This is a genomic window from Streptomyces sp. NPDC028419 (assembly GCF_055565515.1).
Genome location: NZ_JBVHUE010000003.1, coordinates 125,096 through 355,781 on the forward strand (window position 1 = coordinate 125,096; position 230,686 = coordinate 355,781).

The window sequence follows — 230,686 nt, forward strand, 5'->3', positions numbered from 1 at the left end:
CGCGTCGAGGCCCCAGCCGATCAGCGTGGCCGGGAGCAGCGTGCGGTGGCGGAACTCGTCCAGGCTCGCGGCCGATCCGCGGGCCAGGGAGGGGAAGGCCCGCGGGACGTAGTCGGCGATGCCGCTGGTGTGGTTCATCAGCATGCGGACGGTGATCCGCCGGCCGCGCTCGCCCGGGACCAGGTCGGGGAGGTAGTCGCCGATCGGCGCGTCGAGCTCGATCCGGCCCGCCGCGCTCTGCTGGAGGACGGCGACCGCGGTGAAGGACTTGGTGACGCTGCCGACGCGGTGTTCCATGCCGGGACGGGTGGGGCGGCCCGTGTCGAGGTCGGCCACCCCGGTGGCCCCGTCCCATCCGGCGACTCCGTCCCGCACGGAGGCGTACGCCCCGTACATCCCCGCGTCGCGCACGGCATCGAGGCCCCGGGCGAGGGCGACGCGGTCCAGGCCCCGCGGGAGCGTGGTCGCCGGGGCCGCGGTCGCGGCCGTCACCACGGGCGCGGCTCCGGCCAGGGAGGCCAGGCACAGGGCCACCGCCGCCGCCGGGTTCCGTAGCCGCGCCAGGCGCGCGCGGCGCACCGCTGCCCCCACCGTTCCTCCCCCCGCCGCGCCGTACCCGGCCCGGCCCGTCCCGCGTACTGGTCCCTGCGCCCCGAGTATCGGCCACGCTTCCTCACAGGCCGTCATGCGCCGGACGTTTCAACCCCCTTCGAGTGGTCAGACGCATTGACGATCCGAACGGACCCGCGAGAGGGGAACTGTCATGTCCGACGTGTCGCTGCTGCCGGGACAAGCGCAATGCAACTGGGAGTGGCAGGACGACGCGGCCTGCCGCGATCTCGGCCCGAACCGCTTCTTCCATCCCGCCGGTGAGCGGGGCGACGAACGGGACGATCGGGACGAGGCCGCGAAGCGGGTGTGCGCGGTGTGTCCGGTGCGGCGCGCGTGCCTGGAGCACGCCCTGCGCACCCACGAGACCTTCGGGGTGTGGGGCGGACTGACCGAGGACGAGCGGCGCGAGCTGCGTTCCGCGAGGCTCTGAGACCGACTCGGCCGGGGGGCGGGGGCCAGGGAGGGGCCCGGTCGGCAAAGCCGGGGAAATATTCTGCGGGACGAGCTGCGGTTCCCGCATCCTCCGGAGGGCAGTATTCACGCGGTCTTAACGCCGAAACGGACAGCGGCGGCGCGTCGGAACGATGGATTCCGCAGGTAAACAGCTATTGACCAGCGGATCTCGCGGAGATTGCATAGCGGCCCGGGAGCACACGGAACCACTTGCTCACCAGCCGCCTCGGAGGCGATACCGCTCCCGCACTCATCACCCCGCATCTGCCGATCGGAACCCGCACTGATGTCCGACACGATCAGCGCTCCCCAGGCGCTCGCCCCCGCGACCGGCCCCGTCCCCCAGAAGCTGAAGCGCTCCATCGGCGTGGTGGGCGGGACCCTGCTCACCCTCTCGTGCGTGACGCCGGCTTCGACCCTCTTCGTGGTCGTGCCCGACCTGTTCTCGAGCCTCGGCACCTACGCCGCCCTCACCATCGCCATCGGCTCGCTGCTGTGCATCGGCGTCGCGTTCTGCTACTCCGAGCTGGGCACGCTGATCCCGAGCGCGGGCGGCGAGTACGCCATCGTGTCGACGCTGGCGGGCCGCCTCGCGGGTTGGTTGGTCTTCGTCCTGTCCCTGCTGGTGGTGATGATCGTGCCGCCCGTGATCGCCATGGGTACGGCCGACTACCTGGCGCCCATCGTCCACGTCCCGGCCCCGGTCGCGGGCGGCGCGGTCATGCTGCTCGCCACCCTCGCGGGCCTGCTGGACCTGCGCGCCAACGCCTGGATCACCGGCATCTTCCTGGTGCTGGAGGTCGTGGCCGCCGCCCTGGTCGCCGTCCTCGGCTTCGCCCACAGCGAGCGCGGCGCCTCGGCCCTGGTCCACGGCTCGGTGGCCGGTGAGAGCGGCGCCTCGACCTCCACGGTGACCGCGATGATGGTGGTCTCCGGCCTCGCCATCGCCCTGTTCATCACCCAGGGGTTCTCGACCGCCGTCTACCTGTCGGAGGAACTGGAGAACCCGCGGCGCAACGTCGCCCGCACCGTGCTGGCCACCCTGGCCATCTCCACCGCCGTCATCCTCGTCCCGGTCATCGCCATCACCGTCGGCGCCCCCGACCTCGCGGCCCTGACCAGCGGGGACATCGGCGCGATGGTCACCGCCTGGTCCAACTCGGCCGTCGGCACCTTCGTCAGCCTCTGCGTCGCCCTCGCCATCGTCAACGCGGGCATCGTCATGGTCATCCAGAACTCGCGGGTGCTCTTCGCCTCCGCCCGCGACAAGGCGTGGCCCGAGCCCGTCAACAACGCCCTGTCCCGGCTGGGCCGCACCGGCTCCCCCTGGGTCGCCACCCTGCTCGTCGGCGTCCCCGGCGCGGCCCTGTGCTTCGTCAATCTGGACACGCTCTACGGCGTGACCGGCGTCTCGGTGACGGGCATGTACCTGCTGGTGGCGGTGGCCGCGCTGTACAGCCGGCGCGGCGCGCACCGCACGGTGGCCGCCTGGCGGATGCCGCTGTGGCCCGCGGTGCCGGTCGCGCTGATCCTCGTACTCACCTACATCCTGACCCAGCAGGAGACCGAGTACCTGCTCTGGACGGGCGGCATCACCGGCATCGCCACCCTCTACTGGGCGCTCTACCTGCGCCCGCGCCAGGACTCCCGCTGGCTGGTCACCATCCCGGAGACGGAGGACGCCCCCGCGTCCTGACCCCGTTCCCGCTCCCCCTTCTCCTCCCCGCGCCACCCGTCCGAGTCATCGGCCGGGTGGCGCACCCGTGCGGCCGGCGCCGACACCTTTCGCCGCCGGGGAGGGTTGTACAGCGCGCTTCGTCCTTCCGGCGCCTCTTGGAGCGACCAATGACTTTCATGCCGAGTTCCGCCACGGTCCAGGGCCAGGGATCGTTCACGCACCGGGACCCGGCCGTCCCCCTGCCCGTCCCCGCTCAGGGCAGCGGCCCGGACGCCGTCGCCGCGAGAGTGGAGGAACGGGAACTGGTCTTCGACGGGCTCACCTACGTCTGCCGGACGGCCCGGGCGGGCGGCACGGGCACGCCGATCCTCATCCTCGGCGGCTCCGAGCAGAACCGGACCTCCTGGACCCGGCACGAGAAGCGGCTCGTCCAGGACGCTCCCGTGGTCACCGTCGACCTGCCCGGCTACGGCGGCGCCGACTTCCTCCCGGCCCGCTACGGGGTCGACCACCTCGCCGCCGCCACCCGGCACATGGTGGACGCGCTGGGGCTGGAGCGGATCGGACTGTTCGGCACCTGCTTCGGCGGGGCCATCGCGCTGCGCTTCGCCCAGCACTACCCGGCGTACGTCGAGCGGCTGCTGCTCAGCGGGATGACGACGGCCGTCACCGACGAGTACACGGCGGCGATGGAACGCTGGGACCGCATGATCGCGCGCGGTGACACCCTGGACATCGCCCGGGAGCTCACCGACCGCTTCATGTCGCCCCCCGGCACCGGCACCGTGCGCAAGCACGCGGCGGTCGCCCGGCTCGTCTACCAGCAGATCGCCGGTCAGAGCCCCGATTCCCTGCGCAAGTCGGCCGAGCACAACCGGCGGTTGCTGCGGCACGAGTGGTACCGCCCCGAGCCCTGTCCGGCGGTGCCCGCGCTGGTCGTCACCGGCGAGCACGACACGCTCACCACGCCCGACATGGGCCGCCGCGTGGCGTCTTCCCTGCCCGACGCGCAGTTCCTGACCGTGCTGGAGACCGACCACCTGGCGCCGCTGGAGCGCAGCGCGGACTTCGCCGACCTGATGGCCCGCTTCCTCGGCGGCCGGCCGGTGACCGGGCTGCCGTACGCCACGGACCCGGAGTCCTTCGTCGGCGGCGCGGCGGGGCACGGTCGGGGCGAGGCGTCCGCGGCGGGGGTCGGTGCGGGGTGGGGCGGGCACGACGAGTGGTGATGATCACCACGGCGGGCAGCGGCAGTGTGGCGGTGGGCGCCATGTCGGCCGGCGTCGGCGGTGCCTACTGTTGCGCGCCATGACGACCTTTCCTCCTCCCCCGGCGACCCGGCCCGCGGCCCCCTCCGACGGAGCCATCCTGACCGGGCGGGTCGCCCTGGTGACGGGCGCGGGCAGCGGCATCGGCCGGGCCTGCGCCATCGCCCTGGCCGCCGCCGGTGCCACGGTGCACGCGGTGGACATCGACGGGGAGTCGGCCGCGGCCACGGCCGCGGCGGTGGGCGGGCACGCGCACACCGCGGACCTGTCCGACCCCGCCGCCATCGAATCGCTGCCCGCCGCCGTGGACGTCCTGGTGAACAACGCCGGGCTCCAGCACGTGGCGCCGCTCACCGAGTTCCCGCCCGAACGGTTCACCCTGATCCAGCAGGTGATGGTGACCGCGCCGTTCCTGCTGCTGCGCCGCACCCTGCCGCACATGTACGCGCGCGGCTGGGGCCGGGTGGTCAATGTCTCCAGCGTCCACGGGCTGCGGGCCAGCGCCTACAAGTCCGCGTACGTCGCCGCCAAGCACGGCCTGGAGGGGTTGAACAAGGTCACGGCCATCGAGGCCGCGCCGTACGGCGTGACCAGCAACTGCGTCAATCCGGGGTACGTCCGCACCCCGCTGGTCGAGGACCAGATCCGGGCCCAGGCCACCGCGCACGGGATCAGCCCCGCGGACGTGGTGTCGGACGTGCTGTTGACCCGCTCGGCGATCAAGCGCCTGATCGAGCCGGAGGAGGTCGCGGCGGCCGTGCTCTGGCTGTGCGGACCGCACACCGGGTACCTCACCGGCGCCTCCCTCCCCCTGGACGGCGGCTGGGGCGCGCACTGAACGCCCCGCCCGCGCCGGGACCGGGGGCTCTGGCACCCTGGGGGCATGGACGCACCCACCCGCGGCGCGTGGCTGCGCGCCGGCATCAGCCGTGACGGTGGCCCGCTGCTGGAGACCGAGCACGTCGTGTGGCTCCAGACCGGCGCCCTGTACGCCGACAGCCGCGGTTTCGCCGGATGCACCTCCTACGACGGGGAACGGGTCACCTTCCACCACGAGGTCGGCGAGCCCGGCGTCGACGTCGGTGCCCTGCGCGCCGACGGCGCCGGCATGGTGGAGACGGGCACCAACCCCGACGGTTCGACCTTCCTGGAGGTGTGGACCCCGCTCCCCGGAGCCGACGGCCCCGAAGGCTGCTGGACCGCCGGCGGGACGATGACGGTCCGGGTGGGCCCCCACGTCGTCCACGTCGACGCGGCGGGCCGCGGCGCCCACGCCGTCCTCCCCGCGCACCCCGTCCGCCCCGTCCCCTCCGCCACGGGCGACTGACCCACGACGGCCGGCCACCGCGCGGGCGTGCTGCGCGCCGCGGGCCCGCTGACGTCAGGGGGTGCCGGATCCGCCGTCCGGCACGCCCTGACGCCCCCGGGGCGGCGTTCGCCGTCAGTCGCTGGAGAGGGCGCCCAGCAGGGCGCCGACCTCCGGGTGGGGCAGGGCGCGGGCGATGTCGGCCTGGGCGACCATGCCCACGAGGCGGTGGCCGTCGAGGACGGGGAGCCGGCGGACCTTGTGCGCGGCCATCGTCCGCAGGATCTTCTCGGCGTCGTCGTCCGGGCCGATCGTGACCGCGCCTCCGGCGAGTTCACCCGCGGGGGTCGTGGCGGGGTCCTTCCCGGGCACGAGCACGCGGACGACGATGTCGCGGTCGGTGATCATGCCGATGATGCGGTCGCCGCCGTCCCGGATCGGCAGGGCGCCCACCCCCAGCTCGGCCATCTGGTGGGCCGCCCGGAGCACCGGCTCGTCGTGGCCGACGCAGTGCGCGCCCGGTGTCATCAGGTCGCGGGCCGTCTTGACGCCCGGTTTGGGCAGGTGGGTGGCGTTGGGGCTCATCCCCGTCCCCCCGCGCCGACCGTGCGTGCCGTGCGTTCCGTGTGGTTCATGGGGTGCACCTCTCTCCGTACGGAATCCGCTGTTGCCCCGGCCGCCCGAGCGGACAGCCGGCACCCATCGGTTCCCCGTACGGAGGGGTCCTACTGCACGGTTGGGCCGTTCGGACCCGGCTCGCCCCGAACGGGGGCGGCGCCGCCCGTGGCCAGTCGGGAGCCTTCGATCTCCGCCCAGACGACCTTGCCGCTCGCGTGCGCGTCGGCGCCCCAGCGGTCGGAGAGCCGTTGGACGATAGCGAGCCCGTGGCCTCCGGGGGTGCCGCGCGGCGTGACCCGCGGAGCGGGCAGCTCCGTCTCGCCGTCGAGGACCTCGATGCGCAGGGCCCTGCCGTAGGTCAGGACGAGTTCGTCGCACCCGCCCGCGTGCAGGCTCGCGTTGGTCAGCAGCTCCGACACGACGAGCAGGGCGTCCTCGCTGGTCTGGTTGGAGGGCCAGCCCCAGTCCCGGATGGCTTCGCGGGTGAAGTCGCGGCCCTTCGCCACGTGTCCTCGGACACCGCGCAGGGCGAGGCGGCGACGCTGCCCCATGACCGGCGCTCGCGCGCCCAGTGGCTCGCCGGCGTCCGATCCGATGGCCGTCACTGTGACCTCACCTGACCCCCGTTGACACTGATCCTCGATGGCTGATCCTCAATGATGACAAACCCCTGCCTTCTTGGACCGGCCGAGTCACGACTTGGTTGTACGCGGTCGCCGAGCTCATCCGATCACCATGTGCAGGCGGAGGGTGAGCCCCGTGTCCAGGGCCCTGATCTCCACCAGGTCGCAGAGCTGGTGGATCATCCACAGTCCGCGGCCGCCGTCACCGGAGGCCACGGGCGGGCGGCGGCGCCCGGCCAGCGGGTCCATCAGCCGGCCGCCGTCGTGGACCTCCGCCACCACCGCGCCGGTCCCCGCGGCCCACAGTCTCAAGGTGCCGCTGCCACCGCCGTGGGCGAGGGAATTCGCGGCCGCTTCGCTGACGGCCAGGACGAGGTCGTCCCGGCGGGTCGGGTCGAGGGCGCTGCCGCGCACCCAGGCCTGGGCGTGTTCCCGTACCCGGGCCAACTCGCCCGCGGCGTACTCCAGTACCAGCGCCGCGGTGGCGGGCTCGGGCAGCGGGGTGTCGCAGTCGGCGCAGACCGTCGTGGCGTCCGCGTAGGCGGGGCTGTCGGCCGGGCGGCCGGCTTCGATCAGCGTGGGGTGCGTGCGCCGGGCGTCGGCGACGACCGCGGCCGGGAGTCCGGTCGTGTCGTACGGGCACAGGATGCTGGCGGCGCGCCCCGCGAAGGCGGTGTTGATGAGCGCCTCGTGCCGGGTCGCCTCGCGGACCTCGGCCGCGGATCGCCCGGGCCAGATCGGCTCGCCGACGATCCGGGCGGAGCGGCCCGGATGCCGGTCGGCGAACTCCTGCAGGGCGGCCAGGACGCGGCCGGGGTTGCGGCCCAGCCGCGCCATGTCCACGAACTCGATGTCCTGCGCCGCCGCCCCGGCCCCGTCCGCCGCGAGAGCGCGGCGGAGCGCCGCCAGGTGCGGGCCGGGAACGGCGACGAGGACCGGCTCGGCGGCGCGCAGCGCGTCCTGTAGGAAGCCGCGCACCCCGCTCACGTACTCCTGCGGGTTCCGGTAGAAGAGGGCCGGGTGGGCGAAGGCGCCGGGGTGCGCGCGCGCAGCGGTGGTGCGGTGGCTCATGCTGCACCCTCCTGCGCGGCGCGCTTCCAGGACGGCCGTGGCCCTCATCGACCCGTCGGCCCGTCCGCTCGTTCACTCGTCGCAGTGAGTATGACGGGCGCGGCGGCGGACGGCCCGGACCCGGCTGCGCGCCGACCCTATGCGGTGAGCATGCCGCTCCGCAGCCGCGCCAGCGTGCGGCTCAGCAGTCGGGACACCTGCATCTGGGAAATGCCCAGCTCGGCGCCGATCTCGGCCTGCGTCAGCTCCTGTCCGAAGCGCATCCGCAGGATGTGGCGGTCCCGCTCGGAGAGCTCCTCCAGCAGGGGCGCGAGGGTGTGGAAGTCCTCGAACAGCTCCATGGCCGCGTCCGGCTCGCCGACGCTCTCGGCCAGCGGGCGGGTTCTGCGGCCCGCGGGGGCCTGCTCGTCGGAGTCGCCGGTGGTGTCCAGGGAGCCGCTGGTGTAGCCGTTGGCGGCCACCAGGCCCTCGATGACCTCTTCCTCGGAGAGGTCGAGGTGTTCGGCGAGTTCCCGGACCGTGGGCGCCCGGCCGAGGAGGTTGTTGAGGGCCTCCTGGCTCTGGGCCAGCTCGGTCCGCAGTTCCTGCAGGCGCCGCGGGACGTGCACGGCCCAGGTGGTGTCCCGGAAGTACCGCTTGATCTCGCCGGTGATGTAGGGGAGGGCGAGGGTGGAGAACTCCACCTCGCGCGCCGGGTCGTACCGGTCGATGGCCTTGATCAGCCCGATGGTCCCCACCTGGAGGATGTCCTCCATGTCCACCCCGCCCGCGCCCGCGGCTCGGGAGCGGAAGCGCCGGGCGGCGAAGTGCACGAGTGAGACGTTCATCTCGATCAGGGTGTTGCGGACGTACTGGTACTCGCGCGTCCCTTCCTCCAGGGAACGCAGCCGGACCAGGAACACCCGTGACATCTCGCGCGCGTCGGCGGGCGCCACCTCGCGGGCGTTGTCCACCTGCGGCAGCTCCGCGACGGACTCCCCCGCAAGCGGCCCTGCGTCCGTGCGCGTTGCTCCCGCCTCAAGATCGCGGCTGACAAGTGTTTCCATCCCGGACATGTGGCCGTCCCTCCCTGTGGCGAATGGCTGCGCAACCGCTCGTGCCCACATTACGACCCCCTACACACATGCGGCCCGAGAAATTCCGGATGGACGTCGATCAGCACCCGGGCCGTCGCTCTCGCCGCCCGGAGCAGGCATACTCGCACTCTCGGAAACCACGCACACGACCACGGGGAGGCGGACACGTGCGGGAGACGGAAGCACACGACGCGGGAGTGGTCGCCAAGAGCTACCCCGCCGGTCCCGGCTGGGTGGTCGAGGCGCGCGGCGAGCTGGACCAGGACACGCTCGCGCCCTTGGAGAACGCTCTGACCCGGGCGGCCGGGACCCATCCGGTGGTGGTCCTGGACGCGGGAGCCATCACCTTCGGGGATTCCTCGTTCCTCAACATGCTGCTGCGCCTGCACCGGACCACCACGCTGCGCGTGGCCGCTCCCGGCGACCAGCTGACCCGCTTGTTCCAGCTGACCGGCGCGGACACGGTCCTCTCCCTCCACCCGGACGTCCGGGACGCGCTCGCCGCGCCGGCCTGAGTGGGGGCGCCGTACCGGTCCGGGTACCCCGCGACCCGCCCGGCATGCGCACCGGGGGACTGTCGTACCGTGGCGTGAGCGCAATGATCACCCCCGTCCGCCGTCCTCCACCATCCGGGATCGGGCGGCCGCAGGCGGGCGTGCCACGCGACGACGGTCGTCACTAGAGTGAGGTTGACGGATGGCTGAGCGCCCTGCCCCGGGGTCCGGGAGCGGCGATGCGGTGGTTCCGGGCGCGATCGGCGAGGCCGACCTGCGCCGCCTGCTGGCCGGACTGACGGCCGTGCGCGACGGGGACTTCCGCACCCGGCTGCCGCAGGAGGCCGAGGGACTGCTCGGTGAGATCGCGACGGTCTTCAACGGGATGGTCGACCAGCTGTCGCTCTTCACCTCCGAGGTGACGCGGGTGGCGCGGGAGGTCGGCACCGAGGGCACCCTCGGCGGTCAGGCCGAGGTGCCGGGCGTGGGCGGCGTCTGGCGGGACCTCACGGATTCGGTCAACTTCATGGCCGGAAACCTCACCGCACAGGTGCGCAACATCGCCCAGGTGGCGACCGCCGTGGCCGAGGGCGACCTCTCGCGGAAGATCACGGTGACGGCGCGCGGCGAGATCCTGGAGCTGAAGGAGACCATCAACACGATGGTCGACCAGCTGTCCGCCTACGCGGACGAGGTCACCCGGGTGGCCCGGGAGGTCGGCACCGAGGGGATCCTCGGCGGTCAGGCGCGCGTCCCGCACGTGGCGGGCACCTGGAAGAACCTCACCGACAACGTCAATTCCATGGCGAACAACCTCACGGGCCAGGTCCGCAACATCGCCCTGGTCACGACGGCCGTCGCCAACGGCGACCTGTCGAAGAAGATCGACGTCGACGCCCGGGGCGAGATCCTGGAGCTGAAGACGACGATCAACACGATGGTCGACCAGCTGTCCTCCTTCGCGGCCGAGGTCACCCGGGTCGCGCGCGAGGTGGGCAGTCAGGGGCGGCTCGGCGGCCAGGCCGAGGTCGAAGGAGTCTCCGGCACCTGGAAGCGGCTGACGGAGAACGTCAACGAGCTGGCCGGGAACCTGACCCGGCAGGTCCGGGCCATCGCCGAGGTCGCTAGTGCGGTCGCCGAGGGCGACCTGACCCGCTCGATCACGGTGGACGCCTCCGGCGAGGTCGCCGAGCTGAAGGACAACATCAACTCGATGGTCGGCTCGCTGCGCGAGACCACGCGGGCCAACCAGGAGCAGGACTGGCTCACGTCCAACCTGGCCCGCCTGTCGGGGCTCATGCAGGGCCACCGCGACCTCTCGGTCGTCGCCGCGCTCGTGATGGACGAGCTGACCCCGCTCGTCGCGGCGCAGTACGGCGCGTTCTACCTCGCCGAGGACTCCGCGGACACCACCGTGCTCACCCTGGTGGGCTCGTACGGGCGTCCCGCCTCCATGGTCGAGGGCGCCCGGTTCGCCCTCGGCGAGTCCCTCGTCGGGCAGGCGGCGCGCAGCCGCCGGACCATCGCCGCCGACCAGGTGCCCGGGACGTACTTCATCTCCTCGGGGCTCGGGCACACCACGCCCGGCAGCCTGATCGTCATGCCGATCGTGGTGGAGGACCAGGTCCTCGGCGTGATCGAACTGGCCTCCTTCGGTGCCTTCACCCCGGTGCACCGGGACTTCCTGGGCCAGCTGATGGAGACCATCGGCGTCAACGTCAACACCATCGTCGCCAATGCGCGCACCGACGAACTCCTCGACGAATCCCAGCGCCTCACCGGCGAGCTGCAGGCCCGCTCGGCGCAGCTCCAGGTCCAGCAGGACGAGTTGCAGCGCTCGAACGCGGAACTGGAGGAGAAGGCGGCGCTGCTCGCCAGCCAGAACCGCGACATCGAGGCGAAGAACCTGGAGATCGAGCAGGCGCGCCAGGAACTGGAGGACCGCGCCCAGCAGTTGTCCCTCGCCTCCACCTACAAGTCCGAGTTCCTGGCGAACATGAGCCACGAACTGCGCACCCCGCTCAACAGCCTGCTGATCCTCGCCCAGCTCCTCGCCCAGAACCCGCACCGCAACCTCACGCCGAAGCAGGTCGAGTACGCGGGCATCATCCACTCCGCCGGGTCCGACCTGCTCCAGCTGATCAACGACATCCTCGACCTGTCGAAGGTCGAGGCGGGCAAGATGGACGTCCACCCCGAGCGGGTGCGGTTGGCGCAGTTGCTGGAGTACGTCGAGGCCACCTTCCGCCCGATGACCACGCAGAAGGGCCTCGGCTTCACGGTCACCACGGCCGTCGATGCGCCCGTCGACCTGCTCACGGACGACTCGCGGCTGCGCCAGGTGCTGCGCAACCTGCTCTCCAACGCGGTCAAGTTCACCGAGCGCGGCAGCGTCGCGCTGCACGTCGAGCGCGCCCCCGACGCCTCGGTGCCCGCGGGGGTCCCCCGCCCGGGGGCGATGGTGGCCTTCCGGGTCCGCGACACCGGGATCGGCATTCCGCCGCAGCAACTGGGCTCGGTGTTCGGTGCCTTCCAGCAGGCCGACGGCACGACCAGCCGCAAGTACGGCGGTACCGGCCTCGGGCTGTCCATCAGCCGGGAGATCGCCCAGCTCCTCGGGGGGTCCGTGACCGCGCGGAGCACCCTCGGCCAGGGCAGCACCTTCACCCTCTACCTGCCCGTCACCCGACCCGACTACGAGGACCAGCCCGACCCGGCGGCGAGCGGGCGCGGGCCCTTCGTCGACGGGGCCCTCCCGCTGCCCGCCGCGCTGCCGGCCCAGCGACCCGATCCGCAGCGACCCGATCCGCAGCACGCCGTGCCGCGTCCACCGCGCCGGATCCTGGTCATCGAGGAGCGCCCGAACGGCCTGCTCGCCCTCGTCGCCGAGAGCGCCACCCGCGAGGTCGCCCCGGCCCTCGGGCCGGCCGGGGACCCGGGCGCCGCCCAGGTCGCGGACGGCGGCGTACAGGTCGTCCAGGCCGCGAACTCCAGGGAGGCGGCGGCGGCTCTGGCGGCCGGGCCCTTCCACTGCGTGGTCCTGGACCTCGACCTGCCCGGCGGCGAAGCGGACCGCTTCCTCGACGCGCTGGACGCGGACGCCGCGCCGGCCTCCCTGCCGGTCCTGGCCCATGACAACGGGGCCCTGGACCCCGGCCGGGAGAGGGAGCTGCGCACCCGCGCCACCTCCTCGCAGCTGGAGGTGCTGTCCGGTCTGGACGAGCTCCGCGGACGCGTCGCCGTGCACCTGGCCGCCCACGCGGACGCGCCGCGGGACGTACGGCCGTCCGCCCCGGTGCGGGAGATCCGGACGCACTCCGGCCGCCGGGGCGGGGAGGGGCTCACGGGACGCACGGTGCTCGTGGTGGACGACGACGCGCGCAACCTCTTCGCGCTGAGCGGGATCCTCGAACTGCACGGGGTCCGGGTCCTGCACGCGGAGGACGGCCGCAAGGGCATCGAGACCCTCGTCGCCCACTCCGAGATCGACCTGATCCTGATGGACGTGATGATGCCGGAGCTGGACGGTTACGCCGCGACCGCGGAGATCCGGCGCATGCCCCGGTACGCCGACCTGCCCATCATCGCGGTGACGGCCAAGGCGATGCCCGGCGACCGGGAGAAGAGCCTGGCGTCGGGGGCGAGCGACTACGTCACCAAGCCGGTCGACGCCGACGACCTGATCGGCCGCGTACGGCGCTGGATGCGGGCATGACACCCGCCGCCGAGGAGCCCCCGCCGGCCCTGGGACGGCTCGTCGCGACCGTCGAGCGGCTACGGGAAGAGGTACGGGCGGCGCACGCGGCGGCCGACGGCCGGGCGCTGATCGAGCTGGCCAAGGGCGTCCTCATCGGGCGCCTGCACTGCACCCCCGCGACCGCCGCCCGACAACTGGACGAGCTGTGCCGCCAGTCCGGCCTCTCCCCGCTGGAACTGGCCGCCGACATCGTGAACCAGGCGGCCCGCGACCACGTCGGTGACGTCGCCGCCGAGTTCCTGGAACGGATCGGCGCGCCGGGCTCCCTCCCGGCCGACCCGGGCGCCGAGGTGCGGCTGCGCACGGCCGAGAGCGGCGCACTGGCCGCCGCCGGGGACACGCAGGCGATCGCCCAATCCCTGCTGACCCACGCGCTCACCCCGCTCGGAGCCGTGGCCGTCGCCGTGTGGACGGCGGCGCCGGACGGCTCCCTCGGCCTCGCGGGGCACGCCGGTTTCGCCGCCGGGGAGGCCGCGCGCTGGCGTCACGTACCCCCGGGGGTCCGCACGGTCGCCCGGCTCGCCCTGCACGAGCGTGCTCTGGTGACCCTGGCCGGGCCCGACGAGGGCGGCCCGCCCTCGATCGGCCGCCTCCAGTGGCCGAGCGGGGGGCGCATCGCCGTACCGGCCGGGACCGGCGGACGCGTCCACGGCGTACTCGAAGTGTGTTGGCCGCAACCGCTGGCGCCGCAACCGCCGTCGGTCGAGCGGCAGATCGAGACCCTGGCCGAACTGTGCGCGCACACCATGGACGCGGGGCCCACGGCCGGCGCCGGACCCGCGCAGGGCCCGCCCGCGGACGTCAGGGAGCTGATCGACCTCGCCGAGGGGCTGCACGACCCGGCCGTGGTCCTCACTCCGGTGCTCGACCCCGCGGGGCGCCTCGACGACTTCCGCATCCGCCACGTCAGCGGCAAGTTCGTCGACCCGGCGGGCCGCCCGCGCGGCGACGTCGGCGGCTCCCTGCTGCTGGAGGCCTATCCGATGGCCGCGGGCGACAGCGGCCTGTTCGACGCCATCGAGCACGTCCACGCCACCGGCGAGCCCTTCCGCGCCCAGCGCATGCACCTCACCGCGCTCGTCGACCAGGTCCCCCTCACCTCGGTCGCCGACATCAGCATCAGCCGGCACGGGGTGGCGCTGCTGCTCATCTGGCGGGTGGAGGACGAGACGGCCCGGCTCGCCGGCCTGCTCCAGCACGCGCAGCGCCTCGGCCGGATCGGCGGCTTCGAGGAGAACCTGACCTCGGGCGAGATCACCTGGAACGCGCAGCTCTTCGACCTGCACGGGCTCCCGCCCGCCGCGGACCCCGTCCCGCTCCGGGACCTGCCGGGCCGCGCCCACCCCGACGACTCGGCCGGTCTGGGCCGCTTCCTGCGGGCGCTGCTCCACTACCGGCGGCCCGCCTCGGTCGACTTCCGGCTGCGGCGGCCGGACGGGATCACCCGGCACATCCGGGTCGTCGCCGAACCTGTCCTGGACGCCGACCGGCGCTTGTACGCCGTGCGCGGCGCCTACCAGGACATCTCCGCCCAGCACTGGACCGAGGTCGCGCTGGCCGCGACGCGCGACCAACTCGCCCACACCGCCGCCGAGTCGGCCGAGCACAGCCGGCTCGCCCTCCAGCTCCAGCACGCCATCATGCCGCCGACCCCGCCGGTCGTCGAGGCGCCCGGGCTGCGGGTCGCGGTGCGCTACCGGCCCGCCGCGTCCGAGTCCCTGGTGGGCGGGGACTGGTACGACACGGTGGTCCTGCCGTCGGGGCTGGTGCTGTTGTCCGTCGGCGACATCGCGGGGCACGGCATCGGGGCGGCGACCGCGATGGTGGTGCTGCGCAACGCGCTGCGCGGGCTCGCCGTCACGGGCGCCGGACCCGCGCAGCTCATGTCGTGGCTCAACACCGTCACCCACCACCTGACGGAACGGGTGACGGCCACGGCCGTGTGCGGCCTCTTCGACCCGCGCACGCGGATCCTGCGCTGGGCGCGGGCCGGCCACCTGCCTCCGGTCCTGTTGCGCGGGGACGGGGCCGGGGCCTTCCCCCTCATCGAGGGCCTGCTGCTCGGCGCGCTCCCGGAAGCCGAGTACGCCGAGCGGGAGGTGCAGTTGGCGCGGGGGGACACCCTGTTGATGTACACCGACGGGCTGGTGGAACGCCGCGACTCCTCGGTGCAGGACTCCCTCGGCCACCTGATGCGCACCGCGTCCGGCCGGGCGGCCGACCTCGACGCCCTGCTGGACAGACTGCTCACCGACAGCCGCTCCGACACGGACGACGACACCTGTCTCATCGGCGTACGCGTGAGCTGAACCCGCGCTGCGGTCCGCGGCGCGGGGGCGGCCTCAGACCTCGCGCCAGCGGGCCATCGCCCAGGAGAACACCCCGAACAGCATCAGGCCGATGGCGACCACCACGAGCAGCCAGGGGCCGGCCGGGGTGGCGGCGAAGGAGCGCAGGGTGTCGTCGACCCCCTTGGCGCGGGCGGGATCGTAGCGCAGGGCGGCGTGGCAGACGAAGCCGCCCGCGACGGCGAAGACCGCGCCGCGGGCGATCCCGCCGGTCACCCCGAGGAACTCGACGGCCCGCCGCCAGCCCTGCGACGCGCCGCCCATGCGCAGATGGTCGCGGAAGCGGCGCTGGGCCGCCCGCACCGCGATGCCGATGCCCGCGGCGGCGATCCCGACCCCGGCCGCGCCCACCAGCCATTGCCCGCCGGGCAGTTCGAACGCCCGCGCGGTCACGTCGCGCGACTGCTGGTCGCCGGAGCCGCCGCCACCGGACCCGGCGGCGAAGGACAGCACGGAGAAGGCGACGCCCGCGTAGAAGACAGCGCGGGCCGCCGAGGCCAGTCGCTTCCCGGCCCGGTCACCACGCGGCCCGGCCGCGCCGAACACCGCCTCCGAGAGGCGCCACAGCACCATGCACACGAGCCCGATCCCGACCGCCCACACCAGGACGCGGCCGAAGGGCTGCCCGGCCAGGGTGGCCAGGGCGCCCTGCCGGTCCGCCTCGCCGACGGGCTCACCGAAGGCGACCCGTACGGCCAGCAGTCCGGTCAGTACGTACAGCACTCCGCGCGCCACCAGTCCGCAGCGCGCGGTGACCGCCCGGCCCGTGCCGCCTCTGGACGCGGTCCGGACACCCTCCTTCGCGACGTCCTCGCTCACCGCGCTCACACCTCGCCGCGCCAGCCGCCGGTCTCCACCCCGCGCGCCTCGATGAACAGCTTGAACCGTTTGAGGTCACCGCTGACCTGGCGTTTGACGAAGCCGAGCTTGTCCGCGGCGCTCTCGGCGAGGCCCTCTGGGGCCCAGTTCAGGTGGAGTTCGATCCGGGTGGTGGTGGCGTCGACCGGCTGGAAGGTGACCAGCCCGGCCTGCCGGGCCTCGCCGCTCACGCTCATCCACGCGACGCGCCGGTCCGGGAGCTGCTCGGTGATCCGGGCCTCGAACTCGCGCTCCACGCCGTTGACGTTCGTCACCCAGTGCGTGAGGGTGTCGCCGCGCTGTTCCACCCGCTCGACCCCCTCCATGAAGGCGGGGAACTCCTCGAACTGGGTCCACTGGTTGTATGCCGTCCGGAGCGGCACGTTCACCTCGACGTGCTCTTCGACGTGCGACATCACGGGGTCCTTCCCTCGGCGCTGGACGTTGTGAGGACCGTGTGCCCCGTACTCACCGGTCCATGTGCCCGGGCGCCGGCCAAGGGCTCGGGCCGCCTGGCGGCCGCCCCGCGCGCATTCCACAATGGAACGGTGAACCGGTACGAGCTGGTGTTCAGGAGCGCCGGGTCCGCTGAGCCCGGCGAGGACACCGTCGTGGTCGCGCGCACCGCGCAGAAGGGCCCCGGAGGCCACCCCGTGTATGCGGACGAGTCCGGAATCCTGCGCGCGGAGATCAGCGACCAGGGCGAGGTGCGGATCCTCGCCACGGGCGGTCACCAGGACACCAGGACGCCGTTGCGGGCCCGCCCCCTGGAGTGATCCGGCCGCTGTGCGCGGGCCCCCGCCCGCTCCCCCGGTCCGTCAGCGCAGCCGCAGCCGGACCCGGACGCTCTTGCCGCCCGTCGGCAGGGGGGCCACCGACACCCGGTCCGCGAGGAGCCGGACCAGCGGCCACCCGAAGCCCCCCTCGATCGCGCCGGCGTTGGGCGCGCCGGGCCGGATCGGGCGCCCGGCCGCACCGTGCGGGACCTCGCAGCTGCGGTCGGTGACGGTGATCTCCAGGGCGTCGCCGTCCACCTCGGCTTCCAAGCCGGCGAGGCCGCCGCCGTGCCGGTAGGCGTTGGTGACCAGCTCGGACGTCACGAGGAGGGCATCGGCCCGGACCGCGCCGCTCACCACCGGCGCGCCCGCACCGGGCCCGCCGTCCAGCAGGGCGGCCACGCGGGCGCGGGCGTCGGCCGCATCCGACGGGGTCACCGGCCCGGTCGTACGCACCACACGCTCGCTCACAGCGATCACAGCCTTCGCACCCGTCCCTCTTCGCTCGTGCTCTCCCGTGCCGTCTGCCCTCCCGCGGCCCGGGTACACCCCTCCCCTGCCCGCCGTCTCGCGGCGCGCGCCCGTACGCGGCGAACGCACCCACCAGATAAACATGAGGATTGTTCACTTTCCATTGACAGGCCGGGCCCCTCGACCCGAGAGTTCCGTCAGCGAGCGCGCCCCGCGCAGCCCCTCCCCCGAGCGAAGCGAGTCCGCATGACTGCGTCCGTACCCGATTTCCCGGCCGGATTCCTCTGGGGCGTCTCCGCCTCCGCCTTCCAGATCGAGGGCTCCCTCACGGCCGACGGCCGGGGCCCCTCCTCCTGGGACGCCTTCACCCGGGAAGCGGGCCGCATCAAGGACGGTTCGCACGCGGACGTGGCCACCGACCACTACCGGCGCTACCGCGAGGACGTGGCGCTGATGGCCGAACTCGGCGTCGGCGCCTACCGGTTCTCGGTGTCCTGGTCCCGCGTCCTGCCCGAGGGCGGGGGCGAGGTCAACGGGAAGGGGCTGGACTTCTACGACCGGCTCGTGGACGAGCTGTGCGCCGCGGGGATCACCCCCGCGCCGACCCTCTTCCACTGGGACACCCCCCTCGCCCTGGAGGAGCGGGGCGGCTGGCTCGACCGGGACACCGCCGAGCGGTTCGCCGCGTACGCCTCGGTGGTCGCCGGGCGGCTCGCCGATCGCGTCCCGCTGTGGATCACCATCAACGAGCCCGCCGAGGTCACGCTCCTCGGCTACGGACTCGGCGAGCACGCCCCCGGCAGGCAACTCGTCTTCGACGCACTGCCCGTGGCCCACCACCAGCTCCTGGCCCACGGCCTCGGCGTACAGGCCCTGCGCGCCGCGGGCGCCCGCGGGATCGGCATCGCCGCCTCGCACAGCCCCGTCTGGACGGCCGGCGACGACGAGGCCGACCGCGCCGCGGCCGAGCTGTACGACACCCTCACCAACCGGCTCTTCGCGGACCCGATCCTGACCGGCGCCTACCCGGACGGCCTGGCCGACCTGCTGCCCGGGCCGGTCGCGGAGGACCTGAAGACGATCTCGGCGCCGCTGGACTGGTACGGGATCAACTACTACAACCCGATGCTCGTCGGCGCTCCCCGGCCCGCCTCGGAGGCGGGGGACTTCGGCGGCATCGAGATCCCGTCGGACCTGCCCTTCGCCATCCGCCCCATCGAAGGGCGCGAGCGGACCGACTTCGGCTGGCCGGTGGTCCCGGAAGGGCTGTACGAACTCCTCGGCGTCATGCGCGAGCGCTACGGCGACCGGCTGCCGCCGCTGTACGTCACCGAGAACGGCTGCTCGTACGGCGACGGGCCCGACCCCGTGACGGGCCGGATCGAGGACGCGCGCCGGATCGCCTACCACGACGGGCACCTGCGGGCCCTGCACCGGGCGATGGCCGAAGGGGCCGACGTGCGCGGCTACTTCATCTGGTCGATCCTCGACAACTTCGAGTGGGCCGAGGGGTACCGGCAGCGGTTCGGGCTCGTCCACGTCGACTACGAGACCCTGCGGCGCACGCCCAAGGAGTCCTACGCCTGGTACCGCGACCTGATCCGGCGCGGCCGGTGAGCGTCGGGCGGCCCGCCACGGAGGGCGGAGCCGCGGCGGACGGAGCCGCCAAGGGGGCGGCGGACGGTCGGTGGGTGGGGGCCCTCTCCCTCGCCAACCTCGGTGTCTGGGTCGGCTGGTTCGGCCCGCTGCAACTGCTGCTGGCGCGGCAGGCGGAGCAGCTCGCGCCCGACCACAAGGCCGCCACGCTCGCCCTGGTGACGGGTGTGGGCGCGGCCGTCTCGATGGTGGCCAACCCGGTCTTCGGGGCGCTGTCCGACCGCACCACGGCGCGGGTGGGGCGGCGCGTGCCCTGGGTGGTCGCCGGGACGGTGGGCGGCGCCGCGGGGCTGGCCGTCCTCGCCCTCGCGCGGAGCGTGCCCGCCGTCATCGCGGGCTGGTGCCTGGTCCAACTCGCCCTCAACGCCTCGTTCGCCGCGCTGACCGCGGCCGTACCCGACCAGGTGCCGCGGCGCCGGCGCGGGCTGGTCGGCGGCTGGCTCGGCGTCTCCCAGGTCGTCGGCATCCTGGTCGGCACGGCGCTGGCCACCGTCGCGGGCGGCACCGGCGCCGGGTACCTGGCCTGCGCGGCCTTCTCGGTGGTCGCGGCCCTGCCGTACGTCCTCATGCGGCGCGACACCGCGCTCTCGCCCGCCGCCCGGCCCGCGTTCCGCTGGCGGGCCTTCCTCGCCGGCTTCTGGATCGACCCGCGCCGCCATCCGGACTTCGCGTGGGCCTGGCTCACCCGGTTCCTGATGAACCTGTCGTACTCGATCAGCACGATGTACCTGCTGTACTACCTCACCGACGCCGTGCACTACGCCGGCGACGCGGACACCGGGGTGCTGGTCCTCACCGCGCTCAACGCGCTCACCATGCTCGCGACGGTGGTGATCAGTGGGGCCCGCTCGGACCGCAGCGGGCGCCGCAAGCCGTACGTGATCCGGTCGGGGCTGGTCATCTCCTCGGCCACCCTGCTGCTCGCCGTGTGGCAGACCTGGACGGGCGCGGTCGTCGCCTCGCTGGTCCTGGGCATCGGCTTCGGCGTGTACACCTCGGTGGACTTCGCCCTGCTCACGGACGTGCTGCCGACGGCGCGGGACCGGGGCCGCGACCTGGGCGTCATCAACATCGCCAACGCGATGCCGCAGGTCCTGGCCCCGGTGATCGCGGCCCCGGTGGTCACCCACCTCGGCGGATACACGGCCCTGTACGCCCTCGCGGGCGCGCTGGCCCTGGTGGGATCGGTACTGGTCCGCCGGATCCGCTCGGTGGCGTAGGGCGTGTCTACGGCGTGCGCTCCGGCTGCCGGGAACGGCGCCGCGCCTTCGTCGGGGGGTGCTCCGCGCCGGGGGACGGCCGCTCCGGGACCTCGTCCGGGCGGGGCGGCGGGGCGGGGAGGGCGAAGACGCGGAGGAAGATCTGGGAGAGCGGGCCGATGGCCAGCGCGTAGGCGACGGTGCCGATGCCGACGGTGCCGCCGAGCAGGAATCCGGCCGCCAGGACGGTGACCTCGATCGCGGTCCGCACCAGCCGCACCGACCTGCCGGTGCGGCGGTGCAGGCCGGTCATCAGGCCGTCACGGGGCCCCGGACCGAACCGGGCGGCGATGTAGAGGCCGGTGGCGACACCGTTGAGGACGATTCCCGCCACCAGCAGCGCGCCCTGCGCCACGGCGCCGCGCACGTCCGGGAGCACCGCCAGCGTGCCGTCCATGGACAGGCCGACCGCGAAGACGTTGGACACCGTGCCCAGCCCCGGGCGCTGCCTCAGCGGCACCCACAGCAGCAGGACGAGCGCGCCGACGACCACGGACACCGTGCCGATGGTCCACCCGGTGCGCTGCGCTATGCCCTGGTGGAAGACGTCCCAGGGATCCAGTCCGAGGCCCGCCCGGACCAGGAACGCCGAGCTCGCGCCGTAGAGGGCGAGCCCGACGTAGAGCTGGAGCAGCCGACGGGGGAGGCGGCCCGGGGATCGGGGTGCTGCGCTGGACACGGTGGAACCTTTCCTGGGGCCAAAGAGCGGATCGTGCCATCATGTGGCACCTCTCCAGGCACCACACAGGGCCAATTCGACCCAAGTGGCCTTGCTCCCGCCCCCGCGGTCAGGGCGGCGGACGCATCCGTCCATCATCGTGAGAATCTGCACACTTTGCCCCATTTGCCAGAAATTAGATCAGGCTGGGGCTGTACCGACACGTCCAGAAGCACTGGGAGAGAGATGCGACGCGCACACGGCCGGACGGACTCCAGGCGGATCACCCTGACCACGGCGGGCGCGGCGCTCGCGCTCGCCCTGACCGCCCTCCTCCCCGGCTCCGCCACGGCGGCCGAGCGCCCCGCGGGTCCGGACACGGGCACCGCCGCGGCCCCCGCCCCGGCCATGCGCCAACTCTCCTCCTTCACCGTCGACTTCCCCAGCGCGCCCTACCGCACCCACAACATCGCGCGGGCCGTGGCCCTGATCGACGGGGCCGTCGTCCGCCCCGGCGAGACGTGGAGCTTCAACGGAGCGGTCGGCGAGCGGACCGAGCGGAACGGTTTCGTCGACGGAATCATGATCAACGACGGCCGCTACGTGAAGGCGCCCGGCGGCGGCGTCTCGGCCGTCGCGACCACGATGTACAACGCCATGTTCTTCGCGGGCCTGGCGCCGGTCGAGCACGGGGCCCACTCCTTCTACATCGAGCGCTACCCCGAGGGCCGCGAGGCGACCGTCGCGTGGGGCACCCTCGACCTGCGCTGGAGGAACGATTCCGGCCACCCGGTCCGGATCCGCGCCACCTCTACCGACACCTCGGTGACCATCACCCTCCGCGGCACTCCGCGCTACGACGAGATACGCGCGACGCGGGGCCCGCGCACCCACGTCACGCCCCCGGCCAAGCGCACGGCCACCGGCCCCGACTGCGAGGCGCAGACCCCGGCCGAGGGCTTCGACGTGGCGGTCGACCGCGTCTTCGTGCGCGGTGGGCAGGAGGTCAAGCGCGAGACGTACCGGACCCATTACACTCCGCGCGACGAGGTCACCTGCCTCCCGGACCCCTCGGCCACCCCCACGCCCCCCACGACCACCGCGCCTCCCGGCGCCGCGTCGACGCCCACGACCACACTCCCGGCCACGCCTCCGGCCGCCCCCGCGCCCACCGCGACACCCACCCCCCGGGCCTGACCGCGGGACGTCGATCTTCGGCCACCGGACGGCTCCCCCTCGACCGTCCCTGGTCGAGCACGTGCGCGAGACCGCGCGTGCTGTGTGCATATTCGCGGTGATTATGCTTTCGACAACCGCGAAATGAATTCCAGGTACCCCCTCGTACCACATTGACAGTGCGCTCCGCCCTGAGAGTTAATTACTCTTTGGGTGGCCGGATGTGGTCGCACATGGCGGGATCAGGTCAGTCCATGACCGGTCCCTACCCTGCGGGTTGCAGTGAGCTGTCGTCACTGGCGGCGCAGGAGTAGGGGGGTGTGCAGCGTCGTGACGGCAATCGTGATCGTACATTGAGCGGGTATTGGCGAATCCGACTTTCCGTGGGGGGATCAATGACCCAGCTCGACTCATTCTCTGTTCCCGACTTTCACCTTCCGTTCGGGAACTCCAAGCATCCGCAGGCCGCCCGGGCGAATGCCGAGGCCACGGCCTGGGCCGTACAGCACGAGTTGGTCAGCAACGCGGTGGAACAGTTCGCGGGCATCGGCTTCGGCCACCTCGCGGGACGGGTCAGCGGTGAGGTCCCGTACGAGCGGGTCGTCCTGCTCGCCGAGTGGATGGCGTGGTCCTTCGTCCTCGACGACCAGCACGACCACCTCATCAGGACGGGTGAACTGGCGGCCTGGCGGCCCGTCACCGATGCGATCGCCGAGCACCTGGAGACCGGGCGCAGCGACACGGCGGCGGCCCTCGGCAATCCGTTGGTGAACGGCTTCATCGATCTGTGCGACCGCATCGTCGCCGGGATGGGCGAGGGGAACGCGGCGCGCTACCGCTCCCATGTCCCGCTCATGCTGCACTCGTTGGACCAGGAGGCCGGAAACCGCCGTACCGGCGGCCACCCTTCGGTCCAGGACTACATCCTGATGCGCCGTCACAGTTCGCAGATCCTGCCGATGATGGACATGGTCGAGGCCGGACTGGGCATCGACCTGCCCCAACACGTCCACGACCTGCCCGAGTTCCAGGACCTCACCGCCAGCGTCCTGGACATCATCTCCTGGGGCAACGACGTCTTCTCCCTGCCCAAGGAACACGCCTGCGGGGACAACAACAACCTCGTCGCCCTCATCGCGGCCCGCGAGGGCTGCTCGCTGCCGGCCGCCGTCCAGCTGGTGGAGGCTCGGATCCAGGCCCGCATCGAGGAGTACCTGGTCGCGGAGCGACGGCTGTTCCAGGTCATGGACGCCGACAGCGCCACCGATCCGTCCGTCCGCGCCGCGGTCGACCGGTACGTGCGCAGCTACGAAGACTGGATGATCGGCGCGGATCTGTGGCAGCGTTACGAGTGCACGCGGTACAGCGACGAACGGTTCGCGGCCGGGATGGAGTCTGCGTACACCCGCCCGGACCTGGTGTCCGTGGCATGACAGGGAGTGGGCCCATGACCCGGAACGAGCACGACGGCCCCGCATCCCAAGCACCCGTGGTCCCGGGGAGGTTGCCGCTCCTCGGCCACGCGCTCCAGCTGTGGCGGGAGCCGATCGCCTTCTTCGAATCCTTACGGGACCACGGCGACATCGTCCGGATCGACATCGGCACCTGGCCCGTCCACGTGCTGACCGACCCCGATCACGTCCATGCCGTACTGGTCCAGCAGGCCCAGCAGTTCGGGCGCGGCCGGATCTTCGACCGGCTCCGCCCGATGTTCGGCAACGGCATCGTGACGACCGACGGCGAGTTCCACCGCAAACAGCGCCGGATGATGCAGCCCGCCTTCCACCGCAACCACATCGCCGACTACGCGCAGGTGATGTGCCGTCAGGCCGAGGAGATGGCCACCTCGTGGACCGCGGGCCGGGAGGTCTCGATGGTCACCGAGGCCCGCCGCTACGCCCTCTCCTCGGTCGCGGAAATGATCTTCTCGGGGGAGATGAGCCGCCCCGCCGTCGCGGAGGTGCACCGCTCGCTGCCCATCGTCCTGGAGGGCATGCTCGTCCGCGCGGTCATGCCCAAGTTCCTCGACGGGCTGCCCATTCCGTACAACCGGAGGTTCGACGGCGCGGCCGCGCGCCTGCGCCGGATCATCGACGAGGTCATCGCGCGGTACGGCGACGAGCGGGGCGACCGGGAGGACCTCCTGTCCCTGCTGCTCTCCAGCGTGGACACGGAGACGGGCGAGGGGATGAGCGCCGAGCAGGTGCGGGACGAGGTGATCGCCATCATGTTCGCGGGCACGGAGACCTCGGCGACCACCCTGTCCTGGATCTTCCACGAACTGGGCCGGCACCCCGAGGTGGAGAAGCGCCTGCACGCCGAGGTCGACGCGGTCGTGGGCAACCGCCCGGTCCGCCCGGAGGACCTCCCCAGGCTGACCTACGCGCACAGCGTCTTCCAGGAGACGCTGCGCCTGCATTCGCCCCTGCTCTTCACCCGGCGTGCACTCGTCCCGCTGACCCTGGGCGGCGTCGCCATCCCCGAGGGGGCCGAACTGGCCTACAGCCCGCACGCGTTGCACCGGGATCCCGCGCTGTTCCGCGACGCCGCGCGCTTCGACCCGGACCGCTGGCACGAGGACACCGGCGAACGGCCGCGCGCCCACCGGTACCTCCCCTTCGGGGCCGGCCAGCACAAGTGCATCGGCGATTCGTTCGCGGTGGCGGAGATCCTGACCGCGGTGGCGAGCGTGGCGTCCCGGTGGCGCCTGGTCCCGGCGCCGGGAGTCACCGTCCGCGAGGTCCCCGCGGGGATCCCGCAGCCCAGCGAACTGCCCATGATCCCCGCGGCGCGACGCTGACGCCGCGGCCCGTGCGACAGCGGGCCCGGCGACAGCGGAGGGTACACGGTTGTTCTCGTACGGGTGGCGAGATACCGCAAGAATGTGCTTAAGCAGGAACAACTCACCCCATGGCCCGTACACTCGGGCGCACGCGCTGGAGGGGGCACGAGTGTCACATGTCACGGAACCACGAGGAGGGGCGGCCAAGCCCTTGCTCGAACGGGAATCCGAAGTCTTGGCGATCCACCGCGCGGTGGACGAGCTGTGCGGATCCTCGGGGCAGGGGTCGGGCCCGGCCGCCCGCCGCGGAGGCGTCCTGACCTTCGCCGGGTCGGCCGGCATAGGGAAGACCACCCTGCTGACGGAGGCCCGACGGCTGGCCTCCGAGCGCTCCTGCACCGTGCTCTTCGCACGCGGCGGCGAGCAGGAGCGGCAGGTGCCGTTCCACGTGATGCGCCAGCTCATCCAGCCGACGTTCGCCGCCATGAGCGAGGACGAACGGCGCGAGGCGCTCGGCAACTGGTACAGCATCGTCGCCCCGGCCCTCGGGCTCACCGCCGCGCCGAAGGGGCCGACGGCGCCCGACCCGCAGGGCGTGCGCGACGGCCTGGACTGGGTCGTCACGCATTTAGCGGTGCGCAGCGCCCCCGTCGTGCTGATCGTCGACGACGCGCACTGGGCGGACGCCGAGTCACTGGCGTGGCTGACCGCCTTCACGGCCCGGGCCGAGGAACTGGCCATGCTGATCATGGTGGCCTGCCGACCGGACGAGATCCCCGCCGACGCCGCGGCTTTACGCGCCCTCATGGGGCGCCAGGGCTCGCGTCCGCACGAGCTGGCGCCCCTGACCACGAGCGCGGTGGCGCGTATCGTCCGCGACGCCCTCGGTGAGGACGCGGACGACGTGTTCTGCCGCGAGTGCTGGGCGATCACGGGCGGAAACCCCTTCGAGGTCGTCGAGTTGGCCATGAAGGGCCGCGACCGCGGGCTCAAACCGCACCAGGACAGCATCCCGCAGCTGCGCGACCTGGCTTCCGCCGTCAAGGGCAGCGGCCTCATCGAACGCCTGGAACAGCTCGGGCCGTCCACCGTGCGGCTCGCCTGGGCGGCCGCCGTTCTGGGCACCGCCGTCCCGACCGACATCGTGGGTGGCGTCGCCGCGCTCGGCGAGGTGCAGGCCGCGGAGGCCATCGCCCAACTCCGCGACGCGCGCATCCTGACCGTGCTGACGAGCGTGCGGCGCAAGCAGGTGGTGGAGTTCTTCCACCCGCTCATCGCCACCGCCGTCTACCGCTCGATCCCGCCCGGTGTGCGCGTCGCCATGCACGGCATGGCCGCGACGGCCCTGGTCGACGACGGCCACGGCGCCGCTGCCGCCGCCCGTCACCTGCTGGAGATGCACCCCGAGGGCGACCCCTGGGTGGTGCAGCAGCTGCGGCAGGCCGCCCGCGACAGCTTCTCCGCGGGCGCTCCCGACGCCGCACGCCGTTACCTGGCCCGGGCACTGCGCGAACCTCCGGAGGTGGAGGACCGGGCCGAGGTGCTCTTCGAACTCGGCTCCGCGAACCTCCTGCACGACCCCGGCACCACGATCAATCAGCTCAGAGCCGCGCTGGAGGAGCCCAGGACCGAGCAGGGCCTGCGCGAGGCGATCACCTACCGGCTCGCCCAGGCGCTCGGCCACACCGGTCAGTTGGCCGAGGCGGCCGCGCTGCTCGCGGACGAGGCCCGGCGGGCCACCAGCTCGCGCACCCGGTTGCGCATGCAGGCGGAACAGTTCAAGTGGAACTCGGTCCGGGTCGACGAGGAGAACTCGCCCGCCCGTTCCCGGCTCCTCGCCCAGTTCGCCAAGCGACTCACCGGCCGCGGGCTGCCCGAGCGGCACATCCTGGGACTTCGGTCCTGGGACGCCGTCCTGCGCGGCGAGTCGGCCACCACCGCCCTGGAGTACGCCGAGCAGGCCCTCGACGGCGGTCTGAGCTGGACCGACCAGGACTTCGGTTTCGAGGTGCCGGCCGTCGTGGCGCTCACCTTGATGTACTGCGACCAGCCCGGCCGCGCCGAGGAGCTCTTCAACACCGGCATCGTCGAGTTCGAGGCGAAGGGCTGGCGCGGGGCGCACCTGTCGTTCGTCTACACGCTGCTCGGCTATGTCCACTACCGGCGCGGGCGGCTCGCCGAGGCCGAGGACTTCGTGCGCAACGGCCTGCAGATCGCCGATCGCGTCGGCCAGGGGATCCCGGCGCAGTGGTACGCGATCGGCACCCTGATCGAGACCCTGCTGGCCCGGGGGAACACCGCCGAGGCCCAGCGGGTAGCCGACGCCTACAAGCTGGCCGACGGCTGGCCTCCCGCGGTCGTCTATCCGGACCCGCAGGCCGTGTGGGGCAAGCTCCTGCTGGCCAGGGGCCGGATCGAGGAGGGCGAGCACCACCTCGTCTCGGCGGGCCGGCGGCTCGACCTGCGCGGGGCGCGCAATCCCTCGTGGAGTCCCTGGCAGCTCGACCTGGCCCTGGGGCAGGTCGCCCGCAAGCCCGAGCAGGCGCGGGCGACCGCGTCCGAGGCGCTGTCGCGCGCACGCGCCTTCGGGACCTCCAGCATGATCGGCCACGCGCTGCGGGTGGCCGCGGCGACCACCGTCGATCCCGCCCGGGCGGCCACGCTGCTCCAGGACTCGGTGGACCACCTCGAACAGTCCCCCGCGGCCTACGAACTCGCGTTCGCGCTGGTCGACCACGGCACCGCCCTGCACACGATCGGCAGCCGCCACCACGCGGCCCAGCAGCTCTACCGGGGCATGGAGACCGCCGCGGCGTGCGGGGCCGACGGGCTCGCGGCCCGGGCCCGCACGCAGCTCGCGTCGGCCGGTCTGCGGCCGCGCCGGCTGCACACCGCCGAGCAGGAGAACCTGACCGTCGCGGAGCACGCGGCGGCCCGGCACGCCGCGCACGGACTGGACAACGCCGCGATCGCCGCGGAGCTCAAGACGGACGCGCAGTCCGTCTCCGAGCTGCTCTGCGCGGCCTTCACCAAACTGGGCACCGACCGGTCGGGCCTGCGCCGCGCGCTGGGGGACTGAACCGGTCGACGGCCCCGGGGGGTGTCCGACCGATCTCCGCGGCGTAGCGGAATTCCGGTCGACACCCCCCGGGGTGTGTCCCGGGCGAACCCGTCAGAGCGGGCGGTCGGGCTGGGTCCGCCAGAAGGCGCACTGGTGGTCCGCCGCGAAGCCCGGGTCCGGCCGCGTCCCGGCCGGGCCGAGCGTCAGCACCGAGCCCGTGGGGCCGGCCGCCGGCCACGGCGTCTGGCCCCGCACCACGGGGCTCCCGTAGCGCGCGAAGGCACCCCAGTACCGCTTCATCCCGGTCGCCAGGGCGTTCTGGACCGCGGTCAGCGGCCGGTCCCCCATGGTGAAGTCGTACAGGTAGGCCAGCTCGGCGCTGTGCGCGTTCGACTCGTCCAGTCCCGGCACCTGGGCGCCCGCCAGGGTCGGGGAGTCGGGGTCGTCGAACTCGTAGGCGTAGGTGGGGACCTGACGGGCGAACAGGTCGGTGGTCCAGGCCGTCTGGCAGGCGAAGGTCGAATCCGTCTTCAGTGCCGACAGCGCCAGGTACGGGGATCCGTGGGCCGCCACCGGATAGCGGGCCAGTACCTCCGGTCCCGCCGCGCCGTAGGCGTCCAGCACCTGCCGCGCGTACTCCTGCTCCGTGAGCCGCGGCTGCGTCAGCGCCACGAAGAACCGGGCCTCCGAGCGGGTGCTGCCGATCAGCACCGGGACCTTGTTCCAGTCCCCGGCGGCGATCGCGGCGGCCGGGTCGCGCGGGAGCAGCCCGTCGCCCGATGCGGGGCCCGAGGTGGGCAGCGTACGGGCCGCGTCCACCAGCGCCGGGCCCGCGGCGGCCCGCAGGCAGGCGACGACCGCCCCGGGGTCGGCGCAGCCCGCCCGTGCGGCGAAGGCCCGCGCCTCGGAGGCGGCGCGCGCCGCGTCCGGCGTGCGCAGCAGCGTGCACGGCCCGCTCTGCAGCACGGCCCGGTGGAACAGTCCGGCCGCGGCGGGGGCGGCCAGCAGCGCGCACACCGAACCGCTGCCCGCCGACTGGCCCGAGACCGTCACGTTGCCCGGGTTCCCGCCGAACGCCGCGGCGTTCCGGCCGATCCAGCGCAGCGCCTCGATCTGGTCCATCAGGCCGAAGGAACCGGAGCGTCGCGGATCCTCCCCGGCCAGCTCGGGCAGGCCCAGGTAACCCAGCTGCCCGAGGCGGTAGTTGATGCTGATGACCACGCTGTTCGTGAGCGCGGCCATCGTGCGGCCGCCGAACTGCGTGCCGGTGCCCTGGCTGTACGCGCCCCCGTGCATCCAGAGGATCACCGGCAGCCGCTCCCCCGCCCGGGCTCCTTGCGGCCGGTACACGTCGAGGTAGAGGCAGTCCTCGCTCACGGCCAGCGGGTCCCGCAGGCCGAACGGCGAGAACTGGAGGCAGGCGGGTGCCTGCCGGTCGGCTTCGCGCACCCCGCGCCAGGGGCGCGGCCGCGCGGGAGCGCGCAGCCGGAAGTCGCCGACGGGCGCTCCGGCGTACGGCACGCCGAGGAACTCCTGCGCGCCGTCGTGCACCCGGCCGCGCAGCGCGCCCTGGGCCACGGCGACCACGGGGCGGTCCGGATCGCGCGGTGCGGCGGCGGCCGGGACCGCGAGGGCGAGCAGGGCGGCGAGGGCCGCGAGCGCGCTCAGCATCCGCGCCGTGCGGGGTAAGGGTCTTGGGGTGCTGGACCGGCTGGTCCGGGTCGCGGGATGTGGCATCCGTGCTCCTGGGTTCGAGGCCGTCCGGTGGGACGCGGGTCGCTCCCCGCGCCCCACCGGACACGGGTGGTGGGTGGCCCGGTGGGTGTTACGGGCGCAGCCCGGCCAGCAGGGACCGGGTGACGGCGAGGTCGAGGGGGCCGGTGTTCCAGTCGGCGTTGATCGGGCTGATGGCGATCCTCCCGGCGCTCACGGCTTCGACGTCGCCGCCGCGGGCCGGGGTGCGCAGGTCCACCTTCACGCCGACCTTCCAGGTGCCGTCGCCCGCATCGGTGAAGTCGGACTTCAACACCGGCTGCGGGTCCTGGAAGGTGGTCGCCACCCCGGCGGGCGTGCCCTTGCCGTCGGCGCCGATGACGGGGTGGTTGACGTTGAGGCCGACCCCCTCGGGCAGCAGGCGGCCGGAGCCGGCCCGCGCGCGCAGCCGGTCGATCAGTGCGACCGCGAAGTCGAGGGTCGGGCCCATCGCGTTGATCGTGGTCACGGGGTCGGGGGCCGCGACGCCACCGGTGCTCAGGGCGATGGCGGGTATGCCGGCCTCCAACCCGGCGACGGCGCCGCCGACCGTACCGGAGTGGGTGGCGAGGGCCGCCACGTTCGGGCCGTAGTTGGTGCCGGACACGACGAGGTCGGGGACCTTGCCCTCGAAGACTTCCGAGAGGCCGAAGGCCACCGAGTCACCGGGGGATCCGTCGACGGCCCACACCTTCGGCTCGGGGTGGCGCACCGTGATGGCCGGGGCGTTCGAGCCCTTCGTGCCGGCGCCGCTCTGGTTGGTGAGCGGCGCGACGATGGTGACGTCGTGTCCGGCGGCGGTCAGCCGCGCGAACGCCAGGCGGATGCCCGGGGCGTTGTAGCCGTCGTCATTGGTGAGCAGGATCCGCAGCGGGCGCGCGGGCCCGGCTGCCGGTCCTGCCTGTGACGCGGCGGCGGCGGGCACCGTACCGGCGAGGGCGGGTGCGCAGAGCAGCAGGGTGGCCAGCGGCAGAACACGCTTGCGTTGCACGGAACGCTCCTTGGAAGAGGGGGAGATGAGGGGATGAGGGGATGAGGGGATGAGGGGCGGGGGTCAGCGCACGCTGCGGATCGGGAGGATCGCGAGGGCGCCGATCAGCGAGAGGGCGCCGCCGACCAGGAACAGCGGGGTGTACCCGCCGAGTGCGGTGACCACGGCGGAGGCGACGAACGGGGCGATGATCTGCGGCCCGGCGTTCGCGATGTTCAGGACGCCCATGTCCCGGGCGGCGTCCTCGGCCCGCGGCAGGACCAGGGTGACGAGCGCGGTGTCGACGGCCATGAAGCAACCGAAGGCGAGCCCGTTGAGCGCGCTGAAGACGAGCATGCCGGTCCAGGTCGGGCTGACGACGGGAACGACCATCACCAGCCCGGCGAGGGCCGCCGACACCCCGACGAACACCTTTCGGCGGTTCCAGCGGTCGGAGAGCATCCCCCCGACCACCGTGGAAACGGCCATGGCGACCATGGAGACGGGGGTGAGCACGGCCATCGCGTCGGGCGGGGTCAACCCGTCGGGCAGCGCGATGTGATCGTCCAGGATGTACAGCTGGTAGCCGACGACCGAGAAGTAGCCGAGGACCATCAGGGCCCGGCCGATGAAGGCCCAGCGGAAGTCGTGGTGGCCGAGCGCGGAGAGGAACGCCCTGACCTGCGCCCCCTTGGGGGCGGGCGGGGCGTCGGCCGCGGGCGCGGCCGGGCTCGTGGTGCGCGGCAGGTCCCGGCAGAAGGCGGTGAGCAGCATCGCGGCCGCGGCGATCACCCCGCCGAAGACGAGGTACCCGGTGCGCAGGTGGTCCGCCGTCTGGGAGGCGATCAGTACGCCGGCCGTGCCGCCGATGGGCAGGCCCAGCCCCACCACGGCGGAGGCGGTGCCGCGCCGGGCGACCGCGACCCGGTCGGGGACGATCGCGGTGACGGCGGCCTGGTAGACGTTCATGGTCGCCTGGATCAGGCACCAGCCGATGCCCACGAGCAGCGCGGTGGTGACGCTGCCGAGGAAGGCCAGGCCCGCGAGCGAGCCTAGGGCGCCGCCCAGGATCCAGGGGCTACGGCGGCCGCTGCGGTCGGAGAGGGCGCCGGCGATGGGGTTGAAGGCGGTCGCGAAGATCGCGCTGATGCCGCCGACGAGGCCCAGGACGGCGACCTTGTCGTCGCCGGCGATCGCGGCGATCTGGGTGGGGAGCAGGACTGAGCCGACGCCCATGTAGACCGCCATCATGGCGGAGTTGGCGACCAGCAGGAGGAGCAGGAGTCCCCGTCTGTGGGGCGGTTCGTGATCCGCCGGTGCGGGCGGATCGATCAGCTCGTTCGTGACCATGACGACTCCTCGGGGACGGAGCGGGGAGGTGGCGTGGAGCGTGCGGAGCGCGCTCGGGGAGCGCGCTCGGGGAGCCCGCGGCGGGTGGCGCGGAGTGCCGGCGGGGTGCGTGGGGGTGCGGAGGTGCGTGGGGGTGCGGGGGTGCTGGCTCCGCGAGGGTGGGTGCGGGGCGGCGAGGCGCGGCGCGCTCGCGGTGGTCGACGCGGAGGGTCGACGCGGAGGGTTAACGCGGTGTTGTTACACGTGTCACTTCCGGCGTCTGGACACTGTGTAGCACTCCGTTCGGGGCCCCGCCAAGACCTGGTGCCGGGCAATGCGCAGATCGTGACCCGCGGCGGAAGTGCACGTGAGACACGTGTAACTGGCCGGTCACGGCCCCTGACCAGGCCGGTCGCGTCCTAAAACCCTCTTGCCCTTGTGGTGGCGGTCACGCATCCGCAATACTCCGTGCCGCAGCGCGACGCCCCGGCACGGGCCGGACCTGGACCGCCCCCTTCCGCTCCCCCGCCTCCGCTGCCCTCGACCGTCACCTCCCGCGGCTCATCCGCGACCCTGCCGCGGCCTGCCCGCGCCCGACGCCGCGCGTCCGCACGCCCGCTCACCGAGCACCCCCGCCCCCCCGCGAGTCGACCTCGAAAGGCCCGCCATGCCGCGCCCCGCCGTCCCCGTGTCACCGCCGCCCTCCCGCACCCCCGCTCCCACCCCGCCGCCCCGCCACCACCTGCCCGCGGAGCCACCCCGGCGCGCCCTCGTCGCGGGCGCGTCACTGCTCCTCGTCCCCCTGCTGACCGGATGGCTCCTGCGGGTGGACGAACGGCCTTTCTTCCAGGGCCTCGACGACGCCTGGGCCCGCGGCGCCGGGGGCTCGTCCGTAGGCGGCGCCACGGACTTCGCCCTCGCGCTCGACCGGCTCGGCGGACCGCTGGGGCTGATCCTGCCGCTGATGTTGACCGGCTGCCTGTGCGTGTACGGGCGTTGGCGCTCGGCGCTCTTCGTCCTCACCACGAACGCCCTGGCCAACGTCGCCGTCGTCATGCCCCTCAAGGCCCTCGCCGACCGCCCCCGCCCCCCGCACACCTGGGTCCTGGTGAACGACGGCTCGTACCCCTCCGGCCAGGTCTTCAGCGCGGTCGCCCTGGTCTTCGCGGTCGCGGTGGTGGCGGTCCCGCCGCGCGCGCGGCGCTGGTGGTGGCTATTCGGCACCGGGTACGCGGCGGCGATGATGTGGAGCCGCACCTGGCTGCACGCCCAATGGGCGAGCGACACCCTCGCCGGCGCCCTCGTGGGGGCGGGGTCGTGCCTGCTCCTGTGGTGCGCGTTCTCCCGTCTGCTGGCCACGGAGGCGGAGCGGACGGCGACCAACACCCTCTGGACGTGAGCACTGCGCACCGCGCCGCCCGACCCGCAGAGCGCAGAACGCATATCGCGAATGATTGACGATCGTTGATTTTCCGCCATACTCTCGACGGGTCGGTGCGCGCCCGGCGCATGGCCCAGGAAGGATCGGCTCATGGCTCACAACCCAGGCCCGGACCAGACGATGGTGGACCTGCCCGCCGGGAGGCTGCGCGGCGCGGTCGAGGACGGGCTCACCGTCTTCCGGGCCGTGCCCTACGCGGCCGCCCCGGTCGGCGAACTGCGCTGGCGGCCCGCCCGGCCGCACCCCGGGTGGAGCGGCACCCGGGACGCCACCGCGGACGGCCCCAGCGCTCCGCAGATGTACCGCGAGGGCGGCGACCCGGTCCTCGGCGGGCACGGCGCACCGCCCTTCGACGAGGACTGCCTGACCCTCAACGTCTGGACGCCCGCGGTCGACGACGCGCGCAGGCCGGTGCTCGTCTGGATCCACGGGGGCGGTTTCGTCTCCGGCTCCGGGTCGCTGCCCACCTACTCCGGCGCGACCTTCGCCCGCGACGGGGACCTCGTCGTGGTCGGCATCAACTACCGCATCGGACCGCTGGGTTACCTGCACCCCACCCCCGAGGACGGCGAGGAGTACGCGGACGGCGACGCCGGCGGCAACCACTGGCTCGGCGATCAGCTCGCCGCTCTGCGCTGGGTGCACGAGAACATCGCCTCCTTCGGCGGCGACCCGGACTCCATCACCGTCGCGGGCCAGTCGGGCGGCGCGGTGTCCACCGCCGCACTCGCCGGAGCACCCGGAGCAGCGGACCTGATCCGGCGGGTCATCCTGATGAGCCCGCCCTTCGGCCTCGACTTCCCGTCCCCCGAGGGCTCTCTGGAACGCACCGCCGCCTATCTGGAAATCGCCGGGGCCAAGAGCCTCGCCGAGGCGCGCTCGCAGGACTGGCCGGCCCTGATCACCGCAATGGGCGGGCTCTTCGCCCGGACATCGCGCTGGGGGTACTGGCCCACACCGTTCCTGCCCGTGATCGACGGGGTCACCCTCCACCGCCACCCGGCCGAGGCCCTGCTGCACGGGGCCGCGGCCGGGATCGAGGTACTGATCGGCTGGACGCGCGAGGAGGCCAACTTCGGGTTCGCCCTCGACCCGGGCCACGCGGGCGCCGACCGCGAGCAGGTGACCGCCAGGATCGCGGAGACCTTCGGTTCCGGGGCCGCCCCCGACGTGTACGCGGCGTACGAGCGCACCCGGCCCGGCGCCCGTCCCGCCGACGTCCTGATGGACCTCATCACCGACGAGCTGTTCCGGATGCCCGCCGTGCGGCTCGCCGAGGCGCGCGCCGCGGCGGGACGTCCGGTATGGGCCTACCAGTTCGACCTCCCCTCCCCCGCCCACGAAGGCCGGCTCGGCGCCGCGCACTGCCTCGAACTGCCCTTCGCCTTCGACAACTTCGAGCAGTGGGCCGGCGCCCCCTTCGTGGCCGGGCTGACTCCCGCCGTGCGCGACGGCCTCGCGCACACCATGCACCGGGCGTGGATCGCCTTCGTCCGCACCGGCGACCCGAACCACCCCGACATGCCGCACTGGAGCCCGTACGGGACGGACACCCGCACGACGATGCGCTTCGACTCGGTCGTCACCGCCCTCGACGATCTCGCCGGGGACTCCCGACGGCTGCACGAGGGCGCGCTGCGCAGGCTCACGTCGTAACGGGGCGGGCGGGCTGCCGGGGTCGGGCGGGCACGCGGCCCCCGCTCCGGTGATCTAACTCGTGTAACCTTCGAAGGGAGAGCACCGGATCGATCAAAAGGAGCGTCGAGGGACGCCATGGCCAAAGACCTTCCCGCCCCGGCCTCCCTGACCAGTGCCGACGTGGCCCGGCTCGCCGGGGTGTCGCGCGCCACCGTCTCCTTCGTGCTCAACGACACCCAGGGCCACCGCGTGAGCGCGGCCACCCGGGCGCGCGTCCTCGACGCCGCCCGACAGCTGGGTTACGTACCGCACGCCGCGGCCCGCTCGCTGCGCGCCGGGCGCAGCAACCTCGTGCTGATGCCCGCGTCGATCTCGGCCGTCGGTCGCCTGGTCAGCGACTGGGTGGACGATCTGCACAGCGAGCTCGACCGGCACGGTTACACCGCCGTCCTGCACGCGGGGCGCTTCACCGATCCCCTCGACGCCGCCCGCGCCTGGGCCGAGCTGCGCCCGGCCGCCGTCATCGCCATCGACGGGGACCGGCTGACCGCGCAGGCCGCCGACCTGCTGCACCGCGCGGGCGTGCGCGGGACGCTCGCCTTCGCCTCCCACCCCGTGCCCGGTGTGCACACCATCGGCTTCGACCACGCCCTCATCGGTGCCACCGCCGCCGAGCACCTGATCGCCCGCGGCCGGACCCGCATCGGCGTGGTCATGCCGCAGGAGCGCGGCCTCGGCACGCTCGCCGCACCTCGGCTGGCGGGCGCCGAGTCCGTCGCGGCCCGACACATGGCCACCGTGACGCCGGTCGAGCTGTCCTACACCCGCGAGTCCGCGACCGCCCTCGCCCGGCGCTGGGCCGACCTCGCGCTGGACGCCGTGTTCGCCTACAACGACGAGTACGCCGCGCTGCTGCTGCACGCGCTGCGGGCCGAGGGGATCGTCGTACCGGACGACGTGGCGGTCGTCGGCTCCGACGACCTGGTCCTCTCCTCGCTCCAGCAGCCCGCGCTGACGTCGATCCGGCTGGACCTCGTCTCGCCCGCGCGGGTCGCGGACGCCGTTCACGAGCTGATCACGACGGGGACGACGACCCCGCTACCGCCGATGAAGGCGGTACTGGTGCACCGTCAGACCTCGTAACAACCGCCGCGGGTCAGCCGGTTGCCGGTACGGGCTCGGGCTCGGGCAGCGGGTCGAGCGCGCCCGTGGCCGCCCCCCGGCGGTCCCGGACGCGGGCGGCCTCGCGCCCGAGCGCGGGGGCGCACAGCCACCAGGCCAGCAGCCCGGCCCCCGCCCCGGCGGCCGCGCCCGCGAAGGTGTCGCTGATCCAGTGGGCGTGCAGCCACGTACGGCTCCACATCATGGCCAGGGTGAAGAGCGCTCCGCCGATCCACCAGCCCCGGCGCCGCGCGGCGGGCACCAGCAGCACGCCGACGAGGACGACCAGCAGCGCGGCCCCCGCGGCGTGACCGGACGGGAAGGAGCCGTGGTCGACGCGGACCAGGGGATCGGTCGGTCGTGGCCGGTCCACCAGGTACTTGAGTCCCTGGACGACGACCATGTTGCCGAAGAGGTAGGCACCGAGCAGGAAACCCGCCGACACCCACCGTGCGCGCACGAGCAGGAGGACGAGCAGGGCGAGCGGCACGACGACGCCGGCCGGGCCGCCGAACCAGTTCAGGGCCGCCGCGGCCCAGGCGTACGGGCCCTCGTGCGGGCCGCCCATCCAGGACAGCCAGCGGTCGTCCGCGCCCTGGAAGGGCGGGGCCGCCGGATCCCGCCGGACGACGAGGCCGAGCCCCACGGGTAGGCCCAGCAGCAGGAATCCCGCGATCAGGACGCCGGGGCGGCGCCGGGAGGGTCTCCGCGGGGGCTCGGGGTCGGGAGCGGTGGCGGTGGTGGGGGCGGTGGCGGTGGCGGTGCGGGACTGACGGGTGACCGGGTTCTTGTTCATGGCTGCCTCGTTCGTCGTTCGTCGTTCGTGGTTCGTGGTTCGTCGTTCGTCGTTCGTCGTTCGTGGTTCGTCGTCGCTGTTCGTCGTTCGTGGTTCGTCGTCGCTGTTCGTCGTTCGTGCTCGTTCGCGCGTTGCTCATTGCGCGTTGCTCCGCCGAGCGGAGGGGGCGCGGCCGCTCCGGGCCGCGCCCCCTACTGCTGGGTGCTCGGTGGTGGCGGCCCGCTCAGGCGCCCGCGCCCAGGTGGCGGGCGAGGAACGCGACGCTGTCCGCGACGATCTGCGGGACGTCCGGCGAGCCCAGGAAGATGTGGTCGGCGTCTTCGACGGGCTCCAGGACGACCTCGCCCCCCACCCGCGTCAGGGCCTCGGCGAGCAACTCGCTCTGGCTGTAGGGGACCAGCCCGTCCTGCCGGCCGTGGACGAGCAGGAACGGCGGCGGGTTCGAGCCCGCGGTGACGTGCGTGACGGGGCTGGCGGCCCGCGCCAGATCCGGGCGCTCGGCGACGGGCGCACCGAGCAGGGCGACGTAGGGGTCGGGGAACTCCACCCCGGGCGCCGCCGGCAGCTCCGGCATCGGGTGCTCGGACAGGGAGACCAGGTCGGAGATGCCGTACCAGTCGACGACGGCGCGGACCGCGGTGTCCCCGGAGCCCACGCCGTGGGCGCCCTCCAGGGACTCGCCGTCCGTGCTCTGCGGGCCCACGAGGCCCGCGAGCGCGGCCAGGTGGCCGCCCGCGGACTCGCCCCAGACGCCGATCCGGTCGGGGTCGATGCCGAGGACTCCGGCGAACTTGCGGACGTAGCGGATCGCGGCCTTCACGTCGTGCAGTTGGGCCGGGAAGGGGGCCTCCAGGCTGTGCCGGTAGTCGATGGAGACCAGCGCGAGTCCGGCTCCCAGTACCGATCCGTGCAGCAGGGCGGCCGGCACGGTCGGCGGCGGGTAGCGGCGGTCGCCGTCCATCCAGCCGCCGCCGTGGATCCAGACGACCGCAGGGAAGGGACCCTCGCCCGCCGGCACCTGGACGTCGAGCAGGCGCGGGCGGTATCCGGGCGTGGTGGCGTAGGTGATCCCGTCGTGGCGGCGGATCCCGTGCTCGTCCGTGACGGGCGGGACGGGCGCCTGGTAGGGCGGGGGCGGCCAGGCCATGTCGGGCATGTCGGCTGCGGGGGGAGCTTGCGTCATTGCGGCCCTTCCAATTCTGCGCGGCCTCGGCACGGGCAAGGCTTCGTAACGTATGTCCGAATTGCTTGCGCGAGGTACCCGCGAGGCTTAACGTGTTACACGTGTAATCACGACTCTAGCGACGCATTTCCGCTGACCACAAGCCTTCGAGCCGGGTGACTTCCTCACCCGTTACACGAGCCGCAGCGCGGGCGGCGTCGCCTTCCCCTCCAGGGAGCACGCCATGCTCGCCGCCACCTCCCCCGCCCCGCCCCCCGCCACGACCGCGACCCCGAGCCCGAGCCCGAGCCCGACCGCGAGCGCGACCCGCCGGGTGCGCGCCTACGCCCGCTGGGCCGTCGAGCCGACCGCGGCGGTGGTCCCGCTGATCCGGTCGCGGGTCCGGGCCGTGCTCGACGGCTGGCCGGTCACCGCCGAGATCGCGGACGTCCTCCTGCTGGCGGTCAGCGAGCTCACCGGCAACGTCGTCCTGCACGCCGCCGCCACGCGCCGCATGCGGGTCGGGGTGACCCTGCGCGCGGGCTGGCTCCACCTGGAGGTCACCGACGGGGCTCCCGCGGCGCCCCGGCCACCACTGCCGCGCTCCGAGACGGATCCGGACGCGGAGTCGGGGCGGGGCCTGCTGATCGTCCAGCTCATGGCCGCCGAGGCGGGTGGCGAACTCAGCTTCACAGCAGGCGAGTTCGGCAACCGCGCCAAGGTCCGCGTACCGGCCCGCACGCCGGCCACCTGAGGTCGACCGGGGGGGGCCAGGACGGCGGCCTCGGCGAGGCGCTCGCGCATCGAAATATCGCGAACAATTGACGATCGCCAAAATATCGAGATACTTGCCCCATCTCCCCCGCTGCTCCCTGATTGAGGTGCCGCCCCATGGAGCTCTCCCCCTCGGCACATGCCGATTCCTTCTGTCGCGACCGGCTGCCACCCGCTGCCCTCTGGCCCCGACTCCACTTCGACCTCCCGGAGTTGAGCTATCCGGACCGACTCAACTGCGCCCACGCCCTGCTCGACGAAGCCGTCGAGCGCTGGGGCCCCGACCGCCCCTGCCTGCTCACCCCGACCGAGCGCTGGACCTACGGCGACCTCCTGCGCCGCGCCAACCAGGTCGCCCAGGTGCTCACCGAGGACCTGGGCCTGGTGCCCGGCAACCGCGTCCTGCTCCGCGGACCCAACAATCCGTGGCTCGTCGCCGCCTGGTTCGGCGTCCTGAAGGCGGGCGGGGTGGCCGTCACCACCGTGCCGCTGCTGCGCGCCGCCGAACTCACCGAGCTGTGCGGGATCAGCCGGCCCGCGATCGCCCTCTGCGACCACCGCCACCTCGAAGAACTCCGATCGGCCGCCGATCGCGCCACCCTCCGGGTGATCGCGTACGGCGGCTCCGGCGACGACGACCTCACGGCCCGCTGCGCCGCCAAGGACGGCGACTTCGACACCGTGCGGACGGCCGCGGACGACGTCGCCCTGATCGCCTTCACCTCCGGTACGACCGGGCGGCCCAAGGCCACCCTGCACTTCCACCGCGACGTCCTCGCCAACGCGGACACGTTCTCCCGGCACGTGCTGCGCCCCGAGCCCGAGGACGTGTTCACCGGCACGCCGCCCCTCGCCTTCACCTTCGGCCTCGGCGGACTGGTGGTCTTCCCGATGCGGGTCGGGGCCTCGACCCTGCTGATCGAGCGGGCGACGCCCGGGCAGCTGGCCGAGCTCGTCGCCGAGCACGGAGTCAGCGTCCTGTTCACCGCACCGACCGCCTACCGCGCGATCCTCACCGACGGCGCGGCCGACCGCCTGGCGGGGCTGCGCCGCTGCGTGTCGGCCGGCGAGCCGCTGCCCGCCGCCGTGTGGGAGGAGTTCCGCGCCGCCACCGGGCTGCGCATCATCGACGGCATCGGCGCCACCGAGATGCTGCACGTGTTCATCTCCGCCGCCGACGGGGACATCCGCCCCGGATCGACGGGCAGGCCCGTCCCCGGCTACCGCGCGGCCGTGGTCGACGAGAACGGCGACCCCGTCCCCGACGGGCAGCCCGGCCTGCTCGCCGTCACCGGCCCCACCGGCTGCCGCTACCTCGACGACCCGCGCCAGTCCACCTACGTCCGCGGCGGCTGGAACATCACCGGTGACACCTACACGCGCGACGCCGACGGCTACTTCTGGTACGTCGCCCGCAGCGACGACATGATCGTCTCCTCCGGCTACAACATCGCCGGGCCCGAGGTCGAGAAGGCCCTCGCCGACCATCCGTACGTCGCCGACTGCGGTGTGGTCGGGGCCCCCGACGAGCGGCGCGGGATGCTCGTCAAGGCGTACGTGGTGCTGCGCGCCGGGGTCGTGGCCGGTGACGCCACCGTCCGGGAACTCCAGGACCACGTCAAGGCGACCATCGCCCCCTTCAAGTACCCGCGCGCCGTGGAGTTCGTCGACGAGCTCCCGCGCACCGAGACCGGCAAGCTCCGGCGCGGCCAACTCAGGCTGCTGGCCCGGGAGTCGGTCGATCCCGCGCCCCCGACCCTGCCCAGCGTCGTCATCGAGCGACGCGTCGAGTGGCCCGACACCGACGCGGCCGGTCACTACCACCACTCCACCGTCGTGCGCTGGGTCGAGGCGGCCGAGGCGGTGCTGCTGCGGCGCCTGGGCCTGGCCCACCTGTTCGGGAGCACGCCCCGCGTCCGCTTCGAGGCCGACTACCGGGCCCGGCTCTGGTTCGGCGAGGCCGTGCGGACCGAGCTGCGCGTCACCGAGGTGGGCAACAGCTCCCTGCACTACGCCTTCACCGTCCACGGGGAGGAGGGCGCGCGGGCCGCGAGCGGCCGCATGGTCGTCGCCCACTCCGCCGCCCGGGCCACCGGGTCCACCCCCTGGCCCGCCGAGGTCCGCGCGGTCCTCACCACGGCGGGCCCGCAGGCCCCCGAACTGTTCGAGAACACCCGAGGAGGCGCCCCGTGCGCGTAGCCGTCATCGGAGGCGGGCCCGGCGGCCTGTACTTCGCCGCCCTGGCCAAGCAGTTGTCCCCCCAGTGGGAGATCACCGTCTGGGAGCGGGGCTCCCCCGAGGACACCTTCGGTTTCGGGGTCGTCTTCTCCGACGAGACCCTCGACGGCATCGCGCAGGCCGACCCGGTCGTGTACGCCGCGATGTCCGCCGAGTTCGCCCGCTGGAGCGACATCGACGTACGCCGCCGCGGCACGACCCTCACCTCCGGCGGCCACGGCTTCGCCGCCCTGGGCCGCCGCCGGCTGCTGGGCATCCTCCAGGACCGGTGCGCCGCCCTGGAGGTCGACGTCCGCTACCGCACACCGGCCCCGCCGCCGGAGCGACTGGCCGCCGCGTACGACCTGGTGGTCGCCTGCGACGGCGTACGGTCGGCCACGCGCGCCGCCTACGCCGACACCTTCGCCCCCGACCTCGACGAGCGCTCCGGCCGCTACATGTGGCTCGGTACCGACAAGGTCTTCGAGGCCTTCACCTTCATCGTCGAGGAGCGGGACTTCGGGACCCTGCAGGTGCACGCCTATCCGTACGACGACACCCGCTCCACCTTCATCGTCGAGATGGACGAGGCGGCGTGGCGGCGCGGCGGTTTCGACCGCTCCGACGGCCTCGACCTGCCGCCGGGCGCGAGCGACGAGGAGGGCATCCGCCGGTGCGAGGAGATCCTCGCCGCCCATCTGGACGGGCACCGGCTGCTGCCCAACAACTCCAAGTGGCTGCGCTTCACCACCGTGCGCAACCGCACCTGGCGGCACGGCAACACGGTGCTGCTCGGGGACGCCGCGCACACCGCGCACTTCTCGATCGGCTCGGGCACCAAGCTCGCCATGGAGGACGCGCTCGCCCTGGCCGCCTGTCTGCACGAACACCCGGACGTGCCGGGCGCGTTGGCGGCGTACGAGGAGGAGCGCAGGCCCGTCGTGGAGTCGACCCAGCGGGCGGCCCAGGCCAGCCTCGAATGGTTCGAGCACCTGGACCGGTACACCGACCAGGACCCGCACCAGTTCGCCTTCAACCTGCTGACCCGCAGCCGGCGCGTCACCTACGACGGCCTGCGCGCGCGGGACGAGGGCTTCACCACGGCCGTCAACGCCTCCGCCCCGGTGCCGCCGATGTTCCGACCGTTCGCGCTGGGCGGTCTGCGGCTGCGCAACCGGATCGTGGCGGCGCCCGTCGCACTGTCGACGGCCCGCGACGGGGTGCCGGGCGACTTCGACCTGGTCCACCTCGCCACGCAGGCCCTCGGCGGACCGGCCCTGGTGCTGGCCGGGATGACCGCGGTCAGCCCGGCGGGCCGCACCGACGCCGGCTGCCCCGGGCTGTGGACCGACGAGCAGGAGGCCGCCTGGCGGCGGATCACCGACTTCGTCCACGGCCAGTCGGACGCCTGCCTGGGCATCCAGCTCACCCACGCCGGCCGCCGCGCCGCCGACGGCTCACCGCTGGCGGCGTCCCCGCTGGCCTGGGACGAGCACGGTCCGGTGCCACGGGAGGCGACCCGGGCGGACATGGACCTGATCGTGCGGGACTTCGTGCGGGCGGCCGAGCGCGCCGACCGGGCCGGCTTCGACGCGTTGGAACTGCAATACGGCCACGGCCACTTGATGTCCGGTTTCCTGTCACCGCTGACCAACCGGCGCACCGACGCGTACGGCGCGGGTCCGGCCGGGCGACTGCGCTTCCCGCTCGAAGTGCTGGGCGCGGTACGGGCGGTGTGGCCCGCCGGGAAGGCGCTGCTGGTGCGGATCTCGGCGACCGACTGGGCGGCGGGCGGCCTCGACGAGGCCGGGGCCGTGGAGATCGCCCGGGCCCTCGGGGCGGCGGGCGCGGACGGGATCGACGTCTCGACCGGTGAGGTCGTGCCCCACGAGCGACCCCGCTTCGGCCGCAGCTACCAGACGCCGTACGCCGATCTGATCCGCAACGCCACCGGGCTGGCGACCATCGCCGTGGGCGCGATCTCCACCTACGACGACGTGAACTCGGTGATCCTGGCCGGTCGGGCCGACCTGTGCGCCCTCGGCCGCGCCCAGCTCCACGACCCGCTGTGGACCTTGCACGCCGCCGCGGCCCAGGGCTACCGCGGGTCCGCGGCGCCCTGGGCCCGGTCCTGGGCCGCCGGCAGCGGCCGGCCGCCCGCGGCCCGTACCGACAGGGTGCCGCCCCGCCTGGAACTGCTGCGGCGGGCCGCCGCGCCGGTGCACCAGCGCTGGCGCCCCCTCGTCCCCGCACCCGCCCGCTGACCGCCTGCCGACCGCCAGGAGATCCCGTGGAGACCCCACCCGCGTACGACCCGCCCGCGTACGACCCGCCGCCGTACGACCTGCCCCGCTTCACGGCGGCCGCCGTCCAGGCGTCCCCGGTCTACCTCGACCCCGGCGCCACCGTCGACAAGGCGGTCGCCCTGATCGCCGAGGCCGCCGGGAACGGCGCCACGCTCGTCGTCTTCCCCGAGGTGTTCGTCCCCGGATACCCGTACTGGAACTGGACCATGAACCCGGTACAGGGCTCGCCCTGGTTCGAGCGCCTGCACCGGGCCTCCGTGGACGTCCCCGGCCCCCACGTCGACACCCTGCGCGCGGCCGCCCGCCAGTACGGCGTCGTCCTGGTCATCGGGATCAACGAGCGCGGTCGAAACAGCCTCGGCGTCCTGTACAACACCCTGTTGACCATCGGGCCGGACGGCGAACTCCTGGGCGTGCACCGCAAGTTGGTGCCGACCTGGGCCGAGAAGCTCACCTGGACCGGGGGCGACGGCAGCTCGCTGCGCGTCCACCGGACCCCGGTGGGCCCGCTCGGCGCCCTCGCCTGCGGCGAGAACACCAACACGCTGGCCCGGTTCGCCCTCCTCGCGCAGGGCGAACTCGTCCACGCCTCCTGCTACATCGCCCTGCCCGTGGCGCCCGCCGACTACGACATGGCCGAGGCCATCGCCGTACGGACGGCCGCCCACAGCTTCGAGGGCAAGGTCTTCTCGGTCGTGGCCTGCTCCACCGTCTCCCCGGAGATCATCGATCTCCTCGCGGGGGACGACGAGGAGCTGCGGGCCCTTTTCGGCCGTCCGCGCAGCGCGCTGTCCGGCATCTTCGGCCCCGACGGGCGCCCGGTCACGCCGCCGTTGGTGGACGACGAGGGCATCGTCTACGCGGAGATCGACCTGGGCCGGTGCATCCAGCCCAAGCAGATGCACGACATCACCGGTCACTACAACCGCTTCGACGTATTCCACCTAGAGGTCGACAACCGCCCCCGCACGCCGGTGACCTTCGCCGCACCCCTTTCCGGTCCCCGGACGACGGCCCTTCCCGAGGAGGACGCATGACCCCCGAACAGGACGACACCGCGCTCGGCCGCGCACGGGTCCTCGACACCCCCGAACTCACCGCCTACTACGCCGAGCTCGCGGCGCGCGAGGCGGGCGCGCTGTGGACGGTCGCCAATGACATCGAACCCTGGTACCCGCAGCCCAAGTCCGTTCCGGTGCTGTGGCGTTACGAGGAGCTGCGCCCGCTCGTCCACAAGGCGCTCGCCCTGGTCGAGGCGGACGACGCGGGCCGCCGCGTGGTCATGCTGGTCAACCCCGGCCGCAGGGACGTCAGTGCGGCGGCCGGGCTGCTCTACACGGGCCTGCAGATCATGGGCCCGGGCGAGGCCATGACGGCCCACCGCCACCAAGCCGCCGCGCTGCGCTTCGTCCACGAGGGCACCGGCGCGTGGACGATCGTCGACGGGCAGAAGCTGAAGGTCGGGCCGCGCGACTTCGCGATCACCCCGAACGGCACCTGGCACGAGCACGGCAACGACGCGGACGACGCCCCGGTCATCTGGCAGGACGGGCTGGACATCCCGCTGGTCAACGCCCTCGACGCCGGTTTCTACGAGGTCCACCCCGAGCTGTACCAGAAGCCCGGGAAGGTGATCAACTCCTCCGTCCTGACCTACGCGGCGAACCTGCTCCCGCAGGGCGTCGAGCGCTGGACCCGGCCCTACTCCCCCCTGCTCGCCTACCCGTGGGAGGCGACGTACGAGGCGCTGCTCGGCCTGGCCCGGGCCACCGAGGGGTCCCCCTACGACGGGATCATCGCCGAGTACACCAACCCGGTCACCGGCGGATCGGTGATGCCCACCATGGGCGCGCACATGCAGCTGCTGCGGCCGGGCCAGGCCACGCTGGCCCACCGCCACACCGGATCGGTGATCTACACGGTGGCCAAGGGGCGCGGCGTCTCGGTGATCGCCGGGCAGCGCTTCGCCTGGCAGGAGGGCGACATCTTCTGCGTGCCGTCCTGGGCCTGGCACGAGCACCACAACCTCGACCCGGCCGAGGACGCGTGCCTCTTCTCCTTCAACGACTTCCCGGTCATGCGCTCACTCGGATTCCACCGCGAGGAGTCCTACACGGACCACGACGGCCACCAGCCGACCCCCTGACCGCGCACAGCGTCCCGCACCCCTGACCCTCCCCGACTTCTGGAGCCACCATGCGACTACTGACCTTCACCACCGGGTCCCCCGCCGGCGGGCCCGTCGACCCCGCGCCGCGCCTGGGCGCGGAGCGCGACGGCTTCGTGCACGACCTCGCCGCCCTGGCCGACCACGCGGGCGTCCGGATCCCGCCCGACCTGCTCTCGCTCGTCCAGGCCGGGCCCGCCGCCCTGGACGCCGTCCGCGCCCTCCTGGGCGGTGCGCTGCCCGGGCACGCCGTCCACCGGCTCGAAGACGTCCGGCTCCGCGCCCCGCACCGGCCCGGGAAGATCATCGGGGTCGGGCTCAACTACGTGGAACACGTGGCGGAATCCAGCCGCAGCCTGGACACGGACAAGGAACTCCCGCCGCGTCCGGTCCTGTTCAGCAAGCCCGCCACCGCCGTCACCGGGCCCGGAGCCCCGGTGCTGCACAACGGCGACCTCACCGCCCAGTTGGACTGGGAGTGCGAACTCGCCGTGGTCATCGGCCGCACCGCCTTCCGGGTGAGCGAGGAGGAGGCGTACGAGCACGTCTTCGGGTACAGCATCGTGAACGACATCAGCGCCCGCGACCAGCGCCGCTCGGGCCAGTGGTTCTTCTCCAAGGGCCAGGACTCCTACGCCCCCTTCGGACCGGTCGTGGTCACGGCCGACGAGATCCCCGACCCGATGTCGCTGGACCTCGGCCTGCGCGTCAACGGCGTCACCAAGCAGCGGTCCAACACCCGCCACATGCTGTTCCCGATCGCCCGGCTGATCGCCGACATCAGCTCCGGCGTGACCCTGGAGCCGGGCGACGTGATCGCCACCGGCTCCCCCTCGGGCGTCGGGGCCGGCATGGTCCCGCCCGAGTTCCTGGTGCCGGGCGACACCGTCGAGGCCACCGTCGAGCGCATCGGCACCCTCACCAACCCCGTCGTGGACGCCCGTTGACCTCCCCGCCGCGCACGCCCGCGGCGCCCGTCGCCCCACCGAACCGAGGAGCCCGCATGCCGCACCCGCCCACCTACCGCATCGGCCAGATCGTGCCGAGCTCGAACGTGACGATGGAGACGGAGGTGCCGGCCATCCTGCGCGCCCGGCAGCGCGTCGCGCCGGAGCGCTTCACCTTCCACTCCAGCCGCATGCGGATGACGCACGTGACGCCGGAGCAGCTCAGGGCCATGGACGCCGACTCCGACCGCTGCGCCGTCGAACTGTCCGACGCGCACGTCGACGTACTCGGGTACGCCTGTCTGGTGGCCATCATGAGCATGGGCCTGGGCTACCACCGCGAAGCGGAGCAGCGGCTGCACGCGCGGACCGTGCAGAACGGGGCGCCCGCGCCCGTGGTGACCAGCGCCGGGGCCCTGGTGCAGGGCCTGCACACCATGGGCGCGCGGAAGGTGGCGCTGCTCGCTCCGTACATGCGCCCCCTCACCCGGACCGTCGTCGACTACCTCACCCACGAGGGGATCGAGGTCCTGGACTACCGGGCGCTGGAGATACCGAACAACCTCGACGTGGCCGCGCACGATCCGGCCCGGCTGCCCGAGCTGGCCCGCGCCCTCGACCACGGCGACGCGGACGCGGTGGTCCTCTCCGCCTGCGTGCAGATGCCCTCGCTCGGGGCCATCGAGGAGGCGGAGCAGATCCTGGGCAAGCCGGTCGTCTCCGCGGCCGTATGCACCGCGCACCAGCTGCTGCGGGCCCTCGACCTGCCCGCCGTCGCCCCCGGGGCCGGGCACCTGCTGTCCGGTGCGTACGCCGAGTCGCCGCTGGTCCGGGGGTCCGCCTCGGCAGGGTGAGCCGGCAGGGACCTCGGTAGGATCGCCACCGCATCCAACGGAAGGCGATCATGTCGGACAGCCCCCTCAGGCCCAGCTCGTTGATCAACACGGTCTACGGGGCGTTTCTGCGCGGTATCGGCGGCTGGATCTCCATCGCCGACCTGATCACCCTCATGTCGGAGCTGGACGTGGAGAGCCAGGCCGTCCGCTCGGCGATCTCGCGGCTCAAGAAGAAGGGCGTCCTGGAACCGGAGCGGCGCGGCGCCACCGGCTACCGGCTCAGCCCGGCCGTGCACCCGGTCTTCGACGCGGGCGACCGGCGCATCTTCGCCAGCCTGGAGCCGGCGGACCTGGCGGACGGCTGGGCCCTCGCGGTGTTCTCCGTCCCGGAGTCCGAGCGCTCCCACCGCTACCAGCTGCGCACCCGGCTGACCTGGCTCGGCTTCGGCAACATCGCCTCCGGCGTGTGGCTGGCGCCGGGCCGGGTGCTCCCGGACGCCCACGCCGTGCTGGTCCGGCTCGGGCTGAGCGAGTACGTCCACCTGTTCGCCGCGGCCGACTACGCCGCCTTCAGCGACCTGCCCGCGGCGGTCAGCTCCTGGTGGGACTTCCCCGCGATCCAGGCGCAGTACGCGGAGTTCACCGACGCCTACGCTCCGGTCGCCGCCCGGCTCGCCGGGCAGCCCGCCATCGACCCGGCCGAGGCGTTCCGCCACTACGTCCCCATGCTCACGGCCTGGCGCCGCCTGCCGTACCTGGACCCCGGCCTGCCCGCCGAGCTGCTCCCCCCGGACTGGAACGCCATCGGAGCCCGGCAGGTCTTCCAACAACTGCACGAGGTACTGGCCACCCCAAGCCTGCACCACGTACAGAACGTCATCACCCCGCCCCAGTAACCCCCCGCACCCGGCCGGGGCCGGGGCCGGGGACGGGCAGGAGTGTCCCCGCAGGACGAGCGGTCCCCACCGCCCCCCTCCTCCGACCACCCCGCAGCCGCGAGCCGAGGAGACACTCGTGCCCGTCCCCGGCCCCGGCCCCCACCCGACCCGCCCGCCCCCCGCGCCCCCACGTCACCACGCACCCCCCTCGGCCGCCCGGAGCAGCGGCCCGTCCTGGGCCCGGACGGGGGCGTGCAGGGCGGTGCGACCGGTCAGGTAGCGGTCGGCGGCCGCCGCCGCGGAGCGCCCCTCCGCGATCGCCCACACCACCAGCGACTGACCGCGCCCGGCGTCGCCCGCCACGAACACCCCCTCCGGAGCCCGCCCCGCAGGCCCGAGCGCCGCGAAGTCCGCGGACCGGGCGAAGTCGCCCCGTTCGTCGCGGACGAGCCCGAGCTGTTCACCCAGGGGACAGCCCCGCTCGGGACCCGTGAATCCCAGCGCCAACAGCACCAGCCCGGCCTCGATCACCCGCTCGGTGCCGGGAAGGGAGCGCCGCTCCACCCGCTCCACCGCGGTCAAGCGCACGGCACGCACCCGCCCCCCGGCGTCGCCCAAGAAGTGCAAGGTCGCACTGGAGAAGGCCCGCGGGTCGACCCCGTCGCGGCCCCGCGCCTCCTCATGGGCGTGGGAGACCCGGTAGACCTTCGGATACAGCGGCCAGGGCTGGCCGGCGGAGCGGGTGGGACCCGGTTCCGGGTTGATGTCGAGCTGGACCACCGAGCGGGCACGTTGGCGCAGCGCGGTGCCCAGGCAGTCGGAGCCGGTGTCACCGCCCCCGACGATCACCACGTGGTGTCCCTCGGCATTCACCCCGGGCACCGCGATGTCGCCCTGCGCGACCCGGTTGGCTTCGGTCAGGTAGTCCATCGCCTGGTGGATGCCCCGTAGCCCGCGGCCGGGCACCGGCAGGTCCCGGCGCTCCGTCGCGCCGACCGCGACGATCACCGCGTCGTGGGTGGCCCGGAGCCCGGCCGCGTCGATCCGGCCCCCGACGTCCGCGTCCGTGCGGAAGACGGTCCCCTCGTCCCGCAGCTGCTGGACGCGGCGGTCCAGGTGGGACTTCTCCATCTTGAAGGCCGGTATGCCGTAGCGGAGCAGTCCGCCGATCCGGTCGGCCCGCTCGAAGACCACGACGTCGTGCCCGGCGCGTCGGAGCTGCTGGGCGGCGGCGAGACCGGCCGGACCGGAGCCGATGACGGCGACGGTCTTCCCGCTGGGACGGGCGGGCGGCGCGGGAGCGGTGTACCCGTGCGCCCAGGCCTGGTCGGCGATGGCCTGTTCGACGTTCTTGATGGTCACCGGCTCGGCGTTGATCGCCAGGACGCAGGCGTCCTCGCAGGGCGCCGGGCAGAGCCGGCCGGTGAACTCGGGGAAGTTGTTCGTGGCGTGCAGCCGGTCCGAGGCGGCCCGCCAGTCGCCGTGGGCGGCGTAGGCGTTCCACTCGGGGATGAGGTTCCCCAGCGGGCAGCCCGCGTGGCAGAAGGGGATGCCGCAGTCCATGCAGCGGTTGGCCTGCTCGGACACCAGGGGCAGCGAGGTCTGCCCCGCGTGGACCTCGCACCAGTCGCCGAGCCGCTCGTCGGCGGGGCGCGCCGGTACGGAGCGTCGCGGCGTCCTCAGGAAGCCGAACGGGTCGGTCATGTGCCGCCTCCATGACTCCCGTGCGGATACGGCGGTCCGACCAGGTTACGTCCGGTTCATCCGTATTTCCCAGTGGCGGGAGAAGCCCTTCCCGACACCCCCGGACCCATCACCTGCAACGTGACACCAGTCACTTCCCGTGATGTGAGGGACATGAGTGACGAAAGCCGGGGCACGCGAGCCGCACCGTACCGACATCGCGGACGAGCCGCGGTGCGACATCCGGAGGTACAGCGCGTCGTGTCCGAACAGCAGAGCATCCACACCGCCGGAAGGTGGCGGTCGTCCTCGACCGGCGCCACGCGGGAGGTCCTCGATCCCGCCGACGGCAGTGTCCTCGCGGTGGTCGCCGAGGGCACCGCCGCGGACGCGGACGACGCCGTCGGCGCGGCGCGCGCCGCCTTCGACCGCGGCCCGTGGCCGCGGACCCCGGTGGCCGAGCGCGCGGCGCTGCTCAGGCGCACGGCCGACCTGCTCCAGCGCGAGCGGGAGCGGATCGCGCTGCTGGAGAGCCTGGACGCGGGCAAGACCCTCGCGGAGGGCCGCACGGACGTGGACTGCGTCAGCGATGCCTTCCGGTACTTCGCCGATCTCGTCCTCGGCGAGGGCGGCGGGCGGGTCGTGGACGCCGGATCGTCGGAGATCCACAGCGTGGTCGTGCACGAGCCGGTGGGCGTGTGCGCCCTGATCACCCCCTGGAACTACCCGCTGCTCCAGGCGAGCTGGAAGGTGGCCCCGGCGCTCGCCGCGGGCAACACCTTCGTGATCAAGCCGAGCGAGCTGACCCCGCTGAGCACGGTCGTCCTGATCGAGCTGCTGGTGGAGGCCGGGCTGCCGGCCGGCGTCGCCAATCTGGTGACCGGCGCCGGCGACCCCGTCGGTGCCCGGCTCGCCGCCCACCCCGACGTCGACCTCGTCTCCTTCACCGGTGGTCTCGGCAGCGGCACCAAGGTCGCGCACGCGGCGGCCGACACGGTGAAGAAGCTCGCCCTCGAACTGGGCGGCAAGAACCCCAACGTCGTCTTCGCCGACGCGTGCGCGACGCCGGCCGGCTTCGACACGGCCGTCGACCAGGCCCTCAACGCCGCCTTCATGCACAGCGGCCAGGTGTGTTCGGCCGGTTCCCGGCTGATCGTCGAGGCGTCGGTGCGCGACCGGTTCGTGGCCGAACTCTCCCGCCGCGCCGAGCGGATCCGGCTCGGCCGGGGCACCGACCCGGGCGTCGAGTGCGGCCCGCTGGTGTCCGCCGCCCAGCGCGAGCGCACCGAGTCGTACGTCGCCTCCGCGCTCGCCGCGGGCGCCGTACTGCGCGCGGGCGGCGAACGCCCCGAGGGCCCGGGCTACTTCTACCGTCCGACCGTCCTGGACCGCTGCGACCGCCGGATGCGCGTCGTGCGCGAGGAGGTCTTCGGACCGGTGCTGACGGTGGAGACCTTCCTGACCGAGGACGAGGCGGTGACCCTCGCCAACGACACCGAGTTCGGACTGGCGGGCGCGGTGTGGACGTCCGACCAGGGTCGCGCCCGCCGCGTGGCGGGCCGGCTGCGCCACGGCACGGTCTGGATCAACGACTTCCACCCCTACCTGCCGCAGGCCGAGTGGGGCGGCTTCGGCAAGTCCGGGATCGGGCGCGAGCTCGGGCCCTCGGGCCTGGCCGAGTACCGCGAGACCAAGCACGTCTACCAGAACCTCGCCCCCCGTCCCGTCCGCTGGTTCGCGGGCGGAGAGGAGACCTCCGCATGACGGCGCACACACACCCGGGGAGCACCCCCGAAACCACCGCGACCGCCGCGACCACCGCGGCCCCCGCACAGCCCTCCCCGGTCAGCACCCGGGAGTTCGACTACGTCATCGTCGGCGGCGGCACCGCCGGCTCGGTGATCGCCTCCCGGCTGACCGAGGACCCCGACGTCACGGTCGCCGTGATCGAGGGCGGGCCGAGCGACGTCGACCGCCCCGACGTGCTCACCCTGCGGCGCTGGATGGGGCTGCTCGGCGGCGAACTCGACTACGACTACCCCACCACCGAGCAGCCGCGCGGCAATTCGCACATCCGGCACAGCCGGGCCCGCGTGCTCGGCGGGTGCTCCTCGCACAACACGCTGATCGCCTTCAAGCCGCTTCCGTCGGACTGGGACGAATGGTCGGACGCGGGGGCCGAGGGCTGGCACGCCGCCGCCATGGAACCCTACTTCGACAGGCTGCTGAACAACATCGTCCCCGTCGGCGAGGCCGACCGCAACGCCATCGCACACGACTTCGTGGCGGCGGCCGAGCAGGCGCTGGGCGTGCCCCGGATCGAGGGGTTCAACGCCAAACCCTTCCACGAGGGCGTCGGCTTCTTCGACCTCGCCTACCACCCGGAGAACAACAAGCGTTCCTCCGCGTCGGTGGCCTACCTGCACCCGGTCATGGCCGAGCGGCCCCACCTCACCCTGCTGCTGGAGACCTGGGCGCACCGGCTGGAGCTGGAGGGGACGCGGGCGCGCGGGGTGCGCGTACGGTCCGCGGACGGCGCCGAGTCGCTGCTCCTCGCCCGCCGCGAGGTGGTCGTGTGCGCGGGCGCGGTCGACACGCCGAGACTTCTGCTGCACTCCGGGATCGGCCCGCGCGAGCAGCTGACGGCGCTCGGCATCCCGCCCGTGCACGACCTGCCCGGTGTCGGCGAGAACCTCCTCGACCACCCCGAGTCGGTGATCGTGTGGGAGACGGACGGCCCGATACCGGAGAACTCCGCGATGGACAGCGACGCCGGACTGTTCGTGCGCCGCGACCCCGCGTCCCCGGGTCCGGACCTGATGTTCCACTTCTACCAGATCCCCTTCACCGACAACCCGGAGCGGATCGGCTACGAACGCCCGGCGCACGGCGTGTCGTTGACCCCGAACATCCCCAAGCCGCGCAGCCGCGGCCGGCTGTACCTCACCAGCGCGGACCCGGAGGTCAAACCGGCCCTCGACTTCAGGTACTTCACGGACGAGGAGGACTACGACGCCCGCACCCTCGTCGACGGCATCAAGATCGCCCGCGAGATCGCGGCGGCGGAGCCCCTGGCGGGCTGGCTCACGCGCGAGGTGTGTCCCGGTCCGCAGGTCACCGGCGACGAGGAGCTGAGCGCGTACGCCCGTTCCGTCGCGCACACCGTCTACCACCCGGCGGGCACCTGCCGGATGGGGGCCGCGGACGATCCCGGGGCCGTGGTGGGGCCGGACCTGAGGGTGCGGGGGCTGGACGGCATCCGGATCGCCGACGCCTCCGTGTTCCCGACGATGCCGGCGGTCAACCCGATGATCGGCGTGCTGATGGTCGGCGAGAAGGCGGCCGAACTGCTGGTGGGGGGTGCGCGATGAACGCCGACGCGCCCGTCTTCGCCGTGCAGGACCTCTGGAAGGTGTTCGGTCCCCGGGCGGCGGCCGCCCGGGTGCCCGGCTCGGAGCACGCCGAGCTGTCCGCGTCCCGGTTGCGCGAGCGCACCGGCTGCACCGCGGCCGTCCGGGACGTCACCTTCGACGTCCACAAGGGCGAGTCCTTCGTCGTCATGGGCCTGTCCGGTTCCGGCAAGTCCACGCTCGTGCGCTGCCTGACCCGACTGATCGAGCCCACCGCGGGCTCCCTGTCGATCGACGGCGAGGACGTCCTCGCGATGGACCGGGCCCGGCTGCGGGACCTGCGCCGCCACCGCGCCGCCATGGTCTTCCAGCACTTCGGCCTGCTGCCGCACCGCACCGTGTTGGACAACATCGCCTACGGGCTGGAGATCCAGGGGGTGGGCCGCGCCGAACGGCGCTCCAAGGCCGCCGAGATGACCGTCAAGGTGGGCCTCGAAGGTCTGGAGGAGCGCCGCCCCGACGAGCTCTCCGGAGGTCAGCAACAACGCGTCGGCCTCGCCCGCGCACTGGCCGCCGATCCCGAAGTCCTGCTGTTCGACGAGCCGTTCAGCGCGCTCGACCCGCTGATCCGCCGCGAGATGCAGGAGGAGGTGGGCCGCCTGCACCACGACGAGGGCCGCACCATGGTCTTCATCACCCACGACCTGTCCGAGGCGCTGCGCCTCGGTGACCGGATCGCCCTGATGCGCGACGGGCGGATCGTGCAGCTGGGCACCCCGGAGGAGATCGTCGGCTCCCCCGCCGACGACTACGTGCGGGACTTCGTCCGCGACGTGCCGCGCGAGCAGGTGCTCACCGTGCGCAGCGCCATGCGCCCCGCCACGGCGGAGGAGGCCGAGCGGGGCGTGTCCCTCGCCCCCGCCACCACCATCGCCCTGGCCATCGAGGCGGTGGTCCGCAGCGGCGGCCCCGCCAGGGTCGTCGACGGGGGCCGCTGCCTGGGGGTCGTCGACGACGCCGCCCTGCTCGCCGTCGTCGCCGGGCTACCCGGCCCGGCGACCGGGGAGGTGGCGGCATGAGACACCCCACCGCCGCGCGCCCCCGCGGCCGCGCCGTACCGCTCCCGGCCGGAACGCGGGGGTGGCGCCGATGACCGCCCCGTCCACACCCCTGCGCGAGGGGCCGCGCGCGGACTCCCGCGATCCGCGCCCCCGGGGGGCCCGCACCGACCCCGGCGCCCGCTCCGCCGCGGCTCCGGCCGCCGGTGCGGGCGGGCGCGGCGCCGGCTCCACCGCCCGCTTCCGCGTCGGCCGCAAGGTCCTGCCCCTCGCCGTCGCCGCGGCCGTCCTGGGCACCCTCGGCGTGCTGTACCCGGGCGGCGGCAGCTGGCCCGGTTCCCTGGCCGTCGACCTGTCGGCGCCGCTGGGGCGAGTCGGCGAGTGGATCATCGACCACCGCGACAGCCACCCGCTGTTCCTCTACTTCTTCGGGCACGTCAGCAACGCCGTCGTGGTCTCCGTGCGCGCCGTCTACGTGGTGCTGCTCGCCGCCGGATGGCCCGGGGTGACCGCGCTGGCCGGGCTGGTCGCCTGGCGGCTCGCGGGGGTCCGGCTCGCGCTGACCTCGATGGCCGCGTTCGCGGCGTGCGGCCTGCTGGGCATGTGGGTGCCGACGATGCAGACGCTGGCCCTGATGGCCGTGGCGGTCGGCGCGGCCGTCGTCGTCGGCGCTCTGCTCGGCCTCGCCGCCGGGCTCTCGCCCCGCACGGAGCGCGCCCTGCGGCCCGTCCTGGACACCATGCAGGTCCTGCCGGCCTTCGCCTACCTGCTGCCGATGGTGCTCGTCTTCGGCATCGGGGTGCCCGCCGCCGTGCTCGCCACCGTGGTGTACGCCGCCCCGCCCATGGCCCGCCTCACCGCGCTCGGGCTGCGCGGGGCCGACGCGGGGGTCCTGGAGGCCGCCGCCTCGCTCGGCGCCACGGGGCGGCAGCGGCTGCTGACCGCCCGGCTCCCGCTGGCCCGGGGGCAGATCCTGCTGGGCGTCAACCAGGCCGTCATGACGGGCCTGTCCATGGCCGTCATCGCCTCGGTGATCGGCGCGGGCGGCCTCGGCGACCGGGTCTACCAGGCCCTGGCCTCCGTCGACGTCGGCGCGGCCCTGGCCGCGGGCATCCCGATCGTGCTGCTCGCCGTCGTACTGGACCGCACGGCCGCCGCGGCGGGCTCCCGGCTGGGCACGGCCCGGCCGGCCGCCGAACTCCCCTTCCTGCGCCGGGTGTTCGCCGGTTGGTACGGGGGGCTGTTGTGCGTGCTCGCGGCCGTCGCCGTGGCGGTGGCGGGTCGGATGCTGGGCGCCGCGCAGTGGCCCGCCTCCTGGACGATCTCGCTCGCGGATCCGGTCAACCGGGCCGTCGCCTGGATGACCGACCACCTCTACTCGGGGGTCCCCGTCGTCGGCGGCACCGCCGACTGGGCCGCCGGCTTCACCGGGCTGCTCCTCGACCCCCTGCGCAGCGGGCTCCAGTCGACCCCCTGGTGGCTGCTGCTGCTGGCGGTGGGCGCCGTCGGCCTGCTGGTCGGCACCTGGCGCAGCGCCCTGGGCGCCGTGCTGGCCCTGGCCGCCATCGGGGTGCTCGGCGTGTGGGACCCGGCGCTGGACACCCTCTCGCAGGTGCTCGCCGCCGTCGCGGTGACGCTCGTGCTCGGCTTCGCGGTCGCCATCGGCGCCGCCCGCAGTGCCCGCGCCGAGCGGCTGCTGCGGCCCGTGCTGGACGTCTGCCAGACGATGCCGCAGTTCGTGTACCTCATCCCGGTCGTCGCCCTGTTCGGGGTCGGCCGGGCGCCCGCGGCGGCCGCGGCCGTCGTCTACGCGCTGCCCGCCGTCGTCCGCATCACCACGCAGGGCCTGCGCGAGGTGGACCCCTCCGTAATGGAGTCGGCGCGCTCCCTCGGCGCCACCGGCGCCCAGCAGCTGCGCCAGGTCCAACTCCCGCTCGCGCGGCCCGCCCTGCTGCTGGCCGTCAACCAGGCCGTGGTCCTGGTCCTGGCCGTCGTGATCATCGGCGGGCTGGTCGGCGGCGGCGCCCTCGGCTACGACGTGGTCCTCGGCCTCGCCCAGGGCGACCTGGCCACCGGGCTCGTGGCGGGCGCGGCGATCGTCTGCCTCGGCATCCTGCTCGACCGCCTCACCCAGCCCGCGTCCACGAAGGAGGCCGGGAATGCCTGAGCCGACGAAGATCCGCCGCAGGAGCGCGGTCGCGCTCGCCGCCGCGACCGCCCTGGCCGTGCTCACGGGCTGCGGAGCGGCCGACATGACCCGCCAGACCTCCCCGTACGCCGCCGCCCGCGGCGCGAAGACCGTCACGCTGTCGGTCCAGTCCTGGGTCGGCGCGCAGGCCAACACCGCCGTGGCGGGGTACCTGTTGGAGCACGAACTCGGCTACCGCGTGGACACCGTCCAGGTGGACGAGGTGCCCGCCTGGGACGCCCTCAGCCAGGGCCGGGTCGACGCGATCCTGGAGGACTGGGGCCACCCCGAACAGCAGGCGCGCTACGTGGAGCGGAAGAAGACCGTCGTCGACGGCGGCGGCCTCGGGGTCACCGGCCACATCGGCTGGTTCGTGCCGACGTACTTCGCCGAGGAGCACCCGGACGTCACCGACTGGAAGAACCTCGACAAGTACGCCGATCAGTTCCGGACGGCCGAGAGCCGGGGCAAGGGCCAACTGCTGGACGGCTCCCCCTCGTACGTGACGAACGACAAGGCGCTGGTGCGGAACCTCGGTCTCGACCTGGAGGTGGTCTTCGCGGGCTCCGAGGCGGCCCAGATCACCCAGATCAAGCAGTTCGCGAAGGAGCGCAAGCCCTTCCTGACGTACTGGTACCAACCCCAGTGGCTCTTCGACCGGGTCCCCATGACCGAGGTCGAGCTGCCCGCGTACGCGCAGGGCTGCGACGCGGACGCCGAGAAGGTGGCCTGCGCCTACCCGCACACGCCGCTGCGCAAGTACCTCAACGCCCGCTTCGCGGACGAGGGCGGGCGGGCGGCCGACTTCCTGAAGAGGTTCCACTGGGGCGTCGCGGACCAGAACGAGGTGGCCCTGATGATCGCCGAGGAGAAGCTGTCGCCGCGGCAGGCGGCGCAGAAGTGGGTGGAGCGCCACGAGGACGTCTGGCGGCCCTGGCTCGGCTGACCCGCCGGGGTCGGCCGTCCGGTCCGGCTACCAGCCGAAGCGGCGGTCGGCCTCGCGCTCGAACTCCTCGTAGGTCAGCACGTCGTCGCCGTCCAGGTTGGCCCGGTCGAAGAGGGCGGAGGAGCCGTCCACGTCGCTCACGCCCCAGAAGGGCAGCACCCCGGCGGCGGCGAGGGTCGGGCCCTTCGTCCGCAGGGCGGATATCACCTCGACGCGGGTGAGGACGCCGTCGCTGTTCAGATCGAGGGCGTCGAAGAGCTTGCGGGCCTTGTCGCTCATCACGTGGTCCTTTCGGCAGGCGGGGTGGCGGGGCGGGGATCCGGATCCGCCGGAGCGACAGCCTATGACCCGCCCCGCACCGCCCCGCCCCCGGCATGGCAAGCTCGTGCCACATGATCGACGAATTCGCGAAGGACACCCTGCACACGAGACTGCGGCGGGACCGCACGGCGCTGCTCTGGAAGCTCGACGGCCTGTCCGAATACGACGCCCGCCGACCTTTGACCGCGACCGGGACCAACCTCCTCGGCCTGGTCAAACACGTGGCCAGCGTCGAGGCCAGGTATTTCGGCGAGGTCTTCGACCGCCCTTCCCCGGAGGCGCTGCCCCGGTGGCAGGACCACGACGGCAGCGATCTGTGGGCGACCGAGGACGAGACGCGCGACCAGATCGTCGCGTTCTACCGGCGCACGGGGGAACACGCGGACGCGACGATCGACGGGCTCGCCCTCGACGCCCCCGGCCACGTGCCGTGGTGGCCGGAGCCCCACTCCCACACGAACCTCTTCGCCGTCCTGGTCCACGTCCTCGGCGAGACCAACCGGCATGCCGGGCACGCCGACATCCTGCGCGAGGTCGTCGACGGCCGCACCGGGATGCGGCCCGAACACGAGACGCGGATCGACGAGGAGGCCCGCGCCGCGTACCGCGCGAAGATCGAGCGGGCCGCCCGATCGGCCCCACCGCTCACGGCGTAGTCCCTCCACCCCGCGGACCGGGGCCGGCCCGTGGCGTCGGCCGCTTCGCGCGCGGCCGGTGTGCCAAGTGACGCGTGCGTACTGCACGTCGCATCGGTGACAGCCGTGACTGTCGCGGCACCCGGCCCGGGTGACACGGTGATGCAGCCGGCCACCGACCGAGGGAGTACGGGTGAACAAGGGGTACGCCGCCTTCTGCGACGCAGACCGCTGGTTCTACGACGCGCCCCACCGGCGCGCCGAGGAGAACTACCCGGCCGCGCTCGCCCCCGTACCCGAGGGGTGGCGCTCCCACCGCAGCGGAGACTGGTACGCCCTGCGCCCGATCGGATCCGAACTGCCCTCGCAGGGCTGGAAGATCCACGTGTCGGCCACGCTGGACAACGCCGAGTCGGTCCTGGAGCGGGTCCGCTCCTACTGCCTGGCCCGGCACATCGCCTTCAAGTTCGTGCCGAGCCGCTACCTGCTGCACCTGCGCAACGCCAAGTACGCCGACCGCGCGGCCAGCGGCAAGTTCCTCACGGTGTATCCCGCCGACGAGGACCAGTGCCGCCGCATCGCCGAGGACCTCGACGGGCTGCTCTCCGGGGAGCCCGGACCGTACGTCCTGAGCGACCTGCGCTGGGGCGCGGGCCCGGTCCACCTGCGCTACGGCAGCTTCACCCTGCGGCACTGCTACGACGAGCGCGGCGAGCTGGTCCCGGCGGTCGAGGACCCGGCCGGGCGCCTGGTCCCGGACACCCGTGGGCCGGCGTTCCAGCCCCCGGAGTGGGTCGAGCTCCCCCCCTTCCTGAAGCCGCACCTCGACGCGCGCTCCTCGGTCACCCTCGCCGACCTCCCGTACACCGTGGAGCGGGCCCTGCACTTCTCCAACGGCGGTGGGGTCTACGCCGCCCGGGACACCCGCACCGGTGAGGCCGTCGTGCTGAAGGAGGCCCGGCCGTACGCGGGCCTCGCCGCCGACGGCGCGGACGCGGTGACCCGACTGCACCGCGAGCGGGCCGCGTTGGAGCGGCTCGCCGGGCTGGACTGCGTCCCGTCCGTCCTGGACTCCTTCACGATCGGCGACCACCACTTCCTCGCCCTGCAGTACTTGGAGGGCAAGCCCCTCAACACCTACTTCGCCCGCAGGCATCCGCTGATCGAGGCCGACCCCGCGCCGGCCGAACTCGCCGCCTACACCGCGTGGGCGCTGACGATCCACGAGCGCGTGAGCGAGGCGGTCGCCGCCGTGCACGCCCGCGGGGTGGTCTTCAACGACCTGCACCTCTTCAACATCATGGTCACCGAGGACGCCGCGGGCGAACCGTCCGTCGCCCTGCTGGACTTCGAGGCGGCCGCCCACGTCGACGAGGGGCTGCGGCAGACCGTCGCCAATCCCGCGTTCGTCGCTCCGGCCGGCCGCCGCGGTTTCGCGGTGGACCGCTACGCCCTGGCCGCCCTGCGCCTGGCCCTGTTCCTGCCGCTGACGAGCCTGCTCGTGCTGGACCGGGCGAAGGCGGCGCACCTCGCGTCCATCGCCGCGGAGCAGTTCCCCGTGCCGCGGCGGTTCCTGGACGAAGCCGTCCAGGAGATCCTGTCCGGGCCGGACGGGGACGACGCCGCGGGGCCCGTCTCCGGCTCGGGTCGGATACCGGCTCCGGCGGGACCGTACCTCCCCGTCGCGCCCGGGAACTGGCCCGCCGCCCGGGACTCGATGGTCGCGGCCCTGCGCGCCTCGGCCACGCCCGGCCGGGAGGACCGCCTCTTCCCCGGGGACATCGCCCAGTTCAGCACCGAGGGCGGTGGCACGGGCTTCGGTTACGGAGCGGCCGGGGTCCTCTACGCCCTGGCCGAGACCGGCGCCGAACCCTGGCCGCAGGCCGAGGAGTGGCTGCTGGCCCGGACCGCGGAGCCCGGCTCCGGGACGCCGCTCGGCTTCTACGACGGCCTCGCGGGCACGGCCTGGACCCTGGACCGCCTCGGCCACCGGGAGCGGGCGCTGCACCTCGCCGGGCTTTTGTTGGAGCAGCCGTGGCAGGAGATCGGCCCCGACCTGCACAGCGGGCTCGCGGGCGTGGGCCTGGCCCTGGACGCGCTGGGCACGTCGACGGGCGAGGGCGAGCTGCACGCGGCGGCCCTGCGCTGCGCCGAGCTGCTCTGCCGGGACGGCGCCGCGCCGCGGCGCGCCGGCCTGCTGTACGGCGGCGCCGGCCCGGCCCTCCTCTTCCTGCGCCTGTACGAACGCACCGGCGAGCAGGAGTACTTGCTGCGCGCGGGCGCCGCCCTGCACCACGATCTCGACCGGTGCGTGACGAGCGCCTTCGGCACCCTCCAGGTGGACGAGGGGTGGCGCACGATGCCCTACCTCGGCGAGGGCAGCGTGGGCATCGGCATGGTGCTGGACGACTGGCTGGCGCACGGCTCCGAGCAGCGCTTCGAGCAGGCCCGGCTGGAGATCGTACGGGCCGCCCAGGCCACCTTCTACGCGCAGCCCGGGTTGTTCCGCGGCGCTGCCGGGATGGTCCTGTACCTGGCGCGGACCAGCACCCCGGGACCGGGCACGCGCGCGGCCGACGTCGCGCGCCAGATCGACGCCCTGGCCCGGCACGCGGTGCCCTACCAAGACCATCTGGCCTTCCCCGGCGAGCAGTTGATGCGGCTGTCCATGGACCTGTCCACGGGTACGGCCGGCGCCCTGCTCGCCCTCGGCAGCGCCGCGCCCGGCGGGCGCGCGCAGCTGCCGTTCCTCCCACCGCTGCGGCGCGCCGCGGCGGTCCCAGAGCCGGTCCCGCACCACGGGGCCGTGACCCATCAGGATGACCCAGCGAAGAAGAGGATTGTGACATGACGCTTCTCGACCTGCAGTCGATGGAAACCATCAAGGAAGAGACCACGGAGGCCACCTTCGGCGGCGGCGGCGGTGGCGGCAGCCGGGCCAGCCTGCTGCTCTGCGGGGACAGCAGCCTGAGCATCACGACCTGTAACTGATAGGTCCCTCCGGGCCCGGGCGGTTCACCGCCCGGGCCCGCACCCCGTTTCCGGATCCCGTGGGGGCCGATGCCGCCCGTGGGCGCCGGCGCCGCCTGTGGAGGCCGTGGAGCCTTGCCGATGACCTCGCCCGATCCGTCCGACGGGGCGGCGCTCGCCCGCGCCGGCGACCGCGCCCTGGTGGCGGCGGCCCGTGACAGCGCGGGGCGCACCGCGGCCGTGGGCGCGTGCTCACTCGGCGCCGCCGGCGCGGCCCTCGCCGAACCGGCCGTCCTCGGCCACACCCTCGACCTGTTGTTGCGCGGCGCCCCGGGCGCCCCCGCCTGGACCGCGTGGTGCGCCGTGGTCATCGCCGCCGAAGTGCTGCTGGACGCCGCCGTGACGCGGCTGACCGGCCGGGTGAACGGCCGCTCGACCGCGTGGTTGCGCCGCCTCGGTCTGACCCGGCTCCTGGGCACCGCCCCGCACCACGCGGGCCGGCTCCCGCCCGGCGACGTGGCCGCGCGACTGACCGCGCACGCCACCGAGGCCGGGACCGCGCCCGCGGCCGCGGCCGGCGCCGTCGCCTCCTTGCTGCCGCCGCTGGGCGGTCTGATCGCGCTCTTCGTCATCGACGTGTGGACCGCCCTCGCCTTCGTGGCCGGACTGCCTCTGCTGGCGCTCCTGTTGCGGTCCTTCGCCCGTGATTCGGCTGCCAGCGTGGGCCGTTACCAGCAGGTCCAGCTGGCGATGGCGGGGCTGCTGGCCGAGGCCCTCGCCGGCGCCCGCACCATCGCCGCGGCCGGCACCCTGCCCCGCGAACAGGAGCGGGTCCTGCGGGAGTTGCCCGCCCTGGGCGTCGAGGGCCGGCGGATGTGGCGGGTGTACGGCGGGACCACCGCCCGTACCTCGGCGCTGATGCCGCTACTGCTGTACGTGGTGCTTGGCGTGGGCGGGATGCGGCTCGCGGCGGGCGCGCTGGGCGTGGGCGCCCTCCTCGCCGCCGTCCGGTACGCCGGGCTCGCGGCCGGGGTGGGCGCCGTGACCGGACGGCTGGCGGCCGTGGTGCGCGGCCGGGCCGCGGCGCGACGCACCGCGACCCTCCTGGCGCTGCCCGAAATGACCTACGGTACGCGGGAGTTGCCCCCGGACGGGCCGGGCACGCTGGAGCTGCGCGGGGTCCGGGTGGAGCGGGAGGGTCGCGCGGCGCTGGACGGCGTCGATCTCGTCGTGCCCGGCGGTACGACGGTCGCGGTGGTGGGGCGCTCCGGATCGGGCAAGACGCTGCTCGCCGCGGTGGCGGGGCGGCTGACCGACCCGGACGCCGGTCGGGTGCTCCTCGACGGGGTACCGCTGGAGGAGCTGTCCGCCGAGGCGTTGCGGCGCGACGTGGGGCACGCCTTCGACCGGCCCGCGCTGGCGGGGGGCAGCGTCGCCGGGGCGATCGCCTTCGGCTCGGGTCCGCCGCCCGGGCGGGCGCGGGTGCGGGCCGCGGCGCGGGCGGCCGGGGCCGATGCGTTCGTACGGCGCCTGCCCGACGGGTACGACACACTGCTCGCGGACGCTCCGATGTCCGGCGGCGAGGTCCAACGCCTCGGCCTGGCGCGGGCGTTCCTGCGCGCGGGGCGCCTGCTCGTGCTCGACGACGCCACCTCCAGCCTGGACACGCTCACCGCGCGCGAGGTCGAACGGTCCCTGGCGGAGCGGGTGCGCCCGGGCACCCGGCTCGTCGTGGCCCATCGCATCTCCGCGGCGGCCCGCGCCGACCGGGTCGTCTGGCTGGAGGGCGGCCGGGTCCGGGCCACCGGCCCGCACGCGACCCTGTGGCAGGACCCGGACTACCGCGCGGTCTTCGCCGCGCCGCCGGACCCCGATCAGCCGACTGCCGATCCGCCGGCTGGGGCGGCCCCGGCGGTCGCGGACACGGCGGACAACACGGCGGCCGGCGACGCGACGGTGGCCGGGGCGGCGGCGTCGGACCGTACGACGGCCCGCCCGGCCCCCGCGTCCGGGCCGGCGCTCCCCCGGCCCGTACCGAAGACCGCGGCCGGTGAGGGTGCCGGTGCCGGGCCCTGGCGGCGGGTCGGCGGGGAGGGGCGGCGGTTCCTGCGGGGCCGGCTCCGGCCCCTGGGCGCGCTGGCGCTCTGGTCACTGCTGGAATCGGTCCACACCTTCCTCGGCGGGTACGGCGTGGCCCGCGCCCTGGACGACGGGTTCCTGGCCGGCCGGGTCGACACGGGTGTCCTGTGGCTGACGGCGGCCGGGGTCGGCGCGCTCCTCGGCGGCGTCGCCCTGCGCGGGGTGTTCCTCGCCCTCGCGGAGCTCGTCGAGCCCCTGCGGGACGGGCTCGTCCGCCGGGCCGTGCGGCACGCGCTGGGCGCCGCGGTCGCGGATCCCGCGCGCGCCGCCGGCACGGGCGCGGTGTCCCGGCTGACCCAACAGAGCGAGATGGCCCGGGACTCCTTCGCCGGACTGGTCCTGACGGCCCGTTCGTTCCTCTTCACCGCCGTCGGCGCGCTGCTCGGCATGGCCGCGCTGGCGCCCGTACTGCTCGTCGTCGTGGTGCCCCCGCTGCTCCTGGGCCTGGCCGTCTTCCTGGCCACGCTGCGCCCCATGGCGGCCGTGCAGCGGGAGTCCCTGGACACGGACGAGGCGCTCGCCGCGCGGGTGGGCGAGGTGGCGGCCGGGCTGCGCGACATCGTGGCGTGCGGGGGCGGCGGGGCCGCGGCCGCCGGCGTGGAGCCGCTGGTCGCGGCGCAGGAACGGCTCACCGGGCGGCTCGCGCTCTGGGGCGCCGTGCGGACGCTGGCCCTCGGGGTGGCCGGCCGGGCGCCGGTCCTCGCCCTGCTCGCGGCCACGCCCTGGCTGCTCGGCGGTGGGCTCACGGCGGGCGCGCTGGCCGGCGCGCTGACGTACCTGACGCAGTCGCTGCTGCCCGCGCTCGACACCCTGATGGCCGCGCTCGGTTCCGCGGGGACCCGGTTGCTGGTGGTGCTGGACCGCTTCTGCGGCCCGGAACCCTCCGCCCCGCCCCCCGGGAGCCCCGACACCGTGGCGGAGCCCGGGGCCGGGCACGGCGGCGCGACCCCGCGGACCCGGGCGGCCTCGGAGGACCCGCGCCGGCCGGTTGCCGCCGCGGAACTGCGCGGCGTCGGCTTCGCCTACGGGCCCCGCGCGCACCCCGTGCTGGACGGGCTCGACCTGACGGTCCGGCCCGGCGAGCACCTCGCGGTCGTGGGGCCCAGCGGGATCGGGAAGTCCACGCTCACCGCCCTGTTGGCGGGGCTGCTGCCGCCCGGCGCGGGCACGGTCCTGGTCGCCGGTGCGCCCGCCCGGCCACCGGGGCCGACGCACGGCCCGGACCCGCGGCGCACGCTCCTGCCCCAACAGGCCTACGTGTTCACCGGCACCGTGCGCGAGAACCTGACCCACTTGTGCCCGCGCCCGGCGGAGGTGCCCGCGGAGCGGGTGGGGGCCGTGGTGGACGCGCTGGGCCTGGCGCCGCTCCTCGGGCGGCTCGGCGGCCCGGACGCCACCCTCGACACGGCCCGCCTCTCCCAGGGGGAGCGGCAGTTGCTGGCGCTCGCCGCCGCGTACCTCTCCCCCGCCCCGCTGCTCCTGCTGGACGAGGCCACGTGCCATCTCGACGCGGAGACCGAGGAGCGTGCCGAGCGGGCCCTCGCGGCTCGGCCCGGCACGCTGGTGGTGGTGGCCCACCGGATCTCCTCGGCCGCGCGCGCCGACCGGGTGCTGGTCCTGGACGGGACCCGGGCGGTGTGCGGGACGCATGCGGAACTACCGGCGCGCTCGGCCCTCTACCGGGACCTCGTGGGGATGTGGAGCGCGGGCGGCGCGGTCACCTCGACGCGCTGAGCCGCCCGGTCCGACGGCCCGCTACACCCAACCGGCGCTGCGGGAGATGCGTATCGCGTCTATGCGGTTGCGCGCGCCGGTCTTTCGGGTCACGGCGGCCATGTAGTTGCGGACGGTGCCGCTGGCCAGGTGCAGGGCCCGGGCGATCTCGGCGATCGAGTCGCCTTCCGCGGCGCGGGCCAGGACGCTCAGCTCGCGCGGGCTGAGCGGCACCGGGTCGGCCTCCAGGAAGGCCGAGGCGAGCGAGGCGTCGATGAACCGCTCGCCCGCGGCCACCTTGCGCACGGCCCGGACGAGCTGGCCGGGCGAGCCGTCCTTGTCGACGTATCCGCGGGCCTTCGCCTGGAAGGCCCGGCCGAGCGAGCCAGGCGTCCCGGCCGTGGCCAGGACGAGCAGCGGGGTCGGCGGGTCCAACAGTTGGTGATCGGTGTGCCCCTCGCCGGCGAGGACGGCCGTGGCACCCGGACAGTCCACGTCGACGACCGCCACGTCTGGTCGTAAGGTCCGCGCCCGGCGCGCCGCCGTCCTCCACCCCACCGACGTGACGTCGAACTGTCCTTCGGATCTCAACAGGGCGGCCAATGCCGATCCGACGAGGCTGACGCTGTGCAGTACGAGGACCTTCGTCATGCGGAACTCTCCAGGGACGACGCGAGCGGGTGCGGCAAGGACCATTCAGCACCTTGCGGCTGCCCCGGGACCGGCCTGCCGGAACGTCACCTCCGGGGGCGCGTGGGGGCGCGTGGCCATAAACGGGCGCCTCCTGAGTGCTCCCGCACGCCGCAGTGCTGACAGCTCACCTCCGACCGCCCCGCCCGGCCTCCCGGATACGGCTGGATACCGACCCTCCCGGCACCGCCGGGAGGAGCCCGCCGATACCGACAGGCGTTCGGGTCATGGAGTCGCGGGCGGATCCGTGGGGGTCACCGCCGTCAGCCGGACCGTGCTCAGGATGCGCATGACCAGCTCGTCGCCGACCGCGCCCGGGACGCCGGTCCGCCCGTAGAAGTCCCAGGCGACGAAGTCGCCCTTGGCGTTCTTGAAGCCGAAGACGATCGACCGGCCGTCGCCCGAACACTTGTTGCTCTTCTTGGCGCCCTCGGAGTGCGAGGTGAGGTAGGTTCCCTTGACCCCCGACTTGGTGGTGTATTCCACTGGTTGGTCGGTTTTGACCGCGTTCTTGTCCGGCTGCGTGTAGGCGGCGTAGACCCAGACCGGGGCCATCTTCTCCGCGACCTCACGGGTGTCCTTCGCGCCGGCGGCGCCCTTGGTTCCGGTGGCGGCCAGCTTGTAGTTGTCGGTCCGACCGTCGCCGTCCCCGTCGATGCTGCACCACTTCGACTTGTAGAAGGCGGGCGCCGTGTGCCCGATGAGGATCTTCTCCTCGTCCGCGTCGTCCGCGTACCCGCTGAAGACGGTGGGCGGCGCGACCTCCCAGTCGGCCGGGACGTCGAAGGCCGTGCCGTGTTCGGGGTTGACGACCGACTTCCAGCCCTTGATCGTCGGCGGCACGGTGTTCGCCGGCGTGGCCGAGGACGACGGCGCCGCCGATCCGGAGGCGGAGCCGGAGCCGGACGGAGCGGCGGGCGACGGCCCGGACGGGGAGACGTCCTTGCCGTCGATCGCCCGGTCGTCGCCCCCGCCGGTGTCGTCCCGCAGCAGGACCACACCGGTGACGGTGGCCGCGGCCACCACCACGGCGGCCGCCGCGCAGACGGCGATGACGACGGTCCTGGAGCGCTTGGCGGGGCGCGACGGTTGGTACGGCGGTTGGTACGGCTGCTGCCCCTGCGCCTGCGGCATGCCGTACGGGCCCCCCATCGGGTAGCCCGAGGGGGGCGCGGCGGGCGGCGCGGCCGGGCCCGGGGGGAGCGGCGCGCCCGGCGGCTGCCGGTACGGGTTGTGGAACTCCTCGGGCGGGCCCTGCTCGCCCCCGGGTGTCTGCTGTCCTGGCCACATGCCGGGTAACGATAGGCGCGCCGGGGTGCACCGGCCACAGCGGGTCCGGCACCGCGGCCCGCCCGTCGCCCGCCCGTGACCCGGCACACAACCGGAGCCGCTCGCACCGGTGTTCACGGGCTCGGGCCCGGGCTCCGCAGGGCTACTTGCCGAACGAGAGGATCGAGTGGTCCACCTTCTCGGGCTCGGGGCCTTGTACCCGGCCGTTGAGCAGGAAGAGCCGCCCGCCCAGCCAGGCCGGGTGCACCCCGTGCGAGTAGAAGACGGATTCGGGGCCGCGCGCGGCCGCCGGGCTCTGGAGGAACACCTGCGGGGCACCACCGCCCGGTTCGAGCGTCGCCATCGCGCCCGAACGCCCGCCGCCGGCCGCGATGTACACGATGACCTTGCCGCCCTCGACGGCCAGCGGCCACATGGAGCGTCCCTTGTCCGGGGCGGCCGCGTGCCACTTCTCCTGGCCGGTGGCCAGGTCGACGGCGATGACCTCGGTCGTCTCGTCGAGGCCGAGATAGGGGCCGACCTTGCCCCCGGCGACGTAGAGCGTGTCGGCGTCGACCACGGCGCCCGGGCAGTCCTGGAGTCCGTCGGCGTGCCCGAAGCCGTTGCAGCGGCCGCTCACCCCGAACTTCGATTCGCTCTGCGAGCGGACCTTGCCGTCCGCGGTGAACGCCGTGATGTTCCAGGCCTTCTTGGCGGAGTTGTGGGCGGCGACGACCAGCGGGTCCACGGACAGGACGCGGCCGATCGTCCAGCCCTGCTCGTAGGTGTGGCTCCACTTGGCCTCGCCCGTCGCGGGGTCGACGTCCTCGATCACGGCGGCGGGCTTCGGGTCGAAGCAGTTGCGCAGCCGGATCAGCCGAGCGCCCCCGGCGAACCCGGAAGGGGAACAGCCCGTCTTCGGCGTGCCGAAGAGCTTCCTGCCGTCGGTGACCGAGAATCCGCTCGCGACGGCCGACCGGGCGACCGCGACGGTGTCACCGCTGATCGCCATCTCGACGCTGGAGGAGGTGTCGAAGCCGTTCTCCTGCGGCACCGCCACCTTCCAGCCGGGCTTGCCGGTGACCAGGTCGACCTGCTGGAGGTGCGTGCACTTCGCCTTCGCCTCATTGGTCTCCAGGACGGCGACGACCAGCTTTCCGGCCGCCGTCGGAGCCGGCGGCACCCCGCACAGCGGAGTCTCCAGCGCGATCTTCCACACGTCCTTGCCGTCACCCGCGGCGTATCCGGTGATCTCCTTGTACATGGCCTTGACCACGACGTCGCCGACCCGCCAGGGGCCGAACTGCTCGGCTCCCGAGCCCGCCAGCTGCGTCTGGTTCGAGCGCAGCCAGACCCTCCCCTCGCCGGGCTGGATGCCGGCGTTGGGGTCGTAGGGCTCCGGGCCGCCGCCCGGGCCCTTGCCGTCCCCCTTGTCCACCGTGGGGGTGCCCGTCGGGGCCTTCGACGTGGCTTCGTCGGCGACGGGTCCGGGGGTGGAGCCGTGGCCTCTGCCGGCCACCGCGTACACCGCCCCGCCGATCACCAACAGGCCCGCCACCAGCGCCGCGACCAGCGCGACGGGCCTGCGGGCCCCGACGGTGCGCGCGAACGGACCGCGGCGCCCGGTGCCGGGCGCGGGCGGCGGCGGGCCACCGAACTGGCCCGGCCCGGGCGGGGGCTGGGCCTGGGCGTACGGGTTCGCCGGATCGGGCCCGTAAGGGGGTGGGGTGGGGCCGCCGGGCTCGTGACTGCTCATGGGAAGAGTGTGACCCGTGCCGATTTCGCGGACCAGAGGCCCCCCGGTACCGCCGCGGCCGTACGCCGGAAGCGCAGGTCAGCGGCCCAACGGCCGTTGCCTCAGCGGCTCATGGCGTCGAGGTGCCGGTGCAGGAGCCGGTGGCCCTCGGCGTCGGGGTGCAGTCCGTCGACGAGCAGCTCGCCCCTCCCGCGCAGCGGCTCCCACAGGTCGAGGTGGTCGACGTGGTGTTCCCCGCACCACTCCCGCACCGTCGCGCGCAGCGCCCGCGCCCGCTCCTCGGTGAAGCGCAACCCCTCGTAGTCGCCGGTACGTTCCTCATCGAGCCAGGTCGGCCCGGCGACGACGAGGCGCGCGCCGCGCTGGAGGGCCGTGGCGGCCAGCGAGTCGAGGTGCTCCCCGATCCGCGTCAGGGGATCCCCGTGCTGCGGCGCGCGGCCCTGCGGCGCGTCGAGCGGCAGGGCGCAGTCGTTGATTCCGGCGGCGACGACCAGGGTGTCGGGCCGGCGGGCCGCCAGGAGCGCGGGCGTCTGCTCACTGACGTCGGCCAGGGTGCTGCCCGGAACCGCGAGGTTGAAGACCCGGTGCGCGGCCTCGTCGCCCGCGATGTGCGCGCCCGCCAGGCGGGCCGCCCAGCCGCCCCGCGGGTCGCAGCGCCCGTAGGCGATGCTGTCGCCCACGATCACGATGCGCTCCGCCGCGCGCAACGGCTTCGCGTCCAGGTAGGCCCAGGCGCTCTCCCCGCAGGACAGGAGCACCCGGCGACGGGCGTAGTCGTCGACCTCGTAGGCGTCGGCCGCCGCCAGTTCGGCGTCGGTCAGGCGCATGACGACGCCCTCGACCACGGCCCCGATCGCCCGCGCCAGTGTCAGGTGCACGGCGAGGCCGCTGGCCGCGATGACGGATTCGTCCGTGATCGCCAGCGGCCGGGTCGTGTGCCCCGCCAGCGATGCCGCGGAGGTGGGTACGGCGTGGCCGAAGAGGGTGGTCTGGACCCGCTCGTCCTTCAGCGTGCCGAAGGAGAACAGTGTGTGGGGACGTGATTCGGTCACTGTGAGCCGCGGGCCCTTCCGTACGGGGATGATCACGTCACCCTAACGGGGGCGGCCGGATCAGCCCTCGCCGAGGTAGCGCTTCGTCGCGGACTGCTCGCACAGGATGACGACGAGGGCCGAGAGGAGGAAGGTGATGATGAATCCGGCCAGTTGGTGGAAGGAGGAGTCGTCGCCCCAGTCCGCCGACGCGACCATGGCGCCGATGGCGATCCCGGACAGGGACGCGGGCATCAGGGCCAACCGGCTGAGCCGGTCTCCCGAGTAGGACACCCCGGCCAGCACCTTGGCGCCGGCCCGCAGCGTGCCCACGCCGAAGGCGAGGACGGGCAGACCGAACAGCCCGAAGCCGTTCCCCTCCCCGAGGAGCAGCAGCACGTACACCGCGCCGCACACCGCGGCGAGGCCGAAGGCGATGCCCATGACGCCGGCGCCGGTGGCCGACCCCGGTCGTGTCGAGACCTCGTTGTCCATGTCCGGAACTCTCCTGTCGTGTAGTGGTACATGTCGTCCCGCGGGTCGTCGCGCACGGCGTCCGGTCGTCCGCCGTCGTCCGCGGGTCTCGACCTGACCGCCCGGAGCGGTGCCCGGGTGCTTGCGGGCGTAGTGCTCGATCTGCCGCCCCGGAGCCTCCGCCTCGTCGAGCCAGGGGGTCTTGAAGCCGCACTCCGCGCACCAGTAGCGCTGGGCCACGTCGCCTCCTCGGCTGCCGTCGGTGTGGGGCGCCGACACCGATGCTGACCTCGGTCGCGTCACGCCGTACAGGACACGCACCCGGCCATCGGTGACCGGCGGCCACGGGTAGGCTCACGGCCGTTCGTACGGGCGGGTCTTGGGGGATGCGGGATGACAGAGGAGCTCGGCGCGCTGTTGCGCGGACTGCGGGACGCGGCGGACCTGACGCAGGAGCAGGTGGCCGAACGGTCCGGGGTCAGCGTGCGCACCATCCGCCGGCTGGAGAGCGGCCGGTCCACGAACCACCGGGTGGGCACGGTGAACCTGCTCGCCGACGCGCTCGGCCTGGGAGAGGCCGACCGGCTGCGCCTGGCGACCGCACTGGCGGGTCCGCCCGTCCCGCCCGCCGCCGGTGCGGGAGGCGGAGCGGCGGCCCGATCCGCGCCCGCGCCCGCCTCCCTCTCCGTGCCCGCGCCCGTGACCGCGGCCGCAGCCGCCCGGCCCGGCGGGCCGGCCGTGCACGACGCGCTCGGGGACGCCGCGCGGGAGTTGGCGAGGGAGGTCCGGCGCCGCTGGCGCCACGAGGAGGCGCAACGCGGCGTCCACGATCCCTTCCCCCTGCCCGTCCGCTGGAAGGCGGCGCCGGCCGTTCTGGTCGACAGCGCGGCGAACGTCCAACGCCTCGGCCCGGGCGGGACCCCGCGCGCGATGGACCTGGACGGGGACCTGCGCGGCACGGCGGAGGTCTACCGCACGATCCCCTCCGGCCGGCTGGTGGTCCTCGGTCGGGCCGGCTCCGGCAAGTCCGTCCTGACGATCAGGCTCGTCCTGGACCTGCTGGAGCTGCTGGACCTGCCGGGCACCACCGCCCCGCGGCCGCGCGTCCCGGTCGTCTTCAGCATCGGTTCCTGGGACCCGTCGACCACCGCGCTGCGGGACTGGATGATCGGGCGGCTGCTGCGCGACCACCCCCACTTGGCCCGCCGCGGCTACGGAGGGGCGACCCTGGCCGCGGCGCTGGTCGACGCCGACCTCGTCCTCCCGGTCCTCGACGGCTTCGACGAGATAGCCGAAGGGCTGCGCCGGGACGCCTTGGACGCGCTCAACGCGACCGCCGCGCCGCTCGTCCTCACCAGTCGGCGCGACGAGTACGCCGAGGCCGTCCGCGCGGCGAACGCGCCGCTCGTATGGGCCGCGGGCATCGAGCTCACCGACCTCACCCTCGACGACCTCGCCGACTACCTGCCCCGCACCACCCGCCCCGCCACCGGGGCGACGGGCTCGCCGTGGGACGCCGTACTGACCGCGCTGCGCACCCGCCGGGATCCGCCGGACGTCCGTCTCGCCGAGGTCCTGACCACTCCGCTCATGGTCATCCTCGCCCGCACCCTGTACAGCGAGAAGCCCGATCGGGATCCCACCGAGCTGCTGGACGCCACCCGCTTCCCCTCGGTGAAGAGCCTGGACGAGCACCTGCTGGCGGGTTTCGTGCCCACGGTCTACCGGCGCCGCGCGCCGGAGCGCGACGCGGCCGGCGAGCTGCCCCGTACGGCGTACGCCGACCCCGAGCGCGCGGCGGGCTGGCTCGGCCACCTCGCCCACCACCTGGTCCGGCTCGACCGCGAGCGGCAGGACCTCGCCTGGTGGCAGCTCGGCGACTCCCTCTCGCGCACGACGCGGACGGTGGCCTTCGTCCTGGCCACGGCGCTGAGCATCACCGTGACCGACTGGCTGGTCGGCCTACTGCTCACCTCGCTCTCCGTCGGCGAACTGCTGCTCCAGGGCGGTCTCATGGGGCCCGCCGCGGGCATCGGTTTCGGAGCCGTCTACGCGATGGCGGACCGGTCGGGTGGCAGGGCGGCCTTCGAACCGTCCCGGGTCCGGCTGACCCTGCGCGCCGCGCGGCCGCGCCTCGGCCGCGGCCCCCTGCGCACCTTCGCCTCCCGCTTCGCCCACGGCCTGATCGGCGGCACCGTCATGGGCGTCGGATGCGCCTGCGCCCTCACCGTTCAGCGCGCGCTGGTCGCGGGGACGCCGCTCACCGACCCGGACGTCGTGGGAGGCACCCTGATCAACACGGTGGTCCTCGCCCTGGTCTTCGGTTCGTCGGCCGGCCTCGCCTTCGGGCTGACGGCCGTCTTCGAAGCACCCGTGGACGTCACCGCGGCGGCGACGCCCATCGGCCTGTTGTCCTCGAACCGCTCGACGACCTGCCGGCAGTTCCTCGTCCTCGCACCGGCCTTCACCCTCGCCATCGCCCTCGGTGGCCATCTGATCGTCGATCTGCTCCGGAACGTGATGGGCCCGCTCAACTGGAGCGTTCGCGACAGCCTGTTCATCGGCGCGGTCGGGGGCGTGGGCGGCGCCGCCTCCTACGTGCTGGCCTTCACCGCCTGGGGGCAGTGGCTCGTGCTCGCTCGCGGCTGGCTCCCCCTGACCGGGCGGCTCCCGTGGAACCCCGCCGCGTTCCTGGACGACGCCTACCGCCGGGGCGTCCTGCGCCAGGCCGGCGCCGTGTACCAGTTCCGCCACCTCCGGCTGCAACACCATCTCGGCCGCGCCTACCGGGAGCGACACCGCAACTTCGCCCCGGCCACGTTCGTGCCCCCTGCGACCGACGGCCCGTGAGGACCGTCCCTGCGGTACACGAGCACCCGCAACGGCGGCCCCTGGAAGGCCCGTTGCACCCTGCTGGACCCGCACGGCGCGGGCGTGCACATCGGCCCGGGCCTGTTCCTCCACCTGTGCCGGCGCTTCAAGGCCCTGACCCGTCGGCGAGCCGGTTGTTGCGGTCGATCTCCGGCATGTGCGTCTCGGCCCAGACCCGCAGGGCGCGGAGCGGCCCTTCGAGGGACCGGCCGAGCCCGGTGAGCCGGTAGTGGACGGCGGGTGGCACGGTGGGTTCCACCCGGCGCGCGACCAGGCCGTCGCGGACGAGGCTCTGCAGGGTGACGGACAGCATCTTCTGTGAGATGCCCGGGATACGGCGCCGCAGTTCCGCGAAGCGGATCTCGTCCGGCTCCTCGGCGGCCAGCACCTTGACCACCATCGACGTCCACTTGGTGCCGATGCGGTCGAGCAGTTGGCGGGTCGGGCAGAGCGGATCCAGCACGTCACCGCGCTCACCGGGCCGCCGGCCGGGTTCACCGGGCCTCGATGGGGTCACTCGGGGCTCACCACCTGAGGGGAAAGTGCCGTCTTGGAGGAGCCAGGGTAGTTCCCTAGCGTGAGGTGGTCACCATTCCTCACCCCATCTGGAGCCCCTCCATGCCCGAGCTGCGGCGCGTCCCCGTCCATGGTGTCGAACTGAACGTCGCCCTCGCCGGATCGGGCCCGGCCGTCCTGCTGCTGCACGGTTTCCCGCACACCTGGGAGGTGTGGACGGACGTCATGGCCGGCCTTTCCGGCCGATACCGCGTCATCGCGCCGGACCTGCGCGGCTTCGGCGCGAGCGGCGGGACGGCCTCCGGGTACGACGCGGGAACCCTGGCCGAGGACGCCGCGGCGCTCCTGACCACGCTCGGCGTGTCCTCGGCCGCGGTGGTGGGCATCGACGCGGGTACCGCGCCGGCCTTCCTGCTCGCCCTGCGCCGCCCCGGGCTCGTGCGGCGCCTGGTCGTCATGGAGTCCGTTCTGGGCGGGCTGCCCGGCGCCGAGGAGTTCCTCGCCGACGGGCCGCCGTGGTGGTTCGGCTTCCACTGCGCCGCGCCCGACCTCGCCGAGACCGTGCTGGAGGGCCACGAGGCCGTCTACGTCGACTGGTTCCTGCGTACCGGCACGCTCGGCGACGGGGTGCGCCCCGCCCTCCGGGACGCCTTCGTCCGCGCGTACACCGGCCGCCGGGCGCTCGGCCGCGCGTTCTCGTACTACCGGGCGCTGCCCGAGAGCGCGGCGCAGATCGGGCGGGCGGTCGCCGCTGCCCGCCTGACGGTGCCGACGATGGCGTTGGGCGCCCGGCCCGTCGGTGCGGCCCTGGAACGCCAGCTCCGCCCGATCACCGACGATCTCACCGGACACGTCATCGAGGACTGCGGCCACATCATCCCGCTGCACCGACCGGGCGCCCTGCTCGCCCTGCTGCGCCCCTTCCTCGCCGGCGAGGACGCGGGAGCGATGCCCTAGTGCCGTGACCGGACCTAGACCACCTCCCGCACGGTCGGGAAGTGGCAGGAAGCGACGTGGTCGGCGGCGTGGGAGGTGGGTTGCGGGTCCTGCGTCGCGCACCGTTCGCGCTCCCGCGGGGCCAGGTTCGCGTAGACGGGGCAGCGCCCGAGGAACCGGCAGCCCTCGTAGCGCCGGGTGGGGCTCGGCGGGTCGCCCGCCAGCAGGATCCGGTCGCGCCGGCGCGCCCGTTCCCGCTCCGGGTCGGGCAGCGGCACGGCGGACAGGAGCGCCTGGGTGTAGGGGTGGCGCGGGCGCTCGAAGACCTCCCGCACGGTCCCGGCCTCGACCGTCCGCCCGAGGTAGACGACGCTGACCCGGTCGGCGATGTGCCGTACGACGGACAGGTCGTGCGAGACGAAGAGGTAGGCCAGCCCCAGCTCCGACTTGAGCCGGCGGAGCAGGTTCAGCACCCCTGCCTGGACGGACACGTCGAGCGCGGAGACGGGCTCGTCGAGCACGAGCAGCTTCGGCCGCACCGAGAGCGCCCTGGCGATCCCGATGCGCTGGCGCTGCCCGCCGGAGAACTCGTGCGGGAAGCGCTCCGCGGCGGCCCGGTCCAGGCCGACCTGGTCGAGCAGCTCGGGGATCCGGCGGGCCGCGGTCGCCCGGTCGACCCCCTGGGCGCGCAGCGGTTCGGCGATGATGTCGCCGACGGGCATGCGGGGGTCGAGACTGGCCATCGGATCCTGGAAGACGATCTGGACCTGGCCGCGCAGGGCGCGCCGCTGCGCCCTGCTCAAGGTGGCCGGCGACTTCCCGAACAGCTCGATGTCGCCGCCCTCGGGCCGTACGAGGTGGAGGAGTTCGAAGAGGGTGGTGGACTTGCCCGACCCCGACTCCCCTACCAGGGCGAGCGTTTCGCCGCCGCGGATGGTGAGGTCGACCCCGTCGACGGCGTGCACGGTCCCGATCCGCCTCTTGAAGGCGGTCCCCTTGAGCACGGGGAAGGTCTTGACGAGCCCGGTGACCTTCAACACCGTGTCCCCGACGGCCCGTTCGGCTCCGGCGTCCGGAACCTCGGGCACCGGGTAGACGTCGAGCACCCCGAGCCCCTTCGCGACGATCTCCCCGGTGCGGACGCAGGCGGCGAGGTGCCCCCCACCGTCCGTGGCCGAGAGCCGCGGGACGTCCCGCGTGCAGGCGTCCTGCGCCATCGGGCAGCGCGGCGCGAAGGCGCATCCGGCGCCCACCCGCGCCGCCGCGGGCGGCGCCCCGGGGATGGGGACGAGCGCGCCCCCGGCCCCGTCGAGCCGGGGCACCGCTCCGATCAGCCCCATGGTGTAGGGCATCGAGGGGCGGGCGAACACCTCGTCGGCCGTCCCCGTCTCGACGATGCGCCCCGCGTACATCACGGCCACCCGGTCCGCCGTGCCGGCGATCACGCCCAGGTCGTGGCTGACCAGGACGAGGGCGGCCCCGGTCTCGCGCTGGGCCGTGCGCAAAACGTCGAGGATCTGGGCCTGGATGGTGACGTCGAGGGCCGTGGTCGGCTCGTCGGCGAGCAGGACGTCCGGGTCGTTGGCCATGGCCATCGCGATCATGGCCCGTTGGCGCATCCCGCCCGAGAACTCGTGCGGGAACGACCGGGCGCGCAGGGCGGGTTCGGGGATCCCGACGAGGTCGAGGAGTTCGACCGCCCGGGCCCGGGCCCGTTCGCGCGAGAGGTCCTGGTGGGCGCGGACCGCCTCGGCGATCTGGTCCCCGATCCGGTACACCGGCGTGAAGGCCGACAGCGGGTCCTGGAAGACCATCCCGATCCGGCGCCCGCGTACGGCCGTGAGCGCGGCGTCGGGGGCGCCGACCAGCTCGGTGGAGTCCAGCCGTACCGAGCCCCGGACGGCGGCGTTGGCCGGGAGCAGGCCGAGCATCGCGAGGGCCGTCGCGGACTTGCCGGAGCCCGACTCCCCCACCAGGCCGAGGACTTCACCGCGCGCGAGGGAGAAGCTCACCCCGCGCACGGCGGGGACGCCGTCGAAGTCGACCTCCAGGTCGGTGACGGACAGCACGGCGCGTGCGGCGGAGCTCATCGCGCCCCTCCCTTGGATCCGGTACGGGGCGCGCGGCGCGCGGACCGCGTGGTGGTGGGGTCGAGCGCGTCCCGCAGCCCGTCTCCCACCAGGTTCACGGCGAGGACGAACACGATCAGCAGGCCGGCGGCGAAGAAGAACATCCAGGGGTAGGTGACGGCCGCCCCGGTGGTGCTGGCGATCAAGGTGCCGAGGGAGACGTCGGGGGCCTGTACGCCGAACCCGAAGTAGGAGAGGGCGGTTTCGCTCATCACGGCCCCGCCGACGGCGATCGTGGCGTCGATGATGAGGAAGGAGGCGATGTTGGGCAGGACGTGCCGCCAGATGATCCGGAGCGGCCCGACGCCCATGTACACGGCCGCCTTGACGAACTCCCGCTCCTTCAGGGACAGCGTCATCGACCGCACCACCCGCGCCGTGATCATCCAGCCGAACACGGCGAGCAGCGCGACGAAGGCGATCCAGCCGCCGCTGCGCAGCCGGGGCGAGATGATCGCGATGATCAGGAAGGAGGGGAAGACGAGCAGCAGGTCGACGAAGAACATCAGCAGCCGGTCCGTCCAGCCGCCGAAGTAGCCGGCGCAGGCACCGACCAGTGAGGCGAGCACGGTCGAGAACAGCGCCACCAACAGCCCGATGACGAGGGACTTCTGGAGTCCGCGCACGGTCTGCGCGAAGACGTCCTGGCCGATCCGGTTGGTGCCCCACCAGTGGTCGGGGCCGGGCCCGGAGCGCAGGGCGGTGTAGTCGATGTGGCTGTAGTCCCAGGGGCTGACGAGCGGCCCGGCGAAGGCGAGCAGGAAGAGCAGCAGCAGGGCCGCGGCGCCGGCCAGCGCGCTGCGGTTGCGCAGGAACCGGCGCAGTACGACGGTGGTCCGCCCGGCGGGACGGGTGGCGGGCTGCGCGCCCGGGGCGCTGCTCTCGATGACGGCGGTCATGGTCGGCGTTCTCCTGGGTCCTGGTTCAGGCGGTGCGGATGCGCGGGTCGAGCGCGGCGTGCAGCACGTCCGCGAGGAAGCCGGACAGGAGCACCGTCACAGCGGCGAACACGTTGACGGCGACGACCGAGTTGACGTCGTTCTTGCCGATGGAGGAGATGAACCATTCGCCCATCCCGTGCCAGCCGAAGATCGTCTCGGTGAAGGTGGCGCCGGTGAAGAGGGCCAGGAAGCCGTAGCTGAAGTAGGTGGACATCGGGATCAGGGCCGTGCGCAGGCCGTGTTTGAGCAGCACGGCGCGGCGGCCGAGGCCCTTGGCCGCGGCGGTGCGCAGGTAGTCGGAGCCGAGCACGTCCAGCATGGTGGAGCGCTGGTAGCGGCTGTATCCGGCGATCGTGGCGAGCCCGATCGAGAGGGTGGGCAGCAGCAGGTGGACGCCGCGGTCCCGCAGGACCGTCCAGAAGCCGGAGTCGACGCCGGGGGTCTTCTCGCCGGTGAACCGGATGACTTCGGTGCCGGTCTTCGTGTTGAACCAGATCGCGCCGATCTTCAGCAGCACGGCCAGGAGGAAGACGGGGGTCGACAGCAGCACGAAGGACGCGAGGGTCATCGCGCGGTCGGACAGGCGGTACTGGCGCACGGCCGTCCAGGCTCCGGCGAGCACGCCGAGGACCGTTCCGGCGATGGTGCCGAAGAGCAGCAGGCGCAGGCTGACCCCGATCCGCCGGCCGAACTCGGCGCCCACGGAGGTCCCGTCGATGGTCTGGCCGAGGTCTCCGCGCAACGCGTGTCCGGCCCAGGTGGCGAAGCGCGGGAAGAGCGGGGTGTGGTCGTTGACGCCGAGGGCGGTGAGGTGGTGGTCCACCGAGGCGGGCGAGAGCGGTGGCTGTCGGCCCTCGTAGTACGCCCGCGGGTCGAGGGCGTAGGAGGCCAGCAGGTACGAGAGGCAGACGGCGGCGAGCAGCAGCACGGCGTAGTAGCCGAGCCGCTTGGCCAGGTAGGCGGCCACGGGTGGGGAACCTCCGCAGGTGGTCGTGATCCACGAGGGATCGCCAGGAGAACGCGAGTCCCGGAACTCACCCGGGGATCACGGCCGCGGCAGGTCAACCTGGCTAATTCGTCGGCTTGTTGACACAGCTTGACCGCTGTTTGTTGCGGACATGCTAAGAAAACATATCGGGATTCCAGCAGGCCTCCCCCCGGAGCGCAAGATCTCCTACGGTCGGCCCGTCCTGCGGTCCCGAACCGACCGCCCACGATCCGGAGGAAGTGTCCCGATGCGCAGAACCACGGTCATCGCCATAGCCGCAGCAGTTTCGGCCACTCTGGTGGTGTCCGCCTGCGACTCCTCCGGCACGGGCGACGGCGCGTCGGCCGCGAAGCAGCCGGCGCCCGCGGTCGACGGGCAGAACATCAACGCCCAGCCGGCGAGCGCCCTCAAGCAGGGCGGCTCGCTGAAGATCGCCATCGACCAGTGGGTCACGCAGTACAACGTCAACCAGGTGGACGGGCAGCAGGGCGACGCGGCCGAGATCGACCGGGCCGTGCTGCCGCACCTCTTCTACGCGGACGCCAAGGGCGTCGGCCAACCCAACCCGGCCTTCCTGACCTCGGCGAAGGTCGTCTCGACCACCCCGCAGGTGGTGGAGTACCAGCTCAACCCGAAGGCGCGGTGGTCCGACGGGAAGCCGCTGGGCTGGAAGGACTTCGAGGCGCTGTGGAAGGCGCTGAACGGCTCCGACAAGGCGTACGAGGCCGCCGACACCTCCGGCTACGACCAGATCTCCAAGGTCGAGCAGGGCGCCGACGAACACGGGGTGAAGGTCACCTTCACCACGCCCTACGCGGACTGGCCGCGACTCTTCGACCCGCTCTACCCGGCCGACCAGATCGACACCCCCGAGAAGTTCAACAAGGGCTGGACGGAGAAGGCGCCGGTCACCGCGGGCGCCTTCAAGATCGGCACCTACGACAAGACCGCGCAGACCATCACCCTGGTCCCCGATCCCCAATGGTGGGGCGACAAGCCCAAGTTGGATTCGATCGTCTTCCGCGTCCTGGACCGCTCGGCGCGCACCGAGGCCTTCCTCAACAAGGAGTTGGACGAGGCGACCGCGCTCCAGCCCGAGGACTACCAGCGGCTGGTCAAGGACCCGACCGCGGACATCCGCCGAGGCGCGCGCTGGGACGAGGTGCACATCACCCTCAACGCCGCGCGCGGCCCGCTCCAGGACGTCAAGGTGCGCAACGCCCTCCAGGCGGCCATCGACCGCAAGGGCATCAACGCCAGCTTCGCCAAGGACCTCTCCTTCGAGCTGAAGCCGTTGAACAACCACTTCTTCATGCCGAACCAGGCGGGTTACCAGGACAACTCCAGCGAGTTCGACACCTACGACCCGGCGAAGGCGAACAAGCTCCTCGACGAGGCCGGCTGGAAGGACGCGGGCCAGGGCAAGCCGCGCACCAAGGACGGCAAGGAGCTGACGCTGGACTACACGCTCAGCGCGGGCGGCTCCTCCTCGCAGCAGGACCAGGCGCAGCTGGTGCAGCAGCAGTTGAGCGCCGTCGGCGTGAAGGTCGAGATCAAGAAGGTCCCGGCGAACGACTACTTCAGCAAGTTCGTGAACACGGGGAACTTCGACCTCGTCAGCTTCCGCAACGTCGACGAGGCGTACACCTCGAAGCTGATCCCGGTCTTCCAGCAGCCCCAGGGCAACAACCTCTTCCAGAACTTCGGTTCGGTCGGCAGCCCCCGCATCGACGAGCTGCTGAAGAAGGCCGGCCAGACCACCGACCGGGCCGCGGCGCTGAAGCTCTACAACGAGGCCGACGTCGAGATCTACAAGCTCGGCCACTCCATCGAGCTGTACCAGCGCCCCGACATCACGGCGGACCGCAAGGGCCTCGCCAACTTCGGCGCGACCGGCCTCGCGGACGTCGACTACACGAAGGTGGGTTGGCAGAACTGACGTCCCGGGCGGGGGCGGTTCAGCCGGCCGCCGGCGCCGCCCCCGCCGGGGCCCCCGTCGGCCGTACGAGCGCACGGGCGGCGGCGAACTCCGCGCGGGCCGCCTCCTCGGCCGCCTCCAGGTAGGCGTAGGCGTCCTCGCCGACGGGGACGCGCAAAGGGGTGGGCAGGTCCGAGGCGACGAGCGCGAGCAGCGTGTCGGCGAAGTCCTCGGGCCTGCCGTACTCCTCGTTGTCCTCCATCCCCCGGAAGCCGTCGAGCATCTCGCCGGTGGCCTGCGCGTAGACCGGCAGGCGGTGCGCGGCCTCCGCGAGCGACGATCCGTAGCGGGTGGCGAAGACTCCGGGTTCGGCGACCGTCACGCGCACCCCGAACGGGGCGACCTCGGCGGCCAGCGCCTGACTCATGCCCTCCAGCGCGTACTTCCCCGCGACGTAGGAGGCGAGGCCCGGGAAGGCCATGCGGCCGCCGAGCGAGGAGACGTTGACGATGTGGCCGTGTCCCTGCGCCCGCATCAGCGGCAGCACCTGGCGCGCGAGACGCCAGGGACCGACGAGCAGGGTCTCCAGTTGATCGCGCAGCTCCGCGTCGCAGACCTCCTCGACCGTGCCGAAGAGTCCGCTGCCGGCGTTGTTGACCAGGACGTCGATCCCGCCCATGCGGTCCGCGGCGGTGCGCACGGCGCCCTCGCACTGGTCCGCGTCCCGCAGCTCCAGGGCGATCGGCGTGATCCGGTCCGGCCAGGCCCCCACCAGGTCCGCCAGGGACGCGGTCGTACGGGCGGTCACCGCCACCTGGTCCCCGGCCCGCGCCGCGGCCGTGGCCACGGCCCGTCCGAGCCCCGAGGAACACCCCGTCACCAGCCAACGACGTCTCATCCGTCCCCCTTCGAAGTCCGCACCGGCCGTCATGGTCGCCGCGCCGCTCCCGCCCGCCCAGCCCCTGCGCGGCGGCGCGCGGGAGCACGTAGGGCGCGAAGGACGGCGCTCGCGCCGGGTGCGACCTCACGATGTCGCGCGACATGACCCCGAGGACGCCGCCGGCCGCCGGAGCGTCGTCTATCTTCGCGTCGGTACCGCTTCGGACCGGCGCGACCACGGGCAGGTGAGGCCATGAACGCCGTCACCGGCGGCGTGCTGCTCGGGCTGGCGGTCGTCCTCGCCGTCGCCCACGCCTTCGGCCGGCTCGCCCGGTGGGTCCGCCAGCCCGCCGTGGTCGGCGAGATCGTCGCGGGAATCGCCCTGGGGCCCAGCCTCCTCGGGCTGCTCCCGGGCGACCTCCCGGGCCGCCTCTTCCCCGCCGACGTGCGCCCCTTCCTCCAGGTGCTGTCCCAACTCGGACTGGTGCTCTTCATGTTCGGGGTCGGCTACCGGCTCGATCGGTCCCATCTGCGGGGCTGCGGCCGGCAGGTGGCGGCCGTCTCCCTGGCCTCCGTCACGCTGCCCTTCCTGCTGGGCGCGGGCCTGGCCGTCGTCCTGGAACCGACCTTCATCACGGCGGAGTTGGAGAGCGACCGCCTGCTGGAGCCGGCCCTGTTCCTCGGCGTGGCGATGTCCATCACCGCGTTTCCCGTGCTGGCCCGGATCATCGACGAGCGCGGCCTGGGCGGGAGCCGGCTCGGCGCGGTGGCGCTGGCCTGCGCCGCGGTCCAGGACTTCCTCGCCTGGTGCGTCCTCGCCGTGGTGGTCGCCCTCGTGCGGGCCACCGGTTGGGGGTCACTGGGGTGGCTGGTCGTCGAGTCGGCCGCGTTCGTCTGCGCACTGCTCCACGTCGTCCGGCCCGGCCTGTGCTGGCTGCTGGCGAGCGAGCGGCGCTGGGCCGGCGCCCCCGTCACCCACGCGGCGCTCGTCGTCGGGCTGTTGCTGAGCGCGTGGGCCACCGAAGGGATGGGCCTGCACGCGGTGTTCGGCGCCTTCGCCTTCGGCGCCGTCGTCCCGCGGCGCCGCGTCGACGCCCTCGCGCCGCAGGTGCCGCAGCGCATCGAAGCGACCAGCCTCTTCCTGCTGCCCGCCTTCTTCACCGTGACCGGGCTCTCGACCGACCTCGGCGGCCTCGGCCCGCAGGGCGCCCTCATGCTGGCGGCGGCCGTCGTGGTGGCGTGCGCGGGCAAGTTCGCGGGCGCCTTCGGCGCCGCCCGGCTCACCGGGGCGACCACCCGCGAGGCGACCACCCTCGGCATCCTCCTCAACGCCCGCGGTCTGACCGAACTCGTCATCCTGGACGTGGGGCTGTCGCTACGGGTCCTGGATTCCAGGATGTTCACCGTGATGGTCTTCATGGCGCTGATCACCACCGTCATGACCGGCCCCCTCCTGCACTGGGCGCGGCCCCCCGAACAGGGCCCGCCGCGCAAGCGCCGCACGGTCCCTTTTGCGCCGCACGGACGGGTTCGGCGGGAGAACCCCTGATCGCGGCAGTAGACTGAGCGGCTGTTTGGTGCTGGACCGGAACAACCCTGGCAAACCTGGGCTCCACCGGCGACCCGGGCGTTCCCGGGACCGAGACTCGAGGGCCGATGGCAGCCACACCCGAGAACGGTGAACTGACCCTGCTCGTCGACGGGAGCACGGAGCCCGGAGCACGGGAGCGGGGGGACGGCGGCAAGTCCGCGCTCTTCGGCGCGGGGCCCGCGGCCCCGACCCGCACCCTGATCGACGTCTTCGAGGCCACCGTCCGCGCGCACCCGGACGAGCCCGCGCTGGACGACGGCGCCGAGCGGCTGACCTACCGGGCGCTGGCCGTCGAGGTCGAGCGACGCCGGCGCGCCCTGGCGGCCGCCGGGGTGGGACCGGGCGACCGGGTCGGCGTACGGGTGCCGTCGGGGACCAACGAGCTGTACGTGGCGATCCTCGCCGTCCTCGCGGCCGGCGCCGCCTACGTACCGGTCGACGCGGAGGACCCCGACGAGCGGGCCGAGCTGGTCTTCGGCGAGGCCGGGGTCCGGGCCGTGCTCGGCGCCGGGCACCGGATCGACCTCACCGGCCCCGCGCGCGCTCCGGCCGAGGCCGCGCGCCCCGGCCCCGAGCACGACGCGTGGATCATCTTCACCTCCGGCTCCACCGGCAAGCCCAAGGGCGTCGCGGTCAGCCACCGCAGCGCCGCCGCCTTCGTGGACGCCGAGGCCGCGCTCTTCCTCGTCGAGGAGCCGATCGGGCCCGGCGACCGGGTGATGGCGGGGCTGTCGGTCGCCTTCGACGCCTCCTGCGAGGAGATGTGGCTGGCCTGGCGCCACGGCGCCTGCCTCGTGCCCGTACCGCGCTCCCAGGTGCGCAGCGGCGCCGATCTGGGCCCCTGGCTGATGGAGCAGGAGATCACCGTGGTCTCCACCGTGCCCACGCTGGCCGCGCTCTGGGAGCCCGAGGCCCTCGACGAGGTCCGGCTGCTGATCTTCGGCGGTGAGGCCTGCCCGCCCGAGCTGACCCAGCGCCTGGTCACCGAGGGGCGCGAGGTCTGGAACACCTACGGCCCCACCGAGGCCACCGTCGTCGCCTGCGCCTCGCTCCTCACCGGAGCGGAGCCGATCCGGATCGGCCTCCCGCTGAACGGCTGGGAGCTGGCGGTGGTCGACGAGTCCGGCGAGCCCGTCCCGATGGGCGGCAGCGGGCAGCTGGTGATCGGCGGCGTCGGTCTGGCGCGCTACCTCGACCCGCAGAAGGACGCCGAGAAGTACGCGCCCCTGGAGTCCCTCGGCTGGGAGCGCGCCTACCGCAGCGGAGACCTCGTGCGGGCCGAACCCGAGGGGCTGGTCTTCCTCGGCCGCGGCGACGAGCAGATCAAGCTCGGCGGGCGCCGGATCGAGCTGGGCGAGGTGGACTCCGCGCTCCAGGCCCTGCCCGGCGTCGCCGGCGCGGCCGCGGCCGTCCGCACGGCCCGCAGCGGCAACCAGCTGCTCGTCGGCTACCTCGTCACCCAGGAGGGCTGGGACCGCGCCGCGGCCGTCGAGCGGCTGCGCGCCGAGCTGCCGGCCGCGCTCGTGCCGCTGCTCGCACCGGTCGACGAGCTGCCGACCAGGACCTCCGGGAAGGTGGACCGCGACGCCCTGCCCTGGCCGCTGCCCGACCTGGAGACCACCGGCCCCACCGAACAGCTGTACGGGACCGAGGCCTGGCTCGCCGAGCAGTGGAGCGAGACCCTCGGCGTGACCGTCAGCGGCGGCGCCGACGACTTCTTCGCGATCGGCGGCAACAGCCTCGCCGCCGCCCAGCTCACCACCCGGCTGCGCACCCGCTACCCGCGCGCGGCCGTCCTCGACATCTATCAGCAGCCCACCCTGCGCAAACTGGCCCGGCGCCTGGAGAAGTCGGTACGGGACGATGGCGCGGCCCGGGTCGTCGCACCCGTTCCGCTCCGGTCCCAGCTCGTGCAGTCGCTGCTGCTGCTCCCCCTCTTCACCCTGGTCGGGCTGCGCTGGAGCGTGTCCCTGCTGGCGCTGGGCAACGTCCTGCACCGGTTCGGCCCCTACCCGTGGGCACCCACCGCCTCCTGGTGGCTCGTCGGCGCCGGCGCGGTGCTGCTGTTCAGCCCGCCCGGCCGGCTCGCGATCGCGGCGGGCGGCGCGCGGCTGCTGCTGCGCGGGGTCACGGCGGGGCACTACCCGCGCGGCGGCAGCGTGCACCTGCGGCTGTGGACGGCCGAGCGGCTGGCCGAGTACGCCGGTGCGACCTCGCTCAGCGGTTCCTGGCTGGTGCGCTACGCGCGGGCGCTGGGCGCCAAGGTCGGCCCCGACGTGGACCTGCACGCGCTGCCCCCGGTGACGGGCATGCTCAAGCTCGGCCGGGGCTGCGCCGTCGAGTCCGAGGTGGACCTCGCCGGCCACTGGCTGGACGGGGACCGGCTCGAAATCGGCCCGGTGAAGGTCGGCACCGGCGCCGTCGTCGGCACCCGCAGTCTGCTCTTCCCCGGTGCTCGGGTGGGCAAGCGGGCCGAGGTGGCACCCGGATCCGCGGTGGCCGGCCAGGTCCCCACCGGCCAGCGGTGGGCGGGGGCGCCCGCCGTCAAGCTGGGCAAGGCGAAGCACAACTGGCCCGGGAACCGGCCGCCGCGCCCGCTGCGCTGGGGCGCCGCCTACGGGGCGTCGGGATTCGCCCTGACGGCCCTGCCGGTGCTGGCGGCCCTGCCCGCCCTGTTCGTGGCGAGCCGCTTCGTGCCCGCCGACGCGGGCGCCGCCGCGGCCCTGCGCGGGGCGCTGCTCGCCGTCGTCCCCGGGGCGCTGGCCTACGGGTGCGCCTACGCACTGCTGCTCCTGATCTCCGTACGGCTGCTGAGCCTGGGGCTGCGGACGGGCGTCCACCCCACGCACAGCCGGGTCGGCTGGCAGGCCTGGACGATCACCCAGCTGATGGACCTGTCCCGGGAGACGCTCTTCCCGCTGTACGCGGGGCTGATCACGCCGGTCTGGCTGCGGCTGCTCGGCATGAAGATCGGCCGGGGCGCGGAGGTCTCCACCGTGCTCGCGCTGCCGAGCCTGACCACCGTGGGCGAAGGCGCGTTCCTCGCCGACGACACCCTGACCGCCCCGTACGAACTGGGCGGCGGCTGGATCAGGATCGGGCACTCGGCGATCGGCCGCCGGGCGTTCCTCGGGAACTCCGGCATGACCGCGCCCGGCCGCACCGTGCCGGACGGCGGGCTGGTCGGCGTACTGTCGGCGACCCCGAAGAAGGCCAAGAAGGGCAGCTCCTACCTGGGCCTGCCACCGGTCCGGCTGCCGCGGTCCACCGCGGACGCCGACCAGAGCCGGACCTACGACCCGCCCGCCCGGCTGCTGTGGGCGCGCGGCCTGGTCGAGCTGTGCCGCCTCCTCCCGGTCTTCTGCTCGACGGCGCTGGCCGTGCTGACCGTGGCGGCGTTGTGCGCGCTGAGCGCCCCGGGTGCGCTGGGCACCGGGGTCACCGCGCTGCTGTCCGGGGCGGTGCTGCTCACCGCGGGCGCGGCCGCGGGCACGCTCAGCGTCGCGGCGAAGTGGCTGCTGGTGGGCCGCCACCGGAGTGGCGAGCACCCGCTGTGGAGCGGTTTCGTGTGGCGCAACGAACTGGCCGACACCTTCGTCGAGGTGCTCGCCGTGCCCTGGCTGGCCGGATCGGTACCCGGTACGCCGCTGCTGACCCTGTGGCTGCGCGGACTCGGGGCGCGGATCGGCCGGGGCGTGTGGTGCGAGAGCTACTGGCTGCCCGAGACGGACCTGGTGACGCTGGGCGACGCGGTCAGCGTGAACCGGGGCTGCGTGTTGCAGACGCACCTCTTCCACGACCGGATCTTGAGGACGGATACTGTGGTCCTCCACGAGGGCGCCACCCTGGGCCCGGGCGGGATCGTCCTGCCCGGGAGCACGATCGGCGCCCACAGCACACTGGGTCCCGCCTCGCTCGTGATGGCCGGTGAATCCGTACCCGCCGGCACCCGTTGGCTGGGCAATCCGATCGAGGCGTGGCGGACCTGAGAGGGCCCGGGCACAGCGCAGGAAACGGGAAGCGTCAATGAGCGGCCAGACGACCACGGCATCCGACCCGTACTTTCCGGCCAACGGAGACCCCCGCTACCGCGTGCACCGGTACGAACTCGCCCTGGAATACCGCCCCCGCCCCAACCGGCTCGCCGGGACGGCCCGGATCAGCGCGATCGCGGGCCGGGCTCCGCTCACCGAGTTCCACCTGAACCTGGCCGAGTTCAAAATAGGGCGGGTCCTGGTCGACGGCCGCCCGACGCACTCCGTGCACCGGGCCGGAAGGCTCCTGGTGCGGCCCGTCAAGCCGCTGCCCGCAGGCACCGCCTTCACCGTGGACGTGCACTGGGTGGGCAACCCCAAGCCGGTCCGCAGCCCGTGGGGCGGGATCGGCTGGGAGGAGCTGACCGACGGCGCGCTGGTGGCCAGTCAGCCGGTCGGGGCGCCGTCCTGGTACCCCTGCAACGACCGGCCCGCCGACAAGGCCTCCTACCAGATCTCGATCAACGTGCCCTCCCCCTACACCGTGGTGGCCGTGGGGCGGCTGCTCACCCGGACGACGAAGGCCTCCACCACGACCTGGGTGTACGAGCAGCCCGCGCCGACCTCCAGCTATCTGGTCGGGCTGGCGATCGGCACCTACCAGACCGTGCTGCTCGGGGACCCGGGGCTCGACGGTGTGCCGCAGAGCGCCCACGTGCCGGCGCACCTGCTGACGCGTTTCTCCCGCGACTTCGCCCGACAGCCCGAGATGATGCGGCTGTTCGAGGAGCTCTTCGGCCCCTATCCCTTCGGCGAGTACGTGGTGGTCGTCGCCGACGAGGAGCTGGACGTTCCGGTGGAGGCCCAGGGGCTCTCCCTCTTCGGCGCCAACCACGTGGACGGCGCCCGCGGTTCGGAACGCCTGGTCGCCCACGAGCTGGCGCACCAGTGGTTCGGCAACAGCGTGAGCATCGCCGACTGGCGGCACATCTGGCTGAACGAGGGCTTCGCGAAGTACGCGGAGTGGCTCTGGTCGGAGCGCTCCGGCGGCCGCACCGCGCACGAGCTGGCGGCTTCCGCGCACCGGCTGCTGGCCGCGCAGCCGCAGGACCTCACGCTGGCCGACCCCGGGCGCAAGCTGATGTTCGACGACCGTCTCTACCAGCGCGGCGGCCTCGCCGTGCACGCCGTCCGCTGCGCCCTGGGCGACGGCCCGTTCTTCCGGATGCTGCGCGACTGGGCCACCGCGCACCGCCACGGCGTGGTCAACACCGCGGGCTTCACCGCCCATGCGGCCCGCTATGCGACCGAGCCCGTGGAGGACCTGCTCACCGCCTGGCTGTACGGGCCGAGCCTCCCGCCGCTGCCCGCGGAGCCCGTACGGTCTTCGGCACGCGCGCAGGAACCGGCGCGGCCCGCGTACCCGCCGTCGAACGGCGAGCCCGCGGGCCACGGCCGGAGCTGATCGGACCGGGTCGGACCGGGTCGGACCAGGTCAGTTGTTGGAGCCGACCGTGTTGTTGTGACCGGCGTTGAAGACGTCGTCGGCCGCGAACTGGGTCCAGTTGCCGAAGACCAGCGTGTACGAGTTGCCCTCGGGGACGATCACGTTCACATCGGCGCTGGCGGCGGAGGCGCCGCCCAGGACGACGGCGAAGGCGGCGAGGGCGGTCAGCGCGGAGGCTACGGAGCGCATGGGGATGCCTTTCGTAGGGGAACGTCGGCGTACGGGAAGCCTCCAGTCAATGAGGAGCCCGTGCCCGGAACACGCAGCCACTCCGATCGAACCCGCAGAGCAACCGCTTCGTACCAGCGGCCCCGTACCCGTGCGGCCGGCTGTACCGTACGGCCGGACAGGGGGCACCGCCCCTCGCGACACCGGGCCTCGGGGGAACGACATGCTGAGCGGGATCGTCATCGACGCGCTGGACGTCGGGCGCGCCGAGCGGTTCTGGCGGGAGGCGACGCGCGGCCGGACGGGCGGCCTGGTGCTGCGGTGCGTAGCGACCACCGTGCCCAAGGCGCACAAGAACCGGCTCCACCTCGACCTGGCCGGCGGTCCGGCCTGGAAGGACGAGGTGGAGCGGCTGCTCGCGCTGGGCGCGACCCGGGTCGACGTCGGCCAGGGGGACGTCCCGTGGGACGTGCTGGCCGATCCGGAAGGCAACGAGTTCTGCGTCCTGCGCCCCGGTCACCCCGGCGTGCTCGCCGACTCGGGCCTCGTCGCGGTCTGCCTCGACGTCGCCGAGGAGGACCGCCCGGCCCAGTCGGAGTTCTGGCGGGACCGCGCCGGCTGGCGGGCGGTGGAGACCCACGCGTGGGGCGTCCGGCTCCGCCGGGAGCCCACCAGCACGGTCTCGTTGGTGATGGGCCCGCCCGCGGCACCGAAGACCGGGCGCAACAGGCTGCGGCTGGAGGTCACCCGCACCGATCTGGCACCCGGGGAGCTGCTCGACCCCGCCGGGAACGAGTTCCACGTCACGACGTGACCGGCCGCGCCGAGCTCGGAGGGTCCCACGGGAACTGATCACCCCATATGTCTAGTCCTCGTAGGTAACGCCTCGCATACGATGATTGGACACTTTTGAACACGCCGAACAGCACGAACGCAACGGGCACTTCGAAGGACCCGGGTACCTCGAACAGGGCCCCCTCTCGGCGCACGACGCTCGCCTGGGGTGTCGGTGTCGGGGCCGCGCTGGCGGTCGGCCCGGTCGGGGGCGGTGCCGCGTACGCCGCCACCCCGGCCGGTGACGGCGCGCTGGCCCGCGAGCTCGGCGTCCTCGAACGGCGGTACTCCGCCCGACTGGGGGTGTTCGCGCACGACACGGCGACCGGGCGGAGCGTCCACTACCGCGCGACCGAGACCTTCCCGCTCTGCTCGACCTTCAAGACGCTGGCGGTCGCGGCCGTGCTGCGCGACCTCGACCGGGACGGGGAGTTCCTGGCCCGCCGCGTCCGGTACACCGAGCAGGACGTCACCGAGTCCGGGTACGCGCCGGTCACCGGCCGGCCCGAGAACCTCGCCGGCGGCCTGACCGTCGAGGAACTGTGCGCCGCCGCGATCCGCTACAGCGACAACGCCGCCGCCAACCTCCTGCTGCGCGCGTTGGGCGGGCCGGACGCGATCACCCGCTTCTGCAGGTCCGTCGGAGACCGGACGACCCGCCTCGACCGCTGGGAGCCGGAGCTGAACTCGGCCGAGCCGTGGCGCACCACGGACATCTCCACACCCCTCGCCCTCGGGCAGACCTACGCACGCCTCGCCCTCGGCACGGCGCTCGCGCCGGCGGACCGCGAGCGGCTCACCGATTGGCTGCTGACCAACACCACGGGCGGCGCGAAGCTCCGGGCCGGCCTGCCCGCCGACTGGCTCGTCGCGGAGAAGACCGGGGGCGGAAAGTACGGCACCAACAACGACGCGGGCATCGCCTGGCCCCCGGGCCGGCCGCCCGTCGTCATGACCGTGCTGACGACGAAGCACGCGCCCGATGCCACGGCCGACAACGCCCTGATCGCCGAAACGGCGACCCTGCTGGCGACGACCCTCGGCTGAGGGAACGCCGACGGCGCTCCGACGCACACCTCGCGGAATACCCAGGGGGGGTATACGGTTCCCCCCATGGGTCCGCGGGAGCGCGGCCCCACAGGAAGCGGACGGACGGGGATGACGGACATGGACCACGGAACTCACGAGCACCCCGCTCACGAGCACGGCATGCACCAGGGACACTCCGCGCACGGCGGTCACGCCGGTCACCGTACGGGCGGGGTCACCTGGGGAGCCGCCGCGAAGGCGACGCTGCACTGCCTCACCGGGTGCGCCATCGGCGAGATCCTCGGCATGGCCGTCGGCACCGCCCTCGGGTGGGGCAACGCCGCGACCATGATCCTCGCGATCGTCCTCGCCTTCGTCTTCGGCTACTCCCTCACGCTGTTCGCGATCCGCGGGGCCGGCCTGGGCGTCCGGGGCGCGCTCAAGGTCGCGCTGGCCGCCGACACCGTCTCGATCATCGTGATGGAACTGGTCGACAACGGGATCATCGCCCTGGTCCCGGGTGCCATGGACGCCCACCTGGACGAGGCCCTGTTCTGGACCTCACTGCTCGGCGGCTTCGTCATCGCCTTCCTGCTCACGACCCCGGTCAACAAGTGGATGATCGCCCGCGGCAAGGGCCACGCCGTCGTCCACGGCCATCACTGACCGGCCCGCCGGGCGAGGTGACGACCGTACGCCTCCTGGCCGTCCGGCACGAAGCTCCACCGCCGCACGGCCCGGTGCAACTCCCGCTCCGTCAGCCAGGCGTGCCAGGCGACCTCGCCCGGATCGGGCGTCACCGCACCCGCGATCACGGCTTCGTGCACACCGAGCCAGTAGGGGCTGATGGCCCCTCGGCACAGGAACCTGCACACGGGTCGCACCGGCACGTGGACGCCCAGCTCCTCGGCCAACTCCCGGTTCGCCGCCTGCTCGTAGGACTCGCCGACCGCCACGGCCCCGCCGAACATCACGTCGTAGAGACCGGGGAACCGGGCCGAGTCGTCGGGCCGCCGGTGGACCAGCACCCGCCCCTGCCGATCGCGGCAGATCGTCGTCGCGATGCGGTGCAGCCACCCCCGGCGCACGGCCTCCTCGCGGTCCACCACCGCCAGGATCCGATCCCGCTCGTCCACCCGCTCCACCCGTTCGTTCACGACGGACACGATCGCACGCGCCTGTGACAGTCCTTACGGATCGCGGACGGAGCACGACCTCAGCGCTTTCGGTCCGCGATCGGGGGCCCCACCGATCCATAATCGACGCAGGACCGACCGCGACCGGAAGGGGCTGTTCATGACGACACCTCGGGACCTGCTGATCGTCGCCACGGACATGGAGGCGGGCCGGCCGCTCGAACAGGGCGAGCTGTCGCTCGCGCTCGCCGGGGCCGAGGTGATCGACCTCCTCGCCGCCCGGACCGTCCAGCTGGACGGCGACCACATCGTGCCGGGCGACCGGCCCTCACCAGACGACCCGCTGTTGGCCGAGGCCGCCGCGGCGATCGTCCGCGAGGCGCCCCACGAGTCGGTGGCCGACTGGCTGTGGCGCCGGGGGCGCGGTCTGTCCGCGGTCTACCGGGCCGGGTTGGAGGCGGACGGGCAGCTCGTCCGCCCGCGCCGCCGGGGGTTCTCCTTCCGGGCGGGCGAGGCGGAGCTGGTCGATTCGGCCGCGCGCAGCGGGGCCGCGGAGCGCTGGGCATCGGACGACCCCGTCCTGGCCACCCTCGCGGGGGCCCTGGGAGTCCTGCCCCGCGGGGGCCGGGCCGCGGACTCGCTCACCGCGGACGGCACGGACGACGTGACCGACGTGGACGACGACGCCGTGGCGACCGTACTGGCCACCGTCAGCGACGCGTTGGTGGAGCTGGCGGCCGTACGCCAGCGCCGCTCCGTCGAGGAGGCGGCCTTCGACAACATCTGGCGGGGCAGCGGCGGCTGATGCCGGGACCCACCGAAGTCGAGGCGCTCCTCGCGGACGTACCCGGGCTGGCCCCGTACGTCCGCAGGGCGACCCTCCTGCGCCCGAAGGCGCTGGACAGCCACGTCGGCGGGGCGTTGCTGTGGCCGGTCGACGAGCCGTGGCCCGTGTGCGAGGGGCCGCACCTCACCGAAGTGCGGGAGCGGCTTTCCGACGCGGATCGGGAGACCCTGCGACAGACCGACCGCGCCGTGCGCGAGCGACGGGCAGGACGGCCGAACCTAGCGTACGTGCCCGACCAGGAGGAGCTCCCGGCGGAGCTGGGAAGCCCGGGCGCGCGCACACGACGCGGAGTGCGGCCGCCCCCTGTGCTGCCGGGCGGGGTGGAAGGCCGGGGGCTGACCGAGCTGGCACACGACGGATCCGGCGCCGATCGGGTGCCCCGACTGCGGCGCGGACTAGGAACTGGGCAGACCTAGACGTCACCAAAGTAATCCTTATGGATTTCCAGCTTAATGGCATCCTGGCTTATATTCCTCATGTCGGCAGTGCGGACGAGGAACACGGGGACGCGCATGGGCATGGGCATGGGTATGAAGACGATCGGGCTGATCGGGGGCATGAGCTGGGAGTCGACCGCCGAGTACTACCGGATCCTCAACGAGCGCACGCGCGAGCGGCTCGGTGGCCTGCACTCGGCGCGCTGCGTGCTCCACTCGGTGGACTTCGCGGAGATCGAGCGCTTCCAGGCCGAGGGACGGTGGGTCGAGGCCGGCGAGGTGCTCGCCGATGCCGCCCGGTCGCTGGCGGCGGCCGGCGCCGACCTGCTGCTGATCTGCACCAACACCATGCACAAGGTCGCGGACACCGTCGCGGCCGCGACCCCGGTGCCGCTGCTCCACATCGCGGACGCCACCGCGGACGCCGTCCGCGCCGCGGGGCTGGGCCGGGTGGGGCTCCTGGGTACCGCCTTCACCATGGAGCAGGACTTCTACCGGGGCCGCCTCGCGGCGAGCGGGCTCGACGTCCTCGTCCCCGACGCGCAGGAGCGTGCGCTCGTACACCGGGTGATCTACGAGGAGCTCTGCCTGGGCGTCGTCAGCGAGACCTCGCGGGCGGCCTACCGCCAGGTCGTCGGTGAGCTGGTCGCCCGGGGCGCCGAGGGGGTGATCCTCGGGTGCACCGAGATCGAGCTCCTGCTCGGCCCCACGGACAGCCCCGTACCGCTCTTCCCCACGGCCCGACTGCACGCCGAGGCGGCGGTCGACGCGGCGCTCGGCTCGACCCCCGCCGACTGACCGACCCCGCTACCCGGGGGCGCGACCGTCGCGGTCGTCGTGACCCGCGTCCCGCCGGCTCGGCGGCGATCATGCCCCGCTAGGGTCGCCGCACGTGAGCGACAAGATGCGCAAGCAGTACGAGTCGATGCGCGGCCACTACCAACAGGCCGCGGACCGGGCGGGGTTCACCCTCAGCCCCGCACAACTGGCCGCGGTGGAGCGGATGTCCCGCTATGTCTGGGGCCCGTCGGGCGGGGCAAGAGCTGGCTCGTGGACACCTTCCTGGAGGGGCTCGCGGAGCCCCGCAGCCGTCGGCTGCACTTCCACGACTTCTTCCGCCGGCTGCACGAAGGCGTTTCCCCCGCGCAGGTCACGCCCCCGGCGAGCGGCGCCCCATCGGCGGTGCGGCACAGCGCCGTCGACCGCGCGGTCGACGAACTGCTCGGGGACTGCCGGGTCCTGGTCTTCGACGAATTCCACGCGCACGACGCCGGGGACGCGGTGCTGGTCGCCCGGCTCTCGCGCACCCTCCTGGACCGGCGCGTCACCTTCGAGCCGACGATCGAGCTGATCCAGCAGCGGATGGACGTGCTGGACGTGGCGGGGCCGACGGACTTCCGACGGCAGCGGTTCGCGAACCTGGTGGACGTGTGCCGCGACCGGGACGTGCGGCTCTTCCTGCTCGGGTCCGATCCGCTCGCCGGGCTGCCGGCGGACTCCCGACTGATGCGCGACCTGGACCGCACCGCCAGCAGGCCGGCGATGCTGCGGGGAGGGCGCGCCGTCAGCCCGCGGTAGCCAGCGGGGCCGCCGCGCGATCGCGCGGGAGGACCACGTCGGCCATGCGGCGCTCGGGGCCGCGGCGGCGCAGGTACCGGTAGCCGAGGAAGGCCGCCGGCCCGAAGACGACCTGGGCCGGGATGAGCGCCGGTTCGTGCCCCAGCACTTCGGTGATGACCTTCAGCACGACCACGGGCGCGACGGCGCCGAAGACGGTGACCAGTACGAGCCCGACGCGCAGCCCGACCTTCCCGTACGCCTTGTAGGCGCAGGTGGTGAAGAGGGCGTAGGCGAGCAGGTCGCCCATGCCCACCACGGCGCCCAGGTCGTCCCCGATGCGCAGACCGGCGGCCGGGGCGTACGGATAGCCCTGGACGGCGTCGGCCAGTTCCTCGGTCAGCGGCACGACCCAGGCGAAGAAGGCGTCGTACACGGTGAGGGCGAGGAGGAACCACGCGACGTTGGACAGCCGCATGCCGCCCTGCACGTTGAGGTTCGTGGCGGATATGACGACCAGGACGACGACGCAGCTGTTCGCCACCCAGTAGGGCGGTGCGGCCTCGCCGAAGGCCGTGTGGGAGACGTACACGCTCGCGATCAGGGCGGCGATCAGGGCCCAGCGCAGGCGGCCGTTGCCGATCAGGGGTTGGTAGCCGACGGAGAGCCCGCCCGCGAAGACGAGGGCGAGCACGACCGGGAGGACCCCGCCGGGCAGCGCCAGGTAGACGTACGGCAGGGCCAGCACGAAGCCCATGATCACGAAGATGTCGCGGCCGTTGAAGACGCCGACCGGCGGCCGCGCCGCGCGGACGGTGCGGAAGTAGGAGACCGCTCCGGCGCACACGGCGAGCGCCAGGAAGCAGGTCACCGCGAGCTGGAAGAAGACGCTCATGCATGGCTCCGGGTGAAGGTGTGCTCCGTCAGGTCGCAGCGGAGGGGGAAGCGCTGCGCGGCCTCTTCGTCGCTCAGGGGCAGGACCGTGACATCGGCGTCGATGTGCTGCTCGCGCAGCCGCTCGGCGACTTCGACGGCGGTGACCTCCTTGGCGGCGACCTCCACATGGAGCCGGCCGTCGTCCCCGACGCTCGCCCGGTGGCGCAGCGGGAACGGCAGCCCGGGGGTGCCGTCGAGCGCCTCCACGATGTCGCGCGGGGTCACGATGCCATCGTCGGTGCGGTGCAACAGGCCGGCCTTGCCGAGGATGTAGGAGACCGCGGGGACCACCGAGAGTTCGCAGTCCGGCTCGCCCTCCAGGGTGCGGACCACGTCACCGGTGTTGTAGCGCAGGACCGGCATGCACTCCCGGTAGGGGTAGTACGGCGTGACGGTCAGCGCGCCGAGCCGGCCGGGCGCGGCGGGCTCGCCCGTGTCGAGGTCGAGCACCTCGGCGTACCCCATGTTGGGGTCGATGTGCAGATGGCGCTTGCTACAGGTGCGGCCGCCCACGGGCAGCAGCTCGGTCATGCCGAAGGCGTCGCCGACGACCTTGGCCCCGAAGGTCTCCCGCAGGGCGTCCATCAGGTTGCGCGACAGCATTTCCCCGCCGCCGTAGATCGCCCGCAGCCCGAAGTCGTCGGGGCCGTAGCCGCCGCGGCGTGCGGCGGTCACCAGCTGGCCCAGGTAACTCGGGGCGCCGGTGAGGATGGTGGGCTGGACGCCGTCCCGGCCGAGCAGGTGCTCGATGGACTCGTCCGGCGGTATCTGCCCCACGACGTGGCACGAGGCGTTGGCGAGCCGGCACACCGCGACGTCCTCCTGCACGGCGGCCGTGGCGCGGGAGCTCAGGTTGATCTGCATCCGGTCGCCGGGGCCGAGTTCGCCGCGCAGGACGAGGGACAGCGCGATCAGCGCGGGCCAGAGTTCCATCTCGTAGCGGGACAGCCAGATCTGGACGGGGCGGCCGGTGGTGCCGGTCGTCTGCGTCGCCAAGTACGGGGGGCTGCACAGGAAGTCTTCGGGGCGCTCGATCAGGTCGGCCTTGCGGGTCACCGGAATGCTGGTGAGCGTCTCGGTGGTCAGCGCGTCGAGGTCCACTCCCGCGAGCCGCTCGCGGTAGAAGGGCGAGCGCTTGGCGAGTTTGCGCACGGTCCGCCGGAGCGCGCGGTTCTGCAGGTCCCTGCGCTCGTCCGGGTCGGCGAACGGGCCGTCGGCCAGCTCGTCCACGTCGTCGCCCAGCGAGCCGAACTCTTCGAGCGTGGCGAGGGCGTCGGCGACCAGTCGCTCCACGGCCCGTACGCTCAACCGCCGGCCGAACACCATGGACAGCGCCACGCGTACCTGCCGGACACCGGTCTCCAGCACTCTTGACTCCCTTGGATGTGGCGAGGGGGGTGGGAGCGTCGATCCGCCCCCACCCCCCGTGCGTGCCGTGTGTTAGCTGACGGAGCAGTACGAGAAGAACACCGACGTCATGGCACCCATGACGTACTTGAACTGCTTCGCGCTGGTCTTGATGGCGCTCATAGGAATCCTCCTTGTTTCGATCCGGCGAGACGGTTGTCAAGGCACCCGGAGGGCGCCGTAACGTCCGTCACTTGGCTGATGACACAGTGGCGCGATTTCGAACCACGGGCAATGATCTAGTCCATTCAACGGACCGGCGGACGGGGGAGGGACACACCGCTCTACCCCCTGAGCTGGGACGAACGGGGAATTCTGGAACCATCCGATCGATGGGACCAGCGTGAGACGGGGGAACCTCTCATGGCTAGATCCAGTACAGAAGGCCGTGGCGTGCTCGAAGGCGCGTTCGCATTGATGGAGGTACTCGCACATGACGACGAAGTCGGATTGACCCGTTTGGCGGCGGACGCGGCACTGCCGAAGGCGACCGCCCACCGGCTGCTGGGGCAGCTGGTCGCACTCGGCGCGGTACAGAGCCGCGAAGGCCGGTACTGTCTGGGCCCGAGGACGTTCCGACTGGGGCAGGCATGGCATCCCGCGCGCACGCTCAGCGCGGCAGCGGCTCGACCGCTGCGTGAACTCGCCTCCATGGCAAGTGGTTTGAGCTTCAGCGTGTCGGTGCCCGAGGCGGGCCACACCATCGTCGTCGCCAGCATACGCGGCGAAGTGGACGATGTCTTTCCGCTCCGCTCCGGGGTCGTCCTGCCGCCCGGGAGCGCGGCCGAGCTGGTCCTGGCCGCCTCCGCTCCCGTGACGCGGTATCCCGAGGGGTGGACTCGGGGCACATGGCTGCGCGAGGTCGCACGGGCCCGCGAGGAGGGTCTCGCCTTCCAGTACGGGCAGTGCGTGGGCCCGCTGTCGTGCGTGGCCGCGCCGATCCTCTCGGCGTCGGGCCAGGTGGTCGCGGCCGTGGCCGCGAGCTCCCTGGACGGCAAGCGGATCGCGCCGCTCGGCGGGGCCGTGGGCCGTGCGGCGGCGATGATCAGCGCCAGTTTGGCCCGTGTGCCGGCTCCGCGCCCGGCGGCGAAGGCCCGACAGACCGTCACGGTCGTTCCGTACTAGGGGAGTTCGCGCGGGTCACGGATCAGGGGTCGTTGCGGAGCCGCGCGCTCCGCAACGACCCCGTCGGGCGCGGTGGCCCGTCACGCGGTCGCTGCCCGCATGACGGTAACCACCGTCGCCGCGTCCGCTTTGGATGATCCTCCCACCCCTCTCGCGCAACGGAGTTCACCCGCCCGACCGGGCTGTTTGCGCCGGGACGGCCCGGGCAGACGGGGGAGCATGTCGGAGCGAACCGAGTCGAAGACGGGGTCCGTCACCACCGAGGTGCCGGCCCGGTTGGACCGCCTGCCGTGGTCCCGCTGGCACTGGATGATCGTGATCGGGCTGGGGACCGTATGGATCCTGGACGGTCTCGAAGTCACCGTCGTGGGGAGCATCGCGAGCCGGATCTCCGAGGACGGCAGTGGACTGTCGATCACGGACGCCCAGGTCACCGGGATGGCAGCCGCCCTCTACGTCGCGGGGGCCTGCGCCGGCGCGCTGGTCTTCGGGCGTCTGACCGACCTCTACGGGCGCAAGCGGTTGTTCCTGGTCACCCTCGGTGTCTACCTGGCGGCGACCGCGCTGACGGCGGTGTCCTTCTCCGCCTGGTGGTTCTTCCTCTTCAGGTTCCTCACCGGATTCGGCATCGGCGGTGAGTACGCGGCCATCAATTCGGCCATCGACGAGCTCATCCCCAGCAAGTTCCGCGGCCGGGTGGACCTGATCATCAACGGCAGCTTCTGGATCGGCGCCGTCGCCGGCGCCCTGCTCTCGGTCCTCGCCCTGGACACCGGGATCTTCCCGAAGGCCGTGGGCTGGCGGCTGACCTTCGCGCTTGGGGTCGTGCTGGGCCTGGTCATCCTGCTCGTCCGGCGCCACGTGCCCGAGAGCCCGCGCTGGATGATCCTCCACGGCCGGGCCGAGGAGGCGGAGGCGCTGGTTTCGGACGTGGAGCAGCGGGTGGAGGCGGAGCGGGGGCGCGGGCTGCCCGCGCCGGAGCGGGCCATCACGATGACGCAGCGCCACAGCATCGGCTTCGGCGAGATCGCGAAGACGGTCTTCCGCTCCTATCCGCGCCGCGCCGCCCTGGGGCTGTCCCTCTTCGTGGGCCAGGCCTTCCTGTACAACGCGATCACCTTCGGCTTCGGTTCCATCCTGGTCACCTTCTTCCACGTCTCCAGTGGGGTGACCGGCTTCTACTTCGCCGTCGTGGCGTTCTTGAACTTCCTCGGCCCGCTGCTGCTGGGGCGCATGTTCGACACGGTCGGGCGACGGCCGATGATCGCCGGCACGTACATCCTGTCCGGGGTGCTGCTCTTCGGGACCGCCTGGCTCTTCGGGGCGGGCCACCTCACCGCCGTGACCATGACCGCCTGCTGGTGCGTCGTGCTCTTCTTCGCCTCCGCCGGCGCCAGCTCGGCCTACCTGACGGTCAGCGAGATCTTCCCGATGGAAACCCGGGCGATGGCCATCGCCTTCTTCTACGCCATCGGCACCGCGGCCGGCGGTATCTCGGGCCCGCTCCTCTTCGCCGGCCTGACCGCCAGCGGGGTCGTGTCCGACGCGGTGCTCGCCTTCTGCGTCGGCGCGGGGCTCATGGTGGCCGCGGGGCTGGTGGCCGTCCGCTACGCGGTCGCGGCCGAAGGCCGCTCCCTGGAGGAGATCGCCACCCCGCTCTCGGCCAGCCCCTCCCCCGACCCCGCATGACGGGGCGCGTACGCGACCGCCGTGTCCTCGCCCAGGTCGCGGTACTAGGCCGGGTGGCCCGGGGTGAGGTCTGCGACGTCGCTGAAGAGGAGCAGGGGCGGGCGCACCGGGCCGGGGGGGCTCTCCGCGACGGGCGCGAGGTGGAAGCCGACGTGGTCGCCGCCGTCGACCTGCGCTTCGATCCGGCCGAGGAACCAGGCCCGGACGTCGTCGAGGACCGGCACGTCCGCGCCGTCCGTGGTCAGCCGGTGCCAGTCGATGTGCGCGAACTTGTCGATGTCGTCGCCCGTCCGGCCCCCGAAGAGCTCCGCCGTCCGCTTCTGGTCGTCCCGCAGCGTGTGCACCGCCAGGTGGGTGGCCTGCCGGGCGATCCGGTACGTGCGGTTGGCCTTGGAGAGCCACACCATGAAGCGGGGCGGGTCGATCGAGCACTGGGAGGCGAAGCCCACCAGGCACCCGGCCGTCCGCTCCCCGGCCGCCGCGGTCACCACGTACACCGGATAGTCGAGTGCGTCGGTGAACGCGTCCAGGTCCGTCACGGGTCGCTCCCACTCCGCAGTTGTCCGCCCCGCCCTCGATCGCCCCACGCTAGCCCGGAGCCGAGAGGCCCGGCCGCCGCGACACGACGGGGGGCGGACGCGAACGCCCGCCCCCCGTCGTGCTGCTCCGGCCCGGCGGCTCAGGTGGCGAGCAGTCGGTCGACCAGCGATCGGTAGGCCCGCATCGCCTGTCGCAGGTCCTCCGTGGCCACCTCCTCACCGCGGTCCCACTGCTTCTCCAGGCCGCCGCGGTGATCGGCGAGCGTGCCGGCGAAGGCCTGCATGACCTCCGCCGCCAGGGTGTCGGCGGACCTGACCGCCTCCCGGGGCTCGTCCACGAAGCGGCCCTGGATCTCCGTCCACCGGGTGCGGTAGCGCTCCGCGTCCTTCATGCCCAGCAGCGGTTCCTCGCCGCCGGAGACGCTCTCGCGCCGCCCTGCCCCGGGTGCGGCGGCCCCGACGTCGTCGGATGCGGTCCCTACGGGCCGGTCCGCCGACGGCTGCCCCGCAGGGTCGCGCCGCCCGCCCGTGTCCCCGCCCGGAGGGGCCGTGCCCCGGCCCGGAGCGGTCGTGCCCGGACCCGGAGCGGCCGTGGCCTCGCCGGGGAAGGCAGGCGCGTCCCGCTCTTCGGGCCGCTGCGCCGCGCGCGCGAGGTCCTCCGTCGACGGGACGGGCCCGGAAGTGCGCCCCGACCGTCGTTCTTCATGGTCCATCGTCATCGTCATCGGCTCCTCTGGTCGGACAACAGCTCCTCGAACAGCGCGCGGTAGTGCACCATCGCCCCGCGCAGTTCCTCGGTCGTCGCCTTTCCCGCACCGCTGCGCACCTTGACGGCATGGGCCGCCCGGTACTCCTCCAGCGTGCGGCCGTGCTCCACCGACAGGTCGCGCAGCTGATCGTCGAACCCGTCGGTGGGGTATCCGCGTTCGCCCATCAGTCGGGTCACGAGTTCGTCCGCCCGCTCCACGGAACCTTCGGGCCGGTCGACGAACTCCTGCTGCACGCCGCTCCATTCGTCCGCGTACTCCTGTCGGCGCCCCGCCGACAGCTCCTTGATGTCCAGTCGGTCGTGCCGTTCCTCACGGGCGCGCAGATCGCGCTCGGCGGACCGCTTGTCGCCCCGTTCCGCGACGGTGCGCTCGTACTCCGGCCCGAACCTCTCCCTCAGGTGGCGTCTTCTCGCCAAGGTCCACAACAGTGCCGTGAGCGCGATCACGACGACCGCTGCCACGACGATGACGGCTATCAGCGAATTGGTCGACATCTCTCGCCTCCGTTCCGGGGGCTCTCTTCCGTCTCCCACGCGGCTGCCCCCGTCGCCCCGGAACAAACCGAAGCCGATCCGGTCCCCCGCCGCCGGGTTTGGACCGGCGCGCATCGAGCAGGCGCCGGACGAAGCGAATTTCCGAACAGCGGAGGTACCCGGGCATGACCGCGCAAGAGCAGGAGAACCAGGACGTCGTCGCCATGATCCTCAAGGACCACCGGAGGATGGAGGACCTCTTCCGGCGGATGCGCAGCGTCGAGGCGGATCGGGCGGGCGCCCTGGCCACCTTCTCCGCCCTCCTCATCGCGCACGGCGAGGCCGAGGAGGCGGAGGTGTACGGCGCCCTGAAGCGGTTCAAGAACGTCGACGACGACGAGGTGGAGCACGGCGCCGAAGAGCACGCCGAGGGCAACAAGGCGCTCCTCGCGCTGCTGGAGGTCTCCGAGGAAGAGGGTTCCGACGTCTGGGACGCGCGCCTGGAGGACCTGTCCAAGGCGGTCTCGCACCACCTGGACGAGGAGGAACGCACGATCCTCAACGGTGCCAGGGAGAACGTCCCCGCCGAGCGGCGGGCCGAGCTCGGGAAGGCGTTCCTGCGCGAGCGCGAACGGCTGCTCGCGGCCGACTGCGGCAGCATCGAGAACGTGCGCGCGATCGTACGGGGGTGACGGAGCCGGCGGCGCGGGACCGCGGGGGCCGGGACGCGCAGACGCGCAGGACCGTGTGGGTGGCGCTCGCCGCCAACCTCGTCATCTGCGTGGCCAAGGCCGTCGGTGGAGTCGTGACCGGCTCACCGGCCCTGCTGTCGGAGGCGGCCCATTCGATCGCGGACAGCCTCAACGAGGTGTTCCTCCTGGCCTCCCTCACACGCAGTCGCCGCCCCGCGGACACGCGCCACCCCTTCGGCTACGGCATGGAGCGGTTCTTCTGGTCGCTGCTCGCGGCCGTCGGAATCTTCGTCACCGGCGGCTGCTTCTCGGTCTTCCAGGGCGTCGAGGCCTTCCGTTCGGGCGGTTCCGCACCCCGCGAGGGGTATGTCATCGGGCTGGCCGTGCTCGCCCTCGCCTTGGTCGCCGAGGGTGCCTCGCTCGCTCGGGCCGTGTTCCAGGTGCGGCGCGCGGCGCGGGCGGGTGGGCGCGGCATGGTGGCGGAGATCCGGGCGGGCGACGATCCCGCCCTGCGGACCGTGCTGGCCGAGGACGGCACCGCCTGCGCCGGTGTGCTCCTGGCGATCGCGGGCATCGCCCTGCACATGGTGACCGGTGAGATCGCCTACGAGGCGGCCGCCTCCGTGCTCATCGGCGTCCTGCTCGGCTACGTCGCCTACGTGCTCGGTCGGGCGGCCCGCGTCCAGCTGATCGGCGAGGCGGTCGCTCCCGCGGTCCAGCGGGAGGTCCGCGCGTTCCTGGCCCGGCAACCGGAGATCGACACGGTCCCCGCGCTGCTGACGATGCGCCTGGCGCCCGGCTCGGTCATGGTGGCCGCGCGCGTCGATCTGACACCGGGCTACGAGAGCGAGGCCGTGGAGGAGGCCATGGTGCGGATCCGGCGCGAGGTGAGCGTCCGCTGGCCCGAGCTGGACCAGGTGTTCCTGGACGTCACGGACGCGGCGGCGACCCGTCGGGACACCGCCTCCCGGCCCTCCCGGCCCTCCTGACGGGTCACGTCCGACGCCGCCTCCCACCGCTCCGGCTCATGGGTGCGACCACGGCGCTCACCAGGGCGGTCGCGGCCAGGCTCCCCGCCACGACGAGCCCGACGCCGATGACGAACAGCCCGCTGGAATCGTCCGACCAGTCGTACCCCGCGGCAGCGCCCAGACCCGCCGTGGTGCCGAGCACGTAGACCGCGCCGCCGTAGCGGGCGACGATCGCGTACGCGGGTGCCAGCAGGGTCAGGACGAGCCCGACGACCTGCCAGGCCGCGTACGGTCCGCTCGTCGTGCCGTCGGGGTGCACGTCGCGGTGCTGGTCCCACCCCAGCCAGGCGGCCCACACCCCCGCCGCCAGCATGGCGGTCACCAAGGCGGCCAACACACGGTGCACGGGCTTCGCGAGGTCTCGTCCCATGTCCCCAAGCCTCGCCCATCGAGCCGGACTTCGCAGCAGCGCGTGCCGAACGGGAGATCAGGCGGGGCGGCCCGTGCGGGACCGGCCGAAGCCGTAGTAGGTGCTGAGTTCGGAGCGGAAGTCCGCACTCCCGAAGTGTTTGTCCCGGTCGAAGTCGGGGGCTTCCTCGATCTCGGCCCGGGTGAGGTCGACGAGGATCCGTCGGGTCTCCTCGTCGACCTTCGTGATCGCGCGGACCGGGAGGAGCACGTCCTTCGCGCGGGTCCACGGTCCGGTGGCGACCAGCAGGTAGGCGGATCCGATCGACTCGGAGTGCCCGTCCACCTCGCCGATGGGCCCCTCGGTGGCCGCCACCTCGTAGCCGGTCAGGTCCATGCCCGGCCGGTAGCCCGAGCTCTGCTGGTACGCCCACACCTGTGTGTTCACGAACTGCGACTCCCTCACCCGGGACGCATGCCCCATCGCGGCCCGGTTGCCCGCTGTGGCCGATCGGAAACCCGGCCGGTGGACCGTCCACCAAACGAACGGAGCCGCCGCCGGTCCCTCCATCGCTTCGTTTGCCGAGCTGACGGATCGGCCCTCCGCGCCCTACCGTCGTCCCAGGCAGCGAGCGACGCCGGCCCGATCGTGACCACGGCCCCCCGTGGTCGCTGCCCGCATCTGACACGAGGAGTCGCGTGACCCCGATGGACGTCCCGGCTCCACAGAGCGTCACCGTCGTCACCCGTGACGACGTCACCGTCGTCACGGTCACCGGTGACATGGACCTCGACCACGTCGACGCCCTGCGCGCGGTCCTGCCGCAGGTCTGCACCGGGGACGGGGCTCCCGCCCGCGTGGTCATCGACCTCGCCGGGCTCGCCTTCTGCGACTCCACCGGCCTCAACGCACTGCTCCAGGCACGGCTGATGTGCGTGGCCAGCGGGCGGACGCTGGCCCTGTCCCGTCCGGGCCCGCAGATGTCGCGCCTTTTGAGCATCACGGGCGCCGACGCCCTCTTCGAGGTCGCCGAGCCCGGCGAGCTGCCGCCCGACGGCGCGGAGCCGTCCGCGCCGGCGCCCTGACGCGCCCGCTCAGGCCCGCCGGGTGCCGAGGGCCACGGACGGCGCCACGCCGTACGCGCGTCGGTGGGCGGCGGCGAACCGGCCCTGGTGGGCGAAGCCCCAACGGGCGGCGACCCCGGAGACGGTCGTGCCGTCCGCGGGGTCCGCGGCGAGCAGTTCGGCGTGCGCGCGGGCCAGCCGGACGCGGCGCAGGTGGCCGAGCGGCGTCGTGCCCGCGTGAGCGCGGAAGGCGTACTGGACCGCGCGCGGGGTGACGGGGATCGACGCCGCGATGTCCGCGAGGGTGATGTCGCGGTGGGCGTGGGCCTCGATGAACTCGACGGCGCGGCGCAGGGTGTCGCTCCCGGCGTCGCGGGTGTCCCGCGGTCTCTCCTCCTCGCCGTAGGCGGTGTGCGGCAGCGTCGCCAGGACCGTCGCCGCCAAGTGCTGGGCAGCGGTGGAGACGAGGAGCCGGTCGCCGTCGGGGGACGCGGATACCTCGTCCAGGACGTGGTCGCGCAGGTAGGCGACGGCGGCGCCCAGTCTGCGGTTCGCGGCCGCGTCGACCGGCCGGGCGCCGGTGATCCGTACCTCGCCGCCCCCGGGCAGGGAGGAGACCCGGCCCAACAGCGTGGGGTCGAACATCGTGATGGTGTAGCGGGCTTCGTGGACCCGGCCCGCGTAGGGCCGGTCGTGGGGGGCCAGGAGGAAGGTCTCGCCGGGTCCGAACACCTCGCGGCGACCACCGGTGGTGTCCTCGATCGTCCCGGAGTGCATCGTCACCAGGCACACCTTGCCCAGGCAACCGGCGTCGTAGGCCAACGTGTAGCCGAAGGCCAGGCGGTCCACGCTCAGCCCGCCCGCGGCCTTGCGGGAGATCCGCGCCCGGGAGTCCGCGGGGCGGCCGCCGATCCGCATGGGGGTGTAGGCCGAGGACAGGAACTCCTGTGTGGCCTCCAGGTTCCCGCTGTTGAAATGAAGGCTCTCCACCCGACTTCTCCCTCCCCGGTCACTGGTCGTCGCGGCCCTCGCGGCGGGTGCGGCGGCGGGGTCGGCGGACGCGGCTCAGGATACCGTGCGGGATGTCGAGCGCTCCGCCCACCGCGAACTGCGGTAGCGGGTACGGACGTTGCTCGGAGGGCGAACACTAGGGCCGTGACCGGCCCAGGTGGGTCGACAGGAACTCCTGGTACACGCGGGCGGAGCGGGGGTTCTTGGTGCACTGCCACACCCCGTGCGGGCAGTAGTCGGTGATGCTCTGGTAGACCGGCTCGTGGTCGGCGATCCAGCCCAGCATGTTCCGCATGTACGCCGGATTGTCGCCACGGCGGAACAACCCCCACTCGGGGTAGGAGATCGGTTTGCCGTGCTGCCGGGCGAAGTCGACCTGGTGCTGGAGTCCGTAGGGCTGGGTGACCTGTTCCTCGAAGGTGTTGCCGGGGGGCTGGTCGTAGGAGTCCATGCCGATGATGTCGACCACGTCGTCCCCGGGGTAGCACGTGGTCCAGGCGATGGCGTCGATGCCGCGGTTGGGGGCGAAGTCGAATTGGAACCGCTCGCCCTCCACGGAACGCATGGCGGCCACGATGCGCCGCCAGTACCGCTTCCAGCTCTGCGGTTCGGGGCGGCACCGGTGCGTGTAGTTGAAGCCGTTCATCTCCCAGCCGAGCACGATCACGGTGTCCGGCAATCCGAGGCGGACCAGGCGCTCGGCGAGCCGGCGGAAGTGCTCGTCGTACGCGCCGCGCGCGCCGGAACGGAGCAGCTCGGCGACCCGGCGGTCGGGGACCCCGCCCTCGTTGTTCTGGAGCATGGGCACGTTCAGGACGAACAGGCGGTCCGGCCGCTCCCGGCGCCAGCGCGCCCAGCTCTCCAGCGAATCGGGCGCCCCCTCGATGTTGGCCCAGGTGTCGCCCGGCAGGTAGGTGTGACCGGCGCGCAGCTCGGTCCCCCCGAGCCAGTGCGAGAGCGCCCGCATCCTGTCGACGCCGGGCGTGCCGTAGTGGAGGTAGGCGCCCACCGCGATCTGGTTCTCGGAGCCGCGCGCGGAGGCGTCGTGCCGCGCCGGGGCGTGGGCGCCGCCGGTCACGAGCAGGCCGACGGTGATCGCTGCGGTGCAGGCACCGGCCGTCCAACGGCGTCTGCGGGACACGGGTCCTCCGGGGATCGATGGTCGAGGCGGTGGTCGAGGCGGTGGTCGATTGGACACCATGAAAGCCGCACATCTCGGCCACCGCCTCCCGGCGATCCCGGCCGGCGGAGCGGAGCCTCACCCCTTCCGGCTGATCCGGCTCGGCCACCAGCTGCGGGGGCCGATGTCGAGCACGAGGGCGGGGACGAGAAGGGAACGTACGACCAGGGTGTCGAGGAGCACCCCGAAGGCGACGATGAAGGCGATCTGCACGAGGAAGGCCAGGGGGATGACCGTCAGGGCGGCGAAGGTGGCGGCGAGGACGACGCCCGCCGAGGTGATGACGCCCCCGGTGGTGGTCAGGCCGCGCAGGACGCCCTGGCGGACGCCGTGGGTGAGGGTTTCCTCGCGGACGCGGGACATCAGGAAGATGTTGTAGTCGACGCCGAGGGCGACGAGGAACACGAACCCGTAGAGCGGGACGGAGGAGTCCGTACCGCTGAAGCCGAGCCCGTGCTGGAAGACGAGGGCGGAGACGCCGAGGGTGGCCAGGAAGTTCAGGGCGACCGTGGCGACCAACAGGACGGGGACCAGGACGGAGCGCAGGAGCAGGACCAGGATCAGCAGGATGACGGCGAGCACGACGGGGACGATGAGGGTGCGGTCGCGGGCCGCGGTCCGCTCGGTGTCGTACTGCTGGGCGGTGTAGCCGCCGACGAGCGCGTCGGCGCCGGGGACGGCGTGCAGGCGGGTGCGCAGCGCGGCGACCGTCCGCTTCGCGTCGTCGCTGTCCGCGGGTGCGGCCAGGGTGGCGTCGATGCGGATCCGGCCGTCGACCACCGAGGGCTCCGCGCCGGGGCGCCCGGAGGCGGTGACGGGCTCGGCGGACGCGACGCCCGCGGTCGCCCGGGCGACCTCTCGCACCCGCGCGGCCGCGGCGGCGTCGGCGATGATCACCGCGGGCTGGCCGGAGCCGCCGGGGAAGTGTCGACCGAGGGACTTCTGGGCGGAGACGGACGGGGCCTCCTTGACGAAGATCTCGTCCAGCGGCACTCCGTGCGAGGACAGGGTCGGCGCGAAGCCGGCGAGGACCAGCAGGAGCAGCGTCGTGGACACCCAGATGCGGCGCGGCGCCCGGTCGATGACGGCCGCGACGCGGCGCCAGACGCGGTGGCCCTCCTCCGTGGCGTCGGCCGCCCGGGGCGTGGCGGGCCAGAAGGCGGTGCGCCCGAGGAGGGCCAGGACCGCGGGCAGGAAGGTCAGGGTGGCCAGGACGGAGCAGACGATGCCGACGGCCCCGACGGGGCCCAGGGCCCTGTTGTTGGTCAGGTCGCTGGCCAGCAGCGCGAGCAGGGCGAGGGCGACGGTCGCGGCGCTGGCGGTGATGGCGCCGGCGGAGCGGCGTACGGCGGCGAGGGCCGCGGCCGTACGGTCGCCGCGGGCGGCCAGCTCCTCCCGGAACCGGGCGGCCAGCAGCAGCGCGTAATCGGTCGCGGCGCCGATGACCAGGATGGACAGGATGCCCTGGACCTGGCCGTCGACCCGCACGACGCCCCGGTCCGCCAGGGCGTAGACGATCGCGCAGGCCAGCCCGAGGGCGAAGACGGCGCTGCTGATGATCACGAGCGGCAGCAGGAGGCTGCGGTAGACCAGCAGCAGGATCAACAGGACCGCGCCGAGCGCCACGCCCAGCAGGATCCCGTCGATGCCGGCGAAGGCGTCCTTGAGGTCCGCCTGGCTGGCCGCCGGCCCCGCGATCGCCACGGTGAGCCCCGGCACCGCCGCGGCGGCCGTACGGACCCGGTCCAAGGTGGCCGGCAGCGCGTCGCCGAGGTCCGTGGCCAGGGGCACGACGGCCTGGAGGGCCCGGCCGTCCTCGGCGCGCAGGGCCGGTGACGGCGTTCCGCTGATGCCCTCCTCGCCGGCCAGCGCGGCGACGGCCCGGGTCGCCTCCTGCCGCTGGGCGTCGCTGACCCGGGCGTCCGCGGACGGCTGCCAGAGGACGATCGCGGGCACCGACCCGGAGCGCTCGAAGGCCTTGCGGGCCTCGATGACCTGGGTGGACTCGGCGTTCCGGGGCAGGAAGGCGGCCTGGTCGTTGGTGGCGACCTCGCCGAGCTTGCCGGCGTACGGACCGAGCGTTCCGCCGATGCCCAACCAGATCACCAGCAGCACCACGGGCACCAGCCAGCGGGCCCAGCGCGGTGTGCGCGTCATCGCGTTCCCTCTCCCCTTGTCGAACGATCACTCAACAACAACTCAACGATAAAGTATCTCAATCATTGAGAGATCATATGCTGGTGCCATGCGTAGCGCCGACAGCACTCCACCCGCACTTCCGTCCGAGGACCCGATCGGGTTGCAGTCCTTCGCGGTGTTGCTGCGCACGATGAACGCGGAGCTGGGCCGACTCACCCAGGAGTTCGCCCGCGAGCAGGGCCTGCACCCGACCGACGTGCAGGCGCTGGTCGCCGTCCTGGACGCGGAGTACGACGAGGACGGCGGCCCCATGACCCCGGGGCGGCTGGCCCAGCGGATGGACCTGACCACGGGCGCGGTGACGGCCTGCCTCGACCGACTGGAGAAGGCGGGCCACCTCCGCCGGGTCCGGGCGGCCGACGACCGGCGCGTGGTCCACCTGCATTACGCCGAATCGGGCCGGGAGGCGGCGCGCGCGTACTTCCGCCCGCTGGCCCGGGCCACCGACGCCGCCCGGAACGCCTTCAGCGGCGAGGAACTGCACGTCGTGGTGCGGTTCATGGCGGAGCTGAACGGCCAACTCACCCGACTGGGACGCTGACCGCCGGCCGCCGGCGGGTGCGAGGGGGCCGACCCCACGACGCTTCCGCGCGCTCGGGGTTGCTTCTAAACATGTGGGGACGGTGAGTATCGGACATAAGTGCACCCATGGGGCTCCTGGAGCCGCCGACCCCCGGGTACACCCACCGCACGCCCGCCGCACGGCGCCGCAAATCCTCCACCAGCAGGCTTCTCAACCTGCAATTCATGAGGTCGTTGCCCTGACTTGGCCACTGATTCTCTTGATCCGCTTCCGTGATGACACAAGAACGACCGAAAGTGTCCTGTTTGTTTTGACTCCTGATCGCACTGCGGTCATGGTCTGGCATATGTCCCCCTCGCCCCAGGCCGCTTCCGGCGGTCTGTTCCGTATGCGCGATTTCCGCCTCCTGTTGGCCGGAGCCGCGGCCGGGCAGGTCGGCGCCCAGGTCACCCTGGTCGCCCTGCCCCTCGTGGCCGTGCTCGAACTCAAGGCACCCGCCTTCCAAGTGGGACTGCTCACCGCGGCCGAGACCGCCGCGTTCCTCCTGATCGGGCTGCCCGCGGGGGCCTGGGTCGACCGGATGCGCAAGCTGTCCCTGATGATCCGCGCCGACGTCGTGCGCTCCCTGGCCATGGCCAGCGTGCCGCTCGCCGCGGTGGCGGACGTCCTGACCATGGTCCAGCTGTACGTCGTCGCCCTGGTCGTGGGCGTCGCCACCGTCTTCTTCGACGTGGCCCACCAGAGCTACCTGCCCGAGCTGCTGCCGCGGGAGCACCTGGTGGCGGGCAACGGGGCCCTGGAGACGGTGCGTTCCTCGGCGCAGGTGGCCGGACCCGGGCTCGGCGGCGGGCTCGTCCAGCTCGTCGGGGCGCACCTGGCCATCGTGGCCGACGCCATCGGCTACGCCGTCTCCGCCGTGTTCCTCCTGGCCATCCGGCGCCCCGAGAGCAAGCCCGAACCGGTCCCCGGCGCCTCGCTGCGCAAGGAGGTGGGCGAAGGGCTGCGCTTCGTCCTCGGCCACCCCTTGCTGCGCGTCATCGCGGTCACGACCGGCCTCGGGAACTTCTTCACGGCGATGCTGATGGCCACTCAGACCGTGTTCCTGGTACGGGTGCTCGATCTCGCGCCCGCCGCGATCGGCGGGATGCTCTCGGCCTCGGCCGTCGGCGGACTCGCCGGCGCCCTGTGCGCGGGCCGGCTGGCCCGCCGCTTCGGCCAGGCCCGCGTCATCTGGCTGTCCTGCCTGGTCACCGGGCCGTTCGCGCTGCTCTGGCCGTTGTCCGGCAAGGGCGCGGCCGCCGCGCTCTTCGCGGTCGCCTCCGGCGCGGTCTTCTTCGGCGCCGTGGTCTACAACGTCGCACAGGTGAGTTTCCGTCAAACACTGTGCCCCCCGCGCCTTTTGGGGCGGATGAACGCCACGCTGCGCTTCCTCATGTGGGGCACGCTGCCGCTCGGTGCGCTCGTGGGCGGCGCCGTCGCCGAAGCGTCCGGGGCCCGCGCCGCACTGTGGATCTGCGCCGTCGGCTTCCTCCTCGTGCCCGTCCCGCTCCTGCTCTCCCCGCTGCGGCGGATGCGCGAACTCCCCGAGGTCGCCCACCCCGATGACGAGGAACAGCAGGACGCGGCGCCCGGCCACGACGCGACCGCCCCCGTCCGCTGACCCGCTTCTTCCCGAGAGAGGATCACGTGCTCCCCAGCATCACGGCCCAGTACCTGGCCCGTTACCAGCGCCTCGGCGCGGGTGACCCGGCGGCAGCGCTCCTGCCCGCCACCGGGGCCCAGCGACGCTTCCTGCTCCTGCGCTCCCTGGATCCCGCCGGCCGCGCGGACATCGTCCCGATGTTCTTCGCCTTCCCGCGCGGCACCGTCGATCCGGCGCGGCTGCGCGCCGCCGCCAACCACCTCGCCGCCCGTCACCCCGTCCTGCGCTCCCGGCCGTGCGTCGTGCGCGCGACGCCCGTACTGCGGCCGGAGCCGGCCGACGTACCGCTGGACCACGTGGACGTCGCGCCCGGCGAGAGCGCCGAGGCCGCCCTGCGGCGGGCGCTGGCGGGCTGGGCCCCGCAGGGCCCACCGTTACGACTGTTCCTCGCCCACACCGCTGACCGCGGCAGCGCGGCCGAGGAGGTCCTCGCCGTCGTCCTGGACCACACCGCCTGCGACGGCCAGTCCCTCGCCCGCATCGTCGACGAACTCGCCGAGGCCTACCGCGACCGTCGCGACGCCGCCGACGTGTCGCCCGCCGAGGCCGCCGTCGCGCTGGCGCGGTACGAGGACGCCGTCCTGCGCCAGCTCGAAGCCGAGGACCGCGCCGCCTCGCCCCGCGCGCTGGCGTACTGGGGCGAACGGCTGCGCACGGTGCACGAGCGGTCCCCGCTGCCCGGCACCCGGCCCGTGTCCGCCGCCCTCCCCAGCGGCTCCGCCGAGCGCAGGCTCGCCTCCCCGGCCGGCGGGGTGCCCTTCCCGGCCCTGCTCGACGCCTGCCGGGCGGCGGCCACCGCGCTGTACGGCACGGGGTCGGTCCCGCCGATCGGCTACCCGTGGGGCGGCCGCCCGGCCGGTGCGGCCGAGGTCCTCGGCTGCTTCCTCAACACCGTGGTCTTCCCGGCCGACACCCGGGGCGGCGCCTCGCCGGACGTCACCGCCACCGACTGGTGGGACGACCTGGACCGGGCCGACACCCCCTTCGACGAGGTGGTACGGGCGGCCCGCGCCGGCGGCTCCGCCTGGTCCGGCAGGCTGGACGGCCTGCTCACCGTCGACGACGGCCGGGGCCGCACCCCGCTCCGGCTCGGCGCCACCACCGGCCGCGAGGTGCACATCGGCGGCCGGCAGGTCCGCGCCCCCTTCGCGGTGTCCGCCACCCAGGGACCCGAGCTCCAGCTCCGCATGGTGTGGGACCGCACGGTCCTCGCCGACGGCGCCGCCGAGGAAGCCTTCGCGGCCCTGTGCGACGCGCTGCCCGCCGCGGCCCTCGCCCGCTAGGCCCTGTCGTCAAGGTGCCGTCTGCCTCGCGACGCCTGGCACGCACTCTCGCCGCACCGGGCGAAAGCCAAGTACGTCCAGTACGCGGGCTTCCGCCCGGCACGGCGAGAGCACGCACCAGACGCCGCAGGGCCGCCCTCCGGGCGACGACGGCACTTTGACGACAGGACCTAGGCCCCCCGAACTCCGACGTCCGACCGCGCCGCGCGACCCGCGGCCCGGTCGGCTCCCCGCCGCGCGGGCGCGCCACCGTGCGCCCGCGCCCATCCGACCCGACAACCCAAGGGATCGCCATGCTCCCCCTCTCCTCCTCGCAGGAGATCGTCTGGCTGCACGAAGAAGTGCAGCCGGGCAGCCGCGCCTACAACTTCACCGCCTCCCTGGACCTGTGGGGAACCCTCGACGTCGACGCGCTGCGCAGCGGCCTCGCCGCCACCCTCGCCCGCCACCCCGGCCTGCGGCTCGAACTCGTGGCCGTGGCCGGTGCGATGCCCGGTCAGCGGGTGGTCGACGACTGCGCGCCGCGGCTGCGCACCGTGGACCTCTCCGGCGAGGCCGACCCGGCGGCCGCCTTCGCGCGGCTGCTGCGCACCGAGGCGGAGACTCCCCTCGACACCTTCGAGGCCCCGCTGCTGCGCTGGACCCTCGTCAAGCTCGCCGAGGACCAGCACCGGCTCATCCACGTGGAACACCACCTGATCCACGACGGGCACTCCTTCGCGATCCTGCTGGGCGACGTCTTCAGCGTCTACCGCGCCCATGTGCTGGGCGAGGAGATCGAGTTGGGCACGCCCAGCTCGTACGCCGACCACGTGCGCGCCCGCGCCGGGGACGTCCGCGCCGAGGCCCTGGGCGCGAGCCTGGCGTACTGGTCCGAGACGCTCCGCGACGCCTCGTACGACATGCCGCTGCCCGGTCTCGCCCGGCCCGGCGCCCGGCGCCGCCACCACGGCGGCCAGCTGCGCCAGTCGATCGGCGCGGACCTCGCCGAGCGGCTGCGGGCCCACACCCGGGAGCGCGGGCTGACCCCCTTCGCCACCCTGCTCGGGCTCTTCGCGGAGCTGCTGCGGCGCCACAGCGGTCGCAGCCAGATGGTGGTGGGCACCGCCGTGGGCAACCGGCCGCGCGGCTTCGAGGACGCCGTCGGCATGTTCGTCAACACCATCCCGCTGCGCCTGTCCCTGGACGCGACCGCCCCGGCCGAGGACGCCATGGACGAGGTCACCGACACCCTCATCCGCGCCCTGCCCCACCAGGAGGTGCCCGTACAGGAGTTGACCCGGGCGCTCGGCCTGCACACCTCCGGCGCGGACAATCCGCTCTTCAACGTCATGTTCAGCGCGCACGACGCGCCGCTGCCCGAACTGGACGTGCCGGGGCTGGAGATCAGCCTGTTCGAGGGGTTCAACACCGGCACCACCCGCTTCGACCTCGACGTGGTGCTGCTCCCCGACGACCGCCGCGGGGTGAGCCTGCGCCACGGCGCGCCCGGCATGACCCTCGTCTGGGACTACGACGTCGACCTCTTCGGCGAGGCCGTGGCGGAGCTGCTGGCCGAGCGCTTCCTCGACCTGCTGCGCGCCTACCTCGACGCGCCGGGCACCGAGCTCGGCTCGCTCGCCCTGCCGACCGCGTCCCTGGAGGCGCTCCCCGCCGTCGCCGCGGCGCCGGACCGCGACCCGCTCGACCCGGCCGCCGGCCAGGACCCGTCGCTGCCCGCCTTCTTGATCGGGGCCCGCCGGCTCACCTACGGCGACCTGGACGCGCGCGTCTCCTCGCTCGCCGAGCGGATGCTGGCCGCGGGAGTGCGCGCCGGAGCGCCGGTCGCCGCGGTGCTGCCGCGCGGCGTGGACTCGGTGGTCACGCTCCTCGCCTGCCTGCGGACCGGTGCGGTGTACTGCCCGCTGTCCCCGTCCGACCCGGCCGCACGCCTGGAGCTGCTGCTCGGCCGGCTGTCCCCCGCGCTCGTCCTGACCGCCGAGGGGAGCCCGGTCCACGTGCCGGGGGACCTGCCGAGCGCCGTCGTCAGCGCCGAGGTACTGCCCGCCGCCCGCGCCTGCGACCTCGTGCCGAAGGCGGCGTACATCATCCACACCTCCGGTTCGACCGGCATACCCAAGGCGGTGGCCGTCGGGCGCGACGCCCTGGTCAACCACCTGACCGGCGTTGCCGAGCGGTTCGACCTCGGGCACGGCGACCGGGTGCTCCTGTTCGCCCAGCCGTCCTTCGACGTCGCCCTCGAAGAGGTGCTGCCCTCGCTGTACGCGGGCGCCTGCCTGGTCGTGCCCGAGCAGGACGTGCCGACCGGCGGCGAGCTGGCGCAGCTGCTGGCCGCCGCGCGCGTCACCGTGGCCAACCTTCCCACCAGCTACTTCCTCGCCACCCGCGAGGAGTTGCTCCCGGTCCTGACCCGGGGCCAGTGGGCTCCGCGCCTGATCGTGCTCGGCGGCGAGCGCATCCCCTCCGACGTGATGCGGGACTTCTTCACCGCCACCGAAGCGGCCGCGCCGTTCTCCGTGCTCAACGTCTACGGCGTGACCGAGGCGGCGATCAGCTCCACGGTGCACGAGATCACCCGCGACAGTCTGGTCGAGGGCGCCGAGATCCCGCTCGGCGCCGAACTGCCCGGCGAACGGGTCCACGTCCTGGACGAGGGACTGCGCCCGCTGCCCACCGGAGCGGTCGGTGAACTCGCCATCGCCGGAGCCGGACTGGCCGAGGGCTACGTCGGCAACGCGCAGGTCACCGACGCCCGTTTCGTCGGCGTCCCGGCCCTCGGTGGCGAGCGCGTCTACCTCACCGGTGACCTCGGCTACCGCGGCGAGGACGGGCTGCTGCGCTTCCTGGGCCGCCGGGACAACCAGATCAAGCTGCGCGGCTACCGCATCGAGCTCGAAGAGGTCGAGGCCGCCGCCTCCGCCGCGCTCGGCGGCCGGTCCTGCGCCGTCGTCCTCGACAAGGGCGCCGACGGCGGACCCCGCCTGGTCGCCTTCCGCGAGCGCGCCGACGAGACCGGGGCGTGGGACGAGCAGGCACTGCACTCCGAGCTGAGCACCCGCCTCCCCGGCGCCCTGGTGCCCGCCCGCTGGGTGCTCCTGGACACGATGCCGACGCTGGCCGGCGGCAAGCCCGACCGCACCGCCCTGGCCCGCATGGTCGCCGAACTGGCCCCGGCCGCACCGGTCGAGGAGGCCGCGCCGCTGTCCGACCCGACGCTGTCGGACGACCCGACCGTCGCCCTGCTCGCGCGGGGCTGGCGCGCGACGCTCGGCCACGACCGCTTCGAGGAGGGCTCGCACTTCTTCAACATCGGCGGGCACTCCCTGCTCGCCGCGCAGCTGGCGGCCTGGCTGGAGCCGCACCTGGGCGAGCGCCCCTCGCTGCGCCTGCTCTTCCAGCACCCCGTCCTCAGCGACCAGGCCCGCGCCCTCGCGCGGACCGCCGCACCCGCCCTCACGGCGCCGAAGGAGTCACGATGACCGCCGAACCGCTCACCCGACAGGACGTCGACCCCGCGGGCACCGCGCCGAGCGCCGCGCCGAGCATCGCGTACGGCACCCCGGCCGCCGCACCCGGCGGGCCCGGGGTCCTGGCGCGCTACGAGGAGTGGGTGCGCAGCGCCCCCGAGTCCCCCGCCGTGATCGACGGGGAACACCGCTGGACCTACGCCCAACTCGACGCGGCCGTCGACGCGGTCGCCGCGGCACTGGCCCACCGGGTCCGCCCGGGCGACCTCGTCGGGGTCTGTCTGGATCGCTCGGCCGCCCTGGTGGTGACCGCGGTCGCGCTGGCCCGGATCGGCGCGGTGTACCTGCCGCTCGGCCCGCGCCCCGGGGAACGCCGCATCAACGCGGTCACCGAGGACCTCGGCGTGGTCTGCCTGATCGGCGACCCGGCCGTCCTGCCGGAGCGTCAGGAGGACGTCGAGCTGCTGGAGTTGCCGCTCTCCGGCGCCGGGGCGAACGCCGCCGCCTCGGTCGTGGCCGCCTTCGCGCCGGTCGCGCCCGGCGCGCGTACCGCTGCGCCCGGGACCCTGTACGCGGTGCTCACCTCCGGCTCCACCGGTCGCCCCAAGGCCGTCGCGGTCGCCGAACCGGCCCTGGCCGCGCTCCTGGACTGGTACCGCGCGGAGACCGGGCTCGCCCCGGGCGACCGCCAGTCCCTGCTCATCGGCGTCGCCTTCGACCCGCACCTGATGGAGCTGTGGGGCGGCCTCACCTCCGGCGCCGCGCTCGTGCCCGCCCCCGACGAGGTCCGCTGGGACCCGGCCGCCCTCACCGGCTGGTGGCGGGAGGCCGGGGTCACGGTCACCGTCGCGGCGACCCCGATGGTCGAGCCGCTCCTGGACCGGCCCTGGCCGCAGGACCTGCCGGTCCGGCACCTCGTGGTCGGCGGCGACCGCATGCGCCGGCGCCCCGGCCCGGACGTGAGCGCCACCGTCCACAACGCCTACGGACCCGCTGAGGCGACCGTGGTCACCACCACCCACGCGATGCGCGCGGACGACCCGGACGTCCACAGTGACGCCGCGCCGCCCATCGGCACCCCGATCGCGGGCGTGACCGTCGCCGTCACCGACGCGGACGGCGCCGTCCTCCCGCGCGGCGAGGACGGCGAACTGCGCGTCGGCGGCTCCTGCCTGGCCCTCGGCTACCTCGACCCGGAACTGACCGCGCGCCGCTTCACCGCCCCGCCCGCCGCACTGGCCGAGCTGGACCGGATGTACCGCACCGGCGACCGCGTGCGCATGGCGGCCGACGGCGTCATCGAGTTCCTCGGCCGTCTGGACGACCAGGTCAAGATCAGCGGCGTACGGATCGAGCCCGCCGAGGTCGAGGCCGCCTTCGAGCAGGACCCGGCCGTGCGCAGCGCCGTGGTCACCGCGCCGCGCGACGCCGAGGGGCGGGCCCGCCTCGTGGCGCACGTCCTGCCCGCCGCCGGGGCCGCGCCCTCCCCCGACGAGCTCCTCGCCGCCGTACGGGCCTGGCTGCCCGAGCAGGCGGTGCCCTCGGCGGTACGGGTCGTGGACTCCTTCCCGCTGGACGCCAACGGCAAGGTGGACCGGGCCGTGCTGCGCGAGTGGGCCGAGGAGGCCCGGGTGCACGCCGCCGCCGGGGTCGCCCTGCCCGAGGACGCGAGCGCCGACGAGCTGCTCGTGCTCGCCGCGGTCCGCGACCTGATCGGCCGCCCCGACATCACGCTGGAGGACAACTTCAGCGACGCCGGAGGCACCTCCATCCTCGTGGCCCGGCTCCTCGAAGTACTGGAGCGGGAGACCCGGGTGCACCTGCGCGCACCCGAGTTGTTGCGCCAGCCCGACCTGCGCGCGATCGCCGCCGTGATCGACCGGCGCCGCGCCACCGCCCCGACCCCGGGGTCCTGACGTGACGACCTCGTGGACCCTGCCCGACCGACCGGAAGAAGACGAAGTGAGCGTGACACGGACCGGCCTGCCCGCCCTGGTGGCACGGCACGCCGCGAACACCCCGAACGCCCTCGCGGTCGCGGACGGCGACACCACCCTGACCTACGCGCAGCTCGCCCGCGCCGCCCGCCGGCTCGCCACCCACCTGCGCGACCACGGCGTACGCCCCGGCGACTCCGTGGCGCTGCTCATGCCGCGCTCGGCCCGGACCGTCGTCGCCCAGCTCGCCCTGTGGTGGGCCGGCGCCTCCTGCGTCCCCCTCGACCCGGCGCACCCCCCGCTCCGCACCGCGGCCATGCTGGAGGACTCCGGCGCCACCTTGACCGTCGGCGACGGCAAGCTGCTGGAGGCGGCGGGGCCGGCCGGCGCGGTCCTCGCCCTGCCCGACGACGAGCTGCTCACCGGCGCGGAGTGGGGCGGCGAGGGCCCGGGTGGGGACGACACCGCCTTCGTCATGTTCACCTCCGGGTCCACCGGCCGCCCCAAGGGCGTCGCGATCCGCCACGGCGCCATAGCCGAGCTGGTCACCGACCCGGACTACCTGAGCGTCACCCCGCGCGACCGGGTGCTGCTGCACTCCCCGGCCACCTTCGACGGCTCCACCTTCGAGGTGTGGTCGGCGCTCGCCAACGGCGCCGCCGTCGTGGTGTGCACGACCGCGCGGCCCTCCTTCGAGGACCTGGCCAAGGAGATGGAGCGGCACGGCGTCACCGTCGCCTTCTTCACCACGGCCCTGTTCCACCAGCTCGCCGTCCGCCGCTCCCGCGTCTTCTCGCTGCTGCGCACGGTGGTCGTCGGCGGCGAGGCGATGGCCGCGCAGCACGCCCGGGCCGTGCTGCGCGCCTTCCCCTGGATCGAGCTGGTCAACGGCTACGGCCCGACCGAGACGACCACCTTCGCCACCGCCCACCGCGTCAGCGACGCCGACTGCGACGGGCCCGTCCCCATCGGCCGCCCCCTGGCCGGCGCCACGGCCCACGTCCTCGACGAGGCCCAGCGGCCCGTCACCGAGGGCACGCGCGGCGAACTGTGGATCGGCGGCAGCCGGTTGGCCCTCGGGTACACCCGCCGTCCCGAGCTGACCGCCGAACGCTTCGTGGAGCACCCGGACTTCGGCCGCCTCTACCGCACCGGGGACCTCGCCTCCGCCGGCCCGGACGGGCTCCTCGCCTTCCACGGCCGCGCCGACGACCAGGTCAAGGTGCGCGGCTTCCGGATCGAACCGGGCGAGATCGAGCACGTACTGCGCGAGCAGTCGGACGTCGACGACGCGGCCGTGACCGTGCGCCGCGCCACCCCCGACGACGCGCGCCTGGTCGCCTTCGTGGTGGCCGCCCCCGGGCCCGTGCCGCGGGCCGAGGCGCTGCTGGCCCGGCTCACCGCGTTCCTGCCCGCGCACATGGTTCCGGACGAGCTGACCGTGGTCGAGCGGCTGCCGCTCACCACCTCGGGCAAGGTCGACCGGCACGCCCTCGCGGACCTCGCTCCGGCCGCCGAGGACATCGGCGCGGCCGAGCCGCTGACCCCGCTCCAGCAGGCCGTCGCCGATGTGTGGGGCCGCCATCTCGAACACGAGGTCACGCGCCCCGACGCCGACTTCATCGGCTTGGGCGGCCACTCGCTGCTCGCCCTCGTCGTCGCGGAGGACCTGCGAGAGGAGCTCGGTGTCGAGCTGTCGCTCGCCGACTTCTTCGCCGCCCCCACGGTGGCCGGACACGCCGCCCTGGTCGAGGCCGCCCTGCTCGCCGCCCACCCCGATCCGCACCCCGAAGCGCACGAGGACACCGATGGCCACTGACACCCACGCCGCCCTGCAGGAAGAGCTGTTGCGCAGGGCCCGCGCCCGCGCCGCCGACCGCGCCGCGACCCCGCGGCCGCGGGCCGACCGGCCGACCGGGCCCGCCCCGCTGACCCGCGCCCAGCGCCGCATGTGGCTGATGGACCGGCTCGGGCAGGGCGGCGCCCAGTACAGCGTGCCGTTCGCGACCCGGCTCCACGGGCCGCTCGACCTGGACGCGCTGGGCGCCGCGCTCACCTCTCTGGTGGGCCGGCACGAGATCCTGCGCACCCGGTACGGCCGCGAGGGCGAGGAGCCCCACCAGGTGGCGCTGCCCGCGCCCGCCGCCGTCACGGTGGAGCTGGTCGAGTGCCCGGACGACGGCGACGACGCGCTGACCGAGGAGGCCCGCCGCCCCTTCGACCTGGCGGCCGGCACGGTGCCGCGCGCGCTCGTCCTGCGCCACGGCCCCGAGGACCACACCGTTCTCGTGACGTTCCATCACATCGCCATCGACGGGGCCTCGTTGCAGACCGTGGCGGACGAGCTGGCCGCGCTGTACGGCGCCGCGGTGGACGGCTGCGCCCCCGCGCTGCCCGCGCCGCCGCAGTACGCGGACTTCGCCCGCCGCGAGCACGCCGCCGCGGCCGGGGCGTCGGACGGCCTCGCCCACTGGACCCGCCGGCTCACCGGAGCCACCCCGCCGCCGCTCCCCCGGCCCGCCACGGCGCCGGCCGACGTGGGCGAACGCCCGGCGGCCACCGGGGCGAGCGCGATCGACGCGCAGGTCCTGACGGCCCTGCGCGAGCTGGGTCGGGAGCGCCGGGCCACGGTGTTCACCGTGGGCCTGGCCGCCGCCTTCGCCGCGCTGCACCGCCTCACCGGCGAGCTGGACCTCGTCATCGGCTGCGCCGCCACCCACCGCGAGGGTCAGGCGATGCGCGGCCTGGTGGGCCTGTGCGTCAACACGCTGCCGATCCGCGTCGACCTGTCCGGGGACCCCGAGTTCGCCACCCTCGTCGAGCGCGTGCGCGACGCGCTCCTGGAGGCCCAACAGCACCGCGAGGTGCCCTTCGACCTGGTGCTGGAGCAGCTCGGGTCGGCGGCCCGCGGCGAGGACGGCTCCTCCCTGGTGCGGGTCAGCTGGGACCTCGTCGGCGAGCAGACGGCCCTGCGGCTGCCGGGCCTACGGGCGCGCGCCGTCGACGTCGGCATCGCCGAGGCCAAGTTCGACCTGACCTTCGGCCTGCTCGACGCCGAGGCCCCGCGGAGCCTGGTCCAGTACGGCCGGGCCGCCCTCGACGAGGAGGCCGGCCGGGAGCTCGACACGTCCTTCGCCGCGCTGCTGACCGCCGTGGCCGAGGACCCCTCGCTGCGGCTCTCGGCGCTGCCCGGTCGGCCCGCCCGGCCCGGGGCGAGCGGACACCCGGCGCAGGCCCGCCTCGCGTCCCACCCCGACGTGGCCGACGCCTACGTGGCGGCCCCGGTGGGCGGTCCCGTGCTGGCCTATGCCGTACTGAACCGCACCGGCGGGCCTTCGCCCGTACAGCTCCGCGCCCACCTGCGCGATGTGCTCGCGGCCGAACTGGTGCCGGCCGCCGTCATGTTGCTCGACGCGATGCCGCGCACGACCGAGGGGGCGGTGGACACCGCCCGGCTGCCCGCGGCTCCGGTCCCCGCGGCCCCCAAGAGTCCCCGTCTCGAAGCGGTGACCGAGGCGTTCGCCGGCCTGCTCGGTCGGCGGCCCGCTCCGGACGACGACTTCTTCGCGCTCGGCGGGCACTCCCTGGCCGCGGTGCAACTCGCCGAGCGCCTGCGGTCCGCGCTCACCCTGCCGCTGGTCGGCCTGGACATCATGCAGACCCGCACGCCGCGGGCCGTCGCGGCCCTGCTCGACGGGCGCGCGGCCGACCGGGCCACGGCCGTCGCCACGGCCTCCGCCAGCGCACGACCGCGCCGGGTGCGCGAGGGCACGGTCCTGGTGACCGGTGGCACGGGCGGCGTCGGGGCGTTCGTCCTGCGCGAACTGGCGGCGCGGGGACGGCCGGTGCTCGCGCTGGCCCGCCCCGAGTCCGCGCACCTCGTCAGCGGCGACGGCGTCGAGGTGGTCGAGGGCGACCTCGGCGACCTGGACGGCCTGCGCGCCGCCGTCGCGAGCGCGGACGCCGTGATCCACGCCGCGTGCACCTTCACCCGTCCCGAGGTGGACGTGGCCGCCATGGAGGCCATGGTCGACGCCTGGAACGGCGGCCCGTTCGTCTTCGTCAGCAGCGTGGACGCCTACGGCCAGCCGGCCGGGGCCCTCGTCGCGGAGGAATCGCCGTCGCGGGAGGAGCTCAGCGCCTACGGCCGGGCCAAGATCGACTGCGAGCGGATCCTACTGGCCGCGGCGGGCACCGGGGGACGCGGCGGCGCCAGCGCCGTCCGCTCGCCCATCGTCTGGGGCGCCCACGACCGGCTCCGGGACCAACTCCGTTGGGGCGCGACCGGGTTGCTGTACCAGGCGGCCCTCGCGGGCGACCCCGTGACGCTGCCCGCTCCCGGTACCGGTGGCCACGACTGGTACGGGGCGCCCTGGGTGCACGCCGCGGCGCTGGCGCGCGCGGTCACCTCCTGCCTGGACGCACCGGTGCACGGCGTGGCCAACGCGGTGAGCGGGCACGTGGCCTGGTCCGACCTGACGGCGGAGCTCATCGCGCTGCTCGGCAGCGACAGCGCCGTCACCTTCACCGACGAGGTGCACCGCGACCTCGACCACCGCTGGCACTACCGCGCGGACCGCCTCGCGCCGGCGCTGCGTCCGGAGCCGGGCGAGGAGCTGCGCGCGGTGCTCGCGTCGATGATCGGCGACCCGCGGCGGTAACGGACCTGGTGGAGGGAGCCGTTGCGGCCTCCTCCACCGCCGGCGGGCGGGGCCGTCACCGCACGCCCGTCCACTGACCGCACGCCACGGCCTGTTGCGGTGCCGGGCCGTCCGCCCGGACCCCCAGCAGGGAGCGCAGTTCGCCGAGGACCCCGGTGTCCGTGCCCTTCAGGGCCGCGAGCGCGGCGCGCCACAGCACCCGGGCACCGGCCGGGTCCCCCAGGGCCGCCCGTACGTGGCCGTGCTCGTACGCGAGGAGTCCGCGTCCGTAGGTGTCCCCGCGGGCCACGACCTCGTCGAGCAGCCGCGCGCACTCCCGCTCGGCCCGGTCGGCCCGCCCCAGCGCGAGGAACGCCTTCACCTTGCCCAGCCGCGCCTCGCGCTCGGCGTTCCAGTGACCGGATCCGGCGGGCACGGACTCCAGGGCGTCCTGGAACCGCTCCAGTGCCTCGGTCGGCTCGTCGAGCACGAGGTGGAGCAGTCCCAGATTGCACAGCCCCATCTGCCGCAGGACCACCAGATCCGCCCCGTGGGCGACCTCGACGCTCCTGCGGTGGTGGACGAGCGCGGTCCGGGGATCGGCGAGTTCGGCGATGTGGCCCTGGTGCGACAGCAGGATGGCCTCCTGGTTCGGGTCCAGGGAGTCCGGGCGCAGCGCGAGGCACTCGGCCAGGACGGTCCTGGCCTCGTCCGCGCGGCCGAGTACCTTCAGGAGGGTGGCGAGATTGCCCAGGTGGAGCATCCGGGCCAGGTCGTCCCCGAGGCACAGGCTGAGGTCGGCGGCCTCCCGCAGCAGGTCCGCCGCCTCCCGCACGTGCCCCGCGGAGTAGTGGGCGCTGGCGAGTTGGAAGAGGGCGCGTCCTTCCGCGGTCGTGTTGCCGGAGCTGCGGGTGATCTCGACCGCGTGCCGGGTGATCCGCCTCAGGTCGTGGACCCGGCCGCGGTCCTGGAGGTAGGGGAACAGGCCCTGGACGAGCTCCACGTTGGTCACGGGGTCGAGGCCGTGGCGCTCCGCGCCGCGGGCGGCCAGGAACAACAGGTTCCGCGCCTCGTCGTCCGCCCAGGCGAGCGCGGCGCCCGCGTCGTCGAAGGGCGGCCTCGCCGGGTGCGGGGCGGTGATCAGCCGGGACCGCGGGCGGAGCGCGACGGCGCACAGGGCGGCGCCGTCCACGTACCAGCGCAGCATCCGGGCGACCGCCCGCGCGGACCCGGCGGCGCTGTCGGGTCGCGCGGCGAGCTCCCGGGCGAACTCGCGGACCAGGTCGTGCGGGACGTAGCGGCCGTGGGCGGACTCCTGCAGCAGGGCGAGGTCCGCCAGCCGCTCCAGCGCCCGCTCGGCGTCCCGCTCGGAGGTGTCCATGGTGCGGGCCAGCAGCGCGGCCGGGTACTCGGGCAGGTCCAGGGCGCCCACCTGGACGAGGGCCGCCGCCGCGGCGTGGTCGTGGCGGTCGCCGGGGCCGAGCAGCGCGTCGTGGGCCGCTTGCAGGGAGCGCCGCACGCTGAGGTCTTCGAGCTCCAGGTGGTCCAACCGCTCCTGCGGCCGGGCCAGGCGTTCCGCCAGGTTCCCGACGGTGAGCGTGCGCCGGCTGCGCAGCCGGGCCGCCGACACGCGCAGCGCCAGGGGCAGCCGGCCGCACAGCGCGACGATCCGGGTGACCGCGTCACCGTCGCCGTCCGCCCACTCCCGGCCGGAGACCCGGGCCAGGAGGGCGGCGCCGTCCGCGTCGGGCAGGGGGTCCAGCGGGAGGTGGACCGTGGCTTCCAGGGTGGCCAGGGTGGTCCTGCTGGTCAGGAGGACCGCGCAGCCCGCTCCGGCCGGCAGCAGCGGGAGGACCTGGGCGACGGAGGCCGCGTCGTCCAACAGGAGCAGCGTGCGGGTGGGGGCGAGCTTCGAGCGGAGCAGTGCGGTGGCGGCGGCGATGTCCTCCGGAATCCGGCAGGCGTCCAGGCCGAGGCCGAGGAGGAGCTGGGTCACCGCTTCGGCCGGCGCCACGGGCACCGCCCCCGGGGTCCCGCCGTGGAGGTTGAGGTACAGCTGGCCGTCGGGAAAGTCCTCGCGCAGCTCTCCCGCGAGGTGCAGCGCCAGGCCGGTCTTGCCGATGCCCGGCATGCCGCTGATGACCACCAGGGCGGCCTGCGCACGGCAGCCGTCCAGTGCCCCGCGCACCTGGGCGATCTGGGTGGTCCTACCGACGAACACGGCCGGCGGAGGGGGCAGTTGGGCGATCGGCGTACGGGGTTCGGCCGGCCGGATCCCGGCCCGTCCGGGGCGTACCGGGCCGCTCCGGCCCTCCCCCACCCGCAGCACCTCCTGGTGGGCCTCCTGCAACGCCGGCCCCGGCTCCACACCGAGTTCCTCCACCAGGGTGCGGCGCAGCGAACGGAAGACGGCGAGGGCCTCGGCCTGACGTTCCGTCCGGGCGAGGACCAGCATGAGCTGGCGGGCCAGCGGCTCGTGGAAGGGGTGCTCCCCGACCAGCGTGCGCAACTCGGCCGACAGACCGTCGAGTCGATCGAGGTGCAGGAGCGCCTCGAAGCGGCAGTCGAGCACGTCCAGGCGGTGTTCCCGGAGTCGGATGGTGGAGGGGTGGTCGGCGAATCCGGGCACGTCGGCGAGCGGCAGCCCGCGCCAGAGCGCGAGGGCCGCGCGGGCGTCCCGCTCGGCCGCCTCCCAGTCGCCCTCGGCCATGGCGCCGCGGGCGAGGCGCGCCAGGTCGTCGAAGCCGTCCCGGTCGAGCTCGCCCGCTTCGACCCGGAGCTCGACGCCCTCGCGCCGCGAGTCCAGCCGGTCCGCGCGGGGGCCGAGGGCCCGGCGCAGGCGACCGAGGTGGTTGTGCAGCGAGGCGGTGGCCGTGGGGGGAGGGTCCTCGCCCCAGAGCGCCGCCATGACGGCGTGCGGCGGCACGGGCCGGTTGGCCTCAAGCAGCAGCACGGCGAGCAGGGCCCGCAGTTTCGGCGCGCCGAGGACGACTCGGCTGCCGCCGTCGTCGTGCACCGTCAACGGCCCCAGCACACCGAACCTCACCCGTACCCCCCGATCGCGCCCTGCCCCGGGAACCATACTGGTCAAAGCCCGCCCCGCGATCAAGGCGAATCCGGCGGAGGCGCGGGTGACACGGGCCTGGACCACCTCGGTCGGTCCCGGAGAAATCCAGGTGCTGCGAGCCGATTCGTCTTGTTATGGTCGCGGCATGGGTTCGCACTACGACTTCCGCTGATTCAGGGCGCCACGCCCGCGCAGACCGCACTCCGATGAGCTGCGGCGGCCCGGCGTTTCCTGCCGCCCCCCTGTTCGCACCCACCCGGGGAAACGAATCATGCACGCACGCGCCCAACTGGCGATGAAAGACGTCTCCAAGACCTTCGGTGACCGCTCCGTCCTGGACCAGGTCACCCTCACCGTCCGCCCCGGCGAGCGGGCGGGGGTGATCGGAGAGAACGGATCGGGCAAGTCCACCTTCCTGCGCCTGCTCGCCGGACTCGAACGCCCCGACACCGGCGAGGTCACCGTCGCCTTCCCCGGCGGCATCGGCCACCTGGCGCAGAGCCTCGACCTGGACCCCGCCCTCACCGTCCAGCACGCGATCGACGACGCGCTCGCCGATCTGCGCGAGCTGGAACGGCGCATGCGCGCGGCCGAGCGGGAGCTGACCGACGCCGCGGCGCTGGCCGCGTACGGAGAGCTGAGCACCGCCTTCGAGGAACGCGGCGGCTACGAGGCCGACGCGCGCGTCGAGGCCTCGATGTCCGGGCTGGGCCTCGCGCACATCACCGTCGACCGGGTCCTGGGCACCCTCTCGGGCGGGGAGCGCTCCCGGCTGGCGCTGGCCTGCGTACTGGCCGCGCGGCCGGAGCTGTTGCTGCTGGACGAGCCGACCAACCACCTCGACCGTGAGGCCGTGGACTGGCTGGCCGGGCAACTGCGCTCCCATCGCGGCACCCTGGTCGCTGTCACCCACGACCGCGACTTCCTGGAGCGGGTCAGCACCACGATCCTGGAGGTCGACCGCGACACCCGCTCGATCACCCGGTACGGCGACGGCTGGTCCGGCTACCGCACCGCCAAAGCCGCCGCCCGGGCCCGCTGGGAGCAGCGCCACCAGGAATGGGCGGCCGAACTGGCCCGGGCCGAAAGGCTGGTCGCCGCCGCCGGCGAGCGGATGGCCGTGAGCGGAAAGGACCCGCGGGAGGGCTTCGGCAAGTTCCGCCGTTCCCACGAGGCCAAGCTCGGGGGCCGGGTACGTGCGGCCCGCGAGCGGCTATGGAGCCTTCGGCGGTCGCCCGTGCCCGCGCCGCCGCGGCCGCTGCGCTTCACCGCGACCCTGACGACCGCGGACCCCGAGGCCGAAGCCGCCCTCCTGGCCGGCGTCACCGTCGGGGACCGGCTCCACATCGAGGAGCTGGCGGTCGCCCCGGGCGGGCGCGTGCTGGTCACCGGCCCCAACGGGGCCGGCAAGAGCACCCTGTTGCGGGTACTGGCCGGCGCCCTGGAGCCCGACACCGGGAAGGTGCGGCTCCCGGACCGCGTCGGGTACCTCCCGCAGGAACTGCCCACCGCGCCCGGCCGGCGCCCCCTGCTCGACGCCTTCGCGGCCGGCCGGCCCGGCGCGGTCGAGGAGTACGCCGAGGAGCTCCTGGCCCTGGGCCTCTTTCGCGAGGACGATCTCGCCGTGCCCGTGCCCGCCCTCTCCGCGGGGCAGCAACGACGCCTGGCACTGGCCAGGTTGGTGACGCGTCCGGTGGACCTCCTGGTCCTGGACGAGCCCACCAACCACGTGACCCTGTCCCTGGTCGAGGAACTGGAACAGGCCCTGGCCCACTACCCGGGAACGGTCGTGGCGGTCTCGCACGACCCCGGCTTCCGCGCCGGATTCGGCGGGGAGGAACTCCGGCTGCGGGCGGGCCGCGTCCAGTAGGTCGTCGGTCCGCCCCGCGCCGTCCGCGTCAGAAGCCCTGGGCCAGGCGGTGGTACGCCTGGTTCCAGCGGATCTCCTTGGTGAACTGGCGGATCGTGGTGTCCGCGTCGATGACCAGCAGTTCGGTGCCGAGGATGTCGGCGAGGTCACCCAGCTCCTCGGTACCGATCGCGCTGGACAGCACGGTGTGGTGGGGCGCGCCGGCGGTCAGCCACGCCTCGGTCGAGGTGCGCAGGTTGGGGCGCGGCTGCCAGACCGCGCGGGCGACGGGGAGGTTCGGCAGCGGTTCGAGGGGCTCGACCACGTCGATCTCATTGGCCACGAGGCGGAACCGGTCGCCCATGTCCGCCAGTCCGACCACGACGGCGGGCCCGCTCCGGGCGTCGAAGACGAGACGGACCGGGTCCTCGCGGCCGCCGATGCCCAAGGGGTGGATCTCGCAGGACGGTACGTGCGACGCGATGGTCGGGCAGACCTCCAGCATGTGCGCGCCGAGGATCAACTCCCTTCCCGGTTCCAGGTGGTAGGTGTAGTCCTCCATGAAGGACGTGCCGCCCGGCAGCCCGGTGGACATCACCTTGAGCGTGCGCAGCAGGACGGAGGTCTTCCAGTCGCCCTCGCCGCCGAATCCGTAGCCGTCTGACATCAGCCGCTGCACGGCCAGGCCGGGTAGCTGGCGAAGGCCGCCGAGGTCTTCGAAGTTGGTGGTGAAGGCGTGGAAGCCGCCCTCCGTCAGGAATCCCCGCAGGCCGAGTTCGATCCGCGCGGCGTAGCGCAGTGAGGCGTGCCGGTCCCCGTCCGCGCGGAGCTCGGGCGCGAGGCGGTAGGTGTCCTCGTATTCCTTGACCAGTGCGCTCACGTCGGCGTCGCGGGCCGCGTCGACGGCTGCGACCAGGTCGTTGACGCCGTAGGTGTTGACCGAGACGCCGAAACGGCGTTGGGCCTCGACCTTGTCGCCCTCGGTAACGGCGACGTCGCGCATGTTGTCGCCGAACCGCGCCAGCTTGAGGCTCTGCAGCTCGGAGCGGCCGCCCGCGGCCCGGGCCCAGGAAGCGATCCGGGCCGCGACCGAGGGGTCGCTGACGTGTCCGGCGACGGTCTTGCGGGCGACGCCCAGCCGGGACTGGATGTAGCCGAACTCGCGGTCTCCGTGGGCGGCTTGGTTCAGGTTCATGAAGTCCATGTCGATCGACGCCCAGGGCAGTGCGGCGTCGGCCTGGGTGTGCAGGTGGAGCAGCGGTTTGCGCAGCGCGTCCAGGCCCGCGATCCACATCTTCGCCGGGGAGAAGGTGTGCATCCAGGCGATGAGGCCGACGCAGGTGTCGTCCGCGTTGGCGTCCAGGCAGACCCGCCGGATCGCTTCGGCGTCGGTGAGGACGGGCTTCCAGACGATGTCGACCGGGATGCCGCTGTCGCCGAGTGCGTCGGCGATCCGGCGGGACTGCTCCGCGACCTGACGCAGGGTGTCGTCGCCGTACAGCCCTTGGCTGCCGGTCAGGAACCAGACTTCGCGGCCCTGGATTGCCTTCTGTACCTTCATCGGGGCGTGGGTCTCCTTAGCGGGCAGCGCGCTGCTGGCCGTACACGTTCTGGTAGCGGTCGTTGAGGCGGTCGATGTCGTCCTGCGCTATCGGCAGGGGTTCACCGAGCTGGCGGGAGATGTGGACGGTGCGGGCGACGTCCTCGCACATCACGGCGGCCTTGACGGCGGCCTTGGCGTCCTTGCCGATGGTGAAGACGCCGTGGCTCTTCATCAGGACGGCGGGTGAGCGGTGGCCCCGCAGGGTCTCGACAATGCCGCGGCCGATGGAGTCGTCGCCGATCAGCGCGAAGGGGCCGACGGGGATCTCGGCGCCGAACTCGTCCGCCATGGCGGTCAGTACGCAGGGCACCGACTCGCCGCGGGCGGCCCAGGCGCTCGCGTAGGTCGAGTGGGTGTGCACCACGCCGCCCACCTCGGGCATGTGACGGTAGACGTAGGCGTGCGCGGCGGTGTCCGAGGACGGGGACTGGTCGCCCTCGACGACCTTGCCGTCCAGATCGCAGAGGATCATGTTCCAGGGCGTCAGCTCGTCGTACGCGACGCCGCTCGGCTTGATCACCATCAGGTCCTCGCCGGGGACGCGGGCGGAGACGTTGCCGGCCGTCCAGACGACGAGGCCGTAGCGGACCAACTCCTGGTGCAGGTCGCTGACCTGACGGCGCAGCAGATCGATCGGTGAGCTCATGGTCGGACCTCGCTCTTCTGGGCGGCGGCCGGGGTGGCCTCGGGGGCGGTTCGCGGGGCGGTGAGCGCCTCGTTGCGCAGGGCACGGAGGCGGTGCAGGAGCTTGTCGGGGCCCGTACCGAAGTGGTCGTGCAGGGCGCGGTACTCGGCGTAGAGGCGGTCGTAGGTGTCGGCGCGCCCGGGGTCCGGTTGGTGGACCCCGCGCCGCACCCGGCCCATGGCGGCGGCCGCGCTACGCACGTCCGGGTGCGCGCCGGCGGCGACGGCTGCGTGGATGGCGGAGCCGAGGGCCGGTCCCTGGGCGGACTCGGCGAGGGAGACGGGGCGGCGCAGTACGTCGGCGTAGATCTGCATGAGCAGCGGGTTCTGCTTCAGCCCGCCGGTCACGATGAACTCGGTGACGGGGACACCGCCCCGCTCCAGGGCGTCGATGATGGTGCGGGTGCCGAAGGCGGTGGCCTCCAGCAGGGCGCGGTAGACCTCCTCGGGGCGGGTGGCCAGGGTGAGGCCGACGATGACGCCGGAGAGGTGGTGGTCCACCAGGGTGGAGCGGTTGCCGTTCATCCAGTCGAGGGCGACCAGGCCGTGGCCGCCGACGGGCTGGTCGGCGATCTTGCGGGACAGCAGTTGGTGCAGGTCCTCGCCGGTGGCTTCGGCCTCCGCGCGGTAGTGGGTCGGCACGCCTTGGCGCAGCCACCAGGCGAAGATGTCGCCGACCGCGCTCTGCCCGGCCTCGTAGCCGTAGGCGCCCTCCACGATGCCGCCGTCGACGACTCCGCAGATCCCGGGGACGTCGGCGAGGGCGGGGCCGTTGACGACGTGGCAGGTGGAGGTGCCCATGATGGCGAGGAGCTGCCCGTTCTCGACGGCCTGGGCGGCGGGGGCCGCGACATGGGCGTCGACGTTGCCGGTGGCGACGGCGATGCCCTCGGGCAGCCCGGTCCAGGCGGCAGCCTCGGCGGTGAGGGAGCCCGCCCGGGAGCCCAGCGGCGAGAGCGGATGCTCCAGCCGGGTCCGCGCGAAGTCGGCGAAATCGGGGTGGAGGGCGGCGAGGTAGTCCTCGGTGGGGTACTGGCCGTCCTGGTGGATGCCCTTGTACCCGGCCGTGCAGGTGTTGCGGGTCTCCACGCCCGCGAGCTGCCAGACGATCCAGTCCGCGGCCTCGATCCAGCGCTCGGTGGCGGCGTAGGTGTCCGGGTCCTCCTCCAGCACCTGGAGCGCCTTGGCGTACTGCCACTCGGCGGAGATCTTGCCGCCGTAGCGGGAGATCCACTTCTCGGCGCGCTGGTGGGCGAGGCGGTTGATCCGGTCGGCCTGGCTCTGGGCGGCGTGATGCTTCCACAGCTTGGGCCAGGCGTGCGGGCGCACGCCCAGCTCGGTCTCGGCGAGGGGGGTGCCGTCGGCCCGCACGGGCAGGACGGTGCAGGCGGTGAAGTCGGTGGCTATGCCGATGACGGTGGCCGGGTCCACGCCGCTCGCGGCCACCGCGGCGGGGACGGCGGTGCGCAACACCTCCCGCCAGTCCTCGGGGTGCTGAAGGGCCCAGTCGGGCGGCAGGAGCCGCCCGGTGGTGGGGAGTTCGCGCTCGATGACACCGTGCGGGTACACGTGGACGGCTGAGCCGACCTCCTCGCCGTCGCGGACGCGGACCACCACGGCGCGGCCGGAGAGCGTGCCGAAGTCGACACCCACGACATGGCTCTCCATGGTCTGGGTGGGAGGGTTCACGGACACTTCACTTCCTTCGTACGAGCCCTGAGGGGGCACACGGGCGCCGCTCGGAGCACCGCCGTGATTGTTAGCGTTAACAATTGGCCTGTCAAGGGCATGCCCCCGTCGGCGATCAGGCCTCGCGGCGACCGGAGATCAGCCGCTGGAGCAGGATGAAGACGAACAGCAGGCCGCCGACCACGATCCTGGTCCACCACGAGCTGAGCGTGCCCTGGAAGCTGATGACGGTCTGGATCAGGCCCAGCACGAGCACCCCCAGCGCGGTACCGAGCAGGTACCCCGAGCCGCCGGTCAGGAGCGTCCCGCCGATCACCACGGCGGCGATCGCGTCCAGCTCCAGTCCCACCGCGTGCAGCCCGTAGCCGGAGAGCATGTAGAAGGTCAGCAGCACTCCCCCGAGCGCCGAGCAGAAGCCGCTGACGGCGTACACGGTGATCTTCGTCCGCCCGACCGGCAGCCCCATCAGCCGGGCCGACTGCTCGCTGCCGCCGAGCGCGTACACGTTCCGCCCCAGCCGCGTGTAGTGCAGCACCACGAAGGCGATCGCCAGGACACCCACCGCGATCAGCGCGCTGGGCGAGACGAACAGCTCACCGGGCAGGGCGATCCTGGTCTGGGCGAAGGCCACGTAGGTCGGATTCGTGAGGGAGATCGAGTCGATGCTGATCGTGTAGCACAGGCCGCGCGCCAGGAACATGCCCGCCAGCGTCACGATGAAGGGCTGGATCTCGAAGGAGTGGATCACCCACCCCATGGCGAGTCCGCCCCCCGTCCCCACCGCCAGGACCAGCGGGATCACCAGCAGCGGCGGCCAGCCGTGCTGTTCCACCAGCCAGGCGGAGATCATCGTCGACAGCGCCACCATCGCGCCGACCGACAGGTCGATCCCGCCGGTCAGCACCACGAAGGTCATCCCGATGGCGACCACCAGCAGGAAGGCGTTGTCGATGAGCAGGTTGAGCAGTACCTGCCCGGAGAAGAAGCCCTCGTACTGGACGGATCCCGCGCCGAACATCGATACCAGCAGGGCCGATGTGACCAGCAGCGGGATGTACCCGCGACCACGGGCCACGACGCTCGCGCTCATGCCCCCACCTCCGTGTTCTGCGCCGTGTTCGTTTCCGTCGAGGGACGCGGCCTCGCGCCGCGCCCGGTCCCGGCCCGCCGGCGTGCGGCCTTGGCCCGGAAGGCGGGTGACTGGATCAGGCAGACCGCGATCACCACGACGGCCTTGAAGACCAGGGTGGTCTCCGGCGGGATGCCGATGGTGTAGACGGTGGTGGACAGGGTCTGGATGATGAGCGCCCCGATCACCGTCCCGCCGAGCGAGAACCGCCCGCCGGTCAGCGCGGTACCGCCGACCACCACCGCGAGGATCGCGTCCAGCTCGATCCAGAGCCCGGCGTTGTTGCCGTCCGCGCTGGAGACGTTCGAGCTGATCATGAGTCCCGCGACTGCGGCGCACAGCGCGCTGAAGACGTACACCAGGCAGATGAGGCCCATCGCCCGGATGCCGACGAGCCGGCTGGCGACCGGGTTGCCGCCGACCGACTCCAGCAGCAGTCCCAGCGCCGTACGCCGGGTCAGGAGTGAGGTCAGCACCACGACCGCGGCCGCGAGCAGGATCGCGAACGGCATGGTGAGCCAGTAGCCGCCGCCGATCAGCTTGTAGGGCTCGCTGGTGACGGTGATGATCTGGCCGTCCGTCACCAGCTGGGCCACTCCGCGTCCGGCCACCATCAGGATGAGGGTGGCGATGATCGGCTGGACGCCGACCCCGGCCACCAGTACCCCGTTGACCGCTCCCAGGACGAGGGCCACCGCCAAGGCGATGGCGATGGCGCCGAACACGGTACCGGGGCTCGCCGGATCGGCGGCACCGCTGATGTGCAGGCAGGCCAGCGCGCCCGCGATGGCCACGGTGGAGCCGACCGAGAGGTCGATTCCGCTAGTCGCGATGACGAGCGTCATGCCCAGCGCCACCAGGATCAGCGGGGCACCGAAGTGCAGGATGTCGATCAGACTCCCGTACAGGTGACCGTCCTTGATCCGGATCGCGAAGAAGTCCGGGGTGAACGCCACATTGGCCAGCAGCAGGGCCACGAGCACGGCGGCGGGCCAGAAGAGCCGGTGCTTGGTCATGACCGGGCCCCGCTCGCGATCGTCGCCATGACGCGCTCGGGAGTGAGCGATCCGTCGTTCGCCAGCTCCGCGACCAGGCTGCGGTCGCGCAGGACGCCCACCCGGTGACTGAGCCGCAGCACTTCCTCCAGCTCGGCCGAGATGAACAGCACCGACATGCCCTCCCGGGCCAACGAGGCCACCAACTTCTGGATTTCGGCCTTGGCCCCGATGTCGATGCCCCGGGTCGGCTCGTCGAGGATCAACAGCTCGGGGTCGGTGATCAACCAGCGGGCCAGCAACACCTTCTGCTGATTGCCGCCGCTGAGATGGCGCACCAGCGCCTCGGGGTTGTCCGGGCGGATGTCCAGTGACCGGATCCAGCGCACCGCGAGTTCGTCCTGCTCGGCGCGGGATAGCGGGCGCGTCCAGCCGCGGGCCGCCTGCAGGGCGAGGATGATGTTCTCGCGCACCGTCAACTCCGCGACCAGACCCTCGTTCTTGCGGTCCTCCGAGCAGAAGGCGATTCCGTGCGAGATGGCGGCGCGCGGCGTGCGCAGGGCGACGTCGGCGCCCTTGATCCGCACCGAACCCTGGGTACTGCGGTCGGCGCCGAACAGCAGGCGGGCCACCTCGGTGCGGCCGGACCCCAACAAGCCGGCCAGGCCGATGACTTCACCCGGGTGGATGCTGAGGTCGTACGGCTCGATCGCGCCGGTGCGACCCAGGCCCTCGGCGCGCAGGAACGGCGCGCTTCCGGCCGCGGCGGCGGGCTCGTGCCGGGTGGTGTCCGACAGCTCCTCCAGACCCACCAGTTCACCGCCGATCATGCGGGCGACCAGTTCGACCTGGCTCACTTCGCTGATCGCGTACTCGCCTTCCAGCCTGCCGTTGCGCAGGATGGTCATCCGGTCGCAGATCTCGTAGATCTGGTCCAGGAAGTGCGAGACGAACAGGATCGCCACGCCCTGGTCGCGCAACCGGCGCATCACCGCGAACAGTTGACGCACCTCGTCGCGGTCCAGGCTGGAGGTCGGCTCGTCCAGGATCAGCACCTTGGCCGAGACGTCCACCGCCCGGACGATCGCGACCAGCTGTTGGACCGCGATCGAGTAACTGCCCAGCGGGGCGGTCACGTCGATGTCCAGGTCGAGGTCGGCGACCAGCTCCGCGGCTCGGCGCCGCAGGGCCGACCAGTGGACGAGTCCGAGGCGGCGCGGCTCACGGCCGATGAAGATGTTCTCCGCGACCGACAGGTTCAGGCAGAGGTTGACCTCCTGGTACACCGTACTGATGCCGGACTGCTGTGCCTGGAGCGGGCCGGCGATGCGCACGGGCCGGCCACCGAGCACGACCTCGCCGCCGTCCGACGCGTAGACGCCGGTGAGGACCTTGATCAGCGTGGACTTGCCGGCGCCGTTCTCACCCATCAGGGCGTGCACCTCGCCGGGGAAGAGTCGGAAGTCGACCCCGTCCAGCGCCACGACTCCGGGGAACTCCTTGCGGATCCCCTGTACTTCCAGGACCGGTTGCCGTGCGGGGTGCGCAGCCATCCGTCCCTCCTCTCATGGTCGAAATCCGGACCGGGACCGGGCCCGGCCGGTACGGGCCCGGCCGGTACAGGACCGGCCGATACGGGACCGGCCGATACGGGACCGGCCGATACGGGCCCAGCCGGTACGGCACAGGCCGCCGGTACGGGCCCGGCCGCCGGTACGGGCCCCAGCGGTTCGGGGGCGCACGCCTCGGGCCGGGCGCCCCCGGGCCACCGATCCGGTCAGTACTGGCGGGTCGGCAGGGCCGCCGCGGCCTGGTCCTGGGTGAAGACGCCCTCTTCGGTCTTGATCCGGCGCGGCACCTGCTCGCCGGCCTTGACCTTCTTGATCAGATCCATCAGCTGGTCGCCCAGGAGGGGGTTGCACTCGACGACGACGTTGATCTTGCCCTGGCTCATCGCGGTGAAGGCGTCCTTGACGCCGTCGACCGAGATGATCTTGATGTCGGTGCCGGGCTTCTTGCCGGCCTCCTCGATGGCCTGGATGGCGCCGAGGGCCATGTCGTCGTTGTGCGCGTAGAGCACGTCGATCTTCGGCTGGGACTTCAGGAAGGCCTGCATGACCTCCTTGCCCTTGGCGCGCGTGAAGTCACCGGTCTGCGAGGCCGTGATCTTGAACTTGGGGTCCGCCTTGATGACGTCGGCGAAGCCCGCCTTGCGGTCGTTGGCCGGGGCGGAGCCGGTGGTGCCCTGCAACTCCACGATGTTCACCGCGTCGCTCTTGCCCTGGTACTCCTTCACCAGCCAGTCGCCGGCCTTCTTGCCCTCCTCGACGAAGTCCGAACCGAGGAAGGTGGCATGGAGCGACTCGTCCTTGGAGTCCACCGCGCGGTCCGTCAGGACGACCGGGATGTGGGCGGCCTTGGCCTCCTTCAGCACGGTGTCCCAGCCCGACTCGACCACCGGCGAGAAGGCGATGACGTCCACCTTCTGCTGGATGAACGAGCGGATGGCCTTGATCTGGTTCTCCTGCTTCTGCTGGGCGTCGGAGAACTTCAGCGTGATCCCGGCCTTCTTGGCCGCGTCCTGGACGGACTTGGTGTTGGCCGTGCGCCACCCGCTCTCGGCGCCGACCTGGGAGAAGCCCACGGTGAGGTGGCCGCCGGAGCCCTTGCCGTCGGCCGAGCCGCCGCCTCCGGTACCGCAGGCGGACAGAAGGGCGACCATCGCGCCGGCGACCAGGGCCGCCGCAGCTCTCTTGGACATCTTGGAATTCCTCTCGGGTGGGGAGACCACTCCCCGTACGTACGGATCTCCCCGCACGTACGGATCGACCGCGGGCGGATCCACGGGGCGGACCGACCGGCGCGGGAGTGGTGGGAACACCGTCAGGGGCGAGGTGCGCCTGGTACGGCGTGGTGCGGGCGGCGGTGCGGTCCGCGTCGCCCGTGGGGACGGGACGGACCGCACCGCCTTTGGCTTGAGTGAGATTGTTAGCGTTAACAATTGACCGAACAAGGGGCCTGACGTCCCGTTACCCAATCTTGACCAGGCCCACCGGCGCCTCAAGGGGCGCGGTCGCCCGCCGGGCTATTCGGGGGTGGTCCCGGGCGGCCGGCGCCGGGCCACCGGGCCCGCGCTGCGGCGCTGCACCAGCTCCGGGGGGACCAGCACCTGGCTGCGGGCACGGGCGACGCCGGTCAGCTCCTCCACCAGCAGTTCGAGGGCCCTGCGTCCCAGTTCGCCGAAGTCCTGCCGGACCGTGGTCAGCGGCGGGGAGAAGTACGCCGCTTCGGGAATGTCGTCGAAACCGACCACGCTGATGTCGCCGGGAACCGCCCGGCCCGCCTCGTGGAAGGCGCGGAGCAGGCCGAGCGCCATGTGGTCGTTGGCGCAGAAGACCGCGGTGACCAGGGGGTCCTCGGCGATCCGCAGTCCGGCCTCGTACCCGGACCTCGCGCTCCAGTCGCCGCTCCGCACCGGCGGCACTTCGGCGCCGCGGGCCTCGAGGGCCTTGCGCCATCCGTCCTGCCGGGTCTCGGTCTCCAGCCAGCCGGAGGGACCCGAGACGTGGTGGACCGTGGCGTGCCCGAGGTCGAGCAGGTGCCGGGTGGCCGCCAGCGCGCCCGCCGCGTTGTCGACGGCGACCACCGGCACGGTGGACCGGCTGCCCGACCCGACCGCGACCACCGGCACGGCGCTGGACGGCTTCGCCACCGCGCTCACCGCTGAGATCTGCGGCGCGATGACGACGATGCCCTCCACGCCCTGGTCGCGGAGCCGGTCCACCGCCTCCTGTACGGACCGGCCGTCCAGCGAACGCAGGCTCGCGACGCTGACGAAGTACCCCGCACCGCGTGCGGCCTGCTCGATCCCGTCCAGCATCGAGGCGGGGCCGTAGAGCGCGCTGCCGAAACTCACCACACCGAGGGTCTGGGAGCGGCGGGTGACCAGCGCGCGGGCCGCCGAGTTGGGGCGGTAGTCGAGCTCCCGGATGGCGGCGAGGACCCGGTCCCGGGTGTCGGGCCGGACGTGCGGTGCGCCGTTCAACACCCGGGACACGGTCTGGTGGGACACGCCGGCGACCCGCGCCACATCCGCCATCACGGGCTGGCGGGGCTCCGGCTCGGTGCTCGCAGTTCCCACTCAAGGCCCCCTCATCGGTCGTACCCGTGCGGATCACAGCCACCTCTGGGCGGTGTCTGGTGGATCGGGGCCGGGGTCGCAGGGCTTCGCCGACACGCCGACTCTCTCATGAGCGCTCGCGCGAGTGTATTTGTTCGCGATCACATATGGATGCACGGCCGCCCCGAAGAGGAGCGGGATCGGCCGGGGAGACCTGCGATGGTCCGGCAACCATTTCCGGAGCGGCGGCAACTGACGGGCAGACCAGAAGGCGATCAGACCCACGGGTCGTCCGATCCCCCGCCGCAGGCCGGCGCACAGGAGTGACCTGAGCGCGTGCACGCCGCGGGGCCCACGCGAGGAGCAACCGCCCATGAACGAGTCGGAACCCACGGCGGCCGGCCGCGGCCGGCACCGGACCACGGCCGGTGACGAGCCCCGTACCCGGGGGCGCCACCGCCGGCGCGGGGTGACGATCAGCCTGATGCTGGGCGTGCCCGCCGTCCTCGGCCCCTACCTCCTGTTCGTGCAGGCGGATTCGGACGCCGCGACGGTGGACGGCGACGCCTACTACACGCTGACGTCCGTGCGCAGCGACAAGGTCGTCGAGGTGCCCGGCGCGGACACGTCGGACGGCATCTGGATACGGCAGGCGACTCGCGTGGCCGGCGCCGCGGGTCAGCAGTGGCGACTGAGGCCGGCGGGGGACGGTTTCTACGAGCTGGAGAACCGCGCCAGCCACAAGGTCCTCGGCGTGCGCGGCGCTGCCACGACGTCGGCCGCGGCCGTCGAGCAGCAGAGCGACCACGGCGTGGCCGCGCAGCAGTGGAAGGTGCAGGACGTGGGCGACGGGGCGGTCAAGTTCGTCTCCCGGAGCAACGGCATGGTGTTGGACGTGTGGGGCGGCTCCATGGGCGACGGTGTGCCGCTCATCCAGTACGCCGACAAGGGGAGCACCAACCAGCAGTGGAAGCTGGGGAAGGTGGCCGGCTCGGGCGGTTACACCTGGCGCAACGCGCAGATCGTCGGCGGCGGCTTCGTCACCGGGCTGGTCTTCAACCCCTCCCGCAAGGACCTGCTGTACGCCCGGACCGACATCGGTGGCGCGTACCGCTGGGACGCGGCCGCCGCCCGGTGGACCTCCTTGACCGACTGGATCGGCGGATCCGACTGGAACCTGCTGGGGATCGAGAGCCTGGCGACCGACCCGGTCGATCCGAACCGCTTGTACCTCGCCAGCGGCACCTACACCAACGACTGGGCGGGCAACGGCGCGATCCTCCGCTCCACGGACCAGGGCGCGACGTTCCAGCGCACCGACCTGCCGTTCAAACTCGGCGGCAACGAGGACGGCCGGTCCATGGGAGAGCGACTGGTGGTGGATCCCGATCACCACAACACGCTCTACCTGGGTACCCGCAAGAACGGGCTCTGGCGCAGCACCGACTACGGCGTGACCTGGAGCCAGGTCTCCGCCTTCCCGGTCAAGGACGGTGCGAGCAGCGGAGTCGGCCTGTCCTTCGTCACCTTCGGCCCGGCCGGCAGTCGGACGATCTACGTGGGGGTGGCCGACAGGACCACCTCGCTGTACCGCTCCACCGACGGCGGCACCACCTGGCAGGCCGTGGGCGGCCAGCCGACGGGGCAGTTGCCGCAGCACGGTGTGCTGTCCGGCGACGGCTCGCTGTACCTGACCTACACCAACGCCCCGGGCCCGAACGGGGTGACGGCCGGTTCGGTGTGGAAGTACACGCCGTCCACCGGGGCCTGGCGGAACGTCTCGCCGTCCAGCGGCAGTTACGGATTCGCCGGGCTGGCCGTCGATCCGCAGCACCCCTCCACGGTGATGGTCACCACCCTGGACCGCTGGTGGCCCTCCGACGAGATCTACCGGTCGACCGACGCAGGCGCCTCATGGAAGGCGCTCGGCGCCACCTCGGTGCGCGACGCCTCCGCCGCGCCGTACGTGGGCACGGGCATCGGCCACTGGATGGGCGCGTTGGCCATCGACCCCTTCGCCTCCGGACGCGTGCTGTACGGCACCGGATCGGGGATGTGGGGAAGCGACGACGTGACGGCGGCGGACAAGGGAGGCGCCACGCACTGGAGGGTCCCGGCCAAGGGTCTGGAGGAGACCGCGGTCCTCGGGCTGATCAAGCCTCCGGGCCAGCCGCTGATCAGCGCACTCGGCGATGTCAGCGGATTCCGGCACGAGGACCTGACCAAGGTGCCCGCCAAGGCGCTCTCCGGACCGCTGTTCACCAACACCACCGGCATCGACTTCGCCCAGGCGAAGCCGGGGTTCGTGGTCCGGGTCGGTCTCGGGGGCGCGCAGCACGGCGCCTATTCGACCGACGGCGGCGCCGGCTGGACGCCGTTCGCGGGGGAACCCGTGGCCGGAGCGGGCGGCGGCGCCGTGGCCGTCTCGGCGGACGGCGCCGCGGTGCTCTGGACCCCCGCGGGCCAGCGGCCGTTCCGCTCGACCGACCGGGGTTCGACCTGGACGGTCGCCTCCGGGCTGCCCACGGACGCGGCCGTGGTGGCCGACCGTTCCGCGGCGAACACCTTCTACGCCCTCAAGGGCGGCACCCTGTACGCCAGCACCGATGGCGGCAAGAGCTTCACCGGCCGGGCCACCGGCCTGGGTGACGGGCAGCTCAAGGCGACCCCGGGCGTCGCCGGTGACCTGTGGATCACGGGCGCGGGCAACGGACTCCTGCACTCCACCGATGGCGGGGCGCACTTCGCCAAGCTCGCCGGCGTGCAGCTGGCGCACGGAGTCGGCTTCGGCAAGCCCGCCCCGGGCGCCAGCTACCAGGCCCTCTACCTCAGCGGGACGGTGAAGGGCATCGCGGGATTGTTCCGCTCCGTCGACGGCGGCTCGACCTGGGTCCGGATCAACGACGACCAGCACCAGTTCGGCGGGAACGTCATCTCCGTCGTCATCGGCGACCCGGACGTGTACGGCCGGATCTACCTGGGCGCCTACGGCCGCGGCGTGGTGTACGGCGACGCGTCCTGATCGTTCCGGGGCCGCGGGCGGGCGGCCGTGCGCGCCGCCCGCCCCGGTCCCGGCGACAACGACACCAGCACCGAACCGGATCTGACCTGACCTGACCGGCAACCTTTTGGCCTTCGGCGGCAACACCAGAAGGCAACCTCGAATCGATCTACCGAACGGACGGGCATGAGGACGACGAAACACGGCGCTCCGCGCAGACGGGGCGGCCGGGGGGCGGCCATCGGCATACCGTTGGCGGTGCTGGCCACCAGCGTGCTGGTCTGCCTGGCCGTCACGCTCCTCCCCGGAAGCGGGACCGGTGCCGGGCGTCCCGCGGACGCGTCCGTCGCGGCCGCCCCGACGAACGCCGCCTCCGGTTCCGGATCGTCGGCGGCCGGCCCCGCGGCGACGACGGCCGGCGCCGCGGCCCCGTCGACGCCGCCGCCGGTCACGAGCCCGCCCCCGCCGTCCGCCTCCGGCGTCCCGACGCCCTCGGCCGCCAGCCCGGCCCGCACGCGGTCGGCGGCCGCCTCGGCGGGACGGATCAAGCCGTCGGTCAGTTACCGGGGAGTGGCGACCGCCTACGAGGCGGGCGACGGCAACGGCGCCTGCCTCTACGGGCCGTCCGCCGATCTCATGGTCGCGGCGATGAACCACACCGACTACGAGTCGTCCGCCGCCTGCGGCGCGTACGTCCAGGTCCGCGCCGCGGGCGGGGCCTCCATCACGGTGCGGATCGTCAACGAGTGCCCCCTGCCCTGCGCGCCCGGGCAGCTCGACCTCAGCCAGGAGGCCTTCGCCAAGCTCGCCGAGCGCTCGGTCGGCCGGATCCCGGTCACCTGGACGCTGCTGAGCCCCGCCGCGCCCGACGCGATCTCCCTCCGGTACAAGACCGGGTCCAGCCGCTCCTGGTGCGGCGTGCAGGTGATCGGGCACCGCAACCCGGTGGCGGTGCTCGAACTCCGCACCTCCAACGGCTGGCGGACGCTGCCCCGCACCGAATACAACTACTTCCTCTCCACCGACGGCGGCGGTTGTGGTGGAGCGATCAGGGTCACCGACCTCTACGGAGAACGACTGACCGTCGAGGGGATCGCACTCGCACCGGACGTCGCACAACGGACCGACGTCCAGTTCGCCCGGCATTGACCGTGTCGTCCACATGCCGTCACGACGCCCCCCGCGGGGTGGGCCGCCGTCCGGCCGCGGTGGCGGGCACTGTTACGCTCCGGCCGGTTGTTAACGCACACATCGTAGGGAGAGGGCGACCGGGGGAGATGCTCCTTCATGACGCGTCCGTGGAGTTCCACGACTTCTTCGAACGCCACTACGCCGAGCTGGCCCGACTCGCCCATCTCCTGACCGGCGAGACGGACACGGCCGACGACCTCGCCGCGGATGCCCTGGTCGCCCTGTGGCAGCGCTGGGACCGGCTCCGTGATGCCGACCACCCGCTCGCCTACGCGCGCGGCGTGGTCACCAACATGGCGCGGGAACGGATCCGCAGCGCGGTGCGCGAGCGGCGCCGGATCGCGCTGTTCTGGTCCCGCGCTCCGGAGCGGGCGGAGGGGCCCGACGTGGCGGCCGTGGTGGACGTACGCACGGCGCTCGCCCGGCTGCCCTTCCGCAAGCGGTCGTGCGTGGTGCTGCGCCACGCCTTCGACCTGTCGGAGAAGGACACGGCGGCGGCGCTGGGCATATCGGTCGGTACGGTCAAGAGCCAGACCTCGAAGGGAATGGCAGAGCTGGAACGCATACTTGGCGCACGAGCGGCCGGCGATCTGGTGACAGGGAGGAGGAACCGGTGAACGAGGACATCACCCGTCGCCTGCGCGAGGCCGCGGGGGCCCACCAGCCCGACCGCGCGAGGATGCTGGCCCGCGTGGAACGCGGTACGGCCGACCGTACCGTCCGTCACCGCACGCGCTCCCTCGCGCGAAACTGGCCCAAGGCCGCGCTCGCCGGCTGCGCCATCGTCGGCATGCTGGCCACCGGCGGTCTCGCGGTCGCGGGCATCGTCCAGACTCCGCCCCCGTCGAAACCCCCCACCGCGCCCACGACCCCGTCCCCGTCCCCGACGCTTCCCGCCTCGCCGACGCCTTCGCCCCCCGCAGGCCAGGCCCCGCCCACCAAGGCGCCGGCCGCCCCGCACACCACCCCGCGCCCCACTCCGCCGCCCGACAGCCGCATCCAGAACGGCCCCCTGTGGTCGAACGGCACGCTGGGTCCGCACAACACCCGCTACTGGGCCCAGAGCGACCTCACGCTGAGGACCACGCAGCCGCTCACCTCGCTCACCGTCGAACTGCGCATCGCCCAAACCGGCGACGTGCGCAACACCGGCAACTGGCGCACCCTCCCGAGCGACGAATTCACCTTCACCGTTCAGGAAGCCGGTGGAGCGCTGGTCTACCGCTGGGTCCTCAAACCGGGCCGTACCGTACCGACCGGCGAGCACATGTTCGCCGGCCAGTACAACCACGCCGCCGGCGTGCGCGATGCCGGGGACGACGACTACCGCGTCGACGCGCGGACCTCGGGCGGCTCCGCCGCGGTCTGGGGCGGATTCGCCCCGGGAGGCCGGCCCGGTGATCCGCTCTCCTCCACCAGTCCTGGACGCTGACGGTCGGGTGCGGTCGCCGGGCGGGGCAACGCTGCGGCACCGCCCGCACGCTTGCCGGGCAGGGACCTCGAAGGCCGGGCAGACCTGGGGAGCAGGTCTGCCCGGCCACTGCGCACGCGGAGCCCTCCGGGCGGGGCGGGCTGTTATTCGAGCAGGTCCGCGTACGAGCCCATGGCCAGGGCGATGTCCGCCTGGGCCCAGAACCGGTGGTAGGTGAAGACGGGTGCGGCGCCGCCCGCCAGGTAGGACTCGATCTTCGGCCAGGCCGGGTCGTTCTTGTAGAAGGAACGGATGGAGGCGAAGGTGGACGCGGAGTTCACCTTGTCGCCGTTCGGCATCACGCCGGTCCACGTACTGGGCACGTACACCGGGTCGTTGAAGCGCTTGTAGTCGGTGCGGGTTTCCTGGACGGCGACGCCGAGCGCGTCCTGGTGGTGGGCCCACATGCCGTCGAGCAGGGCCTTGGCCACGCGCTTGGCCTCGGTGTTCCCGGACTTCGCCGCGTAGTAGGTGAGGGTCTTGGCGTAGGCGGCCGCCACCCCCACGTCGTCGGTGTAGTCGGCGACGGTGACGTGCAGGCCCGCGTTGGCGCCGGGAGCGGAGGCGTTCCAGGTGTCGGGGGCGCCCGACCACTGGAGGGTGGAGGGGATCCGGTAGGTGCCGTCGGGGTTGACGGTGGTCTTCGACAGCGCCCAGCCGACCCACTTGTCGAGGACGGTCTTGGCCGCGGCGTCGCCCGTCTGCCGGTAGTACTCGGCGACCCGCTCCATGGACCAGGCCTGGAAGCCGAACCACTGGTTGGACGCCGGGTCGTGGTAGACGGGCTGCTCGTCGTAGAAGAGGCCGTGGAAGGTGGGGGTCCCGGCGGGCGGCTGCGCGTACCGCCCCTGCCAGCTGTTGGTGGCGCCGCCCGCGATGGCGCCCTCGTCCGACTGGAGCCAGCGGTAGAACTCCAGCTGCCGGTCCAGGCTGGTCGCCCAGTCCGCCGCGCCCGTCGCCGACTTGGGCTTGAGCGGGGCGTACTCGCTGAGCGCGTAGGCGGTGAGCGGGTTCTGGTAGCCGCTGTGGGTGTGGCTGGAGCCGATCCGCCAGGACCAGCCGGCCGAGGTGTCCGTGGCGCCGCCCCAGGCGTAGTACCAGGACATGAGGTAGTGCGCGCTGTCCTTGCCGGTACCGGCCGGGCAGACCGTCGGTCCGACGCAGTTCCCGGTCTTCTTGAAGTACTTGTCGAACATGGCGTACCGCAGGTAGTCGCCCATCTTGGCGGCCTTGGAGACGGTCGCGGTGACCTGGCTCCCCTTGCCCTGCTCCTTGGCCCAGACATCGGCCCAGTAGGCGGCCTGCACCGCGCGCGCGTCGGCGTCCGGGGCGTCCGTGAACTTCCACTGCTTGGCGTAGGAGGAGTCCCCGGTGAAGAGGTCGAGGTAGCCGTTCTTGCCGCCGTAGCCGAAGTTGTCGCAGGTGGGGTGCGGCACGGTCTCCCAGACCGACTCCTGGGGCCCGCGCTGGAAGGTGTTGATGTAGGAGGGTCCGGTGGCGGTCGGTCCCGCGGAGCACTTTCCGGGCCCGTTGCCGTAGCCGTAGACGTTGTCGACGTCCTGGAGCCAGTGCATTCCGTAGATGTCGTCCGTGCCGTACGCGCCCTTCAGCTCGGCGGCGATCGGGTCGGCGCCGGCCGCGACTCCCCCGTCGAGCTTGGCCGGGTACTGCGAGGGAAGGTCGTGCTCGGGGGCGTAGGTGGCGGGCTTGGAGGCGTTGTAGGAACCGGTCGTGGGCTGGTCGGCGTGGGTGGGGATCATGAACTTCTCCATGGTCTCCCACGCGCCGTTGAACTTGGCCCAGTCCCCGGTGATCTTCCCGTACATCGCCTGGAGCCAGATCAGGTAGCTGTACGCCTCCGAGGTCGTCTCGTGCCCGTGGTCCGGGGCCTCCACGATCAGTGTCTCGACGGAGTGGTACGGGACGCCCTCCGGGGAGAAGTAGCCGTTGGCCGGGTTGGTGATCTTCCCGTAGAGGTCGAGGAAGCGGGCGTCGTACGTGGAGTCGGCGGCCGTCTCGACGGCCGTCACCTCGGCCTTGGCGTGGCCGGGGGCGGTCGCGGTGAAGACGGCGGAGCCGCTGCCGGTGGTCCCGGCGGTGACCGTCACCTTCTGGGCGGTGTTCCAGTTCCCCCGGGTGAAGGTCAGCTGGGCGGGCGTCGCCGTGAGGTCGGTGTTGCCCGAGGTGCGGGCCACGCCCACCTTGACGTCGGCGGCCGGCTGGGCGGAGAGCTTCAGATCGAAGGTGCCCGAATCCCCCCGGCGCACGGGGAGCTGCGCGGGGGTGGCGACGAGGGCGGGGCCGGCCGCGACGGTGATGCCGACGGGGGCCGACTCGGCGGAGGCGCCGAGGCTGTCGTACGCCTTGGCGTAGAGGGAGTGGGAACCGGCGGCGAGGCCGGCGGCGGCGAAGGTGAAGGGCGCCGTGGTGTCCGTGCCCAGGAGCGTGGTGCCGCTGTAGAACTCGACCTTGCCGACACTGGCTCCGTCCGCCGCCGCGGCGGTGGCGGCGAGCGGTACGGGGTCGCCCGCGGTGTAGACGGCGCCGGCGGTGGGGCTGGTCAGGACGGCGACCGGAGGCTGATGGGCGCCGGTGCACGCGGTGCCGTTGACCGCGAACGCGGTGGGGGCGGCGTTGGTCCCGCTGTAGGTGAACTGGGCGCCCGCGGTGACGGCCGCGCCCGCGGCGACCGTCCTGCTCCAGTCCGGGGCCGCCACGCGGACCGTTCTGCCGGACTGGCTCCAGATGCCGTTCCAGCCGTTGGTGAGCTGCTGGTTGCCGGAGTGGTCGTAGGTGAGGGTCCAGCCGTCGAGCGTGGTGGCGGAGCGGTTGGTGAGGGTGAGCTCGGCGGTGAAGCCCGAACCCCAGTCGTTGGTCTTGTAGTCGACGCTGCACTGGACCCCGGCGGCCGCGGCGGTGGTGGCGCCGACGGCGGTGAGGCCGAGGGGGAGGGACAGCGAGAGGGCCGCGGCCGACGCGGTCAGCATTCTGCGTCGGACGCGTGGTCCGGGAGGGGGGTGTACCGACATGCGGATGGTTCTCCTCGCGGCTCGGGGAGACGAAGGGGAAGAACGGGTGCGCACAACCTCCGAACGAGTGGGAGCGCTCCCACTGTGCAGACGGGACGCGGCGCCGTCAAGGGACGCGAAGAGTTGGAAGGGATCCGCGAGGAATTTACCCAACCCCTCTTTTGCATGGCGGCAGTTGGCGCTACGGTCTGGGCCCAGCGAGTGGGAGCGCTTCCACGATCGGTACGCCGTCACGGCGCGACCTTGCTCCAAGGGCCCTCGCCTGCGACGGCCCCGCACCTGTCGGCACCGCTCGGCGGAGCCGCGCCGACCTCGCGCGACAGCGCACCGACGGACATCCGGCTACGGCCTGACCCGCCCACACCTGCGACACGCCCCTCGATCGAGACGGGCCTGTCGGGCTCCACTCATCGTCCCGCCCCCCGGCCCGGGTCGCCCCCGGTCGCGGGGACGGTACGGCGAGAGCACCCGGCACCACCCCTCCAGCGCAGCCCTGCTCGTATACGACCCGCATTCGGCACCGGGCCGCGCGACCGCCCGCGCACCCAGAACTGAAAGGCACCCCACGACATGAGCCGCACGATCCCACGCACCGCTTTACTGGCCGCCCTCAGCCTCGTCACGGCCGCCGGCGCCACCGCCACCGTCTTCGGCACCAGCGCCGGCGCCGCCACCGCCGGTTGCAAGGTCGAGTACCAGATCACGAACCAGTGGAACAACGGCTTCGGCGCCAACGTGATCGTCACCAACACCGGGGACCCGGTCGCCTCCTGGAACGTGGAGTGGTCCTACGCGAACGGGCAGCAGGTCACCCAGGGCTGGAACGCCGCCATCACCCAGTCCGGGGCCGCCGTGAGCGCCAAGAGCCTCTCCTACAACGGGTCGTTGGCCACGGGCGGTTCGACGTCCTTCGGCTTCAACGGTTCGCACGACGGCACGAACGCCGTCCCCGCGACCTTCAAGCTCAACGGCGTCACCTGCAACGGCGCCACCGACCCGACCACGCCCCCCACGACTCCGCCCACCACACCCCCCACCACACCGCCTCCGACCGGCGGCAAGGCCGACAACCCCTACGCCGGCGCCAAGGTGTACGTGAACCCCGAGTGGTCCGCCAAGGCCGCCGCCGAACCGGGCGGCACCAGGGTGTCGAACCAGCCCACCGGCGTCTGGCTGGACCGCACCGCGGCCATCGCGGGTGTGAACGGCGGCATGGGTCTGCGCGCGCACCTCGACGCGGCGCTCGCGCAGAAGGGCAGCGGCGAGCTCGTCGTCCAACTGGTGATCTACAACCTGCCCGGGCGGGACTGCTCCGCGCTCGCCTCCAACGGCGAGTTGGGCCCCACCGACATCGACAAGTACAAGACCCAGTACATCGACCCCATCGCCGCCATCCTCGCCGACCCCAAGTACGCGGGGCTGCGGATCGTCAACACGGTCGAGCTCGACTCCCTGCCGAACCTGGTCACCAACGTCTCCGGGCGTCCGACGGCCACGCCCAACTGCGACGTGATGAAGGCCAACGGCAACTACGTCAAGGGCGTCGGCTACGCGCTGAACAAGCTGGGATCGATCGCCAACGTCTACAACTACCTGGACGCCGGCCACCACGGCTGGCTCGGCTGGGACGACAACTTCGGCGCCTCCGCCGAGATCCTCAAGCAGGCGGCCACCGCCGAGGGCTCCACGGTCGCCAACGTGCAGGGCTTCATCGTGAACACGGCCAACTTCAGTGCCCTGAAGGAGGACCACTTCTCGATCGACGACTCCGTGGGCGGCACCTCCGTGCGCCAGTCGAAGTGGGTCGACTGGAACCGGTACACCGACGAGCTGTCCTACGCCCAGGCCATGCGCACCAAACTGGCGTCCCTGGGCTTCGACTCGCACATCGGCATGTTGATCGACACCTCCCGCAACGGATGGGGCGGCGCGGCCCGCCCGACCGCGGCCGGACCGCTGACCACCGTGGACACCTACGTCAACGGGGGCCGCTACGACCGGCGCATCCACCTCGGCAACTGGTGCAACCAGGCGGGCGCCGGGCTCGGCGAACGCCCGCAGGCCGCTCCCGCGGCGGGCATCGACGCGTACGTGTGGATGAAGCCGCCGGGCGAGTCGGACGGCGCGAGCAAGGAGATCCCGAACAACGAGGGCAAGGGCTTCGACCGGATGTGCGACCCGACGTACACGGGCAACGTGCGCAACGGCAACAGCATGTCGGGCGCCCTCCCGAACTCGCCGCTCGCGGGCCAGTGGTTCTCGGCCCAGTTCCAGGAGCTCATGAAGAACGCCTACCCGGCGCTGTGACCCACCGCTGGTGAGAATCCCGGAGCGGTACGGAACCCGGTTTCCGCACCGCTCCGGGCTTCGCCGCGCCCGGGCGGCGCCGGCCGACGACCGCCCGCGGGCGGGGGAGTTCGCATGGGACCCATCAGGAGGAAGCCCGCACGACCAGTTCCGTGGGGAGCACCCGGCGCGGCCCCTCGCCCCTCCCCCGCCCCGGGGCGTCCCCGTCCCGGGACCCTTCCGCGATCTTGTCGAGCAACCGCCGGGTCATCGTGCGCCCCATCTCCTCGATCGGCTGGCGCACGCTCGTCAGCGGCGGGTCCATCAGCCGGGCCACCATCGAATCGTCCACGCCGACCAGGGCAACGTCTTCGGGGACCTCCCGACCGGCCTCGCGCAGCACCCCGCGCGCGCCCGCCGCCATCACGTCGGAGGCGACGAAGACCGCGTCCAGGTCGGGGCCGCGCTCCAGGAGCGCGCGCATCGCCCGCCGGCCGCCCTCCTCGGTGAAGTCCCCGACCGCCACGAGGGACTCGTCGGGTGCGATCCCGGCCTCGGCGAGCCCGGCGCGATAGCCACCGAGGCGCGCCCGGGCCACGTACATGTCGAGGGGGCCGCTGATGGTCGCGATCCGGCCGCGACCCCGGCCGACGAGGTGGGCGACGGCCGCGCGTCCCGCGCCGATGTTGTCGGAGTCCACGTAGTCGACCGGTTCGGCCTCGGCGCGCCGTCCGTTCATGACCACCGGCAGGCCGAGCTTCGCGATCCGGTCGGGCAGCGGGTCGTCGCCGTGGACGGACGCCAGCAGCACGCCGTCGACGCGCTGGGCGGCCAAGTAGTGCTCGAACCGCTGGCGTTCGGCCTCGGTCCGGACCAGGGTGAGCAGCAGTTGCTTGTCGGCTTCGGCGAGTTCGGCGCTGACCCCGCGGATCAGGTCGAGGAAGTACGGCTCCGCGAAGAGCCTGGCCTCGGTCTCCGGAATCACCAGGGCGACCGCGTCCGTCCGGCTGCCGGCCAGCGCCCTGGCCGCCTGGTTGGGTACGTACCCCAGCTCGGCCACGGCGCGGGTGACGGCCCGCCTGGCCTGCTCGCTCACCCGGGGCGAGCCGTTGATGACCCGGGAGACCGTGCCCCGGCCGACGCCGGCCAGGGCCGCGACCTCTTCCAGGGTGGGCCTGTCGTTCCGCCATCCGCTCATGCTCTTCGAACTCCCCCGTCGCCGCGGCCCACGTATCGCCGACGCAGCGCATGGGAGCGCTCCCACACTAACCTCGATTCCCTCATCGCGCCACGACCACATCCCCAATTCGGCGGCCCACGCCCGAAATCGGGGCCGACGACATGCCCGCAACCCCGCGGCGGCGAATCCGCGTTCACCTCTTGACACCCACCCCCGTTAGGCAGCAACCTTCCGGCACGACGTGGGAGCGCTCCCATCCAAGGGGAGCGACAGCGGCCTTCACATCGGTCCGGGCGGGCTCCTCGCCGAGCCGCGAACAACCCGCCGGACCCCCTGGCGCACAACGAGCACCACCTGGGACGAGGAGAGTTCAATGCGCACTTCCAGCAGCAGACGCGGACGCCGCGCCACGATCAAGGCGGTCTCCGTAGCCGTCGCCGTCGCGGCCGGTGCGGCCCTGCTCACCGGTTGCGGCGACGACGGCGCCGGAAAGGACGAGGGCAAGAGCGACAAGGCGGGCAAGGAGCAGATCACGCTGCGGATCGGGACCTTCGGCTCCTTCGGCTACGACAACACCACCGGGGCCAAGCTCTACGCCGAGTACGAGAAGGCCCACCCGAACATCAAGATCGAGGAATCGAACGTCGCGGACGGCCAGAAGTACTGGGACACGCTCAAGCTGCGCCTCTCCCGCAACAGCGGCCTCGCGGACATCCAGGCCCTGGAGGTCGGCTACATCGCGGAGGCGACCGGGTCGGCGATGGCCGACAAGTGGACCGACCTGCGCACCACGGGCGGCGCCGACCTCGGCGCGTTCCTGGACTGGAAGGTCAAGCAGGCCACGACGGGTGACGGCAAGGTCATCGGGCTCGGCACCGACATCGGCCCCATGGCCATCTGCTACAACAAGGACCTCTTCGCCAAGGCCGGGCTGCCGACCGAGCGCACCGAGGTCGGCAAGCTCTGGGCCGGCGACTGGGCGAAGTTCCTCCAGACCGGCGAGACCTACAAGAAGAACGCCCCGGCCGGAACCGCGTTCCACGACTCCGCGAGCGGCCTGTTCAACGCCGTGGTCGCCAGCGAACCGGTGCAGTACGCCAACGCCAAGGGCGAGCTGGACTACGCGAACAGCCCGGGCGTGAAGAAGGCGTGGGACACCGCCGTGACGGCCGCCCAGGGCGGTCTGACGGCGAAGTTGCGCCAGTTCGACGAGAAGGGCACCTGGAACGCGGCCTTCAAGAACGCGAAGTTCGCCACCGTCGCCTGCCCGAGCTGGATGACGGGCATCATCAAGGAGCAGGCGGGCCCCGAGAACCAGGGGAAGTGGGACATCGCCGCACCGCCCGTCGCCGGGAACTGGGGCGGCTCCTTCCTCGCCGTGCCGAAGTCCGGCAAGCACGCCAAGGAGGCGGCCGAGTTGGCGGCCTGGCTCACCGCGCCGGCGCAGCACGCCAAGGTCTTCGGCGTGAACGGCAACATCCCCTCCTCCAAGGACACCCTCAGCTCGCCGACGGTCCAGGACGCCAAGCTGCCGTACTTCGGTGACACCCCGGTCGGCAAGATCTACTCGCAGGCCGCGGCCGGCATCACGCCCGCCCCGATCAGCCGCTGGGACGGCCAGGTGAAGACCTTCCTCACCGACAACGGCATCCTCGACATCGAGCAGCGCGGCACCGACCCGGCGAAGGCCTGGGACAACGTCAAGAAGCTGGTCGACGACAAGATCGACAAGTAGCGGGGCCCTCGACGGCCCGTCGCCACCCCGTGGCCACCCGCCACCGCCCCGCGGGTGGCCACGGGCCGTCGCCTTCGCCTCGCCACAGCAAACCGCAGCACAGCACAGCACCACGGCACCACAGCACCACGGCACCACGGCACCACAGCACCACAGCACTCATCGACCTGGAAGGACGCCCCCGTGGCCACCTCCGTACGGGCGACCAGTGGCGGCTCGCCGCCGCCCGCCGCACAGCCCCCGGGCCCCCGCGCCGGTTCCCGCGAGCAGCGGCCCTCCGGGGCGAGCGGACTGCGCAGCGCGCTCTACCGCTTCGATCTGAAGGCGGTGCCCTACGTCTTCGTCGCCCCCTTCTTCCTCGCCTTCGCCGCCTTCGGGCTCTTCCCCCTGATCTACACGGGCTGGCTCTCGCTCCACCGGGTCGAGCTCGGCGGCACCGCCCAGTGGAGGGGCCTGGACAACTACCGGGCGCTGGCCACGAGCGAGTTCTTCTGGAACGCCCTCGCCAACACCTTCACCATCGGCGTGATCTCCACCGTCCCGCAACTCCTCATGGCCCTCGGCCTGGCCCACCTGCTCAACTACCGGCTCCGCGGCCGGGGCTTCTTCCGCGTCGCGGTCCTCGCCCCCTACGCCACCTCGATCGCGGCGGCGACGCTCGTCTTCGCCCAGCTGTTCAACACCGACTACGGCCTGATCAACACGGCGCTGGGCTGGGTCGGCTTCGACCCGGTCGCCTGGGAGTCCTCCAAGTGGCCTGCCCAGATCGCCATTTCGGCCATCGTGACGTGGCGTTGGACGGGCTACAACGCGCTCATCTACCTGGCGGCGATGCAGGCCGTACCGCAGGACCTCTACGAGGCCGCGGCGTTGGACGGTGCGTCCCGCTGGCGTCAGTTCGTCAGCGTCACCATCCCGTCCATCCGGCCGACGATCCTGTTCACGGTGATCGTGTCCACCATCGGCGCCACCCAGCTCTTCGGCGAACCGATGCTCTTCGGCGGCAGCGTCGGCATCAGCGGGGGCAGCGGGAACCAGTTCCAGACGCTGAGCCTGCTCATGTACGAGAAGGGGTGGGTCACCGGCGCACTGGGCCAGGCATCCGCGATCGCCTGGGTCATGCTGCTGCTCCTCCTGCTCATCGGTGGCGTCCAGGCGCTGGTTTCCCGCTCGCACCACAAGCGCAGGAAGGCGGGGAGCTGAACCCATGGCCCACGCATCTGACACGACCGTCGCCGCTGACCCGACCATCGCCACGACCACGACCACGACCACGACCACGACACCGCGCCCCCGGCGCGCGCGCCGGGGAGCGGGGCGTCAGCACCACGCGGGACCGCTGACGTACGTCCTGCTGGGCCTGGCCGCGCTGGTCTCGCTCTTCCCGCTCTACTGGAACCTGGTCGCCGCCTCACACTCGGGCGAGCGCGTGGTCGAGGCCCCGGCCCCGCTCCTGCCGGGCCCCCGGCTCTTCGACAACCTCGCCTTCGCCTGGAACCAGGTCGACATGGGCCGGGCACTGATCAACACCACGATCGTGGCCGGGCTCGTGGCCCTGTCCACCGTCGTGTTCTCCACCCTGGCCGGCTTCGCCTTCGCCAAACTGCCCTTCCGGGGCAGGAGCGCCCTGCTGAGCCTGGTGGTGGCGACCATGACGATCCCGCCCCAGCTCAGCGTGATCCCGCTCTACCAGATCATCACCGACCTCGGCTGGGTCGACCAGCTCCAGTCGGTCGTCCTGCCCTCGCTCGTCGCCGCCTTCGGCGTCTTCTTCATGCGCCAGTACCTCATCGAGGCCCTGCCCGTCGAGCTCGTGGAAGCCGCCCGGATGGATGGCGCGCACAGCCTGCGCATCATCTGGCACGTGGTCTTCCCGGTGGCCCGGCCCGCGATGGCCGTCCTGGGAATGCTCGTCTTCGTCCAGTCCTGGAACGACTTCTTCTGGCCCTTCATCGCCCTGACCCCCGACGGGAACCCGACCCTCCAGGTCGCCCTGGCCGGCCTCGGCGCCGGCAACCACACCGTCGACCAGGCCGTCGTACTGACCGGCGCGCTCATATCCACCGTGCCGCTGCTGCTGGTCTTCGCCCTGCTCGGCAAACACATCGTGGGCGGCATCACGGCCGGCGCCGTGAAGAACTGACCTGCCCCCACCACACCCTCACCCGCCCTCGCGTTGGGAGCGCCCTCCTATGACCGCGTCCGAAACCCGGCCACTGACCGCCGCCCGCACCTTCCCGCCCGGCTTCCTCTGGGGCACGGCCACCGCGGCCTACCAGATCGAGGGCGCCGCCCGCGAGGACGGCCGTACCCCGTCCATCTGGGACACCTTCTCCCACACCCCGGGCAGGGTCTTCGAGGGCCACACCGGCGACGTGGCCGTCGACCACTACCACCGCTTCCGCGACGACGTCCGGATGATGTCCGAACTCGGCCTGGGCGCCTACCGGTTCTCCGTCTCCTGGTCCCGGGTCCAACCGACCGGCCGGGGCCCCGCCGACCAGCGGGGCCTCGACTTCTACCGCCGGCTCGTCGACGAGCTGCTGGCCGCCGGCATCACACCCGCCCTCACCCTCTACCACTGGGACCTGCCGCAGGAGTTGGAGGACGCCGGCGGCTGGCCGCAGCGCGCGACCGCCGAACGGTTCGCCGCGTACGCGGGGCACGTCGCGGACGCCCTCGGCGACCGGGTGAAGCACTGGATCACCCTCAACGAGCCCTGGTGCAGCGCCTTCCTCGGCTACGGCTCCGGCGTCCACGCCCCCGGGCGCACCGACCCGGTCGACGCACTGCGCGCGGCCCACCACCTCAACCTCGGCCACGGCCTCGCGGCGCGGTCCCTGCGGGCCGCGCTCCCCGGGGACGCGCGGCTCGCGGTCTCCCTCAACCTCCACGAGATCCGCCCCCTGACCCCCTCCGCCGAGGACCGGGACGCGGCCCGCCGCATCGACGCCGTCGGCAACCGGATCTGGCTCGGCCCGATGCTGGAGGGCGCGTACCCGGACGACCTCCTCGCCGACACCGCCCACCTGACCGACTGGGCCTTCGTCCAGGACGGCGACACCGCCACGATCCACCAGCCCCTGGACCTCCTCGCCGTCAACTACTACACCCCGACGGTCGTCTCGCGCGTCGCGCCGGGCCACCGCAAACCGCAGGACGACGGCCACGGGAACAGTGAGCACTCGCCCTGGCCGGGTGCGGACGAGGTGGCTTTCCACCGGGCGCCGGGCGAGCGCACGGCGATGGGTTGGCCGGTCGACCCGAGCGCGCTCTACGACCTGCTGACCCGGACCGCCGCCCGCTACCCCGGCCTGCCCCTCGTCGTCAGCGAGAACGGAGCGGCGTACGAGGACGAGATCGGCCCGGACGGCACGGTCCACGATCCCGAGCGCGCCGCCTACGTCCACGCCCACCTCGACGCCGTGCACCGCGCGATCTCCGCCGGGGCGGACGTGCGCGGTTACTTCCTCTGGTCGCTGCTCGACAACTTCGAGTGGGCCTACGGCTACGCCAAGCGCTTCGGCGCCATCCACGTCGACTACGACACCCTCGAGCGCACCCCCAAATCGAGCGCGCACTGGTACGCGGCCGTGGCACGGACCGGCGAACTGCGCGCCCCGGGCGACGCATAGGGCCTGCGGACCCCCGCGCCGCGCCGTCGGCGACCTTCGGCACCGGCATCGCGACGCCCCCTTGACGTGACCGCTTCAAGGCGGCTTCATGTGAGGAGTGGGAGCGCTCCCAATCTCCGCTCCCCCACCCCCTGCCCCCTCCCCCACGCACGAGGAAGGCTTCCCACCCGTGCCTCCTTCCCTCTCCGCTCGCGGTGTGCCGCGCCGCGCGGCCGCCGCTCTCGCCGGGCTCGCCCTGGCGGCGAGCGCCCTGACCGCCACCGCGTTCACGACGCCGTCCGCCCTCGCGGCGGGCACGCCCGCCGCGCGCGCCCTCGTGGCGCCCGCCGCCACGACCGTCCGGGTCAACCAGCTCGGCTATCTGCCCGACGGCCCCAAGCGGGCCACCGTGGTCAGCTCCGCCACCGCACCTCTGACCTGGCAGTTGCGCGACACCTCCGGGGCGGTGGTCGCGTCGGGCAGCACCTCGGTGCGCGGCGCCGACCAGGCGTCCGGCGAGTCGACGCACCTGGTGGACTTCGGCGCGTACACCGGTACCGGCGCCGGATTCACCCTGGTCGTCGACGGCCGGGCCAGCCACCCCTTCGACATCTCGGCGTCGCTGTACGACGGACTGCGCGCCGACAGCATGTCGTTCTTCTACCAGCAGCGCAGCGGCATCGCGATCGACCCCGCGCTGGCGGGCAGCGGCTACGCCCGCCCCGCCGGGCACCTCGGCGTGGCACCCAACAAGGGCGACACCAGCGTCCCCTGTCAGGCCGGGGTGTGCGACTACCGGCTGGACGCGCGCGGTGGCTGGTACGACGCCGGCGACCAGGGCAAGTACGTGGTCAACGGCGGCATAGCCGTCTGGGAGGTCGTCAACTCCTTCGAGCGGGCTTCCCGTTCGGGCGGAGCGGCGGCGCTCGGCGATGCGACGCTGCGCGTACCGGAGCGCGGGAACGGGACGCCGGACGTTCTGGACGAGGCCCGCTGGGAGCTGGACTTCCTGCTGCGGATGCAGGTCCCGACGGGACGACCGATGGCCGGCATGGCTTTCCACAAGATGCACGACGCCCAGTGGACCGCCCTGCCGACCCGCCCCGAACTCGACGACGCGCAGCGGGAGTTGCATCCGCCGTCGACGGCCGCGACGCTCAATCTGGCAGCCGTGGCCGCGCAGTGCGCCCGGGTGTACGCAGCGTACGACAACGCGTTCGCCGCGCGCTGCCTGGACGCGGCCCGCCGCGCCTGGGCGGCCGCGAAGGCCAACCCGAACGTGCTCGCCCCGACGACCGACAACACCGGCGGCGGGGCGTACGAGGACGCCGACGTGTCCGACGAGTTCTACTGGGCGGCGGCCGAACTGCTGGCCACTACCGGGGAGTCGCAGTACCGCGACGCCGTCACCTCCTCCCCGCTGCACGCCAAGCCAGCCGACGGGTTCTGGTGGGGAGGCACCGCGACGCTCGGCCGGATCACCCTCGCCACGGTCCCGGGCGTGGCCCTGACCGCGGACGACCTGGCCCGGGTGCGCGGTCTGCTGACCGCGGCCGCCGACACCCACCTGTCCACCATGTCCGGCCAGGGCTACGCGGTGCCGCTTTCCCCCACCGCCTACGTGTGGGGCTCCAACAGCTCCGTCACCAACGCGGCGATGGTGCTGGCCGTCGCGTACGAACTGACCGGCCGACAGGCCTACCGGGCCGGCGCGTTGGAATCGATGGACTACCTGCTCGGGCGCAACGCGCTCGACCTCTCCTACATCACCGGCTACGGCGAGCGTGCCTCCGAGAACCAGCACCACCGCTTCTGGGCGCACCAGAACGACGCCTCGCTGCCGCACCCGCCGGCCGGTTCCTTCGCCGGCGGGCCCAACGCGGGACTGGAGGACCCGGTGGCCAAGGAGAAGCTCGCGGGCTGCGCACCGGCGGCGTGCTACGTGGACGACATCGGCTCGTACTCCACCAACGAGGTGGCGATCAACTGGAACGCCTCGCTGGCATGGCTGGCCGCCTTCGCCGCGGAGCGGCGCGGCGCCCCGGCGGTGCCCGTGGTGCAGGTGGCACCGGCGGCGTTGGCCGTCGCGGAGGGCGGCACGGCCACGGTGGGGGTCCGGCTCTCGATCGCGCCGGCGCAGAACGTCACCGTGACGGTCGCCCGTAGCTCCGGTGACCCGGACCTGGCCGTGACGGCGGGGACGACCCTGGTGTTCACTCCGGCCAACTGGGCTACCGCGCAGCAGGTTTCGATGTCCGCCGCCCAGGATTCCGACGCGGTATCGGGCAGCGCGATCTTCACGGTCGGCGGGGCGGGGGTGCGCGCGGCGACGTTCACGGCCACGGAGGTGGACGACGACACGTCACCGGCGGCCTCCTGTGCGGTGACGTACCGGATCGACAACGCCTGGGCCGACGGGTTCACGGCGACGGTGACCGTGAAGAACACCGGGACGTCGACGATCGCGGGCTGGACCCTCGGGTTCGCCTTCGCGGGCGATCAACGGATCGGCAACGCGTGGAACGCCACGGTGACCCAGGCGGGCAGCGCGGTGACCGCCCGGGACGCCGGCTGGAACGGCTCACTGGCGCCCGGCGCCGGCGCGAGCTTCGGGTTCCAGGCGACGTACTCGGGAACGAACGCGGTACCGACGCGGTACACCCTCAACGGGGCGATCTGCTCCTGAGGTGCGAGGTGCCGCTCCGCAAGGGCGGCGACGCCTGACGGAGAAGGCTCGGGGGGCCTTCTCCGTCAGTCGGGCGCTCAGACTCCGGCCGCCGGCGTCAGCACGGCCGGACGTGGTAGACGGGGTTGTAGTCGTAGTTCCAGTTGGACTGCTCGGGCCCGGCCAACGGGTAGATGGTCGAGCCGTTGCTGCGCGTGAACCGGGCCCAGGTGTCACCGGTCTGGCGGCTGTACCACGCGCCGATCCCGTTCCAGTTGTACATGTTGTAGGTGGTGCAGTGCGGCAGCTCGAAATAGCCGCCGCCGACCGACGACGGCCAGAGGCAGATCGCGCCCACGGCACAGGGGCGGTCCGAGGGCTGGAGCGGCAGCCAGCCCTCCTGCGGCCCCCAGACGCTGGCGTTGGAGTTGTCGCCGGTCGCGGTGGCGGAGGCCGACCCGGTCAGCCCGGTGGTCATCAGCGCGAGTGCCGCCGCGGCCAGCGCGACCGCGGTGCGGGTGCTTCGGAACTTCATGGTGACTCCCTCGAACGGATCGGGGTTCAGGCGGTGGCGCAGGTGGGGACGCCGGCCATCCAGGCGTCTCCCTTGAGGTAGATGTTGGTGATCCAGCCGCCCAGGTCGGGCAGGTAGGACCAGGCGTCGTTGGTGACGCCCTCGGCGGTGAGCGACTGCGCGTGCATCTGGCAGGAGATCAGCACGCTGGTGCCGCCGGTGATCGCGGTGACCACGGCCGCGCCGGTGTTCGGCTGGGCCCGGATGTTCAGGGTGCCGCCCCAGGTGGCGTGTCCGATGCTGCCGCCGGTCGAGCCTCCGGAGTCCCCGCAGGTGGGGACGCCGGTCATCCAGGCCGGCCCCTTGAGGTAGATGTTGGTGATCCAGCCGCCCAGTTCGGGGAGGTAGGACCAGGCGTCGTTGGTGACGCCTTCGGCGGTGAGCGACTGCGCGTGCATCTGGCAGGAGATGACCACGCTGGTGCCGCCCGCGATGGTGGTCACCACGGCCGCGCCGGTGTTCGGCTGGGCCCGGACGTTGAGCGAATCGCCCCAGGTGGCGTGCCCGATGCCGCTTCCTCCACCCCCCGCGTCCGGAACGGGTACGTCACGACAGGACGGCACGTCGGTCATCCAGGCCGGACCTCTGAGGTAGATGTTGGTGATCCACCCGTGCAGGGCCGGGAGGTAGGACCAGGCGTCGTTGGTGACTCCCTCCGTCGTGATCGACTGGGCGTGCGCCTGGCAGCCGATGAAGACGCTGGTGCCGCCCGCGATGGTGGTCACCACGGCCGCGCCGGTGTTCGGCTGGGCCCGGACGTTCAGCGTGTCGCCCCAGGTGGCGTGCTGGATCTGGCCGGTGTCCCCGCCCCCGCCGCCGGGATCGGGAGCCTTGGACTGCATCCGCAGGGCGCCCGCGTAGTCGTTCTTGGAGCCCCATCGGAACTCCGAGACCATGACCTTGGTGTCGGACTCCTTCGCCTCGACCATCAGTCCCGCTCCGAGGTAGATGGCGACGTGGTGGATCGCTCCGGGCTTGCCCCAGAAGAGGATGTCCCCCGGCAGCAGCGGGGCGGTGCCCGCGGCCGCGCCGAAGCGGGTCGAGCCCGGCGGGTAGAGGCCGTAGAGGTTGTTCGTCAAGCCGGGAGAGCCGGCGATGTCGTAGTCGTAGGCCTGCGCCAGGGCCCAGCGCACCAGACCCGAGCAGTCGAATCCGGTCCGGAACGGATCGTTCTTGGAGCGGACGGGATCGGACCGGTCGATCGCTCCCTTGGTCATGCCCGGCTTCGCGCCGTGCCCGCCGGTCCAGACGTACCAGATGTCGGAGTCGGCCACGGCGCACGCGGCCCGGACGGTCGCCGCGGCGATCTCCGAAATGTCGTCCTCGTGTTCGCGGGGCTGGCACAACCCGGCGGCGTGAGCCGGTGCGGCGAGTGCCGTCGACGTCACGACGCCCCCCAGCACGGCCAGCAAGGCCGCCAACGCGAACGTGGTCAGCCTGTGCACAAGTCTGCGCACGTCGATCCCTTCTGCTCCGGTATGGGGTCGGCCAGCCCCCCGTGTTCGCGCTCGCGCCGCTCGCCCCCCGCCACGGGCAGGGGTCGTCTGACTCGGCATCGATTCCGCGCCGACTGGCCGACGTCCTCACTGTGCGGGGGCTCGCTATGCGTCCGCCAACTCCCCGCTATACGGCGCCGCTAACCGTCCCGAACAGGAAGAACTCCGGTGAACCGACCGCGCCGACCGCAATGTCTGTAGTCCGCATTCGCGCCAGGCGGGGCGGGGAGGGCGTTACCCCGCCGGAGCGCGCGGCTTTAAGATCGCCCGGCACTTGTGTTTCTGGGGGGAGACGAACATGCGGTTCACGGTTCTGGGACAGGTAGGGGCACAGGGCGTCGACGGGGTGATCGAGGTCCAACGCCCACAGCGGCGCGCGGTGTTGGCCTATCTGCTCCTGAACGCGGGGCGGCCGGTCACCCTCGAACGGCTCATGGACGCCGTCTGGGCCGAGGAGGCGCCGAGCAGCGCGCGGACCCAGGTCCACAGCGCGGTCTCCTCGCTGCGCCGGACCCTGCGCGGAACCGACCTGGCGGACCGGATCCGGACCACGGCCGACGGCTACATCTGCGCCGTCGACGACACGGAACTCGATCTGCTGGACTTTCGCGCCCGGGTCCGGCGGGCCGCCGAGCAGATGGCGGGCCGGGAGGAGGAGCGGGCATCGCAAACCCTGCGCGAGGCGCTCGCGATGTGGCGCGGCGCCCCGTTGGCCGGGGTCAGCGCCGCGTTCGTGGAGCCGGCGCGGGCGCGGCTGGACGAGGAGCGGCTGGACGCCTGCCAGCAGCTGGCGGCCTGCGAACTCGCCCTCGGGCGGGAAGCCGAACTGGTGCCGACGCTGACGGAACTCGTCGAGGCCAACCCGCAGCGCGAGCAGCTCGTCGGGCAGCTGCTGATCGCGCTGTACCGCACCGGCCGGCAGGCCGAGGCGACCCAGCGCTTCGCCGACACCCGGCGCTTCCTCGCCGAGGAACTCGGCCTCGACCCCGGGCCCGAGCTCTCCGCCATCCACGCGGCGATCCTGCGCGCCGACCCCGAACTGGCCACGACCGCGCCGTCCGTGGCGACTCCCCGGACCGGTCCGGCCGTTGCCAGTTCGGGGTCCGCGCGTCCGTGGCGCGGCGAGCACCCCGCGGACGACGACCTTCCCGTGGTGCCCTCGGAGGGACCCGCCGCAGCGGCGGGCGTGCGCGGGCCGTGGGGCCGCCGGATCCGGCTGGGGCTGGCGGCGGCAGCCGTCGCCGCCGCCGTGGCCGCCGCCATCGGGTTCATGCTCCACGACCGCGAGGACCCGGGTACCGGGGCGGTCGCCGCCGGCCCCACCGGTCGAGGCCCGTCCGGCCCGCCGTCCGCCCCGCCGTCCGGCCAGGCGTCCGGCCAGGCGCGGCCCGCGCCGACGGGCCCGGCCGGGAAGCTGGAGCCCATCCGGGTGTTCAACATCGACGGCGACTGCAAGATCCAGACCGACCGCCTTCCCGCGTGCCGACTCAGCCTGGCCCGGAACCCGTACGTCACCTACGACCTGAACAACGTCGTCTCGCACCGGGTCTGGCACGGCGACGTCCTGATGGCCGACTGCATGGTGGTCAACGGCATCCGCATCGAGGACGAGCACGGCGTGGGAACCCCCAACTGGTTCCGTGTGCACCTGACGGACATCCCCGAGGCCACCGCCTGGCTGCCGGCGGTACGCACCCACGACGACCCCGGACTACCCGTCTGCGCCCCCGCCTGACGCGCGGACGGGCCCGTCCCGAGTCCGCCCCGTACCCACCCGGCCCTGACGCCACCTGGTCATAGCTGCCCGGGAGTTGGATCATGGCCACGACAGGGGGGAGTGGATTGTGCGGGACGACCTACTGGTGGTGGGCTTCGACCTGGAATCAGGGCGCGAAGTACACGTGGCCGAGCAACCGCCGGAGTACTGGCGCCGGCGTGGGTACGGCGGTACGGGGCAACTGGTGTGCTTCTACCGGGCGCGATCGACGGGCGAGGGACCGACATGATTCCCCCCTTTGAGGGCCCGGACGCGCGAGCCGTCCACGGCACAGTCGTCCAGGTCCAGCAGGTTCGCGCGGCGCAGTTCGGTCAGCAGCGCGGTGTACAGGCGGGGCCAGACGCCGGCCTTGGTCCAGTCCCTCAGCCTGCGCCAGGCCGTCACTCCGGAGCAGCCCACGGCCTGCGCGGGGACATCGCGCCAGGCGACACCAGTCCGCAGCACGTAGACGATCCCGGCCAGGGCCGCCCGGTCCGGAACACGCAGCCGCCCGGGATGGCGGTGACGCCGTTCAGGAGCGGGCGGCAGCAGCGGAGCCAACCGCTCCCAGAGACCATCCGGAACAAGATCGACACGCATCCGGACAGCCTGCCGACCAAGATCGGCAAGCACAAGGAGACCAGCTCGACCCATTTTGAAACGATCAGTTAGTAACCGCCGCCCGCGCCGAAGATTGTGAGCGCTCACACCAACCCCCGTCAACAACCCTACTGGGTAAGAAGTTCTGATGACGCTTCAGTAACAGACTGATTGCGGCACGGTACTTGACGACCCTTCACGCCTCATGGTCTTCTCCGTGAACACACCAGATGTTCGATCTTCAAATTGTTAGCGCTAACAATGCCTCGGAGATCCGATCCCCCCACCCCGCTGGGGTCACGTCTTGCCGTCGCCTCGGACGTGCCGTGCCCGGTCCGCACGCGCCGAGAAGGACCGACCCTGCCCAAGTCGCCCCTAGGAGGGTGCAGATGAACGCTCTCGGTACAGCTCCACGAACCTCGACACGGCGAGGATGGCGACCACGGATGGCCGCCCTGCTCTCGATGGTCTTCGTGGCCGGCGTCCTGGCGATGGTGAACCCGTCGTCCGCCTCGGCCGCCTCGGTCGACACCGGCAAGTGGTACGTGCTGGTGAACCGCAACAGCGGTAAGGCGCTGGACGACTACAACTTCGCCACCGCCGACGGTTCGCCCGTCGTCCAGTGGACCCGCTCCAGCAACGAAGCTCAGCAGTGGCGCTTCCTGGACTCCGGCAGCGGCTACTACCGCCTGCAGAACCGCAACTCCGGCAAGGTCCTGGACGACTACAACTGGTCCTCGGCCGACGGCACCGACGTCGTCCAGTGGAGCGACCTCAACGCGACCAACCAGCAGTTCCGCCTCGCCGACTCCGCCGGCGGCTACGTCCGCCTCCTGAACCGCCACAGCAGCAAGGCCCTCGAGGTCCAGAGCGCCTCCACCGCCGACGGCGGCAAGATCGTCCAGTACGCCGACTGGGGCGGCAGCAACCAGCAGTGGCAGCTCGCCCCCGTCGCCGACGTCGGCACCGGCACCGGCACGTGCGCCCTTCCGTCGACCTACCGCTGGACCTCGACGGGTCCGCTGGCGGAGCCGGCGAACGGGCAGGTCGCGTTGAAGGACTTCAGCACCACCACGTACAACGGCAAGCACCTGGTCTACGGGACGACCTCCAACGGAACGTCGTGGGGCTCGACGGGGTTCAGTCCCTTCACGAACTGGTCGGACATGGCGACGGCCACCCAGACCAAGATGAACGATCCCGCGGTGGCGCCCGAAGTGTTCTACTTCGCGCCCAAGAACGTCTGGGTGATGGTGTCCCAGTGGAGCCAGTGGCCGCTCTACTACCGCACGTCCAGCGACCCCACCAACCCCAACGGCTGGTCCGCCTCGCAGCCGCTGTTCACCGGCAGCCTCCCCGTCGGCCCCCAGGGGCAGAAGGACGCCCCGATCGACCCGACCATGATCGCCGACGACCAGAACATGTACCTGTTCTTCGCCGCCGACAACGGCAAGATCTACCGGGCCAGCATGCCGATCGGGAACTTCCCCAGCAGCTTCGGCTCCTCGTACACGACGGTCATGAGCGACACGACGGACCTTCTGTTCGAGGCGCCGGAGGTATACAAGGTCCAGGGCCAGAACCAGTACCTCATGATCGTTGAGGCGCAGGGTACGAACCGCTACTTCCGCTCGTTCACCGCCTCCAGCCTCAACGGTCCGTGGACCGTCCAGGCCGGCAGCGAGAGCAGCCCCTTCGCGGGCCAGGCCAACAGCGGTTCCACCTGGGCCCAGGGCGTCAGCCACGGTGACCTGGTCCGCAACAACCCCGACCAGACCAAGACCATCGACCCCTGCAACCTGCAGTTCCTCTACCAGGGCCTCCCCACTAACATACCGCCGGGCACCGACTACACGAGCCTGCCGTACCGGCCCGGCCTGCTCACCCTGCAGCGCTGACCCGCCCGATCCCACGGTGATCTCGATGGGGTGCGGTCCGCCGACGCGTGGACGAGCTGTCTACGGGGCGGGCAACTCCACCTGCTGACCGACACTCACCGCACCGAGGAACCCCAGCCGCGCATCGGCCGGGGTTCCTCATCCTGTGTGCGGGCGGTTTCAGGGCCGGGTCGGCGAGGCTGGACCGTCCGTCGTACGGCGGGCGTGGCGGGCCTGGCGGCGAGAACGCGATGCGCTCATCGGGTCCAGCGAGTGCGCCGAAGCGTTCGGACGACCGGTTCGCCTTGTCGGAGCAGGAGTTGGGCAGAGGACCCACCGCACACGGGTCCGAGGATCAGCGCCGGACCCCGGCCCGCGTCCAGGCCGTGATCGGTGCGGGAGGTGCGGGGGGTGCGGGAGGCCGGGTCCTACGCCCTGCGCGAGCTGGTGGAGCAGGTCGAGCCGGCCGTCCTCGCGGTCGAAAGCCGCCTGGAAGACGGTCCTTGGCCGCACGCTCTTCACCAGCCCCACAAGGAACTCCCGCTACAACTCGCGCTGGAATTCTGGATCACCACACATGTCGCGCCACACCGGGAGGACGTCGACTGGCCCACCCTCGTCATGCAAGCCGTGCCCCTGGACTGGGCCCACAGCGAAGTCGACCTGCTGGCCCGGGGCCGCGCCGTCAATGGGACAGCGATCCCACACAGCGGCACGTTCTCCCTGCTCGCCACCTACATCGCGAGCCGCTGGGTGGACGCCAAGCTCACGCTGCCGGGGCACACCGTGACCGGGCACCTTCGCGAGTTCTACGAGCAGCTTGCGCCATATCGAGAGGTGCCAGCCGCAGTCGCCTGCGCGGCAGGCCTACGAGCGATGCTTCGCCCGCAGGGTCAGCGAACCCCTTCGTCCATCAGGACGTAGAGGAGGCCGACGAGGGAGCCGCTGCTGACGATCTCGCGGCGATCGATCATGCCCCGGATGTTCGCCAGTGGGATCCACTCGAACCGGTCCGACTCGTTCTTCTCGGTCGGCGGCCCGTCGTATGTGGCGCCGTCGGCGCGGAACAGGTGGCGCCTCGACCAAGCCCATGGGCAGCTCCCAGGCCCACGCATCCGTGATGAAGCGGTGACGCCACATCATCAGGACCTCTTGGCGGTCGTTGACGACGGCGGCCACGGCCAGGTGACGGAGCTTGACGACGTGGTGTTCCCATCGGTTCCCGTCCGACGTCACGCTTCTCCTCCTTCAGGCCCGTACCGAGCCCAACCCGTACACCACCCGGTTCTGATGCCCCCTGGCCATAGATGCCCGGGAGTTGGGTCATGGCCGCGGTATGGGAGGGGTGGAGCGTGCAGGACGACTTACTGGCGGTCGGCTTCGACCTGGAAACAGCGCGCGAGGAGCGGGGTGGGGGCTCCGTCACAGGAGCCAGCGGTTGCGGCGAACGAGGGGCAGGCTCTGCCACAGGTTCCCCAGCCCCCAGGCGCGCCCCGCTCCGAGCGCTGCGAGGGTCACCAGAACGGCCGCGTACAGGACGTGGTAATCCACCAGCGGGTTCGAGGACATGCTCGGGCTTCCGTTCGACAGGTGCTGTGCGGGAGGCCACTCGGCGGCCCACATGAGCGCCATCATCACGGTGCCCGCGGCAGCCGTGACCCGCAGGGCGACGCCGCTCGCCAGGGCGATGCCGATGCCGAGCAGTCCCAGCATGAAGGCCCAGTCGGCCCAGGCCGACCCGGCCCACGCGTGGAAGGTCCCCTCCAGCGGCCCGGCGGAGACGTGGCTCAGAAAGCCCTTGGTGGGGGAACCGCCGTCGATCCATCCCTTGCCTGCCTGGGTCGCGTACCCCCAGCCGAAGACCTTGTCGCCGAAGGCCCAGAGGAAGGTGAACGCGGTCAGCAGGCGGGTCACCGCCGCGACGCGTACGACGGTCAGGGGCGCGGTGAGTTCCTCGGCCTCGGTACCGGCCGCCCTGGTCGAAACGGCCTTGCGCCATCCGGCGAAAGGCGTTCCCGGCTGACGGTGCTGATGCAGGGTCATGTCGTGGGAACCTCTCCTCATGGGCAGGCCGTGTGCCTGCCCATGAGTCAATGTCCCTGGGCTGCGGGCGTGGGCCACGGGGGCGAACGGCCCTCACCGCACGGCCAAGGGTCCCTCGGCGCCAACAGGCCGAGGAGAGCTCATGAAAGCCGATGAGAGCCCACGAGAGCCTCCTCGCTCCGGGCCGAACGGCCCTCGGAGGTCGGCGAACAGCCTCCGTGTCCCTTGCTCCTGAGGACGGGCGGGCCACGCGACGGGGGCCCAACGGCACTCTCCCGGGAGCGCGAGCCGCGGCCAGGCTGGAGCCGACCAAGGAGGAGTTTCCATGAACCGTCTCACGTCCGGTCCGGCCATCGATGTCCTGGTGAACAAGCGGGGCCCGGTGCCCGAGGGTGCCTCCGAGTACGCCCGCGAGAAGATGCTCGCGGCCGTCGCACACGTGGGGTCACCGGTCCTGGCGATCCGTGCACAGCTCACCCAGGCGGCCAACCCGTCGGCGCGCCGTCCCGCCACGGCTCAGGCCATGGTGGACGTGAACGGATTTCCGGTGCGTGCTCACTGCGCCGCGGACACGATGTTCGAGGCCGTCGATCTGCTGCAGGACCGGCTGGCCGCCCGGCTGGCCGGCACCCGGCAGCGCGCCGGACAGGCACACCGCGTCACCGCGGACGGCAGGGGCCCCGCCTGGGAGAACGGCGGTCACGGGCACCGACCGGACCGACACCGGCCGCCGGTCGCGGAGCGTCGTATCGTGCGGCACAAGTCGTTCGGTCTGGGACGGCAGACTCCCGAGGACGCCGTCATCGACCTGGAGGCCATGGACTACGCCTTCTGGCTGTTCACCGACATGACGTCCGGATCCGACTGCGTCGTCTACCGCCACGGCCCGGGCCACCGGGTGGCCTCGTCCGGCGGAGACGGCCAGGAGTGGGAAGCCGGCCCTCTCTTGAGCGTGAGTCCGGCCCGTGCCCCCGAGTGCGGTGTCGACGAGGCGGTCGAACGCTTGCGCCTCGCCGGGCTCGCGTTCGTCTTCTTCGTCAACTCGGCCACCGGCCGGGGATGCGTGCTCTACCAGCGCCACGACGGACACTACGGCCTGATCTCGCCCGCGCTGTAGCGCACCCTCGGCTCCCGGGACCCGCCCGGCCGGCCGAGCCGTCACGAAGGCGGCGGGCCGGTCGGGCCGGGGTGGGGACCAGTGGGCCCTACTGCGGTGAGCGCCCCCGCGTTCAGGCTGGAGGTGACGATCCGCACCCCCGAACGGACGGGCAGGCGCCATGACGATCTACGTGTACGACTTCAGCGAGGGCAGCCGGGAGATGGCCGGGCTGCTGGGCGGCAAGGGCGCCAATCTCGCCGAGATGGTGCGCATGGGACTGCCCGTACCGCCGGGTTTCACGATCACCACCGACGCCTGCCGCGTCTTCCTCGCCACCGGTGCGCCACCGGAGGAGCTCGACGGCCAGATCGCCCGGCATCTGGCGGCCCTGGAACGGGCGGCGGGCAAGCGGCTCGGGCAGGCCGACGACCCGCTGCTGCTGTCCGTACGGTCCGGGGCCCGGTTCTCGATGCCCGGAATGATGGACACGATCCTGGACATCGGGCTGAACGACCTCGCGGTCCTGGGGCTCGGGAAGACGCCCGAGCGCGAGCGGTTCGCCTGGGACTCGTACCGGCGACTCGTGCAGATGTTCGGCAGTACGGTCATGGGGGTGGACAGCGCGCTGTTCGAGGCCCGGATCGGCAGCCTGGAGCGGCAGCACGAGGTGGCTGACGACAGCCGGCTCGACACCGTGGACCTCATCCGGCTGGTCGAGTCCTTCAAGGACCTGATCGCGAAGGAGACCGGCGAGGAGTTCCCCCAGGACCCGGCCGAACAGCTGCGGCGCGCGGTCCTCGCCGTCTTCTCCTCCTGGAACGGCGAGCGGGCCCGGATCTATCGCCGCCGCGAGCACATCCCCGACGACCTGGGTACCGCCGTCAGCATCCAGACCATGGTCTTCGGCAACCTCGGACCCGACTCCGGCAGCGGCGTCGCCTTCACCCGCGACCCGGCCACCGGGCGGCCGGGGGTCTACGGCGATTACCTGCCCAACGCCCAGGGCGAGGACGTCGTGGCCGGCATCCGCAACACCGTGCCCCTCCAGCGGCTCGCGGACCTCGACCCCGGTTCGTACAAGGAGCTGCGTGCCTCCATGGACCGTCTGGAAGGTCGCTACCGGGACATGTGCGACATCGAGTTCACCGTCGAGCGCGGGAAGCTGTGGATGCTCCAGACCCGCGTCGGCAAACGCACCGCACAGGCGGCGTTCGGCATCGCCGCCCAGCTGGCCGAGGAGGGCCTCGTCTCGCCGCAGGAGGCGCTGGCCCGGGTCGACGGCGACGCCCTGGCCCACCTGATGTTCCCGCGCTTCGCCACCTCGGGCCCGGGCGTGGGCGAGGTGGTCGCGCGGGGGGTTCCCGCGTCACCGGGAGCGGCCGTGGGAGCCGCGGTGTTCGACTCGGCCGATGCGGTCCGCCGGGCCGGATCCGGTGAGCGCGTGGTCCTCGTCCGGCAGGAGACCACCCCCGACGACCTGCCCGGCATGATCGCCGCCCAGGCCGTGCTGACCGCCCGGGGCGGGAAGACCAGTCACGCGGCCGTCGTCGCGCGCGGCATGGGCAAGGTCTGTGTGTGCGGAGCCGAGGGCATCACCGTCGACCTGGCGCGGCGGTGCTTCACCACGACGGACGGCGTGCGCGTGGCCGAGGGCACGGTCGTCTCCGTGGACGGGACCGAAGGCGTGGTGCGACTGGGCGCATCCCCCCTGGCCGAGTCGGAGGTCATGCGGTACTTCGAGGCCGGCGGACGGGCACCCGGCGCGGAAGACCAGCGGATCGTCCATGACGTGCACCGGCTGCTGACACTGGCGGACTCGGCGCGTCGCCTGGAGGTACGGGCCAACGCCGACACCCCCGAGGACGCCGCCAGGGCCCGGCGCTTCGGCGCCCAGGGAATCGGCCTGTGCCGGACCGAGCACATGTTCCTCGGCGAACGGCGCCCGCTGGTCGAGGCCATGATCCTGGCCGACACCGACGCCGGGCGGGCGCGGGCCCTCGCGGCCTTGCTGCCCCTGCAACGAGAGGACTTCACCGGCATCCTGGAGGCGATGGACGGGCTCCCGGTCACCGTCCGGCTGCTCGATCCGCCGTTGCACGAGTTCCTGCCCGACCGGAACGAACTCGCCGTCCGGATCGCCCGGGAGGAGGCCGTCGGCCGGACGCCCGCCGCACGGGACCGCGAACTGCTGGCGGCCGTGGAGCGCATGCACGAGGAGAACCCGATGCTCGGGCTGCGCGGCGTACGGCTGGGCCTGGTGGTTCCCGGGCTGGTGGCGATGCAGGTGCGGGCCCTCGCCGAGGCCGTCGTCGCCCGCAAGCGGGCCGGCGGCGACCCCCGGGCGGAGATCATGGTCCCGCTCGTGGGCGACGCCCGGGAGCTGCGCCTGGTGCGGGAGGAGGTCGACGCGGTGCTCGCCGATGTCACGGCGGAGAGCGGGATCGTGCTCGACTGCCCGGTGGGCACGATGATCGAGCTGCCCAGGGCGGCGCTGACCGCGGGCCGGATCGCCCGTGAGGCGCGGTTCTTCTCGTTCGGGACGAACGATCTGACCCAGACCACGTGGGGCTTCTCGCGCGACGACGCCGAGGCGGCGTTCTTCCCGGCCTACCTCGACCGGGGCATCTTCGAACGGTCGCCGTTCGAGACGATCGACCGCGAGGGCGTGGGCCGGCTCGTCGAGATCGCCGTCGCGGAGGGCCGCGCGAGCCGGCCGGACCTGACGATCGGGGTCTGCGGGGAGCACGGCGGCGACCCGGCGTCCGTGCACTTCTTCCACGCGGCTGGGCTGGACTACGTCTCCTGTTCTCCGTTCCGCGTGCCGGTCGCCCGGCTGGAGGCCGGCCGTGCCGCGCTCCCGCCGTCGTCCGCGGACAGCAGCACCTGAGGCATCCGCCCCCGGGCCGTCACGGGCCCGGGAAGACCAGCCTCACGGACCCGCCTCCTGGACCGGCCGCGAGGCCCCCCCAGGGGGACTCGCCGCAGGGGCCAACGGGCCCGGGAGCCGGGCCCGTTGGCCCCTGCGCGCGGCCCCGGCACGGAAGTTGACTGAAGGCAGCGGCGAGGAGACACCCCGCCCGTCCCGTCGAAGGGCTTGACCATGACGAACGAAACCCAGGGGTCCCGGGCGTATCTGGTCGGCGGCGGAATCGCCTCGCTGGCCGCGGCGGTCTTCCTCGTACGGGACGCGGGGATGCCCGGCGAGAACATCCACATCCTGGAGGAACTGCCCCGGGCGGGCGGCGCACTCGACGGCAGCGGCGCTCCGGGAACCGGCTACGTCACCCGCGGCGGACGGATGCTGGAGGACGAGGCCTACGTCTGCCTGTGGAACCTCCTGGAGACGATTCCCACGCTCGGCGACGCATCGGCGTCCGTCCTCCGGGAGACCGAGGAGTTCAACGACCGCTGGCCGTCGCACGCGGCCGCTCGTCTGATCGACGCGGACGGCCACATCCTCGACGCCTCCGAGCTGGGCTTCACCACCGCCGACCGGGTGGAGATGGCCCGCCTGCTCGCGCTGCCCGAATCCGTCATCGGGGCACGCCGGATCGAGGACTTCTTCTCCGAGCACTTCTTCACCACCAACTTCTGGGCCATGTGGCGCACCACCTTCGCCTTCCAGAACTGGCACAGCGCGATCGAACTCAAGCGCTACTTCCTGCGCTTCCTCCAGGAACTCCCCCGTATCCACACCCTCTCCGGGGTGCGCCGCACCCGACTGAACCAGTACGACTCGATCGTGCGGCCGGTGCAGGCGTGGCTGGAGCGGCAGGGAGTCCGCGTCGAGTACGGAGTGCGGGTCACCGACGTGGAGTTCACCATCGACGAAGGTGGCGAGCGGCGCAGGGCCGAGCGGATCTGCTTCGAGCGGGACGGCGCCACCGGGACATACGAACTCACCTCCCGGGACTACGCGTTCATCACCCTCGGATCGATGACCGCGGACGCACGCTACGGGGGCGACGACACCGTCCCCGAGCTGGTCCGCGACAAGCGGGACGGTGCGTGGAACCTGTGGGAGACCCTGGCCCGCGAAGCCCCCGACTTCGGCCGGCCCGGTGCTTTCAACGGCAATGTGGACGAGGCCAAGTGGGAGTCGTTCACCCTGACGATGCACGGTCCGGCCCTGCTCAAGCGGATCGAGGAGTTCTCCGGCAACGCCCCCGGCACCGGGGGGCTCATGACGTTCAAGGACTCCCGCTGGCTGATGTCGGTGGTCGTGCCCCACCAGCCGCACTTCGACGGCCAGCCCGAGGGCGTCTACACCCTGTGGGGGTACGCGTTGTTCGTGGACGAGCCCGGCGAGATCACGGGCAAGAGGATGTCGGAGGCCACCGGCCAGGAGATCCTCACCGAACTGCTCGGTCACTTCGGCTTCGACGACATCGCCGACGAGGTGCGTGCCACCACCACGGTGACCACCGTGATGATGCCGTACATCACCAGCCAGTTCGAGCGCCGGAACATCCACGACCGGCCGCTGGTGATCCCCCGGGGCTCGGTCAACTTCGCGTTCCTGGGGCAGTTCACCGAGGTCCCCGAGGACGTCGTCTTCACCGTCGAGTACTCCGTCCGCGGGGCGATGCACGCGGTGTACGGGCTGCTGGGCATCCAGAAGGAGATCCCGGCCGTGTACCACGCGCTGTCCGACCCCTTGACGGCCCTGCGGGCCCTCAAGGCGGTCTTCGACTGAGCCCCGGCCCCCAGGGCCCGGCACCCCACGAACCCCGCTCCAGCCCCGGATCAGGAGGTCCTTCCATGCCCCAGCCCTCGTTCCCTCCCCAGTCCAGCCCAAGGTCACGCACCCGGCCCGGGACGGTCACCGCCGGTCTCGACGGTTCCCAGGAAGGCCTGGCCGCCGTCGCCTGGGCGGCGGACGAGGCGTGTCGGCGCGGCCTGGCCCTGCGGATCCTGCACGTGTGGAACCTGGAACCGGACGCGCACTCACCACTCATCGGCTCCCACACCGGGAGGGACCTCGACGCGCCGGGTCCGCGAACGACGGCAGAGCGGGTTCGTCTCGCCCACCCGGGCCTGGACGTGCTCACCCGGGAGCGTTGCGGCGAGCCGGCCACGGTGCTGTGCGAGGCCGCGGAGGAGTCCGAGCTGCTGGTGCTCGGCTCGCGGGGGCTGGGCGCGTTCGCCGGCTACGTCGTCGGTTCGGTGGCCCCGGCCGTGGTCGCCCGTACCCGGCACCCGGTCGTCCTGGTCCCGGGTCCCGGTCTGCCGGGTGGCGACGTCGTCCTCGGCCTGGACCTCTCCCACCCGTGCGACGAAGTGCTGGAGTTCGCCTGCTCCCAGGCCCACCGGCTCGGCGTGCCGCTGCGCGTCGTGCACAGCCCGCGCGCCCCTGGTCGGCTCGGGCCCGATGGGACGGAGACCGGGGCGGGGACGGAGCGTGTCCTGGCCCGGGTGGTAGACCAGTGGCGGCACGCGTTTCCAGGGCTGCCCGTCACCGCGGAGATCCGCCCCGGCCACCCGGCCCGGCATCTACTGAAGGCGTCCCAAGCGGCCGCCCTCGTCGTCATCGGCCGCCGCAACCAGGGCTCCCGGCTCGGGCCGCACACCGGAGGCGTGACCCGCACGGTGCTGCACCGTTCACGGACCCCGGTGGCCGTCGTCCCGCACGACTGACCACCCCGGGCGCCGTGGTGTGCCGTGCCGTACGCACCCCCCGGCCCGGCGGAGACCCGTAGGGCACCGTCCGGCCGGGTACCGGAGGGACGTTCGGCCCCGCGCCCAGGGCCGCCCGGACCATCGCCCCTCCACCGCACGGGCGGGAGGGTGGGACACGCGCCGCCGACGGCGGTCGCCCTCTCGCACACCTTCCTGGAGGAACACCATGTCACGTACGGTCATCGTGGGCCTGGACGGATCCCCCGCATCGCTGGCCGCCGCCGAGTGGGGCGCCCGCGAGGCCCGGCTCCGCGGGCTCCCGCTCACTTTGCTGCACGCCCTGGAGGACTGGGTCCCGTCCTACGGGTACACGTTGCTTCCGGGGGTCGCGGACGCGCCCGAGGACGAGGACGAACCCCTCACGCACGAGGTCGCCGGGCAGCTGGCCGAGCGCCACCCCGGCCTGGAGATCACCGCGAAGCAGGGGGACGGACCACCCCTGACGGTCCTGGCCGGCGCCGCGCAGGAGGCCGAGGTACTGGTCCTCGGTTCCCGCGGGCTGGGCTCGCTGACGGGATTCCTCGTCGGATCCGTGTCCCAGGCCGTACTCGCCCACGCCGAACGCCCGGTGGTCGTCGTGCGGCCCGGCTCCTGGACGGAGAGCGACCGCCTGTCGCCGCCCGACGGCAGCGGAGCACAAAGCGAGGCCCGTGGGCCGGTCGTCCTCGGGGTGGACCTCTCGCGCCCGTGTGACGCGCTCATCGATTACGCGTTCGGCGCGGCGGCCGCCCGCCGGGCTCCGCTGCGCGTGGTCCACGGCTGGAGCATGCCGCCCGCCTACGGCTTCGACCCGGCTCTGCTCGCCCCCGAGGTACGGGACGGCATGGCGGCCGGTACGGCCACCGCGCTCGGGGACGCCCTGCGGCCCTGGCGGGGCAAGTACCCCGAGGTCCAGGTCGAAGAGGAATGCTCGGTGGGCCAGGCCGCCGTCCGCCTCGTCGAGTCCTCGGTCGGCGCCTCGCTGGTGGTCGTCGGCCGACGGATCCGCCGTTCGGCGATCGGCACGCACCTCGGCCCCGTCGCCCATGCCGTGCTCCACCACTCCGCCGCCCCGGTCGCGGTCGTACCTCACCCCTGAGGCGCGTTGTCTCGGTCACCGGAACCGGCTCGGAGGGATCTGTGTCAGATCCCTCCGAGCCGGTTCCGGCCCGCTTCTACTGGTTGGTGTGCCCGGGCTCACGAACCGCGTGGTGTGCCCCCTGCGGAGCGTCCACGCTGCTCCTCGTGGCACCGCCTCGCGCCTCGGCGTGCGGCTTCTCGCCTACCGGCGTCACGGACGCCACGATCCGCAGACCCAGCCCGCGGCGTCGGGCCTCTTGCGCCGCCCGGGTCAGGGAGCCATACCAGTTCCTCGCCGGGTCGATCCGGACGAGGATCTCGCGGCCTTCGGTGATGTTCATGACGCCTCGTTCCTGTGCTCGTCGTGGTGGCGCGGGATGAGTTCGACGGGGCAGTGGGCGTGGTGCACCAGGCCATGGGTCGCGCGCCCCAGGGTGCGGCCCGTGTGGCCGGGCGATCGGCGGCCGCCCATGACCAGCAGGTCCGCGTGGCGCGATGCCTCCACCAGCACGCCGACGACCGAGGCGCTCCTCACGGCGTCCGCCTGAACGGTCAGCGAGGGGTACTCGGCCCTGATCTGCTCCGCGACAGCCGTCAGGATCCGCTCCAGGCTGTCGGAGAACTCATCGGATCCGTCGAAGGCCCTCGTCGCCGAGCCGATGGACTGGAACAGGTTCCGCACGTGCAGCAGTCGCAATGCCGCCTTGCGCAGCTCCGCCTCGCGGGCGGCATGGCGGACGGAGTCGAGGTCGCGCTCGTCTCGTACGGCGGCCAGTACGACCCCGTGCCCGGCATCGTCCGCGCTCCCCCGGACGACGATCACCGGCGTGCGGGCCTGCGCGGCGACCTTGAGGCCGACCGAGCCCGGCCTGAGGGAGTCGAGGCCGCCCGTACCCCCGTCGCCGACGACGAGGGTGCCGTGGCCACTCGCTGCCCGGCGCAGGCTCATGACGGACCCGCCACGGCTGAACTCCGTCGAGACGGAGAGCGCGGGATGCCGGTCGCGCACGGCTTCGGCCGTGCCGTCCAGCAGTTCCCTGCCTTCGGCACGGATCCGCTCGGCGTCCTCGGCCGACAGGGACAGGACACGGCCGTCCACGTCGGAGCCGTACACGATGTGCAGCGGGCTCCGGCGCCGTGCGGCCTCGTCCGAGGCCCAGAGCGCCGCCCGCCGGCCCGCCTCGGATCCGTCGACGCCGACGGTGACCGATCCCAGTTCCGGACCACTCCTGTTGCTTTCCACGGTTCCTCCTCGCCGATACCGCTGGGGGACGGCTCTACGCTGGCACCCGGGGACCCCGACAGGAGAGGGTCCCTGTGGACCTCGTCCGGGCCGAAGGTCCCTTCCCTGCACCCCGGTTCGTCCGCGTCGGCGACCGGCTCCGCGTAGAGGGAGCGGCTCCGGAGCCGGCCGGGGGCACGCTCGACTCAGGTCCGGGTCTCCGAGGCCGCGTCCTCTCCGATCCCCGTCAGCCACGCCCAGCGGGCGAGTTCGACACGGTTGCCCGCGATCACCTTGTTCCGGCAGCGGGCCACCGTTTTCTTCACCGCGGAGACCGAGACACCGCGGAGGTCGGCGATCTCCTGATCCGTGCGTCCCGTCGCGACCAGGGCGGTCACCTTCAGCTCACACGGGCTGAGCGGATGAACCGGTGTCCTCGCCGGGTGCCGCAGGGCCGGGTACGGCCAACGGCCCGTGTCCTTGAGGACGGAGCGCAGGCTGTCCACGGCGGCGGCCGAGAGGGCGTACTGGCCGCAGGCCACGAGGCGGATGCCCCGGCGCAGTGCCACGGGGGCGAGGCCCTTGGCGAGGAATCCGTGAGCGCCGTTCCTGATCGCCGCGCACAAGTCGTCTTCAGAGGCGGAACGTGTCAGGACCACCGTCCGCCACGGAGCCCCGGCCATCTGCCGCACCGCCTCCCACCGTTGTGTACCGGAGAGCGAGGTGGCGAGAACGCATACGTCGGGCATCGTGCGGTGGGCCAGGTCCACCGCCTCACGGCCGTCCCCCGTCTCCGCGACCACGTCGAACCCCTCGTCCCGCGTGAGGATGGCCCTCAGGCCCATCCGGACGATCTCCTCCGAGTCAGCGATCAGCACCCGAATCGGCATGCGTCCCCTCCCTAACACCCTTGCCCACCGTGGCCTTTGCCCTCGCGGTGCTGCTCGGCCACCGTACGTCCGGCCACGGGCTCCCCCCGGAGGGCCGATTGCCACCAGCCCGGGGCCGAAGGTCCCGGACCCGATCGTCCGCCTGCACGAAAGAGCAGGGCATTTTGATCCCGTACAGGTGTCGGAACCGCCCACCCCACTTGGGAAACAAGGGCCCTTTCGCGCCGTCTTCCTCCGGTTCGTCGAGCCTACGGTCGATGCATGAGGCCGCGGCAACGGAGCCGGGGCCTGGGAACCGGGAGAACGCCGATGCCTTTCCACGTCGATTCCGAAGCCGGCCGGCTCAGGCAGGTGATCCTGCACCGTCCCGGCCTTGAGCTGGAACGCCTGACACCGGGCAACAAGGACGAGCTCCTCTTCGACGATGTGCTGTGGGTGGAGCGCGCGCAGGAGGAGCACGACTTCTTCGCTCAGACGCTCCGCGAGCGCGGGGTCACCGTGCACCTCTTCACCGATCTGCTCGCGGAGACCCTGGCCGTTCCCGAGGCGCGGGCCATGGTGATGGACCGGCTCTTCGACACACGGGAGTTCGGCCCGATCGCCACGGACCGGGCCCGTCACGTCTACGAGGAGTTCGATCCCGCGCAGCTCACGCGGCATCTGGTCGGCGGCATCACCAAGCGCGAGCTCGTCGCCAGGATGGGCCCGCCCCGCTCGGTGCGGGTGGAGGTCATGCACGAAGACGACTTCGTCGTCGCGCCCCTCCCCAACCACCTGTTCACGCGCGACACCTCGTGCTGGGTGTACGACGGCGTCGCGGTCAACGCCATGCGCAAGCAGGCCCGGCGACGGGAGTCGGTGCACTTCGAGGCCATCTACCGGTACCACCCGCTCTTCGCCGACCACGCGTTCAACCTCTGGAACGACGGGCAGAGCTCCTATCCCGCGACCATGGAGGGCGGGGACGTCCTCGTCATCGGCAACGGGGCCGTACTGGTCGGCATGAGTGAGCGCACCACGCCCCAAGGCGTCGAGCAGCTCGCCGTCGAGCTGTTCAAGGCCGGGTCGGCGCGGCGGATCATCGCGCTCGACATGCCGAAGCAGCGGGCCTTCATGCACCTCGACACGGTGATGACCATGGTCGACGGGTCGACCTTCACCAAGTACGCGGGCCTCGGCATGCTCGCGTCCTACACCATCGAACCGCAGGGCGCGCCGGACGATCTGCTCGTGACCCGGCACGATCCCGAGGACATGCACCGCGTCATCGCGGACGCCCTGGGCGTCGAACGCATCACCACCCTCACCACGGCCCAGGGCACCCACGCGGCCGAGCGGGAGCAGTGGGACGACGGCTGCAACGTCCTCACCCTCGCGCCGGGCGTGGTCATCGCCTACGACCGCAACGCCGCCTCCAACCGGTACTTGGAGGACAACGGCATCGAGGTCATCCGTGTCCGCGGCGGCGAACTCGGCCGCGGCCGGGGCGGACCGCGCTGCATGAGCTGCCCGATCGAACGCGAAGCGGTCTGAACGGACCGGGACCGGACCACACCTCACGTTCCCGCCCACTCCACACCACGACTCCCGGAAAGGCGCCCACCGTGGCCCTCAACCTGCGCCATCGCAGCTTCGTCAAGGAACTCGACTTCACCCCGGCCGAGTTCACCCATCTCATCGACCTCGCCGCCGACCTGAAGAGGGCCAAGCGGATCGGCACCGAACGCCCTCGGCTGACGGGGAAGAACATCGCCCTCATCTTCGAGAAGACCTCGACCCGGACCAGGTGCGCCTTCGAAGTGGCCGCGCACGACCAGGGCGCGCACGTCACCTACCTCGACCCCGGCGGATCCCAGATAGGCCACAAGGAATCGATGAGGGACACCGCGAGGGTGCTCGGCAGGATGTACGACGGGATCGAGTACCGGGGGTCCTCGCAGCGGCTGGTCGAGGAGCTGGCGGAATCCTCGGGGGTGCCCGTGTGGAACGGCCTCACGGACGAATGGCATCCGACCCAGATGCTTGCCGACTTCCTCACCATGCGCGAGCACGCCGGAAAGCCGCTGAGCGAGGTGTCCTTCGCCTACGTGGGCGATGCCCGCAACAACGTCGCCAACTCGCTGCTCGTGACGGGTGCCTTGCTGGGGGCGGACGTCCGCATCGTCGCTCCGCGGCAGTTGTGGAACGACACGGCGGTCGTGGACCAGGCGACGGTCATCGCCACGTCGACCGGCGCGTCGATCACGCACACCGAGGACCTCCTCCAGGGCGTGTCGGGCGCGGACTTCGTCTACACGGACGTGTGGGTCTCCATGGGCGAGCCCGCGGAGACCTGGTCCGAGCGGATCAAGCTCCTGTCGCCCTATCAGGTCACTTCCGAGGTGATGGAGGCCACCGGCAACCCGGGGGCCAAGTTCCTGCACTGTCTGCCCGCGTTCCACGACCGGCACACCGGCGTGGGTCGCGACATCCATGCCCGCTACGGGCTGGAAGCGCTCGAAGTCACGGACGAGGTCTTCGAGTCGGCGCGGTCCGTGGTCTTCGACCAGGCCGAGAACCGCATGCACACGATCAAGGCCGTCATGGTCGCCACCCTCGGTGCGTGAGGAGCGTCCGGCCGTGGGGCCCGCGCCCCGCGGCCGGACCGAGCCTCACGGCACCCCGTTCCCCTTCTCCTCTTTCCCGGATCGGAGATCCCCGTGCGTGTAGTCGTAGCCCTCGGCGGCAATGCCCTTCTGAAGCGTGGTGACAGGCCCGACGCGTCGGTCCAGCTGGCCAATGTGCGGCGCGCCGTCGCCGCCCTGGCCCCCTTGGCCGAGGAACACGAGCTCGTCGTCACCCATGGAAACGGCCCCCAGGTAGGCGTACTCGCTCTGCAGAGCGCCGCCGATCCGGCGCTGAGCTGTCCGTACCCGTTCGACGTCCTGGGCGCGGAGACCCAAGGCATGATCGGTTACTGGCTGCTCCAGTCCTTGCAGAACAGCCTGCCCGGCCGCCAAGTGTGCGCCTTGATCAACCAGACCCTGGTGTCGGTCGCGGACCCGGCCTTCGGCAACCCCACCAAGTTCGTCGGCCAGGTGTACGACGAGCCCACCGCCAAGCGGCTGGCGCAGGAGCGTGGCTGGACCGTACGCCGGGACGGCGAGCACTGGCGTCGGGTCGTCCCGTCCCCGCTCCCGCAGCGGATCGTGGAGACACGGCTGATCCGGCAGCTGCTGGATCAGGGAGCGATCGCGGTGTGCGCGGGCGGCGGCGGCGTCCCCGTCGTCCGCGACGAGCAGGGCCTGCTCACCGGTGTGGAGGCCGTCGTCGACAAGGACCTCACGGCCGCGCTGCTCGCCGAGGCCCTGGAAGCGGACGCGCTGCTTCTCCTCACCGACGTGCCCCGGGTGATGCGGGGGTACGGAACCCCGCGGGCGCGGGAGATCCGGAACAGCACGCCCGCGGCCTTGCGCGCCGAGGAATTCCCGGCCGGATCCATGGGCCCCAAGGTGGAGGCCGTGTGCCGGTTCGTGGAGCTCACGGGCGACATGGCCGCGATCGGCTCGCTGGACGAGGTCGTCGGGATCCTCGCGGGGCGGGCCGGGACGATCGTCACCCCGAGCGGCGCCTACTCCGGCGCCCCGGCCAAGGGAATGTCATGAGCGCAGCGTCCTCGCACCGGCCGGCACTGGAACCAGGGGTGCGGGACGCGGCCTCCCCCTCCCCCACGGATCCGCCAGACCGGCGGGAACCCACCGCCGAGCCGCCGCCGACGGCGGAACCGGCTCCAGCGCCCGCAGGCCCCCGCCGCGCCTTCCGCTTCCCCAGCGCCTTCACCGTCCTCGGGCTCGTGACGCTCGGCGTGTGGCTGGTGGCCTTCGCCATTCCGCCCGGCGCCTACCGGCTGGACGGAGACGGCCGCCCCGTCCCCGGTTCGTACCACACGGTCGACTCCTCCGCTTCCTTCCTGGACCGGCTCCGCGACCTCTTCCTGTCTCCGGCGAACGGGCTGTACGGAGTGACCGGAAGCGGTGGGCACACCTCGCCCGGCGGAGACGGCACCCTCATGGGAGCGGCCGCCGTCTTCCTCTTCATCCTGGCGGTCGGCGCGTTCATCACCGTCGCCATGAAGTCCGGGGCGCTCGACGCGGCGATCGGGCGCCTCGCCCAGCGGCTGGCGCACCGCAAGACCCTCCTGATCGTTGTCCTGATGTGCGTGTTCTCCCTGGGCGGCACGACGTACGGGATGGCCGAGGAGACCCTGGGGTTCTACGCGCTCGTCGTCCCGCTGGCCCTGCGGCTCGGCTACGACCGGATGACCGGGGCCGCGGTGATCATGGTGGGCGCGGGCACCGGCACGCTCGCCTCGACCGTGAATCCCTTCGCCACGGGCGTGGCATCGGCCGGTGCCGGAATCGGCACGGGCGAGGGCATCGTGCTGCGCCTGGCGATGTGGGCCGCGCTCACCGCGATCGCCATCGCCTTCGTCCTGCGCTACGCCCGCAAGGTCGCCCGGGACCCGGCCGCCTCGCTCGTGGAGCCGAGGGCCGACGACGGGCTGGGGCGGGACAGCGACGACGTCCCCCCGTTGACCGGCCGGCACAAGGGAGTCATCGCGGTCTTCGCGGCCACCTTCGCGCTGATGATCTTCTCCGTGATCCCCTGGTCCGAATTCGGCATCACGGCGGTACCCACCCTGGGCTGGTACTTCCCCGAACTCGCCGGCCTGTTCATCGTCGCGGCGGTGGTCACCGGCCTGATCGCGGGGCTCGGCGAGAAGGGCACCGTCGACGCCATCGTCAGTGGCGCGGGCGACTTCATCGGCGCCGCCCTCATCATCGTGCTGGCGCGCGGTGTCACGGTGATCATGAACAACGCCCAGATCACGGACACGATCCTGCACGTCCTCAACAAGGCGGTCGAGGGCACCGGATCAGGGATCTTCGCCACGCTGACCTTCCTGGTGAACATCCCGCTGGCGTTCTTCGTCCCCTCGTCCTCCGGACACGCCACACTGGCCATGCCGATCATGGCCCCCCTGGCCGACTTCGCCGGAGTGCGGCGCAGCCTCGTGGTCACCGCCTACCAGTCGGCGTCGGGCTGGGTGAACCTGATCACGCCGACCTCCGCCGTGGTCATGGGCGGCCTCGCCCTGGCCAAGGTCCCCTACGACCGGTACCTGCGCTTCATCTGGCCCCTGATGGCGCTCACCCTGACGGTCACGATGGGTTTCATGCTCCTCGGTGCGGTGGCCGGCGGATGACCAGCACGCTCACCGCACCCCTCCCGTCGCCGCAGGACTCCGCGGCGACGGCCGGGCTGGTCGTCCGGACGGAGCAGGCCGGTCCGACCCTGGTCCTCCACACCCTGCCGGGCGGGGCCCGATACCTGGCGACCCTGCTCGACGCGGCCCCGCACCTCGACCTCATGGGCTGCATCGCCGGCAACGACGTGGTCCTCGCCGTGTGCCGCAGCTGGAACGGAGCTCGGCGCGTGCTGCGACGCGTACACGACGAGGCCGCCCCCGACCGGTAACCGCGAGTCCTTCCCCGCCCCCGCCCCGCAAGGCCAGACAGGCCGGCCGGAGCCGGGGCGGGGCTCCGTCATCACACGCGATAGGCGAGGGACACCTGGCCGCCGTCCGCCCCGTGAAGGGTCCGGCTGAAACGCCCCACCCCTTCAGCGGGCTTCCAGGTGATGCGCCCTGTGCCACGTGGCCGTCACCACTCGACGCGCCCATGTCCCACAGGTCGATGCCGATGGTGAATTCATCGATGGAGGAGATCGACGGGTCGAGGAGCGTGAACTCACCCCCCGGGCCGATGCCGTCAGCGCCGCCGGCTGCCCGGCCGCCGCGGTCCCCCACGCGCTTCGATCCGTCGGTGCCGGTGAGGGTGATGGTTCCGTGGACGCCGGATTCGATGCTGCCGCCATCGGGGCCGGTGGTCGTGTGGCCCGTTCACCTGTCCGGCGAGGGCGAAGTTGTGCAGGCGGGCGATGCCGAGCACGGCGTGGCGGCCCGCCGCCGTGGGACGGGGTTGCGGTCAGGCGTTCTTGCGGTTGCCGTGGTCGTCGCAGGGCAGGTCGGTGGCCGGGTGGTTCATGGTGAAGTCACGGGTGGCCTGGCGTTCGACCTCCGCCATCGCGGTCGGCTCCACGTTGATGATGCCGCCGAAGGGCCGGTCGACGTCCCGGATGATGCACAGCGCCGTCGTCAGCAGCGCGGTGATCACGACGAGGGTGATGAGCTGGCCGCGGTTGTTGCGGCGGGGCAGACAGACGCCGAGGGCGATCACGGTGATGGCCAGGGTGGCGAGGAGGAACCACAGGATGACGCCGGGGATGCTGGCCGTCGCCTGCGTGAGCCGTTCCTCCCGCTCCTCGGACCGCTTGTTGTCGGCGCCGATCAGCATGCCGAAGACCGGCTTGCCCTCCACCTCACGGAAGACCCGGCGGAAGTCGGTGGACCACACGCTGGGCGCCGCCGAGCCGTGCCCGTCGGCCATCGCGGGCCACTCCTGGGTGCGTACGGCACGGGCGTAGCAGACGGCGTCCGCCTGGACCTCGGCCCGCTGCGCGGCAGGCGCGTACTCGGCGGATTCGACGAGCTGGTCGACGGCGCGGGCTTCGCCGCGCGCGGCGACCTCGGCCTTGCCGTAGGAGCCGTTGGCGGTGACCAGGACGAACGCGAGGAGCAGCACGGTCAGTGTCAGCAGCGGCCCGACCAGATCCTTCACGGCCATGCCGGTGTCGTCGTCCTCGTTGAGGAGCCGGGGGCGCAGGTACCGGTTGGCGGCGAGGCCGGCGAGCAGGGCGAGTACGGCGACGACGATGACAAGGACCACGGACGAACACCTCCGGGGAGCAAGGGGAAGCCCCGGGTGTGCGGGGCACCGGGATCATGTCCCGCGCCGCGTACCGCTCCCAACAGCGGAAACGTCTCCTCGCCCCCGAAAGAGCGACGCCTCGTGTGCCAGACGCCCCAACCGGCCCCAGCGGCTCAGTCGTAGAGAAGGGAAGCGGAGGCGGTGGTCGCCTGTTGTCGGTCGGGTGTGGTGTAGGCGAAGTTGAGGACGGTTCGCCGTACCCCCGGGCGTTCGAGTGGGGTGACGCGGTGGGCGGTGAGGTCGCTGCGCAGGAGGTATCCGTCGGCCGCCCTGTGGTGCGCGCGACGGGTGCCTGGTGCGGCGAGGGCGGCGAGATCACTGCGGCCGGGGTGGAATTCGAGGAGTCCGCCGTCGGTGCGGTGGGGTGGGGCTTCGAGGAAGAGGACCAGGGCGAGGGGGTAGTCGTCGGTGTGGGCGCCGTGGGTGTCGCCGGGGCGGTGGAGGACGTTGAGGACGTGGCGCTCGATGGGGTCGTGGACGGCGACGACGGTCTCGTCCAGGAGTGAGGAGAGCAGCCCCATCAGGTTCTGGTCCTCGTAGGACTGCGTGACGAGGGGTGAAGTGCGGGCGATGTGGTCTCCGCCGAGGGTGGTCATGTGCCGGGGGCTGTCGTCCATGCAGGGCATGCGAAAGTCCCGCCGCACGGCATCGGTCTCTAGCCGGCGTGCTTCGCTTGTGAGGTCGGCGAGCCCGGCGGGGCTGATGAGCTCGGGCAGGGGGAGGTATCCGTCGGCGGTGAACTGGCGGCGCAGGGATTCCCACCGCGAGGCTTCAGGTAGTGAGAACACGGCCGATGCATCCCTCTGGCCCGCGAAGGACAAACCCGGCCTCGACCATCTGGACCTCGTCCGTTCACGGAACGGCTGTCCCGACCAGGTGTCAGGTTGCGGGCAGTGTGGCGTGCGGACTGCCGGCCAGAACTGAGATGTCCCCCAGCAGGGTGGCCTGGAGTGGTCTTGATCTCGGGTGGGAGCGGTGGCTGGATGGCGGGATTGGCCCGGGGCGGGAGCGGCGCAACGGCCGCAGGGCCGAGGGCCGACAGGATGGGGTGATCGTGGCGGTGCAGAGTGTGGACGTGCTGGTGGTCGGGGCCGGGGTGGTGGGCCGTTCGGTCGCGTTCGCGCTGGCCTCGGCGGAGCCGTCCGTGCGGGTCGTACTGGCCGGTGCGGCTGGCGCCGCGGGAGCATCGCGTGCGGCGGGCGCGATGCTCGGCACTCTCGGCGAGGTCACCGACCTGGCTGCGCGGACCCGGCACGGGCGGCTGCGCACCGAACTTGCGGTCACGGCAGCCGCACGGTGGCCGGCCTGGCGGCAGCAGGTACGCGCCCGCGCGGGCACCGGTGCCCCGGGGGCGGACGGATACGGCACCGGCACGTTCGTCATCCTGAACACGGTCTCCTCACCGCTGGACGACGCCTCCTTCACCGCGATCGCCCGAGCCGCAACCGCACACGGGCTGGGCTGCCAGGCGACGGACCCTTCGGACATCCCCGCCTACCGCCCACTGGACAACGACCGCGCCCTGCGCGCCTGGTACCTCCCCGAGGAGGGATTCCTCGACGCCCGGGCCTGGCTGACTACCCTCGACGCCGCCCTGGCCACCCTCCCGAACGTGACCCGCACACCGGCCGGCACCCTCACCGCCCTGCCCGCGACCGGCTACCTCCTCGACACCCCCGCCGGCGCCTTCCGCGCCCCGCGCGCTGTCGTCGCGGCCGGCGCCTGGACCACACCGCTCCTGGCCGCCCTGGACCCGGACCTGCCGGTCCTACCGGTCCTGGCCGCGGCCGGCACCTCCCTCACCGCCACCGGCCCAGAGCCTCTCCCCGCGGTGATCCGCACCCCCAACCGGGCCTACGCCTGCGGCTTGCACACCGTTCCGCAGGCCGACGGCTCCCGCTACATCGGCGCCAGCGCCCACCCCAGCCTGACCCCCGTCCCGCACCCCACGGCCGGCGCCCTGCGGTTCCTCCTCGATGCCGCCCTCGGCCAGCTCGACCACCACCTGGCCACTGCCGCCATCACGCACACCCACCACGGCAACCGGCCCATCGCCCTGGACGGCCACCCCGTCATCGGCCCCACCCCCCAAGACGGCCTGTGGGTGGCCTCGGGCACCCACCGCGACGGCCTCCACATCTCCCCCCTCATCGCGACCGCCCTGGCCGACGCCCTCCTGGCCCCCACCGGAACCGCCGCAGCCCTGCCCGGGCCACTCGCCGCGTTCACGCCTTCTCGCCCACTGATCACGGATCTCACCGCCAAAGAGGCAGCCACCGAGGCCGCCATGCACCACGCTGCGCTCGCGGCCGAAGCCCGCATGCGCCCGCCCCTGACCGGTGCATGGCCCCGGATGCTGGCCGATTCGTACCAGGTCCTGATGGAAAACGCGTACGCGGCCATGCCCGACGGATACGTCCCTCCGCCGGAACTCGCCCCACTGGCCTACGAGGGGAGCGGGCCGGCCCTCGCGGAACTGGCCGCCGCCCACCTGGACCGCCACAACGCCCATCTCGGGTAGGACGACGCCAGATCTCTGCGCCCGACGGCACGGCCGCAGCGTTCCGTCGTTGCGGGCCGGCCATGCTCGTGGCGGAAGCCTGGGCGCGGCGACGCGCGGCCGGTAGTGCTGTGGGGTCCCGAGCCGGGTTGGTGCTGTCCGGCGGGCGTGTCGTCGCCGGTTCGGACCGCCACGCCTGGGGATGCTCTTCGTTCGCCTCTTCGGCTGAAGATCACGGAAGACACCTGACCCGGTGGGCTCGGCCGCCGATACTGCGGTCATGTCAACGTTTCCCGACGGTAACTTCACGATCGTCAACAATGAGACCGGCCGCTGTGTCCGCGTACGGCTGGGCGGGACGGAGGACGTCAGTAAGTGGAAGGCGGGGACCAAATACCTCCAGTCCGTCACCGATCAGCCGGATCTGAAGCTGGGTGAGCCGGACGGCAGTGCGGCGACCGCCTGGTGGTTCAGCACCATCCACGACGGCGTTGAGCGCCGGCCGTTCAACCAGATCGTCAGCCACGCCGTGGGCGAATACCAGAACATCGGCGACTACTGCGTGTGGCTCGACATCAACTGGTTCCCCACGGCCGAGGACCGCAACCGCGCAGCCGAACAGTTCCGGCGCACGCTGGACGACATGCCCCCGGACCTCAAGGAGAAGCTCGCCGTACTGCCGCCCGAAGCGTTCTGGGAGGAAGCGAAGGCGCAGCTGGGAGCCGGCGCGAGCCTGTCGCAGAAGCTGGAACTCTGGCACGTCTACTGCGCCTCCGTCACCTTCCCCGAGCACCATGTCGAGGAGGACCTCGACGGGGTTGAGGCCGCGCAGTCCTACATGGACGCGGCGGCCGAGGCGGGGTTCCACCGGCCGGAGGTCGAGTCGGGCAGGACATCGACAAGGATGTACGGCTGCGGCGCGCTCCGTGAGAAGGACAGCACCTACCGGTGGGCGTACGACGGCACCCACATCTACGCCGCGGACAGCAAGACGGTGCCCTCGGAGCGGACCTACTGGACCGACGAGGGCGGCTCCCTGGTCGGCAGGACCAAGGGCGGCCCCGGCCAGACCTGGACCCTGGCCGCCTGGAAGCCCAGCCAGACCCAGCCCGATCCGGTGAAGGCCATCGCGCTCACCGGCCTGTTCGGACCCATCGCCGGCTTCCTCGGCAGCTGACACCGGGACAACTCTCGCCCCCTCCCGGAGCGGAGTCGGCAGGGGACCGGTCGGTGCCTGGCGACTCCGCTCCCACTCGGCAGACATGCCCGTTCCGTCTTCGACCGCGGTCGCCACGGCGACGTCGTCGTTGGGCCGCTACCCCGCACCACTGGGCGTGCGCGCCGCGGACGCCGCGGGGATCCAGCGGATCGCCCGCACCCGGGCATGCGAGCGGACCCGCGCGCAGCCGGCCGGCCGGGGAGGGAAACAGGGCCGCGAAACAGCTCGCCGCCGACGGCTTCCCCGTTACCGACGATCTCCTAGCCCGTCTCTCACCGCTCCAGTTCGAGCACATCGACTTCCTCGGCCGCTACGCCTTATTCCGCCCGCAGGGATCCGGCCGGCAAGCACTGCGCGTAGAAGAGGACGATCCGTCCGCATGACGGTGGGGCCGACCCCACCGGGGCCGGGCCCACCGTCGACACCCCGGCAGTGGGTGATGCCGCAGAGGGTGTTACGTGTGGTGCGCCAGGGTGCGCAGACCCGCGATCGCCGGCCGGTTCGTCTGCTCGGCCGAAGGGGTGAGGGGGTCGTGTGTGGGCGTGTGCGTGGCCGCTTCGTTGCGGGACGCTGCTGTCCATGATCTCTACCGAGAACCTGAGGCAGCCCGCCGTCCGGGCGTTCATCGACTCCCTGAACGCCCGGGACGAGCGGGCGTTCGCCAAGGCGGTCCATGCCAAGTTCACCTACACCTGTGAGGAGGAGGAAGGGGACGCCGCCGGTTTCTACCCGGTTCACACCCAGTTCGTGGTGACCGACCAGAGCAGTAACGGATGCACCCTGACCGGCGTCATGCTCAAGGCCGACGATGAGGTCGCCGCCCGGTTGACGTTCTTCCCGGCGGGATACGAAAGCGTGGGCAAGCTGGACATCGCCACGGACGTGGACATCCCGAGCGATTCCTTCCTCGACGCCTTGGTCCACCTCGGCGGCGGCAGGGCCCAGTCCAAGCCTGCGGTGGGTACCCTTCGCCGGCTGAAGCTGGGCGACCACTACTACGTGCACCGCTGGGGACGGGGAGGGATGGGCGGGGCCGACTGGATCAACACCGGTGAGAAGGCGACCGACCCGGACGTCTACCAGAGCTTCCACAGCCCGGCCCACGGCGAGCAGACCGATGAGGTGCGGGTGAGCCGTGTGGTCTCGCGCCTGAGCGTGGACCTCGGCTGGGACGGCACCTACCAGAAGGCCACCGCCCGCTTCCACGCGACGCTGTCCTTCTGGGAGGCGGTGACCTGGCTGTCGGAGAAGTACCGCCTGGCCGGAGAGTCCATTCCGAAGATCACGGGGACGCTGACGCTGACCGGTCCGCCGACCCTGACCGCCGCCGACGGCAACGTGATCAGCACCGAGGAGATCACCGTCACGGGCGGCAAGCCGCCCTACCCGATCGACTTCACGCGCGAGTTCCCGCTCACCGGCCTGCCACTGGGCACCTACACACTCACACTGACCGACGCCGTCAAGACGGGCGGCTACTGGAGCAGCAAGTACAACACCACCGTCGCCCTCAAGGGCCACACCCTCACCTTCACCGTCGGCGGCTGACGCCCCGCGGCCCCGGAGCGGGCCGCCGCCCGCACCGCTCTTCGGGGCCGCGACCAAGACGTGACCCGGCCGGTCCCCGTTCGTGCGGCGCGACGGTGGCATGCGCGATCAGTACGCGTTCCAGTAGCCGGAACCGACCCGGGGCCCTGTGAGAGCCGGAGGCCGCAGGCCCGGGTGAACGCGCTCAGGAAAGGCGCGGGCCAGACACTACGACGGTGTCCCGTCCGGGGAGAACCCGGACGGGACACCGGCGCAGCCGACTGTTACGGGACCATGAAGTAGAACGGCCGGTTCACGGCCACCCCGTCGGTGCCGGTGGTCACGCGGATGGAGTTGCCCGGGCAGGAGGGGGCGTTGCGTGAGACGCGGACGTCGCTGCCCCGGGGGGCGTCGTTGCCGAGGGTGGCCATCGGGATGGACTTGGAAGCCTGAACAAGCGATGTCAGCACGATGCAGTAGGAGCCGGTGTCGGGGTTGGTGACCGAGGCGATGGTGGCGGTCTTCTGGGCGGTGGTGCCGTTCGCGTTGACGGTGGCCGCGGCCTGGGCGTAGGGGGCCACGGTGTTGGTGGTGGGGTCGGCGGCCATCGCGATCCCGCCGAGGGTGGTGGCCGCGACCGTGGCGACGCCGAGACCGGCCAGGACCAGCTTGGTACGCATAAGCATGTGAATGATGCCCTTTCTGGGCAGGTTACGGCCCGGCGGGAAACCGGGCACACCTCATTCCCTCCCGCGGGCCGCACCGCGTTCCAGCCGCATTCACCCCTGCGGATGATCATGGTTCCGTAAACCACCCGCCCGGCCCCTTTGGGCAGGTCCGGGCCCAGAGAGTTGAGGACCGGCTCGCGATCAGTCTCAGCGGTAACGGCCGCATCAAGGTCCTGAGGCCGGCAACCCGGGCTGTCCGATTCTGCGGTCGGACAGGCCACGTCCCGGCCCTTGAGGAGGATCGGAGCGACAAGCAGCGACGTCCGAAGCCGGCCTGGCGGACAAGGCCCCGTACTTCTTGTGCGTGCTGGGAGCATCTGCACCGCTCCTCGCCGCGACGTCCACGCCCGGCCCGGTGGCCAGTGGGGCGAGGAGCGGGCCAAGTTCCTGAGCAGGGAGCGCTGGGAGAGCGCTCAACCCCCGGCTCCACTGTCGACGCCCCGGCGGCGGGTGTTGCTGGAGGGGCCGGGTCGTTGCACGTTGATGATCGTGAAAGTGCGGCCTTTCGGGTGCCGCCCGGGTAAGGACACCCGCCTAGGCCGGGGGTGCGGCACCAGACTTTGATCATGTCGAAATTCCCGAGTGGACCCTTCACCATCGTCAACCAGGAGTCCGGCCGCTGCTTGCGGGTGCGGCTAGGCGAGACCGTGGAGCATCGCGACTACAGGCTGGGCACCACGTACCTGCTGAGCCGGACTTACCCTCCGAGCCTTGAGCTGGGGCCGGCCGACGGCACCAAGGCCACCGCCTGGTACTACCGGTACCACCAAGACTCGCTGGAGCGTCGGCCGTTCAACCAGATCGCCAGTTCCGCGGTCAGCGATCTGCAGAACATCGGCGACTACGGCGTGTGAATGTACAGCAACCCGCTCGCCGAGGAGAGCGAGAAGGTCTCCCTGCGGGAGTGGTTCGCCAGCATGCTCAACGACGCGACCGGGGACGTCGCGAAGCGGCTCGGCGCGCTGATCCCCGAGGAGTGGACGGCCCAAGCCACGCAGGACTACGAAGACGAGCTGGCGTCCTGGAAGCGACAGGGCAAGTCCTTCGAAGGGAAGCTGGAGAAGCTCAACGGCAGGCAGGCCGACCTGCTGGAGGCGCTTCGGTCCCAGCACGGGGCGCTGCTGGAGACGTTCAGAGGGAAGGCCGAGGCCCTGACGGAGGCGAACAAGGCCCACCAGGACCCGATTACGAACGACGGCAAGCCGCTGACCAAGGAGCAGCTGCAGAAGTCCGCTGAGGAGGTGCTGCTGTGGGGGACGAAGGAGGTGCAGGAGCTGGAGGAGGAGATGGAGCGGGCCGAGCCACAGGACCAGGAGTACCTGCTAGAGCAGCAGATCCAGGCGATGGAAAACTCCGGAGCGGTAGACCTGGCGAGCATGCTGGAGCACCTCGAACTGCCGACGACCTTGCAGAAGGCATTCGATAAGGCGCAAAGGACCGAGAGGGCCCTGGTGAAGGCGCTCAAGGCGGAGGCGCCGGTGCGGGCGTGGCAGCGTCGAGCCCCGCTCAAGGGCGTGGCGAGGTGGAACGACCGCTGTGCTCGTCTGGCGTTCTACGGGGCGGATGCGCTCGGTGGCATCGACAAGAAGTTCGTCGAGGCGATGCGTGCCTACCTCGACGCAGCCGGCAAGGACGGGATCACCAAGCCGGTGGGCAGGGTCGGCGCTCGGACGGAGCTGTTCGGCTGCGGCGCCAAACGGTACGGGGGCAGCACCTACCGGTGGAGCTATGACGGCACCTACATCACCGCTTCGGACAGCCAGACCGTGCCGTCGGAGCGGACGTACTGGACCGACGACGACGGCCGCCTGGTCGGCAAGGCCAAGGGCGGCCCCGGCCAGAAGTGGACGATCGCTTCCTACACGGAGCCGACCCCCGAGCAGGTCGACATCGCTGACATCTTCCTCACCGGCATGTTCGGGCCGGTCGCCAGATTCCTCCCCCTCGTATAACCCCCGGCCCCGCCTGGCCCACTTGACGGGCAGTTCTCGCAATCGGTCCTTTCTCAGAGGAGCCCCGTCGGAGGTCCGCACCGGGCGCCGGAACGCCGGATCGGTTCGCACAACCCGTTCTCACGCAAACTGGGGGCGCACCCCCTTGTGAGAACTGGGTTGTGAGAACATCCGGGCCATGACGGGCCCTCACGAACCCGCCCCGGCCGACGCCGACGACGTCGAGCGACACCCGTGCCCGTGGTGTGCGGCCGCGCCGGGCTCGCCGTGCCGCTCGCGCGCCGGCGCGGTGGCCGCCACCAAGGCTTCGGTCACGCCCCCGGCGAGCGCGTCAGCCGCTTTCGATCGGATCTCGCAGGGCGGGTTCACCTCCCACGCCGACTACTACCGCGCCCGGCAGGACTACGTCGTTGGCTGCGACGAGTCCGCCGCTGCGAACAACATGAGCCGAAACCGGGACAGGACACGGCTGCTGCGTAAGGCAGCCATGCCCCTGCGCGGTGTTCCCCTTTCGGTGGCGCCCCTACCGCGCTCCGGCCGCGCGCCGGGGCTCGGACCCCCGCTGGCCTGCGGGCACGGTTCACCTGCCGGCATAGAAGGCGGTCACTGCGGCAATGACGTGGTCGACTTCGGTGTCGGTGAGCTCCGGGTATGCCGGAAGGCACAGCCGCCGGGTGGCCGCGTCCGACCGCTCGGTGACATGGCTCCGGTGGGCGATCTCCTCGAAGGCCGGCTGGTTGGGGAGGAGGTAGGGGTAGACCTGCTCGGCCTCGATGCCCGCGTTCGCGAGGTGCTCGGTGAGGGCGGGGATGTCCTCGCAGCCGAGTGCGTACTTGTAGAAGGCGTGGACGTGCCCGTCCTGGACCACCGGTGTCTCGACGGGTAGTTCGGCGAAGGCGGCCGTGTACCGGCGGGCGATGGTGTTGCGGCGCTGGGTCCACGACGGCAGCAGACCCAGCTCTGCGGTGAGGATCCCGGCGTTGACCTCTCCCAGCCGGGCCCGGTGGCCGCGTACGTGATGCAGATGGCGCTCGCCGCGGTCGCGCCCCATGTCGGTCAGCTGGCGCAGCCGCCCGGCGCGCTCGGGGGTGGTGGTGAGGATCGCTCCGGCGTCGTCGAGGCCGCCGATGTTCTTGCCCACCCAGAACGAGAAGCAGCCGTAGTCCCCCCATGTCCCGGCGGCCCTGCCCTGCAGGCTGGCGCCGGGGGCCTGGGCGCAGTCCTCGATGACGGCCAGGCCGTGCCGGGCGGCGACCTGGTTGATCGCGGGCATGTCGGCCATGTGCCCGTGCAGGTGTACCGGGATCACCGCCCGGGTCCGGTCGGTGACCGCGGCTTCCATCGCTTTCGGGCAGAGGGTGAGGGTGGGTTCGGCGACGTCCACGATCACCGGCACGGCTCTGAGGTCGGCCACCGCGAACGCGGTCGCGGCGAAGGTGGCGGCCGGCACGATCACCTCGTCCCCGGGCCGTACCCCGGCTGCTTCGAGCGCCAGCATGAGCGCTTGCGTGCAGGATGTCGTGGATACCGCATGACCGCCCCAGACGTGCGAAAGGGTCTCCTCGAGCCGCTCGGTCTGCGGGCCGTAGTGGAACTTCCCGCTGTCGATCACCGCGTCGGTGATCGAGTGGATCGTCTCCCGCAGGGCGGCCACCCGGCGGGCATGGCCCTCTGCCGGGACCGTGACGACGGCGGTACGGTCGGGCAGCGCGGTGCTGACCCTCATGGGCGAATCCCATCTGTATATGACGACACGCACGAAGCGTTGCTTGATCCAATTCGGCCACGGACGACCCTCGTCCAGGCACCGCGTTCACTCGCCCAGAGGAGCGCACATCGGGGCTTGTTGGAGCTCGCCAACTTGACGGCGGGGCGGTTCGCAGCGAACTGGCGGCCGCCGCCCGCCGCCGTTCAGATCCGTGAGTCCACCCTCGAGGGACTCGACGCGGCGGCCCGCAAGGGCAAGCACGGCGGCGGGCCACCCGTCATCACCGAGGGCATGCTGCACACCGTGCTGCGGCGCCGGGCGAACGGCGAGTCCGTCGAGCAGATCCAGCCCGACCCGATCATCCCCACCGGCGAGCGCACAGGGCAGGCCCCTGGCGTCGCGAGCATCTACCGCGCGCTCGCCGACCATGAGAAGAAGGAGGTATACCCCGAAGCCGTCGAACAGGCCCACGTCGGCTTCGCCGCCATCCAGGCCGCAATGGTTCCCGGGCCCCGAGCCGAGTCACAGCCCCTACAGCGACACGCGCTCGGTTTCCCGTGGGCACTTCAGGTACGTCGGGACGGCGAGTCCATCGACGCTGATTCGATGCTGTTGACACATATGTGCAGCGCGGTGTCGCGGTCTGCGCTGGGCCAGCCGTGCCGCTGGGCTGCGGTTGATAGTTCCTGGTCGGGTTCGAAGGCGACTGGGTGCCCTACGGCGTTGAGGATCTCGATGTCGGATGCGCTGTTGCCCAGGGCCACTGAGCGTGACAGGTCGATGGGTACCTTGGCGGCGAGGTCTGCCAGGCAGCGGGTTTTCTCCCCCGGGTATCCGGGAGCCCGCTCCAGCCGTCCCTGGCAGTGCCCTTCGACAACGGCTACCTGGGCTCCGTAGCAGTGGGAGATCCCGAGAGCGGCGCCGGCCTCCTCGACCACCTCCTGGGGGCTGCCGGAGATGAGTGCGAGGACGAAGCCGCGGGCGGTGAGCTCGGCGAGCAGCACGGGGACGAAGCCGAACACGGCGTGCCGTTCTGCCTGCCAGGCTTGTTTGGCGGCCTGGGTGAGCATCGAGTGGGGCAGCCCCGTGACCGTGGCCGTGTAGCTGGTGTATACCTCGTCGATCGTGGTGAGGAAGGTTGCGGACTCGTCGGCGCGGCCCTCGATGACGTCAATGGCTGTGAGCGCCGCGCCGGCCGCGCTGTCGCGGGAGGCTCCGGCCCGCAGCAGTTCGCGCAGCATCTGCGCTCCGAGTGTGCGCGGGTGCAGGGTGCCGTCGAGGTCGAGCAGGGCCGCGGGGCGCTTCATCCTCGTCGAACACATACACGGTGAAGGCCAGATGCAGGGGTGTGTCCTGGATGGTGCGCCTGCATCTTGGGCGCAGTGCCCGCGATGTTCCAGTCCTCGTCGAGAAGAACAATGAGCTCGGCGTCGGGCTCATCCACCATGCCACTCCTTCGAACAACATGCTCTGCACAGCCGCAGCGGGATGGCTCGACGATCAGGGCTCCTGCGATGCTCTTCCCAGCTCAACCCGCACTCAGTCAGCTCACCGGAAGCACACCAGCGCATACCCGGCGCACACCGGCACCGACATGCACACCGGTCAGGCGCACGCATACGCGTTCACGCCCCTGGCGTTCCCCTGAGCCTCCCGGCTACGTGGCTCTGCTCACGGCGCCCCTTCCACACCCTGCTGTCTCGACCAGACCGGGGCGTTCTGCTGCCCAGTGCCGGCGAACAAAGCCACGCTCCTCAGCCGCTACGGGCCGCTCAAATCCTCCCCGAAGGCCCTGGCCGACCCCGGAAAGCGGGGCCGGGGCTGTGGTCGCGGGCCGTGGTCGAGGCCGCCGACGCGGAGCGGGTGCGCGCGGCGCTGCGGGGTTCGGTCGGTGCCGGGGTGGCGCTTGCAGCGGGGTGGGAGCCGGTTGACCCGGAGGGTGGCGACCGAGCGTGGCCGGATCGGCGCGGTTGGCTCTGTGGGCCGCCGTAGCGCGGGGAAGCGTGCGGCGCGGGCTTCGCGGAGCTGCACGGCCGCCGACCTTCTGGAGGCTGAGCCCCTGGCTACCGCCTACTCCAAGGAGCCCGACCGGCCGCAGGCCGTATGGGCCGACGGCCTCAACGCACCGGCCGGTCCGTCGGGCCGCGTGGCCCCGCCCGGCCGCACCGCGGCCGGGCGAAGTGCCGCACCGCGCGCTGCCGCGGAACTGAGCCGCCGATGAGCCACCCCGCCGCAGGCCAGCGCGCTGCGTGAGCCTCTCCGGAGCCCGCGGCCCGGTGCCCTGCTGGTCCTCAAGCGATTGCCTGGACGGTGCTCGTCTGTCCCCTGCCAAGAGATCTTGACCGCGTGAGTTTGACCGCTCGGCCAGGGTTGGCGGCCGAGCGGGACGGTGGTCACACCAGAGGCGCCTCGATGAGAACCGGAACGGTGACTTGGCGAGAGCGCACCACGGCTCGATCTGCGCCCGTTGGACGTCAGTCCACGACGTACCCCGGGTCAGGGACCGGAGGACCGAGGGGCGTGGTTCCGACGGTGGCTCAGGCGGCCTTGCCGATGCGGACTTCATGCCTTGTGGGAATTGGCGTAGTCGATCGCCAACTGGACGGTGGTGATCTTTTCGCCCTCCTCGTCGGGGATCTCCGTCTCGAACTCCTCCTCAAGGCCCATGCGGATCTCGATCAAGTCCTCCTGACTCGCCCCAAGGTCGTCCACGAAGGACTTCTCGTTCGTGACCTGCTCCACCGGGACCTTGAGCTGCTCGGAGACGAGCTTCTTTACGCGATCTTCAATCGTGCTCATGCCGTGGCTCCTTAGCGGTTGGCTGCGTGCGGTTGCCCGAATGCTCGGGCAACCCGAGCATGCTGTACCCAGGCCCGTGCTGTGCAGAAGCCGCACGGAGTAGCCCTGAAGGAGTGAGCACAGGGTGCGCTGGCTATTCGGCTTCCGCCCCAGAGCTATCGCCAGTAGGACCCGCACCACCCCCGATCCCTCAGAGCAGCGGGGCATCGACCTTGACTGCGGCGATCCATCTTCGTTGGCACAAACTGCGTTTGGTCCAACTTCGATGACAATCAGCCCACGCTCGATGGCACGGGACACCGGCAGCAGCAACCTGCGCCTGGTGGGGCACGGTCCGGCCAGCCCTGGGTTGACGAAGGCTGTAGGCACGAGAGGCTTGGCGAGTCCAGCCACATCAGCCGTTTTCCATCCCTTCGTGGACAGGAATCATCGTGTGTTGGTGATCCATGCGGCGGTCACCACAATGAAACAGGGGTGGCTGGTCAGCAGATAATCCGGAAGGGGCGTCGACGTGCCGAGCAGGTCCTTGCTGCAGAAGAGGCTCCTGTGCAATCCACTGTGGCTTCGAGTCGAACGAAGCTCGCATGATTGGGCGGGAAAGTTCGGACTGGCTGTAGGTGCAGCGGCGGACCAGCGGCTGGAACGCATCGCGGCGGGTCGGATGGCCGGATATATTTCTCCGACGGCCGATCCGGCGACGCTCGATCTGATTGCCCAGTGGGGCATCCTGACATTTTCAGTCGATGACATGTTCGACAGGAATTCCGAGTCCGCGGACCCGGAGTTTGCCAGGGACCAGCTCGATGGGCTGCTGGCAGTGATGAGATCGGACGCCGTCGGGATCGACCCGTCCGCGCCTGCAGTGCGCGCCATGATCGACCTGTGGTCCAGGATGACAGTTGGCGTACCCCTGAATTGGGCGGACCGTTTCATTCTTCATTACAGCCAGTTCGCTGATGCCACCTGCCGAGAGCTCGGATATCGCAAAAGCGGCACGTATCCCTCGCTCGCGGAATATCTGGAGCTGCGCCGCCACGGTATTACCGTTCTGCCGATGCTCGACGTGGTGGAGCGCACTTACTCTGCCAATTTTCCCGAGCTTGACGGATTGCGTGCTGCTGTCGCCGACACGATTGGTTGGGCCAACGATCTGCAGTCGGTCGTCCGCGACGTGAACGACGGCCATGAGAACCTGGTCACCGTGTTGGCACGCGAGCGGCTGTGCTCGCTACGAGAGGCATTGGCCATTGCTCGGACGATGATCAGCGAGCGGATGGACGACTTCGACCGGGAATCTGCCCGACTTCTCGGAGGCGCACCCTCGCACTCTGAACTGGCGCCCAGAATCCAGCTGCTGCGCACGGTCCGGGACGGGATGCTGGCCTGGCAGAGCGAGAGCGGCCGTTACCCGTCCGAGGCGGTCAACGATCTTCCGGCGATGCCGTCCGGGAGCAGCCGCGTTCGCAGCGGTGCCGATCGTCTGGCAGGGCGGCTGGCCGCCTCGGTGACAGCGGCGGGAAATCTCCCGGACCGGTGCCGCAGCCGGGTTCTGGAATCGGTTCTCATGCTCGCGCTTCTGCGCAAGAACGGATCCCACGAGCGCCACCAGGACGATCTCGCCCGCTACCTGCACGAGCGGCGCGGTGGTGCGGACCCTCTGGAGGCGACGCTGATCGACGCCTGCTTCCAGTCTGCTGACTGGATGGCGGGACGGGTCGCCGGCATGCTTGCCGGTCTCTCCGAAGGGCTCGACCAGTTCACCGGCCGGCGCGGGCACCTCAAGCGGCTGATGGTCGAGGTCGTCTTCCATCTCCTGTGTGGTACGCCGGTGACCAGCCAGGGCATTCCGGCCGAGGCGTGGTCGGGCGAACGGTCGACCATCACCGACGTCCATCTCCTGTCGGTGAAGATCCTGCACGCCGGCGCGACCGGACGCCCCCACTGGGTCACCGGCGAGGACCGTGCACGGCTGGTCAACCTTCTGAGGTCGGGCCAAGGACGCCGGGTGTACGAGGGGAGCACCAGCACCCACGTGCTGGCCCTGCACGCCGTCCTCTCCGAGAACCCCAAGCATCCCGTGATCGGTGAAGGCATTGTCGGGGCCCTCGCCGTCCAGAACCCCGACGGCGGCATGCCTGCCCTGGACAGCGAGGACATCTGGCTGGTGGGAGTCGCCGGACTGGCCTTTCTCGGCCATGCCGACTCCCGCCCACTCGCACTGCGGATGTGCGACTTCCTCGTCGGTGAACAGGCGGTCGACGGCGGCTGGCCCTACGCCACAGGCGTGCAGCAGACGGACCTGGACACCACGGTGCGGTGCGTCGAGCTCCTGCGCGCCTGCGACCCGCGGAAATACTCGGCCAGCATCGCCTCCGCAGTCGTCTACCTCGCCGGCATGGCGGGCTCGGACGGGGGGTTCCCCACCTGGGTCCGGGGCGACACCTCCGACCTCGACATGACGGCCGGCGCCGTCATCGCCATGTCCCACGCACGGCACCAGCACCCCGACATGCTCGATGCCGCCATCGACTTCATCCTCGACGCCCAGAAGCCGGACGGCAGCTTCAAACCGAGCTGGTGCATCAGCGAATCCAGCGCGATCCTGCGCGCCGTGGACGCGCTGCGCACGGTGACGGACCCGCCCCCGGTGCGGCGAGCGCGGATCGACGACGCCATCGCTCGCGCCACAGCGCACTTGGAAGCCACCCAGAACACCGACGGCGGCTGGGGTCACAGCGACGGCGAGGACAGCGACATCCTGTCGACCGCGCAAGCCGTTCCCGTGGTGGCCAGGCACGGAAACCCGCCGGCCGCACGAGCCGCCCTCGAGTACCTGCTCAGCCGGCAGGACAGCGACGGGGGCTTCACCTCGATCCCCGACCAGGTCGGCCCGAGGCCTCTCCCCTTCGACTTCCCCGCGAACGCCAACATCTACGCCCTCAGCGCCCTCACCGCAGCAACCGAGGCACTGCCCGACCTCGACCTCCACCTGCCGGCGAAGAACCTGCCCCGGGCCGCTCCCGCAACAACGCAGGCCCCCGGCACCGCCATCGACTGGTCGCCCCTGGCGGCCGCGTTGACGGGCGAGCTGATCACACCGGACAAGCCCGGCTACCACGAGATCCGCCTCGTGCTCAACCCGCGCTTCGACCACATCCAGCCGCAGGCGGTCGCCAGAGTCGCCCACCAGGACGACGTCGTGGCCTGCATCAACTTCGCCCGCGAGAACGGCATCAGCCTCACCACCCGCTGCGGCGGCCACAGTTACGCCGGCTACTCCACCAACCCCGGCCTGGTCATCGACGTCCGCGGCCTCAAGACGGTGCAACTGCGCGAGGGCACGGTACGAGCAGGCAGCGGGCTGATGACCGCGGAACTCGACCAAGCACTGTCGGCCGCAGGCCTCGCCGTCCCGCTGGCCGGCAGCCCCACCGTCGGGATCGCCGGCTCGACGCTCGGCGGAGGAGTCAGCGTCTTCTCCCGGGCCTGGGGGCTCTCGTGCGACCGCCTGGTCGGTGTCGACATCGTCACCGCCGACGGCGCCGCCCGACACGTCACGAACGCGCCCGACGACCCCGACGCCGGCCTCTTCTGGGCACTGCGGGGCGGCGGCGGCGGAAACTTCGGCGTCGTCACGGCGCTCGAGTACTCCACCGTCGACATTTCATCACTCGCGTTCACCAGCTTCGTGGCGAAATGGCCGTTCCACCTCGCGGCGGACCTCATCCGCGGATGGCAGAACTGGGCCACCGACCCCGCCACCCCGGACGCACTGTTCAGCATCGTCGTCCTGGCCGCCGACACCGGGCACCTGACCTCAACGGTCTCCGGAACCCTGATCGGCACCCCGAACCAGACTGAGAAACTCCTGACAGGCCTTGCCGACCAGGTCGGACACCCCTTCGAGTACAGCACGATCACCCCCACCACCCCCACCGGCGCCGGGATTCTGAACACCGTCGAACCGCTCGGCCTGAGCAAGACGGCGGCCCCCCTCGAGTCCGAATCGCCGACGCGATTCCCCCCTTTCGCCGCGAAATCCCATCTCGTCTACGAGCCCTTGACCAACGCGGCGATCGACGCCATGGTCTCGAACTTCGAGCTCCTGCGGGACATCGGAGGCACCGGCACCGTCCTGATGGACACCCTCGCCGGAAAGGTGGCCGAGGTCGAACCCCACGCGTCGGCCTATCCGCATCGCACGGCAATCGCGAAGATCCAGTACTTCAGCACCTGGTCGAAGGACTACACCCCGACCGAGATCAACCGCCGCCGGGAATGGCTCCGCACCACACACACCGCCGTGGGAAAGCACGTCGGCACCCGCGCCTACGTCAACTGCATCGACCCCGAGCTCGACAACTGGCAGGAGGCCTACTACGCGGACAACTATCCGCGCCTGCGCGAAGTGAAGACGGCCTACGACCCGCACCGGCTCTTCGACTTCCCACGGGCCATCGAGTCGGCCCCGAGCCCCGGCCGCCCATCACGGGGAGGCACCCCGGGGCCGACGGTGGCGTCCAGCGGGACGGGCGGCAGGAAGCCGGCCGCGATGCCCTTCCCGCGGCAGCGGTTCCACGAGCTGCGCGAGCAGAAGTCCCCCGTCGACCCGGCGGAGCTCGATGCGATCTGGGCCGCTCTCGACACCGTCCGCATCGAGGAGATCCTCGGAGAATGGACCGGAGACGTCTTCGACACAGGCCATCGCGGCTCACTCGCGACGAAAGCCATCCGCTGGCGCGGCAAGAACTTCCACTCGGCCCAGAACGTGAAACCTGTCGTCCTGCACGGTCTCGAAGGAATGTCCATGATCGAGGCCGCACCCAGCGACGCAAGCCTGTGGATGGTGGAGTTCCGTAACGAAGTCACCGCGGCCATGGTCTACGACCACGTGGCTGTGATCGACCACTTCAAGAAGGTCGACGACGAAACACTCATGGGAGTCATGGGCGGAAAGGATGTTGTCCTCGACGGAGGACGCCACCTCTATTTCTCCCTGAAGCGGGACCGGGGACACAACGCCACCAAGGTCTTCGCGGGTGAAGTCGGGCCACAGCCGCTCGCATAAGAACAGCTCCGACTGCATTGTCCGCCAGGTCAGATACCCCGACAGACGCTGCTCGCCCGAGGTTCGGATCACCAGGTCCGGGTCCTCGAGCCCCGCCGTGCCCAGATGCGACGCGAACTCCCCCTCCCACCACGACAGGTCTCCGGCCGGCTCCTGCGGCCACGCTCGCGGAACTTCTGTGCCAGCGACCGAGCCGCGGCGACGATCTCCCGCCGGCCGTCGTGGGCCACAGCAATATTGGCCTGAACCCCCTCCACCTGCTCGGTTCGCCACTGCACGTCCTGGACACAAGAGGGAACAGGCCCACGAACAACAAGGACACGGCGCCTTGCGCGACCAGGGATTCGCTGCTCCAGGAACCCGGTGCCACGGAAGCTGGATCGGGTCACACCGCCAACTGTGCGGAGGAGACGGGTGCAGTGGGGAGAGTCACGTGAGCGGGCGCGTGATCTTCCTCCACACGTGTGAATACGCCGCCTCGTGGCAATGGGCGGACACCGCTGTGGGGTGTGTGAGGATCCCCCTCAGCCTCACGGACGCGGCACACTTTCACGCCCGGCGTGCAAAGCGCTCAGGCGGCTGCTCACGCCGGGTCCGAGGTAAGCAGCACCGCTCCACCGCACCGTTCACTCTTGCCGCAGAGATCCCAGGGCGACCTGACGTCCGCGAGGATCCATCAATCAACTGGCCGCACACACCGTACCCGGCCCGAGCCAGTCAGGGCCCAGTACCGGGACAGCAGATCAGTTCCTGGTGGCGTCGAGCCGCGAAGCTCTGGACTTTGGCACTGCCCCTGGCGAGCAACTGCTCGCCAGGGGCATCGGTCACTCCCGCTCTGCGGACCAACGAGGCGCCACCACAGCCGACACGGGCTGAACATGGCGACGCCCCACTGGCGGCTGAGGGCCGCCGGCGGGGCATCTATGCGGACGGCTCAGACCGGCTGGATGTTCTCCGCCTGCGGGCCCTTCGGGCCCTGCACGACGTCGAACTCGACCTTCTGGCCTTCCTGCAGCTCACGGAAGCCCTGGGCGGCGATGTTCGAGTAGTGCGCGAAGACGTCAGCACCGCCGCCGTCCTGCTCGATGAAACCGAAGCCCTTCTCGGCGTTGAACCACTTCACTACACCCGTAGCCATGCTGCTCTCCTCAACGTACGCAGTCGCCGACGCCCGCATACCGCGACCGCCATACCCGCACCGCGCCGCCCGGCCGCGGTCCTGGACGCCGAAACGACCTTTAACTGCGATCATGGGCGAGCAGCGGCTTGCAACCACGACTGCTCCTAGCAACCACGCTATCGCCCCGAGCGCCCGGTGGTTCAGCAGACACGAACACTGGGACGCCGCGGTCCTCTCCGACACCGCCGAAGTCACTTGCCCTCTGCCCGCGCGCAGATTCCGAGGCGTCACCTTCGGCAAACAGCGCGCGCTGGCCCGTCCTGAGCTCGCTGTCAGCGCTGCTGTTTCGGAAGACCCCACTCGTTCCTCGCACGGCCTTCGGCTCTGGTCCGGCGGATGCGGCGCGACCATTCCGGCAGCCACCAATTCGCCCGACCCGCAAGCTGCATGGCGGCCGGCACCAGCAACGCGCGGACGAGGGTCGCATCCAGCAGCACGGTCACCGCCAGTCCGGTCCCCAGCAGTTTCAGCGAGGTGATGCGGGACATGGCCAGGGCGCTCATAGTGATCACCACCACCAGAGACGAGGCACTGATGAGACGTCCGGTGCAGGCCATGCCGTAGACGATCGAGGAACGGCACTCTCCGGTCGCCCTGTACCGCTCCTTGATGCGCGACAACAGGAAGACCTCGTAGTCCACGGATAGGCCGAGGGCGATGCAGATCGTCAGCAGGAGCATGCTGATCTCCAGCTGCCCGGTGACCGTGAAACCGCCCATCCCGAGGCGTCCTTCTTGGAAGACGGGGACCATGCAGCCGATGCCCGCACTCAGGCTGAGGACGGCAAGGACAACCGTCTTGATGGAGACGAACAGGCCGCCGGTAAAGGACAGCACCACGAGCAGCGCACTGCCCCCGGCCAAGAGGGCGGCCAGCGGAACTCGGCGGGCGAGCTCCGCCTTCGTGTCCGCCGTACGGGCAGTGGTTCCGCCGATGACCCGAGGAACGAAGGCAGGCAGTGCACGAATCTGCCCCAACACCCTTTCGGACGAGCTCGCTTGCGTACCCGAGAGCAGGCGTACGGTCAAGAGCACAGCACCGTCGCGTGCCAACCGGTGATGCGCCGGAGCCGGCGGGGCGATCCGGCTGCCGTCACGGTAGGAGCCTGTTACCGTGTCCACCCCGGAGACGCCGTCGATCGACGACAGCCGACGAGCGTAACGGTCCACCCTCGCAGCGACAGCTGCCACCCAGGGATCGCCCACACTCAGCACCACGGGCAGTCTGGTCCCGCCAACCTCCGGAAATTCGGTCCTCACGAGCTCACTGGTCTGTCGCACCTGCGTGGACTCCGGCAGTACGCGCTCGTCGGCAACACCGAACTGCGCCTTGTTCAACGGCATCGCGCAGCTCAGCAAGAGCACCGCTGCCAAAACACCCCACAGCACAGGGCGCCTGGTGGCGGCGCTTCCCAGCCGCGCCCACAGCCTGCTGTACCCGGGAACGGCCGGGACCGCCTTGGGCGCGTCCAAGGTCTTGTCCGCCTGAAACGGCAGCACCCTTCGCACCCGGTCGAACAGCCATCGATCCAGTCGTGCGGCAGGAAGCATACTGACCCGCAACAGCGCCGGGTAGACAAAGACCGCGGTCACCGCGGCGAAGGCGACCACGGCGATCCCACCGGCTGCCAGTGAACGCAGAAACGGCACCGGAAAGACGAGCAGTGCCGCCAGGCAGGCGATGACCGTGGCGGCTGAGAACAGCACGGCATGCCCGGCCGACCGAACCGCCAGGACGACGGCGTCGGCTACTTCCGCCCCTCGCGCCATCTCCTCACGACAACGCATCAGAACCAGGAGGCCGTAGTCCACCGAGAGGCCGAATCCGAGTGCCGCTGTGACGTTGACGGCGAACACGGAGACGGGCATCACGAGCGTTAGTCCGTTCAGCACCGCCAGCGTCGCCGTGATGGAGACGACCGCGATCACCATCGGCAACAACGCCAGCGCGGCCGAACGCAGGGTCACCATCAGGATGACCAGCACGAAGGGCGCGGCGGCCATCTCGGCACGGCGTAGGTCCTCTCTGCTCAGCCGGACTGCCTCCGCATTGCTCCACACGGGTCCGGCCACGGCCACGGAGACGCCCCCGTGCGTTCCCGCCAGGCGCGGGACGATGCGCTGCGCCGTGTTGACCGCCTGCACCCCGCTTCCGGTCAGCTCGACACCGATCAGGGCGGCATGCTCGTCACGAGACAGCAGAGCGGGCAGTGCCGTGTCCCAATAGCTCCACACCCGTGCCACGCCCGGTTGATCGGCTGCCGCGCGGGCCAAGGCACGGCCCTGGGCGGCCGTCTCGCCATATTTCATCGAGGTTCGGCCGGAGACCAGGAACATCAAATCGGCGGACGGCTGGTCGAATTCTTCTTCAATCACACGGTCAGCCCGGTCGGACTCGGTCCCGGTGGCGGTGAACCCGGACGGAGTCAACCGGGATGAACACCCGATCACAGCCGGAAGGAGAGCCAGCCCCAGCACCGAGACCAACGCCAGTACCCGCCACGGATTTCCACGAATCCACTTCACCGTGAGCATGGGGCGACTTTACCTATAGGAACGTTCCCCTGCCGGGCATACCCGCGCACTTGCGATAGAAAAGAGACATGAAGACAAAGGTCGACACCTACGCCGCGGGCAGTCGCGCAAAATCTGGAGAACAGCACTATACGATTTCCGTCGCTCGTGACGAAAATACGATCCTCGAAGCCCAGCAGCTGCGCTTCCGAGTATTCAACCAGGAACTCAAATCGAGATATCACGCGGAGCATGGCCTGGAGATGGATGGAGTTGACCAGTATTGCGATCATCTCGTCGTCCGCCGCGCTGACACCGGTGAAATGGTCGGCATGCACCGCCTCCTCCCGCCCAGGGGTGCCGCGCAGGCGGGCGGCCTGACGTCAGAAGCCCTGTTCGATCTGAGTCCGCATCACGCGTTGAGACCGGCGCTCGTCGAGCTCACCCGGGTGTGCGTTCACCCGGACCACCGCACCGGGCCTGTCATCGCCATGCTGTGGGCGGGAACGATCCAATACATGGCGCGCGGCGGCCACGCCTGGCTCTCAGGACGCATGACCTTCCCCCTCTTCGACGGTGGCGCCCTAGCCGCAGCCTGCCGGGAACATGTGGCGGCCGGCGGTCACATCGCGCCTGACCGCTACCACGTACGCCCTCACACCCCCTGGAAGCCCACGGCGAACGACCACCGCCCCGGCCTTCCGATGCCCCCCAAACTCCGCGGATACCTGCTTGCCGGCACATGGGTGTGCAGTGAGTTCGCCTACGATTCCCAACACGACGAAGTCAGTCTCTACCTCCTGCTCTCCCTTGAGAACACCGATCCGCGCCGGCGGAAGTTCCTCCTGTCACTGGGGGACCGACTGACCGCCTGACGCTCCTGCGAGAGTTCGCCGTTCGGGCCAGCGGCGCAGTGTGATGCGGTAAAGCGTCGAGGCCTGGCGCATGAAGGCGATCTCACTGGCCCGCAGGTAGGTGCGGTACCGCAGGTAGGCGTCGGGACCGACGAGCAGCTGAGCCTCCTCCCGGGCCTGAAACAGCCGGGAGGACCAGCCGCGCAGGGTGCGGGCGTAGTCCGCGCCGTCCTCGCGCAGTCTGGTGATCGCGAAATACGGCTCGCACGCGGTGGCGATCTCGGACAGCCGCGGCAGCGCCGATCCGGGGAAGACCTCCCGTGCGAAGAAGTCGGGTACGGACTCCTCGTGTTCCGCATGATCGGTCAGCGCGATGGTCTGGAGGCTGAGCCGACCGAGCGGCGGCAGCCATCCGGCGCAGCGCGCGAAGAATGCGCGGTAGGCCCCGATCCGTTCGTCACGGGACATGTCCTGATGGGTGAAGTGCTCGAACGCGCCGATCGAGACGATGCCGTCGTACGGCTCGGCCGTCTCGTGGTCCCGCCAGTCCTGGATCTCAACGTCGACGCCGGCCAGCCCGAGCGAGCGCACGTGCGCGTACTGGTCGGCGCTGAGGGTCAGGCCGACCGCCTGCCGGACACCGGCCTCCTCGACGGCCGTCCGCAGCAGGCTCCCCCAGCCGCAGCCGATGTCCAGCAGCCGGCCGCCCGCCGTGACGCCCGCTTGGTCGAGGTGGTACCGGAGCTTGGCGTGCTGCGCCTTCGCCAGCAGGTCCGTGTTCCCGGGCGCGCCCGTGATGCCGTCCCACAGGGCGCAGGAGTACGTCAGGCCCGGATCGAGCCACAGGGCGTAGAAGTCCTTGCTGATGTCGTAGTGGGCCTGGATGTCCGCAGCGGTGGCACCGGTGCGAGGGCGTTGGCCGGTCCGGGTGTTCACGGGCCGCCTCTCTCGTCGTACGAAGTGGATGGGGCCGGGCAAGGGATGAGGGCAGGAGGAGCGGCCGCCCTCATCCGGTCGAACAGACGACTGGAGCGCTCGGCCCTGGTCCGCAGCTCGTCGAGATGGCGGCCGATGCGCTCACGTGCCTGCTCGCCGGCGGGGCCGAGACCGGCGCGGGTCATCACTCCCAGGGCACGCAGCAGTGGCTGGAGCACACGCTGCCTGTGGATGTCGAGGTCATAGATGCCGAACGCGGCGATCCGCATGGCGCGCTGCCGGTAGCCGGCAATGGTGGTACTCGGCCACTCGAAGGAGCAGATGACGTCGGCGAGGGCGCAAACCGCGCCGTCGGGGTCCAGTTCCAGAGCGGCGGTGTATACGTCGCGATAGAAGATCATGTGAAGGTTCTCGTCGGCCGCGATCCGGGCGGTCAGCTGACGGGCCACCGGATCGGCGCAGGCCAGTCCGGTGTTGCGGTGGGCCTCCCGGGTGGCCAGCTCCTGGACGGTGACGTAGGCCAGGCCGTGCAGCAGGGACGTGTGGCCGCTGGTGTAGCCGGTGGACACGTGCTGCATGCGCTGGCGTTCCAGGGCCAGGGGGTCCACGGCACGGCGTGCGTGCAGGTAGCCGCGCAGCGCGTGGGCGTGGCGGTCCTCCTCGGCCGTCCAGCGGTGCACCCAGGTGCCCCAGGCGCCGTCACGGCCGAACTGGGTGGCGATCTCGAAGTGGTAGCTCGGCAGGTTGTCCTCGGTCAGCAGGTTGACCGTCAGTGCGTCCGCCACGACCTCCGGGAGCTCGGACTGGTCGGCCTGCCAAGGGGTGCCGTCGAGGGGGCCGTCGAAGTCGGAGGCCCGGCTCCAGGGGATGTAGGCGTGGGGGAACCACTCCGTTGCGTTTGCCAGGTGGCGGTCCAAGAGCGTGGCCACGGTCGGCTCCAGCTCCGCCAGGTGATCGAGGGGGAGGGTCATCACGCAGGCTCCTGATGCGTCGGCCGATGTCAGGGGCGCTGGAACACGAGAGCCGCGTTCTGGCCGCCGAAACCGAAGGAATTGGAGAGCACCGTCTCCAGCCGGGCGGGCCGTGGAACCTTGGTGACGACGTCGAGGTCGATCTCCGGGTCCATCCGGTCGAGGTTGGCGGTGGGCGGGATGAGCTGATGGTGCAGGGAGAGCACCGAGCAGACGGCTTCCACGGCCCCGCTGCCGCCGAGTAGATGCCCCAGGACCCCCTTGGCCGAGGTCACGGGAGGCGGGGTGTCGAAGACCCGGCGCAGCGCCGTGGCTTCCGCGATGTCGTTTATCGGTGTGGCGCTGCCATGGGCGTTGACGTGTCCCACGTCGCGCGGTGCGAGTCCGGCGCCGTCGAGCGCCGCGTGCATGGCCCGGACCGCGCCGTCGCCCGCGGGGTGGGGGACCGTCGGGTTGTGGGCATCCCCGGAGAAGCCGTAGCCGGTGAGCCTGGCGTACTCCCGGGCCCGTCGGGCCCGGGCGTGCTCGGACCTTTCGAGGACGAGGACTCCGGCGCCCTCGGACAGGACGAAGCCGTCCCGGTCGGCGTCGAAGGGACGGGACGCTCCGGCCGGGTCGTGCATGCGGGTGGACAGTGCGCCCATGCGCCAGAAGAGTGCCGATCCCAGTCGGTTGCAGCCGGAGTCGGACCCGCCGGCCACGGCGATGTCGCACGCGCCGGATCGGATCAGCATGCTCGCGATGCCGATGGCGCTGGCACCTGACGCACAGGCGGTGGTGACGCCCAGGGTGGGGCCCAGCGCACCGAGCATGGTCCCGACCTCGCCGGCGGCCATGTTCGGCAGGCTGCGGGGCAGGACCGTGGGCGACAGGGCGAGGAGGCGGCCCTTCTCCAGGATCTGGCAGGCCTTGATGGTGGTGTCGTGGCTCGATCCCCCGGTACCGATCACCACCGCGACCCGGCTGCCGTCCCACAGCGCGGAGTCCAGCCCGGCGTCGGCGACGGCCTCCTTGGCCGCTGCGTGAGCGAAGCGGATGAACCGGTCGGTGCGCCACGCCAGGCCGGGAGCCAGGGCTGGCTCGAGACCGGCATCCGCCACCCGGCAGGAGATCGTCACCGGCAGCCCGTCCATCGACGGATCGTGGGTGGCCGTGGGGACGCCGCCGCAGAGGCGGTCCCAGGTGGCGCCGACACCCACTCCTGCAGGCGTGACCATTCCCAGCCCGGTGACGGCTACGGCATGGCGGTTCATGCGTCGTTCTTCGCAGCGGCCCCAGCCGACCGCAGGACCTGGTCCACGGCCGCGACCGCCTGGGCAAGCGTGGTGTCGAGGTTCATCTGCTCGAGAAGGCTTTCCTGGACATCGACTCCAGTCTGCTCTTCGATCACCACGATCAATTCCATAACGGCAATGGAATCGAGCTCGAGATCCGAAAACCTGACGGGCCCGTCTAGTTTCGTCGGATCGATCTGAAAATGCGACTGAAGGAGATCCTTCAGCCGCGCCTCAGTGAATTCCTCGACGATCTGAGAGTCCATGAAAAACCACCGCTTCCGTTGCCCTTCCGGCGTTTCCGGCGAGGACGCCCCTCACTCCTACCACGCCCGCGATCCCCTGAAGAAGTCATTTCTAAAGCGTATACAGAAGTGTTCATTCGTATGCAGCAATTTCGAGGTGCAGGTGCCGCGCGGGATTGGTGAGCTCGCGGGGACGCCTCGGGGCCACGGCAGGGGCTGACGGCAGAGGAGACGTAGAAGCGGGCGACGAGGGCCGTGGTCAGGCTCAGCCGACGGGAGCTCGGTGGCGGAAGGATGCGACCGCGATGGTGCGCCTGGTGGTGGCCTCGCTGATGGCGAGGTCGCTCTTCTGGTGGACCGGGTCGTCGGGATCGTACGAGGTGCGCAGCGCGAGGGTGAGGGTGGCGTCCAGGTCGGCATTGGCGAGGTAGCAGATGCGGGCGTCGAGGAGTGTGCGGTCGAGGAAGGCGCGGTCGGTGCCACCGGAGGCCCGCCATTGGTGGAGCTGAGCACGCTCCACAATGGGGAAGAACGCGGCGAAGTAGAGCAGGCCGACGCCGTTGACATCGCGGACGACGTCGACGGGGTGTTCCAGAACGAGGTCGGGTGCCGAACGGGGCCAGTGGGAGCGCACGGAGTCGGGGAAGACCCCGAGGTCGCGGGCGCGTGCGCAAAGGTGGCGAGGGCTGTCCGCGTGGGGCAGATGCATGTGAGTGAAACCGACCGGTGCGCTGCGCACGAGCGCAACGTTGCTGCGGGGATCGCTGCGCGAGACCCACACGTTGAGGTTCTCGACGTACAGGCAGTCCGGGCGAGGTCGGCTGGACATCTCGTCCGCGTCGAAGGGCAGCGGCGCCTGCCCCTCTGCTGTGATCCGGCGGATCCGGTGCACCGTCACCACGGACAGGCGACCGCTGTTGAAGACCAGGGAGTCGACCTCGATGCGTTCGCCGAACGTCAGATCACGGGGATGGAATCGGGAACCGGAGGTGAGGCGGTAGTAATAGAAGGCAAGGTAGGACGGTAGTCCCCGTGCGTCGCGGGCGTTGAACACGTCCAAGCCACACACCATGCTGACGGTCTGCCACGTCCAGTCGCCCACGCACGCGACCAGGTTCTGCAGGGGCCCACACATCCCAGGTTGCACGATCATCATCCGGCGCACCGATGCCGGGCCGGTCCGCTCCGCCTCGCAGAAAGGCATGCCCTCTGGAGGAGCCAGCACATCACTCACCACAATCCCCCTTCCAGGCCCGACGTCCCAGGGACGCCGGTATGTGGCGTCGCAGCCTGCGACAACGAAGATCGTCCCTGCACCCCTCCAAGTTCAAATCTCCTGCCGCTAAATGGATTACCTCGGCATCGAACCAGCCAGGCCCCGACGAAACTACGGAAGTGGAGTCCGCGTACTACCCTGGCCGCCCGTTGCGCCGCCGGCTTCGCCGTCCGATGGAGCGGCCAGTTCGCGCTGCAAACCGCGCTGGTCCTGCTCGTCGGTGTCAGCAGCGTCGATCCGGGTGTGGTCCCTCGGAAGGCGTACTGGGTGCCAAGGCTGCGCCGGCGCTGTGCCCACGCCGTCAAGCGAGGCGGCCACCCCCGGCCGCAGGGCGGCCTCTTCCCTGTCAGCTGTGGCCAGGTCAGGCCGCGGTGCGAAGTGGCACGGCCTGCGGGTCATGCCTACACCCGTTTGAATCTTGATCGTCGCCGACCACTCCGTTCCCCCTCCACCCGCGCCACGCGTCGTGCGGCTGCGAGCATGCCTGTGCAGGCATTCGCAGGGTGGGGAGTTCAGGTGCCGCGAGAGCTCAACGAACGGCAGCAACAGGTGCTGCAATGGGTCGGCCAAGGCTGCCCTCACGGCGTGTGGGAAGGGACCGGGCACAAACTCAGCTGCCAAGCCCTGCACAGCCGCGGACGGGTCAAAGTCTCCAGGCGCCAGGGGCAGTGGTCCGTCGCCCTCACCAAGGCCGGCCAGCAATACCTGGACCACGGATCCCATCCGCCGGAACAGCCTCGCGGCAAAGACACCGCTCCCGCGCCGCAGACTGGAATCCAGCCACCCGACGTGGCCAAGAGCAAAGAATCCAGCAGCCAGGCGGCTGCGCTCGTACCGGTTCAGCGAACGAGCTCCCTTCCGCGGAAGAAGGCCAAGACCGTCACGGAGCAGCTCCTGGAGGAGCTCGCCAAAGCCGGCGGCCGCGTCGTCAAACGCGAAGCCAGCGGTCGGGAGACCGAGAACTGGCCGATCCGTGTTGCCGCAGCACGGCGGTCGGGAAAGATCCCTGCAACCAAGGAAGTGCACGCAGGCTGGTGCCGTGACGGATACGAAATCCGGCTGGTCGACCTGGAGGCGGCACGGGAGAAACGGCTGCAATGGGAAGCCGCGATGCAACTTTTCAATCTCGACGTCAAGCGGCTTCTGTGCCCTGAGGGGATCGATCCGCGGTAGGCGGCATGTCTGCCAGGGGCTTGAACGGGCCGCCTTCACCTCACTGCCGATCCTCCTCAGGCTTGCTCGTTCGAGTGAAAGCTCCCTGTTTCCGGCATGGTGTCGAGCGGTCGGCTGATCATGGCGATGGACTGCGACCGGGTGCGCTGACCGCCTTGCGAGGTGGCGTCGTTGCCCTTGCCTGAGCCCGGTTGCGGGCGATTCGCCGACCATCCATTCCAGTGGGAGACGCAGTGGCTGACACGATCAAGATCGCAATCGCGGGCCCGAAGACCGGCACGGAGACCCGGTACGCCGACATGCAGTTCATCGGCGTCAGGCGGGCCATCAAGGACATCAACGCCAGGGGCGGCGTCAACGGCAAGATGGTGGAGGCCAAGGAGTACGACGACGGCGGAGACCCCAAGAAGGCCGTCGCCGCGGCGAACAAGATCGTCAACGACGGCGTGAAGTTCGTCATCGGCCACATGGCCTCGGTCACCACCCAGCCGGCCTCGGACATTTACGAGGACGAGGGCGTCATCATGATCACGCCTGGTGTCACCGACCCCGAGATCACCGCCCGCGGCTACCGGCTCATCTTCCGCACGGTCCCTGTTGACAGCGCGCAGGGTCCGGCTGCCAGCAGCTCCTTCGCCAAGGACCCCGAGAACAAGGCGATCGTTGACGCGATCAAGGCCGACGGCTTGGACCCCAGCGGGCTCTACGTCTTTCCTGCTTATTCCGCGGTCGAGTTGATCGCCGAAGGCATCAAGGCGGCCAAGTCGGAGGACACCGACAAGGTCGCCAAGGAGCTTCACAGCGGCACGTTCAGGACCTCAATCGGCACCATCTCCTTTGACGAGAAGGGTGACTTGAAGGACTAGTTCGTCGCGGACAGGTCTCGGTCGGGGCTCCCAGGCAAGCGTTCTACGTCGTGGCGACCTGGAAGGGCGTGTGGTCGCGGATCATGGCCCAGAGAACGTTCACGCGACGGCGGGCGAGGGCGATGACAGCTTGTTTGTGCCCCTTGCCTTCCTTCCTCTTCCGGTCGTAGTACGTCTTGGAGATCGGGCAGAAGAACACGCTGACCTGGGCGGATAGGTAGAGGGCCCGTTGGAGGCCGCGGTGGTAGCGGCGGGGCCTTCGCAGGTTCCCGCTGACCTTTCCGGAGTCCCAGGGGACCGGGGCCAGCCCGGCGAGGCGGTCGGGGCTGGCGAAGGCCGTGAGGTCACCGCCGGTCGCGGCGATGACCTCGGCGCCGAGGGTGGGGCCCGTGCCGGGCATGGTGAGGATGACCTCGGCGTCCCGGTGCCGACGGAAACGCGTTTCGATCCGGGCGTCGAGTTCAGTCACCTCGTCGTTGTGGGTGGCCACCGAGCGAGGCGTCCGACAAGTTCGGCGCCCAGCTCCTCGCCGCGCAGGGCGGTCATCTGGGCCTGGGCGGCGTCCACGGCCCGGGCCGCGAGCTCGCCAGCCCTTTGGGCCTTGCGGTTACGGAGCCAGGTCTCCAGCCGACTGACACCCTGCGACGGATCGCGGCCGGGGTCTGGTACGCCGTGAGCAGGAGGACGGGGCCCTTCTTCGTCAGGTCCAGCGCTCGTTCCAGCGCGGGGAAGAACTCCAGGAGCTGGGCCCGCAGGCAGTTGATCTGGCGGGTCCGGTCGTGGACCACGTCCAGGCGCCGGGCGGTGAGGAGCCGCAGGTCGAGGGCGATGTCGTCGCCGGGGCGGAGAATGCTCACGTCGCGGCGGATGCGTGCTTGGTCCGCAATGATGAAGGCGTCGCAGGCATCGGTTTTGCCTTCACCCCGGTAGGTGGTGGACGCCTGGTGGATGGTCCGGCCAGTGAGGAGCCCGTAGACCACAAATGCACCCCCGCCACCTGACCACCCGACACTCAGCGTAGCCAGGCGGGGTGCCCCTTCAACCCACTCGTCGAGCCATTGCGGAGCAGGCCCTCTGGAGAGAATCTGGGGAGAATCGGCTACCTAAAGCCGCACGAACGTGAAAGATCGAGAAAGACACGTTCGCACAGGTCAGCTCACCTCCAGCGAACAAAGCCCCTGGTCAGCGCAGCCAAGTGGACAACTTCATGACGTACGTGCCGAGTTCGTCGGCCCCCCGCACCCTCCCCCTCGGCCACGCGCCCGCCCACTTCCAGCCCTACGAACGGCCCGGCCAGCCCTAGCCTGACCGCGCCACCGGAGCCCGCGCGAGCCTGGGGCCTTCGGGACCCGCACGACCACTCTCGCCACGGCGGCGCCGGGCCGGGCGCCCCATTGCGGGGACACCAAAACGGTAACGGGGGAAGTTGGTGGCGGGGTGTCCCGCAGGGCACGGCCGTCGCCGAGCACGAGGAGCGGTCGACCAGCGAGACCGACCCCAGCTACTGCAGCCGCACCCACGTCGGCGCCGAAGGCTTCGGCTACGCCACCGACATGGGCGGCATCCGGGGCGGACGAATCCGAGTGGACCACGGCCAGCTGATCAGCGATCTCGACATCCGCGTGGACGGCGACCGCCGCTGGGCCACGCCCGGCGACGTCCTGCACGTCAGAAAGGGCGCAGACGTCGCCCTGACCGTCCGCACTGCCCAGGCCACGGCGGCGACTGGGCCGGCGTCGTCCGGAGCCGGCCCGTGTGGACTTCATCCAGGGAGACGTGACCGCCTGCGGTCGCGGGCCGGGGCACCTTCATCACGCCGACGGCCAGGGGGTGAAGTCGTACGAGGTGAACAAGTCGACCGACCCGGTGCGCCTCACCTACGGCCTCAGCCGCACCAGCCAGGCGGCCTACCGTCCGACAGCGCGGTACCGACGGCAACCTCACCGCTGTCGGTCCGATCGGGCCAGCACATCGCACTGCGCCCGCCAGGTGGCACGGCCGCAAGGCTCTCCGGCCGGACCGCGCGGACGGGGCTGCTGTCGCCGATCGGCGCTGTTGCATCAGTCGGCCGGACGGGCCGTGTAGTCGCCGTCCTGCTCCACAGCCGCGAGGAGTACGGCCGTGTCCCCGCTGACGCCTTCCTCCAAGCGCAGGGCTGGCCCTGCCTCGACCCGCTCAACGCAGCGCAACCAGCACCGAACCAGCACGGGAGTGAGTACCGCCACCCCGAAATGGTGCGAGTTCCGCAATTCCGGCAGGGTCTCACGACCCCGTTCCGGAGGGGTTCCGGGGACGATGGTCGAGCCGTGTGGTGCGCGGGCACACCAGTCGGAGCTTGATTGTGATGGCGGGCCACATATACCGCTGACCTGCGGACTTCTACGTTGTGGCCACACCGACGTCCCCGCAGACACCCTGGAAGTGGTGCACATGGTCTCCCCCGGAACCGCCCCTCACACTCCAACCGGAATCCGGCGGATCGTCGCCGCCAGTCTCGTCGGGACCACCATCGAGTGGTACGACTTCTTCCTCTACGGCACCGCCGCCGCGCTCGTCTTCAACAAGCTGTTCTTCCCGACGGCCGATCCCCTGACCGGGACGCTGATCGCCTTCCTCACCTACGCGATCGGCTTCCTGGCACGGCCGTTGGGCGGGGTGGTCTTCGGGCACTTCGGGGACAAGGTCGGGCGCAAGAAGCTGCTGGTGCTCAGTCTGCTGATGATGGGCGGGGCGACGTTCGCGATGGGGTTGCTGCCCACGCACGCGACCATCGGGATCGGTGCGCCGATCCTGCTCACGCTACTGCGGCTGATACAGGGCTTCGCGCTCGGCGGGGAGTGGGGCGGGGCCGTGCTGATCGTCTCCGAGCACGGCGGGGACGAGCACCGCGGCTTCTGGGCGTCCTGGCCGCAGTCCGGCGCACCCGGCGGGAACCTGCTGGCCACCGGCGTCCTCGCGCTGCTCGCCTCCGTGCAGTCCGACGCCGCCTTCCTGGCCTGGGGTTGGCGGATCCCGTTCCTGCTCTCCGGGGTGCTGGTGGCCGTCGGGCTGTGGATCCGGCTCTCGGTGTCCGAGTCCCCGGTCTTCCTCGCCGCGCGGGCCAAGGCCGACGCGGCGGCGGCCCGCGGGGCCGCCGAACGCGCCCCCGTCGTCCAGGTGTTCCGCCGGGACTGGCGCCAGGTGCTGTTCGCCATCGGTACCCGGTTCGGCGAGAACATCTCGTACTACGTCCTCACCTCCTTCCTCCTCGTGTACGTCACCGCGCACCTCGGCCTGGCCAAGACCACCGCCCTGAACGCGGTCCTGATCGGCTCGGCCGTCCACTTCGTCACCATCCCGGCCTGGGGTGCGCTCTCCGACCGGATCGGGCGCCGCCCGGTGACGCTGATCGGTTCCGGCGGCATGGCCCTGTGGGCGTTCGCCTTCTTCGCCCTGCTCGACTCGAAGTCGTTCCCCGTGATCGCCGCGGCCGTGACCGTCGGACTGCTGCTGCACGGTGCGATGTACGGGCCGCAAGCGGCCTTCATCTCCGAGATGTTCGACACCGAGGTCCGCTATTCCGGAGCCTCGATGGGCTCCCAGCTCGCCTCGATCGTCGCCGGGGCGCTGGCCCCGATCATCGCCGTCGAACTGCTCGGGGACTACGGCTCCTCGGTCCCGGTGTCGATCTACCTCTGCGCCGCCGCCGTGGTCACCACCCTCACCGTCGCCTTCGCCAAGGAGACCCGCGGCCGCGACCTGGCGCGTACCGTGAACGACACCTCGGCGCCCGGGGCGTCCGGACGGCCCGGGCGAAAGGCTGCGCAGACCCAGCGGGCCGCCTGACCTTGGAAGGAACTCCCGTATGACCTCGGTGTGGACGGCGGACGACGGGGCGCCGGGTGGCCCGGCCGGCGCCGCGGCCACCGCGCTGCGGGAGTTGCTCGGTCTGCTGGCCGACGGAGCGCCGGCCGAACGCTTCGCCCGGCCCGCGGCGGACGCCCGCGCGGCCGGGGCCGGGGCCGGGGAGCAGGCGTGGGTGGAGGAGGCCACCCGGGTCGCCCTGGACATCCGCCGCACCCTCGACCAGCACCGGCGCCGCGAGGCGGAACTCACCGCGCTGTTCGACACCGCCGGTGACCTGGCCGCCCTGCGGGACCCGGACGCCGTCCTGCGGGCCATCGTGCACCGAGCCCGGCTGCTGCTGGGGACGGACGTCACCTACCTCACCCTCAACGACCCGGTCGTCGGGGACACCTACATGCGGGTCACCGACGGCTCCGTCTCGGCCGCCTTCCAGCAGTTGCGCCTGGGCATGGGCGAGGGGCTCGGCGGTCTGGTCGCCCAGAGCGCCCGCCCCTACGCCTCCGCCGACTACCGCACGGACGACCGCTTCAAGCACACCGCGGCCATCGACCACGGGGTGGGCGAGGAGGGACTGCGCGGGATCCTCGGCGTTCCGCTGCGGGTGGGCAACCGGGTCATCGGGGTGCTGTACGCCGCCGACCGGGAGGTCCGCGAGTTCGCGCCCGAGGCGGTCGCCCTGCTCGCCTCGCTCGCCGACCACGCGGCCGTCGCCATCGACGGCGCCCGGCTGTTGGAGGAGACGCGCGCGGCCCTCGTCGAGCTGGGCGTGGCGAACGAGACCGTCCGCGCGCACAGCGAGGCGATGCGACTGGCCGCCGCGACCCATGACCGGCTCACCGAGTTGGTGCTGCGCGGCGCCGACACGGGCGACCTGGCCCGCGAGGTCGCGGCCCTGCTGGGCGGCGGTCTGGTCATCCACGACTCCGACGGCAGCGAGCTCGCCCGGGTGCCCGCGGGGCCTCACGGGCAGGAGGGGCCGGAGCTACCGGAACGGTCGGAGGCACGCGCGGAACGCGAGGCGTGGACGGCGGCGTCCCGTTCCGGAGGCCGGGCCGTCCGCGCGGCCGGGAACTGGGTCTGCGCGGTCCTCGCGGGGCCCGAACTCCTCGGCAGCATCACCCTCACCGGCCGCCCGGAGCTGCCCGACTCCGACCGGCGGCTCTTCGAACGCACCGCGCTGGTCACGGCGCTGCTCCTGCTGCTGCGCCGGTCCACGGCGCAGGCCGAGGACCGGGTCCGCGGCGAGCTGCTCGGCGACCTCCTGGCCACCGGGCCCGCGGGCCGGGTCCGGGATCCCGCGGGTCAGTCACTGCGGGCGCGCAAGCTGGGCGTCGACCTGACCCGCCCGCACACCGTACTGGTGCTGCACTGCGAGGCGGCGCAGCGGACCAGGCTGCTGGCCGAGGGGGCCCGCCGGGCCCGGGCCCTGGAGGGGCTCGCCGGACTGTACGAGGGCCGGGTGGTGCTCGTCGCGCCGACCGAGCACCCCGGTCCACTGGCCCGCTCGCTCGCCGAGGACCTGGGCCGGGTCCTGGCCGCACCGGTCACCGTGGGCTCCGCCGGGCCGGCCGCGGGCCCGCCCGGGCTGCCCGCCGCCCACGCCGAGGCATTGCGCTGCCTGGAGGCGCTGCACGCCCTGGGGCACACCGGTCAGGGGGCGGCCCTGCCGGACCTGGGCTTCCTCGGGATCCTGCTGGGCGAGCGCGGCGACGTCACCGGCTACGTGGAGCGGGTACTGGGTCCCGTACTGGACTACGACCGCCGGCGCGGCACCGAGTTGATCGGGACCCTGGAGGCGTACTACGCGCACGGGGCCAGCCTGTCCAAGGCCAAGGACGCGCTGCACGTCCACGTCAACACCGTGGTGCAGCGGCTGGACCGGATCCGTCAGCTCCTGGGCGAGAGCTGGAACACCCCCTCGCGCGCCCTGGAGATACAGCTCGCGCTGCGCGTACACCGCGTGGCGGGCCTCCCGCAGGGCTCATCGCCCGAGGTCAGCGGCATCCCGCGGTAAGGGCGCGTCAGGATCGTCGCTCGAACGTGCACATCCGAGCGATTTCCGTACGCTCGGTCGTCGCGGCCCTCTCTTTGGCCGGATCCGGGCTGTACGTCAGGAGCACCACGATGGCCATCCCCACCCGCACCACGCGCCTGCGTGCCTGAATGCTGGAAGGCCTCACCGACCAGGTGAAGCAGGAGCGGGGCCGGAGTCGGAGTCGGAGTCGGCAGGACGGTCCGGGCGGTGAGCACGGCCACCCCTGGTGGCGCGTGATGTGCCTGACCGGCCTGGACTACCTCTCCACCCTCGGCTACCAGCCCGGCATCGCGGCGCTCGCCGCCGGCCTGCTCTCGCCGCTCGCCACGATCGTGCTCGTCGTCCTCACCCTGCTGGGCGCGCTGCCCGTCTACCGCCGGGTGGCCGAGGAGAGGCCGCACGGCGAGGGCTCGATCGCGATGTTGGAGCGGCTGCTGTCCTTCTGGAAGGGCAAGCTGTTCGTCCTGACCCTGCTCGGGTTCGCGGCCACCGACTTCCTGATCACGATCACCCTCTCCGCCGCGGACACGACCGCGCACCTGGTGGAGAACCCGCACCTCACCGGCGTGCTGAGCGGGCACCAGCTGATCATCACCCTGATCATGATCGCGCTGCTGGGAGCCGAAGGCCGGGGACCGGACATCGGAAGATCCGGGCGCGCGGCGGCAGGTGCGTTGCTAACCTGCCCCCACACCGCGCTGTACCAGGGGAGGGTCCGATGCGGCCACGGCTGGTGTTCGTCCACGGGATCGGCGGACCGCGCGATCCGGAAGGTGAACGCGTCGCGTGGACGCGGGCGTTGGCCGAGGGCATGCGGGCGGCCGGGCACGCGGGAGCAGCGGCCGCGCTGGTCGCCGGCGAGGCGGTCGAGTGCGCCTTCGCCTACTACGGCGACCTCTTCGACCGGGAGCAGGCCCAGGGCGCCGGGGACCTGGACGCCGGGGCCCCGGGGGGCGATGCGGACGCGGTCCTGGCGGAGCTGCTGGTCGACTGGGTGGAGCACCTCACGGAGGCGGCGGACGCGGACGAGCTCCGGATCCTGGACCACGCCCGGGCGCAGGCCGCGCCCAGGGCGCAGGAGCAGGGCGGCGGGCAGGTCGTACGCCGCGCGCTCAACGTGGCCACCACGGTCCTGGCGCTGCGGCCGTGGAGCGGCGCCGGCCGCTGGATCACCCCGAAGGTTATGGTCGGTCATCTCGCGCAGGTCGCGCGGTACTTGGCGCGCGGCGAATCCGGTGCGGACGGCGCCGGCCTCGACCGGCGCATCCGCACCCGGGTCGCCGAGGCCATGGGGGACGGGCCGGCGGTGGTCGTGGCGCACTCCCTGGGGTCGGTCGTCGCGCTGGAGGCGCTCCACGAACACCCCGCAGCCGTGCCGTTGTTCGTCACGATCGGCTCCCCCCTCACCATGCGGACGGCCGTGTGGCCCCGGCTCGTCCCGCAGCCCCCGGTCGTGCCCGAGCGGGTCGGCGACTGGCTGAACTTCTGGGACCGTGACGACGTCCTCGCCGTCCGGCCGCGGCTGGAGCGGGACGTACGGGGCAACTCCGCGGGCGTCGTACCGCGGTCCCGCCGGATCGACTCGGACGGCGTCTGGGTGCACTCCGCCGAGAAGTACCTGGCGCAGCCGGCCGTCGCCGGACCCGTCGCCCAGGCACTGGCCCGGCTCGCGCGCCCGGATTCGCAGGCGGACGCGGACGTGGACACGGGCGCGGACACGGGCGCGGACACGGACACGGACACGGACACGGTCGTGGACGCGGACACGGACGGCGGGCAGCCCTGGTGAAACGCCGCCGGGCCGGGCGGCGCCACGTCCTGGTCATCGCACCGCAGTGCCCCTCGATGGTCCGGCTGACCTCCTTGGAGGAAGCGGCCGCCGGGCTGTACGGGGCGTTGACCGACGCCTCGCTCGGCGCCTGCGAACCGGGGCTGCCGGCCGGGCGCCCCTCCTTGATCAGCGGTGACGACCTGACCAGCGCGGCCCTCGTGGAGAGCGTGGGCGCCGCCATCGACCACGCGGCCGAGCACCGCGCGACCCTCGTCCTCGCCTTCCTCGGGCACGGCTTCGCCGCCGGGCGCACCAGCGCCCTGCACCTCATGTGCGCCGACTCCACCGACGACCTGCGGCACGGCTCGGTGAACGTGGGCGAGCTGCTGGTGCGGGCCGCGGACCACCCCGGGGTCGACGGCGTGCTCGGCGTCGTCGACACCTGCCACGCCGCCGGAGCGCCGCCCGCGGTGGCGGACCTGGCCGGGGGCGCCCGGAACGGCCGGACCCGGCTGGGGCTGCTGATGGCCTCCGCCCTCGGACAGCCCGCCGTCGACCTCGCCTTCTCCCGGAGCCTGACCGCCGTCCTGCAAGAGGGCCTTCCCGGGGGCGGGGCCACCCTCGGCGTGGCCGCCACCCGTGAGGCGCTGCGCGGCCTCCTGGTCGGGCAGAACGTCTCCGGTTTCGACTACGACGCGGACGGCGCGGCCGACGAACCGCTGTGGATCGCCCGCAACGCCCGGGCCCGGCACGGGTTGTTGGGCGGCTTCGGCGGGGTGCTCGCCGGTGAGGAACTCACCGAGGCGCTCGCCGCCCTGGATCCCGCGCTGCCCGTGCCGGACGGCGCCCCGGACGTGCGGGCGGCCCTGCGCTGCCGCGGCGAGCTGCTGCGCCATCCGCCCGGACCGCGGCGCGAGCGGGCGCTGCGCGGCCTCGACGGACTCCTCGTCGCGGTCCGCACGGTCGATTTCATCCGGAGCTGGCTCGGCGCCGACCTGACCACCGCCCGGCTGCGGCACACCCTGTACAGCATGCTGGCGGCCGAGGGACGGCTTCCCGCGGCCGGCGCCCCGGACCTCACCGACGTCGGCATCATCGACGAGCTGGTCTTCAACCACCCGGACACCGAACGGGACGGCAGGCGGGCCGTCGCCCGCTTCGTCACGCTCCTCGCCCAGGTCTGCGGCCGGGACCCGGGTGACCCCGAGCTGCACGCCTGGGCCGCGCGGATCGGGGCCCCCGTCGAGGTCAACGACGCCATCGAGCACACCGCCCGGCGCGCGGCCGGCCAGCGGCTCGGCCTCGTCGTCAGCCTGCACTCCTCCCTGATCGGGGACTGGCCCGAAGTCCTCGACGGCTGGCTGCTCCTGGACGGTTCGGTCATCCACCACGAGCAGTTCCCCAGCGACAGCGCGGACCGCGCGGGCGCCGAGAGCGCCGTGGAGGAGGCCGTCCTGTGGGCCGAGGAGCACGCCCGCACCCTCGAACTCCCCCTCAAACGGCTGGACCTGGCCGTGCCGAGCGGGCCGTTGCTGACCTGGCGGCCCGAAGAGGTGGGCGCCGCCATGCTCCTGGGCGTCCGCTACGACGTGCACCTGCACTGGAGCAGCCGGCTCACCCCCGACGCGGCGCTGCGCAGCATCGAGCCGGTGGTCGCCGCGCGGTGGGAGTCGATCGCCGAGTGCCGGGGGAGCACGCCCGTGGACTGGCTCGCGCACGAGGACCTGCTCGACGCGGCGCGGCTGCGCGGGCACCTGCGGGTCGGCCGCTACGCCCGCGGGATCGGCCTCAGCAGCCATCCCGGCGCCGACGCACGGCTGATGGAGACGCTGCTCGCCTACACCCCGGTGCTGCTGTGGCCGGACAGCGCCGCGGGCTTCCCCGAGGAGCGGCGCGCCGTCCTCGACCGTGAATGGTGGGCCATGCCGGGCGCCCTGGCGCACGCCTACCGCGAACGGTGGCGCGGCGTCGACGGCGCGGACCTCGCCGATCTGCGCGCCGTCTGGGACGACGAGCACTGGCTGCGCTTCTGCCGCCTCCTGCGGACGGCGCCCCTGCCCGTCCGTGACCGAGCCGAGGGGACCTCATGACCTGGGACGCGTACTACCGGGGTGACGGCGTGCCGAGGCCCGCCGCCGCCCTCCCCGCACCGCCGCCGTGGCGGACCTTCCCGATCCCGTCGTCGGCCGGCGTGTTCCGGCCGCCGGCGGGGCTGACCGACGCCGTGAACGCGGCCCTGGCGCTGCGCCGGCCGCTGTTGATCACCGGGGGCCCGGGCACCGGGAAGTCCACGGTGATCGAGCAGGTGGCCGCCGAGCTGGACCTGGGGCCCGTACTGCGCTGGCACGTCACCTCGCGCAGTACGCTCGCGGACGCCCTGTACCGCTACGACGCGCTCGGCCGCATCCACGCGCACCGGCTCCAGCAGGAGAGGGCCCGGGCCGGGGACGAGGCGGGCGCGGACGACATCGCCGCCTTCTTGACCCTCGGGCCGCTGGGGACCGCGCTGCTGCCCTCGCCCCGGCCGCGCGCGCTGCTCATCGACGAGATCGACAAGGCCGACCTGGACCTGCCCGGGGACCTCCTCGACGTCCTGGAACGCGGCGAGTTCCGCGTGAGCGAGCTGATGCGCGAGGAGCAGGACCGGGCGCTGGTGCGGGTCTGGGAGAGCGGGGCGCGCCACCTCGTCGAGGACGGGCACGTGCAGTGCACCGAGTTCCCCTTCATCGTGATGACGAGCAACGGCGAACAGGAGCTACCGGCGCCCTTCTTGCGCCGCTGCGTGCGCTACACCATGCCCAAGCCGACCGCCGAACTGATCCGCGACGTCGTACGGGGCCACCTGGGCCTGGAGGTCGGCGACGCCGGTCCGGCTGCCGAGCTGGTGGACGGCTTCGTGCGGCGGGTCGCGGCGGGCGAGAGCGTGGCGGTCGACCAACTCCTGGGCACCCTGCACCTCTTGGACGGCCCGGCCCGGATGGCGGACGCCGAGCGGGAAAAGCTGATCGCGCTCCTGATGCGGGACCTCTCGGGTGCCTGAGATCCCCGCACCGGCGCCGCCCCCGGACCCGGCGCCGGACCCAACCCCTGAGGGCGACCCGCTGGCGGCCGTCACCGGGGCCCTGCACGGGCTCGGCCGGGGGCTGGACGCGCTCTCGATCGCCGAACTGCTGTGGCTGGCGGCGACGGCCGGGCAACACGACCCGGTGGCGAGCGCCCCGACCGCCCCCGGCGCCCCGGCGCCCGACGCCGCCCCGGGCCCGGGACCGGGCGCCGTCGACGCGCGCGAACGGATCGGGCGCCGGCCGGACCTCGGGGTGTACGGACCGTCTGCGCCGGGCGTCGCCGCGCTGCCCGCCCGGGAGATGTCGGTCCCCCGCGCCGCGGCGCTGCCCCGCGCCCGGGAGCTCGCCCGCGCGCTGCGGCCGCTGCGCCGGGTCTGGCCCGCGGGCCGCGGAGCGCGACTGGACGTCGGGGAGACGGTCGCGGGATACGCCCGCAGCGGGGAGCTGCTGCCCGCCTTCCGCCCCGCCCCGGAGCGCTGGTTCGACCTGACCGTCGTCCTCGACCGGTCCGCGACCATGGCCGTCTGGCAGGACACGGGCGCCGAGTTGCTGAAGGTGCTGGCCTCGACGGGAGCGTTCCGCACGCTCCGGGTCCGGGAGGCCGCCTCCTGGCCACCGGTCGCCGCCACCGGCCCGGTTACGGGCGCCCTCGCCGGCGCCGGCGCCCCCTCGTCGCGGCCGCGGCGGCTGGTCCTCGTCTTCTCCGACTGCGTGTCCGGCGCCGGGGGCGAGCGCGCCTTCTGGGACCGGCTGCGCGGTTGGGCCGCGGCCACCCCCACCGTGCTGGTGAACCCGCTGCCGTCGCGGATCTGGCGGCACAGCGGCCTCGACCTCCCGGCGGTGCGGGTCACCCCGCCCGGCGCGCCGGGCGCGCGCAACCCCGCGCTGCGGTTCGCGGTCCCCCCGCTGGCGGAGCAGGCGTACGGGCGGGCCGGCGGCCACAGCGACGCCTGGCTGCCGCTGCCCGTCGTCGGCCTGACGCCGCGCGCCGTCTCCCGCTGGGCCCGCACGCTGATGCGGGGTGACCCGGACGGCTGCGAGGCGGTGCTGCTCCCCGGGCCGGGGCTGGCCGGCCCGGCACCCGCCGCGCCGGAGGAAGGGGCCGCCGACGCCGCGCGGTCGGCCGAGGCGTTCCTGCGCCGGGCCTCGACGCCGGCCGTCCGGCTCGCGGTGCTCTGCTCGGCGTACCCGCAGCTGTACACCGGCCTGCTCCACGTGATCCGACAGGAGCTCGTCCCGGAGGCCTCGGCGGCGGATCTGGCCGAGGTGGTCGTCGGCGGGCTGTTCCTCGTGGAGGCGCGGGAGCCCGGGACGGGAGCGGGGGTCGGGCTGGGCGGACTGGGCGAGCTGGGCGGGCCGGTGCTCCGCTTCCGGGAGGGCGTGCGCGCACACCTGGCGCCACGGCTCGGCGCCCGGGACGCGCTGCGCACCCGGGAGGTGCTGACCCGGTTCGTCGCGGCGCACGCGGCGGCCCCGGGCCGCTTCCCGGCCCTCGTGCCGGACGCGGCCGGCGCCGCCGGGATCGGGCCCGAGGCGGAGCCCTTCGCCCGCGCGTCCGACCGTACGCTCCGCGACCTCGGGGCCGAGCTCGGCCCCGGCCCCGGCTCCGGCAGCGCGGCGGTGAGCGCGGTGGTGAGCCTGACGGCGAGCGGGGTGGCGAGCGGGGCGGCGCCGAGGGAACGGCCCCCCGCCCGGCCCTACTTCTTCCTGAGCTACGCCCACACCCCGCGCCTCGGCTCGCGGGCCGCCGACTCGAACCTGTGGGTGAGGCGCTTCTTCCGCGACCTCTGCGACGAGGTGTTGGCACTCACGGACCTGCCCGCCGGCGCTGCCGCCGGGTTCATGGACGAGCAGATGGAGGCCGGGGAACGCTGGGCGGATCGGCTGGGCGAAATGCTGTCCGCCAGCCGGGTGTTGGTACCGCTCTACTCGCCCCGCTACTTCGCCAGCGAGAGCTGCGGCAAGGAGTGGTACGCCTTCGCCCAGCGGTCCGTCTTCCAGCGCGCCCGCGACGCCGAACCGGTCCAAGCCGTCGTGCCCGCGATCTGGGTACCCGTGGCACCGCACCTGATGCCCCGCCCCGCGCAGCAACTCCAGCTCAATGCGCGCTCCTTCGGGGAGCGCTACGCGAGCGAGGGACTGTACGGGCTGATCCGGCTCCGCTCCTTCGCCCGGGAGTACCGACAGGCGGTCGGCCAACTGGCCGCGCGGATCGTCCGCGTGGCCGAGTCCACCCGCATCGAATCCGCCGGGACCGTCGACTTCCTCCGGGCGCCGTCCGCGTTCAGGTCGCACGCACAGGCCGAGGAGAGCCTGCGGATCGCCGTGGTGGCCCCGACCCTGCGCGACCTGCCCCAGGGGCGCGACCCCCGCTACTACGGCGCCGTGCCCGATCGCTGGAACCCGTACCACCCCGAGTCCCGCCGACCTCTCGTGGACGTGGCCACCGACCTCGCCTTCCACCTCAACGACCAGGTGGACGCCACCACCCTGGACGCCGAGGTGGCCCGGGTGGAGCGCGGCGCCCCTTCCACCGGCCCGTTGGTCCTGCTCGTGGACCCCTGGGCGCTCAGCGTGCCGCGGCTGCGTGCCGCGCTGATCGCCCTGCGGGAGGCCCGGGAGCCGGGAACCGTCGTCCTGGTCCCCTGGAGCCGCCGGGACGAGCAGAACCACAACGCGCGCACGAGCCTCCTCGACGCGCTGTACGACGTGCTGCCCACCCACTGGTACGGGCCCGACGCCCCCCTTGCCGAGAGCGTCCGCGGCCTGACCACCCTGGAGGCCTTCGGCGCCGCGGTGCCCCGGGCCGTGGCGGACGCCTACGCCGCCTACCTGGAGCGCACGCTCACGAACCCCCCGCCGGACACCTCCGCGGGACCCCCGCCGCAACGCCCCCGCCCGCGCGCCCCCGGCAGCACCCTGGAGCCCGAATAGGGCGATCAGATCCAGCCGCGGCGGGCCGCGACGACCCCGGCCTGGAAGCGGTTCACCGCGCCCAGGAGTTCGTGGAGGTGGCTCATGCGCCGGCGCATGGTCCGCACGGACCAGCCGAGTTGGCGGGCTATGGCCTCGTCCTTGAGGCCGCTGACCAGCAGGGTGAGCACCAGGCGGTCCTCCTCGCCGAGCGGGTCCTCGGCGGGGGCGTCGAGCGGCAGGGCCGCCTTCCAGCACAGCTCCCAGTAGTCGGTGAGGGCGTCCAGCAAGCTGGAGGGGCGGATGACCGCGGCGCGCACGCCGTCGAGGTCCAAGGAGAGCGGCATCAGCGCCAACCGCCGGTCCGCGATGGCCAGTTTGATCCGCAGGCCCGGCATCACCCGGGCCTGTTCGCCGCGGCGCACCAGTCCGCGGATGTCTTCGAGCACCCCCGGCCACTCCAACGCCTCGGGTGCGTAGACCGCGCGGTAGCGCACGCCGCGCCCCAGCGCGGTGCTCTCCACCGGGTTGGAGGTGGTCAGTGCGTACGGCGGCCGGTCCAGCGTCATGACGTCCTCGCGCGCCTCCTGCTGGAGGCGGACGAACCAGCGGCCGAGCGCCTCGCGGCCGGTGGTGATCTCCACCTCGTCCTCCCCGGCGGTGCCGGCCTGGGCCGCCGCGAAGAGGCGGGACAGCTCGCCCGCCGCCGAACGGACCCGGTCCAACTCCGCCGCCCTGGTGCGCACCAGGGACTCGACCGCGGCCCCCGGCTCGATCGCCGCGTACCGGCGGCGGACACCCGCGAGCCGCCCGACCAGCCCCTGGTCGTGCAGCCGGTCGAGCGCCCGGGCGGCGCGGACGGGTGAGCAGCCGAGGTCGGCGGCGAGTTCGGCCGGCGCCGCCGTACGACGGGTCAACACGGCCCGGTAGACGCTCTCGTCGAACGGATCGATGCCTGCGGGGGTGAGATCGTTCGTCATATGCGGATACTGGCCCACTTGTGCCAGCGGCAGCAATGGGCCGCCAGGATCCGTTGTACGGAGCGTGACTTCGGGGCTAGGACTTCTCCCCATGGCCAAGAACCCACGAAGAAGCCGACGCCTGGTGGCCGTCACGGTCACCACCGTCGCGCTCGCCGGGACGCTCACCGCGATGCCCGCCACCGCCACCGCCACCGCGACGTCACCCGACCCGAACCAGCGGGTCATCGTCGAACTGTCCGGGGACGCCGCCGTCACGGCCGCCCCCGGCGGCTCGCTCACCTCCCTGACCGCCGGCGCCGCCTCCACCGTCGGTGACGCCCGACGGGCCCTGGAGGCGCGGCAGGACACCTTCGTCGCGGCGGTGCGGGGCGCCGGGCTGCACCCCGCCTCGCCCCGCAAACTGGGCCTGCTCGTCAACGCGGTGGCGATGACGGTGCCCGCCTCCGAGACGGCGCGGCTGGCCGCGCTGGCGGGCGTCACCGCCGTCCGGCCCGACGCCCGGATCCAGCTGCGCACGGACGTCAGCGTGCCGCTGACCGGCGCGCCCGAGGTCTGGAAGCGCGAGGACCCGGCCGGGGTGAAGGCCACCGGCAAGGGCACCGTCGTCGCGGTCCTGGACAGCGGCGTGGACTACGGCCACCCCGACCTGGGCGGCGGCTTCGGCAAGGGCCACAAGGTCATCGGCGGCTTCGACTTCGCCAACGGCGACGACGACCCGATGGACGACAACGGTCACGGCACCCACGTCGCGGGCATCATCGCGGGCAAGGCGGCCGCGAAGGGCGGTGTCACCGGCATGGCCCCGGACGCCAGTCTGCTGGCCTACAAGGTCACCGACGCCGCCGGCAGCGGCTACACCTCCGACATCATCGCCGGCATCGAGGCGGCGGCCGACCCGACGGGCGCCCATCCGGCCGACGTCATCAACATGAGCCTGGGCGGCCCCGGCGACGGCACCGACCCGCTGGGCCGCGCGGCGAGCGCCGCCGTGCGGGCCGGCGTGGTCGTCGTCGCGGCGGCGGGCAACGACGGGCCCGGCAGCGGCACCGTCAACACCCCGGCGTCGGCCGACGGCGTCATCGCGGTCGGCGCCTCCACCAGCGGGGTGCGGATGCCCAGCGCGTACCTGGCGGGCAAGGAGCCCGAACTGATCCAGACGTACCGGGGCATCCTGTCCGCGAACCCGCCGCGGGAGCCGGTCACCGCGCCGCTCGTCGACGTCGGCGCGGGCACCGCCGAGGACTGGCAGCGGGTCGGTGACGTACGGGGCAAGATCCTGCGGGCCGACATCCTCGTCCCGCCCAGTACGGACGTCCTGAGCGGGAACGACATCGACTGGGCGCGCGAGGCCGAGAAGCGCGGCGCGCTCGCCGTGCTCGGCGGTCTCCCGCAGAACAGCGGACCCGTGCTCGCCGCCGCCCCGGGAACGGTCGACGCCACCGCGACCCCCGCCCGCCCCGACCTCACCCGGACCACCGCCTCCGGTGACTCGTTGCGCATGGACCGCCTGGTCGTCATGGGGATCGACACGACCCAGTACGCCCAGCTGAGCCGCCGCCTGGCCGCCGGCACGGTGTCCGTCACCCTGCGCGGCAGCGACTCCACCGACGAGATCGCCTCGTTCTCCTCGCGCGGACCCGGCACCGGCTTCGGCCTCAAGCCCGATCTGGTCGCACCCGGCGTGGAGATCCGCTCCACGATCCCCACCTCGATGTACGAACCCGGCGTCTACCGCATGTCGGGCACCTCGATGGCGAGCCCGCACGTCGCCGGAGCCGCCGCCCTGCTGCGCCAACTGCGCCCGGACCAGGCCCCGGACGCGATCCGGTCCGCGCTGGTCGGCACCGCGAAGCAACTGGCCGGCACCGGCCCCACCGTCCAGGGGGGCGGACGGCTCGACGTGGCCGCCGCGGCCTCGGCCACCCTCGGCGCCTCCCCGACGGCCGTGTCGTTCGGCCTCGCCGACCTCGCGGAGAAGACCGTCGGCGGCGCCGCGAAGGTACGCCTGGCCAACCCCGGCAAGGAACCGCTGAACGTCACCCTCGGCAGCACCGGGCCCACCACCGTCTCCCCGGCGCGGGTCACCGTCCCCGCCGGGGGGTCCGCGACCGTCACCGTCACCCTGCGGGCCGACCGCCCGGCCACCGACACCGAGATCAGCGGCCGGATCACGGCCACCCCCGACCGCGGCCCGGCCCTGCGGGTGCCGTACCTGCTCGTCGTCCGGCACCTGGTCGTCCAGGCGTCGCCCGACCCGAGCGACGGCCGCTCCACCGTGCACGTCGCCGCCCCGACCGCCCTGAACGCACCGCCGGAGATCCGGGTGACCCCGCCGCGCGGCAAGCCCTTCACGCTGCCCACGACCATGAACGGAGCCGGCTACTACCAGGCCGACGTGACGGGGAAGGCGGCCGGCGCCTACCAGCTGGCCGTGCAGGCCAGGACCACCGACGGCCGGCGGATCACCGGAACCGGCGCCTTCGAGGTCACCCCCACCGACAGCCGCGGCAACCGCTGGGAGCCCATCGGCCCGAACAGCGAGGCCGGCCACCTCGCGCTCTCGCCCGCCCGGCCGAAGCAGGCCGTCGTGACCCAGTACCGCAAGGCCGCCCCCTGGCTGACCACCGACGGCGGCGCCAACTGGCGCCAGGTGGGCAGGCTCCCGATCGCCGACGGCAACGGCACCGGAGCGGTCGTGGTCGACGCCCACCGCCCCGATCGCTGGTGGTACGCCGTGAACACGGCCGCCGACCCGACCCGCCGGGGCACGATCCTGCGCACCGACGACAACGGCCGCACCTGGCGGGGGCTCGCCGTGCCCGACGCGCACATCGACGCCTTCGTCGCGGACGAGCAGACCCGCACCCTCGCCGCGATGACCGGCTCCGCGCTGCTGGTCAGCACGGACGCGGGCGACCACTGGGCGACGTATCCCACCGGCGTGACCGGCGCCGTCCGCGACGCCACCCTCGTCGGCGACACGCTCTACCTGGCGACCTTCGAGGGCGTCTGGCGGATCGACGGCGTCGGCAAGGGCGACCCCGGTGCGGCCCACCTCGTCCTCGACGAGCCGGTGAACACCATCCGCGGTCTGGCGGCCGACTCCACTGTGGTGGCCGCCTACGTGCCCGGTACGGGCGTCCGCGGCTCCTACGACAAGGGCCGCACCTGGTCCACCCTGCTCCCCCTGCCGGAGGGCGGCAACGGACTGTCCGCCTCCGGCGGCGACCTGTACCTGCGCGCGCTGTTCGGCGCCGGGCAGGTGAGCCGCGACCACGGCAGGACCTGGAAGCCCGCGCCCGCCCCCTCCAAGGCCGCCATCCCGATGGACTACGACCGCTGGGCCGACGGCTCGGTGACCGTGTCCAGCGAACAGGACGGCCTGTACCGCGGCTCGGCCGACGGCACCGGCTACCGCAGGATCGGCGTGCAGGGCCTGACCACCTTCGCCCTCGCGGCCAGCGGCGACCAACTGCTCGCCGGAACGGTGAGCGGCACCTACCGCACCACGATCCCCGTCGCCGGCCCCGAGTGGGGCCAGTCCGGGGCGGAGGGCAGGACCGGTCGCCTCACCTCGCACATCGCCGTCTCGCCCAAGGACTCCAAGGTGGTGTGGCAGGTCCGGCGCACCGCGACCGGCCTCTTCGAGGTCTCCCGCAGTGCTGACGCGGGCCGGACCTGGCAGGTGAAGGGCACCTCGGCGGAGATTCCGACCTCGATCCTGATCCACCCGGCCGACCCGGACCGGGTGACGGTCAGCTTCAAGAGCATCCTCGGCGACGGACTGTTCACGACGTCCGACGGCGGCAAGACCTGGAAGAACCTCTTCCACGAGAGGTCCTTCGACGCCATGGCCGGCGACCCGCGCGACCCGCGGCGCCTCTGGCTCGGCAACGCCTCGGGCCTCTACCGGTCGGACGACGGCGGCGTCACCAAGAC

169 protein-coding genes and 9 pseudogenes (2 of these 178 cut by a window edge) are annotated in these 230,686 nt (G+C 72.5%); 105 read left to right on the top strand and 73 right to left on the bottom strand.

The features are described 5' to 3' along the window. Window positions 1-591, bottom strand: partial view of a serine hydrolase domain-containing protein gene (locus tag ACZ4UB_RS04985; protein ID WP_468068298.1) — the start only. 753 nt of this gene lie to the left of the window's left edge; 591 of the gene's 1,344 nt are visible here — the first part of the coding sequence; the start codon lies at window positions 589-591; its stop codon lies off the left edge, out of view. 172 nt (window positions 592-763) lie between these two features. On the opposite strand from ACZ4UB_RS04985, the gene ACZ4UB_RS04990 reads away from it, so the two are divergent. The 5 genes from ACZ4UB_RS04990 (at window position 764) to ACZ4UB_RS05010 (ending at window position 5,338) form a co-directional block, all read left to right on the top strand. Next, complete coding sequence (locus ACZ4UB_RS04990; RefSeq protein WP_354381042.1) at window positions 764-1,042, top strand: WhiB family transcriptional regulator; 279 nt, start codon at window positions 764-766, stop codon at window positions 1,040-1,042. Window positions 1,043-1,351: 309 nt separating this feature from the next. After that, window positions 1,352-2,761, top strand: a complete 1,410-nt coding sequence (locus tag ACZ4UB_RS04995; protein ID WP_468068299.1) for an APC family permease — start codon at window positions 1,352-1,354, stop codon at window positions 2,759-2,761. Between the two features lie 158 nt (window positions 2,762-2,919). Further along, window positions 2,920-3,972: an alpha/beta fold hydrolase gene (locus ACZ4UB_RS05000; protein ID WP_468068301.1), complete on the top strand. Its 1,053-nt coding sequence runs from the start codon at window positions 2,920-2,922 to the stop codon at window positions 3,970-3,972. Between the two features lie 79 nt (window positions 3,973-4,051). Next, complete coding sequence (locus ACZ4UB_RS05005) at window positions 4,052-4,849, top strand: 3-hydroxybutyrate dehydrogenase (RefSeq protein ID WP_468068302.1); 798 nt, start codon at window positions 4,052-4,054, stop codon at window positions 4,847-4,849. Between the two features lie 45 nt (window positions 4,850-4,894). Further along, the gene (locus tag ACZ4UB_RS05010; protein WP_468068303.1) at window positions 4,895-5,338 is read left to right on the top strand and encodes a hypothetical protein; all 444 of its coding nucleotides are present in this window, start codon (window positions 4,895-4,897) and stop codon (window positions 5,336-5,338) included. Between the two features lie 114 nt (window positions 5,339-5,452). Here the strand turns inward: ACZ4UB_RS05010 and ACZ4UB_RS05015 are convergent, their stop codons facing one another. The 4 genes from ACZ4UB_RS05015 to ACZ4UB_RS05030 all read right to left on the bottom strand — a co-directional run bounded on the left by ACZ4UB_RS05015 (window position 5,453) and on the right by ACZ4UB_RS05030 (window position 8,675). Then, window positions 5,453-5,902: a CBS domain-containing protein gene (locus ACZ4UB_RS05015; RefSeq protein WP_468068305.1), complete on the bottom strand. Its 450-nt coding sequence runs from the start codon at window positions 5,900-5,902 to the stop codon at window positions 5,453-5,455. Window positions 5,903-6,042: 140 nt separating this feature from the next. After that, on the bottom strand, window positions 6,043-6,540 hold the full coding sequence (locus ACZ4UB_RS05020; RefSeq protein WP_468068306.1) for an ATP-binding protein: 498 nt from the start codon (window positions 6,538-6,540) through the stop codon (window positions 6,043-6,045). Between the two features lie 117 nt (window positions 6,541-6,657). Beyond that, window positions 6,658-7,629 (bottom strand): anti-sigma factor RsbA family regulatory protein, encoded by a 972-nt coding sequence (locus tag ACZ4UB_RS05025; protein ID WP_468068307.1) that lies wholly within the window; start codon window positions 7,627-7,629, stop codon window positions 6,658-6,660. Window positions 7,630-7,766: 137 nt separating this feature from the next. Then, window positions 7,767-8,675, bottom strand: a complete 909-nt coding sequence (locus tag ACZ4UB_RS05030) for a SigB/SigF/SigG family RNA polymerase sigma factor (RefSeq protein WP_468068592.1) — start codon at window positions 8,673-8,675, stop codon at window positions 7,767-7,769. A gap of 197 nt (window positions 8,676-8,872) precedes the next feature. On the opposite strand from ACZ4UB_RS05030, the gene ACZ4UB_RS05035 reads away from it, so the two are divergent. The 3 genes from ACZ4UB_RS05035 to ACZ4UB_RS05045 all read left to right on the top strand — a co-directional run bounded on the left by ACZ4UB_RS05035 (window position 8,873) and on the right by ACZ4UB_RS05045 (window position 15,265). After that, entirely contained in the window at window positions 8,873-9,220 is a 348-nt protein-coding gene (locus ACZ4UB_RS05035) for an STAS domain-containing protein (RefSeq protein WP_354381051.1), read from the top strand. A 181-nt stretch (window positions 9,221-9,401) separates the two neighbouring features. Next, a complete protein-coding gene (locus tag ACZ4UB_RS05040) occupies window positions 9,402-12,914 on the top strand; it encodes a hybrid sensor histidine kinase/response regulator (RefSeq protein ID WP_468068309.1) in 3,513 nt (1,170 codons plus the stop codon). Further along, window positions 12,899-15,265 carry a SpoIIE family protein phosphatase gene (locus ACZ4UB_RS05045; protein ID WP_468068593.1) on the top strand — a complete coding sequence of 789 codons (2,367 nt, stop codon included), beginning with the start codon at window positions 12,899-12,901 and terminating at the stop codon, window positions 15,263-15,265. Before ACZ4UB_RS05040 ends, ACZ4UB_RS05045 begins: the two co-directional genes overlap by 16 nt. 33 nt (window positions 15,266-15,298) lie before the next feature. Here the strand turns inward: ACZ4UB_RS05045 and ACZ4UB_RS05050 are convergent, their stop codons facing one another. Both ACZ4UB_RS05050 and ACZ4UB_RS05055 read right to left on the bottom strand, forming a co-directional pair. Next, window positions 15,299-16,123: a DUF1206 domain-containing protein gene (locus ACZ4UB_RS05050; protein ID WP_468068310.1), complete on the bottom strand. Its 825-nt coding sequence runs from the start codon at window positions 16,121-16,123 to the stop codon at window positions 15,299-15,301. A 5-nt stretch (window positions 16,124-16,128) separates the two neighbouring features. After that, window positions 16,129-16,578, bottom strand: a complete 450-nt coding sequence (locus ACZ4UB_RS05055; RefSeq protein WP_468068312.1) for an SRPBCC family protein — start codon at window positions 16,576-16,578, stop codon at window positions 16,129-16,131. 132 nt (window positions 16,579-16,710) lie between these two features. Here ACZ4UB_RS05055 and ACZ4UB_RS05060 point away from each other — a divergent pair, with 132 nt between their 5' ends. Then, the gene (locus tag ACZ4UB_RS05060; protein WP_468068314.1) at window positions 16,711-16,938 is read left to right on the top strand and encodes a DUF6296 family protein; all 228 of its coding nucleotides are present in this window, start codon (window positions 16,711-16,713) and stop codon (window positions 16,936-16,938) included. Window positions 16,939-16,980: 42 nt separating this feature from the next. On the opposite strand, the gene ACZ4UB_RS05065 is transcribed toward ACZ4UB_RS05060, so the two are convergent. Further along, window positions 16,981-17,376, bottom strand: coding sequence for an ATP-binding protein (locus ACZ4UB_RS05065; RefSeq protein ID WP_468068315.1), 396 nt, complete (start codon window positions 17,374-17,376; stop codon window positions 16,981-16,983). 279 nt (window positions 17,377-17,655) lie between these two features. Between ACZ4UB_RS05065 and ACZ4UB_RS05070 the strand changes: the two genes are divergently transcribed. Together ACZ4UB_RS05070 and ACZ4UB_RS05075 are read left to right on the top strand one after the other, a co-directional pair. Next, window positions 17,656-19,026, top strand: a complete 1,371-nt coding sequence (locus ACZ4UB_RS05070) for a GH1 family beta-glucosidase (RefSeq protein ID WP_468068317.1) — start codon at window positions 17,656-17,658, stop codon at window positions 19,024-19,026. Then, window positions 19,023-20,285 carry an MFS transporter gene (locus ACZ4UB_RS05075; protein WP_468068319.1) on the top strand — a complete coding sequence of 421 codons (1,263 nt, stop codon included), beginning with the start codon at window positions 19,023-19,025 and terminating at the stop codon, window positions 20,283-20,285. Before ACZ4UB_RS05070 ends, ACZ4UB_RS05075 begins: the two co-directional genes overlap by 4 nt. 7 nt (window positions 20,286-20,292) lie before the next feature. Here ACZ4UB_RS05075 and yczE read toward each other — a convergent pair whose 3' ends face one another. Continuing rightward, window positions 20,293-21,003, bottom strand: a complete 711-nt coding sequence (gene yczE, locus ACZ4UB_RS05080; RefSeq protein WP_468068321.1) for a membrane protein YczE — start codon at window positions 21,001-21,003, stop codon at window positions 20,293-20,295. Window positions 21,004-21,228: 225 nt separating this feature from the next. On the opposite strand from yczE, the gene ACZ4UB_RS05085 reads away from it, so the two are divergent. The 4 genes from ACZ4UB_RS05085 (at window position 21,229) to ACZ4UB_RS05100 (ending at window position 28,019) form a co-directional block, all read left to right on the top strand. Beyond that, window positions 21,229-22,179, top strand: a complete 951-nt coding sequence (locus ACZ4UB_RS05085; RefSeq protein ID WP_468068323.1) for a VanW family protein — start codon at window positions 21,229-21,231, stop codon at window positions 22,177-22,179. 374 nt (window positions 22,180-22,553) lie between these two features. Next, complete coding sequence (locus ACZ4UB_RS05090; RefSeq protein ID WP_468068325.1) at window positions 22,554-23,591, top strand: terpene synthase family protein; 1,038 nt, start codon at window positions 22,554-22,556, stop codon at window positions 23,589-23,591. Between the two features lie 14 nt (window positions 23,592-23,605). After that, complete coding sequence (locus tag ACZ4UB_RS05095; RefSeq protein WP_468068326.1) at window positions 23,606-24,958, top strand: cytochrome P450; 1,353 nt, start codon at window positions 23,606-23,608, stop codon at window positions 24,956-24,958. Between the two features lie 223 nt (window positions 24,959-25,181). Beyond that, window positions 25,182-28,019 carry an ATP-binding protein gene (locus ACZ4UB_RS05100; protein WP_468068595.1) on the top strand — a complete coding sequence of 946 codons (2,838 nt, stop codon included), beginning with the start codon at window positions 25,182-25,184 and terminating at the stop codon, window positions 28,017-28,019. 93 nt (window positions 28,020-28,112) lie between these two features. On the opposite strand, the gene ACZ4UB_RS05105 is transcribed toward ACZ4UB_RS05100, so the two are convergent. The 3 genes from ACZ4UB_RS05105 to ACZ4UB_RS05115 form a co-directional block, all read right to left on the bottom strand. After that, on the bottom strand, window positions 28,113-29,738 hold the full coding sequence (locus ACZ4UB_RS05105; RefSeq protein WP_468068327.1) for a carboxylesterase/lipase family protein: 1,626 nt from the start codon (window positions 29,736-29,738) through the stop codon (window positions 28,113-28,115). 88 nt (window positions 29,739-29,826) lie between these two features. Then, a complete protein-coding gene (gene surE, locus ACZ4UB_RS05110; protein WP_468068329.1) occupies window positions 29,827-30,744 on the bottom strand; it encodes a 5'/3'-nucleotidase SurE in 918 nt (305 codons plus the stop codon). 63 nt (window positions 30,745-30,807) lie between these two features. Then, window positions 30,808-32,073 carry an MFS transporter gene (locus ACZ4UB_RS05115; RefSeq protein ID WP_468068330.1) on the bottom strand — a complete coding sequence of 422 codons (1,266 nt, stop codon included), beginning with the start codon at window positions 32,071-32,073 and terminating at the stop codon, window positions 30,808-30,810. 646 nt (window positions 32,074-32,719) lie between these two features. Here ACZ4UB_RS05115 and ACZ4UB_RS05120 point away from each other — a divergent pair. From ACZ4UB_RS05120 to ACZ4UB_RS05130, 3 genes are all read left to right on the top strand, one after another. Beyond that, window positions 32,720-33,451 (top strand): phosphatase PAP2 family protein, encoded by a 732-nt coding sequence (locus ACZ4UB_RS05120; protein WP_468068331.1) that lies wholly within the window; start codon window positions 32,720-32,722, stop codon window positions 33,449-33,451. 132 nt (window positions 33,452-33,583) lie between these two features. Further along, window positions 33,584-35,149 carry a carboxylesterase/lipase family protein gene (locus ACZ4UB_RS05125; RefSeq protein ID WP_468068332.1) on the top strand — a complete coding sequence of 522 codons (1,566 nt, stop codon included), beginning with the start codon at window positions 33,584-33,586 and terminating at the stop codon, window positions 35,147-35,149. 117 nt (window positions 35,150-35,266) lie between these two features. Beyond that, entirely contained in the window at window positions 35,267-36,274 is a 1,008-nt protein-coding gene (locus ACZ4UB_RS05130; protein WP_468068333.1) for a LacI family DNA-binding transcriptional regulator, read from the top strand. 13 nt (window positions 36,275-36,287) lie between these two features. Here the strand turns inward: ACZ4UB_RS05130 and ACZ4UB_RS05135 are convergent, their stop codons facing one another. Continuing rightward, complete coding sequence (locus ACZ4UB_RS05135; RefSeq protein ID WP_468068334.1) at window positions 36,288-37,088, bottom strand: phosphatase PAP2 family protein; 801 nt, start codon at window positions 37,086-37,088, stop codon at window positions 36,288-36,290. A 223-nt stretch (window positions 37,089-37,311) separates the two neighbouring features. Further along, on the bottom strand, window positions 37,312-38,271 hold the full coding sequence (locus tag ACZ4UB_RS05140; RefSeq protein WP_468068335.1) for an alpha/beta hydrolase fold domain-containing protein: 960 nt from the start codon (window positions 38,269-38,271) through the stop codon (window positions 37,312-37,314). A gap of 223 nt (window positions 38,272-38,494) precedes the next feature. Between ACZ4UB_RS05140 and ACZ4UB_RS05145 the strand changes: the two genes are divergently transcribed. The 9 genes and pseudogenes from ACZ4UB_RS05145 (at window position 38,495) to ACZ4UB_RS05185 (ending at window position 48,393) form a co-directional block, all read left to right on the top strand. Then, window positions 38,495-39,004, top strand: a complete 510-nt coding sequence (locus ACZ4UB_RS05145) for an ATP-binding protein (protein WP_468068336.1) — start codon at window positions 38,495-38,497, stop codon at window positions 39,002-39,004. 137 nt (window positions 39,005-39,141) lie between these two features. Continuing rightward, window positions 39,142-40,743, top strand: a pseudogene (locus ACZ4UB_RS05150) (AMP-binding protein); the annotation flags it as partial. Window positions 40,744-40,869: 126 nt separating this feature from the next. After that, window positions 40,870-41,223: pseudogene (locus ACZ4UB_RS05155) on the top strand (acyl-CoA thioesterase); the annotation flags it as partial. Next, a complete protein-coding gene (locus ACZ4UB_RS05160) occupies window positions 41,214-43,505 on the top strand; it encodes an oxidoreductase (protein WP_468068337.1) in 2,292 nt (763 codons plus the stop codon). The pseudogene ACZ4UB_RS05155 and the gene ACZ4UB_RS05160, both read left to right, overlap by 10 nt. Window positions 43,506-43,531: 26 nt before the next feature. After that, window positions 43,532-44,584 carry a carbon-nitrogen hydrolase family protein gene (locus ACZ4UB_RS05165; RefSeq protein ID WP_468068338.1) on the top strand — a complete coding sequence of 351 codons (1,053 nt, stop codon included), beginning with the start codon at window positions 43,532-43,534 and terminating at the stop codon, window positions 44,582-44,584. Continuing rightward, window positions 44,581-45,693 carry a cupin domain-containing protein gene (locus ACZ4UB_RS05170; RefSeq protein WP_468068340.1) on the top strand — a complete coding sequence of 371 codons (1,113 nt, stop codon included), beginning with the start codon at window positions 44,581-44,583 and terminating at the stop codon, window positions 45,691-45,693. Before ACZ4UB_RS05165 ends, ACZ4UB_RS05170 begins: the two co-directional genes overlap by 4 nt. 50 nt (window positions 45,694-45,743) lie before the next feature. Further along, window positions 45,744-46,661 (top strand): fumarylacetoacetate hydrolase family protein, encoded by a 918-nt coding sequence (locus ACZ4UB_RS05175; protein ID WP_468068342.1) that lies wholly within the window; start codon window positions 45,744-45,746, stop codon window positions 46,659-46,661. A gap of 56 nt (window positions 46,662-46,717) precedes the next feature. Beyond that, window positions 46,718-47,515: a maleate cis-trans isomerase family protein gene (locus ACZ4UB_RS05180; protein ID WP_468068343.1), complete on the top strand. Its 798-nt coding sequence runs from the start codon at window positions 46,718-46,720 to the stop codon at window positions 47,513-47,515. Window positions 47,516-47,565: 50 nt separating this feature from the next. Next, on the top strand, window positions 47,566-48,393 hold the full coding sequence (locus ACZ4UB_RS05185; protein ID WP_468068345.1) for a PaaX family transcriptional regulator: 828 nt from the start codon (window positions 47,566-47,568) through the stop codon (window positions 48,391-48,393). Between the two features lie 174 nt (window positions 48,394-48,567). On the opposite strand, the gene ACZ4UB_RS05190 is transcribed toward ACZ4UB_RS05185, so the two are convergent. Further along, on the bottom strand, window positions 48,568-50,079 hold the full coding sequence (locus tag ACZ4UB_RS05190) for a glutamate synthase subunit beta (RefSeq protein ID WP_468068346.1): 1,512 nt from the start codon (window positions 50,077-50,079) through the stop codon (window positions 48,568-48,570). Window positions 50,080-50,319: 240 nt separating this feature from the next. On the opposite strand from ACZ4UB_RS05190, the gene ACZ4UB_RS05195 reads away from it, so the two are divergent. From ACZ4UB_RS05195 to ACZ4UB_RS05215, 5 genes are all read left to right on the top strand, one after another. Beyond that, entirely contained in the window at window positions 50,320-51,822 is a 1,503-nt protein-coding gene (locus ACZ4UB_RS05195; RefSeq protein WP_468068347.1) for an aldehyde dehydrogenase family protein, read from the top strand. Further along, window positions 51,819-53,429: a GMC family oxidoreductase gene (locus ACZ4UB_RS05200; protein WP_468068348.1), complete on the top strand. Its 1,611-nt coding sequence runs from the start codon at window positions 51,819-51,821 to the stop codon at window positions 53,427-53,429. Before ACZ4UB_RS05195 ends, ACZ4UB_RS05200 begins: the two co-directional genes overlap by 4 nt. Continuing rightward, entirely contained in the window at window positions 53,426-54,487 is a 1,062-nt protein-coding gene (locus ACZ4UB_RS05205; protein ID WP_468068350.1) for a quaternary amine ABC transporter ATP-binding protein, read from the top strand. Before ACZ4UB_RS05200 ends, ACZ4UB_RS05205 begins: the two co-directional genes overlap by 4 nt. 70 nt (window positions 54,488-54,557) lie before the next feature. Continuing rightward, window positions 54,558-56,633 carry an ABC transporter permease gene (locus ACZ4UB_RS05210; RefSeq protein ID WP_468068351.1) on the top strand — a complete coding sequence of 692 codons (2,076 nt, stop codon included), beginning with the start codon at window positions 54,558-54,560 and terminating at the stop codon, window positions 56,631-56,633. Next, window positions 56,626-57,600 carry an ABC transporter substrate-binding protein gene (locus ACZ4UB_RS05215; RefSeq protein ID WP_468068352.1) on the top strand — a complete coding sequence of 325 codons (975 nt, stop codon included), beginning with the start codon at window positions 56,626-56,628 and terminating at the stop codon, window positions 57,598-57,600. The genes ACZ4UB_RS05210 and ACZ4UB_RS05215 overlap by 8 nt, the downstream gene beginning before the upstream one ends. Before the next feature lie 27 nt (window positions 57,601-57,627). Here the strand turns inward: ACZ4UB_RS05215 and ACZ4UB_RS05220 are convergent, their stop codons facing one another. Beyond that, the gene (locus tag ACZ4UB_RS05220; RefSeq protein WP_354381084.1) at window positions 57,628-57,879 is read right to left on the bottom strand and encodes an EF-hand domain-containing protein; all 252 of its coding nucleotides are present in this window, start codon (window positions 57,877-57,879) and stop codon (window positions 57,628-57,630) included. Window positions 57,880-57,992: 113 nt separating this feature from the next. Between ACZ4UB_RS05220 and ACZ4UB_RS05225 the strand changes: the two genes are divergently transcribed. From ACZ4UB_RS05225 to ACZ4UB_RS05240, 4 genes are all read left to right on the top strand, one after another. After that, window positions 57,993-58,577: a DinB family protein gene (locus tag ACZ4UB_RS05225; protein ID WP_468068353.1), complete on the top strand. Its 585-nt coding sequence runs from the start codon at window positions 57,993-57,995 to the stop codon at window positions 58,575-58,577. A 172-nt stretch (window positions 58,578-58,749) separates the two neighbouring features. Continuing rightward, the gene (gene lanKC, locus ACZ4UB_RS05230) at window positions 58,750-61,407 is read left to right on the top strand and encodes a class III lanthionine synthetase LanKC (protein ID WP_468068354.1); all 2,658 of its coding nucleotides are present in this window, start codon (window positions 58,750-58,752) and stop codon (window positions 61,405-61,407) included. Next, on the top strand, window positions 61,404-61,547 hold the full coding sequence (locus tag ACZ4UB_RS05235; protein WP_467961304.1) for a SapB/AmfS family lanthipeptide: 144 nt from the start codon (window positions 61,404-61,406) through the stop codon (window positions 61,545-61,547). The genes lanKC and ACZ4UB_RS05235 overlap by 4 nt, the downstream gene beginning before the upstream one ends. A gap of 120 nt (window positions 61,548-61,667) precedes the next feature. Next, window positions 61,668-65,399 (top strand): ATP-binding cassette domain-containing protein, encoded by a 3,732-nt coding sequence (locus ACZ4UB_RS05240; protein ID WP_468068355.1) that lies wholly within the window; start codon window positions 61,668-61,670, stop codon window positions 65,397-65,399. A gap of 21 nt (window positions 65,400-65,420) precedes the next feature. Here ACZ4UB_RS05240 and ACZ4UB_RS05245 read toward each other — a convergent pair whose 3' ends face one another. The 5 genes from ACZ4UB_RS05245 to ACZ4UB_RS05265 form a co-directional block, all read right to left on the bottom strand. Continuing rightward, entirely contained in the window at window positions 65,421-66,029 is a 609-nt protein-coding gene (locus tag ACZ4UB_RS05245) for a response regulator transcription factor (protein ID WP_468068356.1), read from the bottom strand. Between the two features lie 264 nt (window positions 66,030-66,293). Beyond that, complete coding sequence (locus ACZ4UB_RS05250; protein WP_468068357.1) at window positions 66,294-67,358, bottom strand: DUF8017 domain-containing protein; 1,065 nt, start codon at window positions 67,356-67,358, stop codon at window positions 66,294-66,296. A 142-nt stretch (window positions 67,359-67,500) separates the two neighbouring features. Continuing rightward, a complete protein-coding gene (locus tag ACZ4UB_RS05255; RefSeq protein WP_468068358.1) occupies window positions 67,501-69,093 on the bottom strand; it encodes an outer membrane protein assembly factor BamB family protein in 1,593 nt (530 codons plus the stop codon). Window positions 69,094-69,194: 101 nt separating this feature from the next. Further along, window positions 69,195-70,145 carry a GDSL-type esterase/lipase family protein gene (locus tag ACZ4UB_RS05260; protein WP_468068359.1) on the bottom strand — a complete coding sequence of 317 codons (951 nt, stop codon included), beginning with the start codon at window positions 70,143-70,145 and terminating at the stop codon, window positions 69,195-69,197. A 60-nt stretch (window positions 70,146-70,205) separates the two neighbouring features. Beyond that, on the bottom strand, window positions 70,206-70,619 hold the full coding sequence (locus ACZ4UB_RS05265; protein WP_468068360.1) for a hypothetical protein: 414 nt from the start codon (window positions 70,617-70,619) through the stop codon (window positions 70,206-70,208). A gap of 372 nt (window positions 70,620-70,991) precedes the next feature. Between ACZ4UB_RS05265 and ACZ4UB_RS05270 the strand changes: the two genes are divergently transcribed. After that, window positions 70,992-73,448: a helix-turn-helix domain-containing protein gene (locus tag ACZ4UB_RS05270; protein WP_468068362.1), complete on the top strand. Its 2,457-nt coding sequence runs from the start codon at window positions 70,992-70,994 to the stop codon at window positions 73,446-73,448. A gap of 127 nt (window positions 73,449-73,575) precedes the next feature. Here the strand turns inward: ACZ4UB_RS05270 and ACZ4UB_RS05275 are convergent, their stop codons facing one another. Next, a complete protein-coding gene (locus ACZ4UB_RS05275; protein WP_468068363.1) occupies window positions 73,576-73,986 on the bottom strand; it encodes a winged helix-turn-helix transcriptional regulator in 411 nt (136 codons plus the stop codon). Window positions 73,987-74,087: 101 nt separating this feature from the next. Here ACZ4UB_RS05275 and ACZ4UB_RS05280 point away from each other — a divergent pair, with 101 nt between their 5' ends. Then, window positions 74,088-74,942: an alpha/beta fold hydrolase gene (locus ACZ4UB_RS05280; RefSeq protein ID WP_468068365.1), complete on the top strand. Its 855-nt coding sequence runs from the start codon at window positions 74,088-74,090 to the stop codon at window positions 74,940-74,942. A gap of 14 nt (window positions 74,943-74,956) precedes the next feature. Here the strand turns inward: ACZ4UB_RS05280 and ACZ4UB_RS05285 are convergent, their stop codons facing one another. Genes ACZ4UB_RS05285 through ACZ4UB_RS05295 form a run of 3 tightly spaced genes read right to left on the bottom strand, consistent with a single transcriptional unit; the run spans window position 74,957 to window position 78,958 of the window. After that, window positions 74,957-77,011 carry an ABC transporter ATP-binding protein gene (locus tag ACZ4UB_RS05285; RefSeq protein ID WP_468068367.1) on the bottom strand — a complete coding sequence of 685 codons (2,055 nt, stop codon included), beginning with the start codon at window positions 77,009-77,011 and terminating at the stop codon, window positions 74,957-74,959. After that, window positions 77,008-77,949 carry an ABC transporter permease gene (locus ACZ4UB_RS05290; RefSeq protein WP_468068369.1) on the bottom strand — a complete coding sequence of 314 codons (942 nt, stop codon included), beginning with the start codon at window positions 77,947-77,949 and terminating at the stop codon, window positions 77,008-77,010. The genes ACZ4UB_RS05285 and ACZ4UB_RS05290 overlap by 4 nt, the downstream gene beginning before the upstream one ends. A 25-nt stretch (window positions 77,950-77,974) precedes the next feature. Next, a complete protein-coding gene (locus ACZ4UB_RS05295) occupies window positions 77,975-78,958 on the bottom strand; it encodes an ABC transporter permease (RefSeq protein ID WP_468068370.1) in 984 nt (327 codons plus the stop codon). A 268-nt stretch (window positions 78,959-79,226) separates the two neighbouring features. Between ACZ4UB_RS05295 and ACZ4UB_RS05300 the strand changes: the two genes are divergently transcribed. Beyond that, entirely contained in the window at window positions 79,227-80,918 is a 1,692-nt protein-coding gene (locus ACZ4UB_RS05300; RefSeq protein ID WP_468068371.1) for an ABC transporter family substrate-binding protein, read from the top strand. Window positions 80,919-80,937: 19 nt separating this feature from the next. On the opposite strand, the gene ACZ4UB_RS05305 is transcribed toward ACZ4UB_RS05300, so the two are convergent. Then, a complete protein-coding gene (locus tag ACZ4UB_RS05305) occupies window positions 80,938-81,795 on the bottom strand; it encodes an SDR family oxidoreductase (protein ID WP_468068373.1) in 858 nt (285 codons plus the stop codon). A gap of 234 nt (window positions 81,796-82,029) precedes the next feature. On the opposite strand from ACZ4UB_RS05305, the gene ACZ4UB_RS05310 reads away from it, so the two are divergent. The 3 genes from ACZ4UB_RS05310 (at window position 82,030) to ACZ4UB_RS05320 (ending at window position 88,806) form a co-directional block, all read left to right on the top strand. After that, window positions 82,030-83,325 (top strand): cation:proton antiporter, encoded by a 1,296-nt coding sequence (locus ACZ4UB_RS05310; protein WP_468068374.1) that lies wholly within the window; start codon window positions 82,030-82,032, stop codon window positions 83,323-83,325. Window positions 83,326-83,432: 107 nt separating this feature from the next. After that, window positions 83,433-87,356: a Pls/PosA family non-ribosomal peptide synthetase gene (locus ACZ4UB_RS05315; RefSeq protein ID WP_468068376.1), complete on the top strand. Its 3,924-nt coding sequence runs from the start codon at window positions 83,433-83,435 to the stop codon at window positions 87,354-87,356. 37 nt (window positions 87,357-87,393) lie between these two features. Further along, the gene (locus tag ACZ4UB_RS05320; RefSeq protein WP_468068378.1) at window positions 87,394-88,806 is read left to right on the top strand and encodes a M1 family metallopeptidase; all 1,413 of its coding nucleotides are present in this window, start codon (window positions 87,394-87,396) and stop codon (window positions 88,804-88,806) included. A 30-nt stretch (window positions 88,807-88,836) separates the two neighbouring features. On the opposite strand, the gene ACZ4UB_RS05325 is transcribed toward ACZ4UB_RS05320, so the two are convergent. After that, window positions 88,837-89,037, bottom strand: coding sequence for a chaplin (locus ACZ4UB_RS05325; protein WP_404006057.1), 201 nt, complete (start codon window positions 89,035-89,037; stop codon window positions 88,837-88,839). Between the two features lie 202 nt (window positions 89,038-89,239). Between ACZ4UB_RS05325 and ACZ4UB_RS05330 the strand changes: the two genes are divergently transcribed. The 3 genes from ACZ4UB_RS05330 (at window position 89,240) to ACZ4UB_RS05340 (ending at window position 91,545) form a co-directional block, all read left to right on the top strand. After that, complete coding sequence (locus ACZ4UB_RS05330) at window positions 89,240-89,830, top strand: VOC family protein (protein WP_468068380.1); 591 nt, start codon at window positions 89,240-89,242, stop codon at window positions 89,828-89,830. A gap of 209 nt (window positions 89,831-90,039) precedes the next feature. Further along, complete coding sequence (gene bla, locus ACZ4UB_RS05335) at window positions 90,040-90,897, top strand: class A beta-lactamase (RefSeq protein ID WP_468068596.1); 858 nt, start codon at window positions 90,040-90,042, stop codon at window positions 90,895-90,897. Window positions 90,898-91,017: 120 nt separating this feature from the next. After that, a complete protein-coding gene (locus ACZ4UB_RS05340) occupies window positions 91,018-91,545 on the top strand; it encodes a DUF4396 domain-containing protein (RefSeq protein ID WP_468068382.1) in 528 nt (175 codons plus the stop codon). Here ACZ4UB_RS05340 and ACZ4UB_RS05345 read toward each other — a convergent pair. Beyond that, window positions 91,539-92,036 (bottom strand): NUDIX hydrolase, encoded by a 498-nt coding sequence (locus ACZ4UB_RS05345; protein ID WP_468068383.1) that lies wholly within the window; start codon window positions 92,034-92,036, stop codon window positions 91,539-91,541. The two genes, ACZ4UB_RS05340 and ACZ4UB_RS05345, sit on opposite strands and share 7 nt — an antisense overlap. A 139-nt stretch (window positions 92,037-92,175) precedes the next feature. Between ACZ4UB_RS05345 and ACZ4UB_RS05350 the strand changes: the two genes are divergently transcribed. The 4 genes from ACZ4UB_RS05350 to zapE all read left to right on the top strand — a co-directional run bounded on the left by ACZ4UB_RS05350 (window position 92,176) and on the right by zapE (window position 94,877). Continuing rightward, a complete protein-coding gene (locus ACZ4UB_RS05350; RefSeq protein ID WP_468068385.1) occupies window positions 92,176-92,820 on the top strand; it encodes a GOLPH3/VPS74 family protein in 645 nt (214 codons plus the stop codon). Next, window positions 92,820-93,278, top strand: coding sequence for a hypothetical protein (locus ACZ4UB_RS05355; protein WP_468068386.1), 459 nt, complete (start codon window positions 92,820-92,822; stop codon window positions 93,276-93,278). Before ACZ4UB_RS05350 ends, ACZ4UB_RS05355 begins: the two co-directional genes overlap by 1 nt. 114 nt (window positions 93,279-93,392) lie before the next feature. Next, on the top strand, window positions 93,393-94,097 hold the full coding sequence (locus ACZ4UB_RS05360) for an aspartate/glutamate racemase family protein (RefSeq protein WP_468068598.1): 705 nt from the start codon (window positions 93,393-93,395) through the stop codon (window positions 94,095-94,097). Window positions 94,098-94,349: 252 nt separating this feature from the next. After that, the gene (gene zapE / locus ACZ4UB_RS05365) at window positions 94,350-94,877 is read left to right on the top strand and encodes an AFG1/ZapE family ATPase (protein ID WP_468068388.1); all 528 of its coding nucleotides are present in this window, start codon (window positions 94,350-94,352) and stop codon (window positions 94,875-94,877) included. Here zapE and ACZ4UB_RS05370 read toward each other — a convergent pair. Both ACZ4UB_RS05370 and ACZ4UB_RS05375 read right to left on the bottom strand, forming a co-directional pair. Next, window positions 94,864-95,751 (bottom strand): hypothetical protein, encoded by an 888-nt coding sequence (locus ACZ4UB_RS05370; RefSeq protein WP_468068390.1) that lies wholly within the window; start codon window positions 95,749-95,751, stop codon window positions 94,864-94,866. The genes zapE and ACZ4UB_RS05370 overlap by 14 nt on opposite strands. Then, a complete protein-coding gene (locus ACZ4UB_RS05375) occupies window positions 95,748-97,160 on the bottom strand; it encodes a phenylacetate--CoA ligase family protein (protein WP_468068391.1) in 1,413 nt (470 codons plus the stop codon). The genes ACZ4UB_RS05370 and ACZ4UB_RS05375 overlap by 4 nt, the downstream gene beginning before the upstream one ends. Window positions 97,161-97,616: 456 nt before the next feature. On the opposite strand from ACZ4UB_RS05375, the pseudogene ACZ4UB_RS05380 reads away from it, so the two are divergent. The 3 genes and pseudogenes from ACZ4UB_RS05380 to ACZ4UB_RS05390 form a co-directional block, all read left to right on the top strand. Beyond that, window positions 97,617-97,679, top strand: a pseudogene (locus ACZ4UB_RS05380) (hypothetical protein); the annotation flags it as partial. Between the two features lie 171 nt (window positions 97,680-97,850). After that, entirely contained in the window at window positions 97,851-98,324 is a 474-nt protein-coding gene (locus ACZ4UB_RS05385) for an IclR family transcriptional regulator (RefSeq protein WP_468068605.1), read from the top strand. A 219-nt stretch (window positions 98,325-98,543) separates the two neighbouring features. Then, on the top strand, window positions 98,544-100,013 hold the full coding sequence (locus ACZ4UB_RS05390; protein WP_468068392.1) for an MFS transporter: 1,470 nt from the start codon (window positions 98,544-98,546) through the stop codon (window positions 100,011-100,013). Window positions 100,014-100,057: 44 nt separating this feature from the next. Here ACZ4UB_RS05390 and ACZ4UB_RS05395 read toward each other — a convergent pair whose 3' ends face one another. The 3 genes from ACZ4UB_RS05395 to ACZ4UB_RS05405 form a co-directional block, all read right to left on the bottom strand. Next, window positions 100,058-100,552, bottom strand: coding sequence for a flavin reductase family protein (locus ACZ4UB_RS05395; protein ID WP_468068394.1), 495 nt, complete (start codon window positions 100,550-100,552; stop codon window positions 100,058-100,060). 140 nt (window positions 100,553-100,692) lie between these two features. Then, window positions 100,693-101,271: a hypothetical protein gene (locus ACZ4UB_RS05400; protein WP_468068396.1), complete on the bottom strand. Its 579-nt coding sequence runs from the start codon at window positions 101,269-101,271 to the stop codon at window positions 100,693-100,695. Between the two features lie 2 nt (window positions 101,272-101,273). Then, a complete protein-coding gene (locus ACZ4UB_RS05405) occupies window positions 101,274-101,816 on the bottom strand; it encodes a hypothetical protein (RefSeq protein WP_468068397.1) in 543 nt (180 codons plus the stop codon). 164 nt (window positions 101,817-101,980) lie between these two features. Between ACZ4UB_RS05405 and ACZ4UB_RS05410 the strand changes: the two genes are divergently transcribed. Together ACZ4UB_RS05410 and ACZ4UB_RS05415 are read left to right on the top strand one after the other, a co-directional pair. Next, on the top strand, window positions 101,981-102,487 hold the full coding sequence (locus ACZ4UB_RS05410; RefSeq protein ID WP_468068398.1) for a hemerythrin domain-containing protein: 507 nt from the start codon (window positions 101,981-101,983) through the stop codon (window positions 102,485-102,487). After that, the gene (locus ACZ4UB_RS05415; RefSeq protein WP_468068400.1) at window positions 102,484-103,476 is read left to right on the top strand and encodes a cation diffusion facilitator family transporter; all 993 of its coding nucleotides are present in this window, start codon (window positions 102,484-102,486) and stop codon (window positions 103,474-103,476) included. Before ACZ4UB_RS05410 ends, ACZ4UB_RS05415 begins: the two co-directional genes overlap by 4 nt. Before the next feature lie 4 nt (window positions 103,477-103,480). On the opposite strand, the gene ACZ4UB_RS05420 is transcribed toward ACZ4UB_RS05415, so the two are convergent. Further along, complete coding sequence (locus ACZ4UB_RS05420) at window positions 103,481-103,888, bottom strand: hypothetical protein (protein ID WP_468068402.1); 408 nt, start codon at window positions 103,886-103,888, stop codon at window positions 103,481-103,483. 57 nt (window positions 103,889-103,945) lie between these two features. Next, the gene (locus tag ACZ4UB_RS05425) at window positions 103,946-104,314 is read right to left on the bottom strand and encodes a PRC-barrel domain containing protein (RefSeq protein WP_468068404.1); all 369 of its coding nucleotides are present in this window, start codon (window positions 104,312-104,314) and stop codon (window positions 103,946-103,948) included. Between the two features lie 260 nt (window positions 104,315-104,574). On the opposite strand from ACZ4UB_RS05425, the gene ACZ4UB_RS05430 reads away from it, so the two are divergent. Next, on the top strand, window positions 104,575-104,952 hold the full coding sequence (locus tag ACZ4UB_RS05430; protein WP_468068599.1) for an STAS domain-containing protein: 378 nt from the start codon (window positions 104,575-104,577) through the stop codon (window positions 104,950-104,952). A 9-nt stretch (window positions 104,953-104,961) separates the two neighbouring features. On the opposite strand, the gene ACZ4UB_RS05435 is transcribed toward ACZ4UB_RS05430, so the two are convergent. The 3 genes from ACZ4UB_RS05435 to ACZ4UB_RS05445 all read right to left on the bottom strand — a co-directional run bounded on the left by ACZ4UB_RS05435 (window position 104,962) and on the right by ACZ4UB_RS05445 (window position 109,279). Beyond that, complete coding sequence (locus ACZ4UB_RS05435; RefSeq protein WP_468068406.1) at window positions 104,962-105,921, bottom strand: helix-turn-helix transcriptional regulator; 960 nt, start codon at window positions 105,919-105,921, stop codon at window positions 104,962-104,964. Between the two features lie 157 nt (window positions 105,922-106,078). Beyond that, window positions 106,079-107,083 (bottom strand): glycoside hydrolase family 26 protein, encoded by a 1,005-nt coding sequence (locus ACZ4UB_RS05440; protein ID WP_468068407.1) that lies wholly within the window; start codon window positions 107,081-107,083, stop codon window positions 106,079-106,081. A gap of 117 nt (window positions 107,084-107,200) precedes the next feature. Next, window positions 107,201-109,279, bottom strand: coding sequence for an MMPL family transporter (locus ACZ4UB_RS05445; RefSeq protein ID WP_468068408.1), 2,079 nt, complete (start codon window positions 109,277-109,279; stop codon window positions 107,201-107,203). A gap of 88 nt (window positions 109,280-109,367) precedes the next feature. Between ACZ4UB_RS05445 and ACZ4UB_RS05450 the strand changes: the two genes are divergently transcribed. The 7 genes from ACZ4UB_RS05450 (at window position 109,368) to ACZ4UB_RS05480 (ending at window position 122,894) form a co-directional block, all read left to right on the top strand. Further along, entirely contained in the window at window positions 109,368-109,862 is a 495-nt protein-coding gene (locus tag ACZ4UB_RS05450; RefSeq protein ID WP_468068410.1) for a MarR family winged helix-turn-helix transcriptional regulator, read from the top strand. A 328-nt stretch (window positions 109,863-110,190) separates the two neighbouring features. Continuing rightward, complete coding sequence (locus ACZ4UB_RS05455) at window positions 110,191-111,504, top strand: MFS transporter (RefSeq protein ID WP_468068412.1); 1,314 nt, start codon at window positions 110,191-110,193, stop codon at window positions 111,502-111,504. 26 nt (window positions 111,505-111,530) lie between these two features. Further along, window positions 111,531-112,829, top strand: a complete 1,299-nt coding sequence (locus ACZ4UB_RS05460; protein WP_468068414.1) for a condensation domain-containing protein — start codon at window positions 111,531-111,533, stop codon at window positions 112,827-112,829. Between the two features lie 293 nt (window positions 112,830-113,122). Beyond that, a complete protein-coding gene (locus ACZ4UB_RS05465; protein WP_468068416.1) occupies window positions 113,123-116,308 on the top strand; it encodes a non-ribosomal peptide synthetase in 3,186 nt (1,061 codons plus the stop codon). Continuing rightward, a complete protein-coding gene (locus ACZ4UB_RS05470; protein WP_468068419.1) occupies window positions 116,305-118,212 on the top strand; it encodes a non-ribosomal peptide synthetase in 1,908 nt (635 codons plus the stop codon). The genes ACZ4UB_RS05465 and ACZ4UB_RS05470 overlap by 4 nt, the downstream gene beginning before the upstream one ends. Window positions 118,213-118,258: 46 nt before the next feature. Next, entirely contained in the window at window positions 118,259-120,052 is a 1,794-nt protein-coding gene (locus ACZ4UB_RS05475; RefSeq protein ID WP_468068421.1) for an amino acid adenylation domain-containing protein, read from the top strand. Next, window positions 120,042-122,894 carry a condensation domain-containing protein gene (locus ACZ4UB_RS05480; protein WP_468068423.1) on the top strand — a complete coding sequence of 951 codons (2,853 nt, stop codon included), beginning with the start codon at window positions 120,042-120,044 and terminating at the stop codon, window positions 122,892-122,894. The genes ACZ4UB_RS05475 and ACZ4UB_RS05480 overlap by 11 nt, the downstream gene beginning before the upstream one ends. A gap of 55 nt (window positions 122,895-122,949) precedes the next feature. Here the strand turns inward: ACZ4UB_RS05480 and ACZ4UB_RS05485 are convergent, their stop codons facing one another. Continuing rightward, window positions 122,950-125,919, bottom strand: coding sequence for an AfsR/SARP family transcriptional regulator (locus tag ACZ4UB_RS05485; protein WP_468068425.1), 2,970 nt, complete (start codon window positions 125,917-125,919; stop codon window positions 122,950-122,952). A 292-nt stretch (window positions 125,920-126,211) separates the two neighbouring features. Here ACZ4UB_RS05485 and abc-f point away from each other — a divergent pair, with 292 nt between their 5' ends. Further along, window positions 126,212-127,810, top strand: a complete 1,599-nt coding sequence (gene abc-f / locus ACZ4UB_RS05490) for a ribosomal protection-like ABC-F family protein (RefSeq protein ID WP_468068428.1) — start codon at window positions 126,212-126,214, stop codon at window positions 127,808-127,810. Window positions 127,811-127,838: 28 nt separating this feature from the next. On the opposite strand, the gene araA is transcribed toward abc-f, so the two are convergent. The 8 genes from araA to ACZ4UB_RS05530 form a co-directional block, all read right to left on the bottom strand. Next, window positions 127,839-129,350, bottom strand: coding sequence for an L-arabinose isomerase (gene araA, locus ACZ4UB_RS05495; protein WP_468068429.1), 1,512 nt, complete (start codon window positions 129,348-129,350; stop codon window positions 127,839-127,841). 16 nt (window positions 129,351-129,366) lie between these two features. Continuing rightward, window positions 129,367-130,038 carry an L-ribulose-5-phosphate 4-epimerase gene (locus ACZ4UB_RS05500; RefSeq protein WP_468068431.1) on the bottom strand — a complete coding sequence of 224 codons (672 nt, stop codon included), beginning with the start codon at window positions 130,036-130,038 and terminating at the stop codon, window positions 129,367-129,369. Continuing rightward, complete coding sequence (locus tag ACZ4UB_RS05505; RefSeq protein WP_468068601.1) at window positions 130,035-131,744, bottom strand: ribulokinase; 1,710 nt, start codon at window positions 131,742-131,744, stop codon at window positions 130,035-130,037. Before ACZ4UB_RS05505 ends, ACZ4UB_RS05500 begins: the two co-directional genes overlap by 4 nt. A 136-nt stretch (window positions 131,745-131,880) precedes the next feature. Then, entirely contained in the window at window positions 131,881-132,855 is a 975-nt protein-coding gene (yjfF, locus tag ACZ4UB_RS05510; RefSeq protein WP_354381133.1) for a galactofuranose ABC transporter, permease protein YjfF, read from the bottom strand. Beyond that, the gene (locus ACZ4UB_RS05515) at window positions 132,852-133,910 is read right to left on the bottom strand and encodes an ABC transporter permease (RefSeq protein ID WP_468068432.1); all 1,059 of its coding nucleotides are present in this window, start codon (window positions 133,908-133,910) and stop codon (window positions 132,852-132,854) included. Before ACZ4UB_RS05515 ends, yjfF begins: the two co-directional genes overlap by 4 nt. Further along, window positions 133,907-135,442 (bottom strand): sugar ABC transporter ATP-binding protein, encoded by a 1,536-nt coding sequence (locus ACZ4UB_RS05520; protein ID WP_468068433.1) that lies wholly within the window; start codon window positions 135,440-135,442, stop codon window positions 133,907-133,909. Before ACZ4UB_RS05520 ends, ACZ4UB_RS05515 begins: the two co-directional genes overlap by 4 nt. Window positions 135,443-135,666: 224 nt before the next feature. After that, the gene (locus tag ACZ4UB_RS05525) at window positions 135,667-136,650 is read right to left on the bottom strand and encodes an ABC transporter substrate-binding protein (protein WP_468068434.1); all 984 of its coding nucleotides are present in this window, start codon (window positions 136,648-136,650) and stop codon (window positions 135,667-135,669) included. 324 nt (window positions 136,651-136,974) lie between these two features. Continuing rightward, complete coding sequence (locus tag ACZ4UB_RS05530) at window positions 136,975-137,988, bottom strand: LacI family DNA-binding transcriptional regulator (RefSeq protein ID WP_354381162.1); 1,014 nt, start codon at window positions 137,986-137,988, stop codon at window positions 136,975-136,977. 394 nt (window positions 137,989-138,382) lie between these two features. On the opposite strand from ACZ4UB_RS05530, the gene ACZ4UB_RS05535 reads away from it, so the two are divergent. The 4 genes from ACZ4UB_RS05535 to ACZ4UB_RS05550 all read left to right on the top strand — a co-directional run bounded on the left by ACZ4UB_RS05535 (window position 138,383) and on the right by ACZ4UB_RS05550 (window position 143,633). Further along, window positions 138,383-141,031 (top strand): RICIN domain-containing protein, encoded by a 2,649-nt coding sequence (locus ACZ4UB_RS05535; protein ID WP_468068435.1) that lies wholly within the window; start codon window positions 138,383-138,385, stop codon window positions 141,029-141,031. Window positions 141,032-141,196: 165 nt separating this feature from the next. Further along, on the top strand, window positions 141,197-142,159 hold the full coding sequence (locus ACZ4UB_RS05540) for an expansin EXLX1 family cellulose-binding protein (protein WP_468068436.1): 963 nt from the start codon (window positions 141,197-141,199) through the stop codon (window positions 142,157-142,159). 128 nt (window positions 142,160-142,287) lie between these two features. Beyond that, window positions 142,288-142,818 carry a SigE family RNA polymerase sigma factor gene (locus ACZ4UB_RS05545; RefSeq protein ID WP_468068438.1) on the top strand — a complete coding sequence of 177 codons (531 nt, stop codon included), beginning with the start codon at window positions 142,288-142,290 and terminating at the stop codon, window positions 142,816-142,818. Further along, window positions 142,815-143,633, top strand: a complete 819-nt coding sequence (locus tag ACZ4UB_RS05550) for a hypothetical protein (RefSeq protein ID WP_468068439.1) — start codon at window positions 142,815-142,817, stop codon at window positions 143,631-143,633. Before ACZ4UB_RS05545 ends, ACZ4UB_RS05550 begins: the two co-directional genes overlap by 4 nt. A gap of 143 nt (window positions 143,634-143,776) precedes the next feature. On the opposite strand, the gene ACZ4UB_RS05555 is transcribed toward ACZ4UB_RS05550, so the two are convergent. After that, window positions 143,777-146,659: a glycoside hydrolase family 48 protein gene (locus ACZ4UB_RS05555; protein ID WP_468068440.1), complete on the bottom strand. Its 2,883-nt coding sequence runs from the start codon at window positions 146,657-146,659 to the stop codon at window positions 143,777-143,779. Window positions 146,660-147,271: 612 nt separating this feature from the next. Between ACZ4UB_RS05555 and ACZ4UB_RS05560 the strand changes: the two genes are divergently transcribed. After that, a complete protein-coding gene (locus ACZ4UB_RS05560; protein WP_468068441.1) occupies window positions 147,272-149,008 on the top strand; it encodes a glycoside hydrolase family 6 protein in 1,737 nt (578 codons plus the stop codon). 124 nt (window positions 149,009-149,132) lie between these two features. Here ACZ4UB_RS05560 and ACZ4UB_RS05565 read toward each other — a convergent pair whose 3' ends face one another. Then, window positions 149,133-150,185, bottom strand: a complete 1,053-nt coding sequence (locus tag ACZ4UB_RS05565) for a LacI family DNA-binding transcriptional regulator (RefSeq protein ID WP_468068442.1) — start codon at window positions 150,183-150,185, stop codon at window positions 149,133-149,135. Between the two features lie 355 nt (window positions 150,186-150,540). Here ACZ4UB_RS05565 and ACZ4UB_RS05570 point away from each other — a divergent pair, with 355 nt between their 5' ends. The 5 genes from ACZ4UB_RS05570 (at window position 150,541) to ACZ4UB_RS05590 (ending at window position 158,202) form a co-directional block, all read left to right on the top strand. Further along, window positions 150,541-151,902 carry an ABC transporter substrate-binding protein gene (locus ACZ4UB_RS05570; protein ID WP_468068444.1) on the top strand — a complete coding sequence of 454 codons (1,362 nt, stop codon included), beginning with the start codon at window positions 150,541-150,543 and terminating at the stop codon, window positions 151,900-151,902. Window positions 151,903-152,085: 183 nt separating this feature from the next. After that, on the top strand, window positions 152,086-153,105 hold the full coding sequence (locus ACZ4UB_RS05575) for a carbohydrate ABC transporter permease (protein ID WP_354381144.1): 1,020 nt from the start codon (window positions 152,086-152,088) through the stop codon (window positions 153,103-153,105). Between the two features lie 4 nt (window positions 153,106-153,109). After that, on the top strand, window positions 153,110-154,045 hold the full coding sequence (locus tag ACZ4UB_RS05580) for a carbohydrate ABC transporter permease (protein ID WP_468068445.1): 936 nt from the start codon (window positions 153,110-153,112) through the stop codon (window positions 154,043-154,045). A 49-nt stretch (window positions 154,046-154,094) separates the two neighbouring features. Continuing rightward, a complete protein-coding gene (locus ACZ4UB_RS05585; protein WP_468068446.1) occupies window positions 154,095-155,537 on the top strand; it encodes a GH1 family beta-glucosidase in 1,443 nt (480 codons plus the stop codon). A 196-nt stretch (window positions 155,538-155,733) separates the two neighbouring features. After that, the gene (locus ACZ4UB_RS05590) at window positions 155,734-158,202 is read left to right on the top strand and encodes a glycoside hydrolase family 9 protein (protein ID WP_468068447.1); all 2,469 of its coding nucleotides are present in this window, start codon (window positions 155,734-155,736) and stop codon (window positions 158,200-158,202) included. A 97-nt stretch (window positions 158,203-158,299) separates the two neighbouring features. Here ACZ4UB_RS05590 and ACZ4UB_RS05595 read toward each other — a convergent pair whose 3' ends face one another. Both ACZ4UB_RS05595 and ACZ4UB_RS05600 read right to left on the bottom strand, forming a co-directional pair. Continuing rightward, window positions 158,300-158,716: a hypothetical protein gene (locus ACZ4UB_RS05595; protein WP_468068448.1), complete on the bottom strand. Its 417-nt coding sequence runs from the start codon at window positions 158,714-158,716 to the stop codon at window positions 158,300-158,302. 26 nt (window positions 158,717-158,742) lie between these two features. Further along, window positions 158,743-160,212, bottom strand: coding sequence for an NlpC/P60 family protein (locus ACZ4UB_RS05600; protein WP_468068449.1), 1,470 nt, complete (start codon window positions 160,210-160,212; stop codon window positions 158,743-158,745). A gap of 337 nt (window positions 160,213-160,549) precedes the next feature. Here ACZ4UB_RS05600 and ACZ4UB_RS05605 point away from each other — a divergent pair, with 337 nt between their 5' ends. Beyond that, complete coding sequence (locus tag ACZ4UB_RS05605) at window positions 160,550-161,986, top strand: AfsR/SARP family transcriptional regulator (RefSeq protein WP_468068450.1); 1,437 nt, start codon at window positions 160,550-160,552, stop codon at window positions 161,984-161,986. A gap of 237 nt (window positions 161,987-162,223) precedes the next feature. Here the strand turns inward: ACZ4UB_RS05605 and ACZ4UB_RS05610 are convergent. Beyond that, window positions 162,224-162,607: pseudogene (locus ACZ4UB_RS05610) on the bottom strand (transposase); the annotation flags it as partial. A 446-nt stretch (window positions 162,608-163,053) separates the two neighbouring features. Here ACZ4UB_RS05610 and ACZ4UB_RS05615 point away from each other — a divergent pair. Together ACZ4UB_RS05615 and ACZ4UB_RS05620 are read left to right on the top strand one after the other, a co-directional pair. Continuing rightward, on the top strand, window positions 163,054-164,505 hold the full coding sequence (locus ACZ4UB_RS05615; RefSeq protein WP_468068451.1) for a non-reducing end alpha-L-arabinofuranosidase family hydrolase: 1,452 nt from the start codon (window positions 163,054-163,056) through the stop codon (window positions 164,503-164,505). 390 nt (window positions 164,506-164,895) lie between these two features. Beyond that, window positions 164,896-165,408, top strand: a complete 513-nt coding sequence (locus ACZ4UB_RS05620) for a hypothetical protein (RefSeq protein WP_468068452.1) — start codon at window positions 164,896-164,898, stop codon at window positions 165,406-165,408. Here the strand turns inward: ACZ4UB_RS05620 and ACZ4UB_RS05625 are convergent. Both ACZ4UB_RS05625 and ACZ4UB_RS05630 read right to left on the bottom strand, forming a co-directional pair. Continuing rightward, window positions 165,378-165,717 (bottom strand): annotated as a pseudogene (locus ACZ4UB_RS05625) (NUDIX hydrolase); the annotation flags it as partial. The gene ACZ4UB_RS05620 and the pseudogene ACZ4UB_RS05625 overlap by 31 nt on opposite strands. A 189-nt stretch (window positions 165,718-165,906) precedes the next feature. Next, on the bottom strand, window positions 165,907-166,527 hold the full coding sequence (locus tag ACZ4UB_RS05630; protein ID WP_468068453.1) for a hypothetical protein: 621 nt from the start codon (window positions 166,525-166,527) through the stop codon (window positions 165,907-165,909). 325 nt (window positions 166,528-166,852) lie between these two features. Here ACZ4UB_RS05630 and ACZ4UB_RS05635 point away from each other — a divergent pair, with 325 nt between their 5' ends. The 5 genes from ACZ4UB_RS05635 (at window position 166,853) to ACZ4UB_RS05655 (ending at window position 174,383) form a co-directional block, all read left to right on the top strand. Further along, window positions 166,853-167,644 carry a sigma 54 modulation/S30EA ribosomal C-terminal domain-containing protein gene (locus ACZ4UB_RS05635; RefSeq protein WP_468068454.1) on the top strand — a complete coding sequence of 264 codons (792 nt, stop codon included), beginning with the start codon at window positions 166,853-166,855 and terminating at the stop codon, window positions 167,642-167,644. A 160-nt stretch (window positions 167,645-167,804) separates the two neighbouring features. Beyond that, window positions 167,805-170,513 (top strand): pyruvate, phosphate dikinase, encoded by a 2,709-nt coding sequence (gene ppdK / locus ACZ4UB_RS05640; protein WP_468068455.1) that lies wholly within the window; start codon window positions 167,805-167,807, stop codon window positions 170,511-170,513. A 213-nt stretch (window positions 170,514-170,726) separates the two neighbouring features. Beyond that, window positions 170,727-172,322, top strand: a complete 1,596-nt coding sequence (locus ACZ4UB_RS05645; protein WP_468068457.1) for an oleate hydratase — start codon at window positions 170,727-170,729, stop codon at window positions 172,320-172,322. 65 nt (window positions 172,323-172,387) lie between these two features. Next, window positions 172,388-173,263, top strand: a complete 876-nt coding sequence (locus ACZ4UB_RS05650; protein ID WP_468068459.1) for a universal stress protein — start codon at window positions 172,388-172,390, stop codon at window positions 173,261-173,263. Window positions 173,264-173,471: 208 nt separating this feature from the next. Then, the gene (locus ACZ4UB_RS05655; RefSeq protein WP_468068460.1) at window positions 173,472-174,383 is read left to right on the top strand and encodes a universal stress protein; all 912 of its coding nucleotides are present in this window, start codon (window positions 173,472-173,474) and stop codon (window positions 174,381-174,383) included. A gap of 76 nt (window positions 174,384-174,459) precedes the next feature. On the opposite strand, the gene ACZ4UB_RS05660 is transcribed toward ACZ4UB_RS05655, so the two are convergent. The 3 genes from ACZ4UB_RS05660 to ACZ4UB_RS05670 all read right to left on the bottom strand — a co-directional run bounded on the left by ACZ4UB_RS05660 (window position 174,460) and on the right by ACZ4UB_RS05670 (window position 176,476). Next, window positions 174,460-174,705 (bottom strand): hypothetical protein, encoded by a 246-nt coding sequence (locus ACZ4UB_RS05660; RefSeq protein WP_468068461.1) that lies wholly within the window; start codon window positions 174,703-174,705, stop codon window positions 174,460-174,462. Further along, window positions 174,702-175,607: a universal stress protein gene (locus ACZ4UB_RS05665; RefSeq protein ID WP_468068462.1), complete on the bottom strand. Its 906-nt coding sequence runs from the start codon at window positions 175,605-175,607 to the stop codon at window positions 174,702-174,704. The genes ACZ4UB_RS05660 and ACZ4UB_RS05665 overlap by 4 nt, the downstream gene beginning before the upstream one ends. Before the next feature lie 185 nt (window positions 175,608-175,792). After that, entirely contained in the window at window positions 175,793-176,476 is a 684-nt protein-coding gene (locus ACZ4UB_RS05670) for a response regulator (protein WP_468068463.1), read from the bottom strand. 309 nt (window positions 176,477-176,785) lie between these two features. Between ACZ4UB_RS05670 and ACZ4UB_RS05675 the strand changes: the two genes are divergently transcribed. From ACZ4UB_RS05675 to ACZ4UB_RS05695, 5 genes are all read left to right on the top strand, one after another. After that, window positions 176,786-178,009, top strand: a complete 1,224-nt coding sequence (locus tag ACZ4UB_RS05675) for an arginine deiminase (protein WP_468068464.1) — start codon at window positions 176,786-176,788, stop codon at window positions 178,007-178,009. Window positions 178,010-178,080: 71 nt separating this feature from the next. After that, the gene (gene argF / locus ACZ4UB_RS05680) at window positions 178,081-179,082 is read left to right on the top strand and encodes an ornithine carbamoyltransferase (RefSeq protein WP_468068465.1); all 1,002 of its coding nucleotides are present in this window, start codon (window positions 178,081-178,083) and stop codon (window positions 179,080-179,082) included. Window positions 179,083-179,175: 93 nt separating this feature from the next. Then, window positions 179,176-180,120, top strand: coding sequence for a carbamate kinase (arcC, locus tag ACZ4UB_RS05685; protein WP_468068466.1), 945 nt, complete (start codon window positions 179,176-179,178; stop codon window positions 180,118-180,120). Next, entirely contained in the window at window positions 180,117-181,721 is a 1,605-nt protein-coding gene (locus tag ACZ4UB_RS05690; protein WP_468068467.1) for a YfcC family protein, read from the top strand. Before arcC ends, ACZ4UB_RS05690 begins: the two co-directional genes overlap by 4 nt. Beyond that, window positions 181,718-181,993 (top strand): arginine repressor, encoded by a 276-nt coding sequence (locus ACZ4UB_RS05695; RefSeq protein ID WP_468068468.1) that lies wholly within the window; start codon window positions 181,718-181,720, stop codon window positions 181,991-181,993. The genes ACZ4UB_RS05690 and ACZ4UB_RS05695 overlap by 4 nt, the downstream gene beginning before the upstream one ends. Before the next feature lie 509 nt (window positions 181,994-182,502). Here the strand turns inward: ACZ4UB_RS05695 and ACZ4UB_RS05700 are convergent. Together ACZ4UB_RS05700 and ACZ4UB_RS05705 are read right to left on the bottom strand one after the other, a co-directional pair. Next, on the bottom strand, window positions 182,503-183,303 hold the full coding sequence (locus ACZ4UB_RS05700) for a bestrophin-like domain (protein ID WP_468068469.1): 801 nt from the start codon (window positions 183,301-183,303) through the stop codon (window positions 182,503-182,505). 155 nt (window positions 183,304-183,458) lie between these two features. After that, window positions 183,459-184,133, bottom strand: a complete 675-nt coding sequence (locus tag ACZ4UB_RS05705) for a HalD/BesD family halogenase (protein WP_468068470.1) — start codon at window positions 184,131-184,133, stop codon at window positions 183,459-183,461. 266 nt (window positions 184,134-184,399) lie between these two features. Here ACZ4UB_RS05705 and ACZ4UB_RS05710 point away from each other — a divergent pair, with 266 nt between their 5' ends. The 3 genes from ACZ4UB_RS05710 to ACZ4UB_RS05720 all read left to right on the top strand — a co-directional run bounded on the left by ACZ4UB_RS05710 (window position 184,400) and on the right by ACZ4UB_RS05720 (window position 188,612). Continuing rightward, window positions 184,400-185,866: an NAD(P)/FAD-dependent oxidoreductase gene (locus tag ACZ4UB_RS05710; protein WP_468068472.1), complete on the top strand. Its 1,467-nt coding sequence runs from the start codon at window positions 184,400-184,402 to the stop codon at window positions 185,864-185,866. A 259-nt stretch (window positions 185,867-186,125) separates the two neighbouring features. After that, entirely contained in the window at window positions 186,126-187,022 is an 897-nt protein-coding gene (locus ACZ4UB_RS05715; protein WP_468068474.1) for a hypothetical protein, read from the top strand. A 621-nt stretch (window positions 187,023-187,643) separates the two neighbouring features. Next, complete coding sequence (locus ACZ4UB_RS05720; RefSeq protein ID WP_468068475.1) at window positions 187,644-188,612, top strand: hypothetical protein; 969 nt, start codon at window positions 187,644-187,646, stop codon at window positions 188,610-188,612. 263 nt (window positions 188,613-188,875) lie between these two features. Here ACZ4UB_RS05720 and ACZ4UB_RS05725 read toward each other — a convergent pair whose 3' ends face one another. Further along, window positions 188,876-189,271, bottom strand: a complete 396-nt coding sequence (locus ACZ4UB_RS05725; protein ID WP_468068476.1) for a hypothetical protein — start codon at window positions 189,269-189,271, stop codon at window positions 188,876-188,878. 614 nt (window positions 189,272-189,885) lie between these two features. On the opposite strand from ACZ4UB_RS05725, the gene ACZ4UB_RS05730 reads away from it, so the two are divergent. From ACZ4UB_RS05730 to ACZ4UB_RS05740, 3 genes and pseudogenes are all read left to right on the top strand, one after another. After that, on the top strand, window positions 189,886-190,173 hold the full coding sequence (locus ACZ4UB_RS05730; protein WP_468068477.1) for a hypothetical protein: 288 nt from the start codon (window positions 189,886-189,888) through the stop codon (window positions 190,171-190,173). Continuing rightward, complete coding sequence (locus tag ACZ4UB_RS05735; RefSeq protein ID WP_468068479.1) at window positions 190,174-191,271, top strand: hypothetical protein; 1,098 nt, start codon at window positions 190,174-190,176, stop codon at window positions 191,269-191,271. Window positions 191,272-191,449: 178 nt separating this feature from the next. Next, window positions 191,450-191,557 (top strand): annotated as a pseudogene (locus tag ACZ4UB_RS05740) (zinc finger domain-containing protein); the annotation flags it as partial. Between the two features lie 294 nt (window positions 191,558-191,851). Here the strand turns inward: ACZ4UB_RS05740 and ACZ4UB_RS05745 are convergent. Both ACZ4UB_RS05745 and ACZ4UB_RS05750 read right to left on the bottom strand, forming a co-directional pair. Beyond that, the gene (locus ACZ4UB_RS05745) at window positions 191,852-192,997 is read right to left on the bottom strand and encodes a DegT/DnrJ/EryC1/StrS family aminotransferase (protein WP_468068480.1); all 1,146 of its coding nucleotides are present in this window, start codon (window positions 192,995-192,997) and stop codon (window positions 191,852-191,854) included. Window positions 192,998-193,545: 548 nt separating this feature from the next. Beyond that, window positions 193,546-194,286 carry an HAD family hydrolase gene (locus ACZ4UB_RS05750; protein ID WP_468068481.1) on the bottom strand — a complete coding sequence of 247 codons (741 nt, stop codon included), beginning with the start codon at window positions 194,284-194,286 and terminating at the stop codon, window positions 193,546-193,548. A 50-nt stretch (window positions 194,287-194,336) separates the two neighbouring features. Between ACZ4UB_RS05750 and ACZ4UB_RS05755 the strand changes: the two genes are divergently transcribed. Next, window positions 194,337-194,627, top strand: a complete 291-nt coding sequence (locus ACZ4UB_RS05755; RefSeq protein ID WP_468068482.1) for a hypothetical protein — start codon at window positions 194,337-194,339, stop codon at window positions 194,625-194,627. A 914-nt stretch (window positions 194,628-195,541) separates the two neighbouring features. On the opposite strand, the gene acpP is transcribed toward ACZ4UB_RS05755, so the two are convergent. Next, a complete protein-coding gene (acpP, locus tag ACZ4UB_RS05760; protein WP_468068483.1) occupies window positions 195,542-195,778 on the bottom strand; it encodes an acyl carrier protein in 237 nt (78 codons plus the stop codon). 526 nt (window positions 195,779-196,304) lie between these two features. Here acpP and ACZ4UB_RS05765 point away from each other — a divergent pair. Next, entirely contained in the window at window positions 196,305-200,846 is a 4,542-nt protein-coding gene (locus ACZ4UB_RS05765; protein WP_468068485.1) for a terpene synthase family protein, read from the top strand. A 12-nt stretch (window positions 200,847-200,858) separates the two neighbouring features. On the opposite strand, the pseudogene ACZ4UB_RS05770 reads toward ACZ4UB_RS05765, so the two are convergent. From ACZ4UB_RS05770 to ACZ4UB_RS05780, 3 genes and pseudogenes are all read right to left on the bottom strand, one after another. Then, a pseudogene (locus ACZ4UB_RS05770) lies at window positions 200,859-201,119 on the bottom strand (undecaprenyl diphosphate synthase family protein); the annotation flags it as partial. A gap of 661 nt (window positions 201,120-201,780) precedes the next feature. Then, the gene (locus ACZ4UB_RS05775; protein WP_468068486.1) at window positions 201,781-201,984 is read right to left on the bottom strand and encodes a cold-shock protein; all 204 of its coding nucleotides are present in this window, start codon (window positions 201,982-201,984) and stop codon (window positions 201,781-201,783) included. A 314-nt stretch (window positions 201,985-202,298) separates the two neighbouring features. Further along, on the bottom strand, window positions 202,299-204,560 hold the full coding sequence (locus ACZ4UB_RS05780) for an MMPL family transporter (protein WP_468068487.1): 2,262 nt from the start codon (window positions 204,558-204,560) through the stop codon (window positions 202,299-202,301). Between the two features lie 68 nt (window positions 204,561-204,628). On the opposite strand from ACZ4UB_RS05780, the gene ACZ4UB_RS05785 reads away from it, so the two are divergent. Then, window positions 204,629-205,414, top strand: a complete 786-nt coding sequence (locus ACZ4UB_RS05785; protein ID WP_468068489.1) for a GNAT family N-acetyltransferase — start codon at window positions 204,629-204,631, stop codon at window positions 205,412-205,414. Here the strand turns inward: ACZ4UB_RS05785 and ACZ4UB_RS05790 are convergent. The 5 genes from ACZ4UB_RS05790 to ACZ4UB_RS05810 all read right to left on the bottom strand — a co-directional run bounded on the left by ACZ4UB_RS05790 (window position 205,388) and on the right by ACZ4UB_RS05810 (window position 210,053). Further along, window positions 205,388-206,329: a class I SAM-dependent methyltransferase gene (locus ACZ4UB_RS05790; protein ID WP_468068491.1), complete on the bottom strand. Its 942-nt coding sequence runs from the start codon at window positions 206,327-206,329 to the stop codon at window positions 205,388-205,390. The two genes, ACZ4UB_RS05785 and ACZ4UB_RS05790, sit on opposite strands and share 27 nt — an antisense overlap. Further along, a complete protein-coding gene (locus tag ACZ4UB_RS05795; RefSeq protein WP_468068492.1) occupies window positions 206,326-207,300 on the bottom strand; it encodes an acyl-ACP desaturase in 975 nt (324 codons plus the stop codon). Before ACZ4UB_RS05795 ends, ACZ4UB_RS05790 begins: the two co-directional genes overlap by 4 nt. Window positions 207,301-207,329: 29 nt before the next feature. Then, the gene (locus tag ACZ4UB_RS05800) at window positions 207,330-208,553 is read right to left on the bottom strand and encodes a beta-ketoacyl-[acyl-carrier-protein] synthase family protein (protein ID WP_468068494.1); all 1,224 of its coding nucleotides are present in this window, start codon (window positions 208,551-208,553) and stop codon (window positions 207,330-207,332) included. Further along, window positions 208,550-208,840, bottom strand: coding sequence for an acyl carrier protein (locus ACZ4UB_RS05805; RefSeq protein WP_468068495.1), 291 nt, complete (start codon window positions 208,838-208,840; stop codon window positions 208,550-208,552). Before ACZ4UB_RS05805 ends, ACZ4UB_RS05800 begins: the two co-directional genes overlap by 4 nt. 244 nt (window positions 208,841-209,084) lie before the next feature. Then, window positions 209,085-210,053 carry an LnmK family bifunctional acyltransferase/decarboxylase gene (locus ACZ4UB_RS05810; RefSeq protein WP_468068496.1) on the bottom strand — a complete coding sequence of 323 codons (969 nt, stop codon included), beginning with the start codon at window positions 210,051-210,053 and terminating at the stop codon, window positions 209,085-209,087. A 558-nt stretch (window positions 210,054-210,611) separates the two neighbouring features. Here ACZ4UB_RS05810 and ACZ4UB_RS05815 point away from each other — a divergent pair. Then, entirely contained in the window at window positions 210,612-211,268 is a 657-nt protein-coding gene (locus tag ACZ4UB_RS05815) for a hypothetical protein (RefSeq protein ID WP_468068497.1), read from the top strand. A gap of 233 nt (window positions 211,269-211,501) precedes the next feature. Beyond that, window positions 211,502-212,134, top strand: coding sequence for an ABC transporter substrate-binding protein (locus ACZ4UB_RS05820; protein ID WP_468068498.1), 633 nt, complete (start codon window positions 211,502-211,504; stop codon window positions 212,132-212,134). Between the two features lie 43 nt (window positions 212,135-212,177). Here the strand turns inward: ACZ4UB_RS05820 and ACZ4UB_RS05825 are convergent. Then, a pseudogene (locus ACZ4UB_RS05825) lies at window positions 212,178-213,126 on the bottom strand (IS110 family RNA-guided transposase); the annotation flags it as partial. A gap of 1,438 nt (window positions 213,127-214,564) precedes the next feature. Between ACZ4UB_RS05825 and ACZ4UB_RS05830 the strand changes: the two are divergent. From ACZ4UB_RS05830 to ACZ4UB_RS05860, 7 genes and pseudogenes are all read left to right on the top strand, one after another. Beyond that, window positions 214,565-215,959 carry an MFS transporter gene (locus ACZ4UB_RS05830; protein ID WP_468068499.1) on the top strand — a complete coding sequence of 465 codons (1,395 nt, stop codon included), beginning with the start codon at window positions 214,565-214,567 and terminating at the stop codon, window positions 215,957-215,959. Window positions 215,960-215,978: 19 nt separating this feature from the next. After that, a complete protein-coding gene (locus ACZ4UB_RS05835) occupies window positions 215,979-217,994 on the top strand; it encodes a helix-turn-helix domain-containing protein (protein ID WP_468068500.1) in 2,016 nt (671 codons plus the stop codon). 149 nt (window positions 217,995-218,143) lie between these two features. Beyond that, window positions 218,144-218,638, top strand: a pseudogene (locus tag ACZ4UB_RS05840) (amino acid transporter); the annotation flags it as partial. Between the two features lie 95 nt (window positions 218,639-218,733). After that, window positions 218,734-219,804: a hypothetical protein gene (locus ACZ4UB_RS05845; RefSeq protein ID WP_468068501.1), complete on the top strand. Its 1,071-nt coding sequence runs from the start codon at window positions 218,734-218,736 to the stop codon at window positions 219,802-219,804. Next, a complete protein-coding gene (locus tag ACZ4UB_RS05850) occupies window positions 219,801-221,876 on the top strand; it encodes a vWA-MoxR associated conflict system protein (protein WP_468068502.1) in 2,076 nt (691 codons plus the stop codon). The genes ACZ4UB_RS05845 and ACZ4UB_RS05850 overlap by 4 nt, the downstream gene beginning before the upstream one ends. Further along, complete coding sequence (locus tag ACZ4UB_RS05855; RefSeq protein ID WP_468068503.1) at window positions 221,873-222,826, top strand: AAA family ATPase; 954 nt, start codon at window positions 221,873-221,875, stop codon at window positions 222,824-222,826. Before ACZ4UB_RS05850 ends, ACZ4UB_RS05855 begins: the two co-directional genes overlap by 4 nt. Further along, window positions 222,819-225,785: a TIR-like protein FxsC gene (locus ACZ4UB_RS05860; protein ID WP_468068504.1), complete on the top strand. Its 2,967-nt coding sequence runs from the start codon at window positions 222,819-222,821 to the stop codon at window positions 225,783-225,785. The genes ACZ4UB_RS05855 and ACZ4UB_RS05860 overlap by 8 nt, the downstream gene beginning before the upstream one ends. Before the next feature lie 5 nt (window positions 225,786-225,790). Here ACZ4UB_RS05860 and ACZ4UB_RS05865 read toward each other — a convergent pair whose 3' ends face one another. After that, window positions 225,791-226,744: a helix-turn-helix domain-containing protein gene (locus ACZ4UB_RS05865; protein ID WP_468068505.1), complete on the bottom strand. Its 954-nt coding sequence runs from the start codon at window positions 226,742-226,744 to the stop codon at window positions 225,791-225,793. A gap of 91 nt (window positions 226,745-226,835) precedes the next feature. Between ACZ4UB_RS05865 and ACZ4UB_RS05870 the strand changes: the two genes are divergently transcribed. After that, window positions 226,836-230,686, top strand: partial view of a S8 family serine peptidase gene (locus ACZ4UB_RS05870; RefSeq protein ID WP_468068506.1) — the 5' portion only. 379 nt of this gene lie beyond the right edge of the window; 3,851 of the gene's 4,230 nt are visible here — the first part of the coding sequence; the start codon lies at window positions 226,836-226,838; the stop codon falls past the right edge of the window.

Bases quoted from the DNA above. Each gene is read 5' to 3' on its own strand.
- ACZ4UB_RS05055 (WP_468068312.1), bottom strand. From the start codon at position 16,578: ATGTCGCACGTCGAAGAGCACGTCGAGGTGAACGTGCCGCTCCGGACG.
- ACZ4UB_RS05305 (WP_468068373.1), bottom strand. From the start codon at position 81,795: ATGAGACGTCGTTGGCTGGTGACGGGGTGTTCCTCGGGGCTCGGACGG.
- ACZ4UB_RS05835 (WP_468068500.1), top strand. From the start codon at position 215,979: ATGACCTCGGTGTGGACGGCGGACGACGGGGCGCCGGGTGGCCCGGCC.
- ACZ4UB_RS05715 (WP_468068474.1), top strand. From the start codon at position 186,126: ATGTCAACGTTTCCCGACGGTAACTTCACGATCGTCAACAATGAGACC.
- ACZ4UB_RS05845 (WP_468068501.1), top strand. From the start codon at position 218,734: ATGCGGCCACGGCTGGTGTTCGTCCACGGGATCGGCGGACCGCGCGAT.
- ACZ4UB_RS05190 (WP_468068346.1), bottom strand. From the start codon at position 50,079: ATGACCGACCCGTTCGGCTTCCTGAGGACGCCGCGACGCTCCGTACCG.
- ACZ4UB_RS05745 (WP_468068480.1), bottom strand. From the start codon at position 192,997: ATGAGGGTCAGCACCGCGCTGCCCGACCGTACCGCCGTCGTCACGGTC.
- ACZ4UB_RS05095 (WP_468068326.1), top strand. From the start codon at position 23,606: ATGACCCGGAACGAGCACGACGGCCCCGCATCCCAAGCACCCGTGGTC.
- ACZ4UB_RS05005 (WP_468068302.1), top strand. From the start codon at position 4,052: ATGACGACCTTTCCTCCTCCCCCGGCGACCCGGCCCGCGGCCCCCTCC.
- ACZ4UB_RS05695 (WP_468068468.1), top strand. From the start codon at position 181,718: ATGACCAGCACGCTCACCGCACCCCTCCCGTCGCCGCAGGACTCCGCG.
- ACZ4UB_RS05830 (WP_468068499.1), top strand. From the start codon at position 214,565: ATGGTCTCCCCCGGAACCGCCCCTCACACTCCAACCGGAATCCGGCGG.
- ACZ4UB_RS05245 (WP_468068356.1), bottom strand. From the start codon at position 66,029: ATGACGAAGGTCCTCGTACTGCACAGCGTCAGCCTCGTCGGATCGGCA.
- ACZ4UB_RS05540 (WP_468068436.1), top strand. From the start codon at position 141,197: ATGAGGACGACGAAACACGGCGCTCCGCGCAGACGGGGCGGCCGGGGG.
- ACZ4UB_RS05755 (WP_468068482.1), top strand. From the start codon at position 194,337: ATGGTGCGCCTGCATCTTGGGCGCAGTGCCCGCGATGTTCCAGTCCTC.
- ACZ4UB_RS05315 (WP_468068376.1), top strand. From the start codon at position 83,433: ATGGCAGCCACACCCGAGAACGGTGAACTGACCCTGCTCGTCGACGGG.
- ACZ4UB_RS05145 (WP_468068336.1), top strand. From the start codon at position 38,495: ATGCTCGCCGCCACCTCCCCCGCCCCGCCCCCCGCCACGACCGCGACC.
- ACZ4UB_RS05580 (WP_468068445.1), top strand. From the start codon at position 153,110: ATGGCCCACGCATCTGACACGACCGTCGCCGCTGACCCGACCATCGCC.
- ACZ4UB_RS05000 (WP_468068301.1), top strand. From the start codon at position 2,920: ATGCCGAGTTCCGCCACGGTCCAGGGCCAGGGATCGTTCACGCACCGG.
- ACZ4UB_RS05025 (WP_468068307.1), bottom strand. From the start codon at position 7,629: ATGAGCCACCGCACCACCGCTGCGCGCGCGCACCCCGGCGCCTTCGCC.
- ACZ4UB_RS05455 (WP_468068412.1), top strand. From the start codon at position 110,191: ATGTCCCCCTCGCCCCAGGCCGCTTCCGGCGGTCTGTTCCGTATGCGC.
- ACZ4UB_RS05525 (WP_468068434.1), bottom strand. From the start codon at position 136,650: ATGTCCAAGAGAGCTGCGGCGGCCCTGGTCGCCGGCGCGATGGTCGCC.
- ACZ4UB_RS05725 (WP_468068476.1), bottom strand. From the start codon at position 189,271: ATGCGTACCAAGCTGGTCCTGGCCGGTCTCGGCGTCGCCACGGTCGCG.
- ACZ4UB_RS05185 (WP_468068345.1), top strand. From the start codon at position 47,566: ATGTCGGACAGCCCCCTCAGGCCCAGCTCGTTGATCAACACGGTCTAC.
- ACZ4UB_RS05530 (WP_354381162.1), bottom strand. From the start codon at position 137,988: ATGGCGGATGTGGCGCGGGTCGCCGGCGTGTCCCACCAGACCGTGTCC.
- ACZ4UB_RS05785 (WP_468068489.1), top strand. From the start codon at position 204,629: ATGAAGACAAAGGTCGACACCTACGCCGCGGGCAGTCGCGCAAAATCT.
- ACZ4UB_RS05355 (WP_468068386.1), top strand. From the start codon at position 92,820: ATGCCGGGACCCACCGAAGTCGAGGCGCTCCTCGCGGACGTACCCGGG.
- ACZ4UB_RS05855 (WP_468068503.1), top strand. From the start codon at position 221,873: ATGACCTGGGACGCGTACTACCGGGGTGACGGCGTGCCGAGGCCCGCC.
- ACZ4UB_RS05325 (WP_404006057.1), bottom strand. From the start codon at position 89,037: ATGCGCTCCGTAGCCTCCGCGCTGACCGCCCTCGCCGCCTTCGCCGTC.
- ACZ4UB_RS05205 (WP_468068350.1), top strand. From the start codon at position 53,426: ATGAACGCCGACGCGCCCGTCTTCGCCGTGCAGGACCTCTGGAAGGTG.
- ACZ4UB_RS05445 (WP_468068408.1), bottom strand. From the start codon at position 109,279: ATGACGCGCACACCGCGCTGGGCCCGCTGGCTGGTGCCCGTGGTGCTG.
- ACZ4UB_RS04995 (WP_468068299.1), top strand. From the start codon at position 1,352: ATGTCCGACACGATCAGCGCTCCCCAGGCGCTCGCCCCCGCGACCGGC.
- ACZ4UB_RS05595 (WP_468068448.1), bottom strand. From the start codon at position 158,716: ATGAAGTTCCGAAGCACCCGCACCGCGGTCGCGCTGGCCGCGGCGGCA.
- ACZ4UB_RS05270 (WP_468068362.1), top strand. From the start codon at position 70,992: ATGACAGAGGAGCTCGGCGCGCTGTTGCGCGGACTGCGGGACGCGGCG.
- ACZ4UB_RS05175 (WP_468068342.1), top strand. From the start codon at position 45,744: ATGCGACTACTGACCTTCACCACCGGGTCCCCCGCCGGCGGGCCCGTC.
- ACZ4UB_RS05675 (WP_468068464.1), top strand. From the start codon at position 176,786: ATGCCTTTCCACGTCGATTCCGAAGCCGGCCGGCTCAGGCAGGTGATC.
- ACZ4UB_RS05660 (WP_468068461.1), bottom strand. From the start codon at position 174,705: ATGAACATCACCGAAGGCCGCGAGATCCTCGTCCGGATCGACCCGGCG.
- ACZ4UB_RS05125 (WP_468068332.1), top strand. From the start codon at position 33,584: ATGGCTCACAACCCAGGCCCGGACCAGACGATGGTGGACCTGCCCGCC.
- ACZ4UB_RS05360 (WP_468068598.1), top strand. From the start codon at position 93,393: ATGAAGACGATCGGGCTGATCGGGGGCATGAGCTGGGAGTCGACCGCC.
- ACZ4UB_RS05180 (WP_468068343.1), top strand. From the start codon at position 46,718: ATGCCGCACCCGCCCACCTACCGCATCGGCCAGATCGTGCCGAGCTCG.
- acpP (WP_468068483.1), bottom strand. From the start codon at position 195,778: ATGAGCACGATTGAAGATCGCGTAAAGAAGCTCGTCTCCGAGCAGCTC.
- ACZ4UB_RS05560 (WP_468068441.1), top strand. From the start codon at position 147,272: ATGAGCCGCACGATCCCACGCACCGCTTTACTGGCCGCCCTCAGCCTC.
- ACZ4UB_RS05115 (WP_468068330.1), bottom strand. From the start codon at position 32,073: ATGGTCACGAACGAGCTGATCGATCCGCCCGCACCGGCGGATCACGAA.
- ACZ4UB_RS05285 (WP_468068367.1), bottom strand. From the start codon at position 77,011: ATGAGCTCCGCCGCACGCGCCGTGCTGTCCGTCACCGACCTGGAGGTC.
- ACZ4UB_RS04990 (WP_354381042.1), top strand. From the start codon at position 764: ATGTCCGACGTGTCGCTGCTGCCGGGACAAGCGCAATGCAACTGGGAG.
- ACZ4UB_RS05370 (WP_468068390.1), bottom strand. From the start codon at position 95,751: ATGAGCGTCTTCTTCCAGCTCGCGGTGACCTGCTTCCTGGCGCTCGCC.
- ACZ4UB_RS05130 (WP_468068333.1), top strand. From the start codon at position 35,267: ATGGCCAAAGACCTTCCCGCCCCGGCCTCCCTGACCAGTGCCGACGTG.
- ACZ4UB_RS05290 (WP_468068369.1), bottom strand. From the start codon at position 77,949: ATGACCGCCGTCATCGAGAGCAGCGCCCCGGGCGCGCAGCCCGCCACC.
- ACZ4UB_RS05215 (WP_468068352.1), top strand. From the start codon at position 56,626: ATGCCTGAGCCGACGAAGATCCGCCGCAGGAGCGCGGTCGCGCTCGCC.
- ACZ4UB_RS05545 (WP_468068438.1), top strand. From the start codon at position 142,288: ATGCTCCTTCATGACGCGTCCGTGGAGTTCCACGACTTCTTCGAACGC.
- ACZ4UB_RS05645 (WP_468068457.1), top strand. From the start codon at position 170,727: ATGACGAACGAAACCCAGGGGTCCCGGGCGTATCTGGTCGGCGGCGGA.
- ACZ4UB_RS05385 (WP_468068605.1), top strand. From the start codon at position 97,851: ATGGCAAGTGGTTTGAGCTTCAGCGTGTCGGTGCCCGAGGCGGGCCAC.
- abc-f (WP_468068428.1), top strand. From the start codon at position 126,212: ATGCACGCACGCGCCCAACTGGCGATGAAAGACGTCTCCAAGACCTTC.
- ACZ4UB_RS05465 (WP_468068416.1), top strand. From the start codon at position 113,123: ATGCTCCCCCTCTCCTCCTCGCAGGAGATCGTCTGGCTGCACGAAGAA.
- ACZ4UB_RS05520 (WP_468068433.1), bottom strand. From the start codon at position 135,442: ATGGCTGCGCACCCCGCACGGCAACCGGTCCTGGAAGTACAGGGGATC.
- ACZ4UB_RS05280 (WP_468068365.1), top strand. From the start codon at position 74,088: ATGCCCGAGCTGCGGCGCGTCCCCGTCCATGGTGTCGAACTGAACGTC.
- ppdK (WP_468068455.1), top strand. From the start codon at position 167,805: ATGACGATCTACGTGTACGACTTCAGCGAGGGCAGCCGGGAGATGGCC.
- ACZ4UB_RS05720 (WP_468068475.1), top strand. From the start codon at position 187,644: ATGATCTCTACCGAGAACCTGAGGCAGCCCGCCGTCCGGGCGTTCATC.
- ACZ4UB_RS05630 (WP_468068453.1), bottom strand. From the start codon at position 166,527: ATGACCCTGCATCAGCACCGTCAGCCGGGAACGCCTTTCGCCGGATGG.
- ACZ4UB_RS05330 (WP_468068380.1), top strand. From the start codon at position 89,240: ATGCTGAGCGGGATCGTCATCGACGCGCTGGACGTCGGGCGCGCCGAG.
- ACZ4UB_RS05015 (WP_468068305.1), bottom strand. From the start codon at position 5,902: ATGAGCCCCAACGCCACCCACCTGCCCAAACCGGGCGTCAAGACGGCC.
- ACZ4UB_RS05650 (WP_468068459.1), top strand. From the start codon at position 172,388: ATGCCCCAGCCCTCGTTCCCTCCCCAGTCCAGCCCAAGGTCACGCACC.
- ACZ4UB_RS05135 (WP_468068334.1), bottom strand. From the start codon at position 37,088: ATGAACAAGAACCCGGTCACCCGTCAGTCCCGCACCGCCACCGCCACC.
- ACZ4UB_RS05140 (WP_468068335.1), bottom strand. From the start codon at position 38,271: ATGACGCAAGCTCCCCCCGCAGCCGACATGCCCGACATGGCCTGGCCG.
- ACZ4UB_RS05255 (WP_468068358.1), bottom strand. From the start codon at position 69,093: ATGAGCAGTCACGAGCCCGGCGGCCCCACCCCACCCCCTTACGGGCCC.
- ACZ4UB_RS05450 (WP_468068410.1), top strand. From the start codon at position 109,368: ATGCGTAGCGCCGACAGCACTCCACCCGCACTTCCGTCCGAGGACCCG.
- ACZ4UB_RS05090 (WP_468068325.1), top strand. From the start codon at position 22,554: ATGACCCAGCTCGACTCATTCTCTGTTCCCGACTTTCACCTTCCGTTC.
- ACZ4UB_RS05500 (WP_468068431.1), bottom strand. From the start codon at position 130,038: ATGAGCTCACCGATCGATCTGCTGCGCCGTCAGGTCAGCGACCTGCAC.
- araA (WP_468068429.1), bottom strand. From the start codon at position 129,350: ATGAAGGTACAGAAGGCAATCCAGGGCCGCGAAGTCTGGTTCCTGACC.
- ACZ4UB_RS05310 (WP_468068374.1), top strand. From the start codon at position 82,030: ATGAACGCCGTCACCGGCGGCGTGCTGCTCGGGCTGGCGGTCGTCCTC.
- ACZ4UB_RS05775 (WP_468068486.1), bottom strand. From the start codon at position 201,984: ATGGCTACGGGTGTAGTGAAGTGGTTCAACGCCGAGAAGGGCTTCGGT.
- ACZ4UB_RS05040 (WP_468068309.1), top strand. From the start codon at position 9,402: ATGGCTGAGCGCCCTGCCCCGGGGTCCGGGAGCGGCGATGCGGTGGTT.
- ACZ4UB_RS05350 (WP_468068385.1), top strand. From the start codon at position 92,176: ATGACGACACCTCGGGACCTGCTGATCGTCGCCACGGACATGGAGGCG.
- ACZ4UB_RS05585 (WP_468068446.1), top strand. From the start codon at position 154,095: ATGACCGCGTCCGAAACCCGGCCACTGACCGCCGCCCGCACCTTCCCG.
- ACZ4UB_RS05010 (WP_468068303.1), top strand. From the start codon at position 4,895: ATGGACGCACCCACCCGCGGCGCGTGGCTGCGCGCCGGCATCAGCCGT.
- ACZ4UB_RS05030 (WP_468068592.1), bottom strand. From the start codon at position 8,675: ATGGAAACACTTGTCAGCCGCGATCTTGAGGCGGGAGCAACGCGCACG.
- ACZ4UB_RS05795 (WP_468068492.1), bottom strand. From the start codon at position 207,300: ATGACCCTCCCCCTCGATCACCTGGCGGAGCTGGAGCCGACCGTGGCC.
- ACZ4UB_RS05105 (WP_468068327.1), bottom strand. From the start codon at position 29,738: ATGCCACATCCCGCGACCCGGACCAGCCGGTCCAGCACCCCAAGACCC.
- ACZ4UB_RS05605 (WP_468068450.1), top strand. From the start codon at position 160,550: ATGCGGTTCACGGTTCTGGGACAGGTAGGGGCACAGGGCGTCGACGGG.
- ACZ4UB_RS05405 (WP_468068397.1), bottom strand. From the start codon at position 101,816: ATGTCGACCAATTCGCTGATAGCCGTCATCGTCGTGGCAGCGGTCGTC.
- ACZ4UB_RS05250 (WP_468068357.1), bottom strand. From the start codon at position 67,358: ATGTGGCCAGGACAGCAGACACCCGGGGGCGAGCAGGGCCCGCCCGAG.
- ACZ4UB_RS05470 (WP_468068419.1), top strand. From the start codon at position 116,305: ATGACCGCCGAACCGCTCACCCGACAGGACGTCGACCCCGCGGGCACC.
- ACZ4UB_RS05390 (WP_468068392.1), top strand. From the start codon at position 98,544: ATGTCGGAGCGAACCGAGTCGAAGACGGGGTCCGTCACCACCGAGGTG.
- ACZ4UB_RS05070 (WP_468068317.1), top strand. From the start codon at position 17,656: ATGACTGCGTCCGTACCCGATTTCCCGGCCGGATTCCTCTGGGGCGTC.
- ACZ4UB_RS05320 (WP_468068378.1), top strand. From the start codon at position 87,394: ATGAGCGGCCAGACGACCACGGCATCCGACCCGTACTTTCCGGCCAAC.
- ACZ4UB_RS05735 (WP_468068479.1), top strand. From the start codon at position 190,174: ATGTACAGCAACCCGCTCGCCGAGGAGAGCGAGAAGGTCTCCCTGCGG.
- ACZ4UB_RS05565 (WP_468068442.1), bottom strand. From the start codon at position 150,185: ATGAGCGGATGGCGGAACGACAGGCCCACCCTGGAAGAGGTCGCGGCC.
- ACZ4UB_RS05340 (WP_468068382.1), top strand. From the start codon at position 91,018: ATGGACCACGGAACTCACGAGCACCCCGCTCACGAGCACGGCATGCAC.
- ACZ4UB_RS05655 (WP_468068460.1), top strand. From the start codon at position 173,472: ATGTCACGTACGGTCATCGTGGGCCTGGACGGATCCCCCGCATCGCTG.
- ACZ4UB_RS05535 (WP_468068435.1), top strand. From the start codon at position 138,383: ATGAACGAGTCGGAACCCACGGCGGCCGGCCGCGGCCGGCACCGGACC.
- ACZ4UB_RS05635 (WP_468068454.1), top strand. From the start codon at position 166,853: ATGAACCGTCTCACGTCCGGTCCGGCCATCGATGTCCTGGTGAACAAG.
- ACZ4UB_RS05400 (WP_468068396.1), bottom strand. From the start codon at position 101,271: ATGACGATGGACCATGAAGAACGACGGTCGGGGCGCACTTCCGGGCCC.
- ACZ4UB_RS05615 (WP_468068451.1), top strand. From the start codon at position 163,054: ATGGCCGCCCTGCTCTCGATGGTCTTCGTGGCCGGCGTCCTGGCGATG.
- ACZ4UB_RS05865 (WP_468068505.1), bottom strand. From the start codon at position 226,744: ATGACGAACGATCTCACCCCCGCAGGCATCGATCCGTTCGACGAGAGC.
- ACZ4UB_RS05800 (WP_468068494.1), bottom strand. From the start codon at position 208,553: ATGAACCGCCATGCCGTAGCCGTCACCGGGCTGGGAATGGTCACGCCT.
- ACZ4UB_RS05670 (WP_468068463.1), bottom strand. From the start codon at position 176,476: ATGCCGATTCGGGTGCTGATCGCTGACTCGGAGGAGATCGTCCGGATG.
- ACZ4UB_RS05805 (WP_468068495.1), bottom strand. From the start codon at position 208,840: ATGGACTCTCAGATCGTCGAGGAATTCACTGAGGCGCGGCTGAAGGAT.
- ACZ4UB_RS05480 (WP_468068423.1), top strand. From the start codon at position 120,042: ATGGCCACTGACACCCACGCCGCCCTGCAGGAAGAGCTGTTGCGCAGG.
- ACZ4UB_RS05410 (WP_468068398.1), top strand. From the start codon at position 101,981: ATGACCGCGCAAGAGCAGGAGAACCAGGACGTCGTCGCCATGATCCTC.
- ACZ4UB_RS05225 (WP_468068353.1), top strand. From the start codon at position 57,993: ATGATCGACGAATTCGCGAAGGACACCCTGCACACGAGACTGCGGCGG.
- ACZ4UB_RS05730 (WP_468068477.1), top strand. From the start codon at position 189,886: ATGTCGAAATTCCCGAGTGGACCCTTCACCATCGTCAACCAGGAGTCC.
- ACZ4UB_RS05240 (WP_468068355.1), top strand. From the start codon at position 61,668: ATGACCTCGCCCGATCCGTCCGACGGGGCGGCGCTCGCCCGCGCCGGC.
- ACZ4UB_RS05555 (WP_468068440.1), bottom strand. From the start codon at position 146,659: ATGCTGACCGCGTCGGCCGCGGCCCTCTCGCTGTCCCTCCCCCTCGGC.
- ACZ4UB_RS05505 (WP_468068601.1), bottom strand. From the start codon at position 131,744: ATGGAGAGCCATGTCGTGGGTGTCGACTTCGGCACGCTCTCCGGCCGC.
- ACZ4UB_RS05750 (WP_468068481.1), bottom strand. From the start codon at position 194,286: ATGAAGCGCCCCGCGGCCCTGCTCGACCTCGACGGCACCCTGCACCCG.
- ACZ4UB_RS05515 (WP_468068432.1), bottom strand. From the start codon at position 133,910: ATGACCAAGCACCGGCTCTTCTGGCCCGCCGCCGTGCTCGTGGCCCTG.
- ACZ4UB_RS05200 (WP_468068348.1), top strand. From the start codon at position 51,819: ATGACGGCGCACACACACCCGGGGAGCACCCCCGAAACCACCGCGACC.
- ACZ4UB_RS05300 (WP_468068371.1), top strand. From the start codon at position 79,227: ATGCGCAGAACCACGGTCATCGCCATAGCCGCAGCAGTTTCGGCCACT.
- ACZ4UB_RS05210 (WP_468068351.1), top strand. From the start codon at position 54,558: ATGACCGCCCCGTCCACACCCCTGCGCGAGGGGCCGCGCGCGGACTCC.
- ACZ4UB_RS05430 (WP_468068599.1), top strand. From the start codon at position 104,575: ATGGACGTCCCGGCTCCACAGAGCGTCACCGTCGTCACCCGTGACGAC.
- ACZ4UB_RS05085 (WP_468068323.1), top strand. From the start codon at position 21,229: ATGCGACGCGCACACGGCCGGACGGACTCCAGGCGGATCACCCTGACC.
- ACZ4UB_RS05420 (WP_468068402.1), bottom strand. From the start codon at position 103,888: ATGGGACGAGACCTCGCGAAGCCCGTGCACCGTGTGTTGGCCGCCTTG.
- ACZ4UB_RS05170 (WP_468068340.1), top strand. From the start codon at position 44,581: ATGACCCCCGAACAGGACGACACCGCGCTCGGCCGCGCACGGGTCCTC.
- ACZ4UB_RS05265 (WP_468068360.1), bottom strand. From the start codon at position 70,619: ATGGACAACGAGGTCTCGACACGACCGGGGTCGGCCACCGGCGCCGGC.
- ACZ4UB_RS05690 (WP_468068467.1), top strand. From the start codon at position 180,117: ATGAGCGCAGCGTCCTCGCACCGGCCGGCACTGGAACCAGGGGTGCGG.
- ACZ4UB_RS05235 (WP_467961304.1), top strand. From the start codon at position 61,404: ATGACGCTTCTCGACCTGCAGTCGATGGAAACCATCAAGGAAGAGACC.
- ACZ4UB_RS05120 (WP_468068331.1), top strand. From the start codon at position 32,720: ATGCCGCGCCCCGCCGTCCCCGTGTCACCGCCGCCCTCCCGCACCCCC.
- ACZ4UB_RS05220 (WP_354381084.1), bottom strand. From the start codon at position 57,879: ATGAGCGACAAGGCCCGCAAGCTCTTCGACGCCCTCGATCTGAACAGC.
- ACZ4UB_RS05780 (WP_468068487.1), bottom strand. From the start codon at position 204,560: ATGCTCACGGTGAAGTGGATTCGTGGAAATCCGTGGCGGGTACTGGCG.
- ACZ4UB_RS05570 (WP_468068444.1), top strand. From the start codon at position 150,541: ATGCGCACTTCCAGCAGCAGACGCGGACGCCGCGCCACGATCAAGGCG.
- yjfF (WP_354381133.1), bottom strand. From the start codon at position 132,855: ATGAGCGCGAGCGTCGTGGCCCGTGGTCGCGGGTACATCCCGCTGCTG.